Origin of the sequence: Bacillus sp. FSL R5-0585 (assembly GCF_038004545.1) — a bacterium.
Taxonomy (GTDB): Bacteria; Bacillota; Bacilli; order Bacillales; family Bacillaceae_G; genus Bacillus_A; species Bacillus_A cereus.
This window is the reverse complement of sequence record NZ_JBBORJ010000001.1, coordinates 4,920,001-5,128,584: the sequence shown is the minus strand read 5'-3', so window position 1 is coordinate 5,128,584 and position 208,584 is coordinate 4,920,001. Positions and strand designations below refer to the sequence as shown.

Below are 208,584 nucleotides of genomic sequence, written 5' to 3'. Positions count from 1 at the left end.
TTGGTCATCTCCCTGTCAAGTAGACAGTAATAAAAAGAGTATTATGCCACGGCCTTTTCCCGATATTCTATCGGGGAAAGGCCGTGAAGTTTTTCTTGGAATCTTTCTGTATTATAAAATTGAATATATTCTTGAATTGCTCGGTAGGCCATTTCATATGTTTTTGGGCGCACTAAATACAACTTCTCTGTTTTTAAATGTGAGAAGAATGATTCGATACACGCATTATCAAAACAGTTTCCACGTCTAGAATGACTACCGACAAATCCTAATTTCTCTAACTGTTTTGCGTAGGATTTAGATGCATATTGAAACCCTTGATCTGAATGGATAGGCTTGGCGGAAGTTCAAAGTGGAAAAGGTTTTAGTCCTGCAAGTGGTACATTTAGTACGCAAGGGTTGAATATGGAGTGGACGGGTCCTATTCAAGCAATTACAGAAGAAAAAAAACGAAAAGCTGATCATTTAATTAAAGATGGAGAAATGTGCGGTAGGCTAGAAGAAACATCTGCGATTAAAAAAGCTTGGGGCGATAAGGTAGACAGTGTAGTTAAAATGTTCGAAACAGTAAAAAAGATATGGAATGGTACTGTAATCGGCACAGGGAAAGCTGTTGAAGATGCAATCAAGTCCATGGAAACTTTAAGTAATATGAATATAAGGAATATGGATATAGAAACTTTTATTAATGTTACATATGCGATTTTACATTTGGATGAAACGGCGAAAAATATGTGGCATACATTTTCAAGTACCGTGAAACGAGATATGATAAATGGAGATGCAGAGAGCCGTACGCAATGGATTACTTATGCATTAACCCAAATAGGTGTTGGTCTAATCGCCGACAAGGGATTAGGTAGAGCAGAACTTGTTATAAAAGGTTAATGATTATGAAAGGATGGTTAGTATGACACTCAAAATGACAAAAGAAGAACTTATTGAACTTGTAACAAAGATTTGTAATCCTAAATTACCTGAAGAAGAACTTAATGAATACGTAAACCAATTTAATAATAGCGGTGTACCTCATCCCGCTCCAAGTGATATAATCTTTTGGGATTTTAGGGATTTAACACCGGAAGAAATAGTAGAGATTGCATTGAATTACAAAGAAGAAGAAAACTAAAACATGTAAAGAATAAGCCGCCCCGAAAAAACGAGCGGCTTTCTTCATTATCTAATTCATTTTATACTGTCCTATTTGTTCTAATGTTAGTATTTCTTTTCAATGCTAATACAACATTAGAATTATCATTTCTGAATTTAGCCAGTGTACCTTCTTCTAACACTTAAAAACAATACATTCTACCCCATAACTCATTTTTCTTTGCTATACTTTCTTTTTGTTAACATGATTTTTACAACGTATTTATGTGTACATTCTCTATACCTTCCCTTTTTCTATTTACATTCAACCTTAAAAACCTCTTCATCACCCGAGCATCTGAATAAGATTAAAAAACTTAATGAACAAGTATCTCTTTAACTGTCAAATTATTAGAATATTCGATTTACAACCTCTTCCTTAAATTGGTATTATTTTCTTGTAAGGGGAGGGAAAGTTCATGTCTTTAAATATGTATCTCGGTGAAGTACAAGCTCAAACAGAAAGTATGAACTCTTTATGTAACGCTACTATTCAAGGTATGGAACAAATTATTCATTCTATTGACGCTTTTGCATTGGATACTGTTCTACAAGGGCAAACATATAGCAGTGCAAAAGCATATTTCTTACAAACCTTTCGTCCGTTAGCACAAGGAATCATTTACTTATGCGAAGAATTAATCCTTCAAAATGATGCCTTTCCAAGAGACTTTCAATCACAGGTAGCTTCTACAGATGTTATCGAACAGGAGATAATAGAACAAATTCGAGAAATCGATCGAATGATAGCAAGTACAGAAGCGCTCAACCAAACTATGTCGATCCCAGGTATGGACGCTATGGTAAATCTTTTTACTGTCATGAGGCAAAAACTGCAAGAAAAATTAGAACATCTATATGAATTTAATTATACTTCTAGTAATAATTATGATACTGCACTCCAACTAGCCGCTAGCATTGCGACAGGTTTGGCGGAAGTACAAAGCGGAAAAGGTTTTAGTCCCGCCAGTGGTACATTTAGTACACAAGGGTTGAATATGGAATGGATAACCTCTATTCAAAAAATTGCAGAGGAAAGAGTTCAAGAAGCCGAAATAAAAAAAGAAATTGAAGAAAAAATGGCTTTGCAGGAACAAGAAGCTAATAGACCGTGGTACGAAAAAACAGCTATTGGCGCTTGGGAATTCTTCCAAGGAATTTGTAATTCAGCCGCTGAAAATTTTACAGGCGCAGAATTACCAATGGGCAATGAATTAGAAAACAAAACAACCTTTCAAGCCGGAAATCTTGTGGGTAATTTTGTATCAGGGGTAGGATCTATTTTTGAAATTTTGGGCGGTATAGCTATTGTAACAGGATCAAATGTTGGAACCGTATTGTTAGAAGGAGTAACTTTCGGGGCAGCATCACCAATTGTTATCCCAGCTGATTTAGCTCTTACAACCGCTGGAGCAGGTGTTGCTACACATGGTACATTTGTATGGTATAATACCGTTCAAAATAGTATTGATACTTTGCAAAGGTTTCAGTCTTCTTCTGGAGGTTCCTCTAAAAATCTTTTAAAAGATGGTAAGTTTGTCGAATCTGATTTAGAATTAAAATATGCGGAATATTGCGTTAGAAAAGCAAAAGACGGTAAAATACCTAAAGATAGATTGAACTGGAAAGAAGCAAGTGATTATTGGACAAAAGATTCACCTATGGCAAGAGGAAATAAGTTTAATAAAACTGCAGAAAAAAATAGATGGTATCCAAATAATGAGGTCCATTTAAGTAATGGTAAAAGATTAGATTCATATGACCCATTTGAAAGAGAAATAATTTCTAGAAAAGCAACAGATTTAGAGGATATCGATATTAAAACTTTTGAAAAACATTTGAAAGAAATGAAAACTAAGTATGCAGTTGGCACTAAAATTCGTTCAAATAAATACGACGAAATAGACGGCACTGAACTACAAGGAAAACAAATATTAGAGATTCCAGCATCTAATAAAAATTTCAAAAAAATAGATGAATATATAAAATTGGCGAAAAACAAATATGACATTAATATTAGATTTAGGGAGGAATAAAAAATGGCATATGCATTGAAACCTGAAATACAAGAAGTATTTGAGAAAATTGATTTTTTAACGAGATATAGAGAGCTATCTGAAAATTTTTCATCAAATAGTGAAAGTTCGTTTGAAAACTATGAAAACGAAAAAGCTATTGAAATATTTGAATCCCTTGGTTATAAAGCTCGTTTTATGAAAAAGGAAAACTTTTTTATTGTTGGTGAAGTAAAGAACAAGGATTTCTATACTTTCAGATTCAATATCAGCTTAAAATATGGGCTTGTTGAGTTCATTTGGTCTGCAAGGTATAATGGTGAAGTTAGAGTTGGGAATTCATGGGATATGTTTGTAAAAGTATTATCCAATGGTTCTGAAAGATTGCCGGCAGTATGCTTCCACAGTTACGATGAACTCAAAGAAATCATGAAAATTGCCTTTGAAATGTACGAAGATTTCAAGCGAGAATTAATTCCTATTTATTCATAATTTCACCTTAAAAATACATGAAGTAATGACTAAAAAACAAGGACAGACTTAAGGTTTTAGGAGAATTAATTATGAACTTAAAATTAAAACCTGAAATAGAAACAGCACTTAAAAAAATTGACTTTGTTAATAGATACACAGAACTTTCTTCTTTTTCGAGAGAAAATTATGATGCCGAAGAAATCATTCCTAATCCCAATATTGAAGAAATTCAACAAATACTTGAAAAGCTAGGTTATAAATCAGTTTATGATAAAAAAGAAAAGTTTTTAAAAGTTGGAGAACTAGGTGATAAAAAAGAAAATTTATTTTATTTTCATATTGGTATTAAAGTAAACGTTCTGGATTTTACTTGGGTAGTTTATCATAATGATGAACTAAGATTAGGTAGTCCATGGAGTCTATATTCAAGACTTTTAATTTCTCCAGATACTAGAATTAAGCCCGTACTATTTAGCGATTATGACAGCTTAGAAAAAATTTTAAAAATTGCTTTAGGTATGTATGAAGATTTTAAACAAGAATTAATTCCTATCTATTCATAATTTTATATATAAGAAAGGCAATCTTATCTTATATATATAAAAAGAAAATCCGACTCACAAGAGCCGGATTTCTTCATGTATCTAACATGTATACTGTTTTATTTGATCTAATATTAAAAATTAGGGAGGAGTAATTATTGGCGTATTCATTACAACCTGAAATACAAGCCTGCCTTACAAAAATTGATTTTATTAAGAGATATAAAGCATTATCAAAACAATTTCCAGATAGAGAAAATACATTTGAAAACTATGAAAACGAAAAAGTAATTGCAGTATTTGAGTCTCTTGGCTATAAAGCTCGTTTTATGAAAAAAGAAAACTTTTTTATTGTTGGAGAGGTCAAGAATAAAAACATCTATACTTTTAGATTTAATATTAGTTTAAAACATGGACTTGTTGAGTTTATTTGGTCTGCACGACATAATGGTGAAATAAGAGCTGGAGATCCATGGGCTATGTTTGTAACAATATTATCAAATGATACAGAAAAAATACTTCGTCCATGTTTCCATAGTTACGATGAACTCAAAGAAATCATGAAAATTGCCTTTGAAATGTACGAAGATTTTAAGCGAGAATTAATTCCTATTTATTCATAATTTAAAAAGCTACCGAAGACACCAAAACAGTTACTTCGAGTAGCTTTTATTTATATATATTAAAGTTATTTATTTTCCTCTTTTTGAACATATACATAAGCATCTTTCTGCTCTTTATGTATATCAACCTTCGAACTCTCTGCAAGTTGACCCGCGTTTAGCAAAGAAAAAATAATCAATGCTTCTAGTGACATTTCGTTTTACCACTCCTTTCTAATTGTTATACGTTTATCATACCGCTTACATGTGATTTCCGTATGAACTCGAAAAGGAGATTAAAACAAAAAAGCTTTGAGGAATTTCCTCAAAGCTTTTATTTATTAGTAACGAATTAAGAAATATTTCTTCTTACCGCGGCGAATGATTGTGAATTTACCTTCGATGCGGTCGTTTTCTGTTACAACGTAGTCTAATGCTTGTGTACGCTCACCGTTTACGTAGATTGCGCCGTTCGTTACATCTTCACGTGCTTGACGTTTTGATGGAGAGATTTTGCTTTCTACAAGTAAGTCGATTAATACTGTATCTTCTGCAGTACGTTCTACAGATGGTACGTCTTTGAATCCTTGTTCGATTTCGCTTGCAGTTAGTTCTGCTACAGAACCGCTGAATAATGCAGCTGAAATTTTAATCGCTTGCTCTAATGCTTCTTCGCCGTGAACAAGTTTTGTCATTTCTGCACCTAATGCTTTTTGTGCTGCACGTTTTTCTGGCGCTTCAGCTACTTGCTTTTCAAGCTCAAGAATTTCTTCATGAGATAAGAATGTGAAGTATTTTAAGTATTTAACAACGTCGCGGTCATCTGTGTTAATCCAGAATTGGTAGAACTCGTAAGGAGTTGTTTTCTCTGGGTCTAACCAAATTGCGCCGCCTTCTGTTTTACCAAACTTCGTACCGTCAGATTTAGTAACAAGTGGAATTGTTAAACCGAATGCTTTCGCATCTTCTTCTGATTTACGGATTAATTCAAGACCAGCTGTAATGTTACCCCATTGGTCACTACCACCGATTTGTAGACGGCAATTATGTTGTTGGTATAAGTTTAAGAAGTCGTATGATTGTAAAATCATGTAACTGAACTCAGTGAATGAAATACCAGTTTCTAAACGAGATGCTACTGTATCTTTTGCTAACATATAGTTTAAACCGAAGTTTTTACCGATATCGCGCAAGAATGAAATGACATCTAAGCTACCAAGCCAGTCATAGTTGTTAGCCATCGTTGCTGGGTTGTCCACGTTTTCAAACTCTAAGAAGTTTGAAAGTTGGTTTTTAATGCTTTCTGTGTAGTAAGCAACTGTATCTTTCGTATTTAATGTACGCTCTGCTTTTTTACCACTTGGATCACCGATCATACCAGTACCACCGCCAACAAGTGCGATTGGTTGGTGACCAGCTAATTGGAAACGACGTAACATTAATACTGGTAACATATGACCAATGTGTAAGCTATCTGCTGTCGGGTCGAAACCACAGTATAATTTAACGCTTTCTTTTTCTAATAATTGCTCAAGGCCCTCAGCATCTGTTTGCTGATTAATTAGACCGCGAAATTCAAGATCTTGTAAAATACCCATATCCTACATACTCTCCTTTAAGTTCATTACTGGCGTGAAGGTTGAAAACATAAAAAAATCGCCCCTTCAAATAAGGGACGATTTTGATTATCGCGTTACCACCCTAGTTGCAAGCAAAAAAAAGCCTACCACCTTATTTACATAACGGCTTAGCACCGTCTTTTCCCTTTTGAATACAATTCAATCGAAAAAAGATGCTCTAGGGGCGTAATTCGCGATCATCTATGTGCTGATTTTCACCGGCCATCAGCTCTCTAAAACAGGGAAATGATCACTACTTCTCCCTTTCCACGCTCAATTATTCATATACTTTTCTTTATACCATCATTTATATAGGCGTGTCAAATAGAGGTCAAGTTTCCCTTCTTGTCAATCCTTTACAACACCATAAAGAGTATCGTAATAAGAGAAAGAATTGGAACCCCAACTAATAACGATACATGAAACACAATCGATAAATCATTCCCAATGGTCGCCTCCACAGGATCTTTCGTTGGGGAACCAAGAAACCCGATTAATCGATCGAATCGACTTACCGTTTTTGGAAAGTCTGGTATTTCTACATGATCACTATCTAAATGTTGCTTTAACTTATATTCACTCTTAAAGGGATTTTCGCTCAATTTCGTCCACCTCCAGCAATTGTTTCAATTTCTTTATCCCGTTATGAAGTCTCGATTTCACCGTTCCAATCGGAATGTTTAATATCTCTGCAATTTCTTTTTGCTGCATGTCATGATAATAAGAAAGGATTAGGACCGCTCTTTGCTCTTCTGGAACTTTCAAAATTGCTTCTCTTACTGTGAGCCGATCTTCGTGAGAAAATTCTTTTTCCGGAATCGGCACTAAAAATGGCAAAAGCGTACGCCACTTTTTTCTCCTATTTAATTTATTAATCATAAGACGATAACCAATTTGAAATAAATACGTTTTTATTTTACCTTTTTCAAGTTCATACATATGTTTCTTACGCTCTAGCGTCAAAAACGTATCTTGCACAAGATCGATACTTAATTGTTCATCTCGGTTAAATCGATATAAAAATGTGTATAGCGCTGGTTTGATTAAAACATATAGTCTTTCTCCCGCTTGTTTATCTCCACTTTGATACGCAAGCATGAGCTCCTCCTCAATCCCAATCTGCGCCATGATTTTTGATCTCCTTTATTCCTTTTAACGTTAATGAAATACGGGAAATTAAATATGCAATCGCAATAAAAATCCACAATTGTGATTGATTTGTAAAAAATTGCACATATGGGTTTTGAATCGTAAATCCCATTGCAACTAAAGTATTTAACGCTTGCACACATATGCATGCATACAACGCAAGGCAGACAGAAATAGTGTCAAATACATTCCAGCGAAAATACACTTTTGTTTTTGTAAAATCAATTTTATATCCATTTTTCCGTACTATATGTTTTCTATCAAATGGAATAATGATTGAAAACATAACACCCATTATAACTCCAGCTGTAAGCATTGATACTCTATATCCAATTGGTATCGGTAAGAAAAGACCACAAGAAAATACAACTATAATTCCAATTACAGCAAGAGTAAGAAGTAATTTATTAGACATATAAAAGCCTCCCTCATCTATTCTTTCATAAATGTATACAGACGAGGAAGGCACTTCGTTCAAATATTATTTTAGTTTTTTTATAATCTTTGCAGGATTCCCGCCAACTACTACATTATTAGGCACATCTTTCGTTACGACAGCACCAGATGCGATCACCGCATTGTCTCCAATTGTTACACCTGGATTAATAATTGCTCTTCCGCCAATCCATACGTTATCGCCAATTGTAACTGGTTTTCCGTATTCTGATCCGCTTATACGCTCAATTGGATCAAGTGGGTGCGTTGCTGTATAAATGTGAACACCTGGAGCTAACATACAGTTCACTCCGATTGTTACCGGGCATACGTCTAGAATCGTACAGTCAAAGTTCGCGTAAAAATTTTCACCGACATGAATGTTATAGCCGTAATCACATCTAAAAGAAGATTCAAGATGAATATTATCTCCTGTCGTTCCGAATAATTCTTTTACGATTTCGCTACGCTCTTTCAATTGCTCTTCTGGCGTATCATTTAATTTTCTCGTTAATATACGTGCTTGCTCTCTTTCTTGTACTAAAACTGGATCAGCCGGTATGTACATTTCTCCTAGTATCATCTTTTCCTTTTCTGTTTTCATCATACTATCCCCTTTAACTTATATATATAAGTTCATGATATCATAAAAAAGAAAGGCCTGAACATTTTTCGTTCAGACCTTTCTCTCTTAATCTTCCATCGTTGATAAGTCACCTGTTGGTAAGTTTAACTCCCACGCTTTTAATACGCGGCGCATAATTTTACCACTTCTCGTTTTCGGTAATTTATCTCTAAATTCAATTTGTCGTGGCGCTGCATGAGCCGCTAGGCCTTTCTTTACAAATTGACGAATTTCTTCTTTTAATTCTTCTGATGGCTCGTATCCTGCTCGAAGCGCGATAAACGCTTTAATGATTTCTCCGCGAACTGGATCAGGAATACCGATTACTCCAGCTTCTGCAACAGCAGCGTGCTCGATTAATTTGCTTTCTACTTCAAACGGACCAACGCGCTCACCTGACGTCATAATTACATCGTCAATGCGCCCTTGGAACCAGAAGTATCCGTCTTCATCCATATAGGCAGAGTCACCTGATACGTACCAATCGCCCGGCATGAAGTAAGATTCGTATTTTTGCGGGTTATTCCAGATTGCACGCATCATAGCTGGCCAACCTTTCGCAATCGCTAAGTTCCCCATTGTGTATGGAGGCACTTCGTTTCCTTCATTATCAACAATCGCTGCTTTCACACCTGGAATTGGTTTACCCATTGAACCTGGACGAATTTCCATACAAGGGTAGTTGCAAATAACTTGTCCACCTGTTTCTGTCATCCACCACGTATCATGAATACGAAGTCCAAATGCATTCATACCCCAGCGAATTACTTCTGGATTTAACGGTTCACCAACGCTTAATACGTGGCGCACTTGTGATAAATCATATTTTTTAATTGCGTCTTGTCCAGCACCCATTAACATACGGAATGCTGTTGGCGCGCTGTACCAAACTGTTACACCGTAATCTTGCAGTGCTTCATACCAAGCTTCTGGGCTAAAACGTCCACCTAAAACAACATTTGATGCTCCGACTAACCACGGTGCGAAAATGCCGTAAGCAGTTCCAGTTACCCAGCCTGGGTCAGCAGTACACCAATATACATCGTCTTCTTTTAAATCTAATACCCATTTCGCCGTTTGGTAATGCTGAACCATTGCGTTCTGTGCATGTAGAACACCTTTTGGCTTACCAGTAGAACCAGACGTATAATGAAGAATTAAACCGTCTTCACGGCCTAACCATTCGATATGTAATTCTTTTGAAGCTTGTTCAAATAAAGGATTGAACGCTACCGTTTTACCGCCTTCTTCTACATTATCTCCAACAAGGAAGACTGTTTTTAAAGCAGGTAAATCATTTAATGGTACACGCTCTAACAATTCAGGCGTTGTAATTAACACCTTCGCTTCGCTATCTTCTAAGCGATCGCGAACTGCACCTTCCATAAATGCTTCAAATAGCGGCCCAACAATTGCCCCTAATTTCACCGCACCTAAAAGTGCAAAATATAATTCTGGAGAACGCGGCATAAAAATAAAAACGCGATCGCCTTTTTCAACATCGCCATAATTTTTCAGGACGTTTCCTGCTTTATTAGAAAAATCCTTCATTTCCTTAAATGTATATTTCTCTTTTCGCGATCCATCTTGATAATAAAGGGCTACTTTATTTTTACGATCGGATTTCGCATGCTTATCAATTGCTTCATACGCCATATTTACTCGGCCTGTCTCATTCCAAGTAAAATTTTTATTAACCTCTTCCCAGTTAAAATTCGCGTATGCCTCTTCATAATTCGGCAAATTATTTTTTCCTTTAATGACTGGAAGCGTTTCTACTTTCATACTTTACATCCCCCTCCTATGTATTCTATTATCTATTATAATGACATTATTTAAAATTTTCAGTATATTTGTTGATTTTTAGACAAATTTTTAATGACAAAATTCGATTCACATCGCATATATTATAAAGTACGATATTAATAGATTCTCAAACCCTCAAGGTGGTGAGCAATACATTGATCCATAAAAAAATATATAATGCTAGAAACTTAAAAACAGCGAAAGGCACTTTAATTATTGAAGGTCCTGTCTCTACACATAACTTAGAAATGTATGAATTTCATCCAGATTTAGTCGCGTTTCGTCCTGCCGAGCAGCAATATAAAGCAATTGTCGAAATTTCTAAATTACCAGAAGCTCGTCTCATTATTGCTAGACATGACCAAACGATCGTTGGATATGTTACATACTTGTATCCTGATCCGCTCGAACGATGGTCAGAAGGAAAAATAGAGAACTTAATTGAGCTCGGGGCAATTGAAGTCGTCCCAGCCTTCCGCGGTTGCGCTGTCGGAAAGAACTTATTAGAAGTTTCAATGATGGACGATCATATGGAAGATTACATTATATTGACGACTGAATATTATTGGCACTGGGATTTAAAACAAACAGGCTTAAATGTCTGGGAGTACCGAAAAGTAATGGAAAAGATGATGAATGCTGGTGGATTACAATGGATGGCTACAGACGATCCTGAAATTTGTTCGCATCCCGCTAACTGTTTAATGGTCCGCATCGGTAAACGTGTTGATACGGATTCTATTCAAGCATTTGATCGTCTACGTTTTCACAATCGTTTTATGTATTAATAAAGGGGGCAACTGGAATGATTGTAGAAGAAATTATGAATCAAGCTGTGGTGACACTACATCCAAACGATACAATCGAAACAGCAATCCGAACGATACGCACGAAAGGCATTCGGCACATTCCAATTGTCGATCAAAATAATCATGTCGTAGGCATTATTTCTGACCGGGATGTAAGAGATGCAAGTCCATCAATTCTAGATGAACAAGTTTCACTCGATATGCTGAAGCAACCACTTGAACTTATTATGAAACATCCTGTCATGACTTGCCATCCTCTTGATTTCGTTGAGGAAATTGCTACTTTGTTTTTTGAAAATAAAATTGGCTGTCTTCCTGTTACAAAGGCTGGAAAGCTAGTTGGAATCATTTCTGAATCTACTGTGCTACACACGTTAGTGAAATTAACAGGAGCACATCAACCGAGTTCACAAATTGAAATTCAAGTAAAAAACGAACCTGGTATTCTTGGAAAAGTCGTTGCTATTTTTAGTGATTTACAAATAAATATCGTGAGCGTTCTCGTCTACCCAGCAAAAGATGAGAATGATAAAGTACTCGTTTTCCGCATTCAAACGATGAATCCGCTAAAAGTGATTGATGCACTTGAAGCAGAAGGCTACCGCGTATTATGGCCGAACATTATGGGGATGCAAGCATGAGTAGCGCGTTTATTTATTCGGATGACTTTCGGGGCTATTCGTTTAGCCCTGATCATCCTTTTAACCAACTGCGCGTCACACTTACGTATGATTTATTACAAAAGGGCGGTTTTATCTCTCCCTCCCAAATCATCTCACCACGGATGGCTACAGATGAAGAGATTGCCTACGTTCATACAGAAGAGTACATAAATGCGGTAAAACGTGCTGGAGAAGGTAAGTTAGAAAAATCAATTGCGATGACATATGGACTCGGAACAGAAGATACACCGATGTTCCCAAATATGCACGAAGCAAGCGCATTGCTCGTTGGCGGTACGTTAACAGCTGTCGATGCTGTTCTTTCCGGAAAAGTAAAACACGCACTTAATTTGGGCGGCGGCTTACATCACGGCTTTCGCGGCAAAGCATCTGGCTTTTGTATTTATAACGATAGCTCTATCGCAATGAAGTATATTCAGAAGAAATACGGTTTACGCGTCTTATATATTGATACAGATGCTCATCACGGTGATGGCGTACAGTGGTCGTTTTATGATGACCCTAACGTATGCACCATTTCACTGCATGAAACTGGTCGCTATTTATTCCCTGGAACTGGCGCTGTAAATGAACGCGGACAAGGTAATGGTTATAGTTATTCTTTTAACGTTCCACTCGATGCTTTTACAGAAGATGAATCATTCTTAGAATCATATCGAACTGTTGTAAAAGAAGTTGCAGCGTACTTTAAACCGGATATTATTTTAACGCAAAATGGTGCTGACGCACATTATTATGACCCACTTACACACCTTTGTGCGACAATGAATATTTACCGTGAAATACCGAAGCTCGCTCATGAAATTGCTAATGAATATTGCGACGGTCGCTGGATCGCTGTCGGTGGCGGTGGCTATGATCACTGGCGCGTCGTTCCAAGAGCTTGGGCACTCATTTGGCTCGAAATGAACAACATCCAAAACATCTCAGGTTATCTCCCTCCAGAATGGATTGAAGCTTGGAAAGGACAAGCAGAAACAGAACTTCCCCTCACATGGGAAGATCCAGACAACATGTATAAACCTATCCCCCGTAAACCAGAAATTGAAGAAAAAAACGCATTAACTGTAGCGAAATCCCTTGAAATTATTCGGAATAATATGACAAAATCTTTGTACTAAACGAAAAGGAGGCTCGTTTTTGAATAGCCTCCTTTTATTTAAAGCTCGCTATTATTGTCGATTCCTGTCGGTAAGTCGATATATTTTAATAATCGCTGATATATTTCAAGTTGCGCCGATATATTTTGATAATCGCTGATATATTTCGAGATGCGCCGATATATTTTCATGTACTAATGGATTTTATGAGAAAAGGTCGTGATATTATGTGGAAACGACAAATGATCCACACGAAACGTGGTACATTTGAACTCTTTACAAAAGGAGATGGCGAATCGATTTGTATTACACATCACTATTCACAATTTAATGAAACTGGTGATTACTTTGCGGATGTTTTTACTGCTACGCATCGTGTATTTCTCATTAATTTACGAGACGCTGGTAACTCGTTAAAAGCCAATTCAGAAAAAGAATTAAGCATGATTGAAACAATCCACGACTTGGAAGCCATACGAGAAGCATTACAACTTCCAACATGGCATTTCGCTGGTCATTCAACAGGTGGTATGCTTGGACTTTTATATGCGATTACATATCCAAATTCCTTACAATCATTAGTCGTAGCAGGAGCTGCAGCAAGTAACTATACCGAAACACCATTCTGCATTTATCACCCAGCACATCCACAGTTTCATTATATGCAAGAGCTCATCGAAAACTTAAAAAGCCCTCACCTTACAAATGAAGAACGGAAAGAACTATCTACTAAGAGAACAAAATTATCATTGTATAAACCAGAAAACTACAACTCTTATTTTTGTAAACCAATCAATAAAACAATGTCCATTAGCCGGATGCATGCTTTCGCCAATGAATATCCTTCATTTGATTTAAGAGAGAATTTACCTTCCATCCAAACAAGGACACTTATTATATGCGGAAGATATGATGTGCAGTGTCCAGTTCAATATTCCATCGAGATACATGAGGGTATATGCGATTCTACTTTTGTGACATTTGAGGAGAGCAACCATTATCCTTTTTTAGAAGAAGCGCCCCTGTTTACTTCTACTACTCAAATATTTTATAAATCGTTACGCCAGTACCGTTATTATTAAGGAAAGCTCACAGTCTCTATAAGACTATGAGCTAAATTTTCAGAAGAAATATTTCGTACTATATAAAAATAAAAGATAAAAGGAAAAGAGTACTAAACCTACATCAAGCAATACTGACTTTGTATCCCCTCCTTTTAAACCTATCGTAATATTAAAAATACTTCTAACTATCCAACCTAATACTAAAAATAACCAACCGAAATGATCATTTGTATAATCTTTATCATAAAACATTTGTATTGCACCAATAATTAATAAAATAATTATAATATTAGTTCCAATCCTTAAGACCTTGTTTGATTTATTATCTTGTAATGTATCTCCCAAAATGTAGCACACCCCTCATGCTCTCCTCTGTTTTGTTTCTCTTTACATTTTAACATAAATTACCTATTCCTTCCTTTCCATTTGAATAACATACAAAAAAACCTGCCAATTACTCGGCAGGTATATTACACATTAAAACGATAACCAGCTCCCCATACTGTTTCAATATATTGCGGGTGAGCAGGATCTCTTTCAATTTTTTCACGTAGTTTTCTAATGTGAACAACAACAGTAGCTAAATCACCAGCTGAGTCTAGTCCCCAAATGCGTTCAAATAACTGTTCTTTATTTAATACTTGGTTTGGATGCGTTACAAAGAATGTTAATAAATCAAATTCCTTCGTTGTAAATGCCACTTCTTCATTGTTTATAAAAACTTTTCTCGCTCGTTGATCGATAGAAATTCCGTGAATATATAACGTATCGCGTTGCTTACTTACATTTCCTAATAATCTTTCATAACGGGCAATATGCGCTTTTACTCTTGCGACTAATTCACTCGGGCTAAACGGTTTCGTTATATAATCATCCGCTCCTAATCCAAGTCCGCGAATTTTATCTATATCTTCTTTTTTTGCTGAAACAAGTAGAATCGGAATATCTTTTACAGCACGTATTTGTTTACAAATTTCGAATCCGTTCATTTTCGGAAGCATAATATCTAAAATAATTAAATCATAGTCTTCTTGCAGAGCTGTTTGTAAACCTATTTCTCCTGAATGCTCTACATCAACTTGGAAATCATTAATTTCTAAATAATCTCGCTGTAATTCTGCAATACTTACTTCATCTTCTATTAATAAAATTCTTTTCAATTTACTCACCACATTCCTCTACTTTTTCCAATGAGAAGAAAATGCTTGTGCCTTTACCAAGCTCGCTTTCCGCCCAAATTTCCCCGCCATGTTCTTCAACAATTTGCTTCGCTATCGCTAAACCAAGTCCACTTCCACCTGTGCTAGAATTCCGCGATTGTTCTGCACGATAAAAACGTTCAAAGATATACGGCAATGTATCAGATTCTATACCTGATCCGTTGTCCATCACTTTCACAATAACTTTATTATTATCACTCGATACTGTTACAGTAATTTTCTTCTCTTCTTTATCCATGTATTTCACACTATTATGAATTAAATTTGATATAACTCTATTGATCTTTTCGCAATCAGCCGTTACATATAGTGGTGATGCATGTAACTGTAGGCGCACTTCTATACCTTCTTCACTTAAATCCATCTGCATCTCTTCTATTAATTCTTGCATAAACGTATTCAATTCAACTGTTTCAAACTGGAATGGAACTCGATTCAAATCGAGCTTCGAAAATAAAAATAGTTCATCAATGAGTGTGTCCATATGTTTTGCTTTCGTATGGATAGTTGTTAAATACTTATCCATTTTTTCTGGCGTATTTGCTACCCCGTCCTTTATTCCTTCTACATATCCGATAATTGATGTAATCGGTGTTTTTAAGTCATGAGAGATGTTTGAAATAAGCTCTTTTCTATTTTCTTCATACTGTGTTTGCATCTCTATCGATTCTTTTAATCTCTTCCTCATTTCCTCAAATCCTTGATTTAATTGCCCTATTTCATCGTGTGATGTAACTGGTATTTGAAAATCTAAATTTCCTTCTTTAATTTTCTCCGTTGCGCCTTTCAATACAAAAATTGGTTTTATTACACTTCTTGAAACGAGGTAACTTAATAATCCAATGAGTAAAATGGCTAGTAGTAAGAGAGATACAAATAAGATTGGAAATAATTTTTGTGTAAGATCTACAAATGAACTTTGCTTTTTTAATACAAATATACTTCCCTCTTCTTCCTGAGGAAAATAAAAATCAAACTTTACATATCGATAAAATGTATCGCCTAGTTCCGTTGTACCACGACTATTAATATTTGCTGATTCAAATTTCGGAAGGGCTTCTTTTAAAGATACACTTTCAAATACGTTTGAAGCATATGAAAGTGTTTCTCCTTTTCTTACTACTATTTTCACACCCTCTTTTTCTATTGCTGAGACAAACGACTCATCTAACAATTGAGATTGATGCTGTTTAGCTGCTGACTTCAACTCAAGATAGGCATTCTCTTCTTCTGGTGTAAGCGGCTTTTGAATGTAAGAACTTTTATAGAAATTTTTCACTGCTTCCAAGTCACCTGTTATCGAAAAAACGATTAAAAATCCCGCGACTAATATAAGCGTAATAGAAACGAGGATAACAGCAATATAAGAAAATAAAAACCTTGTTTTAATAGACATATCTTAAATCCTCACTTTATCAAACCTTATTATTTATAAGCATAAAAATATATGTTCAATTACTCAAGCGATTTTATAGTAATTTTAGCGCCAGTTTATAAAAATTTAATGTTCCTATTTTACAGTTGAAATTAGGAGGTTGAAATTCCATGTTCAAAAAAACATTCAGTATGATATGTTGCGTAATTTTTTTACAAGGATGCTCGCAAGAACAAGAAGTAAAAAAGGAGATGACAAACATGGAGACTGCACTACTAGCAGCTACTGAAAAAAATGAAACGAATACTGTTATATCTTTACTAAAAAAAGGCGCAAATATAAATGCGACGGATAGTCAAGGACGCACTCCGCTTATGATTGCTACATACAAAAATGATGTAAAAACCGCAAAAGCGCTTATCGAAGCTGGTGCTGACGTAAATATCCAAGATGACATGAAAAACAATCCCTTTCTATACGCCGGTGCGGAAGGTTACTTAGACATTTTAAAGCTAACAATTGATGCTGGTGCAGATCCTACGATTACAAATCGTTACGGCGGAACAGCTCTTATCCCAGCCTCAGAACATGGCTATATTGACGTTATAAAAGAACTCCTCACTCGAACAAATATTGATGTAAATCATGTAAATAACCTGGGATGGACAGCTTTAATGGAAGCCATCGTACTAAGTAACGGAAACGAAACACAGCAACAAGTCATTCGCCTTCTTATTGAGCACGGTGCAGATGTAAATATTCCAGACAATGATGGTGTTACCCCGTTAGAGCATGCTCGCGCTCATCACTTTGAAGAGATAGAGAAGATTTTGTTAGAAGGCCGTAAGTAAAAAGCTAATTTTTGCCTTCCTCCCCCACCCTATGCTACATTTAAGCCGTTACATTAATATTAATAGGGTGGGAATAAAATGAACAAACCTAAAATTGGGATGATTGGACTTGGAAGTATTGCGCAAAAGGCCTATCTTCCAACACTTACAAAAGAAACTGATTGGAATTTTGTAGGGGCGTTTACACCTAACGCAGAGAAAAGAAAACAAGTTTGCCAGCAATACCGAATTCAAGACTTTCATTCTATTGAAATGTTAGCTTCGGAATGCGATGCAATCTTCGTTCATAGTTCAACTGCATCGCATTATGAAATCGTTTCTGAACTTCTAAAAAAAGGGATCGACGTTTATGTTGATAAACCGCTAGCAGCTACAGTGGAACAAGCTGAGCAACTAGTCGAGTTAAGCGAGAAGTATAACCGAAAATTAATGGTCGGATTTAATCGCAGATTCGTTCCTATGTATGTTGCTGCCAAAGAACAGGCTAATGATATTTCATGGATTCGAATTGAAAAGCATCGCACAAATAAAGTCGGGCCATATACGTACGACTTTACTATGTTAGATGATTATTTACACATTGTAGATACTGCTCGCTGGTTAGCTAATGATGACCTTAACGTCGTTCACAATATGATGCAAATCAATGAAAAGAATGAACTTCTTTACGGACATCATACATATACAACTCCAAGTGGACTGTTACTTTCTACTGCAATGCATCGCCATGCCGGTACAAATTTAGAACAAATTGAACTTGTAACGCCAGGGAAAATCATTCGCGTAAGAAATATGAATACATTTGAAATTGAACAGGAAAACTCAGTTTCACAAAGTGGTTCCCCATCATGGGATACGACGTTAAAACAACGTGGTTTTGAAGATGCTGTTCATCATTTTATTGAGTGTGTACAAGGCGATACAAAGCCTGTTGTAGATGGATTAGAAGGATTAAAAACGCAGCAAATGCTACAATCTTTACTAGATGATGTAAACAAAAATTAAAACGGATACATTTTTCAGAATTTACTTTCATTCCCATTCCCTCTTTATTTCTCTCGTAAATTTCTATAGAATATGTTGATAGGAATTATAAATTTCATAATGAATCGTGGAAAGGATGGGATTAACACATGTGGAACGAGTTTAAAAAATTCGCTTTCAAAGGGAATGTCGTTGATTTAGCTGTCGGGGTTGTAATCGGTGCTGCATTCGGTAAAATCGTTAGTTCTTTAGTAAAAGATATCATCACACCATTACTTGGTATGGTATTAGGTGGCGTTGACTTTACAAGTTTACACTTTGGATACGGTAAATCTGCTGTTATGTATGGTAACTTCATCCAAACAATTTTTGACTTCTTAATTATCGCAGCTTCTATCTTTATGTTTGTTAAAGTTTTCAACAAACTAACATCTAAAAAAGAAGAAGAAAAAGAGGAAGAAATTCCAGAGCCAACAAAAGAAGAAGAAATTCTTGGCGAAATTCGTGATTTACTAAAACAGCAAAACTCTTCTAAAGATAGAGCATAATTGAACGGATAAAAAGGCATGTCCCCTTGGGACATGCCTTTTCTATATGCTATAACGTTTCCGAATTCATATGAATAAATAAAATAATACCAGCAACCATAAGTACCATAATGCTACCTGCAAATAGTGTAATACCAATAAACATTAAACTTGTGCTCATATCTACTGATACACTTTCAATAAAAATAGAAATTACATACGTGATAAGGGCAATTCCTGCAAGAATACTTCCTGGAACAAATCGCTTTAAACCATTTTGTTTTAACGTCATATATGCAAAAATAGCAGTCATACAAAGCGTAATTATCCAAAGAACGATCATCTCTTTTCCCCCCTCACAAGCCTTTTCTTTCTATTATACATGACATTGCCCTATAATAGTTAAATTTGCACTTATGTGACATATAACAAGGAATAGTCCCATCTATAGCGAAGGCATTATAACATACACTTATACAATAAGGAGGCTTTCATTTGGAATATACTACTACATGTAAATTAGAGCTATCCGAACGATTCGATTATGTTACGATTGACTTAGACAAACAGTTTTTTTACATCGAAGTTGTAAATTTACAAAGTAATATAACTGTATTAAAAATATCAATTAACTTGCAAAAAGACGAAACGATGGTAGAGGGAAATACAATTCATTATGATACTTTTCACGTAGATGCATTATTACAAGGATTGAAATATGTTGCTCGAACATGTATTGATCATAATTTAAAAAACCAAAAGGAACTGTTCGCATTTCTAGAAGAAAATTAGCTCCAATAAAAAAATGGTTATTTTTTCTTTTTATTGATATAATTGTTATATAGAAATATTCTTTGTAAGGGAGTGTTCATAATGATTTGGATTTCACTAATTGTATTAGCTTATTTCATCATTCTCGTCCCAATACAGTACAACTACATTAAAATGCTCAAAGAAAAACAGAAAAAAATGAGTGTCTCACAAAACGAACTATATGACAACATGTCTTATGAAGAATCCCAAGTACATTACCATTATCAAAGTAACGTATTTACAATACCTGCTTCGCTTGTCGCAAGTATTATTTATAAAGTGAAACATGCTGCATAATATGTACGCTGTAAAATTATTATTTGAGTCCGTTCATTCTGATGAGCCTGATTCTACGAAAATTGATGAGCATTATGAAGAGAATCACGATACACTTTTTGAAGAAAGTATTATTCTTGTTAAAGCAAACAGTTTGGAAGAAGCTCATGCACTAGGTGAACAAATCGCTATACAGTCTGAGCATACGTACGATAATAAGTACGGCCAGCAAATAACATGGACGTTTCGAAAACTATTGCATGTGTTTGAATTAGACGATACCCCATTTGAAACCGGAAAAGAATTGTATGCAAGATTTTTACACGTTAAGAAAGACGAAATGGTAAATGCAGTCGTACAAAAATACTATCCTGAATACGAATAAAAGCTCACAGCAATCGCTGTGAGCTTTTTTATACTTACTTCGTTGAATCTCTAAATTGGATACGGTGAGGTAAGATAACAGTGTGATCTTCCACTTTTTCTTTGTTCATATACTTTGTTAATAGACGCATTGCTACTGCACCGATATCATACATCGGTTGAACAACTGTTGAAAGCTGCGGACGAACCATTAATGCAAGGCGTGTATTATCGAAACCAAGTACTTCTACGTCAGTTGGTACGTTTAATCCAGCGTCTTGTGCTGCATGGATTACACCTAGTGCCATTTCATCAGAAGATACGAAGATTGCTGTTGGCTTTTCATCATTGCTCCAAAGCTTTTCGAATGCTTCGATACCTGAGTCATATGTGTAATCTCCATCGATTACAAGATTTTCATCATATGAAATACCTGCTTCTTCTAAAGCTTTTTTGTAACCTTGTAACTTCTTCGCGCTTCCCGCTTTATCAATGAAAGGACCAGAGACGAAACCGATACGTTTATGTCCTTGCTCGATAAAGTGCTTCATTGCATCATAAGCTGCTTGTGTATAATCAATATTTACTGATGGCGTTTCATTTTGCTCATCAAATGATGCTGCTAATACAATTGGTACTGGAGATTTTTTAAATTCTTCAATGTGAATGTCTGTAATATCTTCACCCATGAAAACAATTCCGTCCACTTGTTTTCCAAGCATCGTATTTAATAAATGGAACTCTTTCTCTTTATTTTGGTCAGAGTTACTTAAAATGATGTTATATTTGTACATTGTTGCGATATCTTCAATTCCACGAGCTAGTTCTGCATAAAACGTATTTGAGATATCAGGAATAATAACACCTACTGTAGTTGTCTTCTTACTTGCTAGTCCACGTGCTACCGCATTTGGGCGGTATCCTAAACGATCAATTGCTTCTAATACTTTCTTTCTTGTTGTAGGCTTTACATTTGGGTTACCGTTCACAACGCGTGATACGGTAGCCATTGAAACGTTCGCTTCACGCGCTACATCATATATTGTTACGTTCATCTCATCGCACACTCCTTCTATTTTTGTTATCTATTTTTATGTATCGGTTACTTGAATGAAAAAAAGACATCAACTCTATTTGCAGATGCCACCAATCGTCCCGAGTTCTTCCTTTTACTAATGATACGATAAAAACGCAGGCTCATACAATATTTTCCCGCAAAAGTTTCGAAAAAATTCGCTTCTTTTCTCGTATTTTCGTATTTTTTATGAAAAAAGGGCATTTTTTGTAAAAAAATAGATGTTTCCTTAGTAGAAATCTTATTTTAAGCAGTACGATAGTAAATGAAATTTATATCGGCGATTTTTCGAATATATCGACTGTAACTCGAAATATATCAGCGATTTTCCAAATATATCGACCGCAACTCTAATTATATCAGCGATTTTTTAAATATATCAACTTACCAACAAAAATCGACAATGACAGTCGCTATACAATAGGAGAAAGCTGTTCCAAAATGCCTTTTTGGAACAGCTCATTAAAAGTTTTTATAATTTACTTCCAAATGATTTTAATTCATTCATAAAATCATTGAACTGCGGTATATTCATTTGTTGCGCTGCATCAGATAAAGCTACAGCTGGATCTGGATGTACTTCAGCCATAATTGCGTCTGCACCAATTGCCATCGCTGCTTTTGCAGTTGGTAAGAGAAGGTCACGTCGCCCTGTAGAATGCGTTACATCGACAACGACAGGTAAATGTGTTTCTTTCTTTAAAATCGGCACAGCGGAAATATCAAGCGTATTACGCGTCGCTCTTTCATACGTGCGAATACCTCGTTCACATAAAATAATGTTCCCATTTCCCTTTGCCATAATATATTCTGCCGCATTAATGAATTCTTCAATCGTTGCTGATAGACCACGTTTTAATAATACTGGTTTATTTACAGCACCAGCTGCCCTTAGCAAATCAAAGTTTTGCATATTGCGAGCGCCAATTTGAATAACATCAACGTAATCTAATGACATCTCAATATCATTCGGATTTAAAATTTCACTAATAACAGCCAAATCATATTCATCTGCTACCTGGCGCAAAATTTGTAATCCCTCTAATCCAAGACCTTGAAAATCATACGGTGAAGTACGTGGTTTGAACGCACCACCACGCATTAATTTCAGACCTTGCCCTTTCATTGCTTCAGCAACTTGACGTACTTGTTCATAACTTTCCACTGCACACGGTCCCATAATAAAATGCTGATTTCCGTCACCAATTTTTTCACCATTAATTTCAACAATCGTATCTTCTGTTTTTTTCTTACGAGAAACAAGTAATGCTTTACGATGATCGTCTTCTTGTAATTCTAAACCAGCTTGAAAAATTTGTTTGAAAATATGTTGTAAAGTCGAAGTTTCAAATGGACCATTATTATTCTCTGCAATTAAATCCAGCATATTTCTTTCACGTACAGGATCAAAACGTTTCACACCTTGTACTTCTTTTAAATTACCAACTTCTTGTACGAGACGACCTCTTTTGTTTAGTAACTCTAATATTTGTAAATTAAGTTGATCAATTTCAGAACGTAAACGACCTAATTGTTGTGATGCCATAAGAAAGCCACCTCTTTCAAATTCCTATATGTTACTTTTTTAAGATAATTTATTATAGCTGATACATATACGATTGTCACACGATATACAGCAAGGAATTACTATCAAAAAACATTATATATTTTCATTTAAAATAAAAAAAAGACAGTTTATATACTGTCTTTTTTTACAAGAAGGAAACAAACGGTTTATCACTGTTTTTCTCTTTTATAATAACGGCCTCAATTTTACTCTCGGACTTGATCTGTAATTGTACTTTCGCATCTTTAGGCAATTTGTCTAACATGCCTTGAGCAGCCAATTGGGTAAGAGCCATTAATTCTGTTTTACCGTTATATTTAATAACAATATTCATATTTAATGTATCCATTTGATCTTTCTTATAAGAAACTTTAGCGTTGACTGGAATAAAATCTCCATTAGAAAAACCTTTTATTTCCTTAGCAAAGTTATTTATTTTTGTATTATCTTCTCCATGTGCTTGTGTAAATTCATCAGAAGGATATGAATACGACTTTTCATCGATCGTACTCCAATTTCCAAGGTTCGTATCATTCTTTTGAACAGTAGCACTAGCAATATACGTACCATTTTTTAAAGAACTTGTACTTTCTTGCTTAAAGATAGCAAACGTAATTGGAGATTTGTTATATTTATCATTTTTGTTAATAGCTTCAATAAGTTGTTTAGCAACTTCAGTCCCTTTAGACATAGCCTCTTCATTCGATACACTTGAAGACATAGCTAAGCCAATCATAACACCAGATAAACTTAATTCATTTGAATTCTGTTTTCCGAAATAGTCTTGTTCTATAATATTCGTCAAAACTGGCGCTTCTACTTTCGCAACTAGTTCATCAATTAGTTTCTCTGGAATATACTGGTTTAATTGCAGTACGTGACTCTCTGTATCAAATTGCTGCGTTGCAATATTTATTAAACCATTTTCATACTCTGCTAAATCTAATTTAGAATTTGTTTTTATATTAGCTGTATTAATAACCTTTTGTTCTTTTAAAGGAATAACAGTTCTATAATAATCTTTAGAAACAGCAGTTCTCGGAATCATACTTTTTTCTTTTGTATCTTTTTGTATAACTTCATCCTTCTTACTAATCGTATTACTATTGTTACTACAAGCTCCCAGTAATAAACTTACGACTGCGAAGGATAATGCCATTTTCTTCATTACTTAAAACCTACTTTCAACAATCTAGTTATTTAGTTTGAACTATTAATAGTGTACCACTAAATATATTTCAACAAAAACAAAAAAAAGAAGCAAGCACCTTTAGCTTGCTTCTTTTTACTTTATATTCTCTTCTAAAGCATCTTTTTTAATATTCCAATGAGATGTATTCCATACTACCATCCCATCTTTTATGTATAACACTTGCGGTGATTCATGTCTAATACTGTATTGTTCTGCAACACGATTTGACACATCTCTCGCATCTTGTACGTATAAGTAATACGCTGGTACTTCTCTTTCTTCGCTGCAATACGCTTGAAATTCTGTGTATGCACCGTGACTAATTGGGCATGTCGTACTGTGTTTAAAAAGAACATACGGCTCGTTCTTTTCTACTAAGACTTCAAGCTCTTCAATTGTTTCAAGTTTTGTCATATTCATCACGATTCACCTCTCATACGAAATCTAGAGCGTTTCTCTTTCTTTTCAGCTTTTTTCTCAATTCTTTCTAATTTACGCTCTTCTTTTTCAACCTTCTTCTCTTGTCTCGACGCACGGTAATGATTGTATACTTCAATCGCCGCACTGCTCCACTGTACAACTTGCGCTACTTTATCAGCGTTATTTTCAATTTCGTCCGTTACAGAGTCTGATACATTACGAAGCTTCGTATTTAAAGATTGGATTGTCGTTCCAATCCCATCTACACCCGCTACCACTTTATTTAATGACTGTGACTTCTGTTGAATATCATCAGCTAACGCATTCGTTTTATGTAATAATTGCTCTGTCTCTACGCTAATTCCTTGCATTTGTTTTTCTAAACCTTCTAACGTGCTTGCAACGTTTTCTAACGTCTTCTGAACCGATAACAACGTTCTGCATACATACACTACTAATACTGCGAAAGCAACCGCGATAATAGCCGCACTTACATATAAAAGAACTTGCATTTCATCACTTCCTTTATCTTTTTCATACTTTCCCCTATTATACAATCATTTTCCGTTTCATTCTAATCCCTATCTCATCATTAGAATTTTCATACTTATTCGTTAACTGTAACATAAATCATTCAACAAATTCCACTAAGTAGGTTACAATAGGAGAGGATACATAATTAGTAGGGAGGCTTTACATATGAAAGATCCACGTATTGAAAAGTTAGCATACAATTTAATTAACTACTCTATCCGCTTACAAAAAGGTGAAAAAGTATTAATTGAAAACTTTGGCTTACAAAAAGAACTTGTAACTGCACTTGTAAAAGAAGCATATGCAGCTGGTGGTTTCCCATTCGTCTCTTTAAAAGATCATCAAGTAGATCGCTCTTTATTAATGGGTGCTACTGAAGAACATTTCGAACAAATCGCTGCATATGAAGCAAGCGTAATGAAAGACATGGACGCTTATATCGGCCTTCGCTCTGGCGATAATATTAATGAACAAGCTGACGTTCCAAGTGAGCGTATGAAAGTTCATGGCCAAACAGTTGGTAAAAAAGTTCATAGAGACATTCGCGTTCCAAAAACACGCTGGGTTGTTCTTCGCTACCCAAATGCTTCTATGGCACAGCTTGCTAAAATGAGTACAGAAGCTTTCGAAGACTTCTACTTTGAAGTATGTAACTTAGACTACGGTAAAATGGATAAGGCGATGGACAGCCTTGTTACATTAATGAATAAAACAGATAAAGTTCGTTTAACTGGTCCTGGAACTGACTTAACATTCTCTATTAAAGACATTCCAGCAATTAAATGCTCAGGTCATTTAAACATTCCAGACGGTGAAGTATACTCTGCACCAGTTCGTGATTCTGTTAACGGTACAGTTTCTTACAACACACCATCTCCTTACAACGGTTATACATTTGAAAATGTACAACTTAAGTTCGAGAACGGCCAAATCGTTGAAGCAACTGCAAACGATTCAGAACGCATTAACAAAATCTTCGATACAGACGAAGGCGCACGCTACGTTGGTGAGTTCGCAATCGGCGTAAACCCATACATCTTACATCCAATGGGAGACATCCTATTCGATGAAAAAATCGATGGCAGCTTCCACTTCACTCCTGGACAAGCTTACGACGATGCATGGAACGGTAACAACTCGAACATCCATTGGGACTTAGTATGTATCCAACGCCCTGAATACGGCGGCGGCGAAATTTACTTTGACGACGTACTAATCCGTAAAGACGGACGCTTCGTTGTACCTGAATTAGAAGCTTTAAACCCAGAGAACTTAAAATAATAATAAAAACGCTCGGAATTTTCGCCGAGCGTTTTTTTATTATCCTCACTCTATATCGAGCTACTGTTCTTACTTTTTGTTTGCTGAAAATGAAAATAATATAAAAGTGCCACTGCGATAGTACCTATTAATATGGGTACATATAAAGGCAGGTTCCATTTCATATTTACCCTAGTGCAGATAGCAAACACCAGCATAATTTCCAAGCAAAAAAAGGTTTTATATATTTCATTTCTTACCTGCCATTTCTATTTTCACATGTGGATTTTCTTTCTCTATAAGCCCCAAGAATTCATCCATATTTTGCGGCATCGCAACCATATGTACTTTATATGCATTCGTCGTAATTTCAAGAAACTTTCCGACCTGACGTATAATTCTCACATCTTTTAATACAATATCATCATTTAAAATACCGTACTTTAATACGCCATTTTCTACTTTATGTTTTTTAATAAATACTTCCCAAACGAGTGGTACATTTACAATGAAGCATAAACCCATCCCAATCAACGCTGACATCCAATGCGCTTTATTAGTGAAAAGCATGACAATTGGATATATAAACATAAAAACTAACGTAAGACAAACGAAAATGACTACTGACTTACTTCTTTGAATTGGAAAGTTCATACCTACACCCCCTAACCCAAATTATACCACTATTTCCATTTTGGTTCATAGAAAAAGGCCACTTCTAAATGACCTTTTACACAATGTACCTATAAAATTTCTTATCTACCTGTAGCACCGGAAAGTTTTTCGGCAACTCGTCTATACTCACACTTTCAAAACCATTCTTTTCATAAAAACGATGTGCCGCTAAAAATTTTACTGTTGTTCCTAAGTAAATATCTTTCAATTTTTTATCCTTAGCCCATGAAATTGCTGTTTGAAGCAACATATGTGATGCGCCCCATTCTTTTCCGCGAAACTCTTTCTTCACGAACATTTTTCTTAACGCTACTTGATGATTCTCAATATCTAATAAAGCTACTGTTCCAACTACTTTCCCATCATAAATTGCTATCCAAAAGTTTCCGTAATCCTTTTGATAGAATGTTTCTATTTCAAGTAAATCAGGTTGCTCTTCTTTCGTAATTGAAACATTATACTCTTTTTGCTGAATATGAACGATAAGATCTACTACTTCCTCTTGAAACGTACTTTCATACGGAACAATACGAATCTTCTCGTTCATCGAATATCTTTCCATTCTGAAGCTAGTAAACTATATACAGCGATATCATGAAAATGATCATATAGCCATTCTTCCTCTCTTAAAATACCATCTAACTTAAATCCTAAACGTTCTGGAATTGCGCGACTCTTCGCATTTCCAACACCGCACCGAATTTCAATTTTATTCAACTTTAAATTTTCAAATGCATAGTGAAGTACAGCCTTTACGCTACGCGTCATAATACCTTTCCCGCCAGCATCTTCTGCAAGATAATATCCAAGACTTGTCGCTTTCTTCCCCCAGCTCACCGGATGAATGCCTACCATCCCAACGAGCTTTCCTTTGTAACGTATACCACTTTCAAAACCATCTCCCTCTGCAAACTTCTTTAACCACATCGGAAAAATTTCATCATAAGCATCAGCAGATTTCGTCCCATCTACCCAAGGGAGCCATTTTCGTAAATGATTACGGTTTTGATCTAATAATTGATATAATTCCTCTTTATGATGTTTTTCTAGTAATTGTAGTTCGATTTCGTCATCTACTCGGAGTGTGAACATATTTTTCAGTCCCCTTTTTAGTTTTCTTATTATTCTAACATTTTTAGATGTAAAAAGTTAAATATTAACACTTTCTTTTAATTTTCTTTGTATAAAACCAGAAGAATACGATACTCCCGTAATAACTAATATCATTCCTACAGATTGTGCAGATGTTATATTGATTCCTTCAATAAAAGAAATAAGTATTGTAACAACAGGCACTAGATTAAAAAATAAAGATGTCCTTGCTGCACCAATTTGAGCAATTCCATTATTCCACCATAAGTAACCAAGCACACTCATTCCAATTGCCATAAAGAGAATCGCTCCCCATGCCAACAAAGGAATTTCTAAAACTGGTACTATACTTTTTTGTGTAGAAGATATGATAATAAAGGCAAGTGCACCAATAGTCATCGTATATGTCGTCGTTTGTATTGGATTACCAGTTTTAATAAACCGTCTGCCTAGCACGCCGTATAACGCCCAGCAAATATTCCCTAATAAAATATAAAAATCCCCTTTTGAAAATGATAAATGTTGTAGTATTGTAAACGAACCTTGTGTAAGTACAAAAACAACGCCAATTAGTGCAAGTAACATTCCAATAGCTTGGCGCTTCACAATTTTCTCTCGTAAAATGACACTTGCTAACAGCGTCGTAACGAGAGGATTTGTCGCCATAATAAGTGCACCATTAACAGCTTCTGTATATTTCATTCCTAAAAAGAAAAAGAAGTTAAAGCCGAATACACCAACAATACCTAGCAAGAGATAATAGGTCCTATTCTGCATCCATACTTCCAGATCAAAATCTTTTCGTATTTTTAACAAACATAACATCACAAATGCAGCAATCCCAAAACGCCATGCTGCTATATGAATTGCTTCGAAATACTGCACCGCATATTTCGAAGCATTAAATGTCCCACCAGTAAATATCGCAAAACCTAATAACTGCGTATATACTTTATTTTTCATTGCCGGCCTCCAAGTCCTTTTCTTCTAGAAAACCGTAATAAATTTCTAACTTCTCCTCCGTTAGTTGAACAACTTTTTGCAATTGTTCCTGCTTTTCTTTTAATCGCTCCAAGTGCGTTGTTAAAATGGAAATTCTCTTTTTTACTTTCGTTGGTACTTCCTCTTTCTTCTGCCTAATTTCCTCTATAATGCACCCATCACTTGCAAACTCAGCCATCTCTTCTAATGACATCCCAGTTTGTTTTAATGAATATAAAAATTTTAATAAACGTACATCGCCTTCTGTATATTGACGAATACCGCTATATCGCGTTGGTGGTGGTAATAAACCTAATTTCTCATAGTAGCGCAAAGTGTGAATGCCCATCCCTGTTAATTCTGCTACTTCACCGATTTTATACATGTTCTCTCCCCCTTGTTTTTACATTTTCATCTTACAACCTAGAGTTAGCTCTAGGTCAATACATAAATAAAAGTTGAACACAACAAAAAAGACGCACAGCCAAGCTATGCGTCTTTCCTATTACTTCTCTGCAACTTGAACTTCTTTTACGTAAGCCGCTTCGAATTTTTGGATGTCACCTGCGCCCATGAAAATTAGAACGCCGTTTTTATGTTTCTTTAATACATCCGTTGTTGTATCTGTAATTAATTCTGCACCGTCAATACGCTTTTGCAGATCTTCGATTGTTAATTCACCTTTGTTTTCACGTGCTGATCCGAAAATATCACATAAGTATACTTGGTCAGCTTTGCTTAGGCTTTCTGCGAACTCATCTAAGAACTTTTCTGTACGTGAGAATGTATGTGGCTGGAATACAGCGACAATTTCACGCTCTGGATGTTTTTGACGAGCAGCTTCAATCGTTGCATTAATCTCTGTCGGATGGTGTGCATAGTCATCGATGATTACTTGCTCTCCCATCGGCTTTTCATTAAAGCGACGTTTTACGCCTTCAAAAGTTGTTAATTGATGTTTTACTGCTTCTACATCAACATTTTCATAATGGCAAAGCGCGATTACTGCTAACGCATTTAATACGCTGTGATTGCCGTATCCTGTAATTTTGAACGTGTCATAGTACGTATTACGAACGAATACATCAAAAATAGTGCCATCTGTTCTCTTTTGGATGTTGCGTGCTTGGAAATCATTATCTTCTCCAAATCCATAGAAAATAACAGGTACTTTCGCTTGAATTTTTTGAAGTTCTTCATCATCTCCACATGCAATAATGCCTTTTTTCACTTGCAATGCCATCTCTTGGAATGCACTGAATACATCATTGATGTCTGCAAAATAATCTGGATGATCAAAATCAATATTCGTCATAATTGCATAGTCTGGATTATAAGACAAGAAATGACGACGATACTCACAAGCTTCAAATACAAAATACTTACTATTTTCTACCCCATGCCCTGTTCCATCTCCAATAAGGTAAGATGTTGGATGTGCACCTTGCATTACATGGGCTAACAAACCTGTTGTTGATGTTTTTCCGTGTGCACCAGTTACAGCAACACTTGTGTATTGGCTCATCAGGTCACCTAAGAAATGATGGTAACGATGGACTGGGATGTTTAATTCTTTTGCTGCTACGATTTCTTCATGCGTATCAGGAAATGCATTTCCTGCAATAATCACTTGTCCTTCTTCTACATTATTCTTATCAAAAGGAAGGATCGAGATACTACGCTTTTCCAACGCTGTTTGTGTAAAGAAACGCTTTTCATAATCAGACCCTTGAACAGTATGCTTCATATCATGAAGAATTTGCGCTAATGAACTCATTCCTGTTCCTTTAATTCCTACAAAATGGTAAACTGTCATCTTAAAGAACCTCCAACATTTCGAACTAATACAACGGCCTATCTATAAGACAGTATATGAATCTTTTCTTATTTTGGTAATCATCATACATTTTTGATGTAGTGAAGTTATTCTTTCCCTTCACTTATCAGGATAAACTCGTACGTACTTCTTTATATGTCCATAATAAGTCCATTATAGCAAAAAAGAAGCCGCTATACTATGATAACAGAAAAACTGATAGGGTCAATCACCTATCAGTTTTTCTCTCTTTTACATCTCTTCTCTTTTTTCTAATTGAACACGCTCTAAACGTGGGTTTGGACGATATTTACGACCAGCTTTTGCTTCTGGTTTCCCATTTAGTTCTACATTATCACCAGTAAAGCCAATATTCATTTTTAATAAGCTACTTCCTACCCCGTATATGTCAACAGGTACGTTTTGAGCTTCAAATTCACGAATACGCTTCTCATCAAATCCACCAGTTACAACGATGTCTACATGCTGGAATCCTTCTTCATCAAGTGCTTTACGAAGTGCGAATACAAGCGATGGGTTTACACCACGTGGATCGAATGTTCCAAGTACTTCTGGGTGGCGAATAAAGTATTGATCAATCATCGTGCGGGACGTATCTACACGTACACCTTTTAATGTTGATCCAAATTCACGCGCTACGCGAAGTGCATCTGTAATGACATCATTGTTGTAATCAATTAATACAACTAATTCATCTTCTGGGAATTTCTTATGATATGCTTTTGCCGCTTCCACAACATCACCATTAAACATTTGAATTAATGCGTGAGGCATCGTCCCCATACCACTTTTGCCCCACCATTCATTCATCGCATGCGTCGCTTGTGCGCTCATACCTCCGATGTATGCTGCATAACCGTCACCAGCTTGTTGTGTATAATGATCATCACGGTCTCCCATGAAAATAACTGGTTTTTCTTTATCTACGCTACGCGCAGCTTGGACAACGTTATATACGTTTGTCGCAACCGATGTACGACGAGCTAAAATCCCATCAATGACACCTTCTAAAAATCCGAAATTTTCATAAGGACCATGAATTGTTAACACTGTTTCAAATGGACTAATTTTATCGCCATCTTTTAAAGAGTTAATCTCAAGTTCCTCAGGATTTTTAGCGAATGTTTGTAGCAATGCAATTACTTCATCCGTTCCGCAAAGAACTGCATTTTCCTTTTGGAAAAATTGCATCGTTACAACACTTTTCGGGCGAAATTCTTCGATGATTTCTCTAGTCTTTAAAAAGTAAACGGCAGAGAACCAACCTTCTCCAACACGTTCGTCAAATTTAAATGTTTTATTTGTTAGTCTATTTATTTCACCTTTTAATTTTAATTCAATTTCTTTCATGTCGCTTTACTCCCTACTTTACTATCCAACATTTTCTCTTAGTATACAGCAAAACCGTTTACTATACATTTGTTTCCTGCATAGCGGCAAATTCATCCTCAGAAATAAGGACATCTCTCGGTTTCGTTCCTCTACCTTCAGAAATAATTCCTTGCGATTCCATCTCTTCAATGAGACGTGCCGCGCGATTATAACCGATGCGGAATTTTCGCTGTACAGAAGATGTGGACGCTCCCCCTTGTTCTACAACAAATTGACATGCATCAAGGAACAATTCGTCTTCCGACTCAGCTTGTTCTGTTTTCGCTAATAAATCCTCTTGCTTAAATAAGTAATTCGGCTTCATTTGCTTTTTCACATGATCAACTGTTTTTTCAATCTCATCATCCGATACATATACACCTTGTACACGAACTGGCTTAGATGTACCGTTCCCTAAGAATAACATATCACCACGGCCAAGTAATTTCTCCGCGCCCCCAATATCAATAATCGTACGCGAATCAACTTGAGATGATACAGTAAACGCAATACGCGTTGGAATGTTTGACTTAATTAAACCTGTAATAACATCTACAGATGGACGCTGCGTCGCTACTAATAAATGAATACCACAAGCACGTGCTTTTTGCGCAATACGACAAATCGCTTCCTCAACATCACCAGGTGCTACCATCATTAAATCGGCTAACTCGTCAATGACAATAACGATATAAGGTAATGTCTCTCCTGGAGTTTCTCGCTCACTTACAATCGTATTGTAGCGAGTTAAATCACGAGCACCAGCATGCGCAAACAATTCATAACGGCGTTCCATTTCCTCAACTGCCCATTTTAATGCAGCTGTCGCTGCTTTTACATCCGTAATAACAGGTGCTACAAGATGCGGAACAGAATTGTATGGTGCAAGCTCAACCATCTTCGGATCAATTAACATTAACTTCACTTCATGTGGTTTCGCTTTATATAAAATACTCGTTAAAATGGCGTTAATACACACACTTTTACCTGAACCCGTTGCACCCGCAATAAGTCCGTGCGGCATTTTTCGAATATCCGTTACAATTGGATCCCCTGAAATATCAAGTCCAAGCGCAACAGTAAGCGGTGATTCACTCTTTGTGAATACAGGACTTCTTAAAATTTCGCGAAGAAATACTGGCTTACTTTCTTTATTTGGAACTTCAATTCCAATTGCACTCTTCCCTGGAATCGGTGCTTCAATACGAATATCTTTCGCAGCTAAACTTAACTTAATATCATCACTTAAATTTGTAATTTTATTTACTTTCACACCTGGGTCTGGCTGTACTTCAAAACGAGTTACTGCTGGACCTTGTGATACATTAATAACATGTGCTCCAACATGAAAATTATTAAACGTTGTATCTAATAATTCTTTCTGCTCCTCTAACCATTCTGTATTATCTAACGCTGATTGCTGTGGAATCGACAACAGCGCTAATGGTGGAACAGTATATGTCGGTGGTGTATGCAATACATTTCGCATATCGTTCTCTCTTTGATTTACAACATATGCTTTCTCTTGTACTTCCGTACTTGAAATTGGCTTTTGTACTTGCTCTACCACTACTTGCTGTATTTGTTGTTCTTCCTCTTGTGGTTCTGCTACTACTTGCTGCACTGGGTGCTCTTCCACTTGTGGTTCTGCTACTACTTGCTGCACTGGGCGTTCTTCCTCTTGTGGTTCTGCTACTACTTGCTGCACTGGGCGTTCTTCCTCTTGTGGTTCTGCTACTACTTGCTGCACTGGGTGCTCTTCCACTTGTGGTTCTGCTACTACTTGCTGCACTGGGTGCTCTTCCATTTGTGGTTCTGCTACTACTTGCTGCACTGGGTGCTCTTCCACTTGTGGTTCTGCTACCTCTTGTTGCACTGGCTTATTCTCTACTCGTACATTAGCAGAAGGCTGCATTGCATTTGCTCTAGCTGCATGTCTTTCCATTAATCGTGTTCTATCTTGTTTCAACATAACAACATTAAATGGTACATGACGCTTTTTCTCACGTTTTGGTTCTTCTTTTTGTACAACTGGTTGTTCTTCTGCGACTGGTGTTTCCTCGGCAACTGGTTGTTCTTCTTCAACTGATTGCTCTTCTACGACCGGTGCTTCTTCTTCAACTCGTTGCTCTTCTGCGACTGGCGCTTCTTCTACAACTCGTTGCTCTTCTGCGACTGGTGTTTCTTCTTCAACTTGTTGCTCTTCTACGACCAGTGCTTCTTCTTCAACTCGTTGCTCTTCTGCGACCGGTGCTTCTTCTTCAACTCGTTGCTCTTCTGCGACTGGTGTTTCCTCGGCAACTGGTTGTTCTTCTACGACTGGCGCTTCTTCTACAACTGATTGCTCTTCTACGACCGGTGCTTCTTCTACAACTCGTTGCTCTTCTGCGACTGGCGCTTCTTCTACAGCTGGTTGTTTTTCTGCAATTAAAACATCCGCAAAGCTTTGAACATCTTTCTTCGTTTGTTCATCAGCCTCAGCAACATGTATGAATTCACTCTTTTGTTCAATTGCTTCAGCTTCTTGCTGAATGTCCTCAAGTGCTACAAATGTCTCTACTACAGGCGCGTTTATTTCTGCAATCACTTCTACTTCTTCTGACTCTTCTGCTTCCGCAATTACTTCCACTTCTTCTGACTCTTCCGTTTCTGCAATTACTTCCACTTCTTCTGACTCTTCCGTTTCTGCAATTACTTCCACTTCTTCTGACTCTTCCGTTTCTGCAATTACTTCCACTTCTTCTGACTCTTCTGCTTCCGCAATTACTTCAGCTTCTTCTGACTCTTCTGTTTCTGTAATTACTTCCACTTCTTCAGGTGCCTCTGTTTCCATAACTACTTCTTCAAACTCTTCCGTTTCTGCAATTACTTCTACTTTTGACACTTCTTCTGGTATTTCCACAATGATTGTTTCTTCAAGTTTTTCTTCTGCTTTGACAATCACTGATTCTTCTGGAGCTTGCTTTTCTACTTCAATAGTAGGTTGTTTTATTTCTGTATTACGTTTAATTTCTTCTGATAATATTGTATCCTCGTGCTCTACTTTAGAAGCTACTAATTCTTCTTGTAGATTGTTTTCGTTTAACACCACTACATCTTTTTCTAGCTTAGCACTTTCCATCTGCTCAGCTACTGTTTTATGAAGTAATTCATCCGCTGAAACTTCCTGCGGTGTACTCATTTCTTGAATCACTTCTTTTTCTTCTACTAAAGGCACTTGGCGTTCAATTTCATAACCGTTTTTCTCTAGCCATTGATCAACTACTGACTTTTCTTCCTTTTTATTCTCTTCATATTGTTGCTCCCCTTGCTGGTTAGCAGCTCTATGACTAGAAGAAGTTGGTGCTTGTCCTTCTGAGAAATCAGATAATGTATATCCTTTTTTCTCTAACCATGCATCAACGACTGATTTACCCTCTACAGATATTTCAAGGTCTTCTCTTTCCTTTACTTCCTCCTGCTTTTCTTCCTTTTTCTCTACTGAAGGACGATTATATCCATAAATTGGCGAAATCATTTCTGTTGGACGAAATGGTCTACGGTTACTCTCTTGCGAAGGTACAGATGCCTTTTTAACGACAGACTCCCGCACCGATTCATATTGCACTTCCGGCTCTTCATATGTAGAAACTACCTTTTCCACATACGGTCGTCTGCTTCTTTCCACCTTTATTCCTCTTTGGGCAGTCGGTTCTTCATATGTTACTCCTTGAACAGGTTGTTGTTCGAAGCGATTTACTTCGCTTTCATCCCCTTCATCGAACCCATTATCCGGTACTAAAGGAAAACGGCATTTACCTGCATTCCTACTTGCCATTTGTGCTTCTCTTGCTTCAGTGTAGTGGTTTACACGAGGAATTTTCGGCTGACTTTCAATTTGCTTTGGTACTTCTTTATTCATCGCTGTTTGTTCTTCCTCTTTGTTAAACAGCTTTTTCATCCAATCTAACATGCTTACCACTCTTTCTACTAAATAGTAACATCCTTTATTGTATCAGCATTCGGCAAAAAGTGCAGGTAAAATTAAGCATGTCATATTTATCCATAATATTCTAATTTACGAGTGTTTTCATATGGAAAAACGCAGCCTTACATGTAAGACTGCGTTTAAGCTTTACTCTTCCGATATGCATCTACACTATCCGTTACACTTTGCAATAAAGAATTTACATACTGCGAGTCAGATAATTTTTTATCTTCTTCAGGATTTGACATAAACCCAAGTTCTAATAGTACACCAGGTACTTTGGACCAATTAAATCCAGAAAGATCATCCCTGAATTTAATTCCATTCACTTTCACTTGTTGATTCTCTCTCATTTTATTTACAATCGTTTGAGAGATTTGAAGACTTTCCGCATAAATCTCTTTCGTATACGGACTTCCTTCTGCCGGCGTCAATACAGCAAATCCACTTTCGTTTGGATTTTCAGAACCATCTGCATGAAGACGTAAAAATAAATTAGCCTTATGATTATTTGCGAATGTCGCCCGTTCTTTATTACTTATATCAACGTCTTGTGATGTTCTCGTCATTAATACTTGTATCCCTTTTGCTTCAAGCTTTTCTTTTAATAAAAAAGCCATTTCTAATACAAGTACAGCCTCTCTCTTTTTCGTCACAACACCTGTTGTACCGTCTGTCACTTTATATTTTTGCGTTGTTGCCCCTGGTCCAATTGGCTCTAAATTTAAATTCGCTTTTTGTTGATGCCCTGGATCAATAACGACGAGAAACTCCTCTTTTTTTTCATCACTCTCTACTTTTTGTTCATTATTTTGCACTGGTTGCTCAGTTGGCTGCACTGGCGTAGTTTCTTCTTTCTTTTCCTCAGGCGATACTTCCTCTTGCTTATGTTCTACTTGCTCATTCGTTTGAATTGCTTGCAATTCTTCGTTTTTTTCTTGTTCTTGCTGTTTTTCTACCGGTGCGTCTTCTTTGGTATCTTTGTTCTTCTCTTGTATAGAAGATGTAGTTTCTTTTTTCGGCTGCTCTTGTGAACAACCGGCCATATATATTCCAATGAATGCAATCATGCTCATTATTTTTATATACTTCATACTTCTCTCCCATCACTTTGCACCGGATTCAAAGTTTTTCTTATAATTGCCCTATAATCTCATCCATATTTCCAATATAAACTGGCTGCCATTTTTCTGTACCACGTTCTGCAGTATAAACCGGATAAGCGTCATCATCTATATTTACGAAAACTGGATCGCCCATATCCGTTTCATATCCAATTGTAATCCATCCTTCTTGCCACTTTCCGTTTTCTTCACTTATTAATGAATTTTTATGTTTATCGTATCGGTAACCGATTTGTCCTTTTTCTAATTCACTTTCACTAAACACATATATTTCATAAGTACCTAGCTCAATATCTTGCTGTTTTGAAGTTTCAATTCGTTTTAGAAGTTCTGCGATTTTTATTTGTTGTTTCATACGTCTATCCCCTTCTATTTTTCTAAATTTTAACTAGTTTATTTATAAAATACAATATAGATTTTGTGAAAAAAGGTGACATCCTTATAATATGAATGATTTTTTGAATATATCTGTCACAACTCTCAATATATCAACGATTTTTCAAATATATCTATCATAACTCTCAATATATCAACGATTTTTCAAATATATCTATCATAACTCTCAATATATCAACGATTCGACAATGAATATCAACTTACCGACAAAGAATGACAAAAAAAGAGAGGCTGCCCAAAAGGACACCCTCTCTTTTCTTATATCAATTAAAATTTAAACTCTTGTCCAACTTCAAAGCTATCTTCTAATACAAGAATACCTTTCTCTTGTGGAGCGTCTGGAAGCTCTAATTCACGTGCAGAGCAAATCATCCCAGAAGAAGGAACACCGCGAAGTTCTGCTGGTTTAATTAACATACCGCTTGGCATTACAGCACCAATTTTTGCAACGACAACTTTTTGTCCTGCATCAACGTTTGGTGCGCCACATACGATTTGTAATGTTTCTGTACCGATTTCTACTTTACAAATGTTTAGCTTATCAGCATTTGGATGTTTCTCTTTTTCAGCTACATAGCCTACAACAAATTTCGGAGAAAGATCTGCTTCTACTGTTTCTTCAAAGCCGTTCTTCGCTAAAATTTCGTTGATTTTCTCTACAAGCTCTTTCGTTAATGTAAGGTTGCCTGTTTCTTTTACTTCTAAGTAAGAAGATGCATTAAAGATGTTGAATCCTGCTGTCTCGTTGCTTTCACGATCGTATACGCGTGCAACATCTCCTTTGCGATCAAAAGTACGGTTCTCTAAAGTAATATCTTGTAAGGCAACAATTAAAGTGTCACCAATTCCTTCAAGGTTGTAAAAAACGTTCACTTCGTTCATCCTTTCTCTTTTCCATCTGTCTTCTTCCGATTTTTCGCTAAAATAAAGATTGGTTCAAATTCTCCATCTTCATATACGAATGAAAGTGATGTAATCGGAACATGCCCTTCGGCAAAAAATTTCATTGTCATTTGTGCAATAATATCATAACCGATTTCGTTGACGATATCAGCAATAATTAATACATCTTGGTGAGGAACAGCAACAACCATGTCACCAGAAATCTTTTCACGCATCGATTGTAGTAACGATTCGTTTAAAATACGAGTCGCGTCATACCCATCATTTGTGTTTAAAAAGTAGAATGTATTACCCGCTACTGTGTCTTGTTTAAATTCATAACCTAATGAGCGTGCGTTGAATAATGCCATTTCACGCACTTGCTGTTCTGTAAGTTCTAATTTTTGTAATAGACGCTCGTCAATTAGTCGATACGTTTTATTCGAATCTAACGCATAGTAAATACGTGTTTCCGCCGTATGATCCGTCATAATAAACGGATTTCCTTCTTCTGCTTGTTTCGGGAAAGAAGTAGAGCGAATAACAGGTAAAATTTTCGCTCCGCTATTTTCTTCTTTATGCATCGCAATTAGCGCTTCTTGTACGTAATAAGCAACTTCTTCAATTGCCTTTTCTTTGTTCACTTCCCATTTTGCCACAACTCCTGGAAGCGATACGTTAATACCTTTTTTGGAGTCTTTTTGTTCAATACGTAAAACTTCTTTCTCACTATCATACTGAAAGTCCCATTCTGGGCGAGATAATTTCTTTATTAACTCATCTTTCATCTTTTTACTTGTCATCTTCATCTCTTTTTCCTCCCTTCCAAAAAAATAACCTCCCCCGCGAAGGTAGAGGTTGTTTTACAATTCAATTGGCAAATTGCCTTATTTTAAACCTTCAATGAACTCTTCGATTTGTTCTTGTGTTTTACGATCTTTGTTTACATAGCGACCAGTTTCTTCACCTTTATTGTACGCTACAAAGCTCGGAATGCCAAATACGTCTAATTTTACACATAGATCAATAAACTCATCGCGATCTACATAGTAAAATGAGAAATCACTATATTTCTCTTCTACTTCTGGCATAAATGGGTCTACAAAGCGGCAGTCTGGGCACCATTCTGCTGAGAACATAAAGACTACATTCTCTTCATTTTTTAACTGTTGGAATTGCTCCATGCTTTCTAATGACTTCATCTATATTTCCTCCTCTAACGAGTGCATTTTTCATGTTATAATCTTTCTTTTATACTACCATACATCGCGCACGGTGCAAGGTTTATGCTTGCTTTTTGTCATACTTATATTGCCCAACTAACAACTTAACAACGTGTACAAATAATTCCGTACGGTCGACATAATCATCTGTAAAAATACCGATCGCACCTTCGTGACTACGAATATCTTTTCGCTGCACAAACTCTTCCATCACTTCGCTTAATTCCTTACCATCTTCAAGAGGTGCTAAAAAATCGTCTGGTAACGTAATACGCGCTCCTCCGGCCACAAATACTTTCCCATCACTTGTTGCTAGCGCGCCCCAGTTACACATAAATAAACCGTGCTCCGTTTTCATTACGCCGCCTTCTAGCCCAATACCAATTGGAGCTTCTCCTTCCTCTAGCGCTCGCTTTGCTCTATTAATCGCTCCTTGCATCGTCTCTTCATCTGAGAACGGCTGAGCTGATACTCCTGACGGAACAGAAAGAGATGTAATTTCAGCATCTTTCCAAACCTTCTCCACAGCGCCAACCTTCGTTTTATTCTTTGATCCAACTACTACTTTCATTTCGTTCACCTCTATAAAAATTCATCATTCTATTCTAATATCCCTATCAGATACGAATTAAGCATCAACCACTACCACATATCACCAAGTCATCTATTCAGCCTAAAAAAGAAGGTTTTTTCTAGCAACATTACCGTCTTCGAAAACAAAAACAGCCTTCCTCTCACTTCCTACTTGGGGTCTTCATACATCATTCGAACACCAATTAAGCACTGACCACTCCCACTCATGGATGGGTCATCTATTCAATCTAAAAAAAGAAGGTTTTTTCTAACAACATTACCGTCTTCAAAAACAAAAACAGCCTTCCTCTCACTTCCTACTTGGAGTCTTCATACATCATTCGAACACCAATTAAGCACTGACCGCTCCCACTCATCGCTGGGTCATCTATTCAATCTAAAAAAGAAGGTTTTTTCTAACAACATTACCGTCTTCAAAAACAAAAACAGCCTTCCTCTCTTTTCCTATCCAGGGTCTTAATACATCATTCGAGCACCAATCAGGCACTGACCGCTCCCATCCATGGATGGGTCATCTATTCAAGCCAAAAAAAGAAAGGCTCTTCAGCCCTTCTTCCTCTCTACGCGTTATTCTTAATTGTCTCTAACGTCGTTTTATCTGTTGTTCTTACAAGCTTCGTAATTAATTCTTTCGCCGCTGCATAATCATCAACATGTAAAATTGAAGCATGTGTATGAATGTAGCGTGCACAAACACCAATTACTGCTGATGGGATACCAGAGTTACTTGTATGTACACGGCCCGCATCTGTACCACCTTGTGAAATAAAGTATTGGTACGGAATGTTGTTTGTTTCTGCTGTATCTAAAATGAATTCGCGCATCCCTCTATGTGTTACCATCGTGCGATCATAAATACGAAGAAGAGCACCTTTTCCTAATTGACCGAACTGCGTTTTGTCACCAGATGCATCGTTTGCTGGACTTGCATCAAGCGCATAAAAAATGTCTGGTTGAATCATATTTGCAGCTGTTTGCGCTCCGCGAAGACCTACTTCTTCTTGTACAGTAGCACCAGAGTATAATGTGTTTGGTAATGTTTCATCTTTTAATTCTTTTAACAATTCGATTGCAAGGCCACATCCGTAACGGTTGTCCCAAGCTTTCGCCATAATTTTCTTTTCGTTTGCCATCGGCGTAAATGGGCAAATCGGCACGATTTGTTGTCCTGGTTTTACACCAATTTCAATCGCATCTTCATAACTATCTGCACCTATATCAATTAACATATTTTTTATATCCATCGGTTTTGCACGTTGCGCGTCACTTAATAAATGAGGAGGAATAGAACCAACAACCCCAATAACAGGACCATTCTTCGTCATAACTTGTACACGCTGTGCTAATAAAACTTGACTCCACCATCCGCCTAACGTTTGAAAACGAAGCATTCCGTTTTTCGTAATTTGCGTAATCATGAAACCTACTTCATCCATATGACCTGCTACAAGAACACGCGGGCCAGTTTCGTCCCCTTTTTTCAGACCAAATACGCTCCCTAAACCGTCTTGTACAATTTCATCTGCATATTTGCTTAATTCTTGTTTCATAAAACGGCGTACATCATGTTCAAAACCTGATGCACCTTGTAATTCTGTTAACGTACGAAATAATTGTAATGTCTCTTTATTCACGAAGTCCCCTTCTTTCAAACCTTAGTAGAATACCCCTTTTATTGTAACGAAATTTTCGAAATGTTTCTAGTTTCTTCTTTTTTAGCTGTATTTGCTTTATAATTATTATCGGTACACTATTTTTATTTTATAGAATTGAGGTGAATATATGAGCTGGAAAGGTTTAGTAGCAGGTCTTGGCGTTGGGTTCGCAGCTGGTTATCTCGTTGCAAACAAAGTACAAGAACAATCCCATATTTCTTCAGAAAAAGCATTGAAAATGGTGAAACAAGCATTAAGTCATAAAGGTGAAATTACTGGCTCTTGGGTACATATGGTTCCAGAGACATTTGAAAAATATGATGTCGCATATGAAGTTTATCGCGGCGGTCTTACAACAATGTTAAATGATATACAAGAACGATTTGAATTTTTAGTTGATGCTAAAACAGGTACTGTTTTAGAGGTTATAGCAGCATAAAAAGGAGGGTTCCCATTAGGTGAACCTCTTATTTTTTTGAAATTGCGGGTATTGATTAAAATTATATCAGCGATTTTCCGAATATATCGGCGCAACTCAATTTATATCAGCGATTTCCCAATTATATCGGCGCAACTCAATTTATATCAGCGATTTCCCAATTATATCGGTGCAACTCAATTTATATCAGCGTTTGTTTAAATATATCGACTTACCGACAAAACCCGACAATAAAAAAGAGGCTGCTCCAATAAATATGATGGAACAACCTCCTATTTTTATGCTTCTATACTCGTTTTCCGTTCTACTTTTTCTACGATATGCCCTTCCTCATTCCACTTCACAGCGCGATAATATGCGTCATGGTAAAACGTAAACCATGCCTCTTTTTCAGCACCATACTTCATCCACTTTTGCTTATTTTCAATCGAGGTCATCGGATAATCGTCGTATGCCATTACCCATAATACATTTTGATGTGCGTGCGTCGGTAATAGGTCTGCTAAATGAAGCATCGTTTCCCCATGGCTTTCTAAAGCAATAACTGCATGTCCATCACTATGACCACCTGTATGCACCATTTTTATTTCATCTGTAATTTCTATTTCTTGCTGGAACGTAACAACTTGATCTACAATCGGCTCCCAATTTTCCTTCCAATATGTATTACGGGATCTAATATTTGGGTTCCTCATTTCATTCCACTCTGTTTCACTTACGTAAACTTTCGCGTTCGGAAACGCTGGTACAAGGTGATCACCTTCCCATTTTGTTAAACCAGATGCATGATCAAAATGAAGGTGCGTCATTAAAACATAGTGAATATCTTCTGGCTTTAATCCTAGTTTTTCTAATGATTCATAAACCGATGATTCTTCTGTTACACCTTGATTCCGCTTCATCTTCTCATTCAATTTACCGTTTCCTATTCCGGAATCAATGAGCATATTTCCGTCTTTCGTTTGCAAAAGTAACGGATCTGTTCGTAAATAAATATGATTTGTGTCATTATGTTTATATTTACGTGACCAAAGTACTTTCGGCACAACACCAAACATCGCTCCCCCGTCTAAATGTGTATTCCCGCCTTTTAACCACGTTACTTTTATATCTCCAATTTGTAACTGTTCCATTACACATCCCCCCTTTCAATTAATTTTAACATAAAATTCTGATTATTTTAGATGTAAAAAAACCTATGCATTACTGCATAGGCTCTGTACGATATTTTGCTTCAACTCGGTAAATACGATGACCTTTACTAGAGAATTTCTCTTCGTATTCAGTCATGATGTTACCTTCAAAGTCGCTGTTATGAAGATCTAAGCTTAAGTACGTTAGTAACATACCATACTCAGCCATACTCATAAGAGAATATTCAAATAGACCTTGGTTATCTGTTTTGAAATGAATTTCTCCACCTTCTACTAACACTTCTTCGTAATTACGTAAAAATGTTTTATACGTTAAACGACGCTTCGTATGACGTTTCTTTGGCCATGGATCTGAGAAGTTTAAATAAACGCGATCAATTTCACCTTTCGCAAAGAAAACTGTTAAATCTTCAGCATCTTTATTAATTAACTTTAAGTTTGGTAATTCTTCTTCAATTAATTTATCAAGTGCATCTACAACAACACTTGTGAATTTTTCAATTCCAATATAATTAATATGTGGATTCGCTTTTGCCATATCATACATGAAGCGGCCACGACCTGTACCTACTTCAATGTGAATTGGTTGTTCGTTTCCAAATACTTCTTTCCAGCTACCAGCGCGCTCCTCTGGGTTTCCGATTACGATATGTGAATATTCATTAATTCGATCCATTGCATACGGTTTATGTCTTAAACGCATAGATGTTTCCCTCTCTTTACATAGCTATTTTAAAGGAATAATTCCTTCTTTCTTTTTTAATCAATCTACCAAACAAAAAACCAAGTACGTACGAGCACTCGGTCCGTTTCTTTCAAGTATAAGATGTACCATTTTGATAAAAACTACATACAGCATTAAACATTCCATGACGAAACAGCTTTTTCTCTTACATTTGAAGAGAAAAACAATCGAAAGGATGATCCGTTCATGCCAATTAATCAACAACATCAATTAGAAGTGCTGAAAGATATTTTAGTCAACCACCAAAGTGATTGCTGCGGGACAGTTTCAGAATGCGAGCAATTAGAGCGCCTCATTCAATCGTTACTCGCAAACGATAATATAAGTAGTGACGCTAAAACAATGCTAAACGATGTATATTCTTATAGTCAATCGGGTAAATCTTCCTCTAATTTGGACAACCATATTTCCAATAATCAAGAACAACTTACTCAGTGGATTGCTGGAATGGACAATTTTTCTTAAGTATTATTCTGAAGCAAGTAGTTGCTGTAAATATTGATGCCAATATTCAGCTTCTGCTTGCTGTTTTTTTGTTGTATGCCATTGAATAGACAAAATCGTTTGTGCTATCACATACCATCTCATACGCCTAAGCAGCGATTCATCCATTTCAATATCATAATAACCGAGCCACTCACTCCACTCCTGGCGCGGAATGTACCAATATAATAACATACCGAGGTCTAGAGCTGGGTCAGCAATTACAGCTCCATCCCAATCAATTAAAAACAATTCATCTTCATCCGACAATAGCCAGTTGTTATGGTTTACATCACAATGGCATACAACGAATTCATTGTATTCAATAGCTTTTAATGAATCCATTAAATATTGAAGGCCTTGCTGAATTGTTTCATCATCCCTTATATCTCCTCTTAAAACGAGTTGCAGTTGTTGTAATAACTCTTGTGCGTGAAGCGGCTGCTTCCCAAGTCTTTGAATCATCTGTACAAGCGCTTTAGAGGAGTGTATTTTCTTCAAAAGTTTCGCAACACGTTCTAGTTTCATATCCTCTGGCTCTAGCTTCTGTCCCGGAAGCCATTTTTGAGCAGAAATTACATCACCATTCGTTACCCTTCTTGTCCAAAGTAATTTTGGAACAATTCCTTCTGCTGACAATACCGCTAAAAAGGGCGATGTATTCCGCTTTAAAAATAACTTCTGTTGTCCGTTTTGCGCAATATATGCATCGCCCGTTACTCCACCAGCCGGTACAAGACTCCACTCTTTTCCTAATAATTGTTCCAACCATTCCATATTCATTACCCGTTAACAAATCCTTATCTTTTATAGTTATGAAAAGAAAAACCGCAACATTTCTACACATGTTGTGGATTCATATATTTTACTGTAAATGAAAAGAAAAATTAGCCTAAGCCAAAAATCCTCTATTTTATTTTACAAAACCTGTCATAGAATGACAACTTATCAAAATCGTCACCTTTGTCAATTCTACATTTATTACATTCTCATCGTCAAGTAGCGATTTGTCACATTATCGTCAATATATACGTGCTAATTGGAGCGAGCCTAAGTTCCTTTCCTCTAAATGAAGAAATTGGCTCTATTTTCGCTTCGTTTTCGTTTACTAACACATGCCACGTTGCTTCTTTCGGAAGTTGCACAGTTTTAGCTTCTAAACCGCTATTAAATAAGACGATAATCTCTTTCCACGGCCCAAACGATTCTGCATGCTCTAGGTGATATGCAAGTACTTCTGTAGATGTTTGTAAAAAAGTCATATGTTTTTTTATAAGGTCTGCATTTTGTAATCGGAATGCCCCATGCTCTTTACGAATCGCAATTAAACCTTTTATATAGTTAACGGTTTCTATCTCTTTCTCTTTTTGATCCCAATCTAATTGATTGATCTCATCATTTGCATTATAACTATTTTCATTTCCTTTCTTCGTACGATAAAACTCTTGCCCTGCGTGTAAGAAAGGAATGCCTTGTGAAAGAATAACCATTGCGCTCGCTAATAGGTGACGTTTTTTCAAAATCGTTTCCGATTCTTCATTACTGCGCACTAGTTTATCCCACATCGTCATATTATCATGACATTCTACATAGTTAATGCTTTGCGCCGGCTCTAAAAACAGCCCTGTTTCTTTCATACTTAAAAGACTTCCTGCTGCAATATACTGCAAATGATTACAGTCTACATGCCCACCAAATGCAAAACCACGCTTATTTATATGAAATGTACTCCCTTTTATCCCATCACGAAATTGATCATTAAACTGCGCGATATGTGGCATTTTCTTCGCATTATTTAACGTTGCTTTTTCCTCAAGAGGAAGCGGTGTTTGTAAATCCCATCCTTCTCCTAATAACAAAGCATCTCGTTTTATGTTTCGCACTTCTTTCTCTATCATATTCATTGTATCAATATCTAAAATTCCCATTAAGTCGAATCGGAATCCATCGACATTGTATTCAGTAAGCCAATATAAAATAGACTCTACAATGAATTTCCTCATCATTTTCCGTTCAGACGCTATATCATTTCCGACTCCCGTCCCATTAGAAGGCATACCATCTTCACCATGACGAAAATAATATCCTGGAACAAGCTTCTCAAATGATGATAGCTCTCTTTCATAAACATGATTATATACAACATCTATAATCACCCTAATACCTTGTTCATGAAATGTTTCAATTAGTTGTTTGCACTCAACTATCCTGTTATACGGATCAGAGGGGTTTGTAGCATAATATGCTGTTGGTGCATTGTAATATAATGGATTGTACCCCCAATTATAGGCAGAAGAAGGATTCGCCTCATCCACACCACCGAAACAATATAAAGGCAATAATTCAACATGCGTAACGCCTAAATCTTTTATATGAGACAAACCTGTCAATGTCCCATTTCGTCCTGTTGTTCCTTCTTCCATTAGCCCTTTATACGTCCCTTTTTTACTCACTCCACTGTTCGGATGAATAGTAGCATCACGAATATGCAATTCATACAATATGGCATCTGTCATTGCTTGTAATGGTGGTAATTGCTCTCGTTTCGTTACAGTCGTCTTTTCTAAATCGATAACAATGCCATACTTTCCATTTACAGTCACTGACTTTGCGTAAGGATCCACCGCTTCGTTCCATATTAAATTAATACAAACAAGAAATGTATAGCGTGCTCCGTCTAAATCACCTTGTAATGTTTGAATCCAAACTCCGTTTTCTCCCCTGTACATTTCATGATCGGTATATTCTTTATCGCTCTTATAAATTCTTACTTTCGCAAGCCTTGCAGTTGGGGCCCATACTTTAAATGTCGTTTCTTCTTTTTGATAAACAGCACCTAAATCTGTACCTTCGTAATAATACTTTTCATCGAAGATTTTTGTTCGAATAACAGCACCTATTTGTAAATCAGTTTCTTCATTCCGTTCATCTCGTACTGTATAATACTTCCCCACATCTAGCGGCTCTTCTATAAAGCACTCATACTTCGTTGCATCTGGAAGCGCAATAGTATGAGCAATCGGTAAATCTTTCACGTTACTTCCTTCTTGCAAACGAAATGTCCGACTTGTTCCATACGCATGTGGGAGCAAAATTGTAATTTTATTCATTTCATCTAAATAGGCATCAAATGGACGTTTTACTTTCAACATAAAAAAATCACCATCATTCTCAAAGTTAAAATAAAGTGAAACTTTAATGAGCGAGAAAATTTCTCCATCCTCACTTATTATTAGCCTTCACCAATTAGGCGAGATAAAATGAGCTGCAAATGATAAGGCTTTTCTTATCAACAAGACTCTATACAGTAACTCCATTCTTCTCTATAGTATATTCACCTGCATAAAAAACGTTTTCAACATTCTATTTTTGTAATTTTATTTCAGCAATCGATTTATACTTCGGGGTTTCTTTCACTTGGGATTCGTATAAAGTAATTGTATCTGCTTGAAATGATATTTCAGGCACTTCTTTTATACTTTCTAAACGAAACTTTTCTTCCCCTATCCATTTACGAGCAACGGTAATATGCGGGTGATATGGGCGTGTTTCTAGAGAAAATCCATTTTCTTCACAAATGGCATGTATTTGCTTTTGCAACTGAAACAAATCGTGATTCTCACTTACCTTCGCCCAAAAAATACGAGGCTGATCTTCCCTACCAAACGTTGAAAAACCTTGTAATGTGAACGATAGTTCTTTTGTTTCTGCAATTGTTTGTAATCCATTCTTTATTCCCTCTAACTGTTCCTCCGTTGCACTCCCTAAAAATGAAAGGGTAATATGATAGTCTTCTTTATGTACCCATGAACGAAATTGTAATTCCTCTTGCATGTCCTCTTTATAGTTAGATAGCATTTCTTTTATATGATTCGGTAACGTAATTGCGACAAAATAATGCAGTTCCATGTACATCTTCTCCTTCTTTCTATTGTTGCTTTTCTTTCTTATCTCATTCAGGTAAAAAGAAGCCGCTCTCCAAAATAGAGAGCGGACATTATTTATATATCCATTACTTCGCTAATTCATGAATTGCTTGCGCGTAAATTGCTGTTGCTTTTAATAAGTCTTCAATTTCGATATACTCATCTTTTTGATGCGCAAGTTCTTCTTTTCCAGGGAATAGCGGGCCAAATGCCACACCAGCTTTTAATGAACGAGCATAAGTACCGCCGCCGATTGCTAATAGTTCTGCTTTTTCACCTGTTTGTTCTTCATACACACGTTGTAACGTACGGATTAATACGTGATCTTTATCGACGTGATGCGGGCGAGAATTAGAATAGTCAGCCACTTCAAAACCATGCGTACCAACATATGCTTTCAACTTCACAATTGTTTCTTCAAAGTTAGTTGTAACTGGGTAACGTACGTTTAGCCCTAAGTTACCACCGTTTTCTTTCGTATAACAAATGCGACCGACATTCACTGTTAACGGACCGCTAATTTCATCTTTATAAGCAATAGTAGCTTTTTCACCAAAAATATCACCAGTAAATGTTTCTGTTGCAAATGTCGCAAATGCAGTTGCTTTTCCATCAAGTGAAACTGTAGTTAAGAAGTTTGCTAATAATAAACCTGCATTTTCTCCTTTTTCAGGAGTAGATCCGTGCGCTGAAATTCCTTCTATTTGCAACGTCACTGTATTTCCTTCTATAGTCGATTTCCCTATTTTTTTAGCAGTTTGTAAATACTCTTCATATGCTACTGTAAGTGCATTTACATCTTCTCCTGTAATAACCGCTTCTGCAAAATCAGGAACCATATTTAAACGGCGCCCTGAATCAAATGAAACAAGTTCATATGTACCTTTTTTCTCTTCACTACCATTTTGCACAACTTGTATATCAGAAATTCCTTTTTCTGCATTAATAATTGGAAAATCCGCGTCTGGCGCAAAACCGATTGTTGGCATTTCTTCGTTTTTAAAGTAGTGATCTACACATTTCCAATTGCTTTCCTCATCTGTTCCTATAATCATACGAACACGTTTGGAAAGAGGTAAGCCTAATTCTTTCACAATTTTCATCGCATAATATGCTGCCATCGTTGGGCCTTTATCGTCAATTGCACCACGTGCAAAAATCTTTCCGTCGCGAATATCTGCACTATATGCAGGAGTCGTCCAGCCATCTCCTTCTGGTACAACGTCAACGTGACAGAGAATACCTACTAATTCTTCTCCTTGCCCCATTTCAAGATGACCTGCATATCCTTCTAAATTTTTAGAAGTAAAACCTTCAGTTTCTCCTTTATGTAACATGAAAGATAAAGCTTTTTCTACACCTTCACCGAATGGTGCGCCCTCTTTCGCAGATTCTTCTTCCCATACACTTTTAATTTGTAAAAATTGTTGTGTATCACGAATTAAATCATCTTTTCGTTTCGCAACTTCTTCTGTCCAATTAATTGCTGACATCACGCATCCATCCTTCACTATATTGTTTCTTTCATCATAACAAACAGAAATCTCTTATGCCATACACGAAAACTAAATACCGAACAATTGTAATATTTCAGATATTTCTTATTAGTTTTTCTTTTGTTTTTTCAAAAAAATTTGCAGGAATTTGGCGTTTTACGTAGAATTTTATGTGTTAGTTGACTGACCATATATACAATGTCAACTACCAATATTTTTCTATATGAATATTTGTTAAATTTCTGTAAAATTTAAGTAGATTAAAGCATGAATTTTATCATGTAGAGTACAATGGTAGTAACGACCTTCTTTCCTGAATGGGGTCAAAAAAACTAGTAGAGGAGTGGTTTTCTCTTGAAACCTACAACTACTCGTATGCTAACACGCATTAAATCAATTTATATGTACATCAATGAAAACGGAACGGTAACGACGAAAGACCTTGTAGATGAGTTCGGGATCACACCGCGAACGATACAACGTGATCTAAATGTGTTGCAGTTTAATGAACTCGTGTATAGCCCTTGCCGCGGTAAGTGGACAACAACAGGAAAGAAAGTGAGAATGACCTCATAACGAAAAATAATTGTATGGTAAATAAATACATACCCCTTTCTAATAATTAGAAAGGGGTCTTTTCTGCGCCTATAAAGGTACTACTTTTCAGTATCTACTTGATATGTTTTTAACATTTCTACTTCTTCATCTGTTAGCTCTCGGTATTGTCCAAGTTCTAGTTCTTCATCTAATACTAACGGACCCATCTCTGTTCTCTTTAGGTAGACTACTTTTTTTCCTACCGCTTCAAACATACGCTTCACTTGATGGAATTTCCCTTCCGTAATCACAAGCTCAATTTCAGAAATATCATCGCTTTTCAATATTGTAAGTGCACCTGGCTTTGTTTCATAGCCATCGTCTAAAATAACACCTTTAGCAAATTCTTTTACATCCTCTTCTGTTACTACTCCTGCAACGTGTGCATAATATTTTTTCGGCACATGCTTTTTCGGAGATAATAATTGATGTGATAACTTCCCATCATTTGTTATCAATAAGAAGCCTTCCGTATCGATATCAAGTCGTCCAACTGGGAACGGATCAAAGATTGCATCTTCTAATTCTAATAAATCTATTACTGTTTCATGATTATCATCTTCCGTCGCTGAAATAACACCTTGTGGTTTATGCATCATTAAGTAAACAAATTCTTTGTATTCCACAACTTCACCGTGAATCATAACTTCTTGCTCTTCTACATTTACATGAACTTTCGCATCTTTTACTGGCGTTCCATCAATTTTCACAACGCCATCTTTCAATAATTTCTTTACTTCTTTTCTACTTCCATATCCCATATTTGCTAATAATTTATCTAATCTCACGTTTTTCACCTTCTTTATTTATCATAGAAAAGGGGACGTAATTACGCCCCTCTTGATTTCAACTTTATTTTAAATCTACTACCAAGTTTACGTTGAATTTTATCTAATGCTTCTCCACCAAATACTCTTTCAAGTACTCCTGTGCGAATTGCTAACAATCCGTAAACAAGACCGCCAATACCTGCACAAATCGCAACTGTTATAAGAGCACCAATACGGCCATCAGGCGAAATCATGAAGGATAGAATCCATTGTGATAGTTTTACAGCAACGACCATTATAAGTGTCAGTACTGCAATTTGGAATGTTCTTTTATATACAACACCGAATGAATAGTGTGCGTATTTTTTAATTTGTTGATTTGTGTACCAAACAGAAGCTAAGAAACCAACTGCTGTCGCTAGAATTGCTCCTACTGTACCGAAATAACGAATAAAGATTACGTTACATACAAATTTCAAAATAACGCCCATTATCAGCGCAATAATCGCATGCTTCTGCTGGTTAATACCTTGCAGGATTGCCGCTGTTACTGTAAATAAAGCGAATAACAACGCAACTGGTGCATACCACATTAATACTTGTCCACCTAGTGGATCTGAATCGTAAAACGCAGTATAAATTGGATATGCAAGTGAAGAAATACCGACAACTGCTGGCAATGTTAAAAACATATTTGCCTGGAATGTTTGTGTAATTTGTAATTTCAAATAGCGGTATTGTTTTTCAGTAAATGATTTTGTGATTGCTGGTACAAGCGTTAAACTAAACGCTGTTGCAAGTGATACAGGAATCATAATTAACTTATGCGTCCACATTGTGAAAATACCGAGAGCTCGCTCTGCGATATCACCTTGACCAATCGCCTGCATAATTGAGTTAAATGTCAATGTATCAATTTGTTGATATAAAGGAATTGTTAACCCAATTACAACGTAAGGAATCGCATATGCAAATAACTCTTTAAACAATTGAACGGTGCTTACTGTTGATTCTGGTACAGTTTGTTCAATTAAATATTGATCCAAATATTTTTTACGTTTTAGCCAGTACCAAATTAACACACCGAGTGCTCCAACCGCTGAAACGAACGCAGCAAATGTCGCTACTCCAACTGCTGTTGCAACTGTACCGCCAAGTACTTTAATAACGATAAAACTACCTGCTAATAAAAAGACGATACGAATAATTTGTTCAATAATTTGTGAAACGGTAGTTGGCCCCATAGACTGGTGACCTTGGAAATAACCACGAATTAAACTCGCTGCTGGTACAACAATAAGCGCGAAGCTTACAAGACGAATGATCGTCGTAACTTCTCCTACATTATTGTGTATACTTTGTTTACCAAGCATCGCTTCTGCAAACAATGGCGCCGTCATATACAGTACTAGGAACGAAAGAACTCCTGTTACTATCATCATAACCATTCCCGAGCGGAACATTCTCCGGCTCGTTTTATAATCGCCAAGCGCATTATATTTGGAAACAAATTTTGAAACAGCAAGTGGCACACCTGCCGTTGCGATACTTAAAAAGATCGTATATGGAATGTATCCATATGTATAGAGCGTTCCGCCTTCTGTTCCTACTAATGCATGAAACGGAAAGACGTAAATCATGCCTAAGAACTTTACTAAAAATGTCCCTAGCGTAACAATAAGCGTTCCGCGCAGAAATTTCGAATCGGACATACAAAAATCCTCCTACATCTACATAAAGTGAAACTATAATTAGTTGGAGACTTCTCTCCTACTCCTTATTAGTTGAACCATTCGAGCATTTACAGGCTAACAGACTCCCTATTTACTTCTCCTAAATCTTGAGGTTTTAGTCTTATCGCCTACAAATGGCAGGATAGTGCTGAACTCTAACTTTTGTATTGTACCACAATTCTCTCATTAAGCAGTACTTCACTCTATTTTTCTTTTAAGGGAAAACATGCTATTCTTTTAGGCAGGAAATGTAGAAAATGAGGTCGATATATTATGCATTATGATGTTATTGTCATCGGCGGCGGTCCTTCTGGGCTAATGGCTGCAATTGGTGCTGCAGAAGAAGGCGCAAATGTCTTACTTCTTGATAAAGGAAATAAACTTGGGCGTAAACTTGCAATTTCTGGTGGCGGACGCTGTAACGTAACGAACCGTCTACCACTTGATGAAATTGTTAAACATATACCAGGAAACGGTCGCTTCTTATACAGCGCTTTTTCTATTTTTAATAATGAAGATATTATTACATTCTTCGAAAATCTCGGTGTTAAATTGAAAGAAGAAGACCACGGTCGCATGTTCCCTGTGTCAAACAAAGCACAATCTGTTGTAGACGCACTTTTAACACGATTAAAAGACTTAGGTGTAAAAATTCGTACAAATACGCCTGTTGAAACGATTGAATATGAAAATGGTCAAACAAAAGCAGTTATACTGCAAACAGGCGAAGTGTTAGAAACAAATCACGTCGTTATCGCTGTTGGCGGAAAATCAGTTCCTCAAACTGGATCTACTGGAGACGGATATGCTTGGGCTGAAAAAGCGGGTCATACAATCACAGAATTATTCCCAACAGAAGTACCTATCCTTTCAAACGAGCCGTTTATACGTGACCGCTCATTACAAGGTCTTGCTTTACGTGATATAAACTTAAGTGTATTAAACCCGAAAGGAAAAGCTATCATTTCTCACAAAATGGACATGCTCTTCACTCATTTCGGCCTATCTGGACCTGCTGCTCTTCGCTGTAGCCAATTCGTCGTGAAAGCACTGAAAAAGTTTAAAACGAATACAATACAAATGAGTATTGATGCATTGCCAGAGGAAAATAGTGAGCAACTATTTCAGCGCATGCTGAAACAAATGAAAGAAGATCCGAAAAAAGGAATTAAAAACGTTTTAAAAGGTTATGTTCCTGAACGTTACTTCCTATTCTTATTAGAAAAAAATGAAATTGACGGCAGCGAACAAGCTGGACAAGTTTCTCACGAAAAGATTCGTGCACTTGTGAAAGACTTTAAAGAGTTTACTGTGAATGTAAATGGTACGCAGTCAATTGAAAAAGCATTCGTTACTGGCGGCGGTGTATCCGTGAAAGAAATTAATCCGAAAGAAATGTCTTCTAAATTTACGAACGGCTTATATTTCTGCGGAGAAGTTCTTGATATTCATGGTTATACTGGTGGCTATAATATTACATCAGCCCTTGTTACTGGTAGAATTGCCGGAACGACAGCTGGAGAAAACGCGAAAATGCAGTATTAAAAAAGAAACAGGGATTCCTGTTTCTTTTTTTATAGGTACATGAAATTATATGAGCGATTCCACAAATTTATCAGCGATTCTGCAACTTATATCGGCGATTTCCCAAATATATCGACTTACCGACAAGAAACGACAAACATAGGCTCCACTTAACTTCCCATTGCTTTTTTGTTGCTTTATATACCTTAGTACCTTTATATTTTATATTGTTGAATATTTAAAAAAGGGTAAGGGGAAAAACAAATGAGAAAAAAAGTCATGATGTCTTTAATGTTAATGACGTTTCTTTCTGCGGTAGAAGGAACGATTGTTAGTACAGCAATCCCTCGTATAACGAGTGATTTGTCAGGCGTCGAACTTGTTAGTTGGGTATATGCAATTTATATGCTTGCAACAGCTGTTTCGACTCCAATATACGGAAAGCTCGCTGATTTATTTGGCCGTAAAAAAGTTTTACTGATCGGAGCTACAATCTTTTTAGTCGGTTCTGCACTTTGCGGAGTCGTTACATCGATGGAACAATTAATCTTCTTCCGCGCGCTTCAAGGTATCGGTGCTGGTGCTGTTATGCCAATCACAATGACGATTATTGGAGACTTATATAGCGAAGCGAAAGACCGCGCGAAAGCACAAGGTTGGATGAGTGCCGTTTGGGGTGTATCCGGTGTTATCGGACCGTTAGTAGGTGGATTTTTAGTTGATTCCCTTTCTTGGCGTTATATTTTCTTCCTAAACGTTCCATTCGGAATTATCGCTTGCTTAATGATTGCAATTTACTACAAAGAATCTATTAAACCTGCTAAGCATCATATCGATTATCTTGGTGCAACAGTCTTCTCATTAAGTACAATCGCTCTACTATATGCATTATTAACAGGTAGTAGTAAGCAAAACTGGGGAGACATGACAATTATCGGCCTATTAATCTTTGCCGCTATTTCATTTATTATTTTCTTATTCATCGAGAAGAAATCTCCGGAACCATTAATTCCGCTAGCGCTTTTCTCTAACCGTACATTATCTACGATAAATATATTAACTCTTATTGCTGGCGCAATGATTATTAGTATTACAATGTACCTTCCAATTTGGAGCCAAGGTGTATTAGGGAAAAACGCTACAGAAGCTGGACTTATTTTAATGCCAATTCCTGTTATGTGGACATTTGGCGCTATTTTCTCTGGTAACTTAGTAGGCAAATTAAAAACGAAACAAATCATTTTACTTGGAGCTAGCATTTTATCAGTCGCTACGTTCTTATTATTTACACTATCAACAAATTCACCATCGTTCCTTATTTATGTAGCAGTCGGATTATTCGGCTTAGGCATGGGGCTTGTGACACCGATTTACATGGTAACAATTCAAGCAGCCGTACCAGCTCATACACGTGGAACAGCTGTTGGTTTAAACACATTTATTAATACATTTAGTCAAACGTTAGGTGCTGCAATATTCGGTACAATCTTCAATACGATGATTCACGCACGTGGTATTAAAAATCTTGATCTTGTATCTGGTGGACATAGCGGTACTACAGCAAACGTAGTAACCGAATCGCAATCTGCATTAGCATCAAGCGTACACGTCATTTATATGAGCACTTTCGTATTAGCAGTATTTACATTAATTATCGCTTGGCTCTTATTAAAGCCAGCTACACAAACAAGTGAGCAACAATAAAAAGGATGACCATTTTGGTCATCCTTTTTTATTCTTCATTCTCCACAATATGTTTCAGCATGGATAATTTATTATCCCAAAAACGTTCATAATACGAGAGCCATTGTTGTAATTCTTCTAATGGTTCTGGATGCAAACGATATATCTTCTCTCTTCCGCTTTTTCTTCCACTTACTAAATTCGCTTCCGAAAGAATATGAAGGTGCTTTACAACCGCAGTACGACTCATCGGAAAATGATCCGTTATTTTGGAAATCGGTAACTCTTTGTCACTTAATAACCGTATTACTTCTCGGCGGGTTGGATCAGCAATTGCTTGAAATACATCATATTTCGCTGCTGACGAGGACACTTAGCCTTCGACAACCTTTTTCAGTTTTTCATTTACAATCGCTACCCAACCACCGCTCATTCTATCGCGAATAATAGAGCTCTTCGCATTTGCTTTCGGAAGAATTTCATCAGGATGTTTCCAGCCGCCGTGAATTAACGTAAATTCTGTTTTGTTATCTCCTAAGTCTTTCAAATCAAATGAAACAACCCAGCCATCTGTATCCCATGAGAAAGATAAATGGTTTGGTTCATCAATTTCTAATACTTTACATGGTGATGGCCCAAATGGTGATTGCACATGAAATTCATGTCCTACCTCTAATACAAAATCATTTGGCATAAACCATGACGCAATCCCTTCTGCAGTTGATACTACACTCCATACCTTTTGAATAGACGCGTTAAAAACGATTGTTTGTTTAATATCATTTAATGTATTTTTTTGTTCCATTTTCATTCTCCTTTACTCGGCACTCAAATATAACACCTTTTGGTTTCATTTGTATAATATAACACCTTTTAGTTTCATGTCAACGCTAACTCTTTTTTACTGTTGAGAAATTCTCAACATTTTTTCAACAGGACAAACACCCTCTGAGCATTTCCTCATAATATACTCACAAAGGCAACAAAAAATAAAAACTTCTCTCAACATGAAACTCCATCATTCATCTTGAAAGAAGCGCCTTACTTATATCATGCGTACTTCGTCTCTCCTCCTTCCCTCAAGGGACAATACGCGAGATATGACAAAGTCAGAAGGAATATGCCCACCATTTGAGTAGGTAGTTATTTCTCTTCTCCTCAACATTTCCTCAGGAGCGAAATGACTACCGACTCACTTTTTTCAAACAAAAATAAAAAGGGGATGAAAGCTATGTTCTATTGCATTAACTGCTCTGATATTCATCATGAAAAACATCCAAATGATAAAGTATTCAAAAACGGTTTTTATATTGATCCATTTTTAGGTGATCGTTATCACCTTGGTATGTGTAAAGATGCCCAAAACCATGAAACAGGGGAGCCTCTTTTAACGACAAAGAAATTAGGCACAACCCAATCTATTATGAACGTATTACCGACACATGTTGTCCCAACATAAAACATAAAAAAGAGCTGGGTGAGCCAGCTCTTTTTTATGCTTTATAAACGATCATTGCTGAAAAACAATAAATTTGGTTTTCATCGTCGTTAATAGAAACACCAACTTGATACTTAATATCTACAAAGTTGCTATCATCAATCTTTTTCAAAAACACATTCACAGCGTCTTCTAAGTCTTTTTCGTGACTTTCATCAAAAACTTTCACACGAATCATGTTAACACCATCCTAGATCGCAGCCCTCCGCCGCTTGATTATTGCCACGGTGCGTATCTATGATGCGATAAAACTTTCCATTTTCATATATATATCCGTCTTCTAACACATATTTTTTATCTTCAGTATAGACATAAAACTTACCTATCATAAATTTACTCGTATATAATTCCAAATAATTTGGTCTAAATTTAGCTACAACTTTATTTGTAATATCAATTTTTATTGTGCGCCCCACCTTCTCTCCCTCCTTTGCAAAGAACGGATTTAGGTATATTGTATTAGCGCTTTTACATTTTATGCTTAAAAATAAGTGGATATGCCTTCTTTCTTCACCTGTACTATTTTTCTAAAAAAATCACTATAAATAAAACCCGAAAAAAATACAAAAAAAGCAATTTACCTTATTGACTCGAATATAAATATTATGTTATTATATAAAATTTGACATTTTTACATACGTATGCTATCATTAAAAGTGGTTACCACATATGGAGGTGGATGATTTGTTTCAAATTGGTGATAAAATCGTTTATCCAATGCACGGTGCAGGAATCATCGAAGCAATTGAAGAGAAAGAAATATTAGGTACTTCACGTCAATATTGTGTGATACGCATCATTAGTAAAGATATGCAAGTAATGCTTCCGATGGATCAATTAAAAAAATCAGGTATTCGTTATATCGTTGATCGAGGTACGTTAGATGATATACTTCTTGAATTTCAAAACGGGGAGTCAGACACATCACTCTCATGGAAACAAAGATATACAATGAATATGGAAAAAATGAAAAACGGCAATTTACAAGATAGCGCAGAAGTTGTTCGGGATTTACTTCGCCGCAATAAAGAGAGAACTTTAAATGCGAGTGAAAAACAAATGCTAGATAACGCCCGAAAAATGATGATTAGTGAAGTTGCACTCGTACAAAATGTTTCTGAACATCAAGCAACAGAATTTCTTCAAGATACAATTAATCACTAAATTTAAAATAGCTGGCCGCTATTTTTTTTTGTAAAAAAAGGACGAAGAGTTTTATCTCTTCGTCCTTTTATATTACCCACGCCCAGCTTGAAACGATGGATATAACGTCATTCCACCATCTGCAAATAGCGTAATTCCCGTTACGTAACTCGCCTCTGATGAAGCGAGCCAAGTTGCTACTGCTGCGATTTCTTCAGGTTTTCCAATGTAGCCCATCGGTATCATACTTTCTACGTCAGCACGTTTTTTAGGATCAGCAAACTTTTCTGCATTGATCGGGGTATTAATTGCACCTGGTCCTATATTATTTACTCGAATACCTTTTGGCGCATACTCTAGCGCTAACGTTTCTGTCATCAGTTTAATACCACCCTTACTTGCTGCATAGTGCACAAATAGTGGCCACGGAATTTTCTCATGAACACTAGACATATTAATGACTGACCCTTTAATATCATGTTCTACAAAATATTTAATCGCTTCACGACTTCCTAAAAAAGCACCTGTTAAATTTGTATTAATTACCCTATTCCAATCTTCAAGCGGCATTTCATGCGACGGTACCGCGTTTTCTATCCCTGCATTATTAATCATAACGTCAAGCGTACCAAACTCTTTCACAGCAGATTGAATGAGATTCACAACATCCGATTCGACGGTTACATCACCTTTTACAGCAATCGCTTCGCCGCCTACCTTTTTAATTTCTTCTAACACATCATTCGCTTCTGACTCTCGTGAGCGATAATTAATAACCACTTTCGCTTTTTCCTTAGCAAACCTCACTCCCATCGCTCTTCCGAGACCAGTTGCTGATCCTGTAATAACGACAACTTTCCCTGCTAAATCACTATACATTTCCATACCTCCTCTAACTTTTGGCTATACCTAACATAATTCCGGCTGCGATAATAAAAACAATACCGACAACGATACCCGTTAATTGACGTTTCGTTTTCTTTTCACCTAATATAAGGATCCCACCAAGCGTGGAAATAATAATTCCCATTTGCGATAGCGAGAAACTTGTTGCGACTCCAACACGCGGCTGCGAAATGAATAAAAACATATTTCCAGCTGCCCAAATTAATCCTGGAATAATATTTCGGATTGCATATTTATTAAATGGATGATGTTTAAAGGTAAGCAAAATCCCACCTAACACCATACCAACTGCTTGTGGCAACAAAGCTGACCAACCATCTACGTTAAATAGTCTAATCACTACTACGTAAACTAAATAGCCGACTGTTGAAATTAATAAAATTACGATACCTCTTTTAAAGTTTGCTGCTTGCTCTGCATTCTTTTCTTCTTCACTTTGAAGCGATGTTAAAATAACACCGATAATAATACAAACGAGCGCTAAAATCCCAAGGACGACCGATATTGTCGTGGACCATTCATGAAATACGATAACGCCAAATAAAGTCGTCGCGACTAATTGAAGTCCTGTTGAAATTGGCATCGTCCTCGAAACACCCATTAAATCAATACTTTTCAATTGATTTGCCTGACCAAGCGCCCAAAATAAACCTGACACAACTCCAACTCCGATAACGGTAGGTGTTAATACTGGCTTCATAAAAATATAAACAACAATTGAGAAAATAAGTGCTCCAAACGTTGTTCCGAGCGTTTGACTATACGGTCCCCCGCCCAGTTTTACGTTAAATAGCACAATACTTCCCCAAAATATAGCTGGTAAAATCGCTAAAAATATATCCATCACTCATTACCTTTCTTTACTAAATGCATAGGTTATCACTCTAAGTCATTAGAGTGAGCTTTTATTTTTTCTTTTTCCCGTTCACAAACTTTTTCTGCAATAGCGTCAGAAACATTCTTTTCTCGCTCCACTTTCTTTATCTTTACGTGATCTAAATGGTCTTCCAAAGTAAGCGTAACTTTATCGTTCGGGGGATTATGCGCTCCTTGAAATGTAAGAAATTGTAGCTTCACTTCATACCTAGGAACAAATTCATCTTTCTTGCCGAGACGCTTTATATTTATGACTGAAGCACATTCATATTGATCTTCTGTCACTTGTCTAATAACTGAATAGTACCTATTTGATAATGCACTCTCTAAAAGCTGTTCTCTTGATTCTTTCGCGAAAGAATCACTTGGAGAAGAGAAAAAAGACGCACATAGCATTGTCATAACTACACATATTTTTTTCATAATTCCCTCCTTGTTCTATAGATTAGTGTTCTCAAAACTGCCATAAAAAAACGACTTTCCCTATATAGGAAAGTCGTTTTAATGAATCCAATATTAACCACCGCTCACTGGTGGGATTAGTGCAACAACATCACCAGATTGGACCTTGTCATCTTCATTTGCATATTCTTCATTAATCGCAACCATAATTGGCTCTGAAACTGGTACATTATATTCGTTCGCAACAACATCTTTTAACTGTGCAACCGTAATATTTTCTTTCTCTATTTGTAATTCACTTGTCCCTGCTTCTTCTTGCAAGTGCGCAAATAACAATACTCGAATCATACTTATAGCTCCTTCCCAGGCTCTCCCGCCGGATATGGTGTTTTTTCTAATTGATCACCAATCCATGAGTCACCATCTTCCCAAAACTCCTTTTTCCAAATCGGAACAATTTGTTTTATGCGTTCCATAATATATTCGTTCGCTTCATAAGCCGCTTTACGGTGTGGTGTTGAAACAGCAACAACAACCGCTATATCAGAAATTTGCAACGTACCGATGCGATGTGTAATCGCAACGTGTGTACCTGGCCAATTCTCTTTCACTTCTGATCCAATTTTTTCTAGCATCTTTTCTGCCATCGTTTTATAAGCGACATATTCTAAGTATAATGTACGACGCCCTTTCGTAAACTCTCTAACCGTTCCAATAAATGTTGTAACAGCACCGCATTCACGGCGAATTACTCTCTTCGCTACCTCTTCAATGGAGATTTCTGTATCAATTACTTCATAATACGTATTTGTCATTTCGCACTGCTACTAAAAATATAGACAAATGTATATTCTTAGAGTATTCCTGCTTCTACGTGCCCTGCCTCGCTAATCACTTGCTACTACAGTTTGCTGTGACACTCCACAGGCGTAAATTCCGATGTAGCCCACCGTACATATATACAATCTATTTACGTTAGTATTGTATATTTTTTTGCTTGTAAAAGGTTGATAGATGCATTTAAATCTCTATCCATTACATTTCCACAATCACATGTATATACTCGGTCAGACAGCTTTAAATCCGACTTTTTTTGACCGCAACATGAACATATTTTAGAAGATGGATAGAATCTGTCCACTTGCCGTAGTTCAATTCCATATTCCCTACATTTCGTTGATAACCATGTTTTAAAAGCATAAAAACATTGTTGCGCTACAGCTTTAGATAGATGTTTGTTCTTCATCATACCTTTCACATTCAAATCTTCTACTGTAATAAACGTTGGCTTGGTTTTCACCACATTTGTTACAATAGACTTTACATACTCTATTCGAATATTCGCTAATCGAGCATGCAGCTTTTGCACTCTAAGAACATTTTTATCTATATTCACTCTTTTATTAGTAACAGATTTTTCACCTCTCTTTTTTAGATTTTCAAATTTACGTGCTAAAGAGCGTTGTTCACGTTTTAACCGTTTTTCTATCTTTTTTACTTTTATTGTTTTGTTGATGTTCTCATGAATGATACCATCGCTACGTGTAGCAAAATCCTTCACTCCTAAATCAATCCCTAGACCTATTTTATTGAGTACTAACTTTGTTGCCATTTCTTCCAATTCGCAAAGTACAGATACAAAATATCTTCCTGCTCTTTGATATACTGTGCCACTTTTTACAGTTGCATTTTTAGGGATATACCCATATTCTTTTAACCTTGTCCAACCAATTGTGGGGATTTTTACTCTATGTCTTTCTACTGTCCAATCTGTTTTATTGTTTTTCGGAAAGTAGCACTTCACATCTTGCTTCTTCTTTTTCTTATATCTTGGAAACTTAGATAAACCTTTAAAAAATCGCTTAAAAGCTTTATCTCCATTCATAATCGCTTGTTTTACCGCTTTGCTCGACACTTCTTTAATCCACTGGTCACACTCTTTTGTATGAATATTGTTCAGCCATTTAGAAAAGTCATAGCCACTAAGAAATTTCCCCTCCGACTCATATGCCTCTTTATTTTTAGAGATATACAGGTTATATACATAGCGACACACCCCAATAGTTTGACGGATTTTACTAACTTGTTCAGTTGTCGGTTTGATTTCTATTAAATATGCTCTTTTCATAAGTCTTCATCCTCCGACATTTTCTTTTTGTATTTTCTCAACCCATATATTCTACAGCTAAATACATGAATGATAGATATTAAATCCTGAACAAGTTCTTCTTGAATACCCATATATTCCTTATACTGTTCTTCTGTATAGTATCTTCTTCCTTTTGGGTTTCGGTAAGCAGTTAAAGCACCTTGATTGTCCCACCTTTGTAATGTCTTAACAGAAACATTAAGCATTTCTGAAAATTCTTTCGGTTTATATTGTTTCATAAGTACTTTTTATTATATATGCCTACTTTTGTCTATGTTTTTGTTTACTGTTTCTTTCTCCTTACCGTTTGTACAAACCAGTCTATGTACAACTCTTCTTCTGTTATATGAAATACTTTATATTCTTCTCGTATATTTGCCGGAACATCATACCACGTAATAACCGCCACTATATTTTCTACTTTATGTAAAAGCTCAATGTCTTCCGCAGAACGAAGTAACACTACTTTCGAGTAATTCTCTTTTTTATAGCCTTCTATTAAAATTGTATCCACTTCAAAAAACTCATATAAGCGAATAATTTCTTGCAAGGACCATTTCTTTCTTAGTGAAGAAAGTGAAAGCAATCCAGCACCTTCTACACTACTTACGACAGCACCAGCTTTACGGTGTCTTTCGCTATCTTTTTGCGCTACTTCTGGAAAGCCTCCGTGCCCGTGATGTTTAATTGTAGCAACTTTCATTTTTCGTTCAGCTAATGCATGCACCACTTTCTCAACAAGTGTTGTTTTCCCGCTATTTTGATATCCTACTATTTGTAAGATTGAAGGGGCTTTGCCCATGGCCAATCACATCCCTCAGAGTGCTCTAACAATAATACGGATACTTTCATTCCGGTCTCAAATCCTCTCGTTCCTCCAGGTAACACGATAAAAGCATTCGCCTCTGCAAGTGAAGATACCGCACTCGATTTATCTAAACCAACTGGCATCGCTTGTAACGCCCCGTCCACAATTGTTACGTTCGCTCTTACGAAACGAGTAAATGGATTTGGCTTTGGAAAATCTTTTTGTAAAATAGCATCCGCTCTATATACGTGAGGTTCCTTCGCATACAAATACGTTTTTATAATTGGATGCACAAATAATTCAAAGCCTACATAACAAGCAGACGGATTTCCTGATAAACCAAAGAGTAACTTTCCATCAACTTCAGCTACTGTCGTTACACTTCCGGGCCTCATGGCTATCTTATTAAAGAGTACATTTGCCTGTAATCTTTCATAAATAGCTGGTAAGTAGTCATAATCTCCTACTGATACACCGCCTGTTGTAATTAAAATGTCGACCTCATCCATCGCTAATTGAACAGCTGTAAAACATGCATCTAACTCATCCGCGAGTTGACCATAATAACGAACTTTCCCGCCAGCTTTCATAATTTGAGCTGCGATCATATACGAGTTACTATTTCTAATTTTCCCCGGTTCTAATGGCTCATGTACTTCTAATAATTCACTTCCTGTCGTTACAATACCGACAACAGGCTGTTTTACAACTTTCACCGTGCTATATCCAAACGTTGCTAGTAAGGCCGCAACACCTGGATTAATTGCAACACCTTTCTTAACGAGAACTTGATTTTGTTTTATATCTTCTCCTTTAAACGACACATTGTCACCGTTATTAAAAGGACGTTTTAACTTCATATATGTTTTCCCGTTCTTCTCAAACCCTTCTGTCAGCTCTAGCATTACGACTGCATTGCAATCTTCTGGAATAGCTGCTCCTGTCATAATGCGAATTGCTTCAAAAGCTCCTACTTCCTCTAAAAAAACGGAACCCGCCCCGATTTCTCCTATTACTTCAAATTCAACTGGATTCTCTCGAGTTGCTTCTTTCGTATCTTCTGCTCGAATGGCGAAACCATCGTAAGGGGAACGATCAAAATGAGGAACGTCATGATCTGAGACAACATCTTCCCCGAGAATTCTCCCGTAACTTTCCGTAATAGAAATTTCTTCTACTTCACCATGCTTCGCATATTTCATTACCCGTTCTACTGCCTCAGCAACTTGAATTGGAATTCGTTTTTCTACCATCGTTTCTCACCTCATATTTGCAATTTTTTTTATCTCGATTAAACTTTATATATTCAATAGAAATTATTTCAAGGAGGAATTCCATGTCTTCATTTACACACTTTAATGACCAAGGACGCGCGAAGATGGTTGATATAAGTGACAAAAAAGCAACCGTTCGAACAGCAATTGCGTGCTCTAGCATTGTCGTTACGAAAGAAATTTACGATAAAATCTCTCACAATGAAATTGGGAAAGGTGACGTATTAGCAGTTGCGCAAATCGCAGGCATTATGGCTGCGAAACGAACTTCTGATATTATCCCAATGTGCCATCCTTTACTATTAAAAGGTGTTGACGTTTCTTTCGATTGGAAACAATCAGAAGAACAATATCGTTTACTCATTGAAGTAAAAGTTAAAACAGAAGGTAGCACCGGTGTTGAAATGGAAGCTTTAACAGCTGCTTCGGCTACCGCTCTTACTGTGTATGATATGTGTAAAGCTGTCGATAAAGGTATGATTATCGGCGAAACGTACTTACTTGAAAAAACAGGCGGAAAAAGTGGAGATTATACGAGAAATTCATAATCCTTTCTCCGTTGAACCTAAAGGATTCCCTTTAGGTTCAACCTATATATCTTGCATATAAACTTTTCGCTACATTTATATCATTCGTCCCATGAATGAAAGCTCTGCCATCTGTAAATAAAACAAAACGATATTCTTCTACCGGAAACGACAATAAATAAGGTGTCGCCTTTATCTCTACGCTTCTTTGTAAGCGCTTTTTAATTTCTTCCAAATTAAAATTCTTCCGCACACCTGGACGAATTTGCACTGTATTTCGCCCACATAACACTTCTGTTTTCGTTTGTGCTTCAAATGTTAAACTCGGATATGTACGTAACCTTCCGCAAGATAAACAAGTATCTTTTTTCTGCCTATTCACTTTAAATGCCATCTGTTGATTATTCCAAAGATCAAATGATAACATCGTTTCACGAAGCGCTCCGTAGTCTTCTACTAATATTTTCAGCGCTTCCGTAGTTTGATGCGCAACTACTAATTGTACTGCCGGTTGTATAATACCAGCTGTGTCACATGTTGCTCCGCTCGCCGGATGCTCCATTAAACAGCGAAAACACGGTGTTTTCCCTGGTAAAATTGTATACGTTACTCCGTAGCTTCCAACGCACCCACCATATATCCACGGAATATTATACTTTTGTGAAATATCATTAATGAGAAGACGCGTTTCAAAATTATCTGTCGCATCTAATATTAAATCTACACCATTCACTAATTCTTCCATTTCTTGCACCGTTACATCTGTCACAACCGGAGTTATTTCCACCTCAGAATTAATCGCTCTTAAATGCTCTGCTGCCGCTACCGCCTTCGGTTTATACTGCTTTGCATCTTCTTCTGTATATAGTTGTTGTCTTTGTAAATTACTCCATTCTACATAATCACGATCAGCAATCGTTACTTTTCCAACACCCGCTCTAACAATCGCTTCTGCATTTGCCGCACCGAGAGCACCAGCACCAATAATAAGCACATGCTTCTCTCTTATTTTTCTCTGCCCTTCTTCTCCAACACCAGAAAATAATATTTGTCTTGAATATCGCTCCTGCATGCGATAGCCCCCTTTCTTATCCTCCTATATAAGACATTTCGATTTTCGGACGATTTTTTGCACTTTCTTCTGTTCGTTCATCCGAATACCTATCTTTTCTATTCATCCATACATCTTGTATAACACTTAATAACTCCTCATCCGAAAGATTTCCTCTAAGAAGTTCTCTTACATCCAAACCCTCTGTCGCAAATAAGCACGTATAAAACTTTCCATCTGCCGAAATTCTCGCCCTCGTACAAGAGACACAAAATGACTCAGAAACAGATGTAATAAAACCAACTTCAACATTTGTTCCAACGTACCGATATCGCTTCGCAACTTCACCAAAGTAATGCGCTTCAGCTGGCTCAAGCGGATACACCTTATGAATCATCTCAATCAATTCTCGTTTTGTAACGACTTGATCAAAATTCCACCCATTTGTACTACCAACATCCATAAACTCAATAAACCGAAGCGTGATTCCTTGCTCTTTAAAATACGCAGCCATCGGTAGTACTTGATGATCGTTCATCCCTTTTTTCACAACCATATTTACCTTTACTTCCAGTCCCGCCTCTTTAGCTGCTATAATTCCCTTAATTACCGGTTTCGTATTAATATTTCGACCATTAATATTCTTAAATATGTCATCATCTATCGCATCTAAACTAACATTCACTCTATGTAATCCAGCTTCTTTTAATGCCTTCGCTTGTTTCGTTAAATGAATAGCATTTGTCGTTAACCCTATATCTATTAGCCCATCAATTTTCACAAGACGTGCAATAAGTTTTGTTAAATCTTTACGAAGCAGTGGCTCACCGCCAGTAAGTCTAATTTTCCGTACACCGATGCTAACAAATAATTTTGCCAAACGCTCAATTTCATCAAAAGTTAGTAAAAACTCATCTTTCAAAAAAGCATAATCTGGCCCAAATATTTCCGCCGGCATACAATATGTACATCTAAAATTGCAACGATCAATGACAGATATACGTAAATCTTGAAGTGGGCGTCCAAAAAAATCTTTAACCATCTCCTGCATCGCCACCCTCCCTTTCTGCCAAATTTCTTTCTTTTCATTCTATTATAATATATTTTCGAACTGCGATGTTTTTGCTCAAGGGAATAAAGTGAAACTTTAAATAATTAGAGGGTATCCACTCCCTCTGGTTAACGAGGTTTACTTCCAGATACAAGGATAAAAAAACCTTGAAACATAAAAGTTTCAAGGTTTTCTGCTTATTAACTTAATCTAATAATAGTTAGAGTAGCCCCTGGCGTTGCCGTAGATAATGTAGCCAATGCAACTAATCCGAATAATTGTAAGCTGACTGCAGCTCCAGCAGGCAAGTTAGCAATTATTGTTGCACTAAATGAACCAGTAGCCACTGCCGGGGAGTTTATCGTTCCCGCAAGCGGACTGCCATTTACAGTTATACGAGAACTTACAAGTAATCCTGCCGTTAAATTAATTGTATAGGCTATATAATAGTTTCCTGCATTCGCAACTGTAAATACAGTATTTCCACCACTAACGGTTATTCCTGGTCCAATATTTTGATTGTTTGGTAACGGAATATTCGTGCCACCTAACAAAACAGAAATAACACTTCCTGATGTATTATTCGCAAACGCATACGTTGCAGTTGTACTAACTCCGGTCACCCCGGTCGCTCCTGTGGCTCCGGTTGCTCCAGCTCCGGTTGGACCAGTTGGACCTTGGATTCCTTGTGAGCCGGTTGGACCTGTATCTCCAGTTGGACCTTGTGAACCCGTTGCTCCAGTTGCCCCCGCTGGACCTTGGATTCCTTGCGGGCCTTGAATTCCTTGTGGACCTGTCGATCCGGTTGATCCGGTTGCTCCGGTTGCTCCGGTTGCTCCCGTTGGGCCTTGTATCCCTTGAACTCCTTGGGGACCTTGTGCTCCCGTTGCCCCTGCGTCCCCTGTCGGACCTTGTGGGCCTTGCAATCCTTGCACACCTTGTGGACCGGTTGGACCTATCTCTCCTTGTACCCCTTGGATTCCAGTTGGGCCTTGTGGGCCTGTCGGACCTTGAATACCTTGAATACCTTGAATACCCTGTGGACCTTGTGCTCCAGTGGCTCCGGTTGCTCCTTGAATCCCTTGGGGACCTTGTAACCCTTGAATTCCTTGGGGACCAGTTGGACCTATGTCGCCTTGCGGGCCTTGGATTCCCTGTGGGCCTTGATCTCCTGTCGCACCAGTTACTCCTTGTATCCCTTGCGGACCTTGTATCCCTTGCGGACCAGTTGGACCAATATCTCCTTGCACACCTTGGATTCCTTGGGGACCTTGTAACCCTGTCACTCCGGTTGCTCCCGTTTCTCCTGTCGCTCCTGTCACTCCAGTTGAGCCTGTCGCCCCAGTATCTCCTGTTACTCCTGTCGCCCCGGTTGCTCCTGTCGGGCCAGGTGGTCCACCAGATGGACCTGTTACTCCCGCCGGACCTGATGGCCCCGTTGGGCCGGTCGGTCCTGCTGGTCCTCCAGATGGGCCTGTTACCCCTGTTGGACCGGTTACTCCTGTTGGACCTGTAGTGCCTTCCCCTGTCGCCCCAGTTGCTCCCGTATCTCCTGTTGCCCCCGTCGGACCTTGGATTCCTTGAATTCCCTGTGGACCTTGCACTCCTTGTGCGCCCGTCGCTCCTTGAATTCCTTGTACTCCTTGCACACCTTGGGGACCCATCGGACCTGTTGGACCAATCTCCCCTTGAGCACCTTGCACTCCTTGGGGACCCTCTGGACCCGTTGCTCCTATTTCCCCTTGTATCCCTTGAATTCCAGTTGCTCCTTGTACTCCAGTTGCTCCCGTTATCCCTTGCACACCTTGTATTCCCTGAATTCCTTGTGGACCTTGTGGGCCTGTTGCTCCTACCGACCCTTGAATACCTTGTATCCCCTGAGGACCCTCTGGACCCGTTGCTCCAACTGGCCCTGGCACACCTTGTATTCCTTGCGGGCCCTGAAGTCCCTCTGGGCCTTCTGGACCTGTTGGTCCTATATCACCCATCGGACCTTGTATCCCTTGAACTCCCTGTGGGCCTGTTGCTCCTGATGGCCCTGGTACTCCTTGTATTCCTTGTGGACCTTGATCTCCTGTTGCTCCTGTGGCCCCTTGAGGCCCTATAGCCCCCTGTATACCTTGTGGACCTTGATCCCCTGTTGCTCCCGTTGCCCCTTGAATACCTTGAACTCCTTGTATTCCTTGTTCACCAGTTACTCCCGTCGGACCAGGAATACCTTGAATACCCTGCGGACCTTCTGGACCTGTTGGACCAATTGGCCCTTGAATCCCTTGGATTCCTTGCAAGCCCTGTGCTCCCGTGCTTCCAGTCGCACCTGTACTTCCCGTTGCTCCTGTTATCCCTGTACTTCCTGTAGCTCCAGTATTCCCAGTTGCTCCAGTCGCACCTGTACTTCCACTCGGTCCACCGCCCGGACCTGTCGCACCAGTCGGCCCCGTCGGACCAGGAGGTCCTCCAGATGGTCCAGTTATCCCAGTTGGACCTGTTATTCCAGTCGGGCCTGTTATCCCCTGACCAGTTGCTCCGGTTGCACCTGTATTTCCACTCGGTCCTTGTGTTCCTTGTATCCCTTGTGCTCCTTGTATTCCTTGTGGACCAGTTACACCCGGTAACCCTTGGACGCCTTGAATCCCTTGAGGTCCCTCAGGTCCCGTCGCTCCAATTGGCCCCTGTAATCCCTGTATCCCTTGTATACCTTGTGCCCCAGTCGCTCCCGTTGGACCAATCGGACCTTGTAACCCTTGCACCCCTTGAGGTCCTGTCGCTCCAGTTTCTCCTTGTGGGCCTCTCAATCCTTGTGGGCCCTGCTGTCCTTCTGGTCCAGTTGCACCTATTGGCCCAACTGATCCTTGTATCCCTTGCACACCTTGAGGTCCTGTCGGGCCCATCTCCCCCATCGGACCTTGTAATCCTCTTGGTCCTTGAGGTCCTGTTGGGCCTTGTGGACCGGTTGGACCAGTAATCCCTATACCTGTAAACCCAGTTGGAACAGGGGGGAAAGTAGGCCCAATAAGTTCAGGTGGAATTCTAAAATTAGAGCTTAACGAATTTTGCTTCCGATTATTATCACGATTCTTCACACTTTCACCACCTACAAACCTTCTTTTTCATAATAAATAAACCTCTTCTTAATCTATTTACAAAAATAATTTCCAAGACTATTTTTATTTTAAATAATAAAAACTCCCTTAATTCCTTAAGGGAGTCCTGCAATTGAATCCATATTATCTGTATTAGGGACAGCTTGTGCTATACCCGATGCATTTACACTTTGCCCCATATTTGTTCCTGTTACAGTACCAGCAGGAGTGCCTCTCGTATACGTTGTCGTCACCGAATCACCCGGCTGTAAACAAAGCTTCGTCTCCGTCCCTATTACTGTAACAACATCAATCCAAGTGCACCCCATTGAACCACTATATGATTTCGAAGCAGTAAATGAAGTATCACTCAAATTATCACCGGTAAATATATTTCCAGTGTTATTCACAATAACAAATTCTTTTATATGAGCAGGCATAATTACACTCTACCTTTCCTCTATGAACCTAATGTACGTGTACTTGTTGCTAACGGCGGAAGAAACACTGATGTTCTAATGACTGCTTCTGGCTGTCTTTTCCCATTTAAAAAAATAGCCGCACTCGACCCTCCAGCACCTGCATATACTTTTGCTACAGCTAAAGGCGAGATATCATAACAGTCGCCGACATTAACAGCTCCTGTATTATTAATAATTTTTACTTTACGCAAATTAATCCCCATTTACCCCTCCTCCTTTTTATACTGTATGCAAAAGAAAAAAACTTGAAACAGACTCGTTTCAAGTTTTTAACTATTAACTATTTCGTCTCACCTTCATATTGAAGCATACCGCCAACCATATTCACTGTTTTAAATCCTTGCTCATTTAAATAATGACATACATTTTCACTGCGCATTCCTGAACGACAAATAAAGATATATTCATTCTCTTTATTAAAGAAATCTACTTTATGTGGGATATCGCCCATTTTAATATGTACAGCTTCTGGAATCTTTCCTGCCGCTACTTCTTCATCTTCTCTTACGTCTACTAAAAATAACGTTTCTCCATTTTCTAAACGCTCTTGTACCTCTTCTGTAGTAATTGTTTTAACTTCTGTCATATGTAGTTCCTCCTTATATACAATAAAACCTTTAGTTTCTTTTTCACAAACATTCTCTACCAATTTTAGCACGCAAAAGAAAGAACGCAAAGAATCGAAAAACTATTTCTCAATTTTCTCGCAAAACTTATTCTTTACAAACATAACTCTTGCATTGTATCCTCAATATACTTGTTTTATGAAAGGAGCCAATGAAAATGACACTTTCCCTTTTCATAATGGGCATCATTTTCTTAATCGCTGCAATTATTACTCTTAGTATGAAAAATACTAAAAAAATAAAATCACCACAAGAAATGTCATTCTTATTTCTATTGCTTAGTATCGCATTCTTCGGTATAGCAATTGCCACATATATTTTCCGTCTACAAATCATGTAAAAAAAGGTGCCTACTACAAACATTGCACCTTTTCCCCATCATTTGTCTTCTAAACAAAACTAGATACTTTCCGATTTAAAAATTCATAAACTTTCTTTTCAAATAAATGAATATCAAATGCTCCCGCCATATGCCCATTTATACTTTCTATCTCATACACTTCCGCATACTTCCCTTGTTTTTGCAAAATATCTACCATTTTATAGTTGTAACGAGACGGCTGAAGCAAATCTTGTTTACATGGAATCATAAGTACATTCGCTTCTATGTTAGAAAGAGATTCTTCTAATGAAGAAAACCCATATGCAATATCATGCAATAAAACTGCCTTTGCAGTATACATCCATGAATTTGCATCTACTAACTCCATACTTCTATATGTCGCTTTATTTATCTCTTTTTCAAATGATGTTAGTGTAGAAAACTTTTCATAAGGTTCTATCTCTATACTATTACGAGGAAATGCCATTTCATAAAAATGCTCATCAAACGCGTTCATAAACATCATTCTATTTGCTAAATGAAGCCCCTTTATCGGCTGCTGTTCTCCATATTTTCCCTCTTTCCAACTTGGATCTAGTTGAATAGCCTCAATTGCATTTTGCGCTACATTTACCGACGTAATAATTGGATTTTGCGGATTTGTAATAACCCCAATCATGCGCTCTACCATATGAGGATAATGAACGGCCCATTGTTGGGCAATCATCCCGCCAGCTGACGGTCCCATAACAGCATGTAGCCTTGCGATTCCCATATCTTTTATTAACTCATATTGCATACGAGCTACATCAAGAAATGTAAAAACCGGAAAGTCCATCGCATATTCCTCTCCAGTTTTCGGATTAATTGATTTCGGTCCCGTTGTAATTACATAAGGGTTCTTCACCTGCACATTACAAAGATTATCGGTGCATATAACAAAGTATTTATTTGTATCAATTGCTTTTCCTGGTCCAATTAAACCATCCCACCAGCCAGTCTCCTCATCATGCGCTGTATATTTTCCTGCCGCGTGACTCGTTGCACTAAAATAATGACAAATCAAAATTGCATTTGACCTTTCTCTATTTAAAGCACCATACGTCTCATACCCCATTTGAATAGGAATTGCTCTACCATTTTCAAATGTAAACTCCTTTAAAATAAACTTCTCCTTTTTTACAATTTGCACAGACTCACCCTCTTCTCGTCATAGTACGTACCTGCTTACTAAAGGATTTTTTCTATGCAAAACAATCTCCTCCTTCTTTTCATAAATAAATGAATAATATACAAAATTAGCCACACAATAGCACTATATTACACAATTAAAGAGGGCATACATATGATTTGGAATTGGCTACGTAAGAAAAAAAAATCAAGTACACCGGAAGCAAACGAAACAGATAACTCGGAGCAGCATTCTAACAATGAAGAGGATGATAACAAAGAACAGACTAGAAGTATGAAACATAATAAAGGTAAAAATAACGAGCAAAAAGATTCTTCTCAGGATAAGCAACAAAGTGCTAAACAAGAGGATTCTTCTCAGGATAAGCAACAAAGTGCTAAACAAGAGGATTCCTCTCAGGATAAGCAACAAAACTCTAAACAAGATGACTCTTCTCAGGATAAGCAACAAAACTCTAAACAAGATGACTCTTCTCAGGATAAGCAACAAAACTCTAAACAGGAGGATTCCTCTCAAGATAAGCAACAAAGTACTAAACAAGAGGATTCCTCTCAAGATAAACAACAAGGTGCTAAACAAGGTGATTCGTCTCAAGATAAACAACAAAACGCTAAGCAAGATGAACCTTCTCAAAGTAAGCAACAACACTCTAAAGGTAATAGTATTTATGACTTTACAAAACCAGAAAAAGATCGGATTCATTCTCTACAAAATTTAATAGAGAAACTCAAAAGGTCTAGTGATTTTGTTAATTATCATACATCTGACGATGAAACGATGCCTTATTGGATTTCTTACTATCGACCTTCGCTTGATGGTGAAAAATTACAAAAGTATTTAATGCCTACTCTATTAGAACGACCTAACGCTTCATTAGAAGAGCTGAAAGAACATATTCCGATGAGCGGCATTACGATTACGAACGATTTACAAAAAATTGAGGATATGGTTTTAAAGGGGCATGCGATTGTTCAAGTAAATCAACAAGATCAAAAGTGTATGCTCGCCAACATTGCAATTGATAATTATCGTGCACCAACTCCTCCTTTAAATGAATCGACTGTTATCGGTCCTCAAGAAGGTTTCGTGGAAGATATCGATACAAATATTAATTTAGTTCGGAAACGTCTTCCAGTTTTAGATTTACAAACAAAAGAAATGATTGTCGGTGAATTTTCCAAAACAAAAGTTGTCATGATGTATTTAGACAACCTCGCTGAAAAAGAGAATATAGATTTTCTCGACGAGTCATTACGCGCTCTTGAATATGATCAAATTAATGATAGTGCTTATATACAAGAACTAATGGGAGAAAAGTCAATTTTCCCTCTCTATATCAATACAGAACGTACTGATAGAGTTACAAAAGCACTCATTGATGGAAAAATAGCTATTTTTGTGGATGGTTCTCCCAGTGTCCTACTAACACCTGTATCCTATTTCGATTTTTTCATTTCCCCAGAAGACTATAACGTCTCCTGGATGTACGCTACATTTTCAAGGATTTTACGCCTTATCGCCGTTCTATTCTCGATATGCGCTACACCATTATACGTTGCAGTTTTAAATTATCATTATGAACTCATTCCGAGTGATTTGCTTGAAACTTTAATTTTATCAAGAGCGCAAGTACCATTCCCACCTTTAATCGAAGCACTATTTTTAGAACTTGCAATCGACTTACTGAGGGAAGCTGGCGCGAGGTTACCGATGAAAGTTGGTCAAACGCTCGGTATTGTAGGCGGTATCGTAATCGGGCAAGCATCTGTACAAGCTGGTTTAACAAGTAATATTTTATTAATTATCGTTGCCTTATCAGCACTCGCTTCCTTTATTACACCTATTTATAAAATGGGTAATGCGGTTCGATTACTACGCTTCCCATTTCTCATATTTGCAGAAATAGGAGGACTTTTCGGGATTTCTCTTGGATTTATCTTCTTATTTACGCATCTATTTAGGCTTACTTCTTTACGCAAGCCATACGCTTTGTTCTACCCAACAAGACAACAATCTGTTAAAGACTCTTGGATTCGTTTCCCTTTAACAATGATTGATACACGGGATGTACAAGCAAGGCCACAACATGTAAAAAAAGCAGCGAAAGGAATTTCAACAAAACATAGATCAGACTTTGATGATTAAGAAATGAGGTGCATTCGATGAGTAAAGTTCAAGAAAAATATCAAATATCTCCTATTTTCGTTTTCTTCTTAATTCACGGTGCACAGTTCGGTGCTGGCGTTCTCGGCTTCGCTCGAATCACCGCAAAGGCCGCTGGATACGACGGCTGGATCGGCGTTCTAATCACAGGACTCTGTATCCATCTCCTTATATGGATGATGTATTTTTTATTAAAAGAAACAAATGGAAATTTAATTGATTTACAACGACAAACGTTTGGAAAGTGGATAGGAAATATCTTTAATATCATCTTTGCAGCTTATTTTTTAATCGTCAGTATTTCGGTCATTCGAACGTATGTTGAAATTATTCAAGTATGGATGTTCCCAACTGCTTCCACGTGGATGTTAACACTCTTTTTATGCTTAGTTAGCTATTACATTGTCTCTTCTGGATTTCGTGTCATTACCGGTATTTGCGTCATCTCTGTTGGTGGTACATTGGGATATTTATTTTTAAGCTTATTCGTTTTGAAATATTCACATTGGGAGAATTTACTGCCTATATTCACACATTCTTTTTCAGACATTTTAAAATCCGCTCAAGTGTCAATCTACAGTATGACTGGTTTTGAGATTTACCTCATGGTGTATCCATTTGTGAAAAAGCCTATGCAATCTCATAAATACGCTCAGCTTGGAGCACTATTTTCAAATCTTCTATATTTATTTAGCACCCTTTTAGCCTTTGCATTTTTTAGTGAAAAACAATTGTTAAAAACGATATGGGCCCAACTTTCTATGACCCAAGTCATTCAATTACCGTTTATAGAAAGACTCGAATATATTGCAATTTCAGGCTATGCACTCGTTATTATTTCAAGTTTTATCCTCCCTTTATGGGCAGCAACGAGAGCAACACATGAAATATTCCGTGTAAAACAAAGAGGGATTTTAATCGCTTTTATGTTTATCACTCTCATTGTTTCACAACTTTTAACAAACAGACACGATATTAATAATTTTATTAGTAATGCATCAAAGGGGAGTTTTTGGCTTATTTATGTATACATCCCAATCCTATTTATTATTGTGTGGGTGAAAAGAAAATGGAAAAAATCAAAAGCAAATTAATGCTTATTTCTTGTATAGCACTTTTTAGTTTAACTGGATGTTTACAAAAAAATATTATCGATGACGTACACCTTATACAAGGAACTGTCTTTGATGTAGCAAAAGATAATAAAATAAAGGTAACATTTGTTTGTCCTATTCAGCAAAAAGGTAACAAAGTTCAAGTTTTTGAAGGGACAGCAAATGCGGTAAAACAAGTAAAAGCAGACACATCTTTAGAGTCTTCTCAACCATTTGCCAGCGGACAAATGCGTGTTTCTCTATTTACCCTCCGAATTGCTAAAAAAGGAATGGTTGCTTCCTTCGATACATTAATTCGTGATGTAAATATCGGAAATGCCTTATATGTTGCTTTACTCGACGGCAATGGTACTGAACTTTTAAAAGGAAAGTACACGACTTCATCTAACGTTGCAATTTATATAAAAAAAATGCTAGAACATAATATGGAGACCGGTCCTTTACCAACAGATAATCTGCATATAGGAGCATTCCGTTATTATCAAGAAGGGCAAGACTACTATATTCCAATTTTAAAGAAACATGGTGATAAAATAAAAATCACGGGAATTGGTCTTTTTAAAAAGGATAAATACGTTGGTAAAATCGCGGAAAAAAATATGTTTATATTCAAAGGACTTTTAGAAAAACATAAGTTAGATTCACATGAATTTAAAGCAGATCCTGGGTACGTAATGATTAATAATATTCGTTCTATTCCAACATACGATATAAAAATAAAAAATGGTAAGCCTTCCTTTTCCATTCATGTTAAACTTGAGGCTCGTATTCAAGAAGTATCGAAACAAATTAACTTAGAGAATGTTAAGAATACAAAAAAGATTGAGAAGGTCGTTCAAAAACAATTGGAGACACAAGGTCAGAAATTAATTAAGCAGTTTAAATCTTTAGATGTCGATCCTCTCGGGCTAGGAGCTAAATATAAGCAACATTATCGACCATTCAAATTAGAAGAGTGGAAACAAATGTACAAAGATGTTCCGGTTACTATAAAATACACCGTAGACATTACAAATTCTGGTGTAATTGAATGAGAAATGATTGAACTCCTCTCTCCAGCATGATACAACGGAGAGAGGAGTTTTTTATTATCAAATAGAGAGAAGATATTTATGGGGGAGCTTATGTCTAAAAAATTAGTAAAGCCTATTTTAAATGGTATTTTATTTCTCGGCGTCTTTTTATTTGCTCATACATACTTAAAAAATGTTTCCTTCACACGTTACTTACTTGTCGTTATACCAATGTTACTCGTCGGTATTTTTGGCATCGATCTTATTTCATCGCTTTTAATAAAAAAAGAAGAATAACGAGCGAACATCTTATTTCGATAAGATGTTCTTTTCATTTCATAATCACCTTATGTTACAATAAACTTCGGCATAACGTAAGAAAGGATGAAACAACATGACAAACGAAAAAGGTTTAGATAAAGGATACGAACTTGTTGCGAAAATGCATGAAGTATTCGGACATCCTGTGACAAATACCCCAACAAAATTAACAGAAGAGCGTGCAAAAATCCGTGCAAGTTTTATGCAGGAAGAACTAGAAGAATTTCTAGAGGCAACGACTGTTGAAGATCAATATGATGCACTGATTGACCTTATTTACTTTGCATTCGGAACGTTTGCAGAAATGGGTGTACGTCCAGATAAAGGATTCGAAATTGTAAACAACGCCAACATGGCAAAACTATTCCCTGATGGGAAGCCTCGATTCCGTGAAGGCGACGGTAAGATTCTAAAGCCAGAAGGCTGGCAAGCACCGGAACCACAACTTCGTGCTGAAATTGAACGTCAGCGTCAAGAAGCTGAAAAAAACTGCTAGGATTTCCTAGCAGTTTTTTATTATGGCTTTTTTTCTGCCAATCATTAATGACCCACGTGCCCTGCGTGTCCTGCTGCTCCACTAATACTAGCTGCTCCTGCTGCTGCCCCTGCTGCTCCTGCTCCAATTCCACCTGTCCAAGGAGAAGATTGTTGTTGTTGTTGATATTGCTGATATTGCTGGTGCTGTTGGTGCTGTTGACCTTGATGACCTTGATGACCTTGGTGACCTTGGTGATGGTGGTGATGTCCATGGTGACCATGTTGGCCTTGGTGAGTTTGATAAAGAACAGCTTGCGGATGAATGTGGTGGTGACCGTGGTGATGTACTTGTTGCCCCTGATGACCATGTTGACCTTGATGATGGTGATGACCATGATGACTGTGTTGACCTTGATGGTGGTGATGTCCATGATGGCCGTGTTGACCTTGATGGTGGTGATGTCCATGATGGCCGTGTTGACCTTGATGGTGGTGATGTCCATGATGGCCATGTTGACCTTGATGATGGTGATGATGACCATGGTAGCCGTGAACTACTTGCGGATATCCACCTACTCCTCCTGCTACAACACCTACTCCTGGTACCGGAAATCCTGTCTGCACTCCTCCAACGAAAGAAGGAAATGTAGTTGGTGCTCCTACTGGAATCCCTGTTTGCACGCCAGCTACTGATGTCGGAAAGCTCCCTGTTACTGTAGGAATTCCAGCCCCTGATGTTGAAAAGCCTCCCATTGATGTAGGCATTCCAGTTTGCATGCCAGGTACCGATGTTGGAAATCCTCCTGCTGCTCCACCCATCCAGCTCGGAATTCCACCGTATCCTTGTTGGCCAGCTCCTCCCATTAACATCATTTGTTCATAACTACCCGATCCACCTCCGAAGAAGCCATGTGGTGCATTATTGTCCATCCCTTTCATTCCTTTCACCTCTTCTACTCAATTTAGCCTACCTTTTTTATCATATTTCCTATAGAAAAATAGGTGTTTGTCTGCACTAGAATTCCGCTCCTTTTTCTTCATTCATGATAAAATTAATTAACTGAATATTTTTTCCAGGAGGTATTTCTATTGAAAAACGTAATAAAGGCTTCTATCAATGACTTAGATGCAATCTTACATATAGATATTGATGTAATAGGAAACGATAGTAGACGAGATTATATTAAGGAGACTATTAATGAAGGTAGATGCATCATTGTAAAAGAAGATAATTCTATTTCCGGTTTTCTAACATACGATACAAACTTCTTTAGTTGTACTTTCCTCTCATTAATCATTGTTTCGCCAACTAAAAGAAGGCGAGGCTATGCAAGCTCGTTAATCTCATATATGTTAAGTCATTCTCCTACTCGAAAAATATTTTCTTCAACGAACGAATCGAATGACAGTATGCAGAAAGTATTTAACGCGAATGGTTTTATACGTAGCGGAATAGTTGAAAACTTAGATGAAGGTGACCCTGAGATTATTTTCTACACAAAAAAGCTCAGAGCCTAAATGCTCTGAGCTTTTATTTAGCGTTAATTAGTTTGCAACAACGTTAACAAGTTTTCCAGGAACAACAATTACTTTACGAACTGTTTTCCCTTCAATTTGGTCTTGAATTGCTTCAAGTGCAAGTTGTTCCATTTCTTCTTTTGATGCGTCTTTACTCATTGTTAGTTTTGCGCGAACTTTACCCATAACTTGAACAACAATTTCAACTTCATCTTCTACAAGTTTAGACTCATCAAATGTTGGCCAGCTTGCATATGTGATTGTTTCATTGTATCCAAGTTTGCTCCATAGCTCTTCCCCGATATGAGGTGCAACTGGTGCAATCATTTTTACGAAACCTTCTACATATTCTCTTGGAAGTGTTTCAGCTTTGTATGCATCGTTGATGAATACCATCATTTGAGAAATCGCTGTGTTGAAGCGAAGCTCTGCATAGTCTTCTGTTACTTTCTTCACTGTTTGATGGTAAGCTTTTTCAAGCTCTTTATTTGGTGCGTCAGTAATTTTCTCACTTAATTCACCGTTATCTTGAACGAATAGACGCCATACGCGGTCTAGGAAACGACGAGCTCCGTCAAGACCATTTTCAGACCAAGCAATTGAAGCATCTAATGGTCCCATGAACATTTCGTATAGACGAAGTGTATCTGCACCGTGGCTTGCTACGATATCATCAGGATTTACAACGTTACCTTTTGATTTACTCATTTTCTCGTTGTTTTCACCTAGAATCATACCTTGGTTGAATAATTGTTGGAATGGCTCTTTCGTTGGAACTACACCGATATCGTATAATACTTTATGCCAGAAACGAGCATATAGTAAGTGAAGTACGGCATGTTCTGCACCACCGATATAAATATCAACTGGAAGCCATTGTTTTACTTTTTCAGGATCTACAAGTGCTTCGCTATTGTTTGGATCGATGTAACGTAGGTAGTACCAACAGCTACCAGCCCATTGCGGCATTGTGTTCGTTTCACGACGACCTTTTTTACCAGTCTCAGGATCAACAACATTTACCCACTCGTCAATGTTAGCAAGTGGTGATTCACCTGTACCTGAAGGACGGATGTTTTCTGTTTTCGGAAGAACTAATGGTAATTCCTCTTCTTTCACAGCTGTCATTGTACCATCTTCCCAGTGAATTACTGGAATTGGCTCACCCCAGTAACGTTGACGGCTGAATAACCAGTCACGTAGACGGTACGTTACTTTTTGATTTCCTGCGCTCGTTACTTCAAGCCATTCAATCATTTTTGCGATTGCTTCTTCTTTATTTAAACCATCAAGGAATGCTGAGTTTACGTGCGCACCATCACCTGTGTACACTTCTTTCGTAATATCTCCGCCTTTTACAACTTCCTTCATTGGAAGATTAAATACTGATGCGAATTCATAATCACGCTCATCGTGAGCTGGAACTGCCATTACAGCACCTGTTCCGTAAGTTGCAAGAACATAGTCAGCGATCCAGATTGGTAATTTCTCACCGTTTACTGGGTTAACTGCGTAAGCACCAGTGAATACACCAGTTTTCTCTTTCGCAAGTTCTGTACGCTCTAGGTCACTCTTCATTTTTACAGCGTTAATGTAAGCTTCTACCGCTTCTTTTTGTTCTGCTGTTGTAATTTCTGCAACAAGTGCATGTTCTGGAGCTAGTACACAGTATGTTGCACCAAATAATGTATCAGGGCGCGTTGTGAAAACTGTGAATTTCTCGTCTGTACCATCGATGTTGAAGTGTACTTCTGCACCTTCAGAACGACCGATCCAGTTACGTTGCATATCTTTTAAGCTTTCAGGCCAATCAAGCTCATCTAGATCTTCTAATAGACGATCTCCGTAAGCTGTAATTTTTAACATCCACTGTCTCATCGGACGACGCTCAACTGGATGTCCACCACGCTCACTCTTACCGTCAATGATTTCTTCGTTTGCAAGTACTGTACCAAGTGCTGGGCACCAGTTTACAGGTACTTCATCAACGTAAGCTAAGCCTTTTTCAAATAGTTTTAGGAAAATCCATTGTGTCCACTTATAGTAGTTTGGGTCTGTTGTATTTACTTCACGGTCCCAATCGTAAGAGAAACCTAATGATTTAATTTGATTACGGAATGTATTAATATTATGCTCTGTAAATTCAGCTGGGCTGTTTCCAGTATCAAGTGCATATTGCTCTGCTGGAAGACCAAATGCATCCCATCCCATTGGATGAAGAACGTTATATCCTTGCATACGCTTCATACGAGATAAAATATCTGTCGCTGTATAACCTTCTGGATGTCCTACGTGTAAGCCTGCACCTGATGGATATGGGAACATATCTAGTGCATAAAATTTTGGTTTTTCTGTCTCATCTGGCGTACGGAATGTTTTATTCTCTTCCCAGTACCCTTGCCACTTCTTCTCAATTTCTTGATGATTAAAGCTCATGAGATACCCTCCTTGAAATTCTATTTATTTTCACCGCCCAAAATACAAAAAACCTCTCATCCCTAGAAAGGGACGAGAGGTTATAGATTCCCGCGGTACCACCCTAAATTAATGTACAAATATACATTCGCTTAGATCCGTAACGTGGATTAACGGCAATTGCTACTATTAGTTTCACAACTGCAACTCAAAGGCGAGTTCATAACGAAACGTGGATTGACTTGCACCGACCGTCAACTCTCTAAACCAGCTTCTATTACTACTACTCCTTCTCACTGTTATTACACATATAAGTTAAGTGAACTATCCTTCACCTAGTATCTCTTAAGAGCTTACTTAAAGCGAGGACTTCTCGGTTAATCGTTACTCTTAATAACTAACGAATTCATCTTAAGACAGCCGAGCTATCTCCCTTGTTCTAAAGGTTGTTTTATTTAAATATATTCTAAAACATGTTACATGTTCCGTCAAACTAAACTGCAATTTTTTCTTCAACTGTTTCTTCTACTTTTACTCGTTTATCATAAATGCTCGTTGCTATAAGCGCTACTACAAGCATTACCATGATTGCTATAAACAATACTTCCATATTGTATAAATCCACAATTGCTCCGCCAACGACCGGCCCGAACATTTTCCCTACAGTCGCCGCACTATTTACAACCCCTTGATAAAACCCTAATTTATCTTTTGGTGCAAGTATATTTGCAATCGTTGGAACCGCAGGCCATACAAATAACTCACCTATTGTTAATGTTACCATCGCAACGAGGAACATCGTAAATTGCTGCGCTTGGCTTAACACAATGAATGACGCCGCAAAAATGAAAATCCCAATCATAATTTGCTGTTTTAAAGAACGCTTCATCCAACGAATTAGCATACTAACAAGTGGCTGCGCACAAACAATCATCGCTCCGTTTATCGTCCATAATAAACTATAGTGACGAAGGCTAATATTCAATTCTTGCATATGTGTTGCAATCGCTCCTTGCCACTGTACGTATGTAACCCAGCATAAAGCATATGCTACACACACGATAAGAAGTGCTTTAAATCCAGGTGTAAGTGACCACCCTTTTTTCGTTTCGACTTCTTTTTGCACTCCTGGCTCTTTCTTGTCTTCCATACCGCGGAATCCAATAAAAGCAATTAAGAAGAAAACAAAGTATAAAATAAAGTTCGCTAAGAAAATATAATCAAAACGATACGATGCAACTAATCCACCACATGCTGTTCCGATCGCAATACCAACATTTTGTCCAACGTACATCGCATTAAATGCCCGTCTTCCGCCTTCTGGCCAAACCGTACCAACCATCGCATACATCGATGGGAAGACCATTCCAGAACCGAAGCCGATTAACGCTAGCCACACAACATATAACGGCCAACCGTGGAAGAACACAAGACCTAAAATCGATACAAGTGTAATCACAATCCCTACTAAAGTTGATTTATAACCGCCCCATTTATCAAATAAAACACCGCCGAGCAAGTTTCCGATTACACCAGTAAGCGAATTGATCATTAATACCATTCCGGCCACAGATAAAGATTTTCCTAGGTGATCATGCAAATAAATTGTATTAAAAGGCCATAAAAAAGAAGCACCCGTGACATTAATAATCATCCCAGCTACTAATAGCCATACTTTCCTTGGCATAGTTTCCCCTCCTATTCTATTTTTTTCGTTCATATATATAACAGTAAAATTGTAGTCGTTTTTAAATAGGAAGGCAACTGATTAATAGTTGATGAAATTCAGATAATGGTTTTGCGATAAATGAAATTATACTGATTGCTTCTTGGATTATATCAGCGATTATTAAAATATATCGACTTACCGACAAAAAATGACAACAGTAACAATATATAAAGAGGCTGCATGAAGTTCATGCAGCCTCTTTATACTATCCAACTTCCTTTTCTCGCTTCGCACGTTCTTTAGCACTCCATTTAAAAACCTTATCTAGTAGCGAGTATATTCTCCCAGACTCTTTCGTTAATAATGGTCCTAACGATGCCAATATTAAAACATATAAAGCAGAGAATGGTTTAATCGCTGCCATTAAGCCGCCCGCAATTCCAATATTCGCAACGATAATAGAAAATTCTCCGCGTGATACAAGTGTTAAACCGATATTCGTAGAAGCCTTATGCGATAACCCAGCTTTACGCCCCGCAACCATTCCAGCAGTAAAATTACCGATAAGAGTAATGAAAACTGCTCCTAATGCCAACCACACTGCTCCTCCAAGTGAAAATGGGTCTATACTTAAACCGAAGCTGAAAAAGAATATAGCTCCAAAGAAATCACGAAACGGAACAACGAGCTGTTCAATTCGATCACTATGCTCTGTTTCAGAAAAGACAAGTCCTAGTAATAATGCTCCAATCGCCTCCGCGACATGAATCGTTTCTGAAAATCCTGCTACAAAGAACAAAATAGCGAATATTACGATAATAAAAATTTCATTGGACGAAATATCTAACATTTTATTTAAAAATCGTGTAGCTTTTCTAGCAACTACAAAGAATAGTAGCATATAACCTACTGCGATTAAAATAGATGTAAGAGCACCTACAAATGACGTTGCCCCTCCGAGTACTAATCCTGAAACGACTGATAAATATACCGCTAAAAAGATATCATCAAACATAATGATTCCTAAAATTAGCTCCGTCTCTTTATTACCAGATCTTCTTAAATCAACAATTACTTTCGCAACAATTGCACTCGATGAAATTGTTATGATTCCAGCAATAATTAATGTTTCTAATAAGGGGAAACCCATTATATATCCGTAAAGTAAACCTAATATAAAATTAAGCGATATATGAACAGTTCCCCCAAAGGCAATTGATTTTCCTGATTTAATTAATTTTTTAATTGAGAATTCTAAGCCTAAATAGAATAAGAGGAATATAACGCCAACACGGCCGAGGAAGGAAATAACTTCTCCACTTTCAATAAATCTTAAATCGATAAGCCCTAAATCTGGGGCATGAGGCCCCACTAGCATACCGAGTATAATGAGAAACGGAATAATCGAGAACTTTAACTTTGCAGCGAGAATAGCTGCAAAAGCGACTAATACTAACGCAGTTCCAACTTCAAAGATTAAAGTATCCATCGATTATGAATCCCCTCCTACTGAAAGCAACTCATTAATAATTCTTTTTACTTCATGTCGTTCGCCTGATAATACGAGCATATCGCCAGCTTCAATAATAGAATCTGGGCCTGGATTAAAGAACTTCTTCATATTCTTTTTCAAAATGGCAATAATCGTTACGTTATATGTGTTTCGGACATGTAAACTACCAATTGTTTTTTGTACGACTGGTGCATTATTTTCCACCTTAAACCACTCAATTGATAATCCTTCAAAAGCCATTTCAATCGTATCTAAAGCTTGTGGTCTATATACCATTCCCCCCAATATAGCTGCAATTTGTCTCGCTTCGGAATCACGAAGAGAGACGCTTGAAATACTCTCCTCATGATCAGCATCAAAATGGTACATTTCTCTTCGGCCATCATCATGAATAACGATAACCATCTTTTCATTACCTTTTGTAATCACTTCAAACTTACATCCAATACCCGGCAGTTCACTCTCTCTAATATTCATATTTTCCGCCTCCTAATTTTTTAGTTACGGCTTTTATAAATCGACATCAATCTCCGTTTTAAAGGTCTCATCCTTTGAGATACCTAAATACTTTAGCGTCTCTGATGGAGTCGCGTGATGAAAATGTTTTTGCAATAGCGCAATCGCTATCCCTCTTTTGTACGCATGAAATCCGAATGTTTTTCGCATTGAATTCGTTCCGATCTTACCAACAACTCCAACTGCTTCTGCTGCATTATGAATTACACGATACGCTTGTTGGCGCGTAATTGCATTTGGCGTTTTATTAGATTGAAATACGTAATTTTCTCTTTTAACACCAATAGATTGTACGTAATCTAAAAGCGCTTCTTTTACTTTTGTATTTAAATAAATATCTTGTTTAAATTTTTCATCTTTCACAGGAAGAGTATAAAACTCTTTAACAGTCCCGTCTTCATTTAATACATCTTCAAATTTCATGCTAAGTAGTTCTGTAATTTTTAATCCTGTGTTAATTCCAATAACAAATAAAAGATAATCTCGCTGGGAGTGCTCTTTTAAATATTTTTTCATAGCCTCAATTTGGCTTATATCTTTTAATGCCTCTACAACTTCCATACATGTATTCTCCTCATCTTATGAACGGTAATTTTCTCATTATGTTGTCCATTTTACCTTATCATGCTATGAGATTTCCATGTGTTATCCATTATTTTCACAATATACTTAGGTGGTTCTGAAAACTTTCAATGTGGGAACTTACGATTGTATAAATACGTTGCGGTAAAAAAATGTGGGGATAAAAGTTCAGCTTCTTTCTACAGATTGGATTCCTCCTTTCCTTATACAGCTACTTCTACTTTTATATTACGTTACTTACTTACATTATATTATATATTTCAGTAACATAAAAGTGTTTTTTCTGAAAATAATAAAAACCGAGCGTTTTTGCTCGGTTTTTATTATTAATCTTCTTTCGGAAGAACAATTCCTTTATACAATTGAACTGTAATGAAGTAATAAATCGCATAAATAACTACGAAAATTACGATTGGTACCCAAATACGGAAGTACGGATCGACTAAAATAAATCCGAAAATATTCATACCAACTAATACGTGAGCGATACCCACAATTGCTGGGAATAAGAATACTAAGAATAACTCTTTATAAATTGATTTTGTTAATAATTCACGGCGCACACCGATTTTGCGAAGCATTTGATAGCGCGTAATATCTTTTGATGCACCAGAAAGAATTTTAAACATTAAACAACTTGCCATCATTGCTAAGAACGCAATTCCAAGGAAGAATCCCATAAACACTGTTCCGCTTGCAACGCCGTAAAACCCATTGTAAGTTTGATATTTACTATCCATTTGTTCAGCTTTTACATTTTTATATTTAACTAGCTGCAACTCGTCAAGTTTTTTCCACTCTTTTGTATATGTTAAGAAGTCATCTGTTTTTCCGATAAATGCTATACCTTCTTTACCATTTATCCCATCGTACATTTTTTGATCTACAATTTTAATTGCATGATCTCTGTATATATAATACGGATGAATTGTACTAAAAGCATCTATCCATTCTGCTGAAAGTTCTTTAGCGTTCGCATCTTTTTCATTCATTTCTCTAGAAACTGCACCTGCTTGTAGTTCCTCTGAAACGTTCTTCGTATTCACTAAATCTTTCATTGACTCCATATTTGCCATATCTCTTACTAAAGGACGATTCTTTTCTAAATCTTCTTTTACATAGTAAACGTATTTATCATCTACTTTGTAACGATATTCACTTTTCTCTTTAAATGTAATACCATCTAATATTTTCTTTTCTTCAGCTGTTGGATTATGAACTACTGAATCATAGATTACTAAACCATCAACCATTTTTATAACATTATTTTTAAATGCCATACCACCTGAAATTGCACCAGCTCCAAGCGCTACTAACATCGCTACTGTCGCAAGTACTTTCGTTAAACTATTAATACGAAAATTTAACTGTGCAAATGTAAAAGCATTAAGTCCTTTTTCACTACGCTTTTTATTACTTTTTAACTTTTTAATAATAACCGGAAGAAGTGATCCAAATAGCATGTAAGTACCAGCTGTTGTTGTAACTAATGCAATAAGGATTCCCATCTCTCTTAGTTTTTCCATGTAAATCATTGATGCATATCCAATGCCTAATAAAATAACCGCAAGGAATGCAACTAAACCTGTCATTTTTCCTTTTACTGCAACACGCTCTGTTTGTGCGTCTGCATGTACAAGTTGCAGTACAGAAATACGTGATAATTTAATACTATTCATAATTGCTGATAATACAAATAATGCAAAGAAGAAAATACAAGTAACAGTCATAGATGGTAAATAAAATGCTTTATAGCCTTCACCAGTAAATTCAAGCTGTTTCATTAATAACTGTCCGATACCTTCTGCAAGCCCTATACCAACTGTAATACCAATCGCAAGAGACGCAGCACCTAATACAATGGTTTCAATAAACATAAGTAATGTAACTTTATGTTTTTTTGCTCCTAACATCATATACATACCAAATTCTTTTTGACGAAGAGATAATAAGAATGAGTTTGCATATAAAATGTAGAAGAACGTTATAATTGCTAATAAAAATGATCCCGCTTGGAATACGAATCCAATAGATTTAATCATTGAATTAGATTCAAGAAACGCCTTATTAAGTGCTAACGTTTGAAACATGTAAAAAATTGAAATCGACATGACAAGACCGACAAGTAAGACGATATAATCCTTCAGCTTACTTTTGAGCCCTGACATGGAAAGTTTAAATAACATACTGGAACCTCCTTTCTTACGCTTTTTGTGTACCTAAGTCTGCAAGTACATCTAAAATTTCTTTGTAGAACTCTTCACGCTTACCACCGCGATGAATTTCTTTATATAACTCACCATCTTGAATGAATAAAATACGCTGACAGTAACTTGCACTGTACGGATCATGTGTAACCATCATAATAGATACGCCTTGATCTTTATTTAAGTTTGTCATCGCATCAAGTAAACTCGTTGCATTTTTAGAATCAAGCGCTCCTGTTGGCTCGTCCCCTAAAATAATTGCCGGCTCATGCACTAAAGCACGCGCTGCTGCCGAACGTTGCTTTTGCCCACCAGATACTTCAGATGGGTACTTTTGAAGTATTTCTGTAATCCCTAACATATCCGCTACTTTCTCGACTTTTGGTCCAATGTTACGTGATGCAACACCTTGAAGAGAGAGTGGAAGTGCAATGTTTTCATAAATAGATAAGTTCTCTAATAAGTTAAAGTCTTGGAAGATGAACCCTAACTTTTGTGAACGGAAATCAGAAAGCTCACCTTGTTTCATTTTCGTAATATCCGTACCCGCAATTTCAACAACGCCGCCCGTTGCTTTATCTAACGTTGAAATTACATTTAATAATGTCGTTTTACCAGAACCAGATGGTCCCATAATTCCAACAAACTCACCCTCTTGAATTGAGAATGTCACACCTTTTAACGCGTGTGATTGGTTCTCACCTTTTTTACCGTACACTTTTTGAACGTTTTTCACATCTACAACTGGTTTCGTCATATATATCCTCCTACGCTTGTTTTTCCATTACCTATTTTGCGCCTTTTGGAAGTGAACTGCTATTTGTTAACATTACAATTACCTTACACTTTTGTAAGATAGAAAATGGATGCGTGTAAGGTTGGCTTTTCATACTAGTTCACATTTCGACATAGTAAATCGGTAAATGAAATTACATCGGCGATTGTTAAAATATATCAGCGGTTCTTACACTTTTATCAGCGATTTTTCAAATATATCGGCGATTCTTACACTTTTATCAGCGATTACCAAAATATATCGACTTATCGACAAAAGATGACAATAAAAATAGGCTGTTCCGCGAAAGGAACAGCCCACTGATTAAAGTTTCACTTTATTTCTTTAAAGGTGTTACCGTCCAGTACGTAATAACACGCCAAACCCATTCTAATGGACCCATTTTAAAGATTTTCATCCAAATTACACTAAATACAATTTGAATTGCATAAATTGCGATACATACATATAGCGTCTGCATGTATGTTAAGTTACCTGCAAAGTTAAATACACTACCAGCAATTAAAATCATTGCCGTTTGTCCGATATAATTTGTTAAAGCCATACGACCGTAGTATTTCAATGGTGCTAATAATGTTTGAACTGGTTTTAACTGAAGTAATAAAATTAATGCTCCTACATAGAAAGCTGAAATAATTGGTCCAACAGTAATACCAATTTTTAGAAACTGGCTTGCAGCATCCATTGTTCCATCTTCATTCATCAATATCATATTTACAAATGGGCCAGCAGGCACGTGTCCATATTGATACCATACAGCTGCCACACTTAAAACAAACATAATGCCTGTAAAAATAGCGACTTGCTTTATGTTTTTTGAAAGATTTTCAAATACACGATATTGTCCTGCAGCAAGACCTAATAAAATTAAACCAAGTGGTAATAGTTCTTTAACACCCATTACACTAAAGGCTATTGTCAAAATAAGACCAATTACTAAGTTCGCTTGTTTTTTCGCTTTATAAAACGGTAAAACGATTAATCCGCAAATTGCATATAACGTTAACGCTTCTCCAGGCTGAAACATGTAATGAATCAAACCAAAAATAAATAATGCAACTACGCGGCGGAAAAATAGAACATATCCATTTTTCCCTTTCGCAATCGCTCTTGTAATGAAGATATAGAATCCCACTCCAAATAAGAATGAGAAAATCGAGAAGAAACGACCTTCTACAAATAAGTATAGAAACCTTTGATAGCTAGCATCTACTGTATTAGGATCTGGAGTTTTAATATTAAGTAGTGCTAAAATATTTACTAAAATAATCCCCAGTAATGCGAAGCCACGAATGTAATCTAACTCATCAATTCGTTTGTTTGTAATATTGTTCCCCATAAAGCAGCTCCTTGTCCAAAATTTAATCCTCCCTTACTCTACTGGAAAAGGACAATTACAACTATCGGCAAACCTTACAGAAATCTTACACTATTGTCATATAGCAAAACAAAACCAGGTCATATTGCGACCTGGTTTACTCTGATTGCTTTGATTTTTGAGGTTGTCCTTTTTTACTGTTACGCTGTTTCACTTGAACAATCGGATCAAGTTCATTCGAAAATTCAGCGTTATGTCCATTTTGTGTTTTTTGTTCTGGGTTATTTTGATCTGAACGTTTCGCCATTACATTCACTCCTTATTAGTGCGGTGTAATAATCATTTGATGTTGCAATTGGCGAATTGCCATACGCGCTCTATTTAATTGCTCACGTTGCTCATCATTCGCATGTTGTTGCATCGTTTGTAAATCGTTATATGCTTGTTCTAATTGCAACTGCGCATCCGAATACTCCATCGTATTATAATGCTCTTGTCTCATGCCTTGTTCTAATTGTTCTTTCGCATATTCCACCGCTTGTTCCGCTTGTGTAATATACGATTCAAGTGATTGACGCTCTGCCATAATTGTCCCTCCTTGCTTCAATTCCCCTTTAGTGTGTCCCTTCCTTATGAACCTTATGAGTATGTTATAATGGATTTTGTGTTATTTTGACTCGGCTTAGGAGGGAAAGTAATGAAGGTTCAAAACCCTTTTCCATATACAAACGACAATAAACGTTATCATACATGGAATTACCATTTACGAAATGAATTTGGTGAAAAAATCTTTAAAGTTTCATTAGATGCTGGCTTCGATTGTCCGAACCGTGACGGTACAGTTGCTTATGGCGGTTGTACATTTTGCAGTGCTGCTGGATCTGGTGACTTCGCTGGCGATCGCCGCGATGATGTTATAACGCAATATCATGAAATGAAAGAAAAAATGCGCTCAAAGTGGAAAGACGGAAAATGTATCGCTTATTTCCAAGCGTACACAAATACACATGCACCACTTGAAGTGTTAAAAGAAAAATTCGAACCGCTTCTAGCAGAAAAAGACGTTGTCGGTCTTTCTATCGCAACTCGTCCAGATTGTTTACCGGACGATGTTGTTGAATATTTAGCGGACTTAAATAAACGCACGTACCTTTGGGTTGAACTCGGACTACAGACCGTTCATGAACGTACTGCAAACCTTATTAATCGCGCTCATGATTATCCTTCTTACGTTGAAGGTGTAAATAAATTACGTAAGCATGGCATTCGGGTTTGCTCTCATATTATTAACGGTCTTCCTCTTGAAGATTACGACATGATGATGGAAACAGCTCGTGAAGTAGCGAAACTTGACGTACAAGGAATTAAAATCCACTTACTTCATTTATTAAAAGGAACGCCAATGGTGAAGCAATATGAAAAAGGACAACTCGAATTCCTTTCTCTTGAGGATTATGTAAGCCTCGTTGTTGACCAACTTGAAATTATTCCAGAAGACGTAATTGTGCACCGCATCACAGGTGACGGTCCGCCTGATTTAATGATTGGCCCAATGTGGAGCTTAAATAAATGGGAAGTTTTAAATTCCATCGATGCAGAATTTGTACGCCGCGGAAGCTGGCAAGGAAAATATGCAAATGAGGAGAAACAACAATGAAATTAGAACGTGTATTACCGTTTGCTCGCACGCTGCTGCAAACGGCAGTAAAAGAAGGCGATTACGCTGTAGATGCAACTTTAGGAAACGGCCATGACACTTGCTTCCTAGCTGAAATTGTTGGAGATAACGGAAAAGTATTTGGATTTGATATTCAAAAAGAGGCGATTGAAAGCTCAACAACTCGTCTAAAAGAAAAAAAACTTTTCGAACGTACTGTTTTAGTTCACGATAGTCACGATACACTTCTATCCATATTACCAGAAGATGCAAAAGGAAAAGTAACAGGTGCAATTTTCAACTTAGGTTACCTTCCTGGCGGAGACAAACATATCGTCACAAAACCGAACTCAACAATCTCGGCGATCGAGCAATTATTAGAAGTAATGGCGCCTGAAGGTATCATCGTCCTTGTCATTTACCACGGACATCCAGAAGGACAAGTAGAACGCGACGCTGTTCTCAAATTTGCCGAAGAACTAGACCAAAAACAAGCTCACGTACTGCGATATGGCTTTATTAACCAGCAAAATAATCCGCCATTTATTGTGGCGATTGAGAAACGATAAAGTGAAACTTTAATCAGTGGGGGGAATCCCCACTGATTATTAGTTGAACCAATCGGGCATTTATGGGCAGTTTATCTCCCAACTAACTTCTTTGCTCCAGCCGAATTTTAAGGTGGAAGTTTTACTGCCCGTTAATGTGGGGTAATATATCAACGATTTTTCAATTATATCTATCGTAACTCGGGATATATCAACGATTTTTTCGATATATCTATCATAACTTACTATATATCAACGATTTCTCGGATATATCGATTGTTCGACAAAACATAACAAAAAAAGACGTGCACTCATTGCACGTCTTTTTGTTATTCTCCTATATAATGGATGTAAACATTCTTAAAGGAGACGAAACAATGATCGGAATACTAGCAGGAATGGGGCCAAAATCAACTGGACCATTCGTCGATACAGTTGTAGCAGGGTGCCAAACAATATACGGAGCAAAGTATGATATGGACTTTCCTCATATGATGATCTATTCGTGCCCAACACCGTTTTACATGGATCGCCCTATTGATCACGAAGCGATGAAAAAAGCAATTATTGAAGGAGCACAAAAACTTGAAAGTACTGGTGCAAGCTTTATCGCTATGCCGTGCAATACGGCGCATCTTTATTTCGAGGAATTACAGCATTCTCTGTCCATTCCGATTTTAAATATAGTCAATGAGACGTTACAAGCAATTCCTAAAAATACAAAAAGAGTCGCTCTTCTCGCAACAGAAGCGACAGTTCAAGCTGGTATTTATCAAGACGGGATTGCAAAACGGAATATAGAATACATTCATTATGAAAAATGGCAAACGATGATTAATCAAATTATTACGTATATTAAAAGCGGAGAAGTTGAAAAAGCTCGCAAATTATGGAGCGCGCTCGTTGTGCAGTTAAAGGATGAAGTAGATACTGCAATTATCGCATGTACCGATTTGAATGTGGTGGCGAGTGAGGATTTTGTTGATTCTGCTCAATGTCTTGCGAAAGCGGTTGTTAGGATGTACTTATCAAATATAAAGAGATCTTCATAAACATAGAAAACACTCCTTCTAAAATGTGTTTTATGTTTAATAAAAATCCCCAAAACTTTTAACTTTCTTCACAATTCTTTCAAAGTAATCACACTTAATCTCGCTATATTAAATAAGTAGTTATTCATATAGGGAAGGTTAGGGGAACTGAAAGTATGAAACAAAATCGTTCGCTTCATTACATTTTTTGGCGTTGGCATTTTTATGCTGGACTTTTTATTACGCCACTTCTTATTACGTTGTCACTGAGCGGAATTGGGTATTTATTTCGGGAGGAAGTTGAAGATTTCATCTATAAAGATTTATATTTTGGGAAGAGTGCTCAAACAGAATCTATTTCGATGTCTGATTCTATTTCCTTAACAGAGAAAAAATATCCACATTATAGCGTGGCGAAAATTAGTGAGTTTAATGGGGATTATAATACGAGACTTACGATTGCAAATGAGTATACTGGACAACAAAAATATGTGTATTTAGATAGTAATAATCAAATTGTTGGAGATCAAAATGCAAGTGAAACGTTTGCCAATATCATGAGGGAATTACATAGTTCTCTTTTAGTTGGCGGCACTATCGTTAACTATACTGTGGAGCTTGCGGCATGCTGGACAATCTTTTTAATCATAACCGGATTGTACATGAGTATACGCCAATTCAAAAACACACCAGCATCCAATAAGCGAGAAAAAGCAAAACGACGTCATTCTATTATCGGTATTATATTTACAATTCCACTCGTTCTGCTAGTCGCATCTGGATTGCCATGGTCAGGATTTATGGGGAACCAAATTTATAAAATTGCATCGTCAAATGAATCACTCGGATATCCAAAATTGTACATGGCACCGCCTGAATCAAAAGTAAAAGAATTGCCGTGGGCAACAAGAAAAGAAGCTCCTCCTGAATCGAATTCAAATGAACCGAAAGCAATTTCTGTCCATGAATTACAAAAAGGAATTGAAATAAAGAAGCCATATGTTATTTCACTACCAGCTGATCCAAAAGGTGTATTCACTGTTTCGAAATCGAGCGGTTCTGGTATTACAGGTATGCATGTTGCACCAAATGAAGAGATAACAGCTTACTTTGACCAATATAGCGGGGAACTCATTTCCAAAACGGACTATCGTGATTATGGATTACTTGCACAATGGTTCACTTACGGTATCCCACTTCATGAAGGACATTTATTCGGATGGCCAAATAAAATATTATGCTTACTAACGACATTATCTCTACTACTTCTCATTTATTACGGAATAAAAATGTGGTTAGCAAGGAAGCCGAAAGGAAAATTAGCAGCACCACCAAAGCAAAGAGATAAGAAAAGCATAATCGTTTTCTTTATCATGATGGTTATACTAGGCGCTGTCATGCCTTTATTCGGGCTATCTGTTTTAGTGATTTTTGCGATTGAACTTCTTATATATGTATTTTCAAAAATACGATCATAATAAAAAAGCATTTGTACTCTCATGTACAAATGCTTTTTTATTTACTATTTTCTTTTTTTCTACAACTTATTAAAAAGAAAATATCTACTATAATAATCAATGCAATGATAACTTGGGCTACATAATCCATCGTTGTAGGACCACCCGCTTTATTCATCATCATATACGTTCCTGTTACAAATGAAATGGAAAGTAGCAGAAGTAATGTTACTTCAATATTGCCATATAGCTTTTGAAACAATCGCTTCATTTCAATCACCACCTTTACCATATTATAACAAATAAAACCACTCTACATGAGTGGTTTTATTCATCACTGCGCTGTTTTTTTTCGGTACATCTTCCCGTTCCAATAGAAGAATCGTGAAGTGAGGCCTCCGTACTTTACAATGCGCCGTGCCATTTTGTGCATATTCTTTTGTGCTGATACTTTTTGATCTGATAAATAAATACCAAGTAACCCTCGGCTTATGAGACGATGAAACTTCGCATGAGGCAAATCACCAATGCTCTTCTCCGCTTCTTCTACAAAGTGTTTCATCCGATCTAATATCGCTTGCTCGTTTTCGTAATAACTACAGAAATTCAAATCTCCGCCTATACGGTCTTCTTCTTGATCAATGAAATAATCAAGTAAGATATGAAGTCCTTGTACGTAAGGGAAGTACCCTTGTCTAATTTTCGCAATATCTTCATCATGTAACTCATCATGAAAGGCATATGCGACAAGACAGAAGATTCCAAGTGTAGAACCGGCACATGCTGAAAATTCAAACCAACTCATCTCTGGTAAGTTTTCTTTATGCGCTTCAAACCACTTTTGTAATCGTGGTTCTCTTTCTTCTAATTTTACATGTTTATGAATTTGTAAATCACAATAATAACAAGCAAGTTCATGAAGAACAGGAGCAATTTTGTCATAGTGCTTCGTTTTCTTTAAAACATCTTGGCATGTTTCAACAAGTTCATCTAAATAACCACCATCATCTTGATCATCACGATAACGATAATAATTACCGCCACCTTCTACTTCAGGTGATAATGCCATTAACATCGATTCATGCAGTGCGGCAAAATCATTTGGATCAAGTGATGTACTGCGATCACATAAATTATCTAAATAGTCGCTGATCGTTTGATACGCTACGATAAAACGAATACATTCCTCTCGGTGTTCATTTGCTAGCAGCGATAAAATGCCACCACCCTCACAATGAAACGTTTTATGCTCAATACTTGCGATTGCCTGACTATGAAGCTCATCATTCGGAATATGGTAGGCACGCTCTTTCCACATCGCTAGCTCATGGTGTACAACCGGAAACACATCACGGTATACTTTCGCCATGAGCGTTATGGGATTACTCGGTACGTTCACTTCTTCCTTCATCTCCTCTATTAAATGTACAAATAATGATTTATTTGTTTGTTTTTACTATATTATTGACATGTATTTCAGTAAATGACTGAATATAATTCAAAATTTCATCACGCTCATACTCATTTAATAACTCGTGATAACAATTCGGCCACTCTTTATATGCCTTATCACCTATTTTAACATTATCAAACCACATGCGGACACGTGTTTTATCTACAAGTTTATCCTCACATGCTTGCATTAGCAAGAGCGGAACGTCTGGAAAATCGTCTATTTTTTTATGAGCAATTTCGATAGACTTAATCAATTCACTATACCAACGTACTGATACTTTGCGCAAGAACAATGAATCATTCTCCATTGCATCTCTCACTTCATGATTCCTTGTTGACATTTCCACCGTAAGATTCGTTGCAAATTGCAATTTTGGAGCCACAACATTTAATATTTTTGAAGCAAATTGAAGCGGAGCAGAGGGTCCAGTCACTACCCCTAAACAAGGCGAACTCAAAATAATACCCTCTACATCTTCTCTCTTCGTTTCTTGCATCATACGAATGACGATAAGACCACCCATACTATGACCGAATAGAAAAATAGGTAACCTATACTTTCTTGCTTCTTTCACCCATAATTTAACTTCCTCTATGTATTCATCAAATGAATCAATATGTCCTCTATTTCTTGAAGTTGTTCCATGTGATGGAAGATCCCCCATCACGACGTGGTAGCCGATGTGATTCCACATTTCCGCAACGGCTTCGTAACGTCCGTGATATTCCATTGCGCCGTGCACAATAACAATGACAGCTTTCGCTTCCTCTGCTTCATAATTCCACATACGGACCTCCTCCATTTCACTCTTTCTCATAATTTGATACACTAAAACTAGTCTCTAGGAAAGGAAGACTTTACATGATATATCCTTACAAAGAAAAAAATCCGAAAATTGCGAGTAGTGCTTTTATCGCTGACTATGTTACGATTACAGGCGATGTTTCCGTTGGAGAGGAATCAAGTATTTGGTTTAATACGGTCATCCGTGGTGATGTGTCACCAACAATCATTGGAGACCGAGTAAATGTACAAGACCAATGTACCCTCCACCAAAGCCCTCAGTATCCTCTTATTTTAGAAGATGATGTTACAGTTGGGCATCAAGTTATTTTACATAGTTGTCATATTAAAAAAGATGCTTTAATTGGAATGGGATCCATTATATTAGATGGTGCTGAAATTGGCGAAGGAGCTTTTATCGGCGCTGGAAGCCTCGTTTCACAAGGAAAGAAAATCCCACCAAACACGTTAGCTTTCGGTCGTCCCGCGAAAGTCATTCGTGAATTAACAGCAGAAGACCGTAAAGATATGGAGCGTATTCGCACGCAATACGTTGAAAAAGGTCAATATTATAAATCATTACAGAAGTAAATTTCCGCTGCCATACGATTGGCAGCTTTTTTTATATAAAATCTAACTTTTTCTTTACAAAACATTATTACTCCCTCAACAAAATCTTATTAAAATAAAAGCTAATATCTCCATATATATGTAAACGAGGGAGGAGAATTTTCATGAAGGTCAGTGGATTATATAAAATAGAATGTTACATTTTCAAAGGAATTAATCGCTACTTTGATCAAAAAACATTAAATATCTTTTTCAGCAATATTACTCATATCGGTGGCGCGACTTTCTCCATCGCACTCACACTTTTCTTTTTGATTTTCGCAAAGGGAACTTTGCATCAAGCTGCAATTGCAACTGCTATTTCTTTAGCAATTAGCCATATTCCTGTACAAATATTAAAAAGATGGTATCCACGAAAACGTCCTTATTTAACAATTCAGGATGCAAAATATCCAGTCCATCCATTAAAAGACCACTCTTTCCCGTCTGGTCATACAACAGCCGTTTTCTCTGTCTTCATTCCATTTATTTGCTATAATCCAAGCTTACTTGCTTTCCTATTACCGTTAGCATTATGCGTTGGTATTTCACGTATTTATTTAGGACTTCACTATCCGTCAGATGTATTCGTCGGTATGTGCCTTGGCACTTGCTCTGGCATCATCTCTTTTTATCAATTCATCCCACTTTTCACATAAAGGAGTGATATGATGAGAGTCGCCATTTTTACCGATACTTTTACGCCACAAGTTAACGGGGTTGCGAAAACGTTAGAGCGATTAACACGATATTTTCAGAAAGAACAGATCGCCTATTCTGTTTTCGCCCCTCAGCATACAGCTGAAGATAATTTTGTAGCGAATGTGAATAAGATGAGAAGTATCCCGTTAACAATATTATATCCAGAATGTCGTTTTTCTTTTCCTACTCCGCGCATTAAACGGGAACTACTTTCCTTTAAACCTGACATTATTCACATTGCCACACCTTTCAACATGGGACTTTGTGGATTGTATTATGCAAAAAAGTTAAACATCCCAGTTGTCGGTTCTTATCATACTGATTTCGATGCCTATTTACGTTATTACAAAATCGAATTCCTCTCCAATATGCTGTGGAACTATTTAAAATGGTTTCATAGTCATATGCAAAAAAATTTTGTACCCTCTCCTGAAACATTACATCAATTAAAACATAAAGGCTTTCAGGCCCTCTCTATTTGGGGACGTGGTGTAGATTGCAATCTCTTTCATCCATCTTACAATACAGACCTATTCCGAAAAAAATATAATATTACAGCGAAGTACGTCCTTTCCTATGTTGGACGGATTGCTCCTGAGAAAGATATTGATACGTTGCAAAATCTTATCGTTAAATCAGCACATACTCGAAGCGACATTCATTGGCTTATAGCAGGAGACGGTCCTCTAGCAACAAGTTTACGTGAAGCTGTTCCGAAAACAAATATCACTTTTACTGGCTATTTACAAAGTGCAGATTTAGCTGAAGCATATGCTTGTTCTAACATAATGGTATTTCCATCAGCTACTGAAACATTCGGAAATGTCGTACTTGAATCACTCGCATGCGGTACACCTGTTATTGGTGCAAATAGTGGAGGGGTTAAAAATATTATTACAGATGGAAAAACGGGAGTTCTTTGTCCGCCTAAAAATGAAGATGCATTTCTATCATCCATTTATTTTTTATTACAAAATGAAGAAAAACTTGAGCAGATGGGAATAGCAGCTTCATCTTTTGCGAAATCAAAGAGCTGGGATGAGATCTTTCGTGGCTTGCTTAACCAATATGAAGAAGTCCTTCAGCATAACGCATCAGAGTTGCTTGCTTAAATAGAAAAACTCCCTTCAAAAAAACGAAGGGAGTTTATTACATGGTCATAAATTTTAGTTTAATAAATGATACATAAGGTTAAGCATTGTTTTATTTCTATATTAATTATATCAAAAATAAACATAACTAAACAGACTTGTAATAAAAACCCATAAAAATTAATATATGGTTATACAGTATTTTAACTGTATAATGATTTTAAGAATTCCCCTTAAAATCAACTTACTCACATACCTTTATACAGCAATTGTTCCCCAATTCTGTATATCAAAAAAACCTTTCATTCATTTGAAAGGTCTTTTTGAGCCTGCCCATATTCTTCTTTCGTATTTACATTTATAAACCAATCCGCATTCGCTTGTACATCTTCTCCAGAAACATACTTCACATTACATTGTGATAAAAGCTGCCCCATACTTCTTTTTTCTTCCTGAAGTAAAGCATAAATCTTTTCTTTCACGCGGTTATGATACGCCGCAAGTAGCGGTTGTTTTCTTCCATTAATAATAGGTACAACCGCATCATATTCATTGTTCGTTTGCTCCAGTAAAATGGTAAACCATTCATGTGAAACATTTGGCGCATCGCAAGGCATAATAGCATACCAATCTGCTTCTATGTATTCCATACCTGATACAATGCCGGCAAGCGGTCCATTTCCTTTATAGTGCGGAATGTCTTCTATAACAGGTACTTGTACGAATTGCTCTACTCGCTCTTTTATATCAGTATGGCTAATTACTACAATGTCTTGCAAGGTATTTCCCATCACTTTCACAATATGCTCAACAAAAGTAGTTCCCTTCCAAATTGCTAACGCTTTCGGCTCACCGAATCTACTCGACATACCACCTGCTAATACAATTCCAGCATACTTACTCATTGGCGATGCAGCTCAAATGTAATATGACCTAATTCCGGTAAAATTAATTTATTCATCGCAAGGCGAACCGCTCCGCTAGACCCTGGCATCGAGAAGACTACTTTGCGCCCAATTGTACCACCAATCGCTCTACTTAACATTGCGCTGCTTCCGATATCTTCTAAATAACTAATCATACGGAACAGCTCACCAAATCCAACAATTTCTTTATCTAATAACGCTGATACTGCTTCAATTGTGACATCGCGTTTCGTAATACCAGTACCGCCATTTGTTAATACAACATCTACATCTTCCTTATGATAACCAGCTAACACTGCTTGCTGAATACTTTCTTTATCATCTTTTACAATTTCATAAGAAGTTACTTTATGTCCCGCTTCTTTTAACAATTCATGTAATAGTTGTCCGCTCTTATCTGTTTCTTCCGTACGTGTATCGGAAATCGTCACGATCTTGCAACGCACTTCTTTTGGAGCTTGTTTTTTATGTTCAGTTACACTCATTTTTTATCTTTCCTTTCTTAAAGACTTTTCTTCATTTTATCATACATACCTTTACACAATTATGTATGAAGCCAATCATGCGCCATGATACAATATAAGTATACTAACCCACAAAAAGGAAAGTGCACTTTCTTATAATCCTAGACTGCACATCTTTAGCTACTCTTTATATTTTCTACATAATAGAATTCAATTTTAAAACTTGTACTAAAAAATAAATTGGAGGTCTACATAGTATGGAACTTTATAAAAAATTAACAACAACATTTATCCTCTTATTCATCGCTTCAATCACTGTCGGCTTTTCCTTAAAAGGCGCAATTCCATACGCTACATTAGTAAGCATTATATTCGCGACACTATTTTTACTAAGTAGTGCCTTTTGCGCAGGTAAAGCACGTCAAATGAAAGGTTGATTACATATGTTCCAGAAGAAACCCACCCTTTGTAAATCATGTAAAAAGGAAATACAAACGTATGAAAAGGCATGGATTCATATGCCTTTTCCAGCAAGTGGCATGACTAATATGAAAAAGTATATTGAGCTAGATGGAGAAGTATATTGCAAATCATGTATTCAAATTATAAGTAAAACGAAATAAAAAAAGCTTTGCGCTCACCGCGCAAAGCTTTTTTTCATATATTATAGACCAGCTTGCTCTTTTAAAGCTGCTGCTTTGTCTGTACGTTCCCATGATAGATCTACATCAGTACGTCCGAAGTGGCCGTAAGCTGCTGTTTGTTTGTAAATTGGGCGACGTAAGTCTAGCATTTTAATAATACCAGCTGGGCGAAGATCGAAGTTGTTACGAACTAGCTCTACTAGTACGTCTTCAGATACTTTACCAGTGCCGAATGTATCAACTGAAATTGATACTGGTTGTGCTACACCGATTGCGTATGCAAGTTGTACTTCTGCTTTTTCAGCAAGACCAGCTGCTACGATGTTTTTCGCAACATAACGAGCTGCATATGCTGCAGAACGGTCAACTTTCGTTGCATCTTTACCAGAGAATGCACCGCCACCGTGGCGAGCGTATCCACCGTAAGTATCAACGATGATTTTACGTCCTGTTAAACCAGCATCACCTTGTGGTCCACCAATTACGAAGCGGCCAGTTGGGTTAATGAAGAATTTCGTTTCTCCATCCATTAATTCTGCTGGTACTACAGCTTTAATTACGTGCTCTTTTAAGTCGCGATCGATTTCTTCCCATGTAACATCTGGGTGATGTTGTGTAGAAATTACGATAGTATCAACACGTACTGGTTTACCATTTTCATCATACTCAACTGTAACTTGCGTTTTTCCATCCGGACGTAGGTATGATAATGTATCATCTTTACGTACTTCAGTTAAACGGCGAGCTAATTTGTGAGCAAGCGAGATTGGAAGTGGCATTAACTCTTGTGTTTCATTACATGCGAAACCAAACATTAAACCTTGGTCTCCTGCACCAATTGCCTCAATCTCAGCGTCAGTCATTTGACCTTCGCGTGCTTCTAGCGCTTGGTCAACACCCATAGCGATGTCAGCAGATTGCTCATCGATAGATGTTAAAACTGCACAAGTTTCTGCATCGAATCCGTATTTTGCGCGTGTGTAACCAATGCCTTGAATTGTTTCACGAACGATTTTTGGAATATCTACGTAAGTAGAAGTCGTAATTTCCCCCGCTACCAATACTAAACCAGTTGTTACAGTTGTTTCACAAGCTACACGTGCATTTGCGTCTTTTGATAAGATCGCATCTAAAATTGAATCAGAAATTTGGTCACAAATTTTATCTGGATGTCCTTCAGTTACAGACTCAGATGTGAACAGATGACGTTTTTTTGTCATGTGGTAAACCTCCCTACAGTAATTGTATATATTGTACGGAACTCATCCTTAATTTGCCACAAACTGCGACATACATTTATTCTCCCACACAAGCATACAGAAAAACCTTTCCTACTTTACATAGAGGAAAGGTTTAATTTGCTACTTGCATACTGCTTTTTGCCCTTCGCTCTTATCGTTCGAGACCTGTAGCCTCGCACAGGTTTTAGCACCTATTCACCTGCATTTATCAATACAAGTGAGGTTGCTGGGCTTCATCGGGCCTGTCCCTCCGCCAGCTCGGGATAAGAGAGTATCCGTCCCAACCTATACTAAAGAAATGATATTCATTTGTCAATTAATATTCACATTTTCCTGAAAGTTTTTCTCAATACGCCTGAAATGAAATATTAATAGGGAAATAATGCATTCACACAAACAAAAAGAAATAAATAGTATACATTATTTATATAATTGTGTTATACTCTTGTTGGGGATTACGAGAAATATTTCATTAAATGAAAAGGATGGTATATAAATATGAGTACTGTGAATGTCCAAATTGGTTTACACGAATTATTGAACGGAAGCAATGCACAGATTCAACTAAGTGTTCCGCAATTAGTGGAAAAAGTATTAATGCGAAATGAAGGGAAATTAACTTCGACTGGTGCCGTTTCTGCTTCAACTGGAAAATATACAGGACGTTCTCCTAAAGATAAATTTATTGTGAAAGAAGCATCGGTTGCTGACAAAATTGCTTGGGGAGCTGTGAACCAACCGATTTCTGAAGAACATTTTAATAAATTATATACTAAAGTTTTAGAATACTTAAAAGAAAAAGAAGAGTTATTCGTCTTCAAAGGATTTGCAGGCGCTGACCGCAATTACCGCCTACCAATTCAAGTTATTAATGAATATGCATGGCACAATTTATTTGTACATCAATTATTCATTCGTCCAACTGAAGAAGAATTAACAACTCATGAGTCAGGGTTCACAATTGTTTCTGCACCGAACTTCAAAGCTGATCCAGCTGTTGACGGTACAAACTCTGAAGCATTCATTATGGTTTCATTCGAAAAACGTATTGTACTAATTGGTGGTACAGAATACGCTGGAGAAATGAAAAAATCAATCTTCTCTATTATGAACTTCTTACTACCTGAACAAGATATTCTTTCTATGCATTGCTCTGCAAACGTAGGTGAAGAAGGCGACGTAGCACTATTCTTCGGTTTATCTGGAACAGGTAAAACAACATTATCTGCTGATCCAAACCGTAAATTAATCGGTGATGATGAGCACGGTTGGTCTGATAACGGTGTATTCAATATTGAAGGCGGTTGCTACGCGAAATGTGTAAACCTTTCTCACGAGAAAGAACCACAAATTTTCGATGCAATCACATTTGGATCTGTTTTAGAAAACGTTATCATTAATGACCAAACGCGTATCGCGGACTACAACGATACTACTTTAACAGAAAATACTCGTGCTGCATACCCTATGCATGCGATCGACAATATCGTACTGCCAAGTGTTGCTGGACACCCAAATACAATTATTTTCTTAACTGCTGATGCATCTGGCGTATTGCCTCCAATCAGTAAGTTATCAAAAGAGCAAGCTATGTATCATTTCTTAAGTGGTTACACTAGTAAACTAGCAGGAACAGAGCGCGGCGTTACTTCTCCGCAAGCTACATTCTCAACTTGCTTCGGTTCACCATTCTTACCACTTGATGCATCTCGCTACGCTGAAATGCTTGGTGAAAAAATCGAGAAACACGATGCGAAAGTATTCTTAGTAAACACTGGCTGGACTGGTGGCGAATACGGCGTTGGTAAACGTATGAACTTAGGTTACACTCGTGCAATGATTCAAGCAGCATTAAACGGTGAACTTGCGAAAACTGAAACAGCTAAACATGATATCTTCGGTCTTGAAGTTCCACTTCACGTACCAGGTGTACCTGACGAAGTGTTAATGCCTGAACAAACTTGGGCTGATAAAGCTGCTTACAAAGCAAAAGCAATCGAACTTGCAAATGAATTCAAAGCTAACTTCAAAAAGTTCGACAGCGTATCTGAAGACATTATTAACTTAGGCGGTCCAATCGCTTAAATTAAAACTTTCTGTTGGAATAACCCTTTACTCATATGAATAAGTGTCGTGTAACCGTAAAGTTTCGCGTACTCACCGACAAAACCCAATGCGGCTTAACGGTTACACACACTTACATAAAAAAGAAGCTTACGTGAAAACGTAAGCTTCTTTCTATATCTTATATAAAGTGAAACGTTAATCTCTTAATCTGTGACTTAAGTCATAAAATGACATGCCAACATCTATAATTTTACAGAAAATTCACTTTATATTTATTCGTTTTTAGTTTTTTTATGATACAATTTACATATACAGGAAAGGGTGAGACCCATGAAAAATTTTTCTCGTACAGGAAAAATTTTATTCAGTTATGGAGCGATTCAAGTTTTTTGGGGACTTGTAATGCTTAACGTTAATTTATTTGAGCATACAAGTGAAACGATAAAATATATTATTCTAATTACCGGAATAGTTTGCTGTCTTATATCCAACTTTTTTAAAGAAGCTAAGAGTCATACTAATACGTAATTTCATGTTAACTTATTGGAAGCAGAAACCTGTATTTTATGTAAAGTTATGCTTCCTGCTGTACTATCCATCACTGAATCACTTATCCCAGAGTAAACCCATTTCAATAGAGACAAATCATGGCTTCGAACATATAAATTATATCCCTACTCACTACATCTCTCGGGTTTCACATCGTATGGGGCTAAAAAAGGCCCTGACCGCTTCTATCCGTGGCTGGATCATCTATTCCATCTAAAAAGAATTCTTTTATCTTTTTTAGCTCTTTGTTAGTTCTTTCTCATCTTTCATGCTATAGTAACCTAAATTCACAACGATTAAGAAATAACCACCCATAATCCCTACTGCAAACGCCCACATAACCATGTGGTGCTCAATTTCGTACATAATAATAGCACCCAAAATGGCAGCTGCAAAACGGTTAAACATACCGAGTGTCGGTGCTTTCGTCTTCTTTACAATACTATCTCCAAGCTTCTCAATTCTTCTCCCTAAAAGCCAAACGCAATACATACTTACAATAAGTCCAATTCCAACGCCTAAAAAGTGTGCTGAAAACGGTGTTAACATCCAACCTAGTAACAAAATACCTAGTATATAATACGATTGGATTTTAAATGATCTTAGTGACATACTAATCATGCTGTACCTCTCTTCATTCGTTCTTATCTATCCAACAAAAGATTTCTTTCAAATTCATATTCCTTAAATCCATTTCATTTAAATTAAAAACAACATAAACAGTATGTTTATATTGTTTAAATGTTTTTAGAAAATAATATTATACAAGATTTCAAACATCATATTCTCATATTTTGTGACGGTTTTTCAAACTTTTTTCGTCCATTTATGAAAAAAATGATATCAATCTATGAACATACGGATATGATGTAATAAGCACACAAATAAAGGGGGCGTCTAATGATTTATTTTTTAATGGCTCTCATTCACCTCATTATCCCTGCACTTATTGGACTTTCATTGTATTGGTACACGAAAAATCATAGCATTTTTTACGCTGTCCTCGGTGTTCTTCTTCCAGGTATTATTCTTATTACACTCTTCCGTATTCCATTTTTAAACTTAATTCCACTTATTACTGCTATCTTATTTCTCATCTTCTTACCAAAAATAAAAAAATAGGAAAGCAGATCATAGGTGATCTGTTTTCCTATTTTGATATAGGTTCCCCTACAATAGAATGAACTTTTACTTTCTCCGATTTCACAAACCATAGACCGACAAAAATGATAATTCCACCGATGATCTGTTGAAACGATACATATTCATTTGCCCAGACAGCTGCAAATAAAACAGCTACAAGCGGCGTTATATACATATATACCATCGTATGTGACGCCCCAATTTTTTGAACACCAACATACCACATTACTAAACCGAATACTGTTACAAAGAAAATAGAATATAGTAAAGCAAATAGTGTCATTCCGTGAGTAATGTGAAATGGCATGACAAATACATGTGGACCACTTAACAATAATAGCGGAATCGCACCCACTAATGCAGACCATGCAGTAACACGTAATGCTGAATATTTTTTAATTAATGGTCCTGCTAAAACAGGATAAAGCCCCCAGCATATTGATGTAATAAGTCCAATTCCATTGCCATAAAAAGAACTAGTAAGTGAATGTCCTGCTACTAAAACTAAGGCTGCACCAACAAAGGCAGTCATAGAACCGATTAACTTTCGAGAAGAAAACTTTTCTTGTTTCAGAAAAATCGCAAATGCAGTTGTAAAAATAGGTGAAATAGAAATGAGTAAAGAAGCATTTGTAGCGGATGTATATTTGACAGTTTCCATAAATAACGTTTGATACAGTACAATACCTACAACGCTAACGATAATTAATCTAGGTATATCCTTTTGCTCCATATAAACCGACTTTTCAATAAAAAAGGTAAGGAGTAACAGAAGCGGTGCCGCCGCCATCATACGAAGTGCAGTAAACTCAATTGCTGTAAATTCTAAAAGTCCATACTTCGCAATTGTATAGTTAATCCCCCAAATAATAACAACACTTAAAATTAATAACTCAATTCCCCATCTTCTCATGCGTATCCCCTCCGCAAAGAAGATTATACAGAAAATTCAATCACGTGTACATTTCATTATGTGAAAAAATCTTTTTATTATATGAAACGTTTTGGTAAATGAAATTATATCGGCGATTTCCCAAATATATCAGCGCAACTCCATTTATATCAGCGATTTTTTCAATATATCGACTTATCGACAATAATAGCGACTTATAAAATAAAAAAAGTGAGTCCAAAATACATTTTGGACTCATCTTTACTATACTCGAACGTGTAATTTCATATTTGGATTATAAAACTGGCTTGGGCTCTTCAACTGAAAAGTTCCTCCACCTTCATGCCAATCAACCGTTAACTTATCGTCCATAAATACAAGCTTTGTACGATCAGCGATAAAATTCATTGTGCTTGATTCAATATCCACATCGCGCTCATCTTTCTCTGCTACAGCTACTAAATCGATGATTCCGCTCATAACACAACCGCAACCTTCATTATCATAAAATAACTTTATATATTTCGCTTCACTTGGAATCGTATCCATAATCTTTTTATATGCTGCTTCTGTTACAGTAACGTACATATGTTAATCTTCATCCTCTCTTCTCTTATCATTCATATATTGTATCACCATTTTTCTCAAAATTTATATACAGAAAATTAAGACTAATATACAATGTATGTGATAAAGTTTCAGCAATCGAGCTTTTATGAGTAGTTCATGCAGGAGAAAGGATGTTTACTATCTGTGTTCAAACTACAACGCTATCCTATGTTATTAGGTCTATTTAGTATTTTCTTCATTTCTAGCGGAAGGCTATTACAGCATGTACTTCCCTATTCTCCTTCTATTAGCTGGATTCTAGGTTTTATTTGTTTCCTATCCGCTTCTTATTTTGCTACGAAAAATATAAACAACTCATAAAGCAAGAATCATCTTAAGGAGGATTATCAAACATGCCAGCCTTAAAAAAAATAGAGCAATCACTCGATCACTTATTCCAAATTGAAAAATACGGAAAAGATAGTGCCTTTAGTCGATTTATCCCAGCCGTATATGATCCTATCAAATTTCCTTGGCAACAATTTTTCGAAGCAAATTTTGTAGATTTATTTAACGGCCTTATGATGCACGGATCTGAAAATGTAAACAAAGTATTTTTAGCTGTATTCCCTACAGATGACGTTCTTGAAACATTCATTTCACAATCCACACCCGGTGATTTACTCTTTATGCACCATCCCCTTGTAATGGAGTGCGGTGATCCGCTTGGAAGATCAGGCCGCGGTTTCATACCAATTCCTGAAAAATATTTGCAAGGAATAAAAGAAAAACAACTTTCTATATATACATGTCACGTACCAATGGATTTTCATCAAACACATGGAACGAGTATTTCAATTGCAAAAGCATTAAACGCTACTGTAGTGGACGACTTTGCATATGGAGGTCCAGAACAAGAACCAGTTGGCCTTATTTGTGAAATAGATGAAACATCAACAGACGCACTCCAAAAACATCTAAAACAACTCTTCCAGATTCCTTACACAGACTTCGAAGGTAAACGACATGATTCCATCAAAAAAATCGCAATTATCGCTGGATGTGGCGATGTTGTATCTTTAATGAAGGAAGCAGAAGAAAAAGGTGCTGAAGCATATATTACAGGAGAAATCCATTGCCATATCGACAATGATTACGGCAGACATAAATACTCGCTCATTATGGATTATGTAAAAGAAACGAATATGTCTCTAATTGGTGTGTCACACTCTGCCTCTGAATATTTAGTGAAAGAGACATTGATGTATGATTGGTTTAAAGAGAATTTTGATGTGGATGTTATTTTGCTTCCTCAGGAAAAATGGTGGCTCTAACACTATCATTTTTTAAATTTATATACACAATACAATCGACCACAGAAAAATAGAGAAATGTGAAAGCACCACCTGTACCAACGTAAATGCTTTCGTTGTGCCGGAAAACGAACCTACTGGTAGCACCGACTTTACTGGTGCTACCAGTATTACAGCTGGAAACCTATTTTTTTGGGAGGATACAACCGCTCTTTATATTCATGCTGCAAGTGCTGTATATTCTATTTTTCTAATCACTGACATATAGCAATTCATTTCATAAAAAAAGACCCGAGATTCGGGTCAACAAATAACAGACAAAGCCATTATATATTTTTCATAGTAAAACATCCATTATTTTCTTTTTACACTATCAATATATTATTTTTCGTTATCGTCCTCTTTTTTAGAACGTCTACCTAAGAAGAACACAAAAACATCACTTCCAAATAAGTGATGTTTTTTCTATTTAATGCAGTGGTAACATAACCTCAACCGTTGTTCCAACCCCAACTTCACTTTCAAAACTCATTTTACCATTGTGGTCTTTAATAATTTTTTCTGTAACTACTAAACCTAGACCAGTTCCTGTTTCTTTCGTTGTATAAAAGGCTTCATTTAACTTTGGAATTTTATCTTTTGGAATACCACATCCCTCATCTTTCACTTGAACGATGATTCCATCTTTTACAGTAACTTTAATCGTAATTGTTCCGCCAACTGACATTGCTTCAATTGCATTTTTGATTAAATTAAAAAAGACCTGTTTTAATCGTTTTTCATCACATGTAATGGACGGTAAGTCTTTACTGTAAATACCTTGTATGTAGACTCCTTGTTTTAAAGCTGGCTTTTCCATAACTCGAATAACATAAGAAATAATTTCTTGTATGTTATGAGTTTCTGATTCTAGTGATTTAGATTTCTCAAATCCACTAAGTTCTGTAGCAATTATATGAATCCGATCTACTTCTTGTTTCATAATATCACTATAAATTTTATCCTCTGGATGCTTGTCTGCTTGTTTATTCACAAGTTTTTTTAAGTTTGCTAAAGGTCTTCTAATCTTATAACCAATAACCGTTGCCATTTTTCCAACAGCTGCTAGTTTTTCTGTCTGTTTTATTTCTTTGTCCATCATCTCAAGCGTACGAACGTAAGACTGAACCCTTAAAAATATAATCCAACATATAATAGTAAATACACTATATAATGCCATTGGGATTAAAACGAGAGAAGATTGAATAATGATTCCTGTAAGAGCGTACTTCCCGACAAGTATCGCTGGAACTAACCAGAAATATCTTTTGTTCACAAAGATTGGTGCGAACAAAATAAAAAATACTTCTACTATATTTCCACCGTCAAATTCCGCATCGCTACCATAATAAATCATAATGTTATGGATACAATCTAATACATTATAGCCAATTAGAATAATATACTTTACCACAAAAACATTCTTCCATTTCATAAAGTATATTCCAATGCAAAACAATACTACCGTCAAAAAGTAAAGCCATAAACCTAAACCATCTTCAAACTTTCCTACGCCTTCTTGCTCTCCCGCGATTAAAGGTACGATAAATTCATAGGCAAGATCATACACAAAAAATATAATAAAAAATAAACTTAAAAATACTTTCAATGCCTTTATTTCTTCATTTTTAAATATATAGCCTTTATTCATATGGTAACTCCTAGTTTTTCTTCCACTTGGATTTCAGTATTTCCACACTTCCTTGGGAGAATGATGTCTATTCTCGTTCCAGTATCTCTTTCACTTGAAATATGCAGCTCACCAAGGTGCTCGGCGACAATTCGATTCGCTACCGTAAGTCCCAGACCAATTTTATCTTGTTTCGTTGTATAAAAGGCTTCTGTAACACGGGGTAAGTTTTCTTGCTTAATACCATGACCATTATCGATTACGCTGATTATTACATATTCTTTCCCTTTATTCTCTAATTGCAAATGTAACATGCCACCTTGTTCCATTGCCTCTAAAGCATTTTTTATCGTATATAAAAAGACTCCTCTTATTTTTCGTTCATCACATTCAACTTCTATTGTTTTTTCTTCCACATTAGAAATAAACTGCACGTTTAATTCATTCATTTTTCCGCGAAGACTTGTTATTACTTGTAATACAATTTTTCCTACATCATGTTTCTTATAAATAGAAGGTTTGCATGTAGCAACTTCCATCAACTCACTTATCATATTATTCATATTTTCTATTTCAAAAATCATACGTTTATAAATAGGATCCTCTTCATGCTTCTCTCGTTGTAATTGCGTAAATCCTTTTAATGAAGCGAGTGGATTTTTAATTTCATGTCCAACAGTCGCTGCCATTTTTCCGATTACTGCTAATTTTTGTGATTCACTAGCAATCGCAATACTTTCCTTTACAGCTGAAAGATATTGTAAAAATCGATTTAAAATGATATATGCAGCTATTAACATAAGTGTACACATAATAAGGAACATAAATGCTTTTATTTCCTCTAATACAAATAAATAAATTAAATATTTTCCTACAATAGAGGAAAGCAAAAACACATAAAATTTTTTATTTAAAAATATAGGCACAAAGAAAATGAGAATAATTTCCATTATATTTGTCGCATCAAACGCCGCCTTATTATAAAAAATATACGAAACTATATTAGCGATTTCTATCCCTATGTATGCAAATATCCATGCATATTTAACAAGGTTTGCCTTTTCTTTTTTCAGTAAATATATATTCACGCATAGTATTGCTACTCCGCAAATAACTTGCCATATTATGTTGTATCCCTTATCCATTATTGATTTATCTTCTAATACGATTGCATAGAAAATTTGATATACAATAACAATGACATATAACACCCATAGAAGGATTTTTGCATTTCTTTCTTCTTCTTTATATGATAGAAAACTTTCTTTCACTTCAACACCCCTTCAAAATAATATCTCGAAGAATACCATTTATTATAATAAATGATTTTCATAGACAAACAAAGATAAATCGAACATTTGAGGAAAAACGTACCAAAAACGCAATATATTTAGACTATATACAGAGCATAAAATCTATGATCATTAATACGTATATTATGGAGGATGTTTTATATAGACGGCCTAAAAAGTAAAACAAAGCTTTTAGAATGGAGCCTATTGATAGAACAGGGGGAGTTTTATGTTTGTTACTGTCGAGAAAGATGTGCATATTTTTGTGCAAGACATTAATCCTGGTCCAGGTAGTAAGACTGTTTTCTTCGTTCACGGATGGCCTTTAAATCATCAAATGTACCAATATCAACTCAATGTTTTACCAGAGCATAGCTTTCGCTGTATCGCCATGGATATACGAGGGAATGGGCAATCTGATAAGCCATGGACTGGTTACACGTATGATCGATTAGCCGATGATATCGCAATTGTTCTGGAAGCACTTCAAGTAGAGAACGCTACATTAGTCGGTTTCTCAGTTGGTGGTGCTCTTTCTATTCGCTATATGTCTCGCTATAATGGGCACCGCATTTCTAAGCTCGCATTAATTGACGCTGTCTCCCCCTCTTTCGTTAAAAATCAAGAGTCCCCTTACGGTGTACCGAAAGAACAAGCAGATGCTCTCATTAATCAAATGTATGCTAATTTACCAAAATTTTTAAATGATGTATCTTTATCCTTTTTTAATAGAAACTTAGGGGCTGCAACCCTTGAATGGTTTTCTTATCTCGGTATGCAGTCCGCTTCTTATGCCCTTATAAAAATTTTACAAGCAGCTGCAAATGAAGATGTAACGAAAGATTTAAATAAAATTAACGTCCCAACAAAAATCTTCCACGACGTTCACGACCAACTAATTCCTTACAAAAGTGCTGAGCTTACGCAGCAACGAATTAAAAATTCTCAGTTACATGCTCTTACAAATAGTGGTCATGGTTCACCAATCGATCAAGCGGATGAATTAAATAAAGAACTGATAAAATTTTTACATGCATAACAACTGCAATACAAGAACGAAAGTTAACACAATCGATTTTTCACAAAACATAAAATTCACATATTTCTCACAAATACACAAATAAAACGATTACATTTTCATATATACTAAATGTACAAGTAATACTCCCTAAACCCAGCTTGTCTGGTTACCCCGTTAAATACTATGAAAAAAGAACTTGTATCGTTATACAAGTTCTTTTTGTTTCTTTTATTTAAAGAGGATATCTTTACTATATTGATTTCCAACGAGTAAATCATATTGAAGCATTTTATATTGCTCTAACATTTCTTTTTGTTTCTTTGTTAAATCATTGATTACTTCTCCATTTTTATCAACTTTTAATTCATCTCTAAGCACTGGTATTTCCTTGTAAAGTTCCGATAAAAATTGATAAAATAAGGATTTATTTAATCCTGCATAATCAAAAATAAGATTAGAAAAATGAATTGGGCTTACTAAACCTAAATTATCATTTGGCATATCAAAGTTTGCATACATTAATAGCGGTGTTTGCGCCATCGCTAAACGTTCATTCGGTGTTTTTTCATTCGTTATATACCCATTTTCTTTATAAAAAGATTTATTTGTTCCTAATGATGGAAGATGATCTCCAAAGAATACTAATAATGTAGGTCTATCAAAATTATCTAGTTGCTCTATTAAATATTGAAGAGCCTCATCTGAACGTCTTAATCCTTCTGTATACGTCTCTAATTCTCCCTTTGATTCTTCATTTTCTAGACCACTAATTTCGATTAGGTTTTCACCAAATCGGCCCTCTGTAAATGGAAAATGATTTTGCATCGTAACTGCATGAATAAATGTAGGTTGTTTTTGTTTCTCTAACTCAGCAATTATCTCTTTACTCATCGCTAAATCACTAATATAATCTCCATCAATATCCACATTTTCCATCGTGTCCTCTGCATTAAACTTATCAAACCCTAACACCTTATATACATCATCACGTTTAAAGAATGTGCGACCAAATGAATGAATTGCACTTGTATAATAACCTTCTTTTTTCAACGCTGTAGGAATTGATGGAATTTCTTTCTTATTTGTAATAACCTGCTGATATGGTATAGAACCTGGCTTTAACAAACTCATTGAATAACTTGTTAATGCCTCAAATTCAACGTTCGCCGTATTCCCCCCAAATGTAGGAGAAATAGTTTGTCCACCAGGAAAGTTTTCTATATAATGATGTAAATTTGGTACAGGATCTTCACTAAAAGAAAGGTTAGTTACTTTCGTCGGATCCCAAAACGATTCACTCATTACAAAAATAATATTCGGTTTCTCTTTTTTATTTTGGCTCCCTATATTTCCACTATATTGTTTTTTTATATCGTTTGCTATTTGAAGCATATTTTCTTTAGAATAATTTTTTGGTTTTTCCATAACTGTTGTATCTAAATTGCTAATAAACCCAAGTACAAAACCATTTGAAGCATAGTTCTCATTTTGATTCCACAAAACAAAATCTACACCTGATTTTTGAAATACTTTATTCATAAATGTATTCGCAAAATTACCATACGCATATAGAACAAAAATAGATCCTACTACTAATAAGGCTCTTATTCCTAGATGAATCTTTACATTTTGAATATACCTTCTCATATATATCCCTGCTACAATACAAGCTACGATACTTACGATAATGACAAAAATATAACTCCAACTAAAATAGTCCATCACCATCGGTATAACAGATTGCATATGCGTAATTTGTGTGAAATCAGAAGGATATAACGGATCACCTCTGAAAATAAGCTTCAAATAATTCACAATACATAAAATGACTAACGTACAGCTCGTTAAAACCATACTTAGAAAAACCTTACCTATTAAATTATATACAAGAATATATATTGCATAAATTACTAAAAAACTTAATATAAACTGCATATTATAAAAGTAAATCCAATTCATTGCCTCTATGAAACTCATATTAACTTGCATGACAATATAAAATAACGCTACTGTATGAGCTAGCAAAAATAATATAAAATGCACTCGTAGGGATGCTCTAAGTATAGACATCTCTTTTTTATTGAAATGCGTAATATAAAACGTTATGCCCCATACGAAAATCATCATAACACTTAAAACAAGCTTTTGATTTAAATGATCTTTCATCATGTCTAAATTGAAAACCTTTAAAATCATAAACAGCATAGTTATTACTAATAAAGTCACCATACTACTTATAATGCTAGAAATTAATATATTTCTTTTTGGAAGATGAAAAAGTGTAGAACCATACTTCAATTCATTCCCTCGTTTCTATGTCTTAATTTCCCCCGCATCGAAAGAACTATTTCTATTAAAATAACATATATTACATATTTCGTCTGCATACTTGTTTCTATCATAAATGTATTGTCTTAATATTCCCTTAATCAACAGTTAAATTGTGGCATACAAATTACTCATTCTTGAAAAACTTAATTTCAGCATTCCACTTTATGATATAATAACTATGTTTTGGAAATCCTTAATACTATTAAAGATTTCACATAAAAATACGAAAGAATTAATAAAAAAGGAGTTGCTCATTTTTGCTTACTAAGTTTAAGAGTTTGCCTAAAGCGGTATATGTAATTTTGGCGCTTTCTTTCCTGTTGCACGTTTTTTGTTTAGTAAAACAGCCAGGATTAGATGGAGAGTTAGTCAAAGTAACATATGGTGCAAATGATGCCTTTAACTATTCGTTAACAGCTGAACAACTATTAAAACATGGTGTATTTGGTTATGTGTATTTAGAACCTAGTGAAGTTCCAGGAAAAAATGCATATATTACACCAGGTCAGCCATTACTATTAGCTGGCGCTATGATTATTTCTGATATTACATCAATTCCTTACTATTACGTAGCAACTGTTATTAACATGATCATGAACCTTTGCACAGTGCTATTAGTATTCTTAATAGGAAAAGAATTGTTCGAAAAAAACATTTATGGAATTGTTGCAAGTATTTTATATGCTATTTATCCCAGTAACTATACATACTTCCGTACATTGCTAACAGAAGTTCCATCCATATTCTTATTGGCGTTATGTGTATATGTATTTGTTCTCGCATGGAAATACAATAAAGTGAAATTCCATATATGGTTTGGAATTGTCGTTTCAATTTTACTTATGTTCCGTCCAAATCCAGCTCCAATGATGCTCATTCCTGTTCTTGTTGTGTTATTTACATATGGATTTAAAGACTCCATTCGAATCGGATTGTTATGGTTTATCGGACCTTTCTTTATTATTGGCGCATGGGTTGTTCGTAACTACTTAGCACTCAACCAATTTATTTTATTCTCAACCCAAGGTGCAGATCCACTAATTGCCGGTGCAGATCCATTTAATAAAATTGGATATGAAAATATAGTAAATGAAATGAGAGCTAAAGGCTTAGATGACAAAGGTGCATACGCAAAAGAATTAATCAAGAACGGATTTAAGACGGACTTCACTTATTGGTTCTCTTGGTTCACTGTCGGTAAAACAATTGAATTATTCAAAACAGCTCCTGCTGTAGACCAATACCGTATTCACAACTTTATGCAACTATGTCATAGAGTGTTTATCATCGGTACATTCTTGAGCAGCTTCTGCTTGATGCTAAATTCATTTAAACATAAACGCGTTATGATGCTAGTAGCAAGTTCTATTATTTACATTATCTTCTCAAACTTATTCTTAGCAATTAATCGCTATGGATTTTTCATTAATCCTCTTATGTGCTTAATTCTTGCATACGGATTAATTCACATTGTGCAGAAACTTCCATTCTTCCGCACTAACCAAGCATAATAAGAAAGAGGTCGTCCACCGTTGGACGACCTCTTTCTTATTCCCCACACTTTACACACGGCCAATTTGTCCATTCTGTAATTACACTTTAATTCCGTATGTATGTGTTTCTGTATTTGTCAAAATATCTTTCACAACACCACTCACTGTTTTATGTATAAATGCAAGTTTTTTACAACTATTACTATAACGAAAAGAACCCGCCACAAGACAGGTTCTTTTCGTTATTTTATGATAAAAGAGAAGATGATTAGCATGTGTATTATATAAAAGGAAGCAGCCATATTTTCCATACGATACATACGAGTACTGTAACTACAAAATCAAAAAAATCTAATCTCGGGCCTTTTTTTTCATATTCATATGTAGCCACATATGAAACCATTTTATTTTTGTATATTTATGGATGTTTTTCTTTACAAATCGGTAAATAAGCATTTGCATAATAAAAAATCCGGCCACAAAAATAAATAATAAGATGAGAAATCCAATCACAAAATTCCTCCTATTTTTGTAGCGTTTTTTCTACTATCCGATTTTTCAAAACCCACTCTTCAAACTGGGCACTTCCAAATTCCCAACTAAGATCGCGAGCATGTACAGAAAAAACGTAATAACCGGCATATTCATCCATAAACCTACCTAACTCTACATCGTCTTTCTGAATACCGTATACTCCAAAATTAAAATACACATCCCATACGTCTTCATTCTTCCTCTTATAAGCAATCGATTCCATATCACATTCTGTCCCGAAATAATCAAGATGTAAATGTACGCTATCATCGTATTCGTACTCCATTTTATCACCCCTTATATTTGTACTTCTTTACCTCCAAAAAAATTCCTGCTATCTACACTCACATATGGGCACTTACCTACATATCATGCTTGTAGAGTGACTTCTGGGAGGTGTTATATAGTGAAAAAATTAATCGCGATTTTTTGCATCATGTTACTAGCTGTTTTTACTTTTGCTGCTTGTAGTAGTAAAAAAGAAAGTACGAAAGAACAAACCCAAAACATTCGCGTCGGCGAAGTTACCCATTCTCTCTTCTATGCCCCATTATATGTCGGGATTGAAAAAGGATTTTTTAAAGATGAAGGACTAAATATTGACCTACAAACAACAGCTGGTGGCGATAAAACGATGACCGCCCTATTATCTGGCGGAATTGATATTGCTCTCGTCGGTTCTGAAACATCTATTTACGTTCATCAACAAGGAGCGAAAGACCCTGTCATTAACTTTGCACAGCTTACACAAACAGATGGGACATTTTTAGTTTCACGTAAAAAACTAGACTCTTTTAATTGGAATGACGTAAAAGGTGTTACATTTTTAGGACAGCGTAAAGGCGGCATGCCGCAAATGGTTGGGGAATACGTTTTAAAGAAAAATGGCATTGACCCTCGGAAAGATACGAACTTAATTCAAAATATCGAATTTGCTAATATTGCAAATGCCTTTGCATCTGGTACAGGAGAGTTTGTCCAGCTCTTTGAACCGACTGCAAGCATATTCGAAAAAGAAGGTAAAGGTTATATCGTCGCTTCATTCGGAAATGAATCTGGTACTGTTCCTTATACAACATTCATGGCAAAAGAAAGTTTCTTAAAGAAAGATAAAGCTGCTGCTGAAAAGTTCACACGTGCGCTCTATAAAGCACAGCAATGGGTTGATACACATAGTCCAGAAGAGATTGCTGATGCTGTTTCCCCGCTATTTAAAGACACTTCAAAAGACATTACAGTAAAAGTAATTGAACGGTATAAAAAGCAACATTCTTATGCCACAAATCCACTACTAGATGCGGAAGAATGGAAACAGCTCCAAACGATTATGAAAGACGCTGGTGAATTACAAAAAGAAGTCCCACATGAAGCGCTCGTCAATACAAAAATTGCCGAAAGCGTTATTAAGAAATAGAGGCGAAGTGTATGAGTTTTTTACAAATACGTAACGTTTCTCACTGCTTTTTTGCAAAAGAGAATGCCAAACTTATTCTTGAAGATATGAGCTTACAAGTGGAAGAAGGCGAATTTATTTCTATACTCGGCCCAAGTGGTTGCGGTAAAACAACGCTCCTCTCAATCATTGCTGGGTTACTTGATCCAATTGATGGTATTGTCTTTTTAGATGGTGAACCAATTACAACGAAAACATCATCTATGGGATATATGTTGCAGCAAGATTACTTATTCCCGTGGAAAACGATTGAAGAAAATATTATGCTTGGACTTCATATTCGAAGGATTTATGATGAACAAATGAAAGAACATACTTTAAACCTTTTAAAGCAAGTCGGTCTACATGGGGTAGAAGGACAATATCCTCGTGAACTATCCGGCGGTATGCGTCAACGTGCTGCTCTCGTTCGAACGTTAGCAACTGATCCGAAAATTTTATTACTAGATGAACCATTCTCCGCACTCGATTATCAAACGAAATTAAAACTAGAAGAACTCGTTTTCAACTTACTAAATAAATATAAGAAAACATCACTACTTGTTACTCACGATATTGAAGAGGCAATTGCGATGAGTGATCGTATTTATTTACTTCAAGCGAATCCTGGAAAAATCGCGAAAACCTTTATCGTCCCGGAAAGTATCCGTTCTTTATCACCGTTAGAAGCACGCCATCACTACGATTTCCCAGCCCTCTTTCAAGATATATGGAAGGAGCTGGAACGACTTGGATAATATAAAACAACTACATGAACAATTTCGAAAGAAAGAACGCAGGCGTGCTTGGATTGCTCGCTCACTACAGCTTTTACTACTTATTCTTTTCTTTGCACTATGGGAAATAGCTAGCAAAAAAGAATGGATCGATCCTTTACTCTTTAGTTCTCCTTCGAGTATTTGGGATCTCTTCTTAACGAAATGGATCGACGGTTCACTTTGGGTCCACATATGGACGACATTGCTGGAAACAGGAGTAGGCTTCATTCTCGGAACGGTACTCGGTGCTATTATTGCCACGTTTCTTTGGTGGATGCCACTTCTAGCCCGCGTACTTGATCCTTACCTCGTCGTCCTAAATGCAATGCCAAAAGTTGCACTCGGTCCAATCATCATCGTTATTTTCGGTCCAAACATTTCATCTTCTATCGCAATGGGAGTAATTATTTCCATCATCATTACCATTCTCGTTATTTACAGTGCATTTCAAGAAGTCGATTCTAACTATATAAAAGTGATGGACACATTTGGCGCAAATAAATGGCAATGTTATAAGCAAGTCGTTCTCCCTGCATCCTTTCCAGCAATTATCTCAACGTTAAAAGTAAATGTTGGTTTATCCTGGGTCGGTGTTATTTTCGGAGAACTTCTCGTTTCCAAACAAGGACTTGGCTACTTAATTAGCTACGGATTCCAAGTCTTTAACTTCACACTCGTCTTACTTAGCGTACTACTCACATGTGTTCTTGCAACTCTTATGTATGTATTTGTTGAGGCATTTGAAAAAATTCTAATTGGAAAAAGAAAAAGAAGCTGACTCAAAACAGTGCGCTATAGTCAGCTTCTTTCTTTTACCTTTTATCACACATTTTCGTTTCATTTGTAATGTTTCCATCCGCAACCGTAACTGTATGGAAACAGTCTTTCACACGTACTGTAACGACATTATCTTTTCGATCTATCACATGATAATCATTAAACTTTTCATTCAAAGCACTACGAATTTGCTCCCCTTCAAAAATCGGAAAACCGTGAGACATTACCCAAATGAGACCAGCAACAGCAAGAATCGTTTTCATACGTTTCATTACCTCCTCGAGAGTAAACTTATAGTCCCTACAACACGCGTATTATAATTGTGTCTAAATTGTGACATTTTTATACTAATTCTCTTTTGCGCCTCCAGTTCCTTCTTCTTTTTAAGGAAAATACAGAATTTTCAATTTTATCAACATAAGAAAAAACGCAAAGAATTAAAAATTCTTCACGCTTTTCTTTAACGAAACTATATCGAAAGCATAACTCACATTAGTCTCCACTTTGTTGTTCTATCGTTTTTGAAACATCATATAATCCCGACAGCACTTCCGCTCTCATTTTTACAAGCTCAGGGAACTGATAGAAGAAAGCAATTTTCTTATATTTTAACTCTGTTCCTTCTTTCACCTTTTTTGAATCTTGTAAAATGAACGCTGTAAATGTATCTGCAATATCTTCCGTTACATTTGTTGTTCCATATAGCGATACAAAATCATCATGCTTTTCTTTATAAAATTCAATTTGTGCCTCTTCACTTTCTTCTACTTTCTTTTCTGTCCACTCTTGCTCAATTGGTTTCCAAAATTCATTATAAAATTGGTTAATATACGAAGTTTTTCTCGCACATCCATTTTTCAAGAACACCGTTTTACATTTATTTCGATATGATGAAATGTCTTTCTCTTCATCAAACGCCTCTAAATATTTCCTATCCACTGGTACTTGTTTATGCCCAATCGTTAATACGTGAGCCGTTTCATGAATTAATGTTTTCATCACTTCATCTATATTCACCCCAGAATCAAGCACATCTAAACTAAGCACCCAATCTCTCGGGTCATCCATACTTGGCATGACATGGGCAACAACGCCGTCATAACCATCCGTTATTAAATCCAATCCTGTTATATTCTCACGATATTTCACTGGAATGAGAGTGCGATACATGTCCCATAACGTTTCATGATACTCTCTATCTTGCCGCTGGCTTAACAAATCATCTTTTGCTACTTCGTCATCTGCAAAAACTTTATTCAATCTCTTACGATCCAATTTCTCAAAATAAGGATCTACAATTTCATCATCATCGATATAATACGAAGCTAAAAAGAAGTAATTGTTATCCTCTTCTTTTTTCTGTTCCGCCTCTTTCATATTCATACTTTCATACTCTTCTATGTCATAATCCTCTACTTTTTCAAGTTCTGAAAGTCCCTCTATCTTTTTATATACTTTTTGTAATGTTTTATCTCCTATTTGCGTGCACTCTTCTTCTGTTTTACAAATTTCTTTTTCTTTTGTAACCTCGATAGCACTATCGCATCCTGCAACTAAACCGCTTGCTATAATACAACACACTAACTTGCCATACAGTTTCTTCATACAATCCCCCATTATTCCATTCTACAAAATATCATAATCATTTTTTTACGAATATGCGATAATTAATTATAAAAACTGCAAGGAGGCTTCTCATGATTCGTGCAATCTTATTCGACTTAGATGGAACACTATTAGATCGGCGCCAATCTTTAGAACAATTTATTTGTGAGCAATATAATCGCTTCGCCTCACATTTGAAGAGCATAGAGAAATCAGAGTATTGTTCTCGATTTCTTGAACTCGATAATAATGGCTATACGTGGAAGGATAAAGTATATGCTACTCTCCTTTCCGAATACAACATTACTACTTTAACGCAAGAGCAACTACTACACGACTATATTACAAACTTCCAACATCATTGTATTCCTTTCAAAAACACGCATGAACTACTTCAACAGTTAAAACAGCGAAACATTAAAATTGGTATTATCACAAATGGTTTTACTGAATTTCAGATGAGCAACCTTCGAGCACTACATATACATACGTATACAAACACCATTCTCGTTTCAGAAGCTGAAGGAATAAAAAAACCTCACCCTGAAATTTTCGAACGTGCTTTGCAAAGACTAGATGTTAAGGCAGAAGAATGTCTTTATGTTGGAGATCATCCAGAAAACGATGTGCTTGGTTCTGAACAAGTAGGGATTCTTGGTGTTTGGAAAAAAGATTCGTTTTGGGGGAATTTTAAGCATTCACGTATCGTAGATGATTTGTTGGAGGTGCTTTCGTTTTTAGAGGTGGAGATAAAAACACAATAACAGTAATTAAATTATATCAATGATTTTCACAATAGATCGATTTACCGAAAAAAAATAAAAATAATAAGAGGAGGCGTTGTTCAAAAAAGCCTCCTCTTATTATTCATACACTGTAAACTGTGGTTTACTCGGATGATCTTTTACTAGCGCATCATCTGGAAACTTTGAAACTTTTTGATATAAGGCTATGTCGCCGATACACCCTGCTGTTAGTAGAATTCCTAAAAATGAGAGTGGCTCCAGATTCATAGCTAATCCCAATACAATTGGCAAAATTCCAGTTGGTAAAAACGGAAGCATTAACACTTTCTTCATTTGCTTTACTGTAACCGCCTGTTTAGAATGAGCATATGCAACACCTAATTTCCAATTAACGCCCCATTTTAGTTCACTCCACGGAACACCTCCGATATAGCGAAAGCCAATTAAATGTATCGCTTCATGAATACAAACGAGAACAATCATTGCGATAATAAAAAGAAACATCGTTAATAATGTAACTTCAACTTGAACCCCACCTGAAAGAAATATATGCAAATAACCAATTCCAAACGACAAAGCAATTATTATAAAAAATAAAGAAAAGTTTAATTTAACCATCGACACAGTAACAGTCGTTTCTTTTCTTTTATCCATCTTCCCCCTCCTAAAATGTAAATATATCTTTACAAAATTGTATAATATAACCAAAATAATATAAAGATATATTTACATTTATTCTTACATACAAAAAAAGAAACCGGCTACTTTACTTCGTAAAACAGCCGATTTCTTCTATATGTTTCATCGTACGCGCTAATACGTCATCGCGCATTATAAAGCTAAATTTTCTATTCGTTTTAATGTTGTCAGGAATGTCTTTTAATAAAACAGACCCTTTCGTTTCTTCGTAATGCGTATGTTCTTCTACCGCACTAATTGTTGCAAAATAAATGTTTTTAATGATTATTTTGTCTTTTCCAGATACTTTGTATTGTCCTAAGTAAGTTAAATCAGAAACTATGCCGCCGGTTTCTTCATGAACCTCTCGAACTGCCGCTTCTTCCGGTGTTTCCCCTAGTTCTACTTTACCACCTGGAAATTCAAGACCGCGACGTAAATGATGCGTTAATAACCATTGATCCCCGTACCGGCATACAACCCAAACATGCTTTGGCTCAGGAGAAAATGGATAACGTTCAAACGATAATTGTACAGTGTTGTGGTAATAATCTTTAAATTTGTACATGCCATTACTCCCCTATTGATGGTTACAAGTTTTTCCTACCACAAATTGTAGCATATTCTCGCTTTTCTGCATAATATTATCCAATTACAATCCATTGATTATTCCCATTTGCGCGACTAATTCTTTCGTCTCATGATTTCCTAAATCGTAAATCATTTTATATGCTTTTTGTAGTTGTTCATCATATCGGTCATTATTTGAATCGTGATGATACTCAACAAATGGAACGTGGGAGCGTACAAATGAACCTAAATCTTCTACATATGCTTGATCGAAGTGCTCTCTTAATTCCGTAATTTCCTCATCATTTGCGGAAATCTCAAAATTATACGTATCCGCCGTCTTCACTTGTGAAATTTGACCGTTTCCTATTGATATATAATATGTTTTTTTCGTCTCCATGTAACACCCTTCTTTCATCCTTTTAATTTCTATTGTTTTCATCAATTACAAAATTATGTAAAATAAAGAAAAGGAGGGATTTTATGTTCAAAATATTAATTATCGGTATTATCATCGTCCTAATCATCCTCGTACTCTCCATCATGACAATTAATAAAGGCTATGCTTATAAACATTCCGTCGATAAACTAGAAGACAATCCTTATACAAAAAAGAATAAGGAGAATTCCTAATATACTTCGCATCATAGTAGCACTCACTGTGATCGTTATGTCGGCAATTGGATCATATACAGGTCAAAATAATTTTTTACCTCTTTCACAATTTCTATTAGGGGCTTTAATGTTTCTCATCGCATTTGAACAAATAAAGAAAAAGGAATCAGCAACTGGACTTATTTGTATTATTGCCGGTGCTTTCATTTGGATTGTTCTCATTATTACCTACATAAAATAGAGGAGGTCTTTTATGCTAAAAGGGGGACGGATTACTTTATCACTTATTGCCTTATCTATAGCAATCTATGGATTTTTTACTGGTAATAGAGAAATAATGCCTTATATGTTCATCTTTTTAGGAGGTATGGCCCTCACCATAAGTGTAGAGGAAATATTAAAACAGCAAACAGGAGGTAGTGTGCTCGCTCTACTAGCAGGAGCCGCTGCTTTATTTATTGGTTTCACAGAAATATTCTAGTAAATGGTCTAAAGAGGGCTATACAATGCTAACTCTAACTATATTACGGATTTTTTTAGCATTTCTCATGCTTCTCTTACTCACTCTAAGCACTTATGTCCATTTTACCGATAATTTTTCACTTCTCCCATACGTACAATTTATTCTCAGTTGTTCCTTTATTCTTCTAGGAATTAATGAGTATCCCGTATTTTTTCGTTTCTAGTCTCATATTCTTCTTTTTAATATCAAACTACTTTCGCTACATGTAGAATAAAATTTCGATCAATTTAGCATTTATAATTATTTTCTCTCAGTAACTATTTCTTTCTACTTAAGGGGGATTCCATGTTAAAAAACATTCAAATTATAATCGCCACTATCGCTCTTTCTCTCGCCCTATTTAGCTTCTTTGCAAACTTCACTATTCTTTTACCTTACGTGTTTATCCTTTTAAGTATTATGTTTATCCTTTTTGGAATTGATGAAATGAAGAAACAGGAAAAAGCAAAAGCATTTGTTTATTTTCTCGGTTCTGCCTTTGTTTTATATGTTGGAGTATCTAATATATTTTCATAAAAAAGAAGAGTATGGTCGCTCTTAGCACAATAAAAAAACTGCCCTTTCACAGGCAGTTTTCCTTTTTATCCAAACACTTTCTCAAGTTCATCTTTATCTTGGCTTAACCAGAAGTTCATTAAGCGTTGTGCTCCTTCTAAATCGTGAAGCTTCGCTTGACCACATTGTGTTTCATTTGCAGCTGGAATTTCTGTAATTTGAACCGCATCTTTTAATGTTAGTTCTAATAAATCAATAATTTCTCGTACTGTCGGTGTTCCGCTTACTACAAGATAATATCCTGTTTGGCAGCCCATCGGTGAAATATCGATAATATCAAAGTGCGGATAACGATCAATATATTTACGTAAATTAAATGCTAATAAATGTTCTAACGTATGAATAACATCTGGTTTCATTGCTTGTTTATTCGGTTGGCAGAAACGAATATCAAATTTATTTACAATACCGTCACTACCTACATTGTGAACTCCGCAATGTCTTACATAAGGTGCCTTTACAATCGTATGATCTAATTCAAAGCTTTCTACTGATGGCATACAACATCTCTCCCGCTTTTAATTTAATTCCGTTATATCCAATATGATATAACGGAAATGCACATTAGTAAAGTATTATGTACAGTCGTGCTATAATACTTTAAGAATATGCTGAAAAGGAGACCGTTATGAAACAGATTTTTATTGGGATTATACGCTTTTATCAAAAATTCATTTCTCCGATGACACCACCAACATGCCGTTTTTATCCGACTTGTTCTCATTACGGATTAGAGGCGTTTCAAAAACATGGTGCATTCAAAGGCTTTTGGCTTACTTGTAAGCGTATATTAAAATGTCACCCTTTCCACCCGGGAGGATTTGATCCTGTCCCAGATAAAAAGGATGACAAAGTAAATTCTTAATTGTCGTAACCATTCACAACTAAATCTAATTTTCCTGTTTCAGGATCGATAACAAGACCGTGAACAGGTACTTCTTCTGGAAGTAACGGATGGTTGCGAAGTATCGATACGCTATGTTCTACACTTTCTTCTACACTAGAGAACCCTTGTAGGAATCTTTCTAAATCGATTCCAGAATAACGGAGTGTATCTAATTTCTCATTTGTTATACCGCGCTCTTTCATCTTCTCAATTGTACTGCTTGCCTGAATTTTTGCCATACCGCAATCGTGGTGACCAACTACACAAACTTCATCAGCACCAAGTTCATATACAGCAACTAAAATACTACGCATAATACTTCCGAATGGATGTGAGATAACAGCTCCTGCTACCTTAATAATTTTCACATCACCGTTACGCATATTCATTGCTTTTGGTAATAATTCAACAAGTCGTGTATCCATACAAGAAATAATTACCATTTTTTTATTCGGGAATTTTCCTGTTTCATACTCTTCGTATTTTTTCTCTTCAACAAATTTCTCATTGTACTGCAAAATCTCTTCTAATGACTTCATAGTAAAGGACCCTCTTTTCTCTCGTTTACACTACATAAATAGTGTACCAAAATATGAAAAACTCAAAAAGGATATCGCTTTATAGTAAAAATAAGATATTTTCAGATAATCGACATAATTCTTTCAAAATATACACACAGCTTTGTAACAAGTTTCACATACTTTAAACGTATTTTCACTATAAACTGATTGTAGATAATGTAAAAAAGGAGTGAATATTCATTATGTCCGACGTTCTGTTACTGAGTCGTTTTCAATTTGCAATTACTATTTTTTATCACTTTTTATTTGTACCTTTGACAATCGGACTTGTCATTTTAGTAGCATGTATGGAAACTCAATACGCCCGCACATTGAATCCAACATACCGCAAAATGGCAAATTTCTGGGGTAAATTATTTACAATTAACTTCGTAATGGGGATTATAACCGGGATTACGATGGAATTCCAATTTGGAACAAACTGGTCTGAGTACTCCAAATATATGGGAGACATTTTCGGATCACCTCTCGCAATCGAAGCACTTGTTGCCTTCTTCTTAGAATCTACTTTCATGGGAATATGGTTATTCGGTAAAGACAAAATTTCACCAAAGTTCCGTGCCTTCTGCATGTGGATGGTTGCACTTGGAACAAACATTTCTGCCCTTTGGATTATTACAGCTAACGGCTTTATGCAAAACCCTGTTGGCTACGTAGTACGTAACGGCCGCGCTGAATTAAATGATTTCTGGGCACTCGTTACGAATCCATATGCTTGGAATATGTTCTTCCATACTGTAATTGGTTGTTATATCGTTGGTGCTTTCTTCGTTATGGCAATTAGTGCCTATCATTTATTACGTAAAAATGAAGTGGAATTCTTCAAAAAATCATTCAAATTTGGTTTACTGTTAGGTTTATTCGCTGCAACTGTTACACCGTTTATGGGGCATCAGTCTGGTGTATCCGCAGCTAAATATCAACCAGCAAAAGGAGCTGCGATGGAAGCAGTTTGGGAAACTGGAAAAGGACAAGGATTCTCAATTGTTCAAATTCCTGATGTGAAAAACGAAAAGAACTTTGAATTTCTTACGATTCCAAAGCTAGGAAGTTTCTTCTATACAAATTCATTTGATGGAGAAATTGTTGGTTTGAAAGATATTCCAAAAGAAGATCGCCCAAACGTTAACCTCGTGTACTATAGCTTCCGCTTAATGGTTGCACTTGGTATGTTCTTTATGGCATTAACTTGGTATGGCTTCTATTTAAACCGAAAAGGAAAACTAGAAAACTCAAAACGTTATTTAAAAATTACAATATGGTCTGTCTTACTTCCTTATATCGCAATTAACGCAGGATGGATTGTCGCTGAAGTAGGTCGTCAACCATGGACAGTATATAAACTAATGCGTACAGCAGAATCTGTATCACCTATATCTGTCCCGCAAATTTGGTTCTCATTAATTAGTTTAATTTTATTCTACACTTTACTTTTAATCGCAGACGTATACTTAATGCTGAAGTTCGCGAAAAAAGGACCTGCCGCATTAGAAGAACCTGCTACTGAGGGAGGTGTGGCTCATGTCTCATGATATGCTTGCAATCATCTGGTTCGGTTTATGGGGCGTGATTTGGACAGTTTACTTCATTCTTGACGGGTATGCACTTGGTAACGGAATGATTTTTCCTTTCGTTACGAAAGACCGACAAGAACGAAATCAATTACAAGAAGCAATTGGCCCGTTCTGGGGCGGTAATGAAGTATGGTTAATTACAGCTGGTGGCGCAACATTTGCTGCCTTCCCAGTCACATATGCTAATATGTTTAGTTATTTATATACACCGTTATTCTTAGTATTACTTGCACTATTTGCTCGTGCCGCTGGACTGGAATTCATGCATAAAGATGATTCACCAATTTGGCAAAAAACTTGTAAATGGGCATTTGCAATTGGCAGTTTCCTAATCGCCTTCTTATTCGGTGTTACATTCGCTAACTTGTATTACGGACTACAAATCGGAAAAAATGGCTATGAAGGAAATTTACTTAGCTTACTAAACCATTACGGTATATTAGGTGGTCTTTTCTTCACTGCTATATTTGTCGTATCCGGTGCCCTTTGGGTCATGATTAAAACGACTGGTGAAGTATCTGATCGTGCTTATAAAATCGCAAGACCATTTTCAATGGCAGCTGCTATTATTTTAGCTATCTTCTATGTAGCAACTGCTAATCGGACAAACTTATTCCAAAACTTTACGGAATATCCGGTACTATTCATTCTTCCAGTACTTGCAATGCTAATGAGTGTACTCGCACTTATTATGGTGTACAAACATAAAATTGGCCTTGCATTCACATTCGTTTGCCTAACAATCGCAATGTTTATGACAACTGGCTTTGCAGGTATGTTCCCAAGAATGTTACCATCTCGTATTAACGATGCATACAGTACAACGTTATATAACGCAGCTGGTAGTCAATTAAACTTAAAAATTATGTTCTTCGTTGCAATGGTTATGGTACCAATCGTTATTGGATATCAGCTTTGGAGCTACAGTATTTTTAAAAATAAAATTCATAAAAACTCTGCTAAAGGGTATCACTAAGGTAAAAAAAGACACTTCGTTTGAAGTGTCTTTTTTTGTACGTATGATTTTCGATAAGATGTTATATTTCTAATCTAACAACTATACTACAGAAGAATCATTAACAGCTCACAGCTAGATTGTATCATAGGGCAACTTCATCATTTTATGCAATTTTACATACTGTACTATAAAGTAAACTGTATCCCCTGATCATTCGCATCATTATCCCATACATCAGCTGTACTAATCCCGCTAAACGTTTGTACTTTCATTCCCGTATTTGATGATCCCGATCCATTATAAGCTTTCGTCTTTTCAATCGGCTGTACGTTATATTTATCACCTACATTAATTGTTCCATTGCAGTTTTCAATAATAACACCTTCCACAACTGCCGGCATTTTGTCACCCACTTTCATTTCTTTATTTTTATTTTATGAAAATCGCCTAGAAAAATAGCATGTTTCAATAAGAAAAAGCACTCAAATTGAGTGCTTTTTCTTTAAGCATAAAGACAAGTTTGGAGACAGTTGACTTCTTCAAAATTTTATTAGGGGTAATATTTTGAAAAAGAAAGCCTTTCATATGTAGGTTAACACTACTGGAATATATAGTAAATTGATAATATTTATACGGAAGATTGCTAATGTTTAGTATAGATAGTTTACACTATGCTAACAGTGAAAACTATCTATACTAATAAAAAAAGGTGCCTTCAAAAAAGACACCTTTCAAAAACAGACACTATAAAACAGAATTATTTATTGTTATACGATTGTTAGATACAAAAAGTAGAGGGAAATGTTTGTATTAAATTCTGCTTTATAAAGTCTGTCTACAACTTATATTGTAATCCTCTTCATTTGAAAAAAAATATAATATGCACAATTGCATACAAAAAGAAAAAGCACTCTACTGAGTGCCTTTTCAACCATTTTACTTTTAATATATCGCTTTGAATATATTGTAACATACGTATCTATATATTTTATTGAGAAAATTCAAAATCATTTTTCCTTTCATTTTTACTTATAAAATCATGTAATATAAAAGGTATGTCAAATTCTTATACAAGTTGAGGTGTACTATATTTATGCTGTATTTTGGAATTATTCCTCTTATATTGTTTATTATTTTTCTTATCTCGTATTTAAAAGATCCGCGGAAAATAATAAACGGCTTTTTATTTAATGCCTTTATCTGTTCATTTCTATTATTTTGCGCTATAGCCTCATTTGAGTCTGGTAATAACGATTTACATTTTATCGTTATCATCCCCATGTTAGCACTACTTGTAATGATACCTTTTGCTATAGTCGCTTTAATGTTCGGACTTTTTCTTAATGCAAAAATTTTAATGCAACGTGAAGGAAGACGCTTCACAAACTCTTTAACTTTAATTGCTGCTTTAGGAATTTTATTCTTTATAATGCTTCCTATCATAAACCCAGCAAGTTTGGTCTCATCGCATTTAGAGCCTATTTTCGCAGCTATTTCTCTTATAAGCTTCTATTTCTTTATACACTTATCTAACTTCTTAAGCGCTTATTTTTTATACCAATTTAACAGACCAAGACGTAATCAAGATTTCATTATCGTTCTTGGTAGCGGCTTAATTAATGATAAAGTACCACCATTACTTGCAAGCCGCATTAATAAAGCGATTGACTTCTATTGGAAACAAGCAGCTGTAAATACACCACCGACAATTATTTTCTCTGGTGGTCAAGGTCCAGATGAAGGTCTTCCAGAAGCAGAGGCAATGCAAAATTATGCTGTTGAAAAAGGAATTCCTCTTGAACATACAGTCCAGGAAAATCGCTCTGTAAACACATATCAAAATATGTTGTTCTCTAAAGAAATTATGGATTCTTTAAAACCTGAAGGTAAATATAAAAGTATTTTTACAACAAATAATTTCCACCTTTTCCGCGCTGGTATATACGCTAGACAAGCTGGTCTTAATAGCCAAGGAATCGGGTCAAAAACTGCATTTTATTACTGGCCTAACGCAATGATTCGTGAATATGTTGCGATTGTCGTAATGGGACGTAAGCGTCATATGAAAATATGTGGAACTATTTTAGGTTTCGCTTTATTCATATCAGTACTTAGTTTTATATTTTCTTAATAGCATCCCATCCTTTGAAAGGATGGGATTTCTTATACTGATTTCAAAAATATTTTAAACATAATATGGTGATAATATTCCCTGCATACATCCATTAAAGGAGAATTTTTTCAAATTAAATGTTAAAATGGAATTTAGGTGTGAATGACGTAACAAATAAGAAACTAGTTTGAAACGAGGAAATTATATGGAGAAAATTATCAAAAACAAGCCCAATAAGCTAAAAATTGCTTCAAAAGCTTTGATGATTATTATTGGGGCATTTATCACAGCGTACGGATTAGAAGCGGTATTAATTCCAAATAACGTATCAGACGGTGGTGTGACTGGTTTAAGTATCGTTAGTTCAAGATTATTTGGATTACCATTAGGAGCTCTAATCGCAGTTATTAACATTCCTTTCGTTTGGTTAGGATATAAGCAAATCGGTAAAAGCTTTGCTATTTATTCCATTATCGGGATTGCTTCATTAGCAATAGGTACCGTTGTCATGCACGGAATACCAGCTATTATTGAAGGCGATACATTATTAGTTACAGTTGTTGGTGGTATTATCATCGGTTTTGGTATGGGACTAGCATTACGTAACGGTGGGGCATTAGATGGAATCGATATGCTTGCTGTATTGCTTTCTCGTAAGTTACCATTTGGAACGAGTGACCTTATTTTATTCTTAAACATGTTCGTATTTATTTTCGTATCAACGGTATTCGGCCTGCAAGGAGCTATCCTTTCGGCAATTGCTTACTTTATCGCTTCGAAAGTGATTCATATCGTTGAAGTTGGTTTAAGTGGTTCAAAAGCATTTAAAATTATTACAAAAGAGCCTGAATTAATGGTAGAAACAATTCGCGATCGTTTAGGCCGAAGTGCAACATATAACGAAGTATACGGTGGTTATTCAAGAGAGAAGTTTAAAGAAATTTCATGTGTAATTAACCGTTTAGAAGAAAGTAAAATGAAAGAACTTATTAATGAAATCGATCCACATGCCTTTATTACAGTTTATGACGTAGCAGAAGTAAAAGGCGGTAACTTTAAGAAACGTGATATTCATTAATCGTTATGAAAAAGAGGGTGTGCCAAAATTTTGGCACACCCTCTTTTTATTATTAAGTTGCTATCGTTGTCAGTTTTTTTCAGTAAGTAGATATATTTTCACTCGCCCCACCGACTCCCACGTTTAATCCACGCTACATACTTTTGAAAAGCCGTCACTTCATGTTGAAAACGCAGCGGGATATACAACAATAAAGTGCATGTACACAATATCCATAGAATACCTACTACAAAATGAAATTTCATTGTCGTGCTAATAAACAAGCTGAGGAATAATACAAGGAACATAATTACACTAAATCTTTTATACGTAGTCATACTATCCCCTCCTTATACTTCAATTGTACCAGTTATAAGGAATTAATTCCCACAAAAAGACCAAAAAGCAAATTCCACTTTTCGGTCTCTACACTATCTTCTCTTCGTAATTTTTCCTGAACCACCGACCCTCGTTTTCGGAGGAGATGTATTCCTTGGCGGCGTTTTAATAGATGATTTCGGCTTCACATCTGATCCGCTTGAACCGCCTGGATTTTTCGTAATTTTCCCTTTGCTTCCAGTAGAAGGCGGCGTACTACTTCCTTTTTTCGTAATACTTCCTGTATCTCCTACAGAAGATTTCGAATCTACATTATCGCCTCGCTTAATGATAGACCCTTTTCCTTCCTTCGTAATTGGAGGAGGGGTTTTCTTTTCTTCTTTCGTAGGCGGTCTCTCTGGAATAACTGGTTTATGATTTTGTCTGTCATTATATCCGCGGTAATCACCGTACGATGATTTTCGTGAACCGAATATATCATTTAATATACTTCCCATAATATACCCTTGCAAGAAGGATGGTTGGTAATTTTGACGGACAAATTCTTTATTACTTATTTCAATTAACGTATCAGATGGTTTCTCTTTATCCTTTTGCAGGTTATAAATCTTATCAGAATAAACGAGGAACATTTGATTTTCGTCTTCTTTAGATGCTTGCTTCGGTTCTCTTTCGTTAATGAGTTCCTTCGCTACTTCAGGAACTGACCGATTGGCGGCCCTATACACGTAAGATTCTTGTTTACCTTCCTTGGCAACGGATTCAAGTGGATAACGGTCTTGAATCGACTTTGTCTGCCCACCTTGACAACCTGATAAGGCATAACCAGCAACAACAAGTAATATAACGATAGCAAGTATAGGGATCACAAACGATTTAATCATGGTAAACAATCGGTTTGACATGATTACGCCCCCTTACGTTGCTCTTATAATTTGTACATCAGCAGGAATGATTGCTTCTCCCTCATACATCATTGTGCGACCATTTTGCCATTCAATACGCAATAATTTTCGATTATCTGATTGGAATTCCCATATATACTGTTCTTCTGAAGCTGAGAATGGAGTTTTTCCCATCACAACAACACGTCCATTATATTGTTCTTCCATATGGTACTCGGTATCATCCATTTCAATTGTCGTCGGAATTTCATCAATTGAATCTAAGCGACCATCAATTGGAGTATATAATTTGTAATACGTATTTTCTCGGTCTTCAATTTTTAAATAACGAATATCTTTCCCGTCTTGTAGTGTTAAAACAATTTCTTTACGAGAATGCATACTCGTTTTCCCAATTAATTCATACATAACTAATGAAACTTCAATCATATCGCCAGGAGCTAACGTTAAAAGACTCTTTTCCGGCTTCGGTGGCTCTGGGCTTTTCATTATATTTTTAATTCGTTTAAATAAACTCATGATCTACCCCTCCTTTTCTCTTTATAAACACGCACCTAAAATTAGTGCACCAACAATATGTAATGATCCGGCTAACATCGCATGTGCAACGCTACCTTCTTTCGTACCCTCTTCTAAATCAAGACCAGACATTTTCTTTAATACGAATTCGATAAACATTTCTACCACTAATAAAATAACGAAAGAAACTGCTGATGCAAGAAGTGCTTGCCATAAATCATTTGCTTTCGTTATTGATTGGGATAAAATGTACCCTTGTGCAAATAATTTCATAATAAAACGAGTTGTTACAGCTGTATTTCCATTTTTTATTTCTTTTAAGTCATTGTATTTTGTAAAAATTGAATCAACCCACATAATTGCAAATAAAAGTACTGCACTCGCTCCAGTCCATACAAGCATGGCAACTACATTCATCCATGTCATTGCAAAACCTCCTCTAAAAAGTAATAGAAAACCGACATGAATTTGTTTAGACATGTCGGTTCATTTGTCTTTATTCTATATTATTTCTCATACTGCTTCATAATACGAGCTAATTCATCGTCAACAGCAGAATTTTTGTTTAAGCTTGCGAATTCATCATCTAATGATTTTTCTTTCTTATAAACTTCACCACTTGCTTCCGCTTCAGCCTCTAATTGAAGAGCTTTCTCTTCCATACGGCTTAAGCCAGCTTTCGCTGAGTTTGAATCAAATCCAGACATCGCCTGATTAATATTCTTTTGTGCTTTCGCCGCATTTACACGTGCTACAAGTGTTTCACGTTTATTTTTCAGCTCTGTTAATTGCTTACGCATTTCTTCTAGCTTCAGGCGAAGATTGTCAGCAGCAGCTTTGTTTTGCTCATAGCTTGCTTTATACTCATTCATCTTTTGCTCTGCATTTTGTTTTTCTTCAAGAGCACGACGCGCAAGATCTAAGTTATTAGCTTGAACAGCCATATGAGCTTGCTCTTCACGTTTTTTCACAAGTGCTTCTTGCTCTTCAAATAATATTTTGAATTTCTTCTCAAGCGCGATTTGAGCCGCTACACTTTTCTCTGCTTCTTGTACATCCGCTTGCATATCACGTAAATATTGATCCGTCATCTTAACTGGATCTTCCGCTTTTTCAATTAATGAATACACATTTGACATTGTTAAATCTCGTAATCGTTTAAATACAGACATTCAAATTCCTCCTATGATATACCTCATATTTTAAATTCAATACTGGGAAAAATAAAAATCTCACTTAACAGTAAAGAATAGTCATTTTTACAGCCTACGTGCTTATTATAACAAAATGAAGATGTCCTTACATGTTATTTCCAAAATACATCCAATATAATATGACATTCTAGATACAATATTGCATTTCTAATATATTCTCATTATTTCTCTTTGAAATTAACTTACTTTTGCGCACTTTCACTAAATTACATAAGTGTAATGTTACTGTAAGCTAACTCGATAGTTACGTTTCCATATTTCTTATACACTAATACAAGAAGCAGCAAACAAGCTTCTCATCATTTCAGAACTAATACAAAAATGTATTTACTATAAAACAGATAAAAGGAGAAATCATCATGAAAAAATTAGTAGGAATCGGATTAGCAGCAGCAATTTCATTCGGAGCATTATCAGGTTGTTCTTTATTAGGAGAAAAAGCGAACGGCTTTGTACTGTACGGAACAGAAGATCAAGTAACACAAATTGCAGATAAAAACAAAAAAGAAGTGAAAGAAAAAGACTTCTATAAAATGAAAATGACAACATTAGAAGGTAAAAAAGTTCTTGTCATGGATAAGAAAACTGGTGAAGAACTCGTGAAGAAAGAGTTACTTAGTAAAGTTGATGAAAAAGACGATACGAAACCACTTGATAAATTACCGGCTGTAACAACAGAACAAGGTGTATTATTCGCAAAAGAGAAAGTAGAAAATGCTACACTTGATGGGGCAAAATTAAAATATGAAGGCAACACAATTATCGGTAGTGGCCGTGCATATGCCGACATGTTCGCGGTTGTTGATGATGCAACATACGGAAATGTAAAAGGCGATGAAAAATCTGTTGGGGTATTAAAATTCGATAAAGATCCAAGTAAAGAATTCCCTGGAAAAAATGGTGTAGAATCATCACAACTTGTAAAAATTAAGAAGTAATAAAAAAAGCTTTGCGACATCCGCAAAGCTTTCTTCTATTTATGAGCAACTTGCTCCATATCCGGACTACAAGTTTGTGACTGACATGACTTATTTAAAGAACATGCCGCGCATTTTCCTTTTTTACTTCTCTTTACAAAATGAACTAACGTGTATGCTGCATAACCAAAAATGATAGCTCCAATTATAATATTGACCATCATTATACATCTCCTTTTAGAATCCTAGTAAGGATCCAACTTGGTATATAATAAGCGTTAATACATACGCAACAACAAGCGGGTAAACGACTGAGAAAATCGTCCATTTCGCTGATCCTGTTTCACGTTTAATAACAGCCACCGTCGCTAAACATGGAACGTATAATAAAATAAAGAACATAAATGCATAAGCTGATAATGCTGTATAATGTGCTCCCATTACGTTTCCAAGCACATCTTCTTTAACTGCATAAATAATTGCCATTGTTGAAACGACAACTTCCTTCGCTAAAAATCCTGTTAAAAGGGATGCTGCAGCTTGCCACGTTCCAAAGCCGAGCGGTGCAAATAGCGGTGCGATAAATCCACCAATCATCGCTAAGTAACTGTCTCCCATATCAACACCAAATCCTGATGGACCTGCATAGTTTAATAACCAAATGATAACTGAACCACCGAAGATGAATGTACCAGCTTTACGAACAAATCCTTTTCCTTTCTCCCATGTGCTCAGCCATAACGTTTTTGCTTGTGGCACACGATAAGGAGGTAATTCAATTACGAAAATAGACTTTTCCGCTTTCAAAATCGTAAGAGACATAATTTTTGTAACTAATAACGCAAGAACAATCCCTGCAACATATAAAGAAAATACAACAGTCGCCTGACTATGCGGGAAGAATACGCCCGCAAATAATGCATATACAGGTAATCGTGCTGAACAAGACATAAATGGTGTTACTAAAATGGTAAGTAAACGTTCTTTTTCCTGTTCAATCGTTCTCGCTGCCATAATACCTGGAACGTTACATCCAAAACCAATAATCATCGGAATAAACGCTTTTCCGTTTAAGCCGAAAAACTCCATAATTCTATCCATAACAACTGCAATTCGCGCCATATACCCTGAGTCTTCTAATAATGAAATGAAAAAGAATAGTGCAAAGATTTGTGGTACGAATACTAATACAGCACCAACACCGGCAATAATACCTTCTGTAACGAGCGCTTGAATAAAATCAGAAGCTCCAATACTTGTAAGTCCAGCCGTCACCCAATCCGTAAGCTGGCCACCAAAAAACTCATCTAACATATCCGATAAAGGTGTACCAATCCACGTAAACGTAACCTGAAAAATAAAAAACATAACTGCTAAAAAGATTGGAAGTCCTAAAATTTTATGTGTAATTAATCTATCAATTTTTTCTGAAAAAGGAATTTTCCCTTCTTTCTCATGCTTCATAACATTTGTTTTTAACTTTTCAATATACGCTTCACGAGTTTTGTAAATGTGCTCTTCTAACGTACAATTAAGTTTTTCTTCTAAGCGAGATCGAATGGCTATGAGTTCCTTATAAATTGGCAATGCTTTCATTTCTTTTTCTACTACTTCGTTATTGCTTAAAAATTGAAGTGCTAACCATCTCGGATGCTCGTAATTCGCTGTCTCTAAAAGAGCAATTACTTCTCCAATTCCTTCATCCATTTGTACATCATATGAAATAAGGAATGGCTTTTTCTCTTTTTTGTCATTTTCTTTAAGAGTCGTAAGCAGTTCTTCACAGCCTTTTCCACTTCTTGCAACAACAGGAACGACTGTTACACCTAATAGCTCTGATAATCGTTTTACATCAATGACAATTCCTCTTTGCTTCGCCACATCAACCATGTTTAAACCAATTGAGACTGGCTTACCAAATTCAAGTAACTGCAACGTTAAATGCATATTTCTTTCAAACTGCGAGGAATCTACGATATTTAACATATGATTAAATTCTTCTGTTAATAGAAAGTTTGTTACAACACCTTCATCACGTGAAACTGGATTTAAATCATAAACACCTGGTAAATCAATTAATGTTCCTTGTCTATCTTTTAATTTACCAACCTTCTTTTCTACTGTTACACCGCTCCAGTTTCCTACATACTCATAAGAACCAGTAAGTGCATTAAATAATGATGTCTTCCCTGTATTCGGATTCCCTAGCAAAGCTACCTTATTCACGCTAATTCCACCTTTATCATTTTCGCGTCACAATGACGAATACTAATTAACTGTCCACGACACTCCAATGTACAAGGACCTTTGAACATCGCTTTCTGTTTCAGGCGAAGTTCGCTTCCTTCAGCAAGACCGAAAGCAGCTAGTCTACGCTTTAATAGCTGATCTAAAGACTGAATACTTTTTACTAACACTTTCTCTCCAATTTTAATATCTACTAAGCTCATAACCTTCCCCCTCAGAAGAGAATGATAATTATTTTCAAAAAAATTATACCACACCCAATTTCTCTTGTACTATACCCTTTTGCTTCATATTTATTAACATTTCGCTACAATTCTATTTCAATTATTGTCATACTGTATTCGTTTGCCATTCTCATCCATTTCGCTTACAATAAACAATAGCAAATAAAGAATTTCGTTATCACTGGGGGAGCCATGCCGCTGAGAGGGAACACTTCGTTCCGACCCTTCGAACCTGTTAGTTAATGCTAACGCAGGGATTGTGCAAACGTCCGAAATACATACCTCATTTTTATTTACGTATTTCGTATCCTCCTATGATATCTATTCTTTTTTGTATAACTTGGATTTAGGGGGAAACAACATGCGTAACACCAATTTACAAGCGATGATCGAATCTGCTATTCTTGCAGCCTTCGCCATGATTATCGATATTTTACCATTATCACTTAAACTTCCAACAGGCGGTTCTATCTCATTCGCTATGATTCCTATTTTTATTATTGCTTACCGCTGGGGCTTTAAATCAGCTTTCTTAGGCGGTTTAGTTTGGGGACTATTACAAATTGTCGTGGGAGATGCTTATATTTTAACACCTGTTCAAGCATTCATTGAGTACTTCATTGCCTTTGCTTTTATCGGATTTGCTGGCTTATTCTATCGTCCAATTCAAAAAGCACTTTTAACATCCAATGAAAATAGCTTAGAACAATCAAATTTAGGTAACCGTAAAGACAAACCTTCATCAAAACAAAATCAGGGTAAGAAAGTCCTTGCTTATATTATCCTTGCTACATTTATCGGTAGCTTTGCTCGCTATTTCTGCCACTTTATTGCCGGCATTATTTTCTGGGGACAATATGCACCGAAAGGTCAATCAGCTGTGTTATATTCATTAATCGTAAATGGAAGTACAATGCTTGGTTCTTTTATTTTATGTACCGTTTTACTTATATTTTTATTTATCACTTCACCACGATTATTCAAAAGCATCAGTGCTTATCAAATGAATACACAAAAAAAGGGCGCTTAATGAGCGCTCTTTTTTCATATCGTAATATCAATTAAAAATACAATAAATGCGCAAAAGAAAATAAATACCATTATACTTAGCCAATTGCTATGCACGGTTCATCGACTCCTTACATAACCTCATATTCTAAACAAATTATACTGATTAAAAATAAAGATTAGGTAAAGATAATATGAAAATAAATTAAAAAAGCGTAAATCATATTATTTACGCTTTTTTCGGTAAATAGAAGTAAAATAACACACCATCTTCTGTATTTCCTGCCCCATATTCAGTATCATGTAGTTCTAAAATATTCTTTGAAATGGCAAGCCCAAGTCCCGTCCCACCTTGTGAACGCTGACGAGCTGTATCCACTCGATAAAAACGATCCCAAATTTTATCTAATTGTTCTTCTTCAATGTGAGTACCTTTATTTTCAATGCACACTTTTATACGATCCTTCTCATCTATTGTAGAAATAATAATATCTTCTTTATTTGGTGTATAACGTATGGCATTCGTAATGAAATTCACGATGACTTGTTCAATCCGGCCTTGATTTGCAATCACTTCAAATGAACATATATTTTTATGAACACGAAGCTCTTTTTTCTCTATTTCCACAGATAGATGTTCACATATGTCTTCAATTACTGTATCAATATAAAACGAATCCTTTTTCATTTTATATGTACCAGATTCAAATTTAGCTAACTCAAGCATATCCAAAATTAACGTATCCATTTTGTCTACTTCTCTCTCCATTGCCTGAAAATAATACTCTTTTTTATGTTCAGCTACCCCGTCTTTTAAAATAGAAATACAGCTTTTCATAATACTTAGCGGTGTTTTTAATTCATGTGAAACACCAGAAATGAATTCTTTTCGCGTCTTTTCTAACTTTCTTTCCTTTTCAATATCTTCTTCTAACTGCCCAATATGCGAATGGAGTTTATTTGATAGAACATTAATATTTTTCGATAAATCTCCAATTTCATCTTTTGAAGTAATCGGTATTTTTTCTGTAAAATCTAATTGTGCTATTTTCTTCGTCGTATCATTTATTTTTAATAATGGTTTTGCAATTTGTTTTGAATAATAAAACGAAGCTAAAAAAATAAGAACGACTACAAATGCAATGATATAGATGTAATAATCTTGCACCATTTGTACAGCTTCATCTACAGGCTGTAAAGAAGCCATCGCATAAATATATGTTACTGATCCATCTTTTTCTTTTATTGGTTTCATTAATAATTTATATTTTATATCATTCTTTTCATAGTCCATTGTCTTTGTTGAATACTCTATTTGATTACTCTCTTTTAGTAATACATCCGTTTGAAATTCTTTTATACTATCCAAAAACAAAGTATTTTTATAAATTGGATTTACGAGGCCTTTTACATCTGGAAACTGTACTTTTGTAACAAACCCACCTATATAAGCATCTGGTTCTTGGGCAGCTTGCTCCTGAACAGCCGGCTTCTTTTCCTTACTTACTTGTTCCTCAGCTGCTTTCTTTTTCTCCTCATCTAATTTACTCGTTTTCTCCTTAAATGCTTTTTCTAACGGTTTATTAGATCCACTTAAATTCTGCTTAGATAACGAGAAAGAGAATGGAATAAAACTATCTCCTTTTTTCACTCCAGAAAAATAAATTCCTTGGCCTAGAAACTGATCTGATGATTTATTCTCAATCTCTTCTATATTGACGAGATTGCCTAAAGGAATTTTGAATATTTGTTGTCCAAAGCTCTTTTGTTGCCTACGATCTATCGTTACTTCAAAATAAAAATCATCTGCATGTTTTAAATTCCCGTTCTTATCTAATGTCGTAATCCACGTATTATTTTCTCTTAAAAAGTCTTGCTCTAGTTTTTGAATTTCTTCTGCATTTCCTGCATAATTTAAATAATTCTTCTCAAAGGAATTTAAATTTACTTTAATATCTTCCACTTTTCGATTCGCATAATATTGTTTAAAAAATATCGTTTGTCCAATAAATATCGTCGCTAAAATCAACATGCATAATGCCGTTGTAAGAGTAAATAATTTTAGTACAATTCCTTTCCTCATACATTGCCCTCAAATTTATAACCTGTTCGTACTACAGTTGTAATATACTTTGCTTTCTCTCCTAATTTATTTCTTAAATTACGAATATGACTATTCACCGTTCGATCATCACCAGCAAATTCATATCCCCAAATTCTTGAAATCAATTGTTCTCTCGTTAAAACGATTCCTTGATTTTTCATGAAATACGCTAATATTTCAAATTCTGTATGTGTTAAATTAATGTCTGTTCTATTTACTGTAACAGTGCGCGACGGAAAATGAACGTGAATACCGTGGATTGATAATGTATCATCTTCATTCTCTAAAAGTTGCTTTGTCACTTTTCTGCTTTCTAATAACCTTTTCGCTCTTGCTAATAAAATTGGGGGACTATACGGCTTCGTCACATAATCATCTGCCCCAAGTTCAAAACCAAGTAACGTATCGTCTTCATCTACGCGCGCCGTCAACATAATAATAGGCACTTCGGACGTCTTTCGAATTCTTCGGCAAACAGACCATCCATCAAGTTCTGGCAACATAATATCTAAAATGACTAAATCAACCTCTTCTTCTTCAAATACAACTAAAGCCTCTTTCCCGTCCCTCGCTTCAAACACTACATATTGCTCACTTAAAAAATAATCTTTTAATATTTCACGTAATATATCTTCATCTTCAACAATTAAAATGTTTTTTGACATAACTGATATATCCCCCTCCTGCTTTCAAAAACTATAATTTCACTTTGAATAACTGCCAGTTAACTTCGCCTCGATAATATATCTATCTGGTGCATCCCCTATATAATCAAATGGGTAACAAGTTGTCAGTGTTAATATCGGTTCTTCTTTTTTTATAATAACAGTACGATCATCCGCATGAGTAATCCATGTCTTTTGAATTTCATATGTGTACGTTTTATTATCATACTCTAAAACAAGGGTATCCTTTTCTTTCAACTCCCCTAAATCTGTAAATACGGTATCTCGATGTCCACTGAGTACAGTATGTCCCCCTCCAGATGGAGTTGTCGTTAAATCGCTAACGAACATACCCACTCCTTTTTTCAAAGTCGTATCATCTGCTCCCCAATATATAGAAAACTTCTTCTTTATTTTCGGTATGTTTAACATCGCTACCTTTTCTCCTTCTTTATGTTCTGTTTGAGAAGAAGGCACTTGAGAAGTTACAGGTGTTTCATGAGAAAGTTGAGTATCTTGTATATTTTTAAAGCTCTTTATTTCTTCTGCCGTTAATTGCCCGGCAGAGCTTCTTCCTTTATACCATTCCACAGCATAATAGGATCCCATGAATAGCCCTATAGCCATCAATATGATACCGATATAATTGAGTAACTTCATTCTTCATTCCTCCATGCCAAAAATGGTAGGAGTAACCTACCATTTTTAATATATGAAATTATCCCATTCTTTATAGGAAAATATTTTATTTACGCTTTAATCTTATTGCGACGATTCAAACCAAATAATGTACCTACCGCTACAAGACATGCACTTAATCCCATCATTACTACATTATTCGATGCTGTATTTGGTAATTTTTCACCTTGTACAACTGGCTTTGCTACTTCTTTTTTAACTACTTCATTCTTTTGCTCGGCTTTTATCGCTGCTTCTTTTTTGGCCATATCGTTTTTTAACTGTTCTTGCGCTATTCTCTTTTTCTCTTCTTCACTTTTTTTCTCAGCTTTTATTGCTTCTTCTTTTTTAGCCATATCATTTTTTTCTTGTACTTGTGCCGCTTGCTTTTTCTCTACTTCACTTTTTTGCTGTTCCTTAATTGCTTCTTCTTTTTTAGCTTTATCTTGTTGCACTTGCGCTTCTTCCTTTGTTACTGTTCCAGTATCTGCACTCGCTACTGAAGAATATCCTACTGTTAAAAGTGCCATTGCACAAATTGGTAATAGTCTCTTTTTCATCTTAATTCTCTCCTTATATTTTATTCACATCAACTCGCACCGGATGTATTACTAGAATAAGCAAGAGATATAAATATAAGATGCAGATGAAATATATTTCATTTAAAGATTTCATTGTAGAAAAAGAAAAAAACATCGCAATATGTACGATGTTTTTTCGGGTGTGTGTCTCAATTATTTACATGTTACTTTCGCGTGATTTGGAAGTAGAACGGGCCGGAGCGATAACTAATTGTCTCGGCTCAGTTTTCTTGAAGTGATTTTTGACGTTACACTTACGACGTTGAACAACCCACGCTTTAATAGGGTTTGTTAAAATAATCTTTTGCTCTTCGTTAGGGGCCTCTTCTTCAAACCTACAACTCTCGCTCCATTTATTCCATTTCATTGTAAATTTAGAAGAAGAATGATCATCTTCACGATCAAACAAGTGCAAAAAATCCATTTTTCCATCTAGCATTACGGTGTTACTAGTCGCTAAAAAAGAAAAGGTCGTCCAACGTTTCTCCATGCCCTCCTACTCCTTTTTCACATATAGAGTGCCTAAAACTTAATTTACCTAAAATATGCTTGCCTTTTACCTTACACCCATAGTTTATCCAAAATGCTATTATGCAACTATCGATTTGCCTTACAACTACCTTACATTTTTGTAAGAAACAAAAAAACCTTCACTCGATATAATGAAGGTTTCTTACTTTTTATCTATATGATCTCTCATATCATCAAGTCCAGCTTCTTTTAGCTGCGACATCATACCGTGCGAAATTGCTCCTAACACTAAAGTCATTCCAATTAATGAAATACGAATCGCAGGTACATCAATTACGTAAGCCAACAGGCCAAGAACAATTGTTAAAAGTAATGCTTTTATAAATGTTACACTTGTGTACTGTTTCTTCTTCATCATATTCACCCTTTATGGAAGCGTTTTCTTAATACACTTAGTATATCATATCATCAGATGATTTTGGCGTTATCTTTGTAAAAAATTACTATCTCCTTTGACTTTTTCTATTCTATCCTTTACAGTCGAAATGTTCGCAAGTTTTACACTGTAGGAGGATTACAATGAATATTGAAATAAAAGACACTTTAATTTCTGAAGAACAATTACAAGCAAAAGTGAAAGAATTAGCACTTCAAATCGAACGTGACTTTGAAGGAGAAGAAATCGTAGTTATCGCAGTATTAAAAGGTTCATTCGTATTTGCTGCTGATTTAATTCGTCACATCAAAAATGATGTAACAATTGACTTTATTTCTGCATCTAGCTACGGAAATCAAACAGAAACAACAGGAAAAGTGAAACTACTAAAAGATATCGACGTAAACATTACTGGAAAAAACGTAATTGTTGTAGAAGATATTATCGATTCTGGTTTAACACTTCATTTCCTAAAAGACCACTTCTTTATGCATAAACCAAAAGCACTCAAGTTCTGTACATTACTTGATAAGCCAGAACGCCGTAAAGTGGACTTAAAAGCTGAATATGTTGGCTTCCAAATTCCAGACGAATTTATCGTTGGCTACGGTATCGACTGTGCTGAGAAATATCGTAACTTACCATTTATCGCTTCAGTTGTAACGGAGTAATCGTATAACTTAAAAAATTGATAGTACATAAAATGTATATCGGCGATTTTTTTAATATATCGACTTACCGACAATAACTGACAATGTTAGCATCCAATTAATAGGGAGAAGCTGTTCTAAAATACATGGGAACAGCTCCTTTCTTTCCATTACAAACTACAGGGAGAGATGAAATATGACAAAGACAAAATTTGAAAAAGTACTCCTCATCGTAAATCCGAAAGCTGGTCAAGGTGACTTACATACAAATTTAACAAAAATCGTACCACCTCTTGCCGCAGCTTTTCCTGATCTACATATCCTTCATACGAAAAAACAAGGTGATGCAACAAAATATTGCCAAGAGTTTGCTAGTAAAGTAGATTTAATTATCGTCTTTGGTGGTGATGGAACAGTATTTGAATGCACAAATGGCTTAGCACCTCTCGAAACTAGACCTACACTTGCAATCATTCCAGGTGGAACTTGCAATGACTTCTCTCGCACACTTGGTGTTCCGCAAAACATTGCAGAAGCAGCAAAACTTATCACAAAGGAACACGTAAAACCAGTTGACGTTGCAAAAGCAAATGAACAACATTTCTTAAACTTCTGGGGCATTGGACTCGTATCTGAAGTATCAAACAATATCGATGCAGAAGAAAAAGCAAAGCTTGGTAAAATCGGTTACTATTTAAGCACAATTCGAACTGTAAAAAATGCTGAAACATTCCCGGTAAAAATTACTTATGACGGACAAGTATATGAAGACGAAGCTGTCCTTGTCATGGTTGGAAATGGTGAATATCTTGGTGGTATTCCATCCTTTATTCCGAACGTAAAATGTGATGATGGAACACTTGATATTTTCGTAGTCAAATCAACAGGTATTCAAGCATTTAAAGATTACATCGGAAAGAAACTATTTGAAGACTCAAATGAAAATGACATCTTCCACGTAAAAGCGAAATCCATTCATATTGAAACGAAAGAAGAAAAAGAAGTAGATACAGATGGAGAAAGCTCGCTTCATACACCTTGTCACATTGAATTATTACCAGGACACTTTACGATGATTTATAATCCTGCGGTTGTGTAAAGAAAAAAACGAGTGCTAGCACTCGTTTTTTTCTCTTCTAATCTAGCTATGTCGTTGAATCATTTCTTGTATTTCTTTAACTCTCTCTAAAGTAATTCCATTTCTTTGTTCGATTGCTAAAGGATGCTCGGTTGGCTCTAATTCAACATACGGTGCCGTTCCAACTTCTCTTATATGTACATTTGTTTTTAAATTTAATGTTTCTGGATAAAATGGTATTTCTACAGATAACCAACCAAAATAAGGATCACTATTTTCTCGGCCTCTCTCATCCCACTTTTCTAATACTTCATCATAACTTTCTTTACTAAGTGATACCCAAACAGTCCATATGAAATTTTCGTGGTAGTCAATGATAGGAATCTCTAAACATCCTCTAATAAAATAATGTTCATCATCCATTACACAAAGATCCGATGTTAAATGGATGCGTCCCTCTCTTTCATGGGGCGCTACCTCGTAATAATAATATGGCGCTTCACTTCCGTAGCATAGAGGTAGTGCAAAACGATGCATTTGTACTTTTTCTCCGGATTTTCTTCTTCTTTTCATTTGTTATTCTTTCTCCTATCCTTTTCAGTCACAATCAAACTCTACCCAATTTCTCCAATGCGTATTAGCATTTTCATTCACAATAACACTTGGATCTTTCTTCTCTATTGCAGCGGCTACTGATTGGAAGAATTCATTTTCACTTACTTTTTCGTCTTCAACATGTTTCCATTCTTCCGTTTCATACGCTACTTTCCAGTCGCCTTCTAAACCGAACTCTTCTAAAATTTCTCCTTTATCCCACCACAATAATTTTTGAGCTTCCTCATTAGTAGCAAGCATACGCATGAAGTATGTTGGATAATGCTCTGTCGTTTGTACTTCTATTCCATTATTTATATAATCTTCTTCTGTAAATTCATATTCAAAATGATGCTCGCGAATTTTTAAACTGCCGTTATAAATATTCGGTATAAATTCACCTTCATCATCAAACAACTCATAATCGCCATTATTTAATTGTAAAATGCAATCATCACCCATTGAATGAGTAATTCTATCGCCATATACTTGAATATCATTACATACACCTAATGAACCTACACCAACAATTTGAAACACCATTAGCCAATCCTTAGTATCTTTAAAGAAAAGAGAGAATTTCACTTGTGAAATATCAATATATTCATTATCAAAGGCAGGAAATTCATACTTACTTTGCTTTTTATCTAATAGTTTTAAAATATCTTTTTGCATATGTAGCATCTTCACCTCGATATAAACAAAAATATTTTTTTAATTTCACTAGAGTATAACATAACCATACTTACCTGTGACATTCTAATAACACTACTAAAAAATAGAAGAATGGCTTGTTTGCATACTCTAGTTCTTTTTATGTACAATGAAGGAAAGAAGCACCTTCATATAAGGGAGAGGACAAACTTTGTTCAACCAACAGTTAGTTAATTTACGCATTGATTTTGCATTTAAACAATTGTTTGGTACGAATGGTAGCGAAGATATTCTAATTGCATTTTTAAATGCTATGTTACAAGAGTCTTTAGAGTCGCCCATTGCTTCTCTACAACTAGAAGATCCACATTTACACAGGTAATATGAAGAGGATAAGTTATCTATTTTAGACATTTCAGCGACATTAGACACAGGAACAAAAGTTAATGTAGAAATACAACTCAATAATAATCACGATATGGTTAAACGCAGTTTATATTATTGGGGAAGACTATACACATCTCAACTACAAAAAGGGATGCCCTACAGTGCACTTCACAAAACCATCACCATAAACTTACTAAACTTCGTAATGTTTTCGGAACACCCAGCCTTCCATACAACGAGCATATTATGGAATACACAACAACAAAAAATCCTGAGTGAAGACATAGAAATCCACATTATAGAAATTCCAAAGTTAACTGAACAATGGCATGAAGAAAAAGTAAATCCGTGGAAAGATCCATTTGTTCGTTGGCTTTTATTGCTTTCAGCAAATGAGGACGAGCACTTAACTAAACTATTGGAGGATATTGCTATGAACCAAGACCCTATTTTACAAAAAGCAATAAATAAATGGGAACGTATGAGTCAGGATTCTTCTTTCCGACAAGCCTATGACGCAAGGGAGAAAGTTTTAATGGATGAAGCAGCAAAATTCGCCCATGCAGAGACAGAAGGAATAAAAAGAGGAATGGAACAAGGAATTAAAAAAGGGCTTGAAAAAGGCATTGAAAAAGGGCTTGAAAAAGGCATTCAACAGGGGAAAATTCAAATGATTAAAAATATGTATGATCTTGGTATACCACTTGAAACGATTGCTAAGGCAAGTAAATTAAGTTTGCATGAGATTGAGCATATTTTAAGACATAAATAGTGATAAAAAAAGAGCTTGAATAGTTTCAAGCTCTTTTTTTATCAAATTTCCTCAATACTATCCAATTGAGTCTTATAACACTCATCACACTCTGACCTAGTAGGAAGAATCCCTCTTTCATCAGGTAATAAAACCCTCAAAACTTCTCGATCCATCTCTACGAAAGACTTCATAATAATGGGATATCCTTCAATAATATCCGTATACTCAATCCCTTGTTCAAACTTTTTTCCGCTCTTTATTTCTTCTATTATGGTACAAAAAACACTATGCGCGACTTCAGGATCCATATTTAATGCTATTTGTAAATCTTGATGATTAAAGTTATCTCTTAGACCATGCGTATGATAATTAGCATGGATGCCATCAATATCTTCTGCTAATATGCTATGCATGTACCATCCATACTCTTGTAGCATATTTTCTTCCCATTCATCTGTATCCTCTTCTAAATCTTCATCAAACAAATTCGGATCATACCACACGTCCTCGTAATCTCCAGCAATTAAAAATCTCCAACCAGGTGGTAACCCTAAATACTTCTTTATTTCAGGTGCCCATTCATCAATATGTTGAACATGTAAAGGAAGAAAGAAATCTTCTTCTGTCCCCATTTCTTCACCAGCCCAAATGTACCAACCTGTCGTTCCGTTTTCTATAGGCATTCGTAACCCATTAATCGGAACAATACCATCTTTCACATTTTGCGCTATTCCTAATTTCAAGTCATTCGGAGATTCTACATACTCCGCTTTATATTTATCACATATACTCCTCTGTTCTTTTATGTATTTTTCCATCCTTTTAGCACACTCCCCAATTTTTGAAAGATAGATTTCTTTGCCGAAGCACTCTCTAACTTCCATACCCCACACGGATTATAAAATGGATCCTCTTGTTCATAACGATTATCTATATAATGAGATAAGAGATACACTGGAGCATCTTCTGTGAAACTAATTGTATCTCCATCTTTCAAATTAGGTTTTTCCAATATATTATGTAGGTTAAAATCATTCAATAAATCTACAGCTACTTCCGGATCTATCCCTCCGTCTAAAACAACGTCTGGTAGATTAAATGCTTGCATTCCACATGAATAATAACCGTCCTCTTCATCTCCAACTAAAGTTACAAGGTGCGAATACATCGGGAAGATTTCCTTATCCTCTGCAAGCTCTTGCCATTCTTCTTTCAAATAAGCCACACCTGCTGTTTCAACTTTTAAAGCAAGTCCACCTGCATTTAAAAGTTCCATTCCTACATCAATTACTTCTTGTAATCTCTCTGTATCGTCAACTTTTGCAATAATATACACTGTATAAGTATGCTTCTCCAACTCCTGAAGCAATTCTTCATTAAAACGCTCACCACCTGCATAGAAGAAAGCCTCTCTCAAAGAAGGGTCTTGTTCATATATATCAATTTCAAAGCCAATCTCTTTCTCCTTATGGTGCATCACATTTCCCGCTAATATATAGTTACTTTTACTCACAACTTCTTGTATTAATTCTGTTCTATCTTTCCATAAACCAGGTACTCCAATAACGATTTGTGTCTCCATCATATGCACTCCACTTCTCATCTATTTTCAATCTATTCTTTCAATCTTCCAAACTAAATTAGCTGGGATATCTTTCTCTAAAAAGGTTAACATCCATACAGTTTTTCCTTTATCATTCATCAGTAGCACTTTATGATTTAACTTCCAAGCCACTTCACTAACATGATGAAACATCTTATACATATCTTCTTCTCTAATAAGCTTTTCCTTTTTGATTAACCGCCTCGTTCTATACTCTCTTATTTCTAAGTACACGTCAGCATAAGCCACTTCATGCTGACATGTTATATTACATACGTATTTTTTATTCGGACTACTCTTTTTTATATATACGAACTCGTTTCTATAATTCAATTCTAGTATCTTATTCTTCACTTTTTCTAACTCTTCTATATCCCAATCATATTTCACAGCTAAACGCTTCATTTCCGCATGAACGATTTGAAGGGCTAATTCTTTTTTCTCTCTATCTGATAAATATGGAAAATCCCTCACACTCCCATATTCCACAAAAGCATTCATATATTCAGGGAAAATTCGATATTTCTTCTCCCACTCATCGAGTAATGAAATATCATCCACACAATGAATCAAAATACCTTTCTCATACTCCATTCTTAACTTTGGCATATGTCGACAATATAAAGAAATAATACAGCTCGTCTCTTTACCAAAAGAGATATCTTCATCGTAGTTGCTTGTAGATGCTAACTGTAATGTCTCAGTGCTTCTAGTATGCTCTTTTACTTTTAGAAAACTCAATTGTATATCTCTTATAACTGGCATTTGCTCTCTCCTCTTCGCAATACAACTATGAAACATCTTTGTTAATACGCCTTAATCAATTTCAAGCCATCCCATTCCCATAGAAAGAAATAACAGCCCGATTACAAAAAAGAGACCCCCAGTTAAAAAATAGAACGGTGCTCCGTGCAATGGATCACTAAATAACTCTATCAAATTTCCAGCTACTACTTTCCATTTCTCTTTCTTTGAATTTTTTTCTTTTATTTCTTTAACAAATCGATAGATACTTATACTAATCAAAATAATTCCTATTAATAGGCATCCTACTATGATTAAAATCTCCAAATATAACACTCCATGTGTACATTTATATTTATTTTCGTTTACATACTATTGTTATTCATAATCCATTTTAGCTAATAAACAAACGAAAGAGAACTAGGTGGATTAATGTTTACTTAAAAATAAAAAGTCCGAAACTATATAAAGTGATTTCGGACTTTTTATTTTTAAAATATTAAATTACATTTCGAACAAAAAGGAGCTGAATTTCCTCTTCTAATTTTTGTATCACATTTTGGACAATATACATATCGTTCCTCTACCTTTTGTCGTTCTATCATGTGTAAAGATACTATTTTCATACTGCACATAATTCCAATTAAGATAAGGCTAAAAATGAGTAGCACAACGCTCTTCCTCCCTTAACTACTTACCTATATTTTACCATTAAATAAAGATAATTTTATACTTATAATCCTATCTTGTCCTTCATACTGGAAGAAACTTTTTTTACTTCTATTTACTCATCAGTGTGATTCTTTTTTGTCTATATAAATAAAGAATACCTGTAACAATAAAAACAATCACGCCAAAATACAAGCCATACTCTATCGCAACTGCTACAATACTTTCAATATGTTGTCCAAATAAAGAACCTAGCACAAAGTAAACGAGTGTCCAAAGAAATCCTGTCGTATAAGAATACAAAGCATACGTCTTAAATGACATGTTATTCATTCCAACTAAATACGGTACAACATGTCTTACAACTGGTATGAAGTAACTTGTAACTAATGCATAATGACCATACTTCTCTACCATCTCTTGCGATTTCACAACATACTTTGCTTTTTTCTTTTTCATTAGCTTATCAAGTACTTTTGTACCAAATATTTTCCCTAATATATAGCCTAAAGAAAGTCCGGACACAACGCCTAAATACGTTAATAAAAACGCAGGAATAACATTTAATATACCTAATGAAGATACAAAGCCTCCGCTCATAACAATCATTTCATCTGGAATTGGCATACCGATAATACCTAACCATAAACAGAAAAATAATGCCCAATAACCGTACTGCTCAATATAGGATAATAATTCATGTAATTCCATTATGCATACGCTCTCCTTAGCTCTTTTTTACAGCTAAAGACGTACGCTGGTGGGAAATTGAGCCACACTTTCTCTAGCGTAATTTCAGGAAAGAAGTGCTGTATAAATCCTTTTTTCACAAGTGAATATTGAAATGTAATAAATTCACCATTCTCATGTATCGCTTCCATTACATTGTTTAAAATACGTTTTGAAACTTCTTCTGGTAAAGAAGTAAAAGGTAATCCCGATAAAACGTAATCCACGCATTCTATATGGAACTCTTCCATATACTTCTTTATATTTTCAGCTGAACCGTGCATAACAATGACGTTCTGCTCATCTTTAAATTTTCTCTTTAGCTCTTTGCAAAACACTTCATTAATTTCAATAAGAAGAAATATTGTTTCCTTCTTTTTTCTCTTCATAATCTCTTTCGTAAAGACCCCTGTACCAGGCCCTAACTCTACAATACATTTCGCTTTATTAAAATCAATTACATCGACCATTTTCTTTGCTAATATTTTTGAACTTGGCGCAATTGCACCAGTATGTTTCGGATGTTTCATAAATTCATGTAAGAATGTTATGAGTTGCATATAAACCTCTCCTCATTCGTTCGGTAGTTTTTAACTTGTGTCTAAGTATAACTATCGTTTCTTAATAAAAATTGAGGAAGTTTCTTAAGATTTTATGAAGAATAAAAAAACAGCTATCGCCTGTAGCGATAGCTGCCCCTTATTACTTCGCACTCACGATCTTATAATAAGAACGAACAGTTAAGAAGTAATATCCAATATAAATAGCGCCGTATACTCCGATACTAATTAGAAGCGGAATCATAATTTCAAATGGTAGTATGTTCCCTAAACCTTTTAATGCAAACAAGCTGTGCAGGATTCCGATTACTAACGGGATTGCAAAGATAAAGCTTACTTGTTTTGCAATAGCTTTTTTCATTTCTTGTTTTGTGACCCCTATTTTGTGAAGTACAACATAACGCTCACGATCAGCATTTGCTTCTGTTAATTGTTTAAAGTAAATGATAGAACCTGTTGCTAGTAAGAATACAAGCCCTAAGAACATTCCAATAAACATCATTAATCCTGTTCCTTCAAGCCCCATATGGAAACCAGTGTAGAAATCTCTAAATGATAACACCATTTCTGATTCACCAGCTGGCATCACTTTTGTTAATTTTTCCGTTAACACTTTACTGTTTTTCTCATCTTTCACATCAATATTTTTTACAATACGTGTTCCAAATGCTTGTTTCGCTTGTTCATACATTTCATCTGAAACGACAACAACTAATTCACCTAAATTTGTAATCGCAACGTCATTTGCACCTTGGATTTTTAATTGCTTCGTTTCGTTCCCAATTTGGAATACTGCTTTGTTTCCTTTATATTGTGGACTAAACTCATGTCCTTCAATATACGAACTATCATATATAAATGCTTCATCAGCAGCTACATTCACTGTTTCTGCGTCGATTTTCTTAGCAAGCTTATTAAATTCAGATTGAGACATAAATTGATATTTCTCTGAGATACTGTAGTTCATATTAAAGATGAAATCAACTTTATCTCCTTCAAACTTCCCTTTTACAGGAACTGTCTCAATTTCAAATTGATCTTTAATCGGATGATCTTTCTTCTCTTCTGCAAAAATCGCATTTACTTTCTTATCAAACGCTGCATCTTTTTTCTCATAAGAATAGCTATATGGTGCAACTGCTTTTGATTGCGTAAATGTGTTGTAATACATCGTAACAGACGTACCAACCGCTGTTAATGTTACCGCACTTAAAATAGAAATTGTCGCAAGTGATTTTGCATTTCCTTTAATACGATATAGTAGCTGCGACGTCGTTACCATATTCATACCGTTATAAAACGATGATTTATTATTTCTTGCACGTTTCAATACGAATACTGTAAAGAACATAAATAGTAAGTACGTACCTAATACTGTCGCCAATAAAATATAAAGTGCAACTGCCATAAAGTCTGCATATTTAACTGCTTTCATGAACATTAATGCTAAAAAATAACCTGAACCGATTAAGATAACTGAAATTAATGCCATAATAACTGATCCTTTTGGCATTGCTTCTCCTTCACGTTCGGCGCGGAAAAGTTCAATTAGCTTAAATCGATAAATTAAACGATATCCTTGAAGTGATGTATATAAAATAATCACAAAGAAAATAAGTGCTGTATCAATAATGGCAGCCATCGGTACTTCAAAATGAACATTTAAGTTTAATCCCATCATGCTTACTAGCAGTTCAAGGAATAATTTTGAAAGGACACTACCAATCGCAATACCGATAATTAAAGACATTAATCCCATTAACATATTTTCATAAAAGAGCATTTTACCAATTTGTCTTTTACGGATACCTAATAACGAATATAAGCCAACTTCTTTTTTACGTTTACGTGTAAAGAAACCGTTCGAATATATAATAAACACTGCTACGAAAATGATAAGCATGACACTTGAAACTTGGAACGCTCCGCTAATTTTTTTTGAAGCTTCTGCAGCTTTTTCCATTTGTGAATTGTATTGCAATGCTTTAAATGTAAAATAAATAACGATACTAAAAATCATAGATGCAAAATATACAAAGTAGTCTTTAAAGTTCCGCTGTATGTTGCGGAGGGCAATGCTAGATAAGGTCATCAGCCATACCCCCAGAAATAGAAGACATTACATCAACAATTTTTTGGAAGAACTGTTTACGCGTCGATTCACCGCGGTGCAATTCTTTATATAGTTCACCATCTTTAATGAAAATAACTCGTTTACAATAACTTGCTGCAAATGCATCATGCGTTACCATTAAAATTGTTGAGTTATCATATTCGTTTAACGACTTCATACTTTCAAGTAAATCTGTTGCAGATTTAGAATCAAGCGCTCCAGTTGGCTCGTCTCCGAAAATCATACTTGGATTCGTAACAATCGCACGTGATGCTGCGCAGCGCTGCTTCTGTCCACCAGATACTTGATATGGGAACTGACTTAAAATATGATCAATACCGAATTTCTTTGAGATTTCAAGAACGCGGCGATCAATCTCACTCGCTTTCACCTTTGATAACGCAAGTGGTAAAGCGATATTCTCTTTCACCGTTAACGTATCTAATAAGTTATAATCTTGGAAAATGAAACCTAAATGATCGCGGCGGAATAACGCTAACTTATCGTCATTCATTTTTACGATATCTTTTCCATCAATTAAAATTTCACCGTTCGTCGCATTATCAATTGTAGAAAGAACATTTAGTAGAGTCGTCTTACCAGAACCTGAAGGTCCCATAATTCCAACGAACTCACCTTCTTTTACTTGTAAGTTAATACCTTTTAACGCTGCAAATTTATTACCACCCGTGTCATATACTTTTTCAATATTTTTTGCTTCTAACACTGTTTTCATCTCGACATCCCTCATTTCTTCTATTCTCTATTTTCAACTATATACACTCTCTACTCTTGCCACTATCGATGTTTCTTACACAAACATGACAGTTATGTAAGACGCATAAGTAAAGATATAAAAATTTAACCTACTGAACAAAAGTACTTTGTTACTATAACATTGGGATATCATACCATCCATTCATTCTCCTTACAGGAACATTACAATTTTGTAAGGTTAAAAATGTCCCCTACAAAGTTGTGCACGAAATGTCGGATGGAGCTATTTCGTTCCTGCTATTCTATGTACAGAGGAGGTCATAATATGGATTCACTTAAAAATATGAATACTGCAATGCGCTATATTGAAAACAACCTAACAAATGAAATTAATTTTAAAGAAGTTGCGAAGTTAGCTTACTGCTCGGAATATCATTTCAAAAGAATGTTCTCTTTCCTAGCTGGCATATCACTATCAGAATATATTCGTTGTAGACGTCTTACTCTCGCTGCCTTTGAACTAAAAAATAGCGATGCAAAAGTCATTGATGTCGCTATAAAATATGGCTACAACTCACCAGATTCATTCGCCCGTGCATTTCAAAACTTGCACGGTATAACACCTTCAGAGGCCCGAAATAGTAGCCATTCTTTGAAGGCTTATTCACCAATGACCTTCCAATTATCCATTCAAGGAGGAAATGAAATGAACTATCGAATTGAAGAAAAAGAGCCATTTCGAATTATAGGTATTACAAAACGAGTACCAATCGTTTTTAACGGTGTAAATGAAGAAATTGCTTCTATGTGGAAAAGTTTAAACCCAGATTCTATTCAAACATTAAAGTCCCTTTCAAACATTGAACCTACTGGAATCATTAGTGCTTCTACTAACTTTTCTGAAGGAAGAATGGAGGAAAAGGGGGAACTCGATCACTACATTGGAGTAGCCACAACGAAAGATTGCCCAGAGCAATTCGCGCAACTTGAAGTTGCTGCTTCAACATGGGCTATATTCGAAGCTGTCGGACCATTTCCTGATGCATTACAAAATGTATGGGGACGTATTTATTCTGAATGGTTCCCTTCTTCGAACTATGAACTAGCGGAAGGACCGGAGATATTGTGGAATGAACAGAAAGATATATCTTCTCCGAATTTCAGAAGCGAAATATGGGTACCTGTTTTAAAAAAGTAATATAAGAGGCTAACCTTTTCAAAATAAAGAAGCTGCTCTCCCTTTTTAAAGGAAGAGCAGCTTCTTTATTTTATACTTCTTCTTGACTCGTTCTTATACAAGAAAATAGTAATAATCGTAAGCACTGTAATAACTGCAAAAGTAAATACTCTGTAGTTCGAGATAGTAGCAGTACCAATTAACAAGGCAGGTATAACCGCCACAATTAAGCCACCAAACATACCAACAAACGATCCTATACTTTGTTTTACTACTTGAGTTTCTGATACCCAATCATAATAACCAAATCGATTATTAATGAAAATCCCCCATACTGCTGAAAATAATGAATATGTTATCGGTGTTATTACGATGAAAAGAGAGCTCCAAACATCTAGCTTTAACCCGATTATCAGTAATACAGCACTAATAAGTGATGCAGGTATACTCAATGAAAGATTCATAAGAATTTTACTATCATAAATCATCTTTGGCGCTATAGGCAATGATTTAATAATCCATACATTTTTTCCTTCTAAAGACAATGAAACACATGTTGTACATGTCATCGAAATCGCTGCTGCAATAGCAAATGGAGCAATCTTTTGCAACAGGGGCTCAATTCCAGGATACGCTATTAATTGGCTTGGTCCTACTACAACTATAGCTAGCGAGAAAGCTAGCGCCATCACGACTCCCATTCCACTATTTATGACATACACTGTAGAAGAGAAGAAACGTTTCAGCTCTTTTTTATACAATGCGACCAATACACTCTCTTTTTTCATGCTATTAATCTCATAATTTGAAAGCATATGATAAGTGGTGATCCCTGTGTTTATTTGCTTATATTTTAACGAAAGTATTTTTACAAAAAGATAATACCAAATCACTGATATCCCCACGAATAAGATGAAAGCTACCATATCAGCATTAACAATTGCTTTTTGAAACATGTTAGCTAATGGATACACTTTAGTTAATTGCTCGGAAACAATTGCACCAATTCCGTTCATATCATTAAGGCTATATTGAGCATTTCCGTTTTTTAGCATAAAGGAACCGAATGTAATAATTACTATAAAACTTAAAATCGTAGTTATTTTATTCGTATTTTTAAATTTAGAAGCGATTGCCGTAATCGAAGCTCCAAAGATTGCTGCGATTGTTGTTGGGATTAAAGATGCGATAAACATACTGATGAACCACATAAAGTAAAAAGAAACTGATGGATTTTCATGTATGCAATACACAACTCCCATTGGTAGCATGATTATGATTGAAAAGATTGTATTCAGCAAGTATAAATACAAAAACCTACTTGCAATAACAGTACTTACGCGAATCGGCAATGACATTAAAAAGTCGTAATCCTTAAAAGCAAAAATTTCTCCATTTGCCTTAAATATAGTGAAAAACAACGTTAATATACTGCTAATAACTAGTGCATAGACGGGAATAATTTCACTAATTCCTATTTTTATCAATCCATATGCTGAAGCTCCGCAATATAACATTAACATGACACCAACTAGAGCAATAGATACTGTCAGCAAAATCTTATTCTGCTTCTTTCTCTTATCTTTTTCGTATTTAAAGGTGTTTAAACCGAGCTGCGTTATCAACCGAATTTTCAAAAGACCTAAACTATTAGTATTCATTAGCAAGCTCCTTCATAAAGAGCTCTTCCAATGAGCCTTCCTTTATTAAAGAATTTACTTCTCCTGAAAGTGCTAATTTCCCTCTATTAATCATCGCTACTTTTTGTTTCATACCGTGTGAATAAGAAGATATTAAATCCCCTAAGTACGGTGTAATCTCAAAAGCATCCCCATACTTCTGTATCTGTTCTTCCCGATCCCTCGCAGGCACTTTAAACACATCCGCAACAAAGTTCAAATATTGAATTCCTGTTAATTGCTCATATAAATCTGGATTATCAGGAATATACGCCATTACTCTCTTACATGCAATCGGATCCTTTTTTACTGAATGTCCATCAACAAAAATTTCACCCTCTTCAAAATCTATAACTCCTACTAACGACTTAATTGTTGTACTTTTCCCCGCACCGTTATGTCCAATAAATCCAAAGATATCCCCTGCTTTAACAGTAATATTCAAATGATCAACTGCTTTCTTACCGTCTTTATATGTCTTGCTAAAATTTATAATTTCTAACATGTAAATCCCCCCAAATCACCTTTTCGATTGAATTTTCAGACCTTAAAACGAAAAATTTACTCAGTGAGCTTTTCATTATTCCCACTGAGTATTAAAATCTCTTAACACATAGAAACTATAAATATAAAATTTGACTAATATAGCTCACATTTGTATTTCTTTTTTATACAAAACGTAAGAATATAAATTCGTTATAATGACAGCAACTACTATAATCCCAAGCATCATATAAGTTCTCCAATCAGCCGGAGCGAAAACACTTATAATCATAATAATTCCTAACGCCACAAATACTTTTCCGCTAAACCGATGTGTTTTCCGCCATACTTCTTCATTACTTAACGTCCATGGATTACGCATCCCAACAAAAAAGTTTGGCTTACACTGTGGTAAATAATTACCCATTACTAAAAATAAAACACCAACTAATAATTCAGGCACCCGATTAATGAATAAGTTATATCCTAATCCACTTGTAATAATGTCTATATTTCCTACAAATAGTAGCAATAGTACACCATTATTCATCATCATAAAAGCTTTAGAAAACTTCTCGTAGTTCGCTTTCTTTGGATCAATCTTTGGTAACACGTTTAGAAAAATATATAAAACAATCATAATTCCAACCATAGAAAGCATTCCATACGATTTAGAAGAATATCCATCTACTTTACCGCCGCTCCAATGCGTTGCAATTGTATCCGGTAAATGTGGCCAAGCAAACGCCCAAGCTAAACAAGTTATAACAATTAATAAGATTGCAAAAAGATGCTTTTTCATTTCCCCTCTTCCCCCTTATTCGTAAATGTAAACACCCAAGTCAATAAATCTTGAAAGACCGTTGTGTTTAAAGAGTACATAACGAATTGCCCTTTCTTTTCATCTTGAACAAGTTCAGCATTTTTAAGTGCATTTAAGTGGTGTGAAATACTTGGTTTTGTCATATTGAAATGTTCAGCAATCTCACCAGCGGTTAGATCGCCTTCTTTTAATAAGTCTAAAATTTTTCGCCTTGTTGGATCTGCTAATGCTTTGAATGCTTGATTCAATGTCTTTCTTCCTTTCGATAATTAGACATTTAGATATTTATCTAAATATTAAACCGATTACCGTTATTTGTCAATTTCATCCAGCGCCCTTTTTACTTTTCTCACTTTTAACCTATACTGTTTACTAGCTTATCTTTCAACATAATGAAAAGACTTGAAACACATGATACACTATAGCTACAATTGTTTTTTTTGAGGAGGAATATACATATGTATAAAATTTTAATCGTTGAAGACGATCCAAATATTTCATCATTACTGCAATCTCACATTCAGAAGTACGGTTATGAGGCTGTGGTAGCGGAGAATTTCGATGATATTATGGAATCGTTTAACGCAGTGAAACCCCATCTTGTTTTACTTGATGTAAACTTACCGAAATTCGATGGTTTCTACTGGTGCCGTCAAATTCGTCATGAATCTACTTGTCCAATTATTTTCATTTCAGCGCGTGCTGGTGAGATGGAACAAATTATGGCAATTGAAAGCGGTGCGGATGATTACATTACAAAACCATTCCACTACGACGTTGTAATGGCGAAAATCAAAGGACAATTACGCCGTATTTACGGTGATTATGCACCAAATATTTCGGAACGTATCGTTGAAGTAGAAGGATTAAAACTATTCCCTGAACGTCCAGAAATTCACTTCGGATCTGAACAAGTTCTTTTAACGAAGAAAGAGGCAATTTTAGCAGAAATGTTATTATCTAAATTTCCTCGTACAGCGAGCCGTGAAGATTTATTAGCTGCGCTTTGGGATGACGAAAGCTTCGTTGAGGAAAATACATTAAACGTAAACATTACACGTCTTCGTAAAAAGTTTAATGAGCTTGGCATTGAGAACTCTATTGAAACAGTACGTGGACTTGGATATCGCTTTAACGCAACTTGGAGTGAATAAGCATGAAGCTATTTTTACGTGATCATTTTGCATTTTTCCTACTGTACGTTTTAAACTTCGGTATCATTTTCGTTCTTTATGATGCAGTAGATGGATTTCAAAACAATAAATTTTACTTCGTCGTTTTAAGTTTATATTTATTTATTTGTTTCCTCGCTTACCGTTACGTTCGCAATCGTAGAATGTACCATAGATTAAGTGAGCAACCAGAAAAAATGGAAGATGCGTTTATTGAAAGAGCGACTGCTCCGATGCCTCACGGTGTCAATGAACTCGTGCGTACGCAGTACCGCCTCTTCCAAAAAGAACTACAATCGTATGAAGTAAAACAACAAGAACATCAACTATTCATTAACCATTGGGTACATCAAATGAAGACACCTGTTTCTGTTATGCAGCTTATGGTGCTAGAAATGGAAGACGAGCATTTAATTCCAAAGTTTAAAAAAGAATTAGAGCGTCTAAACCAAGGGCTTGATATGGCTTTATACATGGCTAGGTTAAATAACTTCCATGAAGATTTCCATGTCGAGACGATTTCATTAAAAGATACGGTAACAAAAAATATTAATGGATTAAAAGAACTATTCATTCGTAATGGTGTCTTCCCTGTTTTAGAAGTCCATTCTGATTTAAAAGTTGCTTCTGATGCGAAATGGCTAAAATTTATCATCTATCAATTAATGACAAACGCTGTTCGTTACTCCGGTGAGCGCGGAAAGAAAGTTTTCTTATCTGCTTACCGAAACGGAAAAGATATTATTTTAGAAGTTCGTGATGAAGGTGTTGGTATTCCACAAGAAGATATTCGAAGAGTATTTGAACCGTTTTACACTGGGAAAAACGGTCGCGCCTTCGGAGAATCTACTGGTATGGGACTTTATATTGTAAGTAAAATTTGTGATTATTTAGGTCACTCTGTCAAACTAGATTCTGAAGTTGGTAAAGGAACGACCATTAAAATCATCTTCCACAATGCTGCAAATAATCAAGCAGAACATACGGAGAAGGTGACCGAAGTATGATCGTAACATATGCAAGCAAAATGTATGAGAACTCACTCTCATACATTTTTTGCAATACAACTACTTCTATATCTTCTAGCCGGAGGTATAATCTATGACATTTTGGCAATTTGCATTTAAAAACGTCACGCGCAACTCAAGAGCTTATTTTGCTTACTTTGTAAGTAGCTCCTTTTCCATTGCTGTGTTCTTTTCGTTTGCTGTTTACTTATTCCATCCGAAATTACAAAACTTTGACATGACCTCTGAAATTTCAGGATTAATGATATTTTCAGAAGTAGTAATTGTATTTTTCTCTTTCTTCTTTTTACTATATTCCATTGGTACTTTTTTAAAAGTTAGAAAAAAACAATTTGGTATTTTGACCATTTTAGGAATATCGAGAAAACAATTACATCGTCTTATTTTTATGGAGAATATGTTAATCGGGATTTTATCTATCTTTTTCGGCATGCAGTTTGGAGTTGTTTTTTCTCAATTTTTCTTATTAGTAACAGCCAAACTTACCCATGTTCCAGGAATATATTTATACGGGCCTACTAACGCGTTTATTTTAACAACCATTGTTTTCCTTAGTCTTTTTATCATTGTATCTACATTCACACCAATGCTTATTCGTACAAAAAAAGCAGTACACCTTTTAAAAACAAATGGTGGAAAACAAAAAGAAAGAAAACCATCCATACTTGTTTCATTGTTTGGTGCGATTTGTTTATTTGGTGGTTATGCGTTAGCTGGAAATCCTAAATATTTCGTATCAGTAAGCCCGCAAATCGGTGTTATATATATGGTTTCAAGTATTTTCGTTATCCCAACGCTTGTTACAATTGGAACATATTTCTTCTTTTCACAAATTAGTTTCTTACTTATTTATATTTTAAAGAAAAGAAGGAAGTTTTATATGAAACGGATTAATATGCTTTGGATTTCGGATTTAGCGAGCCGTATTCGAACGAATATTAATATGCTGTTTATTGTAGCGATGCTATCTACAATTGCTTTCACAATGATTACGTTTCTATATGGATTCGGGAAATTTATTAAGCTAGAGGTGAATAGAACTTCTCCTTTTCCAATTTCTTATTTTTCTTATGATGCGAATCCTTTTGTTACAGAGCATTTAAATTGGCTTGAGCAACAATTACAAAAAGAGCATTTCCCTTATCAAAAAATAAAAGCTGATATATATGAAACACCACTAAAAGAAGATAAAGATATAGCTATTTATAATGACGTATACGCAATTAAGCAAAGTGACTATAACAAACTTGCAGATTCTTTACGAATGAAACAACTATTTATGGATGATAACGAAGCATATGTGCTAACAGGGACATCATATATCACCATATTCAACGAATTTGAGCAAAGCTACAAAAGAGATTACATTACACTCTCTAGTACAAATACGAAATTACGAGTAAAAGGTTATGAGCATGTAAACGCAATCCCATCTGACTTTTCATATCAAACGATAGTGTTGCCTGATATTATCGTAAATAACTTACCTAACACCGTAAAACATATATCAGCATACAATTACAAAATTCAAAACTGGGAACAGACATATGAAATTGCTGATAATTTTATAGAAAAAGTGCAAAAAGATCGAAATAAATTCCAGTATGAAGGACCTCTTATTCGTTCCTTTGAATCAGCAGGATCGTTATACAAAATAACATCAGGCAGTGCTGCATTTTTCCTAATTGGGACATTTTTAGGAGTTATTTTCTTCATTGGAGCTGGTAGCGTTCTTTACTTTAGAATGTATACGGATTTGACGAACGAACAAGAGAAATATATAACGATTTCTAAAATCGGTGTAACAGATACAGAGATGAAACGATCTGCAACCATTCAACTTAGTATTTTATTTTTCATTCCGTACATTATGGCATCCATTCATACAATGTTCGCAACAAAAATGCTACAAGATGTAATTGGTTTATCTCTGTTCAAAGAAGTTTCAGCCGTTCTTATTATTTTTGGATTCGTTGAAATCGTATTTTTCTTATTCATTCGTTCACTTTATATGCAAAAATTATCACATTACACGAGTGGACAAAATATTTAAAACAAACTTGATGAAAAGAGTATCTTTCATACTCTTTTCATCTTCACCCTATTAGGAGGTTTAGGTGAATGACATTTTGGCAGTTTGCATTTAAAAACGTCACAAGAAACGCCAGAGCTTATTTCGCCTATTTTGTAAGCAGTGCGTTCTCCATCGCAATCTTTTTCTCATTTGCAGTTTATTTATTTCATCCTAAATTGCATATGACAGACGTGAATTATTCTCTGAACATATTAATGACAATTTCAGAAGTTGTCATTGTGTTCTTTTCATTTTTCTTTTTACTGTATTCAATCGGGACGTTTTTAAAAGTACGAAAAAAACAGTTCGGGATTTTAACAGTGCTTGGCATATCTCAAAAACAATTAAAGCGACTCATATTTATAGAAAATATGTTAATTGGCGTTCTTTCTATATTTTTTGGCATTCAACTTGGAGTCGTCTTTTCACAGTTCTTTTTGTTAGTTACCGCTAAAATTACACACGTACCTGGTTTATATTTATATCCGCCTACAAGTGCTATCGTTTTAACTATCATCATCTTTCTTGGGCTCTTCATTCTCGTATCATCTTTTACACCGATGCTCATTCGCACGAGAAAAGCCGTACGTCTTTTAAAAGAAGGAAAACAACAAAAAGAAAGAAAAGCATCCGTGCTCATCTCTCTATTTGGTGCGATCTGTTTAATATGTGGATATGCGTTAGCCGCAAATCCGCTGTATTTTATGTCACTAGGTGACATAATTGGACTTTTATATGCCGTCTCTAGTATATTTGTCATCCCATCGCTTATTGCAGCTGGAACATACTTTTTCTTTTCACAAATCAGTTTTTTACTTATTCGTATTTTAAAAACGCGAAGAAAGTTTTATATGAAACGAATTAATATGCTTTGGATTTCCGATCTAGCATCACGTATTCGGACAAACATTAACATGCTCTTTATTGTAGCGATGCTATCGACGCTCGCTTTTACAATGATTACATTCTTATATGGATTCGGGAAGTTTACAAAGTTTGATGAAATTAGACAAAACCCTTTCCCGTTTACGTATTTATCACATACTGAAAATACGTTAGCTGATGAACATTTAAACTGGTTAGAGCAGAAATTTAATGAAGAGCACTTTACTTATACAAAATTTAAAACGGATATATATGAAGTATCTTCGGCTGAAGATAACACGCAGCTCTATTATGCCATTAAACAAAGTGACTATAATGTACTTGCTAAGGCTTTAAATTGGGAAACGCTCACGGTCAATAAGAATGAATCTTATATTCTTATGAAAGACTTAGATGATCAAGTTATTGGAACGCTTCATAATAAAGACAACAAAAATACTCTTACACTTACTCAAAACAATTTACAACTACAAGTGAAAGAATATAAAAGTTATAACCCATTCCCAAATCGCTTAATATACCAATTGCTCATACTATCTGATGAAAATGTAGAAGCATTATCCAACGTATCAAAACAAATGAGTGTATATAGCTTTAAAGTTACAGATTGGGAAAAAGCACATAACATCGGTTCGGCATTTTCAACAAAGATTTATAATGAAAGTGAAGCAATCAAAGCAGAGCATCCTCCTTTCCACGCAAGTGAGGCGAGTGATTCTCTATATAAAGCAAAACTAAATGTCGCTTCGTTCTTCTTAATTGGTACTTTCCTAGGAGTTATTTTCTTTATCGGTGCTGGCAGTGTTCTTTACTTCCGGATGTATACAGATTTAACAAATGAGCAAGAAAAATATATAACGATTACGAAAATTGGCTTAACTGAGACTGAAATGAAACGTTCAGCGACAATTCAGCTTGCGATTCTTTTCTTCGTGCCTTACATTATGGCATCAATCCATACGATGTTTGCGACAAAGATGTTACAAGAAATATTACATCTCTCGTTCTTCGCTGAAATTACAGTCGTACTGTTAATTTTTGGAACAGTTGAAATTTTATTTTTCCTTTTAATTCGTTCCTTTTATATGCAAAAATTATCACAACACATTAAGTTTTAAAAAGTAGAAAGGTGATTACTATGGAAGAAGTATTACACATAAAAAACGTCTCAAAAGTATATGAGGGAAAAGTCCCTCATACTGCTTTAAAAAATATAAATTTACACGTGGATAAAGGTGAATTCGTTGCCATTATGGGACCATCTGGTAGCGGGAAATCTACATTTTTAAACGTTATCTCTACAATCGATTCTCCGACTTCTGGTGATGTCGTGATTAACGGAAAAAAACCGCACACATTTCGTAGAGAGAAGTTAGCGATTTTCCGCCGCCAAGAGTTAGGATTTGTTTTCCAAAACTTTAACCTACTAGATACACTAACAATCGGTGAAAATATCGTACTACCTTTAACATTAGATAATGTTCCATTAAAAGAAATGGATGAAAAGCTTGATAACATTTCAAAAAAGCTTGGAATTGATCATATTTTGGACAAGCGTATTTTTGAAGTTTCCGGGGGACAAGCACAGCGTACCGCAGTAGCACGTGCTGTTATTCATCACCCTTCTCTCTTACTAGCCGATGAACCGACAGGAAACTTAGATTCAAAAGCGGCAATTGACGTAATGGAGTTATTTACGAAATTAAATAAAGAAGAAGATGCAACGATTTTAATGGTTACGCACGATCCGTTTGCAGCAAGTTATTGTAACCGTGTTATTTTCATTAAAGATGGAGAGCTTTATAATGAACTACACCGCGGATTATATCGCGAAAAATTTTATCAAGAAATATTAGATGTTCTAGCATTATTAGGAGGAAGACGTGGATGACATTTTGGCAATTCGCATTTAAAAATGTCTCACGTAATTCGAAAGCATATTTCGCCTACTTTGTAAGTAGTGCTTTTTCTATCATGGTTTTCTTTTCATTTACTGTATACGCGTATCATCCGCGCTTACAGAGTGTACAAAGCTTTCAAGAACGTGATCCTCTAATGAACTTAGCTAGTACAGCACAGCTTGTGATCGTTATGTTCTCGTTCTTCTTTCTCTTATATTCAATTGGAACATTTTTAAATGTTCGGAAGCAGCAATTCGGGATACTCACTATTCTTGGTATCTCACAGAGACAATTAAAAAGATTGTTATTTACCGAAAACATGATAATTGGGATATTGTCTATCTTTATCGGCATTCAAGGTGGACTTGTATTTTCTAACTTTTTCTTATTAGTCACTTCGAAATTAACAAGTGCGAAAGGTCTCTATTTATATTGGCCAACAGAAGCGATTATCGTTACAACCGTAACGTTTATCATTTTATTTTTAATCGTTTCTACGTTTACACCAATGTTTATTCGTACTCGAAAAACAGCCCACCTCATTAAAGGGAACAAGAAAATGCCAGCTGAAAAAAGACCATCTATACTCATCTCTTTATTCGCTTTAATTTGTTTAGGGCTATGCTATTATATCGCTGGTTATCCGCGAGGCTACGTAACGGAAAAAAATGTGCAAAATGGATCTGTCTTTTTTATTATGTTATCTATTTTACCGCTCGTAATAGTCGGGACATATTTATTCTTTTCACAAACATTCCTTCTTTTCATCTATATTTTAAAGAAGCGCAGAAAGTATTATTTGAAACAAATAAATATGTTATGGATTTCAGATTTAGTTTCTCGTACACGCAGTAATATTAATGTACTCTTTATTGTTTCTATGCTATCTGCACTTGCATTTACGATTATTATTGGATTATTCGCCGCTAATAACAATACGAAGGCATCAGTACTAGAGCGATATCCCGTTCCCTTCACGTATACATCAGAAGGTGACAATTCCCTTGAACAAAAGCATATTTCTACAATTGAAACGGAGCTTACAACTAATAATTTTCTTTACAAAAAATATAAGTTTACAGTATTAAAAGATACAGCTTCCAAAGAAAATATTATGCTTATGAAGATGAGTGATTATAACGCAATTGCTAAACAATTGAAAAGACCGGAAATAACAATCGATTCTACAGAAGTTTATATTATTTCTCGGCACTCACCAGAACTTCTCGATCTCGTATCTAATCCATTTGCAAAGCAAAATACGATTACACTCGGGTCTAATAAAAAAGAATTTCATATTAAAGGGTTTATTAATAAGGGAATCGAACCATCCTTTGCATTCCCACATTTAGCTGTCGTACAAGATTATGTATTTGATAATATGATTCCTCATATTGAAACAACTGTAATCTATAACTACTTCGTAGAAAACTGGGAAAATGCAATCGTTCCAACCAAAAATATGTTACGTGTTATTAGTGGCGATGCGCGTGAGTTCTACGAAAAGCATACAGAAGAGAACGCTCAAGTTCCTTTCTTCATACATACGGCTACGGATGAACTTATTTACGGTAAAGGAAATGCAGTCGCTCAATTCTTTATTTGGGCATTTCTCGGCTTTATTTTCTTTATCGGAGCAGCTAGTGTTTTATATTTCCGTATGTATAATGACTTAACAACTGAAAGACAAAAGTATATTACGATTACAAAGCTTGGCTTAACTGAATCAGAAATGTTTCGCTCTGCAACGATTCAATTAGGAATTTTATTTTTCGTTCCTTATATCGTTGCTGGTGTTCACACATTATTTGCGGTTAAGTTTTTACAAAGCATGTTTTCTTTCTCCTTATTAAAAGAGACATGTATCGTACTCACCTTTTTCGGGATTATCGAGATCATTTTCTTCTTCTTAATCCGTTCTCTTTACATTAATAAATTATCACAGCATATAAAAATATGAATAAAATAGCCTTGTGCAATATGCACAAGGCTATTTTCAATAGTTTTTAATAATTAGCAGCAATATCCGCCGTAGCCGCCAGCATAACCGCCATAACCACCATAGCCACAACCGCCGCCTCCGCCGAAGCAGCTAGCACCGATGATAATTAATAAAATAAACAATACGATCAGAAGCGCAAAACCGCCTCCGCAACCATGTCTGCGGTTACAATCATCATGTCTGTGTTCACACTTTTCGCTCATTACCCTATTCCTCCTTTAGTATCATTCATAACAAGTTCACCTTGCTCTAAATGAGGGGATTCCATTTATATTATGTTTTCAGGGCGAATAGGAAGCTTGGCTTACCTAAAAACGGGCTTGTTTTAGGAATTGGGCTTAATCAAAAAAAAGATACCTATTTAGGTATCTTTTAAAGAAACATATTCAACACAAGCGCAAAACCAAATGCAATAAATGATAACAATGTCTCGAGTACCGTCCACGTTTTAAAAGTTTCCTTCACCGTCAAACCTAAATACTCTTTTACAAGCCAGAACCCTGCATCATTTACGTGAGAAAACATCAATGATCCTGCACCGGTTGCAATAACAAGCAACTCTAAATTCACACCAGACATGTGCTGAATAACTGGTGAAACAATCCCTGCTGCTGTCGTTAATGCTACTGTCGCTGAACCTGTTGCAATTCGAATTAAACCAGCTACCATGAAAGCTAATACGATTGGTGATAACGAAATATGTTCTGCCATTTGTGCAATAGCTGTTCCAACGCCGCTTTCAATTAATATTTGTTTAAATCCACCGCCTGCACCAATTATTAAAATAATAGAACCGACAGGCAATAAACTTTCATCTGTTAATTTTTTAATCATCTTTTTATTAATACCTTGTTTGATACCAAGTAAATAAAATGCTGCGAAACATGAAATAAGTAAGGCGATTACTGGACTTCCTATAAATACTAAAAATTCAGTCAATTTTTTCGGTAATGAAATATATGGTGCAACGACCGATAAAATCATCAATACAACTGGTAATAAAATAATAAAGAATGAAACTTTACGACTTGGCAAATCAGTTGAGACAGTCGTAACCCGAATAAGCTCTGGTTCATTTTCAGGTATAACCCTTTTATGTACCCACTTTGCAAATATCGGTCCTGCGATAATGGCTGCTGGTAACGCGATAATTAATGAATATAAAAGTACCTTTCCTAAGTTCGCGTTATAAATACCGATTGCTGTCATCGCCCCTGGATGCGGAGGCACGAGCCCGTGAACAATAGATAATCCTGCAATGACAGGTAACGCAATTAATAATATATTTTGCTTCGTCGTTTTTCGAATGGAAATAACAAGTGGTAATAAAATGACGATCCCCACTTCAAAAAACACTGGAATCCCTATAACAAATCCTGCAAATAACATAGCCCAAGGTAGTTTCTTTACACCGAAAAATCGAATAAAGAAATCTGCCACTTGCATGCCGGCCCCTGAATCGGACATCATTTTCCCTAAAATTGTTCCGAGAGCTAAAATACCAACTAAATGTCCTAGTACACTACCAACACCAGTTTCATAGGCAGTCACTATTTTCGTTACATTCAGTCCAGACATGATAGCTAAAAACAAACTCGCAACTGTTAAACTAATAAATGCATGCCATTTCCACCATGATACCCCTAAAATAACAATCGCAATTGCAAGTAACGTGACGATTAATAAGTATATATCCATCTCCCATTCTCCTTACTTTATAAAGTGAAACTTTAATCAGTGGGGGTTTTGTTCATCCCCCACTGATTATTAGTTGAACCAATCGGACGTTTATGGACAGTTGATCTCCCACCTAACTTCTTTGCTTCAACTGAATTTTGAGGTGGGAGTTTTACTTTCCATTAACGCGGGATAAAAAAAGAGGGAAAATCCCCTCTTTTTTATACGTCATAATTCACTACATAATGCTGCATTTCTGTATTGTAGTAGCCTTCGCTATATTCAATTACTTCGCCAACTTCATCGTAAGAATAACGCATGCGTTTTAATAGCGCTGTCCCCTCTTTTTCACCTAGCGCTTCTGCAACGAAAATAGGCGCGAGTCCAACAGCGAATTCATCTCTGAAGTTTTCTAAATGAATACCTCGGTCTTCAACTAAATCATAAAGCGATTGCAAGTCAAAATCCGATAAATCTGAACTTGCCATTCCTGCTGAGAAATAGTGCGTATAATGAATGTACGGTGCATCATTTAACGTATATAAACGTTCAATACGAAAACTCTCCTTACCGAATAATCGAAATGGCACTGTTCCTTCTTCATTCTGCACAATTTCTGCTTTTAGCAATTTCTTCTGTACTTTATATCCTTCTTCCACTAACACTTCAGTAAATTTCTTACCCTTTGACAGTTTTGTCGCAGAAGTATTGCGGATGACTTTCGTTCCTTTACCGCTTTTCTTTTCCAAATATCCTTCTTGAGCGAGTTCTTTAATCGCATTTCGCACTGTAATTTTACTCACTTTGAACTCTTCTTCTAACTGCGGTTCGGAAGGAATATTCGTATGAATCGCATATACACCATGCAATATTCGATCACGAATAATATTTTTTATTTGCAAATATAATGGTCCTTTTTTTCTCGTTACGTTCACCGTTACACCCACTACCTTTCTACATCACCTACTGATGCCGTCATTGCCCGAAGTATATCCTTCTCTGATGACATTGGCGTATCACCGACGATTGTATGTGCTAGCATTCCAGCTGCTGACGCAAATGAAACAGCTTTCTCTGGTGCGAACTCTTTTATCTCGCCATGAATAATTCCGCTCGTATAAGCATCTCCAGCACCTATTCTATCATATACAGAAAACGTAAGTGTTTTTGCAAAAGTGAACGACCCATCTTTACATATAAACCCGCGAAGCGAATGTGTATTATCACTGTTAATAGAGCGATGAGTACCAGCGATTGTAGCGATATGATACGTTTCAGCTACCTTTGGAATAAGATCAACAAGTTGCGCCTCTCGCTCCGTTTCTTCGGTTTTTATTCCTAAAACAAACATTGCATCTTTTTCGTTCATCATAACGATATCAGCAAGTCCCAGCATTTCTTCATAATGCGGTTTTGCCTGTTCATATCCGTCTTCTCCCCAAAGTGATGGACGATAATTACAATCAAAAACGACGGTTCCTCCGTTTTCTTTAACTGCTCTCGCTAAAGACTTCATATGATGGCGCACCGTATCATTCATCGCAAGTGTAATACCGCAAAAATGAACGATATCAATTTCCTTAGCAATTTCTTCAAATTGGTACATCTCTTCAGACGCCGTATTGAAGCTACTTTCTAGTCGATTCGAATACGTAACGCGGCTTGCCCGTGCACCAAATCCATTTTCTAAAAAATACATACCTACATATTTACCGCCTCTTGAAACAAGAGAAGTTTGAATCCCTAACTTTTGAATGTAAGATACAGCTGCATCCCCAACCGAATTTTCCGGTAAAGTTGAAATAAGAAGCCCTTCATGCCCTAAGTGAGAAAGTGCCGCTGCAACGTTCACACCTGTACCTGAAAATGAGTAATTTAACGTGTTAGCTTGCGACAACAATTCATATCCAGGTACTTGCAGGCGCATCATTACTTCGCCAAACGCTGCAATTTTCTTACGCATATTGATCAACTAGCTTCTTCACGACTGCTAATAATTCGCGAACATCTTCTACTTTCGTATTACCAGTTTCTTTATCAATAATAGAAGAGTACACGTGCGGGATAACTTGCTCTACGTTTGCTTCAAGCGCAATACGTACAATTGTTTCGAAGTTTTCTTTATCAATTCCGCCTGTTGGCTCTAATGCGAATCCTTCTTCCGCACAAGCTTTCGCAACTGCACGATATTCTTCTTCATGAGCTAGCCCTTTCATCGGGAAGTACTTCAATGAATTTCCGCCCATATCACGTACAAGTGCGATCGCTGTTTTAATTGGAACGATTGCTTTTTCTTCTCCAGCCGCACTAATTGGGCCAGTAGAAATATTTACGTAACCTACTTTTCCTGTTGGCGATACTAAACTATTAATCCAGCTATCTTTTTCGCCAAGATTTGCACGTGTCGCTCCAACTGAAGGGAACACTTGGTTAATATGACTGCCAGGATAATGCTTCGCAATTTCAGCGACAACTGCCGCTTGGCGATTATCTCCTGCACCTAGTCCGATTGATACAGCGTCATCAATTTCTTTTCCGTATGCTTTCATCGCTGTAACTGCTTCTTCTACTGTTGGATAATCTTTTGATAACACTCCAACAACTACATAACCTTCTGCGGCCTCAAAAATGTCTTTTGCATTTTCGATATTGTTCGCTAATACATTTAATGCTACGCGGCCTTTATAAAAACGTTTTTGAATGTTTGTCATTTTAGTTTCCCCCTACAATTTCTCTCATTTTTTCTTCAATTACATGTATGTCATCACCTTGAAGTGGACGTGGATCAATATCAAAGAATCCTTGTCTTACTCCGTAATCACGTGTATAAATGGCAATTTCCCCTTCGCGTAATGCAGTCACAACATCTTTTGCTGATTTATTTAATTCTTTCTCGTTAATATGAATACGAGCTCTAAAGATTGCTCTTCCAGCTTCATCTTGAACGATCGTTACATTTACACCATTTAATTCTTTTAGCGGCATAAGTACTTGTAGCAATTCTTTTTCTTGCTCGCTCTTATCTTCTTTTACTCCGTACTCATCAAGCGCTTGAAGTAAACCAAAAGTTGTTTCTTTCCCAACCTTCATACTTCTTCCGATACAATGTAATTGCACTTTCAGCCACTCAATATATTTTCGTTTCCCGCCAACAATACCAGAAGTAGGTCCTTCAATCGCCTTTGAACCGCTATAAATAGCAAGATCTGAATACTTCACATATTTTTGAATGTCTTCTTCAGCTGCTGCATCCACGATAAGCGGTACGTTATTTCGCTGCGCAACTTCCCATGCTTCTTCAACAGAAATCATATTTTTTTGCACTGCATGATGTGATTTCACATACAGAATCGCTGCTGTATTTTCACCAATTGCATCTTCAATATGCTCTGCTTTCCCTTCATTTGCATAGCCAACTTCTACAAGTTTACCGCCGCCTAAGTAAATCATCGTTTCAACAGGAGCACCGTATTGAACGTTATGACCTTTTAACATAATCACTTCGTTTTTCGCGATTACTTCTTGATGAAGTCTTTCACTTTTACGGCGATTTCCTTCTGTAACGATACCAGCGATAGAAAGCGCAATTCCGCTCGATGCTGAATTCACAACGACCGCTGCCTCTGAATCTAGAATTCTCGCAATATGGTCTCCTGCTTTATCTACTAAATCAGCAATTTCCACATAATTTTGTCCACCATGTTTCATCGCATCCATTACTGTATCTGTAGGAGCAGATACACCTAAAATACTCATTCTACCGCTCGCATTAATTACTCTTTTTAATCCGTACTTAGCATTCAATGAATGACCCATTAATTACAACCCCTTTCGTATCAATCCTTCTTTCAGCAATGCGCTGATCCCCTTCTGAATCAATTAACGTAACCTTCTCATCTTTAACCGTAAATAAAGTTAAGTTTGCAATATCTCCTTCTTGAATACGGCCAAGCTCTGGTTTCTTAAGCCACTCTGCCGCATTTTTCGTAACCGCATCAATCACTTCTTCTAGCGGATAACCTAAGTAAAGGAATTTCGAAAGAACGTGAGCCATACTATATACTGGACCGTGTATACGATTCTTTCGGTAAATATCTGTACTAATTGTATGAAAGGCAATACCGTGACGCTTCGCCGCCTCTGCTACTTTAAAAGAAAAACTAGCATTACCATGACCAACATCTAAATGTACGCCGCGATTCACTGCATCTAGTAACACAGGTAGCGGTTTTCCTTCTTCATCAAATAAATTATTTTCTTTCCCGTTTAAGTAATGTGTAATAACATCATCTTTTTCTAAAAGAGGTACAACTTCCTCAATGCGAGGAGGCGCTGAACCGATATGTACCATAATCGGTAATGATGTTTCACGGGATAAAGAGCGCGCTACATGAAGCGGTTCAATTCCACTATCACAAACGACGCTTTTACTCATTCTCGCTTTTAACCCAACGATTACATCTTTATACTTTTCTACTGCTTCTATTACTTTCTCTTTATCTATCCATTCCATATTGGATAATTCATCAATTCGTTTCAAACCGATGCGAGAAATATTCAAAAAGGCAAATAAATTCGTTTTTGCCTGTTCTCTACTTTTTACTAAATCTGCAATGCGATCAGCTCCGCAGCTACCCGCATCAACAATTGTCGTTACCCCTTGCTTAACGCCAATTTCATCCACTTCATCGCCATACGGATCAAACTCTGGAAAAGCATGAACGTGTAAATCAATCCAGCCACTCGATACGTAAGTACCAGAGCAATCAAGAACCTTTCCACCCTCACCAGCACCAGCTTTCGTCACCTGTGCGATTTTATTATTTTCAATTACAATGTCAATCTCTTCCCCGTTCACACGTTTCACATTACGTAGTACGAATCGTTCTGTCATTGTATTTCCACCCTTTTCTATAAGAAGCCATAAGAATACGCTTACATTAAAGTTTCATTTTATATCTCTTTCACATATTTAGAGTAACATGAAAAAAACGAAAAGTAAATATAACGTTATAATGTTTAAAAATACATAAAAAGATGCTCCTCCAAAATGCTAATAGTATAGGAAATTATATCAACGATTTTTTGAATATATCTATCATAACTTACAATATATCAACGATTTTTCAATTATATCTATCATAACTTATAATATATTAACGATTCGACAAAGAATATCGATTTACCGACAAAAAACGTCACTTCCTTTCTTATATAAGAAAAGGCTGTCCCAAATGGCACAGCCTTTTTCTCTATTCCTGAACCGTCACAATAACCCCATCCATATTGTTCCCGGAAATTTCATACTGCTTGTTTGCTGGAACGTTCACTTTCATATTCTCAGAAACTTTATAATAAGAAACAGTATATTTCTTACCTTCTACTTCAGTTGAAATCTCTTTTTCCTCTTTTAAAAACTCTAAATATTCCTCTAGTGTGAAATTCTTTTTTTGCATAATTGCGCTATGAGGTAAGCCTACATAACGTATATGCCATGGCTCATATTGAATGCCTGTAATGTTACTTTTATTTTTCGGATAACGTAATACAAAGCCATGCTTCCATACGTTCTCTTCAATCCATTTTCCTTCAGGCGCTTTCTCCATTTTCTTTTGAGTAGACCCAATGTCCAGTGATAATCCTAAGTTATGTTCACTGTATCCTGCTGGAAGTGCATAATCAGATCCCATTTTTTCATATAGCTGTTTTTGCTCTTGGAAATCTCTATAGCCACTACTAATCAAAAAATGGTTAACACTTTCTTTTCCAGCCGCATCGACAACGTTCAAAAACTTTTTCACAACATCCTTTGATAAACGAAGATTTCTATCAAATATTACATAGCCTCTCACTAATTCACTATTATGATTTACATTTATAATATCAGACCTAATACTATCTTTTTTTACTGGGTAATCCCTGTTAACTAATAATAAATCGCCCTTATAAATTTGTTCCTTCGTAATCTCTTTCCCCTCGGTGTTTGCCGCCTTTACTAGCTCATCTTTCCCGACAATTTTAACGTCGATTTCCTTTTGAAATAACGGTGATATATAAACGCCTACACATACTGTGCATACTATAAAAAAAGAAATAAATACCCACTTTTTCATTTCTAGTTCCTCCTTAACGTAACTTACGTATAGAATAGAAAAAACTATTAAAATAAAAAGTGGGGTAAAGTTTAAATTTTTATTAAATTGTTACATTCTCGTCTTTTGGCAATCGTACTTCAAATATCGTTCTAACTACATTGCTCTCAGCAGAAATCGTACCGTTATGTTGCTCGACAATATTTTTCGCAATAAATAGTCCAAGGCCTGTCCCGCCACGGTTCTCAGTTCTTGCTTTATCACCTGTATAGAACATATCAAAAAGATACGGTAAATCTTCTTCCGGGATGCTATCTCCATAATTCATAACTTGTACGACAACTTCTCCATTATCGATATACCCATTCAGATCAACAAATTGTCCATCATATCCGTATCGAACAGCATTTGTTAACAAATTTTCAAATACTCTAGCTAACAATTTTCCATCACCGTTAATCGGCAAATGCGGATCAATATTCAATCTAGCTTCTAAATGATGTTTTTCTAATAACGGATACAATTCCTCCTCTAACTGTATAAGCAACTCACTTATATCAATCGGCTTTTTATCCAGCTTTAGCATGCCATAATTCATACGTGTAATTTCAAATAGCTCATCAATTAAGCTTTCCAGTCTTTGCGATTTCGTATATGCAATTGTGGAGAAATGTTTAATTTGTTCTTTTGTTAAATTTTCATCTTTAAGAATTAAATCTAAATATCCTAACACGGATGTTAATGGTGTTCTTAAATCATGAGCTAAATTCACAACGAGCTGACTTTTACTACTTTCAGCAAAATCTCCTCTTTCAACAGCTTCTTTTAACTTTTCACTCGCAACATTTATTTCACGTGCGATATCTCCAAACTCATCATTTGATGAAACTTGAACTTTATTCGTAAAATTACCGTTCGCAAGATGATGAATCCCATTAGAAATTTCATCAAAGTATTTTAAATACGGTTTTGTCAAAAAGAAGAAAAAGATAATAGATAACGGAATAAAGAAAATTAAAAAGAAATTAATGTCTCCAAATTCCCTTACTATTGACCTAAATTGTGCTAAAGGCTCTTCGTAGCGAACCATCGTTTTATAATACAGCTGCAATCCTTTATAAATTATATAAGTTACAGTTGCTGCAAGCACCATACTTAACGCAAATAAGGCAAGCATTTTAAATCGAAAACTTTTCATCATATTAGCCATTAAAAGTATAACCTACTCCCCACACTGTTTTTATTAATTTATCCTTTCTTTTATCTTCTCCAAGTTTCTTCCGCAACGTACGAATATGTACCATTACTGTATTTCCACCTTCATAATAATCGTCTGCCCATACGTGCTGAAAAATATTTTCTACATTGTACACTTTCTTCGGATGACTCGCTAATAAATATAAAATATCAAACTCTTTCGGCGTTAATTCAATTTGCTCACCATATACATCAACCGTCCTACGCTCGGGATTAATTACGACTCCGCCTAGTTCTAAAGCAGATTTACTCTCCGCTACTTTCGGTTGATTTAACGTAAAAAACCTACGCAGTTGTGCATTTACACGTGCAACTAATTCAATCGGTGTGAAAGGCTTCGTCATATAATCATCCGCGCCTAGTACAAGACCTGTCACCTTATCAAAGTCCGAAGTTTTCGCGCTTAAAAAAATAATCGGCATATGATGTCTCGTGCGAATTTGACGCGTCACCTCATACCCATCCATTTTCGGCATCATAATATCTAAAATTACCAAGTCGATTGGCTGCGTTTCAATAATATGAATTGCCTCTTCTCCATCAGCTGCTTTCACGACGTGGTACCCTTCTTTTTCTAAATGTATCTCAATTAAATCAGCAATTTCTGCCTCATCATCCGCTATTAAAATTGAAATGCGCTTCATTTTACTCCCCCTTTTTCATTCCATTTTTATACGCTCGATTGTAAACTAGTCTATCCAATTTGTACAATACAAAAAGGCTACTCGTTAGAGTAACCTTGGTAAATAAAATTATATCAGCGATTTTCCAATTATATCGACCGTAACTCAAATTATATCAGCAATTATTGAAATATATCGACTTACCGACAATGAACGACAAAATCCTCTCGCTATTTGCGGGCATCCTAATGAAACTTCCATTTACCGCTCAAACACAATCCGCTGCTTCGTAATTTCTTCCAATCTTCCGCGATCTACTTCATACTCAGCATCAACGCTTTGCGGCACCATCACTTTCCCGCCCTCAAGCATCACTTCCGGCCAAATAATATCCTGCTCCCAATGTCTACTAGAAGCAGATATATCTCCTGGAATCGTAAAGTTAGGCAATGACGCAAGAGCAACATTTTGCGCTCGTGAAATCCCCATCTCCACCATACCGCCGCACCAAACGGGTATGTTGTGCTCCATGCAATAATTATGGATTTGAACCGATTCTGTTAATCCGCCCACTCGCCCTGGTTTAATGTTCACAATTTGGCAGCTGCCAAGCGTAATCGCAACGCGTGCATCTTCTAAACTATGAATACTTTCATCTAAACAAATCGGCGTTTCAATTTTCTTTTGCAATTCCGCGTGATCAAGAAAATCGTAATCCGCTAACGGTTGTTCAATCATCATTAATTGGAATTCATCTAGTCGTTTCAGCCTCTCCGTATCCCCTAATGTATATGCTGAGTTTGCATCAGCCATTAACGGGATACCTGGGAACTCTTTACGAATCTCTTTCAATAATTCGTAATCATGCTCTGGTTTTATTTTCACTTTAAAACGCTCGTATCCTTCTTCTGCATACTTCTCGATTTGTTTTAACATAACCGGAATTGTATTGATACCAATTACAACACCAACTTCAATTTCAGTCCTAGTTCCGCCAAGCAATGTCGCTAACGACTTCTTTTGTCGCTTCGCATATAAATCCCAAACAGCTCCTTCAATTCCGGCCTTTGCCATTCGGTTTCTTTTTATATGTTGGAACAAACTCGGCACTTCATTCGGATGAGAAATTTCAGCCTTTAATAAATCCGGTAATAAAAAGTCTTGCAGTACATGCATCGCCGTCTTCACTGTTTCTTCCGTATACCACGGTTCAGAAAACGCAACGACTTCGCCAAATCCAATGCACCCGTCCGTATCTTCTAATTCAATGACGATACTCTCACGCTTTTCGTAAGTCCCGTAGCTTGCAGCAAACGGGATGACGAGTGGCATTTCCGTTATATGAAGTGTCGCTTTTTTTATCTCCACTTACATCTCCTCCACTAATTGTCTTAACTCTCGTCTTAACAATTTTTTCGAAGCATTTCGTGGTAATTCCTCTAAGAACCACGCTTTTTTCGGCACTTTATATTTCGCTAATTTCTCCTCGCAAAAGTGAAGAATTTCTTCTTCTGTTACTTCTCCACTTTTTACAACAAAAGCAGCGGGTACTTGTCCCCATTTATCATCAGTCATACCGACAACACCAGCTTCCGCTACCGCCGGATGAGAAAGCAACACTTCTTCAATTTGAGCCGGATATATATTCTCTCCGCCAGAAATAATTAAATCACTGCGGCGATCTAATACGTATAAAAATCCTTCTTCATCTAAATAACCGAGGTCACCAGTATGAAGCCATCCGTTTTGAATTGTCTCACGCGTTGCATCTTCACGGTTAAAGTAACCGCCTGTTACGTTCGGTCCTTTTACTACAATCTCACCTTCCGCAAATGGTGGCACTACTACGCCATCTTTTTCAATACGAAGTTGGCACTGAAATAGTGGTTTTCCAGCTGATCCTACTTTCGTTAACATGTAATCTGCGGATAACGTACAAATTTGCGAAGATGTTTCTGTCATACCGTACGTTTGATATACAGGAATTCCTTTTTCTACACATGCTTCTAATAGTGGTTTTGGCGCTGGTCCTCCGCCAAGTAACATGCATCGTAAAGAAGATGGATATGTCTCTGCCTCAAGTCGCTCTAATAAATCAGTTAACATTTTAGAAACGACAGAAATAATTGTTACTCCTCTCGTTTGAAGTGCTTTATGAATAAAATCAGCATCATATTTCGGAACAAGTAAAATACGCATGCCATACATAATGTTTTTCATTAAAAGAGATAGCCCGCCAACATGGAACATCGGCATGCAGGCTAACCAACAATCATCATCACGAAGTCCTAAATTAAGCGACGAACCGACTGCGCTTGCCCAATGATTGCCGTACGTTAAAATAACGCCTTTCGGTTTGCCTGTCGTCCCAGACGTATAAATAATTGTCATCGCTTCTTCTAAAGAAAACTCTTCTTGTATAGAGGCTTCCTCTTTTGGTCCATTCATCACTTCGGCGAATGAATAAACAGGAACATCTTTAGCATCAAAACCTTGATCCGTTACTAAACAAACAACTTCAGCATCATCCATTTGCCAAAGTAGCTCTTCTCTTGAAAGACGCGTATTTAAAAGCACAGCTACTGCCCCTACATAAGATAGGGCGTGAATAACTGTAATCATCTCCATACCATTTTTCATCAGAACAGCCACCTTTTGCCCTCGCTCCACTCCAACATGTGTGAGGTGTTCACAAACAGATACTACTTTTTCATGCAGCTCCATAAAAGTAACTTTCTCTTCCTCTATTTCAATTGCAGTGCGATCTGGTGTTAAAAATGCACGTTGCATTAACCAATTTGGCATCGTCTCCATCATTCATTCTCCTTTCATGAAAGAAAGAGACTTGATATGATATCAAGTCTCTTAGTTGTTTTGTTTCCGGTTTGGTCTTATCCAGCTACAGCAGCTAGAATGCTCGGTGGCTTCACTTCTTCCTACGAGGCAAAAAGCGCCTCTACGTCAGAAGCTCCATCCCCCTCACATTCTGAACGAGCTGCTTTCGCTTTTGGTTTCATCCAGCTACAGCGGCTAGAACAGTCGGTCGTTTCACGCCTTCCTACGAGGCAAAAAGCGCCTCTACGTCAGGAGTTCCAACGCCCTCTTGTTCTAAGCAAGACGCTTCCGCTTTTGGTTTGATCACGGGAAACGAGGGAATTGACCGAAGTCCGGACTGCGTTTTTCTTTGAATGCGTCGCGGCCTTCTTTTGCTTCGTCAGTTGTGTAGTACAATAACGTTGCATCTCCAGCTAGTTGTTGAATACCAGCTAGACCGTCTGTGTCTGCGTTGAATGCAGCTTTTAGGAAACGAAGTGCCATTGGGCTGTTTGCTAAAATTTCTTGTGCCCATTGTACTGTTTCTGCTTCAAGCTCTTCTAATGGTACTACAGTGTTTACTAAGCCCATATCAAGCGCTTCCCCAGCACTGTATTGACGGCATAGGTACCAAATTTCGCGAGCTTTCTTGTGGCCTACCATACGAGCTAAGTAACCAGCTCCGTATCCACCGTCAAAGCTTCCTACTTTAGGACCTGTTTGTCCGAATACAGCGTTGTCTGCAGCGATTGTTAAGTCACATACGATATGAAGTACGTGTCCACCACCGATTGCATAACCTGCTACCATTGCGATAACTGGTTTAGGAATTGCGCGAATTAGACGTTGTAAGTCTAATACGTTTAAACGAGGGATTTGGTCGTCACCTACATATCCACCATGACCGCGAACTTTTTGGTCGCCGCCAGAACAGAATGCACGTCCACCTTCACCTGTTAAAATGATAACGCCAACATTTGCATCATCACGAGCTTGTGCAAAAGCGTCGATTAACTCCATTACCGTTTTTGGACGGAATGCGTTATGTACTTCAGGACGGTTAATCGAAATTTTTGCGATACCATTGTATGTTGAATAAATAATATCTTCGTAATTGCCTTCTTTTACCCATTCAATAGCCATTACAACTACCTCCTTGTATATTTCTGATCTCCTCTATAAGTGTAACTTCATTCTTAACTGAAAAAAGCATCACTGCATAGTTTTTAGAAATCCCTTTACTATTGTATCAAACTTTTCCGGTTGTTCCACATGAATTGCATGGCCAGCACCATCAATTTTGACAAATTTCGCGTCAGAGACGCATTTTTCGATGTTTTTTAATATGCGAAAGAACTTTTCATCATGCTCTCCGTTCATTAAAAGAACAGGTATTTTTAAGTTTTTTAGCTCATCCCACCATGAAGGCTGAGCCCCAGTTCCCATGAAGCGCAAGCTATTTGCGAGCCCTGTTGGGTTGTTAGCAAGTCGTTCTTTTCGCACCGCTTCTTGTACGTTTTTTACTAAACGTTTTTGCGTTTCAAAAAGCGGAATATTTTCCCACATCGATACAAAACTTTCTATGCCTTCTCGCTCAATTTTATCGGCAAGTCGCTCATCTTTTTCACAGCGTTCTTTTCGCTCATCTTCACTTTTGAGCCCAGCTGTACAATTTTCTAATAAAAGAGAACGTACATATTCTGGATATAGACATGCCATCGTAATCGCCAGTCTACCGCCCATTGAATAGCCAAGTATATGTGCTTTTTCAATATGAAGGTAATCTAATAGTTCTTTCATTTGCAATGCCACATTTCGAATGTCATAATGCGCAACATCTTCAGGACTCTCGGTCTTTCCGTGTCCAACAAGATCCACTACAATAACTTGAAACTGCTCACTCCATGAAGAGATAAAAGAACGCCAAGTTTCCATACTTCCCGTAAAACCATGAAGAAGTAGAAGTGGTTCCCCGCTTCCGACAACTTCATATTCATACGATACACCTTGCAGCGTTACGTTCATTTTGATTCACCTTGCAAGTATGTAGTAATTACGTCCTGCGTTTTTGCCCATAATGTACGGTGCAATGTTAAGTTTTCATCACGGTTCGTACAAATTTCTACAACGTGTAAACCGTTTGTCGTCGTTCCTTTTTGTACCTCTTCTCGGAATTGCTCCCAACCATTTACACGGCTAAATGAACCGCCGTACATTTTGACAACATGCTCATAATCAAGTCCAATTGGTGTTCCAAATAATGATTCAAAATGTTCCTTTTTCTCATACTGTGGTAAGAATGAGAAAATACCCCCACCATCATTATTTACAACGACAATTGTTATATTTAATTCATGTAATTTCGCTGCTAACAGTCCATTTAAATCGTGATAAAATGATAAATCACCAATTACTAATACAAGTGGGTCGCAAATAACGCTTGCTCCTAGAGCTGTCGAAATGATTCCATCAATACCATTTACACCACGGTTTGCCATCACATGGATGTTTTTATCCGATGTGAAGAAGAATGAGTCTGTATCACGAATTGGCATACTATTGCTCGCAAATAACGTTGCGTCTTCTGGTAATACTCGCACAATATCTGTAATAACCTTTCCTTCAAATGCAGTTTCATATGTTTCCATTTCACGAAGCGTTTCCTTCGTTTTTTCGTTTATATGTTGCCACATTAGGGACCAATCATTCTTTTTCATAACTGGCATTTTTTCTATTAATGCCTTGCAGAATTCAATGTCACTTGCTTGCACAACTTCTGTCGCAACAAGAGCTGGATCTCTCCATTGTCCTGATTCATCGACAACGATATGAACTGCTTTTGTTTGTTTTTTTATGAACTGCGTTAATGATTTAGAAACAGGCATACCACCAAAGCGAATTAAAACGTCCGGTTTCCATGTTTCTTTTAACTTTTCATTTCGTAAAAATGTATCATAACAGTCGATTACCATCGTTTTATCGTGGTGTCCGCTACGAATATTAGAAAGTGGGTCTGCTAATATTGGGTATCCCGTTTTTTCAGCTAGTTGCGTTGCAAACGTTGCGATTTCTGAATGACTATCATCTCCACAAATAATAAGCCCCTTTTCCATATGTGAAAGGCGCCCTACAAGAGAATCTACATATTCACTCGGCATCACCACGTTCCCTTGCTGAACTACTCCTGTATATTCCCCGCGTCCTTTATCCCATAAACTTTCTAATGAAAAGTCCGGGATAAGCGGTTCACGAACTGGAAAATTAAGATGAACAGGTCCTTGCGGCGCTAAACAAGCACTTGCTATCATGCGCTGCGTTGTCATGCGAGCATAGTGGTACATCGCTTCACTCGCTTCTGGAAGTGCCATCTCTGTAAATTGCTTCACAAACGTACCGTATAAATTAAATTGATTCATCGCTTGTGGTGCACCGACATCTCTTAATTCATGCGGTCTATCTGCTGTTAAGACGATAAGCGGCACTCGTGAATGGAAAGCTTCACATACAGCTGGATAGTAGTTCGCTGCTGCCGTTCCTGACGTACATAATAATGCAACCGGACGTTTTTTCGCTTTTGCGATACCGAGCGCAAAAAATCCTGCAGATCTTTCATCTACATGTAAATATGTGTTCATTCCTTCGTGTTGTTCCATTAGTAGAGCAATCGGCGTTGACCGTGAGCCTGGACTAATGACAACATCACATACATTTAGACGCGTCAGTTCATCCACGAACGCGCCTAAATAATATGATAATGCTTCTATATGATTGTTCATTTCATTAATTCCTCCAAAGCACCAAGCATCGGTCTAAACTTCAAACTTGTCTCTTCATATTCAAGTTGCGGTACTGAATCAATTACAATCCCGCAACCGGCAAATAAGGATGCTTTCTCGCCATTTAATAATCCGCAGCGAAGTGCAACCGCAAATTCACCATTTCCTTCATCATCTATCCAGCCAATCGGTGCACCATATAATCCTCTGTCTAACAATTCAACATCACGAATCAGTTTCATCGCTTCCAAACGAGGTGTCCCGCCAAGAGCTGGTGTTGGATGTAATTCTTCTACCATCGTTAAAAGACTCGCAGTGCCTTTTGCCTCTACAGGCGTATATAAATGAATTAAGTTTTTCGTTGTTAATAGACCTGGACTCTCCGGAATATTAACGTATTCGCAGTGCTCATTTAATACCGACCTGATCATGTTCACAACATAACCGTGTTCAGCTAAATTCTTTTCATCATGAAGAAGCGCATTACTATTTCGCTTACTTTCTTCTATAGATTGACCATGACCAGTTGAACCAGCAAGACACATCGAAGTAAACTTCTCATCTTCTTTGCGAATTAACCTCTCTGGCGTCGCTCCTAAGAAGCATGCTCCTTTATAATCAAAAGAAAATACGTAACAATCCGGTTGCCCAATGCGAAGTGCTTCTAAAACAAGAGCAGAATCAATCGAATGATTCATCTCTACTTTTAGTTCCCTCGCCAATACAACCTTCTGCACGTTCCCCTGCTTCATCTCATCTTGTACTTTTTCAATTGCTTTCATCCAGCCTTTCGGATCCACTTCCACTTTAGAAATAACAGTCAATTTCGATCCGTTTAGCGCACATTTACTCTCTCCCAAAATTTTCTCTTCTAAAGAAATCATTTCGTTATAAAGAGTTTCTGCACAATCTGCTGCTGAAACAAATGTATTCATCGTTAACCATGCTTTTTCATTTTTTACAGTTAATAAAAATGCTGGTAGTGAAAATGTCGTATCTTTAAACTCTTTCCATAGGTCCGTTTTCTCTTTTTCTGGATCAAAGGAAAAACCACCAAATAAAAGCGGACCCGTTCCAAATTCATATTCATCTCTTTGGACAAATGCATTCTCTCTTACTTTCTCCCACTCGTCGCGAGCGGTTTGAAAGCGCTTATGAGAAGAATTTGCTATAGTGAAAACAGAGCCAATTCCTGCAAATATTACACGCTGAGCCGGATCTGCAAAATAACATCTATTTTCGAATGAAATCCTTTTTCCTGCTGCATAGAACAGAAGCGGATCCACCCAGTCTATTTGTTTTACAAAACTAACTAATGTTTTTTCGTTAGTTGCACGCTTGATGGCTGCAATAAGAACTTCTTGCAAGCCTTTTTGTTTCGTTTGAATCACAATTGTCTCCCCCCTATGGGCGAAAAATAGTCATAATTACGCTTGATTTTAAGATACACCTCAAACGAAAGGCCTGTCAACGTTTAGCATTTCTGAGAAATCCACCTTCTCTTCCTAGAAAATAAACATTGACACTAAATGATGCTTTTTCTACACTTAGTTGTGTACAATATGTGACCAAAGGAGGATTCAACATGGAAATGAACGTCGAAACGAATTCCTCTCCTACGGCGCCAAAGCCAAGTAAGCAAACAGGCTGGCGCATCTGGTGGAGTTTACTACGTCCCCATACATTAACAGCAGCCTTCGTGCCTGTTTTCATCGGAACAGCATATTCGATGCAGGTCGGAGGTATAAATCAAATACATCTTCCTCTTTTCCTTATGATGCTTCTTGCTTGTCTTCTCATTCAAGCAGCAACAAACATGTTTAATGAATACTTTGATTATAAAAGAGGACTCGATCACGAAGGTTCAGTTGGTATCGGCGGCGCTATCGTTCGCGATGGCATTCAGCCAAAAACAGTGCTTAACTTAGCATTTGGATTTTTCTGCATCGCAATACTATTAGGTGTTTATATTTGTATGAATTCTAGCTGGTGGCTTGCTGCAATCGGTCTTGTTTGTATGGCCGTTGCTTACCTTTATACAGGTGGCCCACTTCCAATTGCATATACACCATTTGGAGAGTTGACAGCCGGATTATTTATGGGTGTCATTATTATTGGAATTTCATTCTTTATTCAAACTGGAACTGTAACATCAGAAGTCATTTTACTATCTATTCCAAGCTCCATTTTAATTGGCGCCATTTTACTAGCTAATAATATTCGCGACTTGGATGGCGATAAAGAAAATGGTCGTAAAACGTTAGCAATTCTCGTTGGACGCGAGCGAGCGGTTGGTGTACTTGCTTCGATGTTCATCGTTTCCTACATTTGGACAATTGCTTTAATTATCGTGGGCATCGTATCACCATGGATGCTTATCGTATTTTTAAGTGCGCCGAAAGCATTTAAAGCGACGAAAGGCTTTATCGGTAAAAGCATTCCGATGGAAATGGTACCTGCGATGATTGCAACAGCAAAAACAAATACAATCTTCGGTTTTCTAATGGGAATCGGATTATTGCTTGGATACTTTCTATAAAAGGAGCTGCTTATGCGGCTCCTTTTTCATATCTGAAATTCATCTCATAATTCCTACTCTCAACGCTCATACTATGTAAAGAAACTGAATTGTAGGAAGGTGGACGACTATGTTAACTCCACAACAAGTAGGTCAATTTAAATCCGTTTTAGAAAAGCAAAAGCATGAACTAGAGCAAACGATACAAACACATGAAAATGAAGATCGTGCATCTGAACGTGAGTCTGTTGGAGAATTATCTAGCTATGATAACCATCCAGCTGATATGGCAACAGAGCTATATGAACGTGAAAAAGACTTCGGGCTTATTGAACTTTGGCATAAACAGCTAGAGGATACGAAACATGCCTTGCAAAAAATAGAAGCGGGTACGTACGGCATTTGCGAAGTGTCTGGCGAAGAAATTCCATTTGAAAGATTAGAAGCAATGCCGACTGCTACAACATGCATCCAGCACGCGACAAATAAGCTAAATATGAATACACGACCAGTTGAAGAAGAAGTATTGTCTCCCTCTTTCCATAAACACGATGAGGATCGCTCTGTTGAGTACGATGCAGAAGATTCGTGGCAAGATGTTGCCAATTATGGAACGTCTGAAACACCGTCTGATTTAGAAAGACGAGATTCGAAAAACTATAATGGCATGTACGTAAACAGTGAGGAAAATGTAGGATACGTAGAAGATTTCGAAAACTTTATTGGTACAGATATGTATGGAAAAAATCCGCAAGTTTTCGCTACGGAAGAACATGAAGAATATGAACAAATGCTTGATGACTTTGAAGAGCGTACCTTTAAGGGCGAATTATCTTCAAATGAGTCGAGTTCCAAAGAATAAAAAAAAGCATTCCGAAAATCGGAATGCTTTTTATCGCTAGCTAATTAGTTTTTTGTAACGTTAGCAGCTTGTGGTCCACGGTTACCTTCAACGATTTCGAAAGAAACTTCTTGACCTTCTTCTAAAGTTTTGAATCCGTCACCTTGGATAGCTGAGAAGTGAACGAATACATCGTCTCCACCTTCAACTTCGATGAAACCGAAACCTTTTTCGCTGTTGAACCATTTAACTTTACCTGTTTGCATGTCATGTACCTCCTAAATAAAAATGAAACTATGAATCCACATGAAAAGGTGGATATAAAGGACATGAATGTATAACAAGCTTACAGCCTTTAATTCAACGTGCTTTATTTCCGTACCACATTATGTAGCTCAATAGTGATTTCACTATATCACGCTATATCCAAAACGTCAAATGAGAACACTTTCATTCCACCATTTTTTTATAATTTTAATATAATGTTGAATTTCCATATTCATATTTTAGCCCGTTATTTGCAGACAGCTTGATTGGCGGGAGCTGATAATCCGTTTTGGTTTGTTCCACTTTATTTGAAAATTAACAAAACTAAAGTATTCTAATCCTATTAAATTCTGTACAATATAAGTATCTATTACATACGAGGTGAAAAAAATGAGAGCACATGAAATCGAGTATAAGTTATACGGAGATGATATGCAGTTTGTTGAAATTGAGTTAGATCCAGAAGAAAGCGTGATCGCAGAAGCTGGCGCAATGATGATGATGGAAGATTACATAGAAATGGAAACAATCTTCGGTGATGGTTCTGGCCCATCTGGAGGTTTATTCGGAAAATTAATGGGCGCTGGTAAGCGTCTCGTTACAGGCGAAAGTATGTTTATGACTGTATTTACAAATACAGGTCACGGCAAGCGCCACGTCTCATTTGCTGCTCCTTATCCTGGTAAAATTATTCCTGTAGATTTAACAGAATATCAAGGAAAAGTAGTTTGTCAAAAAGATGCCTTTCTTTGTGCCGCAAAAGGTGTTTCTATCGGAATTGAATTTACGAAAAAAATAGGAACTGGTTTCTTCGGTGGTGAAGGTTTTATCATGCAGAAACTTGAAGGTGACGGTCTTGCTTTCATGCACGCAGGTGGAACTGTATATAAACGTGAATTAAAACCTGGTGAGAAACTTCGCATTGATACAGGTTGTCTCGTTGCTATGACAAAAGACATTAACTATGATGTCGAGTTCGTTGGTAAAGTAAAAACAGCTCTATTTGGCGGCGAGGGTTTATTCTTCGCAACATTAGAAGGTCCTGGAACAGTTTGGATTCAGTCCTTAACACTTAGCCGCTTAGCAGCACGCCTTACAAGCCCAGCAGCGCAAAGTACTGGCGAAGGTAGTGTATTAGGTGGACTTGGTCGTTTATTAGATGGGAAAGAGTAAACTGTGCCCTTATGTAGGCATGGCCATCAACTAATAAAATAATAAAATTAAAATACCCTTGCTTGCAGTAATGTAGTGAAAGGGTGTTTTAATTTACGTCTACAAACGAGAAAAAGCAGTTAAAATAAAGTAATAAGGTTTACTTCAGGAAAATAAGGTATATTATATTTGTTGAATAGATTCTCTTTAGAGACAAGAAAAGTAGGTGAACAAAGTGGGAAAATATCAATTGGATTCCAAAAGTCAGGTAGCTGTGGCAAAGTTCCATGAAAAACAGAAACCTGCCAAATTTGATAAAAAGCAGCAACTTGAAAAATTGCGTACGGAATATTTGAAAAAGAAGCAAAAACAAACAGATAAATAATACGTTTTGTTTTTCAAATTTTTCTGTATATAGTGTAAACAAACACAAGAAAATAGGTAAGTTATTCATCGTTCAAATATATACAGGCTATTTTTTCAAACCTCTTACTTATGCAACTAACGCATGCGTCAGTTCATTAAGAATAACTAAAAAAGTCGATTCCTTGAGATGAAAAAGAGTAAACAGTGCCCTTATCAGGCACTGTTTTATTTTGACCTTATAATTTCCTCCACCGATTTAGATAAGCGATACAAGCTATTCCCCACCTCCAAAAGAATGAATCAAGTTCCTCACCGCATATATTAAACTATACCTTTTCTTAAGGAGGGCTACCTTAATGCGTACTCCTTTATCCTTTGATAAAGACACTGCCATACTGTTAGCTTCTTGTTGTGAGTTAACGTATGAACAATATAAACAAAATGGCATTTTCGAGATACCAGATGGTTTTCAATATGTACAAGGGTTTCAAGGAAAGGCCATTCAAACAACAGAATGGTTCGGATTTATATTAGAATCTGAGGATACAATTATTGTTGCCTTCAGAGGCACTCAAACAGACCCCGATTGGATTATTGATTCTCTCGTCAATCAAAAACCTTATCCTTATGCTTTAAATGGCGGAAATGTCCATAACGGTTTTCTCTCTATTTATGAGTCTTGTCGTGATTCTATTATGGATATGCTCGTATCATTGCCAGCACATAAAAAACTGCTAGCTACTGGGCATAGTCTAGGTGGCGCGCTTGCCACATTACACATATTAGATGCACGTATAAATACTGCCTTCGCACAGTATGGACTTTATACATTCGCTTCTCCAAAAGTAGGAGATATCGCTTTTCGAAATTATTATAAACTACAAGTAGCTAGTAGCTTTCGTTTCGTCAACTTGTTCGATGTCGTCCCACTTCTCCCTCCCCGAAACATAAATTTTAATGATCATGATTGGGAGTATGCACACGTCCATCACAACATGACATTTACAAAAAACACAAAATCCATTACAAATAATCATTCCATTACAACATACAAAACATGTCTGACTTCTCATTTTTAACCAGTAAACAATTGGAAATAAAATATTCGTATACTATAATAATGTATGAAGTTATTTTTGGATGAGGGGACCTTACATGTTAAAATTTATCTTCGCACTTTTTCTTATTGTAATTTTTACGGTTACAGGTTTCTTTACATTTTCATACTTTGCGACAGGAGAGTATGATGGGGCAGGTATCATATATACCACTGTTCCATTTCTTTCTTAAGCAAAATAAATAAAACGAGCTTAATTTTATTAAGCACGTTTTATTTATTAATATCCATTTCGGTTGGTAAATCGATAATATATCTCCCAATATAGCAACCTCTTTAAAACTGTTTAACTGCATTACCAATACCCCAAATTTCATTACTGTACTGCAAAATTGTTCGATCGCTCGCAAAATGACCAGACTGTGCAATATTTAAAATCGACATTTCTAGCCACTTCGTTCGGTTCTCATAAGCTCTACCGACAGCTTCTTGTCTTTCAGCATATGGACCAAAATCTCGCAGAACAAAATATTCATCATTTTGAATAACGAGAGAATCGTAAATTGCTTCAAATTCGGCTCCCGACTGTGCAAAGAAACCATTCGTTAACTGATCTACTACCTTTTTAATGTGCCCATTGTGGTGATAATAATCACTTGCACGATATCCACCATTTTGATAGTAATGAAGAACCTCTTCGGCTGTTAAACCGAAAATAAAACAGTTATCATCACCGACCCGGTCTTTTATTTCAACGTTAGCACCGTCTAGCGTTCCGAGTGTAATCGCACCATTCATCATAAATTTCATATTACCTGTTCCCGATGCTTCTTTACTCGCCGTTGAAATTTGTTCACTTACATCCGCCGCTGGGAATATATCTTCTGCTAAAGAAACTCGATAGTTTTCTAGAAAGATAACTTTCATATATTGACTGACATACGGGTCATTATTTACTTTTCTTGCGAGTTCATTTATTAATTTAATAATTTTTTTCGCGTAATAATAGCCAGGTGATGCTTTCGCTCCAAAAATAAAAGTACGCGGATAAAATGTAAAACTAGCATCCTCTTTCAAACGGTTATATAAATATAAAATATGAAGAACATTTAATAATTGTCGTTTATAAGCATGTAATCTTTTTACTTGCACATCAAAAATAGAATTTGGATCAATGGTAATCCCCATTGTATTATGAATACGCTCCGCTAAAATCTCTTTACGCTCTTGTTTTACCTCTGCAAATTTCTCTTGGAAACTCGCATCATATTGAACTAATTGTAGCTCTTGAAGCTTAATCGGTTCTTTCTTCCACTCCGTTCCAATCGCCTCTGAAATGAGATTTGTTAACTGCGGATTTGCTTTCATAAGCCAGCGCCTATGAGCAATTCCATTCGTCTTATTATTAAACTTATCTGGATAAAATTCATAAAACAATCGCATTTCCCGCTGCTTTAATATTTCCGTATGAATTTTTGCTACACCGTTTACGCTATGGCTACCGACAATCGCTAAATGAGCCATTTTCACAAGGTCATGTGCAATAATCGCCATTGCTTCAATACGATCCCACTCATACGGATACTGTTCCCACAGTTCATGACAGAAACGTTCATTAATCTCTTCAATAATCATATAAATTCTCGGTAATAACGGTTTAAAAATGTGAATTGGCCACTTTTCGAGCGCTTCTGATAACGTCGTATGATTCGTATAAGAAATCGTCTGCGTCGTTATGTGCCAAGCTTCTTCCCATGCTAACTTTTCTTCGTCTAGTAAAATACGCATCAGTTCCGGAATTGCTAAAACCGGATGTGTATCGTTAATGTGGATCGCAATTTTTTCATGTAGTTGACGAAGGTCACCGTATCTTTCTCTATGCATTCGAACGATATTTTGCAAACTTGCTGATACGAGGAAATACTGTTGTTTTAAACGAAGTATTTTTCCCTCATCATGCGTATCATCTGGATATAAAAACTCCGATACAGCCTCTGTTTCACGCTTATATTTCAAAATATCTTTGCAGTTTTGCGGGAAAGGAACTGGTTCAGCATTCCAAAGTCTAAGTGTATTTACAGTACTCGTCTCATAGCCAACTACCGGCACATCATATGGCACGGCCATAATGACTTCTGCATTTGTATGCCTAAACTCTAAACGCCCGTCAATTTCTAGCGGTTCAACACTGCCGAAATAACTTACTTCTACAGCTTGATCATGCCTTCTTACTTCCCATACGTTTTCATGAAGAAGCCACTGTTCTGGAAATTCAACTTGATAACCATCAACAATTTTCTGATCAAACAAACCATGTTTATAACGAATTCCACAGCCGTGTCCTGGCAAGTTTAAAGATGCAAGTGAATCGAGAAAACAGGCTGCTAAGCGTCCAAGGCCGCCATTACCAAGGCCTGCATCTGCTTCCACTTCTTCTAACTCTTGTAACGAAATCCCTAGTTCAGATAACCCCTGCTCGCATACATCTCGAATACCTAAATTCAAGATGTTACTTCCAAGCAAACGTCCAAGCAAAAACTCAATAGACAAGTAATACATTTGCTTTTGCTCTCCGGATCGATAACTCTCGTTCGTTGCAATCCATTGACTATTCATATACTCACGTACCATATGGCCGAGTGTATTATATTGATCACGAGTTGTAGAATCTTTAAAACTTTTACCATACATCGTCTCTAACTTTTCTAGAAAAGTTGATTTAAAACTTTCAACATGAGTAAACATTTTTTCACCACCTACATGTTATTCCATGAGACTTTTATATAATTCCTTATAAGCAAGAGCCGATTGCTCCCAGCTGTAATCTTCAGTCATCGCTTGTTTTACAAGCTGCTCCCATACCGGTTTATCGTGATAGAATTCAATTGCACGATGAATCGTATGCAGCATGTCATGTGCATTAAAATTCGTGAAACTAAAACCATTTCCTTCTCCAGTTTCTTCATCATAAGAATGTACCGTATCATTTAATCCACCTGTTTCTCTTACAATTGGAATCGTACCGTATGCTAATGCGATAAGTTGTCCAAGTCCACACGGTTCAAACAGCGATGGCATTAAGAATAAATCACTTCCTGCATACACTTGATGAGCTAATTCTTCATTAAATCCGATATAAACTTTTACCTTCTCCGGATACTCATATGCCATCCATTCAAAGAATTGCTCATATTCCGAATCACCTGATCCTAAAATAATACATTGTACATCTTCTTCCATTATTTCCCGGAATACAGTACGTACTAAATCAAGACCTTTTTGCTTCGTTAATCTCGTTACCATTGAAATAATTGGTGTATCCTCTTTTTCTGGCAAACCAAAATAACGCTGCAAGGCGCGTTTATTTTCACTCTTTTCATATAATGACTCTGCATCATACTGGGCATTAATATACGAATCCGTTTCTGGATTATATACGCTCGTATCAATTCCATTTACAATGCCGCTAAGCTTATCATTATATTTTCGCAGTAATCCATCTAACTTCTCACCGAAAAATTCATATTGAATTTCTTCTTTATACGTCGGGCTCACCGCTGTAATTTGATCCGAAGCAATAATACCGCCTTTCATAAAGTTTACGTTTCCATAAAACTCTAGCTGCTCACTATGAAAATATTCATCACCAAGCTCTAACAAGTCGTACATCACTTCAGGAGGAAATACACCTTGGAACTGCAAGTTATGAATTGTATATACCGTTTTAATACGCTCATATAACGGGTTATCTTGATACTTTTCACGAAGTAAGAAATTAACCATAGCCGTATGCCAATCGTGGCTATGAAGAACATCCACTTCAAAATCAAGGTGCGGAATACACTCTAACACCGCTTTTGAGAAATAAGAAAAACGCTCTCCGTCATCGTAATGACCATACAGAGAATCTCTCTTAAAATAATATTCATTGTCTATTAAGTAATACGTAATTCCGTCTTGCTCACCTTTTAAAATTCCACAATATTGATTTCTCCACCCAAGAGGGACGTTAATTACTTTATGTAACGTACATCCATCTCTTAACTTTTGCGGAATGAGACTATAATTCGGAAGTATAATACGAACGTCCACTCCTAATTTTTTTAGCTCTTTTGGGAGCGCACCCGCTACATCAGCTAATCCTCCCGATTTCACAAACGGTACACATTCTGATACTGCAAATAAAATATTCACTTGTTGTCCCACTGCGCGAAAAGTTTTTATTACTCCTCTTGCAGCTTCCTCCCTTCGAGTTTTCATTTAAATTAAAACTTTAATCAGTGGAGGAAAAAGCCCCCACTGATTCTTTAGGAATAACTATTAATCGTACTGTTTTGTACGCTTCCTTTTTCTACAACATACGGCTCATCGGCGCTTCCTTTTAATACGACACCGTCGCCAATTTTCACGTCTTTATCAATAATAACACCGTCTATTATACAGTTATCTCCAATTTGGCTCTTTTGCATAATAATACTGTTACGAATAATTGAACCTTTTCCAATTTTAACCGAACGGGAAACAACACTGTTTTCGACTTCCCCTTCAATAATACTGCCATTTGCAATCATTGTATTTTTCACGACTGCACCCTTTAAATAACGAGTTGGTGGCTCATCTTTTACTTTCGTAAAGATCGGTGCTTCTTTCTTAAATAATTGCTTCCAAATAGCAGGTTGCAAAATTTCTAAGCTATGTTTATAGTAACTTTCAATCGAGTCAATAATTGCTACATATCCAGTATGTTCATATGTAGCAATGTGTAATGATTTCCCGCGCTTTTCTCTCACTACATCAAATAAACTGTATTGTTCCACACCTTTATATGACTCAAATAAGTCTAACAATAATTGTTTCTTTAACACGTATGTTTGAAGCGAAACCCCTTCATGGCAAACTTCTGTAATATCAGCTGCCGTATGTATATGTCGCTCTAACACCGCTTGAAAATTTAATGCTGTTACGAGATGGCTATTCGTAATAACAACGTACTCTTCTCTGCTTCTTAGAAAATAATCAATATGTCTTCTAAAGTGTGCAAAAGACCCAAATTCATCTTGGTCACATTGGCAGTTTGGCGGGAATAAAAATAGTCCGTCTCGTTTTCTATCTAAATCCCACTGTTTTCCTGAACCAACATGGTCCATTAACGAACGATTTTTATGGCTTGTAAAAACTGCCACACTATGAATACTAGAATTCACCATATTTGAAAGCATGAAATCAATGAGTCGATAACGGCCCCCAAACGGTAACGCCGCTAGTGAACGATGCCCTGTTACTTTCTTTAAGGAAGGAAAACTTCCCGTTGCATTAATAATTCCTAACATTTTTTCTCCCATTCATTTCATCCCCCTTTTCTATTTCCCTTCAGCAATTAATACTACATCGTCAACATTCTTTTCTGGACGAATGATTGTTCCATCTTCGATAACCATTTCTGATCCAACAATCGCTCTTTCAATCACAACATTTTTACCAATCTTAGCTCCTGGCATAACGACAGAATCAATCACCATACTTCCTTCTTCCACCGTCACTCCTTGGAATAACACAGAATGCTTCACGTCCCCTTCAATGACGCACCCTTCGTTAATAAGCGATTCTTCTACTTTCGCCTTTTCAGCAATATATTGAGGCGGTTCGTTTGGATTGACAGAGTAAATACGCCAATTACGATCGTTTAAATTCAGTGATGTTTCATCGCGAAGCAAATCCATATTCGCTTCCCATAAGCTCTTCACCGTTCCAACATCTTTCCAATATCCTTCAAACGGATACGCCATTAACTTCTTCCCTTCATCCAATAAAAGCGGAAGTACGTCTTTTCCGAAATCGTTACTAGATTCAGGGTTTCTTGCATCCATCTCTAAATACTCTTTCAAAATTGACCAATTAAAAATATAGATTCCCATTGATGCAAGATTACTTCTTGGAAATTGTGGTTTCTCTTCAAACTCAACAATCTCCATCTCTTCATTCGTATTCATAATGCCAAAGCGACTCGCTTCATCCCAAGGTACTTCAATAACAGAAATGGATACATCCGATTCTTTCTCAATATGGTAATCTAGCATCTTACTGTAATCCATTTTATAAATATGGTCGCCTGATAAAATGAGAACATACTCCGGTTCATACTGACTTAAATAGTTTAAGTTTTGATAAATGGCACTTGCCGTACCTGTATACCACTTAACCCCTGAAGACTCCGCATAAGGAGGTAATACTGTGACTCCACCGTTTACTCGGTCTAAATCCCACGCATTTCCGATTCCGATATAATTATGAAGTTCGAGTGGTTGATATTGCGTTAAAATCCCAACCGTTTCAATACCAGAATTCGCACAGTTACTTAGCGTAAAATCAATAATGCGATATTTACCACCAAATGGAACAGCTGGCTTGGCTAAATTTTTTGTTAATGCACTTAAACGACTACCTTTTCCCCCTGCTAGTAACATTGCTACGCACTTTTGTTTTTGAGCCATCTTGTTTTTTGCTCCCCTTTCTCGTCTTCACTGGTCGTAATATGGATACGCCAAATGGTGGAATTGTAATCTCTACATGTGCTGCTTGATTATGGTACGGTTCTAGAATCGTCTTAAGACGTTTCTTATTCACTTGTCCCGAACCTCCATATTGCTGTGCATCACTGTTTAAAATCTCGTTATAATACTCGAAATCTGGTACACCTACTTTATAGTTTTCATATGTAGCTTTCGTAAAATTACATACGATAACTAACGCATCCTCTTGTTTATCCCCTTGACGGATAAACGAGAAAATACTTTGCTCGTTATTATTAGCATCAATCCACTGAAAACCTTCAGGCGAATGATCAAGCTGCCAAAGTGGTTTTGAGCGCTTATACAATGCTATGAGCTCTTTAAAGTAATCATGCATATAACGATGCATTTCAAAATCATGTAAATTCCAATCTAAATCTTCAAGGTCTTTCCACTCATCAAACTGCCCGAATTCTCCTCCCATGAAAAGTAATTTCTTTCCTGGGTGAGTAAAGAAATATCCATATAATAAACGAAGCTGAGCAAACTTATCCCAGTAATCACCTGGCATTTTATTTAATAACGACTTTTTCCCATGAACGACTTCATCATGAGAAAGGGGTAATATGAAGTTTTCAGAGTAAGCATATAGTAAAGAGAACGTCATTTTCTCATGAATATATTTTCTGTACTCTGGCGCACACTCCATATATTTCAGCACGTCATTCATCCAGCCCATATTCCATTTGTAATTGAATCCAAGCCCACCTTCATACGTTGGTGCTGTTACAAGTGGCCAAGCTGTTGAATCCTCTGCCGTCATAAGAAAATCTTCATCCTCTGCAAATACCGCTTCATTTAACTCCCGTAAAAATGAAACAGCGTACTCATTACTTTGCTCTTGTCCTTCTTTATTCCAGTACAACATGTTCGCAACTGCATCTACTCTGAAACCATCAATATGGAAATATCTCATCCAAAATAACGCATTTGAAATTAAGAAATTACGTACCTCTCTCTTTCCTAAATCAAAATTGACAGTTCCCCATACTAGATTTTCTTGTACATCTTTATCTTTATATTCATAGGTCGGTGTGCCATCAAACAAATATAAACCGTGAGCATCTTTACAAAAATGCCCCGGTACCCAATCTAAAATGACACCGATTCCATATTTATGACATTCGTCGACAAAATACATTAAATCATGCGGTGTACCAAATCTACTCGTCGCTGCATAATATCCCGTTCCTTGATATCCCCAAGAACGATCATATGGATGCTCAACAAGCGGCATAATTTCAATATGTGTAAATTGATGTTCCACCACATACGGAATGAGTTCTTCTGCCATTTCCCTGTAAGAATATAGTGTTCCATCTTCTTTCTTTTTCCAAGAACCAAAATGTAATTCATAAACTGTCATCGCTTCTTTATAAATCGGTTTTTTCTTTTTCTTACGATTCCAGTTTTTATCATTCCATTCATATCCTTTTATATCAAAAACTACAGATGCCGTATTCGGTCTTACTTCTGCATATATAGCATACGGATCTGCCTTTAAAATGACGTCACCAGCCAACGTTTCAATCGCATATTTATATATTTCTCCTTCTTCAATATGCGGTATAAATAAGGACCAAATGCCTTCTTCTGTCACTTGTAGCATCTTATGTTGCTCATAATCCCACTCATTAAAATCTCCAACAACACTCATTGCTTTCGCATGAGGAGCCCACACTGTAAATCGTACCCCTTGAATCTCATCTTCCGTCACAACATGTGCGCCAAAGATGTTATAACTTTCATAGTACTTTTCTGTATGAAACTCATCTCGTTTCACTTCTTCACAATTTATTACACTCAATATGCTCACCTCACTTAGATGACAGAATTTTTTATACTTTAACTATTTCTGCGAAAAACTGCAATATCCTTGTTAATTTATAAAAAACATTCGTTTTTTTCTTAAAAATGTTAGTTTTTCTTCACATTTCCGTGTAAAATATCGAATTTTGACGAATATTCATTGAAAACGCTTTATTATTCTTCTATGTTTTTACCAATTATTTTTTCTCAACCTTTATTTTATTATGTTTATCCTATTTTTCATGCTATTTTTCATTCAAAATCAAAACAAAATAATCTGTCAAAAAAAATGTTTCTCAATATTTTTTGTCACAATGTTATTGAAATGCGAAATTTAATCCTGCTTTTGAAAAGCTACTTTCCGAAAAAGGAGTAACCGCAAAAGTAAATGAACCGAAACTAGAGGCAGGTTCTGTTACAGTTGGCGGCGCTATCGATGACAAAAACTTTGCTGGATTAGATGGTGATTTCCCGTTCATTGATGTAACTTTCAAAGTAGAAAATGATGAATTTTATGAAGCAAACGCTCAATTAGAGTCACCAATTTTTGTTTACTGGAAACAAGGTGAATCAGAACCAAATAGAATGCGTGTACTTCAAGATCAAACATTCTCAGTTATGTCCTTAAACTCACTAGTAGAAGGAAATATTAAACCTGGTGCGTTCTTAAATGAACGCGGATATTTAGATGAAAAGTTCGATTATACAAAGCTTGGCGTAAAAGTATATGCGACTGATTCTTACCGTCATAAGTTTGAAGGCTCACTAGATAAATACGGATACTTCAAACTAAATGGACTTCCAGTTAATAAACGCGACTATAACTTATATGTAGATGTGCCAGGACATTTAACAAGCCGCCTAACAACGAAACTTGGTACTGAAAAAGACGGTAAGCTGCTTGGCCAATATTATTATGCAAGACCTAACGAAAACCTTGCCGGCGATGTAAATGCTGATAAAGTAATCGATATTAGAGATGCTGAAATTATCGCTAGCAGCTATGGTAAAAAAGGACTAACTGTAAAAGACGGAGACCTTAATAAAGATGGGATTGTCGATGAAAAAGATATTCGCTTCGTCGAAAAGAACTTCTTGAAAAAAGGTCCAGATCCATCTAAATCACAAACACCTGTAGAAAAATCCCAAAGCGGTACACTGGCAGATATTTTAAAGAAATTAGGATTAACGCCTAAAAAATAATAATAAAGAGCACTCTACTTAAAGTAGAGTGCTCTTTTCTATAAACGACCCTTATCCAGCAAAAGGGGTATATTGGGGATATACAAGGGAAACCGGAAAAGGAATTTATATTAAATTATATAAGTTCAGAGGTAAGAAGCAGTTTCCCACCTCTGAATTATTTAGCAATTATTATAGTACTGGTGCCATTGTTTCTTTTAATACTTTTACAGAATGAGCGAACTTCACTTTTTCCTCTTCATTTAGCTCAAGTTCTACGATTTCACGTACACCTTCGCGGTTAATTACAGCTGGAACACCTACGTAAGCATCTTTCTCGCCGTATTGACCTTCAAGGTATGCAGATACAGTTAATACGCTGTTCTCGTTGTTTAAGATTGCTTTCGTTACACGAAGTAGTGACATACCGATTCCGTAGTAAGTTGCACCTTTACGCTCGATGATATGGTAAGCTGCATCACGTACGTTTTCGAAGATTTTGTCTAAGTCTTCTTGTTTGTACTGTTCGTTGTTAGCTAAGATTGTTTCTAATTTTTGTACACCGATAGTAGCGTGGCTCCATACTGGAAGTTCAGTGTCACCGTGTTCACCAACGATGTAAGCATGAACGTTACGTGGATCTACATCTAAGTAGTCACCTAACATGTAACGGAAACGAGCAGAGTCTAAAGTAGTACCAGAACCGATTACGCGCTCTTTCGGTAAACCAGATTCTTTCCAAGTTACGTAAGTTAAAATATCAACTGGATTAGTTGCGATTAAGAAGATTCCATCGAATCCGCTATCCATAATGCCGCGAACAATTTGTTTAAAGATCTTTGTATTTTTCTCAACTAAGTCTAAACGAGTTTCACCTGGCTTTTGTGGTAACCCAGCAGTGATAACAACTAAATCTGCATCTTTACAATCTGCATAGCTACCGCTCCAAACTTTTGTTGGTGATGGAGAGAATGGTACCGCATGGCTTAAGTCCATTGCTTCCCCTTCTGCTTTTGCTTCATTAACATCTACTAATACGAATTCTTCAGCTACACCTTGGTTGATCATTGAGTAAGCGTAACTACAACCTACAGCTCCTGTTCCTACTAATACTACACGATTGATACCTTTTTTCATGGTAATTTCCCCTCTCTATTGTTCACATATATTTTTTATGATTGTTTAAGTAATTAATTAAAATACTAATTTAATGTTGTTTAACTTCTTTACACTCATATTGTAGCACGTATTATTGTGAATTACTTCACAAATTATGACCTATTTGTGAACTTTTTCACATAGAGTGTAAAGTTATTGGATTAGGTGTGGAATCCATTTCAATGGAGGCGTTTTCTTTAGATTGTGAAAGGGTTTTTTTGTGGTTTTCATCGGTAAGTGAAATTATATCGGCGATTTTTAGAATATATCGACCGTAACTCCAAATATATCAGCGATTATTAAAATTTATCGATCGTAACTCAAATTATATCAGCGATTTTTGCAATATATCGACTTACCGACAAAACTCGACAATAATGACAACATAAAAAAGCTGTCTCCAGTAGGTCACCCTATTGAGAGGCAGCTTCTTCTATATATTATTTATTTTCCACAGTAGCTCCCGGATGTATTTTCATCGGTTTCTCCAAGTGTAGGAGGCTACAGCCATACAGCTGGGGTAAAAGTTCAACTTGAGGTATCATTTTAGATAGATAGTTCCTTCATATTCATACAGGCCCAAATAAACAACATGATTGTATTTACGGCTCTATATACCCAACTGCAACAGCCCATACTTCATATTTCTTCTATTGCATAAAAAAGCAGACTATTCAAAGTCCACTTTTACACAACAAAAAAGAGATAGCAGATTATGCTATCTCTTTTAGTATGACCCGTACGGGATTCGAACCCGTGTTACCGCCGTGAAAGGGCGGTGTCTTAACCACTTGACCAACGGGCCAGTTCTGGCAGAGAAGAAGGGATTCGAACCCTCGCACCGCGTTCGCGATCTACTCCCTTAGCAGGGGAGCCCCTTGAGCCACTTGGGTACTTCTCTATAAATATGGCTCCGCAGGTAGGACTCGAACCTACGACCGATCGGTTAACAGCCGATAGCTCTACCACTGAGCTACTGCGGAACAATTATGGTGGGCCTAAATGGACTCGAACCATCGACCTCACGCTTATCAGGCGTGCGCTCTAACCAGCTGAGCTATAGGCCCATAATTGAAAAGCGGGTGAAGAGAATCGAACTCTCGACCAGAGCTTGGAAGGCTCTTGTTTTACCACTAAACTACACCCGCATTAAATTGTAAATGGTGAGCCATGAAGGACTCGAACCTTCGACCCTCTGATTAAAAGTCAGATGCTCTACCAACTGAGCTAATGGCTCATTTTGAAAGTGGTGCCGACTAGAGGACTTGAACCCCCAACCTACTGATTACAAGTCAGTTGCTCTACCAATTGAGCTAAGTCGGCTTGCGACTTCAAAATGGTGGCTCGGGACGGAATCGAACCGCCGACACGAGGATTTTCAGTCCTCTGCTCTACCGACTGAGCTACCGAGCCTTTATGTAAAAATGGCGGTCCCGACCGGGGTCGAACCGGCGATCTCCTGCGTGACAGGCAGGCATGTTAACCACTACACCACGGGACCATTTGGTTGCGGGGACAGGATTTGAACCTGCGACCTTCGGGTTATGAGCCCGACGAGCTACCGTGCTGCTCCACCCCGCGATGATAAAATATTTACTTTAGAAAAAATGGAGGAGGTAGAGGGATTCGAACCCCCGCGCGACTCTCGCCGCCTGTCGGTTTTCAAGACCGATCCCTTCAGCCGAACTTGGGTATACCTCCGAGATATATACGTCTAATGGTGGACCTTGTAGGACTCGAACCTACGACCGGACGGTTATGAGCCGTCTGCTCTAACCAGCTGAGCTAAAGGTCCTTTATGGTAGCGGCGGAGGGGATCGAACCCCCGACCTCACGGGTATGAACCGTACGCTCTAGCCAGCTGAGCTACACCGCCATAAATGATATTAATATAAGTGGAGCCTAGCGGGATCGAACCGCTGACCTCCTGCGTGCAAGGCAGGCGCTCTCCCAGCTGAGCTAAGGCCCCATGTTTTTTAGGGATATCGGGAAGACAGGATTTGAACCTGCGACCCCCTGGTCCCAAACCAGGTGCTCTACCAAGCTGAGCCACTTCCCGTTAATAAAAGCGCGCCCGAGAGGAGTCGAACCCCTAACCTCTTGATCCGTAGTCAAACGCTCTATCCAATTGAGCTACGGGCGCATATGGTGCCGAGGGCGGGGGTCGAACCCGCACGGTGGTCACCCACCGCAGGATTTTAAGTCCTGTGCGTCTGCCTGTTCCGCCACCCCGGCATGTCATATTGAAAATTGGAGCGGAAGACGGGATTCGAACCCGCGACCCCAACCTTGGCAAGGTTGTATTCTACCACTGAACTACTTCCGCAAGACATGTATGAGTTATTTAATTAAAAGTGCGGGTGAAGGGAGTCGAACCCCCACGCCAAAGGCGCCAGATCCTAAGTCTGGTGCGTCTGCCAATTCCGCCACACCCGCATATTAATTTATTTAAGAAAAATGGGGCGACTGATGGGAATCGAACCCACGAATGCCGGAGCCACAATCCGGTGCGTTAACCACTTCGCCACAACCGCCATGATTTCTGGTGCCGACTAGAGGACTTGAACCCCCAACCTACTGATTACAAGTCAGTTGCTCTACCAATTGAGCTAAGTCGGCTAAATGGTGGAGGATGACGGGATCGAACCGCCGACCCCCTGCTTGTAAGGCAGGTGCTCTCCCAGCTGAGCTAATCCTCCATTTGCCTGGCAACGTCCTACTCTCACAGGGACAAGGTCCCAACTACCATCGGCGCTAGAGAGCTTAACTTCCGTGTTCGGTATGGGAACGGGTGTGACCCTCTGCCATCATTACCAGACTGTATTCATTTAAGACAAGAATTATTGTAACTCATTTACTTTTGAAAGTCAACAAGTTTTTTATATTCTTTCAAAACTAGATAACATTGCTTCATATTATATGGTTAAGTCCTCGATCTATTAGTATTCGTCAGCTCCACATGTCACCATGCTTCCACCTCGAACCTATCAACCTGATCATCTTTCAGGGATCTTACTAGCTTACGCTATGGGAAATCTCATCTTGAGGGGGGCTTCATGCTTAGATGCTTTCAGCACTTATCCCTTCCGCACATAGCTACCCAGCTATGCCCTTGGCAGAACAACTGGTACACCAGCGGTGCGTCCATCCCGGTCCTCTCGTACTAAGGACAGCTCCTCTCAAATTTCCTACGCCCACGACGGATAGGGACCGAACTGTCTCACGACGTTCTGAACCCAGCTCGCGTACCGCTTTAATGGGCGAACAGCCCAACCCTTGGGACCGACTACAGCCCCAGGATGCGATGAGCCGACATCGAGGTGCCAAACCTCCCCGTCGATGTGGACTCTTGGGGGAGATAAGCCTGTTATCCCCGGGGTAGCTTTTATCCGTTGAGCGATGGCCCTTCCATGCGGAACCACCGGATCACTAAGCCCGACTTTCGTCCCTGCTCGACTTGTAGGTCTCGCAGTCAAGCTCCCTTATGCCTTTGCACTCTACGAATGATTTCCAACCATTCTGAGGGAACCTTTGGGCGCCTCCGTTACACTTTAGGAGGCGACCGCCCCAGTCAAACTGCCCACCTGACACTGTCTCCCGGGTCGATAAGACCCGTAGGTTAGAATTTCAATACAGTCAGGGCGGTATCCCACCAGCGCCTCCACCGAAGCTAGCGCTCCGGTTTCAATGGCTCCCGCCTATCCTGTACAAACTGTACCAAAATTCAATATCAGGCTACAGTAAAGCTCCACGGGGTCTTTCCGTCCTGTCGCGGGTAACCTGCATCTTCACAGGTACTATAATTTCACCGAGTCTCTGGTTGAGACAGTGCCCAAATCGTT

Annotated in this window: 220 protein-coding genes, 22 tRNA genes, 2 rRNA genes, 8 pseudogenes, 2 riboswitches and 2 other annotated features (1 of these 256 only partly in view); of the genes and pseudogenes, 81 read left to right on the top strand and 171 right to left on the bottom strand. The window is 36.5% G+C overall.

Translation table 11 applies throughout. The features are described 5' to 3' along the window. Positions 1-41 precede the first annotated feature (41 nt). A pseudogene (locus MKY38_RS26510) lies at positions 42-344 on the bottom strand (transposase); the annotation flags it as partial. On the opposite strand from MKY38_RS26510, the pseudogene MKY38_RS26505 reads away from it, so the two are divergent. From MKY38_RS26505 to MKY38_RS26480, 6 genes and pseudogenes are all read left to right on the top strand, one after another. Then, positions 334-885, top strand: a pseudogene (locus MKY38_RS26505) (T7SS effector LXG polymorphic toxin); the annotation flags it as partial. The pseudogenes MKY38_RS26510 and MKY38_RS26505 overlap by 11 nt on opposite strands. A 25-nt stretch (positions 886-910) precedes the next feature. Beyond that, the gene (locus MKY38_RS26500) at positions 911-1,129 is read left to right on the top strand and encodes a bacteriocin immunity protein (protein WP_000172895.1); all 219 of its coding nucleotides are present in this window, start codon (positions 911-913) and stop codon (positions 1,127-1,129) included. Between the two features lie 439 nt (positions 1,130-1,568). Continuing rightward, a complete protein-coding gene (locus MKY38_RS26495) occupies positions 1,569-3,185 on the top strand; it encodes a T7SS effector LXG polymorphic toxin (RefSeq protein ID WP_000056036.1) in 1,617 nt (538 codons plus the stop codon). Positions 3,186-3,188: 3 nt separating this feature from the next. Beyond that, positions 3,189-3,656: a hypothetical protein gene (locus MKY38_RS26490; RefSeq protein ID WP_000312675.1), complete on the top strand. Its 468-nt coding sequence runs from the start codon at positions 3,189-3,191 to the stop codon at positions 3,654-3,656. A gap of 71 nt (positions 3,657-3,727) precedes the next feature. Then, entirely contained in the window at positions 3,728-4,201 is a 474-nt protein-coding gene (locus MKY38_RS26485; protein ID WP_001049760.1) for a hypothetical protein, read from the top strand. 137 nt (positions 4,202-4,338) lie between these two features. Further along, a complete protein-coding gene (locus MKY38_RS26480; RefSeq protein WP_000331800.1) occupies positions 4,339-4,803 on the top strand; it encodes a hypothetical protein in 465 nt (154 codons plus the stop codon). A 65-nt stretch (positions 4,804-4,868) separates the two neighbouring features. Here MKY38_RS26480 and MKY38_RS26475 read toward each other — a convergent pair whose 3' ends face one another. From MKY38_RS26475 to acsA, 7 genes are all read right to left on the bottom strand, one after another. After that, positions 4,869-4,997, bottom strand: coding sequence for a transporter (locus tag MKY38_RS26475; RefSeq protein WP_114556142.1), 129 nt, complete (start codon positions 4,995-4,997; stop codon positions 4,869-4,871). Between the two features lie 126 nt (positions 4,998-5,123). After that, positions 5,124-6,380, bottom strand: coding sequence for a tyrosine--tRNA ligase (gene tyrS / locus MKY38_RS26470; protein ID WP_000512086.1), 1,257 nt, complete (start codon positions 6,378-6,380; stop codon positions 5,124-5,126). A gap of 70 nt (positions 6,381-6,450) precedes the next feature. Further along, positions 6,451-6,680 (bottom strand) — a binding site (T-box leader). A 77-nt stretch (positions 6,681-6,757) separates the two neighbouring features. Then, a complete protein-coding gene (locus tag MKY38_RS26465) occupies positions 6,758-7,003 on the bottom strand; it encodes a hypothetical protein (RefSeq protein ID WP_001293787.1) in 246 nt (81 codons plus the stop codon). Further along, positions 6,984-7,529: an RNA polymerase sigma factor gene (locus MKY38_RS26460; RefSeq protein ID WP_000057201.1), complete on the bottom strand. Its 546-nt coding sequence runs from the start codon at positions 7,527-7,529 to the stop codon at positions 6,984-6,986. The genes MKY38_RS26465 and MKY38_RS26460 overlap by 20 nt, the downstream gene beginning before the upstream one ends. After that, the gene (locus MKY38_RS26455; protein ID WP_114556143.1) at positions 7,510-7,965 is read right to left on the bottom strand and encodes a hypothetical protein; all 456 of its coding nucleotides are present in this window, start codon (positions 7,963-7,965) and stop codon (positions 7,510-7,512) included. The genes MKY38_RS26460 and MKY38_RS26455 overlap by 20 nt, the downstream gene beginning before the upstream one ends. A gap of 66 nt (positions 7,966-8,031) precedes the next feature. Continuing rightward, on the bottom strand, positions 8,032-8,592 hold the full coding sequence (locus tag MKY38_RS26450; RefSeq protein WP_016099034.1) for a maltose acetyltransferase domain-containing protein: 561 nt from the start codon (positions 8,590-8,592) through the stop codon (positions 8,032-8,034). Positions 8,593-8,676: 84 nt separating this feature from the next. After that, positions 8,677-10,395 carry an acetate--CoA ligase gene (gene acsA, locus MKY38_RS26445; protein WP_114556144.1) on the bottom strand — a complete coding sequence of 573 codons (1,719 nt, stop codon included), beginning with the start codon at positions 10,393-10,395 and terminating at the stop codon, positions 8,677-8,679. A gap of 176 nt (positions 10,396-10,571) precedes the next feature. On the opposite strand from acsA, the gene acuA reads away from it, so the two are divergent. From acuA to MKY38_RS26425, 4 genes are all read left to right on the top strand, one after another. Beyond that, entirely contained in the window at positions 10,572-11,204 is a 633-nt protein-coding gene (gene acuA, locus MKY38_RS26440) for an acetoin utilization protein acetyltransferase AcuA (protein ID WP_000581394.1), read from the top strand. 17 nt (positions 11,205-11,221) lie between these two features. Then, positions 11,222-11,866 carry an acetoin utilization AcuB family protein gene (locus tag MKY38_RS26435; protein ID WP_000634563.1) on the top strand — a complete coding sequence of 215 codons (645 nt, stop codon included), beginning with the start codon at positions 11,222-11,224 and terminating at the stop codon, positions 11,864-11,866. Further along, positions 11,863-13,029 (top strand): acetoin utilization protein AcuC, encoded by a 1,167-nt coding sequence (gene acuC / locus MKY38_RS26430; RefSeq protein ID WP_114556145.1) that lies wholly within the window; start codon positions 11,863-11,865, stop codon positions 13,027-13,029. Before MKY38_RS26435 ends, acuC begins: the two co-directional genes overlap by 4 nt. Positions 13,030-13,214: 185 nt before the next feature. Beyond that, a complete protein-coding gene (locus MKY38_RS26425) occupies positions 13,215-14,090 on the top strand; it encodes an alpha/beta fold hydrolase (RefSeq protein ID WP_114556151.1) in 876 nt (291 codons plus the stop codon). A gap of 39 nt (positions 14,091-14,129) precedes the next feature. Here MKY38_RS26425 and MKY38_RS26420 read toward each other — a convergent pair whose 3' ends face one another. The 3 genes from MKY38_RS26420 to MKY38_RS26410 form a co-directional block, all read right to left on the bottom strand. Then, a complete protein-coding gene (locus tag MKY38_RS26420) occupies positions 14,130-14,417 on the bottom strand; it encodes a hypothetical protein (protein WP_000502935.1) in 288 nt (95 codons plus the stop codon). Between the two features lie 125 nt (positions 14,418-14,542). Further along, positions 14,543-15,232, bottom strand: a complete 690-nt coding sequence (locus tag MKY38_RS26415; RefSeq protein ID WP_001986686.1) for a response regulator transcription factor — start codon at positions 15,230-15,232, stop codon at positions 14,543-14,545. 1 nt (position 15,233) lies between these two features. Further along, entirely contained in the window at positions 15,234-16,688 is a 1,455-nt protein-coding gene (locus MKY38_RS26410; protein ID WP_065222719.1) for a sensor histidine kinase, read from the bottom strand. 149 nt (positions 16,689-16,837) lie between these two features. Between MKY38_RS26410 and MKY38_RS26405 the strand changes: the two genes are divergently transcribed. From MKY38_RS26405 to mscL, 3 genes are all read left to right on the top strand, one after another. Further along, a complete protein-coding gene (locus MKY38_RS26405) occupies positions 16,838-17,518 on the top strand; it encodes an ankyrin repeat domain-containing protein (RefSeq protein WP_000475114.1) in 681 nt (226 codons plus the stop codon). A 78-nt stretch (positions 17,519-17,596) separates the two neighbouring features. After that, entirely contained in the window at positions 17,597-18,523 is a 927-nt protein-coding gene (locus MKY38_RS26400; RefSeq protein WP_016123457.1) for a Gfo/Idh/MocA family protein, read from the top strand. 128 nt (positions 18,524-18,651) lie between these two features. After that, complete coding sequence (mscL, locus tag MKY38_RS26395) at positions 18,652-19,050, top strand: large conductance mechanosensitive channel protein MscL (protein ID WP_114556146.1); 399 nt, start codon at positions 18,652-18,654, stop codon at positions 19,048-19,050. A gap of 49 nt (positions 19,051-19,099) precedes the next feature. Here the strand turns inward: mscL and MKY38_RS26390 are convergent, their stop codons facing one another. Beyond that, entirely contained in the window at positions 19,100-19,372 is a 273-nt protein-coding gene (locus tag MKY38_RS26390) for a DUF3917 domain-containing protein (RefSeq protein ID WP_000636589.1), read from the bottom strand. Positions 19,373-19,524: 152 nt separating this feature from the next. Here MKY38_RS26390 and dhp61 point away from each other — a divergent pair, with 152 nt between their 5' ends. From dhp61 to MKY38_RS26375, 3 genes are all read left to right on the top strand, one after another. Next, positions 19,525-19,821, top strand: coding sequence for a protein Dhp61 (dhp61, locus tag MKY38_RS26385; RefSeq protein ID WP_000456863.1), 297 nt, complete (start codon positions 19,525-19,527; stop codon positions 19,819-19,821). Positions 19,822-19,902: 81 nt separating this feature from the next. Next, complete coding sequence (locus MKY38_RS26380) at positions 19,903-20,139, top strand: DUF3949 domain-containing protein (RefSeq protein WP_000637902.1); 237 nt, start codon at positions 19,903-19,905, stop codon at positions 20,137-20,139. Position 20,140: 1 nt separating this feature from the next. Continuing rightward, entirely contained in the window at positions 20,141-20,503 is a 363-nt protein-coding gene (locus MKY38_RS26375; protein ID WP_002024884.1) for a DUF4288 domain-containing protein, read from the top strand. 34 nt (positions 20,504-20,537) lie between these two features. Here MKY38_RS26375 and ccpA read toward each other — a convergent pair whose 3' ends face one another. The 5 genes from ccpA to MKY38_RS26350 all read right to left on the bottom strand — a co-directional run bounded on the left by ccpA (position 20,538) and on the right by MKY38_RS26350 (position 25,247). After that, positions 20,538-21,536: a catabolite control protein A gene (gene ccpA / locus MKY38_RS26370; RefSeq protein WP_001103297.1), complete on the bottom strand. Its 999-nt coding sequence runs from the start codon at positions 21,534-21,536 to the stop codon at positions 20,538-20,540. A gap of 492 nt (positions 21,537-22,028) precedes the next feature. Then, on the bottom strand, positions 22,029-23,102 hold the full coding sequence (locus MKY38_RS26365) for a bifunctional 3-deoxy-7-phosphoheptulonate synthase/chorismate mutase (RefSeq protein WP_000168214.1): 1,074 nt from the start codon (positions 23,100-23,102) through the stop codon (positions 22,029-22,031). Between the two features lie 166 nt (positions 23,103-23,268). Beyond that, complete coding sequence (locus tag MKY38_RS26360) at positions 23,269-24,291, bottom strand: CamS family sex pheromone protein (protein ID WP_000738025.1); 1,023 nt, start codon at positions 24,289-24,291, stop codon at positions 23,269-23,271. 117 nt (positions 24,292-24,408) lie between these two features. Next, positions 24,409-24,735 carry a bacillithiol system redox-active protein YtxJ gene (gene ytxJ / locus MKY38_RS26355; protein WP_001057469.1) on the bottom strand — a complete coding sequence of 109 codons (327 nt, stop codon included), beginning with the start codon at positions 24,733-24,735 and terminating at the stop codon, positions 24,409-24,411. After that, the gene (locus MKY38_RS26350; RefSeq protein WP_001197720.1) at positions 24,735-25,247 is read right to left on the bottom strand and encodes a DUF948 domain-containing protein; all 513 of its coding nucleotides are present in this window, start codon (positions 25,245-25,247) and stop codon (positions 24,735-24,737) included. Before MKY38_RS26350 ends, ytxJ begins: the two co-directional genes overlap by 1 nt. 187 nt (positions 25,248-25,434) lie before the next feature. Here MKY38_RS26350 and MKY38_RS26345 point away from each other — a divergent pair, with 187 nt between their 5' ends. Then, positions 25,435-26,550, top strand: coding sequence for an aminopeptidase (locus MKY38_RS26345; RefSeq protein WP_000654729.1), 1,116 nt, complete (start codon positions 25,435-25,437; stop codon positions 26,548-26,550). Positions 26,551-26,600: 50 nt separating this feature from the next. On the opposite strand, the pseudogene MKY38_RS26340 reads toward MKY38_RS26345, so the two are convergent. From MKY38_RS26340 to MKY38_RS26265, 16 genes and pseudogenes are all read right to left on the bottom strand, one after another. Beyond that, a pseudogene (locus tag MKY38_RS26340) lies at positions 26,601-26,782 on the bottom strand (hypothetical protein). Continuing rightward, positions 26,779-27,183: a PH domain-containing protein gene (locus tag MKY38_RS26335; protein WP_078439418.1), complete on the bottom strand. Its 405-nt coding sequence runs from the start codon at positions 27,181-27,183 to the stop codon at positions 26,779-26,781. Before MKY38_RS26335 ends, MKY38_RS26340 begins: the two are co-directional and overlap by 4 nt. A 76-nt stretch (positions 27,184-27,259) precedes the next feature. Continuing rightward, the gene (locus tag MKY38_RS26330) at positions 27,260-27,751 is read right to left on the bottom strand and encodes a GNAT family N-acetyltransferase (protein ID WP_078384849.1); all 492 of its coding nucleotides are present in this window, start codon (positions 27,749-27,751) and stop codon (positions 27,260-27,262) included. Continuing rightward, on the bottom strand, positions 27,748-28,296 hold the full coding sequence (locus MKY38_RS26325) for a GNAT family N-acetyltransferase (protein ID WP_114556148.1): 549 nt from the start codon (positions 28,294-28,296) through the stop codon (positions 27,748-27,750). Before MKY38_RS26325 ends, MKY38_RS26330 begins: the two co-directional genes overlap by 4 nt. A gap of 57 nt (positions 28,297-28,353) precedes the next feature. Further along, the gene (locus tag MKY38_RS26320; RefSeq protein WP_114556149.1) at positions 28,354-29,259 is read right to left on the bottom strand and encodes a DMT family transporter; all 906 of its coding nucleotides are present in this window, start codon (positions 29,257-29,259) and stop codon (positions 28,354-28,356) included. Then, the gene (locus tag MKY38_RS26315) at positions 29,249-29,662 is read right to left on the bottom strand and encodes a MerR family transcriptional regulator (protein ID WP_114556150.1); all 414 of its coding nucleotides are present in this window, start codon (positions 29,660-29,662) and stop codon (positions 29,249-29,251) included. The genes MKY38_RS26320 and MKY38_RS26315 overlap by 11 nt, the downstream gene beginning before the upstream one ends. Positions 29,663-29,782: 120 nt before the next feature. Continuing rightward, positions 29,783-31,093, bottom strand: coding sequence for a UDP-N-acetylmuramate--L-alanine ligase (murC, locus tag MKY38_RS26310; RefSeq protein WP_000219468.1), 1,311 nt, complete (start codon positions 31,091-31,093; stop codon positions 29,783-29,785). A 252-nt stretch (positions 31,094-31,345) separates the two neighbouring features. Beyond that, the gene (locus tag MKY38_RS26305) at positions 31,346-32,464 is read right to left on the bottom strand and encodes a nicotinate phosphoribosyltransferase (RefSeq protein WP_000658370.1); all 1,119 of its coding nucleotides are present in this window, start codon (positions 32,462-32,464) and stop codon (positions 31,346-31,348) included. 61 nt (positions 32,465-32,525) lie between these two features. Next, positions 32,526-36,437, bottom strand: coding sequence for a DNA translocase FtsK (locus tag MKY38_RS26300; protein WP_341050211.1), 3,912 nt, complete (start codon positions 36,435-36,437; stop codon positions 32,526-32,528). 155 nt (positions 36,438-36,592) lie between these two features. Then, on the bottom strand, positions 36,593-37,546 hold the full coding sequence (locus tag MKY38_RS26295) for an N-acetylmuramoyl-L-alanine amidase (protein ID WP_114556252.1): 954 nt from the start codon (positions 37,544-37,546) through the stop codon (positions 36,593-36,595). 40 nt (positions 37,547-37,586) lie between these two features. Next, entirely contained in the window at positions 37,587-37,931 is a 345-nt protein-coding gene (locus tag MKY38_RS26290) for a hypothetical protein (protein ID WP_000813166.1), read from the bottom strand. Positions 37,932-38,239: 308 nt separating this feature from the next. Continuing rightward, positions 38,240-38,854 (bottom strand): YtpR family tRNA-binding protein, encoded by a 615-nt coding sequence (gene ytpR / locus MKY38_RS26285; protein ID WP_001006761.1) that lies wholly within the window; start codon positions 38,852-38,854, stop codon positions 38,240-38,242. Further along, positions 38,851-39,663 (bottom strand): DUF1444 domain-containing protein, encoded by an 813-nt coding sequence (locus MKY38_RS26280; RefSeq protein WP_000784588.1) that lies wholly within the window; start codon positions 39,661-39,663, stop codon positions 38,851-38,853. Before MKY38_RS26280 ends, ytpR begins: the two co-directional genes overlap by 4 nt. Positions 39,664-39,741: 78 nt before the next feature. Next, positions 39,742-40,056 (bottom strand): thioredoxin family protein, encoded by a 315-nt coding sequence (locus MKY38_RS26275; RefSeq protein ID WP_000838193.1) that lies wholly within the window; start codon positions 40,054-40,056, stop codon positions 39,742-39,744. Between the two features lie 82 nt (positions 40,057-40,138). Further along, a complete protein-coding gene (locus tag MKY38_RS26270) occupies positions 40,139-40,648 on the bottom strand; it encodes a DUF84 family protein (protein ID WP_000869941.1) in 510 nt (169 codons plus the stop codon). A 583-nt stretch (positions 40,649-41,231) separates the two neighbouring features. Continuing rightward, complete coding sequence (locus tag MKY38_RS26265) at positions 41,232-42,305, bottom strand: M42 family metallopeptidase (protein WP_001031508.1); 1,074 nt, start codon at positions 42,303-42,305, stop codon at positions 41,232-41,234. Positions 42,306-42,453: 148 nt separating this feature from the next. Here MKY38_RS26265 and MKY38_RS26260 point away from each other — a divergent pair, with 148 nt between their 5' ends. Then, entirely contained in the window at positions 42,454-42,765 is a 312-nt protein-coding gene (locus tag MKY38_RS26260; protein ID WP_000118543.1) for a PepSY domain-containing protein, read from the top strand. Between the two features lie 278 nt (positions 42,766-43,043). Here MKY38_RS26260 and MKY38_RS26255 read toward each other — a convergent pair whose 3' ends face one another. Both MKY38_RS26255 and trmB read right to left on the bottom strand, forming a co-directional pair. Then, positions 43,044-43,898 carry a YtnP family quorum-quenching lactonase gene (locus MKY38_RS26255; protein ID WP_000436862.1) on the bottom strand — a complete coding sequence of 285 codons (855 nt, stop codon included), beginning with the start codon at positions 43,896-43,898 and terminating at the stop codon, positions 43,044-43,046. Positions 43,899-43,968: 70 nt separating this feature from the next. Further along, positions 43,969-44,622 carry a tRNA (guanosine(46)-N7)-methyltransferase TrmB gene (gene trmB, locus MKY38_RS26250; protein WP_001239385.1) on the bottom strand — a complete coding sequence of 218 codons (654 nt, stop codon included), beginning with the start codon at positions 44,620-44,622 and terminating at the stop codon, positions 43,969-43,971. A gap of 228 nt (positions 44,623-44,850) precedes the next feature. Here trmB and MKY38_RS26245 point away from each other — a divergent pair, with 228 nt between their 5' ends. Beyond that, a complete protein-coding gene (locus MKY38_RS26245) occupies positions 44,851-45,129 on the top strand; it encodes a YtzH-like family protein (RefSeq protein WP_001122235.1) in 279 nt (92 codons plus the stop codon). A 3-nt stretch (positions 45,130-45,132) separates the two neighbouring features. On the opposite strand, the gene MKY38_RS26240 is transcribed toward MKY38_RS26245, so the two are convergent. The 4 genes from MKY38_RS26240 to pepV form a co-directional block, all read right to left on the bottom strand. Beyond that, positions 45,133-45,930, bottom strand: a complete 798-nt coding sequence (locus MKY38_RS26240; protein ID WP_001986674.1) for a phosphotransferase family protein — start codon at positions 45,928-45,930, stop codon at positions 45,133-45,135. 227 nt (positions 45,931-46,157) lie between these two features. Further along, positions 46,158-48,299 carry a type I pullulanase gene (gene pulA, locus MKY38_RS26235; protein ID WP_065222713.1) on the bottom strand — a complete coding sequence of 714 codons (2,142 nt, stop codon included), beginning with the start codon at positions 48,297-48,299 and terminating at the stop codon, positions 46,158-46,160. A 211-nt stretch (positions 48,300-48,510) separates the two neighbouring features. Continuing rightward, positions 48,511-49,056, bottom strand: a complete 546-nt coding sequence (thpR, locus tag MKY38_RS26230) for an RNA 2',3'-cyclic phosphodiesterase (protein ID WP_065222712.1) — start codon at positions 49,054-49,056, stop codon at positions 48,511-48,513. A gap of 103 nt (positions 49,057-49,159) precedes the next feature. Continuing rightward, complete coding sequence (pepV, locus tag MKY38_RS26225) at positions 49,160-50,566, bottom strand: dipeptidase PepV (protein WP_070180578.1); 1,407 nt, start codon at positions 50,564-50,566, stop codon at positions 49,160-49,162. A gap of 357 nt (positions 50,567-50,923) precedes the next feature. Here pepV and MKY38_RS26220 point away from each other — a divergent pair, with 357 nt between their 5' ends. Next, the gene (locus tag MKY38_RS26220; RefSeq protein ID WP_000805512.1) at positions 50,924-51,145 is read left to right on the top strand and encodes a DeoR family transcriptional regulator; all 222 of its coding nucleotides are present in this window, start codon (positions 50,924-50,926) and stop codon (positions 51,143-51,145) included. Positions 51,146-51,225: 80 nt separating this feature from the next. Here the strand turns inward: MKY38_RS26220 and MKY38_RS26215 are convergent, their stop codons facing one another. Together MKY38_RS26215 and MKY38_RS26210 are read right to left on the bottom strand one after the other, a co-directional pair. Then, the gene (locus tag MKY38_RS26215) at positions 51,226-51,954 is read right to left on the bottom strand and encodes a pseudouridine synthase (RefSeq protein WP_001234947.1); all 729 of its coding nucleotides are present in this window, start codon (positions 51,952-51,954) and stop codon (positions 51,226-51,228) included. 41 nt (positions 51,955-51,995) lie between these two features. Next, positions 51,996-53,648 carry a putative polysaccharide biosynthesis protein gene (locus MKY38_RS26210; protein ID WP_001284028.1) on the bottom strand — a complete coding sequence of 551 codons (1,653 nt, stop codon included), beginning with the start codon at positions 53,646-53,648 and terminating at the stop codon, positions 51,996-51,998. A 294-nt stretch (positions 53,649-53,942) separates the two neighbouring features. Here MKY38_RS26210 and MKY38_RS26205 point away from each other — a divergent pair, with 294 nt between their 5' ends. Together MKY38_RS26205 and MKY38_RS26200 are read left to right on the top strand one after the other, a co-directional pair. Beyond that, on the top strand, positions 53,943-55,214 hold the full coding sequence (locus MKY38_RS26205; protein WP_000558859.1) for an NAD(P)/FAD-dependent oxidoreductase: 1,272 nt from the start codon (positions 53,943-53,945) through the stop codon (positions 55,212-55,214). A gap of 243 nt (positions 55,215-55,457) precedes the next feature. Then, complete coding sequence (locus MKY38_RS26200) at positions 55,458-56,897, top strand: MDR family MFS transporter (protein WP_114556167.1); 1,440 nt, start codon at positions 55,458-55,460, stop codon at positions 56,895-56,897. A gap of 28 nt (positions 56,898-56,925) precedes the next feature. On the opposite strand, the gene MKY38_RS26195 is transcribed toward MKY38_RS26200, so the two are convergent. Beyond that, positions 56,926-57,249, bottom strand: a complete 324-nt coding sequence (locus MKY38_RS26195) for an ArsR/SmtB family transcription factor (RefSeq protein WP_000098837.1) — start codon at positions 57,247-57,249, stop codon at positions 56,926-56,928. After that, positions 57,250-57,681, bottom strand: coding sequence for an SRPBCC family protein (locus MKY38_RS26190; RefSeq protein ID WP_065222710.1), 432 nt, complete (start codon positions 57,679-57,681; stop codon positions 57,250-57,252). Positions 57,682-58,107: 426 nt separating this feature from the next. Between MKY38_RS26190 and MKY38_RS26185 the strand changes: the two genes are divergently transcribed. Continuing rightward, the gene (locus MKY38_RS26185) at positions 58,108-58,335 is read left to right on the top strand and encodes a DUF3973 domain-containing protein (protein WP_000498989.1); all 228 of its coding nucleotides are present in this window, start codon (positions 58,108-58,110) and stop codon (positions 58,333-58,335) included. Between the two features lie 34 nt (positions 58,336-58,369). Here MKY38_RS26185 and MKY38_RS26180 read toward each other — a convergent pair whose 3' ends face one another. Beyond that, on the bottom strand, positions 58,370-58,552 hold the full coding sequence (locus MKY38_RS26180; protein WP_000621751.1) for a sporulation protein Cse60: 183 nt from the start codon (positions 58,550-58,552) through the stop codon (positions 58,370-58,372). A 1-nt stretch (position 58,553) separates the two neighbouring features. Next, positions 58,554-58,790, bottom strand: a complete 237-nt coding sequence (locus MKY38_RS26175) for a DUF2553 family protein (RefSeq protein ID WP_000533804.1) — start codon at positions 58,788-58,790, stop codon at positions 58,554-58,556. A gap of 253 nt (positions 58,791-59,043) precedes the next feature. Between MKY38_RS26175 and MKY38_RS26170 the strand changes: the two genes are divergently transcribed. Then, positions 59,044-59,538, top strand: coding sequence for a CarD family transcriptional regulator (locus MKY38_RS26170; protein WP_000451445.1), 495 nt, complete (start codon positions 59,044-59,046; stop codon positions 59,536-59,538). A gap of 72 nt (positions 59,539-59,610) precedes the next feature. Here the strand turns inward: MKY38_RS26170 and MKY38_RS26165 are convergent, their stop codons facing one another. From MKY38_RS26165 to MKY38_RS26125, 9 genes are all read right to left on the bottom strand, one after another. Continuing rightward, positions 59,611-60,396, bottom strand: a complete 786-nt coding sequence (locus MKY38_RS26165) for a glucose 1-dehydrogenase (RefSeq protein ID WP_000286673.1) — start codon at positions 60,394-60,396, stop codon at positions 59,611-59,613. Between the two features lie 13 nt (positions 60,397-60,409). Further along, positions 60,410-61,267 (bottom strand): glucose uptake protein GlcU, encoded by an 858-nt coding sequence (gene glcU, locus MKY38_RS26160; protein ID WP_000350861.1) that lies wholly within the window; start codon positions 61,265-61,267, stop codon positions 60,410-60,412. Between the two features lie 35 nt (positions 61,268-61,302). Further along, a complete protein-coding gene (locus tag MKY38_RS26155) occupies positions 61,303-61,722 on the bottom strand; it encodes a DUF3888 domain-containing protein (RefSeq protein WP_000717684.1) in 420 nt (139 codons plus the stop codon). A 93-nt stretch (positions 61,723-61,815) separates the two neighbouring features. Next, entirely contained in the window at positions 61,816-62,049 is a 234-nt protein-coding gene (gene moaD / locus MKY38_RS26150; RefSeq protein WP_000621777.1) for a molybdopterin converting factor subunit 1, read from the bottom strand. Between the two features lie 2 nt (positions 62,050-62,051). Further along, the gene (gene moaE / locus MKY38_RS26145; RefSeq protein ID WP_065222709.1) at positions 62,052-62,516 is read right to left on the bottom strand and encodes a molybdopterin synthase catalytic subunit MoaE; all 465 of its coding nucleotides are present in this window, start codon (positions 62,514-62,516) and stop codon (positions 62,052-62,054) included. 155 nt (positions 62,517-62,671) lie between these two features. Continuing rightward, positions 62,672-63,829 carry an RNA-guided endonuclease InsQ/TnpB family protein gene (locus MKY38_RS26140; RefSeq protein WP_078438751.1) on the bottom strand — a complete coding sequence of 386 codons (1,158 nt, stop codon included), beginning with the start codon at positions 63,827-63,829 and terminating at the stop codon, positions 62,672-62,674. Next, complete coding sequence (locus MKY38_RS26135) at positions 63,826-64,089, bottom strand: MerR family transcriptional regulator (RefSeq protein ID WP_065222707.1); 264 nt, start codon at positions 64,087-64,089, stop codon at positions 63,826-63,828. Before MKY38_RS26135 ends, MKY38_RS26140 begins: the two co-directional genes overlap by 4 nt. Positions 64,090-64,133: 44 nt before the next feature. After that, entirely contained in the window at positions 64,134-64,652 is a 519-nt protein-coding gene (mobB, locus tag MKY38_RS26130; RefSeq protein WP_065222706.1) for a molybdopterin-guanine dinucleotide biosynthesis protein B, read from the bottom strand. Continuing rightward, on the bottom strand, positions 64,622-65,911 hold the full coding sequence (locus tag MKY38_RS26125) for a molybdopterin molybdotransferase MoeA (RefSeq protein WP_078438752.1): 1,290 nt from the start codon (positions 65,909-65,911) through the stop codon (positions 64,622-64,624). Before MKY38_RS26125 ends, mobB begins: the two co-directional genes overlap by 31 nt. An 83-nt stretch (positions 65,912-65,994) precedes the next feature. Between MKY38_RS26125 and moaC the strand changes: the two genes are divergently transcribed. After that, positions 65,995-66,480, top strand: a complete 486-nt coding sequence (moaC, locus tag MKY38_RS26120) for a cyclic pyranopterin monophosphate synthase MoaC (protein WP_000094146.1) — start codon at positions 65,995-65,997, stop codon at positions 66,478-66,480. Positions 66,481-66,517: 37 nt separating this feature from the next. On the opposite strand, the gene MKY38_RS26115 is transcribed toward moaC, so the two are convergent. The 6 genes from MKY38_RS26115 to MKY38_RS26090 form a co-directional block, all read right to left on the bottom strand. Further along, positions 66,518-67,531: a molybdopterin-synthase adenylyltransferase MoeB gene (locus MKY38_RS26115; RefSeq protein ID WP_001158108.1), complete on the bottom strand. Its 1,014-nt coding sequence runs from the start codon at positions 67,529-67,531 to the stop codon at positions 66,518-66,520. 16 nt (positions 67,532-67,547) lie between these two features. Further along, complete coding sequence (moaA, locus tag MKY38_RS26110; protein WP_114556216.1) at positions 67,548-68,561, bottom strand: GTP 3',8-cyclase MoaA; 1,014 nt, start codon at positions 68,559-68,561, stop codon at positions 67,548-67,550. Between the two features lie 200 nt (positions 68,562-68,761). Beyond that, positions 68,762-71,644, bottom strand: coding sequence for a BclA-related collagen-like exosporium protein (locus MKY38_RS26105; protein WP_341050189.1), 2,883 nt, complete (start codon positions 71,642-71,644; stop codon positions 68,762-68,764). A 116-nt stretch (positions 71,645-71,760) separates the two neighbouring features. Then, positions 71,761-72,084, bottom strand: coding sequence for a hypothetical protein (locus tag MKY38_RS26100; protein ID WP_001110852.1), 324 nt, complete (start codon positions 72,082-72,084; stop codon positions 71,761-71,763). A gap of 20 nt (positions 72,085-72,104) precedes the next feature. Further along, positions 72,105-72,329 carry a spore germination protein gene (locus tag MKY38_RS26095; RefSeq protein ID WP_000512463.1) on the bottom strand — a complete coding sequence of 75 codons (225 nt, stop codon included), beginning with the start codon at positions 72,327-72,329 and terminating at the stop codon, positions 72,105-72,107. A gap of 77 nt (positions 72,330-72,406) precedes the next feature. Continuing rightward, positions 72,407-72,712: a rhodanese-like domain-containing protein gene (locus MKY38_RS26090; RefSeq protein ID WP_000141207.1), complete on the bottom strand. Its 306-nt coding sequence runs from the start codon at positions 72,710-72,712 to the stop codon at positions 72,407-72,409. A gap of 197 nt (positions 72,713-72,909) precedes the next feature. Between MKY38_RS26090 and MKY38_RS26085 the strand changes: the two genes are divergently transcribed. Further along, on the top strand, positions 72,910-73,092 hold the full coding sequence (locus tag MKY38_RS26085; RefSeq protein WP_000175905.1) for a hypothetical protein: 183 nt from the start codon (positions 72,910-72,912) through the stop codon (positions 73,090-73,092). A 49-nt stretch (positions 73,093-73,141) separates the two neighbouring features. Here the strand turns inward: MKY38_RS26085 and MKY38_RS26080 are convergent, their stop codons facing one another. After that, positions 73,142-74,266 carry an alpha/beta fold hydrolase gene (locus MKY38_RS26080; RefSeq protein WP_070180584.1) on the bottom strand — a complete coding sequence of 375 codons (1,125 nt, stop codon included), beginning with the start codon at positions 74,264-74,266 and terminating at the stop codon, positions 73,142-73,144. Positions 74,267-74,419: 153 nt separating this feature from the next. Between MKY38_RS26080 and MKY38_RS26075 the strand changes: the two genes are divergently transcribed. From MKY38_RS26075 to MKY38_RS26055, 5 genes are all read left to right on the top strand, one after another. Beyond that, entirely contained in the window at positions 74,420-76,411 is a 1,992-nt protein-coding gene (locus MKY38_RS26075) for a spore germination protein (RefSeq protein ID WP_078385058.1), read from the top strand. A gap of 17 nt (positions 76,412-76,428) precedes the next feature. After that, positions 76,429-77,523 carry a spore germination protein gene (locus tag MKY38_RS26070; protein WP_061113794.1) on the top strand — a complete coding sequence of 365 codons (1,095 nt, stop codon included), beginning with the start codon at positions 76,429-76,431 and terminating at the stop codon, positions 77,521-77,523. Then, positions 77,499-78,578, top strand: coding sequence for a Ger(x)C family spore germination protein (locus MKY38_RS26065; protein ID WP_061113793.1), 1,080 nt, complete (start codon positions 77,499-77,501; stop codon positions 78,576-78,578). Before MKY38_RS26070 ends, MKY38_RS26065 begins: the two co-directional genes overlap by 25 nt. Positions 78,579-78,668: 90 nt before the next feature. Then, positions 78,669-78,854, top strand: coding sequence for a hypothetical protein (locus tag MKY38_RS26060; protein ID WP_000038781.1), 186 nt, complete (start codon positions 78,669-78,671; stop codon positions 78,852-78,854). 97 nt (positions 78,855-78,951) lie between these two features. Then, complete coding sequence (locus tag MKY38_RS26055) at positions 78,952-79,374, top strand: hypothetical protein (RefSeq protein ID WP_000180554.1); 423 nt, start codon at positions 78,952-78,954, stop codon at positions 79,372-79,374. A gap of 44 nt (positions 79,375-79,418) precedes the next feature. Here MKY38_RS26055 and MKY38_RS26050 read toward each other — a convergent pair whose 3' ends face one another. Next, positions 79,419-80,294, bottom strand: coding sequence for a hypothetical protein (locus tag MKY38_RS26050; RefSeq protein WP_341050184.1), 876 nt, complete (start codon positions 80,292-80,294; stop codon positions 79,419-79,421). A gap of 150 nt (positions 80,295-80,444) precedes the next feature. Here MKY38_RS26050 and MKY38_RS26045 point away from each other — a divergent pair, with 150 nt between their 5' ends. Then, positions 80,445-80,873, top strand: a complete 429-nt coding sequence (locus tag MKY38_RS26045; RefSeq protein ID WP_061113791.1) for a GNAT family N-acetyltransferase — start codon at positions 80,445-80,447, stop codon at positions 80,871-80,873. 27 nt (positions 80,874-80,900) lie between these two features. Here MKY38_RS26045 and leuS read toward each other — a convergent pair whose 3' ends face one another. The 10 genes from leuS to MKY38_RS25995 form a co-directional block, all read right to left on the bottom strand. Then, on the bottom strand, positions 80,901-83,309 hold the full coding sequence (leuS, locus tag MKY38_RS26040; protein WP_000009466.1) for a leucine--tRNA ligase: 2,409 nt from the start codon (positions 83,307-83,309) through the stop codon (positions 80,901-80,903). Positions 83,310-83,374: 65 nt separating this feature from the next. Continuing rightward, positions 83,375-83,594: a binding site (T-box leader), on the bottom strand. Between the two features lie 187 nt (positions 83,595-83,781). Then, the gene (locus MKY38_RS26035) at positions 83,782-84,975 is read right to left on the bottom strand and encodes an MDR family MFS transporter (protein WP_001137561.1); all 1,194 of its coding nucleotides are present in this window, start codon (positions 84,973-84,975) and stop codon (positions 83,782-83,784) included. A 247-nt stretch (positions 84,976-85,222) separates the two neighbouring features. Then, positions 85,223-86,446, bottom strand: coding sequence for a cation:proton antiporter (locus tag MKY38_RS26030; RefSeq protein ID WP_048558784.1), 1,224 nt, complete (start codon positions 86,444-86,446; stop codon positions 85,223-85,225). A 3-nt stretch (positions 86,447-86,449) separates the two neighbouring features. Continuing rightward, complete coding sequence (locus tag MKY38_RS26025; protein WP_001026053.1) at positions 86,450-86,947, bottom strand: cation:proton antiporter regulatory subunit; 498 nt, start codon at positions 86,945-86,947, stop codon at positions 86,450-86,452. A 33-nt stretch (positions 86,948-86,980) separates the two neighbouring features. Next, the gene (locus tag MKY38_RS26020) at positions 86,981-87,547 is read right to left on the bottom strand and encodes a tyrosine-type recombinase/integrase (RefSeq protein ID WP_048558785.1); all 567 of its coding nucleotides are present in this window, start codon (positions 87,545-87,547) and stop codon (positions 86,981-86,983) included. Between the two features lie 347 nt (positions 87,548-87,894). Next, positions 87,895-89,754, bottom strand: a complete 1,860-nt coding sequence (locus MKY38_RS26015; RefSeq protein ID WP_341050180.1) for an ABC transporter permease — start codon at positions 89,752-89,754, stop codon at positions 87,895-87,897. Positions 89,755-89,770: 16 nt separating this feature from the next. Continuing rightward, complete coding sequence (locus tag MKY38_RS26010) at positions 89,771-90,532, bottom strand: ABC transporter ATP-binding protein (protein ID WP_065222697.1); 762 nt, start codon at positions 90,530-90,532, stop codon at positions 89,771-89,773. A gap of 355 nt (positions 90,533-90,887) precedes the next feature. Further along, a complete protein-coding gene (locus tag MKY38_RS26005; RefSeq protein WP_000527734.1) occupies positions 90,888-91,910 on the bottom strand; it encodes a DUF418 domain-containing protein in 1,023 nt (340 codons plus the stop codon). A 136-nt stretch (positions 91,911-92,046) separates the two neighbouring features. Further along, on the bottom strand, positions 92,047-92,196 hold the full coding sequence (locus MKY38_RS26000) for a hypothetical protein (protein WP_001129340.1): 150 nt from the start codon (positions 92,194-92,196) through the stop codon (positions 92,047-92,049). A gap of 15 nt (positions 92,197-92,211) precedes the next feature. Further along, positions 92,212-92,475 carry a YtzC family protein gene (locus MKY38_RS25995; RefSeq protein ID WP_000840871.1) on the bottom strand — a complete coding sequence of 88 codons (264 nt, stop codon included), beginning with the start codon at positions 92,473-92,475 and terminating at the stop codon, positions 92,212-92,214. Positions 92,476-92,586: 111 nt separating this feature from the next. On the opposite strand from MKY38_RS25995, the gene MKY38_RS25990 reads away from it, so the two are divergent. From MKY38_RS25990 to MKY38_RS25975, 4 genes are all read left to right on the top strand, one after another. Next, positions 92,587-93,546 (top strand): TIGR01212 family radical SAM protein, encoded by a 960-nt coding sequence (locus MKY38_RS25990; RefSeq protein WP_000868034.1) that lies wholly within the window; start codon positions 92,587-92,589, stop codon positions 93,544-93,546. Beyond that, positions 93,543-94,115 (top strand): class I SAM-dependent methyltransferase, encoded by a 573-nt coding sequence (locus MKY38_RS25985; RefSeq protein WP_000764496.1) that lies wholly within the window; start codon positions 93,543-93,545, stop codon positions 94,113-94,115. The genes MKY38_RS25990 and MKY38_RS25985 overlap by 4 nt, the downstream gene beginning before the upstream one ends. Positions 94,116-94,471: 356 nt before the next feature. Beyond that, positions 94,472-95,146: an aspartate/glutamate racemase family protein gene (locus MKY38_RS25980; RefSeq protein ID WP_114555918.1), complete on the top strand. Its 675-nt coding sequence runs from the start codon at positions 94,472-94,474 to the stop codon at positions 95,144-95,146. 155 nt (positions 95,147-95,301) lie between these two features. After that, positions 95,302-96,603: a PepSY-associated TM helix domain-containing protein gene (locus MKY38_RS25975; protein WP_065222693.1), complete on the top strand. Its 1,302-nt coding sequence runs from the start codon at positions 95,302-95,304 to the stop codon at positions 96,601-96,603. 37 nt (positions 96,604-96,640) lie between these two features. Here MKY38_RS25975 and MKY38_RS25970 read toward each other — a convergent pair whose 3' ends face one another. From MKY38_RS25970 to MKY38_RS25960, 3 genes are read right to left on the bottom strand one after another with little or no spacing between them, the layout of a single operon-like run. Next, positions 96,641-96,874 carry a hypothetical protein gene (locus tag MKY38_RS25970; RefSeq protein WP_114555919.1) on the bottom strand — a complete coding sequence of 78 codons (234 nt, stop codon included), beginning with the start codon at positions 96,872-96,874 and terminating at the stop codon, positions 96,641-96,643. 42 nt (positions 96,875-96,916) lie between these two features. Next, positions 96,917-97,981 carry a tetraprenyl-beta-curcumene synthase family protein gene (locus tag MKY38_RS25965; protein ID WP_065222692.1) on the bottom strand — a complete coding sequence of 355 codons (1,065 nt, stop codon included), beginning with the start codon at positions 97,979-97,981 and terminating at the stop codon, positions 96,917-96,919. Between the two features lie 40 nt (positions 97,982-98,021). Next, entirely contained in the window at positions 98,022-98,825 is an 804-nt protein-coding gene (locus MKY38_RS25960; protein ID WP_025118653.1) for an alpha/beta hydrolase, read from the bottom strand. Between the two features lie 74 nt (positions 98,826-98,899). Between MKY38_RS25960 and MKY38_RS25955 the strand changes: the two genes are divergently transcribed. From MKY38_RS25955 to MKY38_RS25945, 3 genes are all read left to right on the top strand, one after another. Beyond that, on the top strand, positions 98,900-99,412 hold the full coding sequence (locus MKY38_RS25955; protein WP_065222691.1) for a gamma carbonic anhydrase: 513 nt from the start codon (positions 98,900-98,902) through the stop codon (positions 99,410-99,412). Between the two features lie 143 nt (positions 99,413-99,555). After that, positions 99,556-100,089: a phosphatase PAP2 family protein gene (locus MKY38_RS25950; protein ID WP_000868582.1), complete on the top strand. Its 534-nt coding sequence runs from the start codon at positions 99,556-99,558 to the stop codon at positions 100,087-100,089. 12 nt (positions 100,090-100,101) lie between these two features. Next, positions 100,102-101,244, top strand: coding sequence for a glycosyltransferase family 4 protein (locus MKY38_RS25945; protein ID WP_001261646.1), 1,143 nt, complete (start codon positions 100,102-100,104; stop codon positions 101,242-101,244). Between the two features lie 281 nt (positions 101,245-101,525). Here the strand turns inward: MKY38_RS25945 and MKY38_RS25940 are convergent, their stop codons facing one another. Both MKY38_RS25940 and MKY38_RS25935 read right to left on the bottom strand, forming a co-directional pair. Beyond that, a complete protein-coding gene (locus tag MKY38_RS25940; protein WP_000049595.1) occupies positions 101,526-102,128 on the bottom strand; it encodes a molybdenum cofactor guanylyltransferase in 603 nt (200 codons plus the stop codon). Next, positions 102,125-102,634 carry a MogA/MoaB family molybdenum cofactor biosynthesis protein gene (locus MKY38_RS25935; RefSeq protein ID WP_000117124.1) on the bottom strand — a complete coding sequence of 170 codons (510 nt, stop codon included), beginning with the start codon at positions 102,632-102,634 and terminating at the stop codon, positions 102,125-102,127. Before MKY38_RS25935 ends, MKY38_RS25940 begins: the two co-directional genes overlap by 4 nt. A 236-nt stretch (positions 102,635-102,870) precedes the next feature. Here MKY38_RS25935 and MKY38_RS25930 point away from each other — a divergent pair, with 236 nt between their 5' ends. Both MKY38_RS25930 and MKY38_RS25925 read left to right on the top strand, forming a co-directional pair. Beyond that, positions 102,871-103,050 carry a hypothetical protein gene (locus tag MKY38_RS25930; RefSeq protein ID WP_000424797.1) on the top strand — a complete coding sequence of 60 codons (180 nt, stop codon included), beginning with the start codon at positions 102,871-102,873 and terminating at the stop codon, positions 103,048-103,050. A gap of 6 nt (positions 103,051-103,056) precedes the next feature. Beyond that, positions 103,057-103,236, top strand: coding sequence for a hypothetical protein (locus tag MKY38_RS25925; protein ID WP_000486786.1), 180 nt, complete (start codon positions 103,057-103,059; stop codon positions 103,234-103,236). A 41-nt stretch (positions 103,237-103,277) separates the two neighbouring features. Here the strand turns inward: MKY38_RS25925 and metK are convergent, their stop codons facing one another. After that, positions 103,278-104,477 carry a methionine adenosyltransferase gene (gene metK, locus MKY38_RS25920; protein WP_000163123.1) on the bottom strand — a complete coding sequence of 400 codons (1,200 nt, stop codon included), beginning with the start codon at positions 104,475-104,477 and terminating at the stop codon, positions 103,278-103,280. A gap of 169 nt (positions 104,478-104,646) precedes the next feature. Then, a riboswitch (SAM riboswitch) is annotated at positions 104,647-104,768 on the bottom strand. A gap of 228 nt (positions 104,769-104,996) precedes the next feature. On the opposite strand from metK, the gene pckA reads away from it, so the two are divergent. Both pckA and MKY38_RS25910 read left to right on the top strand, forming a co-directional pair. Further along, positions 104,997-106,583 (top strand): phosphoenolpyruvate carboxykinase (ATP), encoded by a 1,587-nt coding sequence (gene pckA, locus MKY38_RS25915; RefSeq protein WP_000108815.1) that lies wholly within the window; start codon positions 104,997-104,999, stop codon positions 106,581-106,583. 312 nt (positions 106,584-106,895) lie between these two features. Further along, on the top strand, positions 106,896-107,093 hold the full coding sequence (locus MKY38_RS25910) for a hypothetical protein (protein ID WP_000788123.1): 198 nt from the start codon (positions 106,896-106,898) through the stop codon (positions 107,091-107,093). Positions 107,094-107,351: 258 nt separating this feature from the next. On the opposite strand, the gene MKY38_RS25905 is transcribed toward MKY38_RS25910, so the two are convergent. Beyond that, positions 107,352-107,735 (bottom strand): ATP synthase subunit I, encoded by a 384-nt coding sequence (locus MKY38_RS25905; protein WP_137072139.1) that lies wholly within the window; start codon positions 107,733-107,735, stop codon positions 107,352-107,354. Positions 107,736-108,014: 279 nt separating this feature from the next. Between MKY38_RS25905 and MKY38_RS25900 the strand changes: the two genes are divergently transcribed. Further along, positions 108,015-108,236 (top strand): hypothetical protein, encoded by a 222-nt coding sequence (locus MKY38_RS25900; RefSeq protein ID WP_000639042.1) that lies wholly within the window; start codon positions 108,015-108,017, stop codon positions 108,234-108,236. A gap of 28 nt (positions 108,237-108,264) precedes the next feature. On the opposite strand, the gene MKY38_RS25895 is transcribed toward MKY38_RS25900, so the two are convergent. Further along, positions 108,265-109,170 (bottom strand): DMT family transporter, encoded by a 906-nt coding sequence (locus MKY38_RS25895; protein WP_070180593.1) that lies wholly within the window; start codon positions 109,168-109,170, stop codon positions 108,265-108,267. Between the two features lie 243 nt (positions 109,171-109,413). Continuing rightward, complete coding sequence (locus MKY38_RS25890) at positions 109,414-109,737, bottom strand: iron-sulfur cluster biosynthesis family protein (RefSeq protein ID WP_000289570.1); 324 nt, start codon at positions 109,735-109,737, stop codon at positions 109,414-109,416. 374 nt (positions 109,738-110,111) lie between these two features. Between MKY38_RS25890 and MKY38_RS25885 the strand changes: the two genes are divergently transcribed. Both MKY38_RS25885 and MKY38_RS25880 read left to right on the top strand, forming a co-directional pair. Beyond that, positions 110,112-111,032: a Nif3-like dinuclear metal center hexameric protein gene (locus MKY38_RS25885; protein WP_114555921.1), complete on the top strand. Its 921-nt coding sequence runs from the start codon at positions 110,112-110,114 to the stop codon at positions 111,030-111,032. Between the two features lie 97 nt (positions 111,033-111,129). Then, positions 111,130-111,279, top strand: a complete 150-nt coding sequence (locus MKY38_RS25880) for a hypothetical protein (RefSeq protein WP_341050160.1) — start codon at positions 111,130-111,132, stop codon at positions 111,277-111,279. A 201-nt stretch (positions 111,280-111,480) separates the two neighbouring features. Here MKY38_RS25880 and MKY38_RS25875 read toward each other — a convergent pair whose 3' ends face one another. Then, positions 111,481-112,701 carry an ATP-binding protein gene (locus MKY38_RS25875; RefSeq protein ID WP_065222686.1) on the bottom strand — a complete coding sequence of 407 codons (1,221 nt, stop codon included), beginning with the start codon at positions 112,699-112,701 and terminating at the stop codon, positions 111,481-111,483. Next, positions 112,698-113,951: an ATP-binding protein gene (locus tag MKY38_RS25870; RefSeq protein ID WP_137072137.1), complete on the bottom strand. Its 1,254-nt coding sequence runs from the start codon at positions 113,949-113,951 to the stop codon at positions 112,698-112,700. Before MKY38_RS25870 ends, MKY38_RS25875 begins: the two co-directional genes overlap by 4 nt. Before the next feature lie 250 nt (positions 113,952-114,201). Here MKY38_RS25870 and MKY38_RS25865 point away from each other — a divergent pair, with 250 nt between their 5' ends. Beyond that, positions 114,202-115,011 (top strand): alpha/beta fold hydrolase, encoded by an 810-nt coding sequence (locus tag MKY38_RS25865; RefSeq protein WP_341050154.1) that lies wholly within the window; start codon positions 114,202-114,204, stop codon positions 115,009-115,011. Between the two features lie 210 nt (positions 115,012-115,221). On the opposite strand, the gene MKY38_RS25860 is transcribed toward MKY38_RS25865, so the two are convergent. Further along, positions 115,222-117,291, bottom strand: a complete 2,070-nt coding sequence (locus MKY38_RS25860; RefSeq protein WP_086411301.1) for an LTA synthase family protein — start codon at positions 117,289-117,291, stop codon at positions 115,222-115,224. Between the two features lie 290 nt (positions 117,292-117,581). Here MKY38_RS25860 and MKY38_RS25855 point away from each other — a divergent pair, with 290 nt between their 5' ends. Further along, positions 117,582-118,835: a glycosyltransferase family 39 protein gene (locus MKY38_RS25855; RefSeq protein WP_137072132.1), complete on the top strand. Its 1,254-nt coding sequence runs from the start codon at positions 117,582-117,584 to the stop codon at positions 118,833-118,835. A gap of 81 nt (positions 118,836-118,916) precedes the next feature. On the opposite strand, the pseudogene MKY38_RS25850 reads toward MKY38_RS25855, so the two are convergent. The 3 genes and pseudogenes from MKY38_RS25850 to MKY38_RS25840 form a co-directional block, all read right to left on the bottom strand. After that, positions 118,917-118,988, bottom strand: a pseudogene (locus MKY38_RS25850) (DUF2196 domain-containing protein); the annotation flags it as partial. A 109-nt stretch (positions 118,989-119,097) separates the two neighbouring features. Continuing rightward, positions 119,098-119,330 (bottom strand): annotated as a pseudogene (locus MKY38_RS25845) (hypothetical protein). A 10-nt stretch (positions 119,331-119,340) separates the two neighbouring features. Next, positions 119,341-119,637: a DUF3986 family protein gene (locus MKY38_RS25840; RefSeq protein ID WP_000455580.1), complete on the bottom strand. Its 297-nt coding sequence runs from the start codon at positions 119,635-119,637 to the stop codon at positions 119,341-119,343. A 120-nt stretch (positions 119,638-119,757) separates the two neighbouring features. Here MKY38_RS25840 and MKY38_RS25835 point away from each other — a divergent pair, with 120 nt between their 5' ends. The 3 genes from MKY38_RS25835 to MKY38_RS25825 are packed head-to-tail and all read left to right on the top strand — an operon-like array spanning position 119,758 to position 122,340. Beyond that, on the top strand, positions 119,758-120,765 hold the full coding sequence (locus tag MKY38_RS25835; RefSeq protein ID WP_000733151.1) for an ABC transporter substrate-binding protein: 1,008 nt from the start codon (positions 119,758-119,760) through the stop codon (positions 120,763-120,765). Between the two features lie 11 nt (positions 120,766-120,776). Further along, positions 120,777-121,541 (top strand): ABC transporter ATP-binding protein, encoded by a 765-nt coding sequence (locus MKY38_RS25830; RefSeq protein WP_000009035.1) that lies wholly within the window; start codon positions 120,777-120,779, stop codon positions 121,539-121,541. After that, positions 121,534-122,340 carry an ABC transporter permease gene (locus MKY38_RS25825; protein ID WP_000368771.1) on the top strand — a complete coding sequence of 269 codons (807 nt, stop codon included), beginning with the start codon at positions 121,534-121,536 and terminating at the stop codon, positions 122,338-122,340. Before MKY38_RS25830 ends, MKY38_RS25825 begins: the two co-directional genes overlap by 8 nt. A gap of 34 nt (positions 122,341-122,374) precedes the next feature. Here the strand turns inward: MKY38_RS25825 and MKY38_RS25820 are convergent, their stop codons facing one another. Next, entirely contained in the window at positions 122,375-122,602 is a 228-nt protein-coding gene (locus tag MKY38_RS25820) for a hypothetical protein (protein ID WP_000849112.1), read from the bottom strand. Positions 122,603-122,831: 229 nt separating this feature from the next. After that, positions 122,832-123,944, bottom strand: a complete 1,113-nt coding sequence (locus MKY38_RS25815) for a hypothetical protein (protein WP_000737820.1) — start codon at positions 123,942-123,944, stop codon at positions 122,832-122,834. 92 nt (positions 123,945-124,036) lie between these two features. On the opposite strand from MKY38_RS25815, the gene MKY38_RS25810 reads away from it, so the two are divergent. Next, entirely contained in the window at positions 124,037-124,708 is a 672-nt protein-coding gene (locus tag MKY38_RS25810) for an HAD family hydrolase (protein ID WP_341050148.1), read from the top strand. A gap of 99 nt (positions 124,709-124,807) precedes the next feature. Here the strand turns inward: MKY38_RS25810 and MKY38_RS25805 are convergent, their stop codons facing one another. The 3 genes from MKY38_RS25805 to MKY38_RS25795 all read right to left on the bottom strand — a co-directional run bounded on the left by MKY38_RS25805 (position 124,808) and on the right by MKY38_RS25795 (position 126,338). Then, a complete protein-coding gene (locus MKY38_RS25805) occupies positions 124,808-125,344 on the bottom strand; it encodes a DUF3267 domain-containing protein (protein ID WP_000361287.1) in 537 nt (178 codons plus the stop codon). Between the two features lie 112 nt (positions 125,345-125,456). Continuing rightward, positions 125,457-125,936 carry an antimutator 8-oxo-(dGTP/GTP)ase gene (gene mutTA / locus MKY38_RS25800; RefSeq protein WP_000276385.1) on the bottom strand — a complete coding sequence of 160 codons (480 nt, stop codon included), beginning with the start codon at positions 125,934-125,936 and terminating at the stop codon, positions 125,457-125,459. 84 nt (positions 125,937-126,020) lie between these two features. Beyond that, positions 126,021-126,338 (bottom strand): hypothetical protein, encoded by a 318-nt coding sequence (locus MKY38_RS25795; protein ID WP_000448409.1) that lies wholly within the window; start codon positions 126,336-126,338, stop codon positions 126,021-126,023. Between the two features lie 83 nt (positions 126,339-126,421). On the opposite strand from MKY38_RS25795, the gene ytzI reads away from it, so the two are divergent. From ytzI to MKY38_RS25775, 4 genes are all read left to right on the top strand, one after another. After that, positions 126,422-126,571, top strand: coding sequence for a YtzI protein (ytzI, locus tag MKY38_RS25790; protein WP_000472791.1), 150 nt, complete (start codon positions 126,422-126,424; stop codon positions 126,569-126,571). Next, entirely contained in the window at positions 126,564-126,794 is a 231-nt protein-coding gene (locus MKY38_RS25785; protein WP_041184005.1) for a DUF3953 domain-containing protein, read from the top strand. Before ytzI ends, MKY38_RS25785 begins: the two co-directional genes overlap by 8 nt. Positions 126,795-126,806: 12 nt before the next feature. Further along, positions 126,807-127,034: a DUF3953 domain-containing protein gene (locus MKY38_RS25780; protein WP_065222680.1), complete on the top strand. Its 228-nt coding sequence runs from the start codon at positions 126,807-126,809 to the stop codon at positions 127,032-127,034. 327 nt (positions 127,035-127,361) lie between these two features. After that, positions 127,362-127,592 (top strand): YczI family protein, encoded by a 231-nt coding sequence (locus tag MKY38_RS25775; RefSeq protein ID WP_114555923.1) that lies wholly within the window; start codon positions 127,362-127,364, stop codon positions 127,590-127,592. A 65-nt stretch (positions 127,593-127,657) separates the two neighbouring features. Here MKY38_RS25775 and luxS read toward each other — a convergent pair whose 3' ends face one another. Then, on the bottom strand, positions 127,658-128,131 hold the full coding sequence (gene luxS / locus MKY38_RS25770) for an S-ribosylhomocysteine lyase LuxS (RefSeq protein ID WP_001141371.1): 474 nt from the start codon (positions 128,129-128,131) through the stop codon (positions 127,658-127,660). Between the two features lie 128 nt (positions 128,132-128,259). On the opposite strand from luxS, the gene yidD reads away from it, so the two are divergent. Then, complete coding sequence (gene yidD, locus MKY38_RS25765) at positions 128,260-128,496, top strand: membrane protein insertion efficiency factor YidD (RefSeq protein WP_000809330.1); 237 nt, start codon at positions 128,260-128,262, stop codon at positions 128,494-128,496. Here yidD and MKY38_RS25760 read toward each other — a convergent pair. Further along, positions 128,493-129,056: a beta-class carbonic anhydrase gene (locus MKY38_RS25760; RefSeq protein WP_000838169.1), complete on the bottom strand. Its 564-nt coding sequence runs from the start codon at positions 129,054-129,056 to the stop codon at positions 128,493-128,495. The genes yidD and MKY38_RS25760 overlap by 4 nt on opposite strands. Positions 129,057-129,280: 224 nt before the next feature. On the opposite strand from MKY38_RS25760, the gene cydA reads away from it, so the two are divergent. Both cydA and cydB read left to right on the top strand, forming a co-directional pair. Continuing rightward, positions 129,281-130,630 (top strand): cytochrome ubiquinol oxidase subunit I, encoded by a 1,350-nt coding sequence (gene cydA, locus MKY38_RS25755; protein WP_114555924.1) that lies wholly within the window; start codon positions 129,281-129,283, stop codon positions 130,628-130,630. Further along, positions 130,620-131,648, top strand: coding sequence for a cytochrome d ubiquinol oxidase subunit II (gene cydB, locus MKY38_RS25750; RefSeq protein WP_065222678.1), 1,029 nt, complete (start codon positions 130,620-130,622; stop codon positions 131,646-131,648). Before cydA ends, cydB begins: the two co-directional genes overlap by 11 nt. 167 nt (positions 131,649-131,815) lie before the next feature. Here the strand turns inward: cydB and MKY38_RS25745 are convergent, their stop codons facing one another. After that, the gene (locus MKY38_RS25745) at positions 131,816-132,049 is read right to left on the bottom strand and encodes a spore germination protein (protein ID WP_002001299.1); all 234 of its coding nucleotides are present in this window, start codon (positions 132,047-132,049) and stop codon (positions 131,816-131,818) included. A gap of 674 nt (positions 132,050-132,723) precedes the next feature. Between MKY38_RS25745 and MKY38_RS25740 the strand changes: the two genes are divergently transcribed. Then, on the top strand, positions 132,724-133,761 hold the full coding sequence (locus MKY38_RS25740) for a YdcF family protein (protein WP_000965215.1): 1,038 nt from the start codon (positions 132,724-132,726) through the stop codon (positions 133,759-133,761). Between the two features lie 187 nt (positions 133,762-133,948). After that, positions 133,949-134,821 carry a YitT family protein gene (locus MKY38_RS25735; RefSeq protein ID WP_000411240.1) on the top strand — a complete coding sequence of 291 codons (873 nt, stop codon included), beginning with the start codon at positions 133,949-133,951 and terminating at the stop codon, positions 134,819-134,821. Between the two features lie 98 nt (positions 134,822-134,919). On the opposite strand, the gene MKY38_RS25730 is transcribed toward MKY38_RS25735, so the two are convergent. The 5 genes from MKY38_RS25730 to MKY38_RS25710 form a co-directional block, all read right to left on the bottom strand. Beyond that, positions 134,920-135,138 carry a hypothetical protein gene (locus MKY38_RS25730; RefSeq protein ID WP_016123492.1) on the bottom strand — a complete coding sequence of 73 codons (219 nt, stop codon included), beginning with the start codon at positions 135,136-135,138 and terminating at the stop codon, positions 134,920-134,922. A 93-nt stretch (positions 135,139-135,231) separates the two neighbouring features. Next, positions 135,232-136,044 carry a DUF4247 domain-containing protein gene (locus tag MKY38_RS25725; protein ID WP_000071192.1) on the bottom strand — a complete coding sequence of 271 codons (813 nt, stop codon included), beginning with the start codon at positions 136,042-136,044 and terminating at the stop codon, positions 135,232-135,234. A 12-nt stretch (positions 136,045-136,056) separates the two neighbouring features. Further along, a complete protein-coding gene (locus MKY38_RS25720; RefSeq protein WP_000051745.1) occupies positions 136,057-136,563 on the bottom strand; it encodes a DUF4178 domain-containing protein in 507 nt (168 codons plus the stop codon). 21 nt (positions 136,564-136,584) lie between these two features. Next, positions 136,585-136,989: a DUF350 domain-containing protein gene (locus MKY38_RS25715; protein ID WP_000220087.1), complete on the bottom strand. Its 405-nt coding sequence runs from the start codon at positions 136,987-136,989 to the stop codon at positions 136,585-136,587. 80 nt (positions 136,990-137,069) lie between these two features. Then, complete coding sequence (locus MKY38_RS25710; RefSeq protein ID WP_000110281.1) at positions 137,070-137,735, bottom strand: PspA/IM30 family protein; 666 nt, start codon at positions 137,733-137,735, stop codon at positions 137,070-137,072. Positions 137,736-138,136: 401 nt separating this feature from the next. Here MKY38_RS25710 and MKY38_RS25705 point away from each other — a divergent pair, with 401 nt between their 5' ends. Continuing rightward, positions 138,137-138,715 carry a lipoprotein BA_5634 family protein gene (locus MKY38_RS25705; protein WP_000737481.1) on the top strand — a complete coding sequence of 193 codons (579 nt, stop codon included), beginning with the start codon at positions 138,137-138,139 and terminating at the stop codon, positions 138,713-138,715. Positions 138,716-138,750: 35 nt separating this feature from the next. On the opposite strand, the gene MKY38_RS25700 is transcribed toward MKY38_RS25705, so the two are convergent. Genes MKY38_RS25700 through MKY38_RS25690 form a run of 3 tightly spaced genes read right to left on the bottom strand, consistent with a single transcriptional unit; the run spans position 138,751 to position 141,144 of the window. Continuing rightward, on the bottom strand, positions 138,751-138,918 hold the full coding sequence (locus MKY38_RS25700; protein ID WP_017674402.1) for a FeoB-associated Cys-rich membrane protein: 168 nt from the start codon (positions 138,916-138,918) through the stop codon (positions 138,751-138,753). A 13-nt stretch (positions 138,919-138,931) separates the two neighbouring features. After that, positions 138,932-140,920: a ferrous iron transport protein B gene (feoB, locus tag MKY38_RS25695; protein ID WP_341050136.1), complete on the bottom strand. Its 1,989-nt coding sequence runs from the start codon at positions 140,918-140,920 to the stop codon at positions 138,932-138,934. Then, the gene (locus MKY38_RS25690; protein ID WP_000060512.1) at positions 140,917-141,144 is read right to left on the bottom strand and encodes a FeoA family protein; all 228 of its coding nucleotides are present in this window, start codon (positions 141,142-141,144) and stop codon (positions 140,917-140,919) included. Before MKY38_RS25690 ends, feoB begins: the two co-directional genes overlap by 4 nt. Positions 141,145-141,338: 194 nt before the next feature. Further along, positions 141,339-141,440, top strand: a riboswitch (TPP riboswitch). 86 nt (positions 141,441-141,526) lie between these two features. Here MKY38_RS25690 and thiT point away from each other — a divergent pair. Next, positions 141,527-142,195, top strand: coding sequence for an energy-coupled thiamine transporter ThiT (gene thiT, locus MKY38_RS25685; RefSeq protein WP_001246588.1), 669 nt, complete (start codon positions 141,527-141,529; stop codon positions 142,193-142,195). Between the two features lie 207 nt (positions 142,196-142,402). Here thiT and MKY38_RS25680 read toward each other — a convergent pair whose 3' ends face one another. From MKY38_RS25680 to MKY38_RS25655, 6 genes are all read right to left on the bottom strand, one after another. Then, positions 142,403-144,256: a sensor histidine kinase gene (locus MKY38_RS25680; protein WP_341050132.1), complete on the bottom strand. Its 1,854-nt coding sequence runs from the start codon at positions 144,254-144,256 to the stop codon at positions 142,403-142,405. Then, positions 144,253-144,942: a response regulator transcription factor gene (locus MKY38_RS25675; RefSeq protein ID WP_000041859.1), complete on the bottom strand. Its 690-nt coding sequence runs from the start codon at positions 144,940-144,942 to the stop codon at positions 144,253-144,255. Before MKY38_RS25675 ends, MKY38_RS25680 begins: the two co-directional genes overlap by 4 nt. A gap of 39 nt (positions 144,943-144,981) precedes the next feature. Then, positions 144,982-145,602, bottom strand: a complete 621-nt coding sequence (locus MKY38_RS25670; RefSeq protein WP_000771589.1) for a class D sortase — start codon at positions 145,600-145,602, stop codon at positions 144,982-144,984. A gap of 89 nt (positions 145,603-145,691) precedes the next feature. Further along, the gene (locus tag MKY38_RS25665) at positions 145,692-146,180 is read right to left on the bottom strand and encodes an LPXTG cell wall anchor domain-containing protein (protein WP_341050127.1); all 489 of its coding nucleotides are present in this window, start codon (positions 146,178-146,180) and stop codon (positions 145,692-145,694) included. Between the two features lie 178 nt (positions 146,181-146,358). Further along, positions 146,359-146,691 carry a hypothetical protein gene (locus MKY38_RS25660; RefSeq protein ID WP_000415613.1) on the bottom strand — a complete coding sequence of 111 codons (333 nt, stop codon included), beginning with the start codon at positions 146,689-146,691 and terminating at the stop codon, positions 146,359-146,361. A gap of 183 nt (positions 146,692-146,874) precedes the next feature. Then, on the bottom strand, positions 146,875-147,090 hold the full coding sequence (locus tag MKY38_RS25655) for a hypothetical protein (protein ID WP_002001286.1): 216 nt from the start codon (positions 147,088-147,090) through the stop codon (positions 146,875-146,877). 161 nt (positions 147,091-147,251) lie between these two features. Between MKY38_RS25655 and hpt the strand changes: the two genes are divergently transcribed. Both hpt and MKY38_RS25645 read left to right on the top strand, forming a co-directional pair. Next, positions 147,252-147,779, top strand: coding sequence for a hypoxanthine phosphoribosyltransferase (hpt, locus tag MKY38_RS25650; RefSeq protein WP_001019294.1), 528 nt, complete (start codon positions 147,252-147,254; stop codon positions 147,777-147,779). A 175-nt stretch (positions 147,780-147,954) separates the two neighbouring features. Next, on the top strand, positions 147,955-148,857 hold the full coding sequence (locus tag MKY38_RS25645) for a diacylglycerol/lipid kinase family protein (RefSeq protein ID WP_000167902.1): 903 nt from the start codon (positions 147,955-147,957) through the stop codon (positions 148,855-148,857). 42 nt (positions 148,858-148,899) lie between these two features. On the opposite strand, the gene MKY38_RS25640 is transcribed toward MKY38_RS25645, so the two are convergent. Both MKY38_RS25640 and MKY38_RS25635 read right to left on the bottom strand, forming a co-directional pair. Then, positions 148,900-149,409, bottom strand: coding sequence for a DUF2199 domain-containing protein (locus tag MKY38_RS25640; protein WP_025709997.1), 510 nt, complete (start codon positions 149,407-149,409; stop codon positions 148,900-148,902). Between the two features lie 24 nt (positions 149,410-149,433). Further along, positions 149,434-150,105: a DUF7003 family protein gene (locus tag MKY38_RS25635; RefSeq protein WP_341050119.1), complete on the bottom strand. Its 672-nt coding sequence runs from the start codon at positions 150,103-150,105 to the stop codon at positions 149,434-149,436. Positions 150,106-150,295: 190 nt separating this feature from the next. Between MKY38_RS25635 and MKY38_RS25630 the strand changes: the two are divergent. After that, a pseudogene (locus tag MKY38_RS25630) lies at positions 150,296-151,243 on the top strand (Rpn family recombination-promoting nuclease/putative transposase). 41 nt (positions 151,244-151,284) lie between these two features. On the opposite strand, the gene MKY38_RS25625 reads toward MKY38_RS25630, so the two are convergent. The 9 genes from MKY38_RS25625 to MKY38_RS25585 form a co-directional block, all read right to left on the bottom strand. Continuing rightward, positions 151,285-152,043, bottom strand: coding sequence for a DUF4262 domain-containing protein (locus MKY38_RS25625; protein WP_000417366.1), 759 nt, complete (start codon positions 152,041-152,043; stop codon positions 151,285-151,287). Then, on the bottom strand, positions 152,028-152,807 hold the full coding sequence (locus MKY38_RS25620) for a DUF4261 domain-containing protein (protein ID WP_048534978.1): 780 nt from the start codon (positions 152,805-152,807) through the stop codon (positions 152,028-152,030). Before MKY38_RS25620 ends, MKY38_RS25625 begins: the two co-directional genes overlap by 16 nt. A gap of 27 nt (positions 152,808-152,834) precedes the next feature. Then, the gene (locus MKY38_RS25615; protein ID WP_341050116.1) at positions 152,835-153,593 is read right to left on the bottom strand and encodes a hypothetical protein; all 759 of its coding nucleotides are present in this window, start codon (positions 153,591-153,593) and stop codon (positions 152,835-152,837) included. 51 nt (positions 153,594-153,644) lie between these two features. Beyond that, positions 153,645-153,899, bottom strand: a complete 255-nt coding sequence (locus tag MKY38_RS25610) for a hypothetical protein (RefSeq protein ID WP_000404319.1) — start codon at positions 153,897-153,899, stop codon at positions 153,645-153,647. A gap of 164 nt (positions 153,900-154,063) precedes the next feature. Next, positions 154,064-154,243, bottom strand: coding sequence for a hypothetical protein (locus MKY38_RS25605; RefSeq protein ID WP_001986677.1), 180 nt, complete (start codon positions 154,241-154,243; stop codon positions 154,064-154,066). Positions 154,244-154,352: 109 nt separating this feature from the next. Continuing rightward, a complete protein-coding gene (locus tag MKY38_RS25600) occupies positions 154,353-154,952 on the bottom strand; it encodes a DedA family protein (protein WP_000418906.1) in 600 nt (199 codons plus the stop codon). After that, entirely contained in the window at positions 154,952-155,530 is a 579-nt protein-coding gene (locus tag MKY38_RS25595) for an rRNA adenine N-6-methyltransferase family protein (protein WP_153595548.1), read from the bottom strand. The genes MKY38_RS25600 and MKY38_RS25595 overlap by 1 nt, the downstream gene beginning before the upstream one ends. Positions 155,531-155,672: 142 nt before the next feature. Beyond that, complete coding sequence (locus tag MKY38_RS25590; RefSeq protein ID WP_341050111.1) at positions 155,673-157,622, bottom strand: ABC transporter permease; 1,950 nt, start codon at positions 157,620-157,622, stop codon at positions 155,673-155,675. Further along, entirely contained in the window at positions 157,609-158,379 is a 771-nt protein-coding gene (locus MKY38_RS25585; RefSeq protein WP_000859655.1) for an ABC transporter ATP-binding protein, read from the bottom strand. Before MKY38_RS25585 ends, MKY38_RS25590 begins: the two co-directional genes overlap by 14 nt. A 306-nt stretch (positions 158,380-158,685) precedes the next feature. Between MKY38_RS25585 and MKY38_RS25580 the strand changes: the two genes are divergently transcribed. Next, complete coding sequence (locus tag MKY38_RS25580) at positions 158,686-159,558, top strand: AraC family transcriptional regulator (RefSeq protein ID WP_341050109.1); 873 nt, start codon at positions 158,686-158,688, stop codon at positions 159,556-159,558. A gap of 65 nt (positions 159,559-159,623) precedes the next feature. On the opposite strand, the gene MKY38_RS25575 is transcribed toward MKY38_RS25580, so the two are convergent. The 4 genes from MKY38_RS25575 to MKY38_RS25560 form a co-directional block, all read right to left on the bottom strand. Beyond that, on the bottom strand, positions 159,624-161,198 hold the full coding sequence (locus MKY38_RS25575; protein WP_044584939.1) for a hypothetical protein: 1,575 nt from the start codon (positions 161,196-161,198) through the stop codon (positions 159,624-159,626). Next, on the bottom strand, positions 161,188-161,721 hold the full coding sequence (locus MKY38_RS25570) for an ABC transporter ATP-binding protein (protein ID WP_341050107.1): 534 nt from the start codon (positions 161,719-161,721) through the stop codon (positions 161,188-161,190). The genes MKY38_RS25575 and MKY38_RS25570 overlap by 11 nt, the downstream gene beginning before the upstream one ends. Positions 161,722-161,865: 144 nt before the next feature. Further along, entirely contained in the window at positions 161,866-162,501 is a 636-nt protein-coding gene (locus MKY38_RS25565) for an SdpI family protein (protein ID WP_341050105.1), read from the bottom strand. After that, positions 162,498-162,770 carry an autorepressor SdpR family transcription factor gene (locus tag MKY38_RS25560; protein ID WP_025709991.1) on the bottom strand — a complete coding sequence of 91 codons (273 nt, stop codon included), beginning with the start codon at positions 162,768-162,770 and terminating at the stop codon, positions 162,498-162,500. The genes MKY38_RS25565 and MKY38_RS25560 overlap by 4 nt, the downstream gene beginning before the upstream one ends. Before the next feature lie 210 nt (positions 162,771-162,980). Here MKY38_RS25560 and MKY38_RS25555 point away from each other — a divergent pair, with 210 nt between their 5' ends. The 6 genes from MKY38_RS25555 to MKY38_RS25530 all read left to right on the top strand — a co-directional run bounded on the left by MKY38_RS25555 (position 162,981) and on the right by MKY38_RS25530 (position 171,542). Beyond that, the gene (locus MKY38_RS25555; RefSeq protein ID WP_000276738.1) at positions 162,981-163,676 is read left to right on the top strand and encodes a response regulator transcription factor; all 696 of its coding nucleotides are present in this window, start codon (positions 162,981-162,983) and stop codon (positions 163,674-163,676) included. Between the two features lie 2 nt (positions 163,677-163,678). Beyond that, positions 163,679-164,701 (top strand): sensor histidine kinase, encoded by a 1,023-nt coding sequence (locus tag MKY38_RS25550; protein WP_000765342.1) that lies wholly within the window; start codon positions 163,679-163,681, stop codon positions 164,699-164,701. 94 nt (positions 164,702-164,795) lie between these two features. After that, positions 164,796-166,775: an ABC transporter permease gene (locus tag MKY38_RS25545; protein ID WP_048558792.1), complete on the top strand. Its 1,980-nt coding sequence runs from the start codon at positions 164,796-164,798 to the stop codon at positions 166,773-166,775. A 68-nt stretch (positions 166,776-166,843) separates the two neighbouring features. Further along, a complete protein-coding gene (locus tag MKY38_RS25540; protein ID WP_025709989.1) occupies positions 166,844-168,799 on the top strand; it encodes an ABC transporter permease in 1,956 nt (651 codons plus the stop codon). Between the two features lie 20 nt (positions 168,800-168,819). Further along, complete coding sequence (locus MKY38_RS25535; RefSeq protein ID WP_000393250.1) at positions 168,820-169,572, top strand: ABC transporter ATP-binding protein; 753 nt, start codon at positions 168,820-168,822, stop codon at positions 169,570-169,572. Beyond that, a complete protein-coding gene (locus tag MKY38_RS25530) occupies positions 169,569-171,542 on the top strand; it encodes an FtsX-like permease family protein (protein WP_025709988.1) in 1,974 nt (657 codons plus the stop codon). The genes MKY38_RS25535 and MKY38_RS25530 overlap by 4 nt, the downstream gene beginning before the upstream one ends. A gap of 53 nt (positions 171,543-171,595) precedes the next feature. On the opposite strand, the gene MKY38_RS25525 is transcribed toward MKY38_RS25530, so the two are convergent. The 16 genes from MKY38_RS25525 to MKY38_RS25450 form a co-directional block, all read right to left on the bottom strand. Beyond that, on the bottom strand, positions 171,596-171,787 hold the full coding sequence (locus tag MKY38_RS25525; RefSeq protein ID WP_001290392.1) for a YjcZ family sporulation protein: 192 nt from the start codon (positions 171,785-171,787) through the stop codon (positions 171,596-171,598). A gap of 169 nt (positions 171,788-171,956) precedes the next feature. Then, positions 171,957-173,282, bottom strand: coding sequence for a gluconate permease GntP (gene gntP / locus MKY38_RS25520; RefSeq protein ID WP_341050098.1), 1,326 nt, complete (start codon positions 173,280-173,282; stop codon positions 171,957-171,959). Between the two features lie 200 nt (positions 173,283-173,482). Further along, positions 173,483-174,208: a GntR family transcriptional regulator gene (locus MKY38_RS25515; RefSeq protein WP_025709986.1), complete on the bottom strand. Its 726-nt coding sequence runs from the start codon at positions 174,206-174,208 to the stop codon at positions 173,483-173,485. Then, positions 174,208-175,224 (bottom strand): sugar kinase, encoded by a 1,017-nt coding sequence (locus MKY38_RS25510; protein ID WP_341050094.1) that lies wholly within the window; start codon positions 175,222-175,224, stop codon positions 174,208-174,210. The genes MKY38_RS25515 and MKY38_RS25510 overlap by 1 nt, the downstream gene beginning before the upstream one ends. Beyond that, a complete protein-coding gene (gene dagF / locus MKY38_RS25505; protein ID WP_000181907.1) occupies positions 175,217-175,972 on the bottom strand; it encodes a 2-dehydro-3-deoxy-phosphogluconate aldolase in 756 nt (251 codons plus the stop codon). The genes MKY38_RS25510 and dagF overlap by 8 nt, the downstream gene beginning before the upstream one ends. Position 175,973: 1 nt before the next feature. Further along, positions 175,974-177,077: a DgaE family pyridoxal phosphate-dependent ammonia lyase gene (locus MKY38_RS25500; protein ID WP_078438786.1), complete on the bottom strand. Its 1,104-nt coding sequence runs from the start codon at positions 177,075-177,077 to the stop codon at positions 175,974-175,976. Continuing rightward, positions 177,055-178,155 (bottom strand): amidohydrolase/deacetylase family metallohydrolase, encoded by a 1,101-nt coding sequence (locus MKY38_RS25495; RefSeq protein WP_000139930.1) that lies wholly within the window; start codon positions 178,153-178,155, stop codon positions 177,055-177,057. Before MKY38_RS25495 ends, MKY38_RS25500 begins: the two co-directional genes overlap by 23 nt. Before the next feature lie 358 nt (positions 178,156-178,513). Continuing rightward, positions 178,514-179,374 carry a M15 family metallopeptidase gene (locus tag MKY38_RS25490; protein ID WP_065222663.1) on the bottom strand — a complete coding sequence of 287 codons (861 nt, stop codon included), beginning with the start codon at positions 179,372-179,374 and terminating at the stop codon, positions 178,514-178,516. An 82-nt stretch (positions 179,375-179,456) separates the two neighbouring features. Then, positions 179,457-180,563 (bottom strand): sensor histidine kinase, encoded by a 1,107-nt coding sequence (locus MKY38_RS25485; RefSeq protein WP_078385036.1) that lies wholly within the window; start codon positions 180,561-180,563, stop codon positions 179,457-179,459. Further along, on the bottom strand, positions 180,556-181,254 hold the full coding sequence (locus tag MKY38_RS25480; protein ID WP_341050089.1) for a response regulator transcription factor: 699 nt from the start codon (positions 181,252-181,254) through the stop codon (positions 180,556-180,558). Before MKY38_RS25480 ends, MKY38_RS25485 begins: the two co-directional genes overlap by 8 nt. 240 nt (positions 181,255-181,494) lie before the next feature. After that, the gene (gene menC, locus MKY38_RS25475) at positions 181,495-182,601 is read right to left on the bottom strand and encodes an o-succinylbenzoate synthase (protein WP_065222660.1); all 1,107 of its coding nucleotides are present in this window, start codon (positions 182,599-182,601) and stop codon (positions 181,495-181,497) included. Continuing rightward, the gene (locus MKY38_RS25470) at positions 182,602-184,047 is read right to left on the bottom strand and encodes an o-succinylbenzoate--CoA ligase (RefSeq protein WP_114556116.1); all 1,446 of its coding nucleotides are present in this window, start codon (positions 184,045-184,047) and stop codon (positions 182,602-182,604) included. 324 nt (positions 184,048-184,371) lie between these two features. Next, positions 184,372-185,190, bottom strand: coding sequence for a 1,4-dihydroxy-2-naphthoyl-CoA synthase (gene menB / locus MKY38_RS25465; protein ID WP_000963882.1), 819 nt, complete (start codon positions 185,188-185,190; stop codon positions 184,372-184,374). A 69-nt stretch (positions 185,191-185,259) separates the two neighbouring features. Next, positions 185,260-186,072 carry a 2-succinyl-6-hydroxy-2,4-cyclohexadiene-1-carboxylate synthase gene (menH, locus tag MKY38_RS25460; protein ID WP_114556115.1) on the bottom strand — a complete coding sequence of 271 codons (813 nt, stop codon included), beginning with the start codon at positions 186,070-186,072 and terminating at the stop codon, positions 185,260-185,262. Next, the gene (gene menD / locus MKY38_RS25455; RefSeq protein WP_114556114.1) at positions 186,069-187,823 is read right to left on the bottom strand and encodes a 2-succinyl-5-enolpyruvyl-6-hydroxy-3-cyclohexene-1-carboxylic-acid synthase; all 1,755 of its coding nucleotides are present in this window, start codon (positions 187,821-187,823) and stop codon (positions 186,069-186,071) included. The genes menH and menD overlap by 4 nt, the downstream gene beginning before the upstream one ends. Then, the gene (locus MKY38_RS25450; RefSeq protein ID WP_065222656.1) at positions 187,820-189,214 is read right to left on the bottom strand and encodes an isochorismate synthase; all 1,395 of its coding nucleotides are present in this window, start codon (positions 189,212-189,214) and stop codon (positions 187,820-187,822) included. The genes menD and MKY38_RS25450 overlap by 4 nt, the downstream gene beginning before the upstream one ends. Positions 189,215-189,408: 194 nt before the next feature. Between MKY38_RS25450 and MKY38_RS25445 the strand changes: the two genes are divergently transcribed. Further along, positions 189,409-190,362 (top strand): 1,4-dihydroxy-2-naphthoate polyprenyltransferase, encoded by a 954-nt coding sequence (locus MKY38_RS25445; protein WP_065222655.1) that lies wholly within the window; start codon positions 189,409-189,411, stop codon positions 190,360-190,362. A 109-nt stretch (positions 190,363-190,471) separates the two neighbouring features. Further along, positions 190,472-191,203: a yteA family sporulation protein gene (locus tag MKY38_RS25440; RefSeq protein ID WP_069604373.1), complete on the top strand. Its 732-nt coding sequence runs from the start codon at positions 190,472-190,474 to the stop codon at positions 191,201-191,203. A 44-nt stretch (positions 191,204-191,247) separates the two neighbouring features. Here the strand turns inward: MKY38_RS25440 and cspD are convergent, their stop codons facing one another. After that, on the bottom strand, positions 191,248-191,448 hold the full coding sequence (gene cspD / locus MKY38_RS25435) for a cold-shock protein CspD (RefSeq protein ID WP_001193054.1): 201 nt from the start codon (positions 191,446-191,448) through the stop codon (positions 191,248-191,250). Between the two features lie 391 nt (positions 191,449-191,839). Here cspD and MKY38_RS25430 point away from each other — a divergent pair, with 391 nt between their 5' ends. From MKY38_RS25430 to MKY38_RS25415, 4 genes are all read left to right on the top strand, one after another. Then, positions 191,840-192,622: a TIGR00266 family protein gene (locus MKY38_RS25430; protein WP_001201257.1), complete on the top strand. Its 783-nt coding sequence runs from the start codon at positions 191,840-191,842 to the stop codon at positions 192,620-192,622. Positions 192,623-192,836: 214 nt separating this feature from the next. Beyond that, positions 192,837-192,986, top strand: a complete 150-nt coding sequence (locus MKY38_RS25425; protein WP_000521639.1) for a hypothetical protein — start codon at positions 192,837-192,839, stop codon at positions 192,984-192,986. A gap of 337 nt (positions 192,987-193,323) precedes the next feature. Further along, a complete protein-coding gene (locus tag MKY38_RS25420; RefSeq protein ID WP_001260111.1) occupies positions 193,324-194,046 on the top strand; it encodes a lipase family protein in 723 nt (240 codons plus the stop codon). 76 nt (positions 194,047-194,122) lie between these two features. Next, a complete protein-coding gene (locus tag MKY38_RS25415; RefSeq protein WP_000911075.1) occupies positions 194,123-194,257 on the top strand; it encodes a hypothetical protein in 135 nt (44 codons plus the stop codon). A gap of 103 nt (positions 194,258-194,360) precedes the next feature. Here the strand turns inward: MKY38_RS25415 and glgP are convergent, their stop codons facing one another. The 5 genes from glgP to glgB form a co-directional block, all read right to left on the bottom strand. Then, positions 194,361-196,769 (bottom strand): glycogen phosphorylase, encoded by a 2,409-nt coding sequence (glgP, locus tag MKY38_RS25410; protein ID WP_000494098.1) that lies wholly within the window; start codon positions 196,767-196,769, stop codon positions 194,361-194,363. A gap of 18 nt (positions 196,770-196,787) precedes the next feature. After that, the gene (glgA, locus tag MKY38_RS25405) at positions 196,788-198,218 is read right to left on the bottom strand and encodes a glycogen synthase GlgA (protein ID WP_065223008.1); all 1,431 of its coding nucleotides are present in this window, start codon (positions 198,216-198,218) and stop codon (positions 196,788-196,790) included. Between the two features lie 113 nt (positions 198,219-198,331). Then, complete coding sequence (glgD, locus tag MKY38_RS25400; RefSeq protein ID WP_000504168.1) at positions 198,332-199,366, bottom strand: glucose-1-phosphate adenylyltransferase subunit GlgD; 1,035 nt, start codon at positions 199,364-199,366, stop codon at positions 198,332-198,334. 18 nt (positions 199,367-199,384) lie between these two features. Beyond that, positions 199,385-200,515, bottom strand: coding sequence for a glucose-1-phosphate adenylyltransferase (glgC, locus tag MKY38_RS25395; RefSeq protein WP_000057604.1), 1,131 nt, complete (start codon positions 200,513-200,515; stop codon positions 199,385-199,387). Further along, entirely contained in the window at positions 200,463-202,400 is a 1,938-nt protein-coding gene (gene glgB, locus MKY38_RS25390; protein WP_000111398.1) for a 1,4-alpha-glucan branching protein GlgB, read from the bottom strand. Before glgB ends, glgC begins: the two co-directional genes overlap by 53 nt. A 326-nt stretch (positions 202,401-202,726) precedes the next feature. On the opposite strand from glgB, the pseudogene MKY38_RS25385 reads away from it, so the two are divergent. After that, positions 202,727-203,605 (top strand): annotated as a pseudogene (locus MKY38_RS25385) (dockerin type I domain-containing protein); the annotation flags it as partial. A gap of 171 nt (positions 203,606-203,776) precedes the next feature. On the opposite strand, the gene MKY38_RS25380 reads toward MKY38_RS25385, so the two are convergent. Continuing rightward, positions 203,777-204,721, bottom strand: a complete 945-nt coding sequence (locus tag MKY38_RS25380; RefSeq protein WP_000715340.1) for an L-lactate dehydrogenase — start codon at positions 204,719-204,721, stop codon at positions 203,777-203,779. Positions 204,722-205,202: 481 nt separating this feature from the next. On the opposite strand from MKY38_RS25380, the pseudogene MKY38_RS25375 reads away from it, so the two are divergent. Further along, positions 205,203-205,378, top strand: a pseudogene (locus MKY38_RS25375) (IS4 family transposase); the annotation flags it as partial. Between the two features lie 97 nt (positions 205,379-205,475). On the opposite strand, the gene MKY38_RS25370 reads toward MKY38_RS25375, so the two are convergent. The 24 genes from MKY38_RS25370 to MKY38_RS25255 form a co-directional block, all read right to left on the bottom strand. Next, positions 205,476-205,547, bottom strand: a tRNA-Glu gene (locus MKY38_RS25370). Between the two features lie 5 nt (positions 205,548-205,552). Further along, positions 205,553-205,643, bottom strand: a tRNA-Ser gene (locus MKY38_RS25365). A gap of 7 nt (positions 205,644-205,650) precedes the next feature. After that, a tRNA-Asn gene (locus MKY38_RS25360) sits at positions 205,651-205,725 on the bottom strand. A 7-nt stretch (positions 205,726-205,732) separates the two neighbouring features. Continuing rightward, positions 205,733-205,809 (bottom strand) — tRNA-Ile (locus tag MKY38_RS25355). Between the two features lie 10 nt (positions 205,810-205,819). Then, positions 205,820-205,890: transfer RNA gene (locus MKY38_RS25350), tRNA-Gly, on the bottom strand. 13 nt (positions 205,891-205,903) lie between these two features. After that, a tRNA-Lys gene (locus MKY38_RS25345) sits at positions 205,904-205,979 on the bottom strand. A gap of 10 nt (positions 205,980-205,989) precedes the next feature. Then, positions 205,990-206,065 (bottom strand) — tRNA-Thr (locus MKY38_RS25340). A gap of 14 nt (positions 206,066-206,079) precedes the next feature. Further along, positions 206,080-206,155, bottom strand: a tRNA-Phe gene (locus MKY38_RS25335). A 12-nt stretch (positions 206,156-206,167) separates the two neighbouring features. After that, positions 206,168-206,243, bottom strand: a tRNA-Asp gene (locus tag MKY38_RS25330). A 3-nt stretch (positions 206,244-206,246) separates the two neighbouring features. Next, positions 206,247-206,323 (bottom strand) — tRNA-Met (locus MKY38_RS25325). Positions 206,324-206,350: 27 nt separating this feature from the next. Next, positions 206,351-206,443: transfer RNA gene (locus MKY38_RS25320), tRNA-Ser, on the bottom strand. Positions 206,444-206,460: 17 nt separating this feature from the next. Then, positions 206,461-206,537: transfer RNA gene (locus MKY38_RS25315), tRNA-Ile, on the bottom strand. A 4-nt stretch (positions 206,538-206,541) separates the two neighbouring features. Continuing rightward, positions 206,542-206,618 (bottom strand) — tRNA-Met (locus MKY38_RS25310). Positions 206,619-206,638: 20 nt separating this feature from the next. Then, positions 206,639-206,711: transfer RNA gene (locus MKY38_RS25305), tRNA-Ala, on the bottom strand. A 16-nt stretch (positions 206,712-206,727) separates the two neighbouring features. After that, a tRNA-Pro gene (locus MKY38_RS25300) sits at positions 206,728-206,801 on the bottom strand. Between the two features lie 10 nt (positions 206,802-206,811). Next, positions 206,812-206,885, bottom strand: a tRNA-Arg gene (locus MKY38_RS25295). Positions 206,886-206,888: 3 nt separating this feature from the next. Next, positions 206,889-206,977, bottom strand: a tRNA-Leu gene (locus MKY38_RS25290). 16 nt (positions 206,978-206,993) lie between these two features. Continuing rightward, positions 206,994-207,068, bottom strand: a tRNA-Gly gene (locus tag MKY38_RS25285). 29 nt (positions 207,069-207,097) lie between these two features. Continuing rightward, positions 207,098-207,178: transfer RNA gene (locus tag MKY38_RS25280), tRNA-Leu, on the bottom strand. Between the two features lie 22 nt (positions 207,179-207,200). Continuing rightward, positions 207,201-207,276, bottom strand: a tRNA-His gene (locus tag MKY38_RS25275). Between the two features lie 9 nt (positions 207,277-207,285). Further along, positions 207,286-207,361, bottom strand: a tRNA-Thr gene (locus MKY38_RS25270). A 4-nt stretch (positions 207,362-207,365) separates the two neighbouring features. Then, positions 207,366-207,441: transfer RNA gene (locus MKY38_RS25265), tRNA-Val, on the bottom strand. A 4-nt stretch (positions 207,442-207,445) separates the two neighbouring features. Beyond that, positions 207,446-207,560: ribosomal RNA gene (gene rrf, locus MKY38_RS25260) — 5S ribosomal RNA — on the bottom strand. 101 nt (positions 207,561-207,661) lie between these two features. Next, positions 207,662-208,584 (bottom strand): 23S ribosomal RNA (locus MKY38_RS25255); it runs 1,997 nt beyond the window's last position.

Excerpts from the sequence above, each read along its gene's own strand:
- MKY38_RS25570 (WP_341050107.1), bottom strand. The coding sequence starts at position 161,721 with ATGTTAGAAATTATAAATTTTAGCAAGACATATAAAGACGGTAAGAAA.
- leuS (WP_000009466.1), bottom strand. The coding sequence starts at position 83,309 with ATGAGCTTTAATCATCAAGAAATTGAGAAGAAGTGGCAAGGGTACTGG.
- MKY38_RS25740 (WP_000965215.1), top strand. The coding sequence starts at position 132,724 with ATGCTGTATTTTGGAATTATTCCTCTTATATTGTTTATTATTTTTCTT.
- MKY38_RS25485 (WP_078385036.1), bottom strand. The coding sequence starts at position 180,563 with ATGGCTAATATGATGAAAAGTTTTCGATTTAAAATGCTTGCCTTATTT.
- MKY38_RS26455 (WP_114556143.1), bottom strand. The coding sequence starts at position 7,965 with ATGTCTAATAAATTACTTCTTACTCTTGCTGTAATTGGAATTATAGTT.
- MKY38_RS26330 (WP_078384849.1), bottom strand. The coding sequence starts at position 27,751 with ATGAACGAGAAGATTCGTATTGTTCCGTATGAAAGTACGTTTCAAGAG.
- MKY38_RS25550 (WP_000765342.1), top strand. The coding sequence starts at position 163,679 with ATGAAGCTATTTTTACGTGATCATTTTGCATTTTTCCTACTGTACGTT.
- MKY38_RS25495 (WP_000139930.1), bottom strand. The coding sequence starts at position 178,155 with ATGACAGAACGATTCGTACTACGTAATGTGAAACGTGTGAACGGGGAA.
- MKY38_RS26275 (WP_000838193.1), bottom strand. The coding sequence starts at position 40,056 with ATGAAGTCATTAGAAAGCATGGAGCAATTCCAACAGTTAAAAAATGAA.
- MKY38_RS25580 (WP_341050109.1), top strand. The coding sequence starts at position 158,686 with ATGGATTCACTTAAAAATATGAATACTGCAATGCGCTATATTGAAAAC.
- MKY38_RS26365 (WP_000168214.1), bottom strand. The coding sequence starts at position 23,102 with ATGGCATCACAACAATTAGGTCGTTTACGTTCTGAAATTGATCAACTT.
- MKY38_RS26475 (WP_114556142.1), bottom strand. The coding sequence starts at position 4,997 with ATGTCACTAGAAGCATTGATTATTTTTTCTTTGCTAAACGCGGGTCAA.
- MKY38_RS26165 (WP_000286673.1), bottom strand. The coding sequence starts at position 60,396 with ATGTATAGTGATTTAGCAGGGAAAGTTGTCGTTATTACAGGATCAGCA.
- MKY38_RS25955 (WP_065222691.1), top strand. The coding sequence starts at position 98,900 with ATGATATATCCTTACAAAGAAAAAAATCCGAAAATTGCGAGTAGTGCT.
- MKY38_RS25820 (WP_000849112.1), bottom strand. The coding sequence starts at position 122,602 with ATGAAAACGATTCTTGCTGTTGCTGGTCTCATTTGGGTAATGTCTCAC.
- MKY38_RS25970 (WP_114555919.1), bottom strand. The coding sequence starts at position 96,874 with ATGGTAAAGGTGGTGATTGAAATGAAGCGATTGTTTCAAAAGCTATAT.
- MKY38_RS26300 (WP_341050211.1), bottom strand. The coding sequence starts at position 36,437 with ATGTTAGATTGGATGAAAAAGCTGTTTAACAAAGAGGAAGAACAAACA.
- MKY38_RS26020 (WP_048558785.1), bottom strand. The coding sequence starts at position 87,547 with ATGGAAGTTGTAGAGGCATTAAAAGATATAAGCCAAATTGAGGCTATG.
- MKY38_RS26390 (WP_000636589.1), bottom strand. The coding sequence starts at position 19,372 with ATGATCGTTCTTTGGATAATTACGCTTTGTATGACTGCTATTTTTGCA.
- MKY38_RS26360 (WP_000738025.1), bottom strand. The coding sequence starts at position 24,291 with ATGAAGAAAATGGCATTATCCTTCGCAGTCGTAAGTTTATTACTGGGA.
- MKY38_RS25420 (WP_001260111.1), top strand. The coding sequence starts at position 193,324 with ATGCGTACTCCTTTATCCTTTGATAAAGACACTGCCATACTGTTAGCT.
- MKY38_RS26185 (WP_000498989.1), top strand. The coding sequence starts at position 58,108 with ATGTTCTATTGCATTAACTGCTCTGATATTCATCATGAAAAACATCCA.
- cspD (WP_001193054.1), bottom strand. The coding sequence starts at position 191,448 with ATGCAAACAGGTAAAGTTAAATGGTTCAACAGCGAAAAAGGTTTCGGT.
- MKY38_RS25620 (WP_048534978.1), bottom strand. The coding sequence starts at position 152,807 with ATGGAGACACAAATCGTTATTGGAGTACCTGGTTTATGGAAAGATAGA.
- cydA (WP_114555924.1), top strand. The coding sequence starts at position 129,281 with ATGTCCGACGTTCTGTTACTGAGTCGTTTTCAATTTGCAATTACTATT.
- MKY38_RS25445 (WP_065222655.1), top strand. The coding sequence starts at position 189,409 with ATGGAAATGAACGTCGAAACGAATTCCTCTCCTACGGCGCCAAAGCCA.
- MKY38_RS26240 (WP_001986674.1), bottom strand. The coding sequence starts at position 45,930 with ATGAATATGGAATGGTTGGAACAATTATTAGGAAAAGAGTGGAGTCTT.
- MKY38_RS26305 (WP_000658370.1), bottom strand. The coding sequence starts at position 32,464 with ATGAAAGAAATTGAATTAAAATTAAAAGGTGAAATAAATAGACTAACA.
- MKY38_RS26375 (WP_002024884.1), top strand. The coding sequence starts at position 20,141 with ATGTACGCTGTAAAATTATTATTTGAGTCCGTTCATTCTGATGAGCCT.
- MKY38_RS26065 (WP_061113793.1), top strand. The coding sequence starts at position 77,499 with ATGGAAAAAATCAAAAGCAAATTAATGCTTATTTCTTGTATAGCACTT.
- MKY38_RS25985 (WP_000764496.1), top strand. The coding sequence starts at position 93,543 with ATGAAATTAGAACGTGTATTACCGTTTGCTCGCACGCTGCTGCAAACG.
- MKY38_RS26380 (WP_000637902.1), top strand. The coding sequence starts at position 19,903 with ATGATTTGGATTTCACTAATTGTATTAGCTTATTTCATCATTCTCGTC.
- MKY38_RS25530 (WP_025709988.1), top strand. The coding sequence starts at position 169,569 with ATGACATTTTGGCAATTCGCATTTAAAAATGTCTCACGTAATTCGAAA.
- MKY38_RS26255 (WP_000436862.1), bottom strand. The coding sequence starts at position 43,898 with ATGGAACAGTTACAAATTGGAGATATAAAAGTAACGTGGTTAAAAGGC.
- MKY38_RS26180 (WP_000621751.1), bottom strand. The coding sequence starts at position 58,552 with ATGATTCGTGTGAAAGTTTTTGATGAAAGTCACGAAAAAGACTTAGAA.
- MKY38_RS25715 (WP_000220087.1), bottom strand. The coding sequence starts at position 136,989 with ATGACATGGATGAATGTAGTTGCCATGCTTGTATGGACTGGAGCGAGT.
- hpt (WP_001019294.1), top strand. The coding sequence starts at position 147,252 with ATGAATATTGAAATAAAAGACACTTTAATTTCTGAAGAACAATTACAA.
- MKY38_RS26190 (WP_065222710.1), bottom strand. The coding sequence starts at position 57,681 with ATGGAACAAAAAAATACATTAAATGATATTAAACAAACAATCGTTTTT.
- MKY38_RS25380 (WP_000715340.1), bottom strand. The coding sequence starts at position 204,721 with ATGAAAAAAGGTATCAATCGTGTAGTATTAGTAGGAACAGGAGCTGTA.
- MKY38_RS26280 (WP_000784588.1), bottom strand. The coding sequence starts at position 39,663 with ATGAAGATGACAAGTAAAAAGATGAAAGATGAGTTAATAAAGAAATTA.
- glgC (WP_000057604.1), bottom strand. The coding sequence starts at position 200,515 with ATGGCTCAAAAACAAAAGTGCGTAGCAATGTTACTAGCAGGGGGAAAA.
- MKY38_RS25950 (WP_000868582.1), top strand. The coding sequence starts at position 99,556 with ATGAAGGTCAGTGGATTATATAAAATAGAATGTTACATTTTCAAAGGA.
- MKY38_RS25590 (WP_341050111.1), bottom strand. The coding sequence starts at position 157,622 with ATGACCTTATCTAGCATTGCCCTCCGCAACATACAGCGGAACTTTAAA.
- menB (WP_000963882.1), bottom strand. The coding sequence starts at position 185,190 with ATGGCTATTGAATGGGTAAAAGAAGGCAATTACGAAGATATTATTTAT.
- MKY38_RS26245 (WP_001122235.1), top strand. The coding sequence starts at position 44,851 with ATGCCAATTAATCAACAACATCAATTAGAAGTGCTGAAAGATATTTTA.
- MKY38_RS26400 (WP_016123457.1), top strand. The coding sequence starts at position 17,597 with ATGAACAAACCTAAAATTGGGATGATTGGACTTGGAAGTATTGCGCAA.
- MKY38_RS25525 (WP_001290392.1), bottom strand. The coding sequence starts at position 171,787 with ATGAGCGAAAAGTGTGAACACAGACATGATGATTGTAACCGCAGACAT.
- mscL (WP_114556146.1), top strand. The coding sequence starts at position 18,652 with ATGTGGAACGAGTTTAAAAAATTCGCTTTCAAAGGGAATGTCGTTGAT.
- MKY38_RS25745 (WP_002001299.1), bottom strand. The coding sequence starts at position 132,049 with ATGAAAGTGGGTGACAAAATGCCGGCAGTTGTGGAAGGTGTTATTATT.
- MKY38_RS26035 (WP_001137561.1), bottom strand. The coding sequence starts at position 84,975 with ATGCCAAGGAAAGTATGGCTATTAGTAGCTGGGATGATTATTAATGTC.
- MKY38_RS26015 (WP_341050180.1), bottom strand. The coding sequence starts at position 89,754 with ATGTTATTTAAACTTTCCATGTCAGGGCTCAAAAGTAAGCTGAAGGAT.
- MKY38_RS25545 (WP_048558792.1), top strand. The coding sequence starts at position 164,796 with ATGACATTTTGGCAATTTGCATTTAAAAACGTCACGCGCAACTCAAGA.
- MKY38_RS26435 (WP_000634563.1), top strand. The coding sequence starts at position 11,222 with ATGATTGTAGAAGAAATTATGAATCAAGCTGTGGTGACACTACATCCA.
- MKY38_RS26140 (WP_078438751.1), bottom strand. The coding sequence starts at position 63,829 with ATGAAAAGAGCATATTTAATAGAAATCAAACCGACAACTGAACAAGTT.
- MKY38_RS26270 (WP_000869941.1), bottom strand. The coding sequence starts at position 40,648 with ATGAAAGTAGTAGTTGGATCAAAGAATAAAACGAAGGTTGGCGCTGTG.
- MKY38_RS25510 (WP_341050094.1), bottom strand. The coding sequence starts at position 175,224 with ATGCGTAAGAAAATTGCAGCGTTTGGCGAAGTAATGATGCGCCTGCAA.
- MKY38_RS25470 (WP_114556116.1), bottom strand. The coding sequence starts at position 184,047 with ATGGAGACGATGCCAAATTGGTTAATGCAACGTGCATTTTTAACACCA.
- MKY38_RS25815 (WP_000737820.1), bottom strand. The coding sequence starts at position 123,944 with ATGAAGAAACTGTATGGCAAGTTAGTGTGTTGTATTATAGCAAGCGGT.
- MKY38_RS25975 (WP_065222693.1), top strand. The coding sequence starts at position 95,302 with ATGAAACAAAATCGTTCGCTTCATTACATTTTTTGGCGTTGGCATTTT.
- tyrS (WP_000512086.1), bottom strand. The coding sequence starts at position 6,380 with ATGGGTATTTTACAAGATCTTGAATTTCGCGGTCTAATTAATCAGCAA.
- MKY38_RS25490 (WP_065222663.1), bottom strand. The coding sequence starts at position 179,374 with ATGAAAAAGTGGGTATTTATTTCTTTTTTTATAGTATGCACAGTATGT.
- MKY38_RS26050 (WP_341050184.1), bottom strand. The coding sequence starts at position 80,294 with ATGAAAGGGATGGACAATAATGCACCACATGGCTTCTTCGGAGGTGGA.
- moaD (WP_000621777.1), bottom strand. The coding sequence starts at position 62,049 with ATGATTCGAGTATTGTTATTTGCGCACTTGCAAGAAGAAGCAGGGACA.
- MKY38_RS25780 (WP_065222680.1), top strand. The coding sequence starts at position 126,807 with ATGCTAAAAGGGGGACGGATTACTTTATCACTTATTGCCTTATCTATA.
- MKY38_RS25565 (WP_341050105.1), bottom strand. The coding sequence starts at position 162,501 with ATGAAAAAGCATCTTTTTGCAATCTTATTAATTGTTATAACTTGTTTA.
- MKY38_RS26200 (WP_114556167.1), top strand. The coding sequence starts at position 55,458 with ATGAGAAAAAAAGTCATGATGTCTTTAATGTTAATGACGTTTCTTTCT.
- MKY38_RS25725 (WP_000071192.1), bottom strand. The coding sequence starts at position 136,044 with ATGTCAAACCGATTGTTTACCATGATTAAATCGTTTGTGATCCCTATA.
- pulA (WP_065222713.1), bottom strand. The coding sequence starts at position 48,299 with ATGTTGAAAGTAAAACGTCCATTTGATGCCTATTTAGATGAAATGAAT.
- MKY38_RS25940 (WP_000049595.1), bottom strand. The coding sequence starts at position 102,128 with ATGAGTAAGTATGCTGGAATTGTATTAGCAGGTGGTATGTCGAGTAGA.
- MKY38_RS25640 (WP_025709997.1), bottom strand. The coding sequence starts at position 149,409 with ATGAAAAGAAGAAGAAAATCCGGAGAAAAAGTACAAATGCATCGTTTT.
- trmB (WP_001239385.1), bottom strand. The coding sequence starts at position 44,622 with ATGCGTTTAAGACATAAACCGTATGCAATGGATCGAATTAATGAATAT.
- MKY38_RS25585 (WP_000859655.1), bottom strand. The coding sequence starts at position 158,379 with ATGAAAACAGTGTTAGAAGCAAAAAATATTGAAAAAGTATATGACACG.
- MKY38_RS26085 (WP_000175905.1), top strand. The coding sequence starts at position 72,910 with ATGACACTTTCCCTTTTCATAATGGGCATCATTTTCTTAATCGCTGCA.
- menH (WP_114556115.1), bottom strand. The coding sequence starts at position 186,072 with ATGAACGTAACGCTGCAAGGTGTATCGTATGAATATGAAGTTGTCGGA.
- MKY38_RS26425 (WP_114556151.1), top strand. The coding sequence starts at position 13,215 with ATGAGAAAAGGTCGTGATATTATGTGGAAACGACAAATGATCCACACG.
- acsA (WP_114556144.1), bottom strand. The coding sequence starts at position 10,395 with ATGAAAGTAGAAACGCTTCCAGTCATTAAAGGAAAAAATAATTTGCCG.
- acuC (WP_114556145.1), top strand. The coding sequence starts at position 11,863 with ATGAGTAGCGCGTTTATTTATTCGGATGACTTTCGGGGCTATTCGTTT.
- MKY38_RS26485 (WP_001049760.1), top strand. The coding sequence starts at position 3,728 with ATGAACTTAAAATTAAAACCTGAAATAGAAACAGCACTTAAAAAAATT.
- MKY38_RS25680 (WP_341050132.1), bottom strand. The coding sequence starts at position 144,256 with ATGAGGAAAGGAATTGTACTAAAATTATTTACTCTTACAACGGCATTA.
- MKY38_RS25980 (WP_114555918.1), top strand. The coding sequence starts at position 94,472 with ATGATCGGAATACTAGCAGGAATGGGGCCAAAATCAACTGGACCATTC.
- thpR (WP_065222712.1), bottom strand. The coding sequence starts at position 49,056 with ATGGAACTGCATTATTTTGTCGCAATTACGTTACCGAATCATATAAAA.
- MKY38_RS25735 (WP_000411240.1), top strand. The coding sequence starts at position 133,949 with ATGGAGAAAATTATCAAAAACAAGCCCAATAAGCTAAAAATTGCTTCA.
- moaA (WP_114556216.1), bottom strand. The coding sequence starts at position 68,561 with ATGCAGGAGATGGTTAAAGATTTTTTTGGACGCCCACTTCAAGATTTA.
- MKY38_RS26460 (WP_000057201.1), bottom strand. The coding sequence starts at position 7,529 with ATGGCGCAGATTGGGATTGAGGAGGAGCTCATGCTTGCGTATCAAAGT.
- MKY38_RS26205 (WP_000558859.1), top strand. The coding sequence starts at position 53,943 with ATGCATTATGATGTTATTGTCATCGGCGGCGGTCCTTCTGGGCTAATG.
- MKY38_RS26095 (WP_000512463.1), bottom strand. The coding sequence starts at position 72,329 with ATGGGGATTAATTTGCGTAAAGTAAAAATTATTAATAATACAGGAGCT.
- cydB (WP_065222678.1), top strand. The coding sequence starts at position 130,620 with ATGTCTCATGATATGCTTGCAATCATCTGGTTCGGTTTATGGGGCGTG.
- MKY38_RS25945 (WP_001261646.1), top strand. The coding sequence starts at position 100,102 with ATGAGAGTCGCCATTTTTACCGATACTTTTACGCCACAAGTTAACGGG.
- MKY38_RS25500 (WP_078438786.1), bottom strand. The coding sequence starts at position 177,077 with ATGGGTCATTCATTGAATGCTAAGTACGGATTAAAAAGAGTAATTAAT.
- MKY38_RS26155 (WP_000717684.1), bottom strand. The coding sequence starts at position 61,722 with ATGAAAAAAATATGTGTAGTTATGACAATGCTATGTGCGTCTTTTTTC.
- MKY38_RS26410 (WP_065222719.1), bottom strand. The coding sequence starts at position 16,688 with ATGTCTATTAAAACAAGGTTTTTATTTTCTTATATTGCTGTTATCCTC.
- menD (WP_114556114.1), bottom strand. The coding sequence starts at position 187,823 with ATGAACAATCATATAGAAGCATTATCATATTATTTAGGCGCGTTCGTG.
- MKY38_RS25625 (WP_000417366.1), bottom strand. The coding sequence starts at position 152,043 with ATGGAAAAATACATAAAAGAACAGAGGAGTATATGTGATAAATATAAA.
- MKY38_RS26335 (WP_078439418.1), bottom strand. The coding sequence starts at position 27,183 with ATGAACTTTCCAATTCAAAGAAGTAAGTCAGTAGTCATTTTCGTTTGT.
- MKY38_RS26075 (WP_078385058.1), top strand. The coding sequence starts at position 74,420 with ATGATTTGGAATTGGCTACGTAAGAAAAAAAAATCAAGTACACCGGAA.
- MKY38_RS25960 (WP_025118653.1), bottom strand. The coding sequence starts at position 98,825 with ATGTGGAATTATGAAGCAGAGGAAGCGAAAGCTGTCATTGTTATTGTG.
- glcU (WP_000350861.1), bottom strand. The coding sequence starts at position 61,267 with ATGGATATATTTTTAGCGATTTTACCAGCTATATTTTGGGGAAGTATT.
- MKY38_RS25890 (WP_000289570.1), bottom strand. The coding sequence starts at position 109,737 with ATGTACGTTACTGTAACAGAAGCAGCATATAAAAAGATTATGGATACG.
- ytpR (WP_001006761.1), bottom strand. The coding sequence starts at position 38,854 with ATGAACGAAGTGAACGTTTTTTACAACCTTGAAGGAATTGGTGACACT.
- MKY38_RS25720 (WP_000051745.1), bottom strand. The coding sequence starts at position 136,563 with ATGAGTTTATTTAAACGAATTAAAAATATAATGAAAAGCCCAGAGCCA.
- MKY38_RS25480 (WP_341050089.1), bottom strand. The coding sequence starts at position 181,254 with ATGAAGCGCATTTCAATTTTAATAGCGGATGATGAGGCAGAAATTGCT.
- MKY38_RS25830 (WP_000009035.1), top strand. The coding sequence starts at position 120,777 with ATGAGTTTTTTACAAATACGTAACGTTTCTCACTGCTTTTTTGCAAAA.
- MKY38_RS26325 (WP_114556148.1), bottom strand. The coding sequence starts at position 28,296 with ATGTTCACACTCCGAGTAGATGACGAAATCGAACTACAATTACTAGAA.
- MKY38_RS25615 (WP_341050116.1), bottom strand. The coding sequence starts at position 153,593 with ATGCCAGTTATAAGAGATATACAATTGAGTTTTCTAAAAGTAAAAGAG.
- glgD (WP_000504168.1), bottom strand. The coding sequence starts at position 199,366 with ATGGGAGAAAAAATGTTAGGAATTATTAATGCAACGGGAAGTTTTCCT.
- MKY38_RS25415 (WP_000911075.1), top strand. The coding sequence starts at position 194,123 with ATGTTAAAATTTATCTTCGCACTTTTTCTTATTGTAATTTTTACGGTT.
- MKY38_RS25900 (WP_000639042.1), top strand. The coding sequence starts at position 108,015 with ATGATTTATTTTTTAATGGCTCTCATTCACCTCATTATCCCTGCACTT.
- MKY38_RS26315 (WP_114556150.1), bottom strand. The coding sequence starts at position 29,662 with ATGTATAAAATCGGTGAAGTAGCAGAATTAACAGGGATGGGCATTCAC.
- MKY38_RS26025 (WP_001026053.1), bottom strand. The coding sequence starts at position 86,947 with ATGAATATTAGAGAGAGTGAACTGCCGGGTATTGGATGTAAGTTTGAA.
- MKY38_RS26500 (WP_000172895.1), top strand. The coding sequence starts at position 911 with ATGACACTCAAAATGACAAAAGAAGAACTTATTGAACTTGTAACAAAG.
- MKY38_RS26055 (WP_000180554.1), top strand. The coding sequence starts at position 78,952 with ATGACAAACGAAAAAGGTTTAGATAAAGGATACGAACTTGTTGCGAAA.
- MKY38_RS25760 (WP_000838169.1), bottom strand. The coding sequence starts at position 129,056 with ATGAAGTCATTAGAAGAGATTTTGCAGTACAATGAGAAATTTGTTGAA.
- MKY38_RS25635 (WP_341050119.1), bottom strand. The coding sequence starts at position 150,105 with ATGCAAAAAGATATTTTAAAACTATTAGATAAAAAGCAAAGTAAGTAT.
- MKY38_RS26170 (WP_000451445.1), top strand. The coding sequence starts at position 59,044 with ATGGAGGTGGATGATTTGTTTCAAATTGGTGATAAAATCGTTTATCCA.
- MKY38_RS25675 (WP_000041859.1), bottom strand. The coding sequence starts at position 144,942 with ATGTCAAAAAACATTTTAATTGTTGAAGATGAAGATATATTACGTGAA.
- MKY38_RS25670 (WP_000771589.1), bottom strand. The coding sequence starts at position 145,602 with ATGAAGTTACTCAATTATATCGGTATCATATTGATGGCTATAGGGCTA.
- mobB (WP_065222706.1), bottom strand. The coding sequence starts at position 64,652 with ATGGGCAAAGCCCCTTCAATCTTACAAATAGTAGGATATCAAAATAGC.
- MKY38_RS25440 (WP_069604373.1), top strand. The coding sequence starts at position 190,472 with ATGTTAACTCCACAACAAGTAGGTCAATTTAAATCCGTTTTAGAAAAG.
- gntP (WP_341050098.1), bottom strand. The coding sequence starts at position 173,282 with ATGGATATATACTTATTAATCGTCACGTTACTTGCAATTGCGATTGTT.
- murC (WP_000219468.1), bottom strand. The coding sequence starts at position 31,093 with ATGACAGTTTACCATTTTGTAGGAATTAAAGGAACAGGAATGAGTTCA.
- pckA (WP_000108815.1), top strand. The coding sequence starts at position 104,997 with ATGAGTACTGTGAATGTCCAAATTGGTTTACACGAATTATTGAACGGA.
- MKY38_RS26060 (WP_000038781.1), top strand. The coding sequence starts at position 78,669 with ATGTCTAAAAAATTAGTAAAGCCTATTTTAAATGGTATTTTATTTCTC.
- ytxJ (WP_001057469.1), bottom strand. The coding sequence starts at position 24,735 with ATGAATATGACAAAACTTGAAACAATTGAAGAGCTTGAAGTCTTAGTA.
- moaC (WP_000094146.1), top strand. The coding sequence starts at position 65,995 with ATGTCTTCATTTACACACTTTAATGACCAAGGACGCGCGAAGATGGTT.
- dagF (WP_000181907.1), bottom strand. The coding sequence starts at position 175,972 with ATGACAAACATTCAAAAACGTTTTTATAAAGGCCGCGTAGCATTAAAT.
- MKY38_RS25700 (WP_017674402.1), bottom strand. The coding sequence starts at position 138,918 with ATGATGGTCAATATTATAATTGGAGCTATCATTTTTGGTTATGCAGCA.
- MKY38_RS25705 (WP_000737481.1), top strand. The coding sequence starts at position 138,137 with ATGAAAAAATTAGTAGGAATCGGATTAGCAGCAGCAATTTCATTCGGA.
- thiT (WP_001246588.1), top strand. The coding sequence starts at position 141,527 with ATGCGTAACACCAATTTACAAGCGATGATCGAATCTGCTATTCTTGCA.
- MKY38_RS25905 (WP_137072139.1), bottom strand. The coding sequence starts at position 107,735 with ATGATTAGTATGTCACTAAGATCATTTAAAATCCAATCGTATTATATA.
- moaE (WP_065222709.1), bottom strand. The coding sequence starts at position 62,516 with ATGACAAATACGTATTATGAAGTAATTGATACAGAAATCTCCATTGAA.
- MKY38_RS25840 (WP_000455580.1), bottom strand. The coding sequence starts at position 119,637 with ATGGAGTACGAATACGATGATAGCGTACATTTACATCTTGATTATTTC.
- MKY38_RS26450 (WP_016099034.1), bottom strand. The coding sequence starts at position 8,592 with ATGATGAAAACAGAAAAGGAAAAGATGATACTAGGAGAAATGTACATA.
- MKY38_RS25925 (WP_000486786.1), top strand. The coding sequence starts at position 103,057 with ATGTTCCAGAAGAAACCCACCCTTTGTAAATCATGTAAAAAGGAAATA.
- MKY38_RS26495 (WP_000056036.1), top strand. The coding sequence starts at position 1,569 with ATGTCTTTAAATATGTATCTCGGTGAAGTACAAGCTCAAACAGAAAGT.
- MKY38_RS25575 (WP_044584939.1), bottom strand. The coding sequence starts at position 161,198 with ATGAATACTAATAGTTTAGGTCTTTTGAAAATTCGGTTGATAACGCAG.
- MKY38_RS26100 (WP_001110852.1), bottom strand. The coding sequence starts at position 72,084 with ATGCCTGCTCATATAAAAGAATTTGTTATTGTGAATAACACTGGAAAT.
- MKY38_RS25810 (WP_341050148.1), top strand. The coding sequence starts at position 124,037 with ATGATTCGTGCAATCTTATTCGACTTAGATGGAACACTATTAGATCGG.
- luxS (WP_001141371.1), bottom strand. The coding sequence starts at position 128,131 with ATGCCATCAGTAGAAAGCTTTGAATTAGATCATACGATTGTAAAGGCA.
- MKY38_RS25660 (WP_000415613.1), bottom strand. The coding sequence starts at position 146,691 with ATGGAGAAACGTTGGACGACCTTTTCTTTTTTAGCGACTAGTAACACC.
- metK (WP_000163123.1), bottom strand. The coding sequence starts at position 104,477 with ATGACAAAAAAACGTCATCTGTTCACATCTGAGTCTGTAACTGAAGGA.
- MKY38_RS26345 (WP_000654729.1), top strand. The coding sequence starts at position 25,435 with ATGAAAGATCCACGTATTGAAAAGTTAGCATACAATTTAATTAACTAC.
- mutTA (WP_000276385.1), bottom strand. The coding sequence starts at position 125,936 with ATGTACAAATTTAAAGATTATTACCACAACACTGTACAATTATCGTTT.
- MKY38_RS26295 (WP_114556252.1), bottom strand. The coding sequence starts at position 37,546 with ATGAAGTATATAAAAATAATGAGCATGATTGCATTCATTGGAATATAT.
- MKY38_RS26405 (WP_000475114.1), top strand. The coding sequence starts at position 16,838 with ATGTTCAAAAAAACATTCAGTATGATATGTTGCGTAATTTTTTTACAA.
- MKY38_RS26290 (WP_000813166.1), bottom strand. The coding sequence starts at position 37,931 with ATGAAACAACAAATAAAAATCGCAGAACTTCTAAAACGAATTGAAACT.
- MKY38_RS26070 (WP_061113794.1), top strand. The coding sequence starts at position 76,429 with ATGAGTAAAGTTCAAGAAAAATATCAAATATCTCCTATTTTCGTTTTC.
- MKY38_RS25665 (WP_341050127.1), bottom strand. The coding sequence starts at position 146,180 with ATGAAAAAGAGACTATTACCAATTTGTGCAATGGCACTTTTAACAGTA.
- MKY38_RS25730 (WP_016123492.1), bottom strand. The coding sequence starts at position 135,138 with ATGACTACGTATAAAAGATTTAGTGTAATTATGTTCCTTGTATTATTC.
- MKY38_RS25430 (WP_001201257.1), top strand. The coding sequence starts at position 191,840 with ATGAGAGCACATGAAATCGAGTATAAGTTATACGGAGATGATATGCAG.
- MKY38_RS25555 (WP_000276738.1), top strand. The coding sequence starts at position 162,981 with ATGTATAAAATTTTAATCGTTGAAGACGATCCAAATATTTCATCATTA.
- MKY38_RS26260 (WP_000118543.1), top strand. The coding sequence starts at position 42,454 with ATGAGCTGGAAAGGTTTAGTAGCAGGTCTTGGCGTTGGGTTCGCAGCT.
- MKY38_RS26115 (WP_001158108.1), bottom strand. The coding sequence starts at position 67,531 with ATGCAGGAGCGATATTCAAGACAAATATTATTTTCTGGTGTTGGAGAA.
- MKY38_RS25645 (WP_000167902.1), top strand. The coding sequence starts at position 147,955 with ATGACAAAGACAAAATTTGAAAAAGTACTCCTCATCGTAAATCCGAAA.
- MKY38_RS25990 (WP_000868034.1), top strand. The coding sequence starts at position 92,587 with ATGAAGGTTCAAAACCCTTTTCCATATACAAACGACAATAAACGTTAT.
- MKY38_RS26005 (WP_000527734.1), bottom strand. The coding sequence starts at position 91,910 with ATGGGGAACAATATTACAAACAAACGAATTGATGAGTTAGATTACATT.
- MKY38_RS25995 (WP_000840871.1), bottom strand. The coding sequence starts at position 92,475 with ATGGCAGAGCGTCAATCACTTGAATCGTATATTACACAAGCGGAACAA.
- MKY38_RS25930 (WP_000424797.1), top strand. The coding sequence starts at position 102,871 with ATGGAACTTTATAAAAAATTAACAACAACATTTATCCTCTTATTCATC.
- MKY38_RS25805 (WP_000361287.1), bottom strand. The coding sequence starts at position 125,344 with ATGGATAAAAGAAAAGAAACGACTGTTACTGTGTCGATGGTTAAATTA.
- MKY38_RS26125 (WP_078438752.1), bottom strand. The coding sequence starts at position 65,911 with ATGGTAGAAAAACGAATTCCAATTCAAGTTGCTGAGGCAGTAGAACGG.
- MKY38_RS25885 (WP_114555921.1), top strand. The coding sequence starts at position 110,112 with ATGCCAGCCTTAAAAAAAATAGAGCAATCACTCGATCACTTATTCCAA.
- glgP (WP_000494098.1), bottom strand. The coding sequence starts at position 196,769 with ATGTTTACTCATGTTGAAAGTTTTAAATCAACTTTTCTAGAAAAGTTA.
- MKY38_RS25895 (WP_070180593.1), bottom strand. The coding sequence starts at position 109,170 with ATGAGAAGATGGGGAATTGAGTTATTAATTTTAAGTGTTGTTATTATT.
- MKY38_RS25935 (WP_000117124.1), bottom strand. The coding sequence starts at position 102,634 with ATGAGTGTAACTGAACATAAAAAACAAGCTCCAAAAGAAGTGCGTTGC.
- ccpA (WP_001103297.1), bottom strand. The coding sequence starts at position 21,536 with ATGAACGTAACAATATATGATGTAGCGCGTGAAGCGAACGTTTCAATG.
- MKY38_RS25875 (WP_065222686.1), bottom strand. The coding sequence starts at position 112,701 with ATGAATAAAGGCTATATATTTAAAAATGAAGAAATAAAGGCATTGAAA.
- yidD (WP_000809330.1), top strand. The coding sequence starts at position 128,260 with ATGAAACAGATTTTTATTGGGATTATACGCTTTTATCAAAAATTCATT.
- pepV (WP_070180578.1), bottom strand. The coding sequence starts at position 50,566 with ATGTCAGCAATTAATTGGACAGAAGAAGTTGCGAAACGAAAAGATGAT.
- MKY38_RS25710 (WP_000110281.1), bottom strand. The coding sequence starts at position 137,735 with ATGTCTGTATTTAAACGATTACGAGATTTAACAATGTCAAATGTGTAT.
- MKY38_RS26010 (WP_065222697.1), bottom strand. The coding sequence starts at position 90,532 with ATGACGAAACCAGTTGTAGATGTGAAAAACGTTCAAAAAGTGTACGGT.
- MKY38_RS25690 (WP_000060512.1), bottom strand. The coding sequence starts at position 141,144 with ATGAGCTTAGTAGATATTAAAATTGGAGAGAAAGTGTTAGTAAAAAGT.
- MKY38_RS26000 (WP_001129340.1), bottom strand. The coding sequence starts at position 92,196 with ATGGCGAAACGTTCAGATCAAAATAACCCAGAACAAAAAACACAAAAT.
- MKY38_RS25910 (WP_000788123.1), top strand. The coding sequence starts at position 106,896 with ATGAAAAATTTTTCTCGTACAGGAAAAATTTTATTCAGTTATGGAGCG.
- MKY38_RS26135 (WP_065222707.1), bottom strand. The coding sequence starts at position 64,089 with ATGAAACAATATAAACCGAAAGAATTTTCAGAAATGCTTAATGTTTCT.
- MKY38_RS25865 (WP_341050154.1), top strand. The coding sequence starts at position 114,202 with ATGTTTGTTACTGTCGAGAAAGATGTGCATATTTTTGTGCAAGACATT.
- MKY38_RS26350 (WP_001197720.1), bottom strand. The coding sequence starts at position 25,247 with ATGCAAGTTCTTTTATATGTAAGTGCGGCTATTATCGCGGTTGCTTTC.
- MKY38_RS25775 (WP_114555923.1), top strand. The coding sequence starts at position 127,362 with ATGTTAAAAAACATTCAAATTATAATCGCCACTATCGCTCTTTCTCTC.
- MKY38_RS26490 (WP_000312675.1), top strand. The coding sequence starts at position 3,189 with ATGGCATATGCATTGAAACCTGAAATACAAGAAGTATTTGAGAAAATT.
- MKY38_RS25535 (WP_000393250.1), top strand. The coding sequence starts at position 168,820 with ATGGAAGAAGTATTACACATAAAAAACGTCTCAAAAGTATATGAGGGA.
- MKY38_RS25655 (WP_002001286.1), bottom strand. The coding sequence starts at position 147,090 with ATGATGAAGAAGAAACAGTACACAAGTGTAACATTTATAAAAGCATTA.
- MKY38_RS25600 (WP_000418906.1), bottom strand. The coding sequence starts at position 154,952 with ATGGAATTACATGAATTATTATCCTATATTGAGCAGTACGGTTATTGG.
- MKY38_RS25795 (WP_000448409.1), bottom strand. The coding sequence starts at position 126,338 with ATGGAGACGAAAAAAACATATTATATATCAATAGGAAACGGTCAAATT.
- MKY38_RS26210 (WP_001284028.1), bottom strand. The coding sequence starts at position 53,648 with ATGTCCGATTCGAAATTTCTGCGCGGAACGCTTATTGTTACGCTAGGG.
- ytzI (WP_000472791.1), top strand. The coding sequence starts at position 126,422 with ATGTTCAAAATATTAATTATCGGTATTATCATCGTCCTAATCATCCTC.
- MKY38_RS26090 (WP_000141207.1), bottom strand. The coding sequence starts at position 72,712 with ATGACAGAAGTTAAAACAATTACTACAGAAGAGGTACAAGAGCGTTTA.
- MKY38_RS26320 (WP_114556149.1), bottom strand. The coding sequence starts at position 29,259 with ATGAAAAATAAAGTATATACGCAGTTATTAGGTTTTGCGATATTTACT.
- MKY38_RS25595 (WP_153595548.1), bottom strand. The coding sequence starts at position 155,530 with ATGCAACTCATAACATTCTTACATGAATTTATGAAACATCCGAAACAT.
- MKY38_RS25540 (WP_025709989.1), top strand. The coding sequence starts at position 166,844 with ATGACATTTTGGCAGTTTGCATTTAAAAACGTCACAAGAAACGCCAGA.
- MKY38_RS26030 (WP_048558784.1), bottom strand. The coding sequence starts at position 86,446 with ATGGATACTTTAATCTTTGAAGTTGGAACTGCGTTAGTATTAGTCGCT.